This window comes from Cupriavidus sp. 21MJTG02-4 (assembly GCF_057798975.1).
In genome coordinates, this window is the sequence record NZ_JBYOJP010000003.1 from 279,963 (window position 1) to 509,933 (window position 229,971).

Consider the following 229,971-nt stretch of genomic DNA (forward strand, 5'->3'; position numbering starts at 1 on the left):
ACCTGATCAGCGCCTATGCGCTGGGCGTCGTGATCGGCGCCCCGTTGCTGGCCGTGCTGGGCGCGCGCTGGCCGCGGCGCAACCTGCTGATCGCGCTGATGGCGGCCTTTGCCGCCGGCAATTTCGCCAGCGCGGTCGCGCCCGCCTATGCCTCCATGCTGATGGCGCGGCTGCTGACCGGCTTTCCGCATGGCACCTACTTCGGCGTGGCGGCGCTGGTCGCGGCCGGACTGGTGCCGCGCGAGCGCCGCGCCCAGGCGGTTGGCCTGGTCATGCTCGGGCTGACCGTCGCGACGCTGGTGGGCGTGCCGATTGCCGCGGCCGTCGGCGCCTGGCTCGGTTGGCGCGCCGCCTTCGTGATCGTGGGCACCATCGGCCTGCTCACCGTGTGGCTGGTGTGGCGCTGGGTGCCATTCGTCCCGGCTGACCGGTCCGCCAGCCCGCTGCGCGAACTGACGGCGCTGCGCCGCAAGCAGGTATGGCTGACGCTGGGCATCGGCGCCATCGGCTTCGGCGGCATGTTCGCCGTCTTCAGCTACATCAAGCCCACCATGCTCGAAGTGGCCCAGCTGCCGCCGGGCGCCATTCCGGTGGTCCTGGCGCTGTTCGGTGCGGGCATGGTGGCGGGCAACCTGGCCGGCGCCTGGCTGGCGGACAAGGCCCTGACGCCGGCCATCGGCGGGGTGCTGGTGTGGTCCGCGCTGGTGCTGGGCGCTTTCACCCTGACCGCGCCGTATCCGTGGCTGGCCTCGGCCAATGTGCTGCTGATCGGCACGGTCGTGGCGCTCGGACCGGCGCTGCAGATCCGCCTGATGGACGTGGCCGGCGACGCGCAGACGCTGGCCGCCGCCCTCAACCACTCGGCCTTCAACCTGGCCAATGCGCTGGGTGCGTGGCTTGGCGGCGTGAGCATCGCCGCGGGCCTGGGCTGGACTTCCACCGGCTGGGTCGGCGCGCTGCTGGCAATGGGCGGTCTGGCCGTGTTTGCCTGGTCGGTACTGGCCATGCAGCGCGGCGGCATGACGGTGCCGCAGGCGTCCTGATCGTGCCATCTCGCGCCCCGGACATCCTGACGTCGTTCTTCTGGAGCGGCGACTGCCTCAGAAGCCGGAGCGTGAGCGATCGCGTGCTGTCCGGCACCCTCGACATACCGGCGCCGCCGGCGCGCATGCTGGCGGATTGGGCACGGGAAATCTCGCGCCACATGACGCTGGACGCGGGCGATGTCGAGGTCATGCCGCTCGCCCGCGCGCGGGCACGCTGGCCCGAATACGCGTACTGCGTGCAGGCGGTGTCCGACTGGACCGAGCAGCTTGGACTGGCCGGCGTACTGGCCGCCAGCGATGTTGCGCTGATGGTTTGCCGCGGCGCCAGGTATCACCATGATGGCGAGCAGTATGGCGGCGCAGCCTTCTGCAATCTCTTCCTGAGCGAGGACAAGGGGCAGGACGTACATTTCCCGTCACTGGACCTGCGCATCCCGCTGCGCCGTGGCACGGCGCTGGTGTTCGACACCTGCCAGCCGCATGGCGTGATCCCGCGCGGCAGCACGGGCTTTGATGAAGCCGACTTCCCGGACGGGCAGGACTGCACCCAGTTGTTCCTGACGTGGGAGCTTCCCGTCGAGGACCTCCGCGTTGCGCGCGCGCTCGACATCGCCTTCGATATCGCCCCGTCGACGGCGGCCACCGTGAATGTAGAGCAAGTCTGGCTCCATGGCGAACGCGTCAGCGTCCGCCCGGAGTGCGGTCAGTGGCACCCGGCGGCATAGCCCAAGCCAAGAGTTGGCAAGGCGCGCGGGCGTGGCAGCAAGGCGAGCCGTTCCGCTCAGAACTGGATCGACGCGTGCCCGATGCCGTCGAACTCGACCGTCACCAGGTCGCCTGCCGCCGCGGGCAGGATCCCCACCCAGGTTCCGGTCGTGACCACCGTCCCGGCCTCCACGCGTTCGCCATGGCGCGTGGCGTGACGCAGCCAGGCCCCCAGTCCGTAGGCCGGATCGCCCAGGGCATGAGTGCCTTTGCGCTCGAAGCTTTGCGCGCCGATCCGGACATGGCAGCGTTGCGCGGCCCAGTCGATCGGCGCGTAAGGACGCCACGCGCCGAGTACGAGCGCGCCGTGCGCCTGCAGGTCGGCAAGCTTGAGCAAGGAAGGCGCGTCGGTGTATTGCTGCCAGCGCGAATCCACGACTTCGATGGACACCGCCATGCCATCCACGAAGCTGGCCGCGCTGTCGCTGTCGAAGGCGGCGGCATCTTGCGCGCTGACCGGGCGGCCCAGACGCAGGGCGATCTCGGCCTCGATGCCGCGCCAGGTGAAATTCCAGTTGCCCGCATTGGCCGGGCTGGACCAGACGCCGTCGGCGGGCAGTTGGGCGTGCGTCAGGCGCGCCTCCCGCGAAGGTCCGCCCGACTTCCAGTAACCGGGGCCGCTGGCCTGCCAGCCCAGCGACGCGGCCACTGCCGATTGCACGGCATAGGCGTCCTCCGGGGTGGCCAGCGCCGTGGCGAAGGCCTGGGCGTCGGCGCAGTGCTGTTCGCGCCGCGCGTGGATCAGGGTCTGGGCGACTGCATCGATCTGGGTTGAATTCATGCCAGGGAGTACTCCTTGATGGAAAGGGATTAAGGAAAACGATCGTCCGCTCGGTAGCGGCCCAGCGCGCGCAGGATGGCGCCGCACGCCGCCGGAATGGGCCCGATCACGGGAATGGCGAACTGCTCGCCCAGCGCCTGCGCCGCGCGGCCGAGCGGCCCCCCGCCGATGACCACGGCGCGTGCGCCATCGATCTCCACGCAGGCCTGCACGGCGGCCGCCAGCGCGGCTTCCAGTGCCGCGGGGTCCTGGCCGACCCGCCAGGGATCGCCCGGCGTCAGGCGCACGCCGGTAAAGCCGGCTTCCAGCCCGAACTGCCGGACCTTGCCTTCGATCGACGCGGCCAGCGCCGGCGTGGTCGTGGCGATGCCGAAGCGGCCATGCTGCGCCGCCTCGCGCATGGCCGCCTCGCCGATGCCCACCACCGGCACCGCCAGCCGGCGCCGCAGCAACTCGGCGCCGGGATCGCCAAAGGCAGCGACGATGACACCACTGGCGTCGCCCACGTCCAGCGCGCCGACCACATCCGCGGCCGTGTGCAGGTCAGCCTCGCCCACGATCATGGGCACCCCGCTTGGCGCGGTCAGGCCACGGACTTCCGCCCGTCCGTCGAGACTCGCACGCGCGATCTCCAGCATCATCTGCGTAGTCGCCTGCGACGTATTCGGGTTGATCAGCAGGATATGAGGCATTACATCCAGGGGTTCAGGATTGGCCGGCGCTGGCGGTACGCGTGTCGACGGCCAGCTGCGGCTCGTCTTCCACCTCGGGCTCGCCCATCGGCCTGCCAAACGTCTCCGGCGCGAACTGTACGCTCACGGCGAACACCGCGTACATAGCGGCCAGCATGCTGAACATGCCGCCCACGCCGTAGGTTTCAAACACGCGCCCGCTCACCAGCGGCGTCAGCGCGCCAGCCAGTGTACCGAGCGCCAGGATCAGCGAGGTGCCGAAGGCGCGGACGTCGGTCGGATACTGCTCCGGCGCGAAGATCCAGATCGAGGTATTCAGCAGCACCACGCAGAACGTGAAGCAGGCCCCGAACAGCAGCACCAGCCCTACGTTGAACGTCAGGAAGCCGAAGCTGAGCCCCGCCGCGCACGCCAGCCCGGCACCAATGGTCAGCACGCGCTTGCGCGGAAAGTGATAGCCGCAATACGAAGCCGCCAGCGCACCGAACAGGCTGCCGCTTTGCATCACCATCGTGAACAACAGGCTTTTCGAGATGGTGTAGCCCTGCGACATGAGGATGGTCGGCATCAGCGTCAGCACCGAGATCTGCGCGCCATACGTCATCGACACCGCGATACCGAGCGCGATCGTGCGCCGGCCCAGCCGGCCCTGGAACACGTCGCGCAGCCGCACACGGGCCCGGGGCGAGTCGTCCCGGACGGCTTCCTTGATGTATTGCGTCGGCTCGCCGCGCAGTTTGCCCAGCCGCCCGGAGGCAAGGCCGGAGAGCACGACGTTCGCCTCATCGACGCGCCCCTTCGACAACAGGAAGCGCGGAGTCTCCGGGATGAAGCGACGGTAAAACACGACGAAGATGGCGGGCGCCACCAGGCAGCCGAACAGCCAGCGCCAGCTGTCCGGTCCCGGGAACAGCGCGAACACAGCCAGACCGAAGGCAGGCGCGAGCATATTGCCTAGCCCCCCGCTGCCCACGCTGACCATGCCGACCGCGGTGCCGCGAAAGCGCGTGGAGCACAGCTCGGCAAGGATCGTCACGGCGACCGATATTTCTCCACCGAGCCCGATGCCGACAATGAACCGGCCCGCCGCCAGCACCGTGTAGTTCGGCGCCAGCGCGCAGATGATCGCGCCCAGCGTGAACAGCAGCAGGTTCACGTTCAGCATCGTGCGCCGGCCGTAGCTGTCCGCGATATAGCCGGACGCCACGCGTCCCAGCGCGGCCGCGCTGAAGGTCAGCGTATTGAGAAAGCCGATATGCGCGACCGATATGCCCCATTGCTCGCGCAAGATGGGTCCGACCAGGCCCACGGCGTTCTGCTCGAAGACATCGAACATCACGCCCAGCATGATCAGGAAAATGATTTTCTTGTGTGCGGCGGTAACGCCGATGCCATCCATTGCCCGGTCGAGTTCGTGCTGCTGGGGGGAACGCGACGATTGAACATTCACTTCTGCGCCCATGTTGTCTCCTCCTCGAATTGAGGTCAGTCACGGTGTATCCGCAAACCTGTTGCCGGCATCGTTGGCCGGTCTTGGCAGAGCAGCAAAGAAAGTGCGCCTGCGGCGCCGCGGTATCCGCGTTATGTCAGCGCCGGTACGCAGTCGGGTGGCCGTCGTGCGCCGATGGCCTGCTCGGCCGCAAAGGCCAGTCGCAACAGCACGCTTTCGGAGAACGGCCGGCCGAAGAACTCCAGCCCGACCGGCACGCCACGCGGCGCATTGGCGTCCGGCTCGGAGAAGCCCCCCGGTATGACGATGGCCGGGAAGCCCGTGGCCGAGGCCAGCACGCCATTGCGCTCGGCCTGGGCCTCGCCCACGGGCGCGACCAGGCGCCGCTGGTGCGGAAACGCCAGCGCATCGAGACGATGCATCGCCATCAGCCCGAGGATGCGATCGCGCAAGGCTTGCTGGCGCTGCAGACGCTCGCGGTATTCGCGCTCGTTGCCTGCCAGCGCCACGGCGTGCTTCAGCGTGCCGGCGACGCCGGGATGCACGGTCCCGCAAGCGATCATGTCTGCCATCGAGCGGACCGGCACGGCGGACGGCACTTTGGCAAGGTAGGCGTCGAGATCGGCCTGCATTTCGTACAGGTGCACCAGCGTGTCGGCCAGCAGCGTGTCGGGGTGGATCGGCTCGTCGATCTCGACCAGCTCGGCGCCGCGGGCCTCGATGGTGGCCAGCGCACGTTGCATGACGGCATTGACCGCGCGATGCTCCGCCCCACTGCCAAAGAACGAACGCAGCACGCCGATGCGTGCGCCTTTGAGGCCATCGCGGTCAAGCCCATCGGTGTAGCTTCGCGGGAGATGCGCAGTCGCCTGGCTGGTCACCGGGTCTGCCGGATCGTGGCCGGCAATGACGTCGAGCAGCAGCGCGGCATCGGCCACGGTGCGCGTGAGCGGACCGATGGTGTCCTGCGTCAGCCCGCACGGGACCAGTCCGCTGCGGCTGACCAACCCCATGGTCGGGCGCAGGCCGACAAGGTTGTTCGCCGACGCCGGCGAGCGGACCGAGTTGATGCCATCCGTGCCGATGCCCAGCAGCCCGAAGCTGGCCGCGATGGCGGCGCCGGTGCCGCCACTGGAGCCACCGGGCGTGCGCGTCAGGTCATAAGGGTTCAGGGTCTGCCCGCCCAGCGTGCTGACGGTCTCGCCGCCAGACGCCAGCTCGTGCAGGTTGGTCTTGGCCAGCACGATGGCGCCGGCTTCGCGCAGGCGGCGCACGATAAAGGCATCCTCCCGCGCCAGGTTGCCCTGCAGGCATCGCGCGCCTGCCGTCGTCTCGACCCCGGCGCATTCGATGTTGTCCTTGATCAGCACGGGGATGCCATGCAAAGGCGCCAGCGGCGCTGACGGGCTTGCCGCGGCATGCGCATCGAGCTGCCCGGCTTCCGCCAGTGCCTGCGGATTGAGCTGCAGCACGCTGTGGATGCGCGGGCCGCGCTTGTCATAGGCCGTAATCCGGTCCAGATAGCCCTGCACCAGCTGGCGCGCGGTGAGCCGGCCTTCGCGCATGGCGGCATGCACGCCTGACACGGTGGCCTCCATGACGCTGGTGCCGGATTCGAGGTTGGATTCCATGTTTGCTTTCCTTGCACCCGACGCGCAGGCGCCGGGTGGTTGAGTCGTTGGGGAGCGGCATGCCGCCCCCCTTATGCGCTACCGGTTGACCAGCTTTGCCGGCAACGTCCAGATGAGAAACGCGCCGAGAACAAGCATGCCCGCGATCATGTAGTACGCGCTGCTGCTGCTCTGGGTCAGGTCACGGAGATACCCGATCATGTAGCCGCTGGTAAAGCCGGCCAGGTTGCCGATCGAGTTGCTCATGGCGATCGCCGTGGCCGCTGCCGCGCCGCTGAGGAACGCCGTGGGCAGTGACCAGAACAGCGGCGAACAGGTCAGGATGCCGGCCGCGGCGATCGACAGGAACACCAGCGAGAGCGCCGTGCTATGCATGATCCATGGCAGCGCCAGGAAACCGATGGCGCCCATCATGCAGGGCACGATCAGGTGCCAGCGCCGTTCGCGGTGCTTGTCCGCGCTCTTGGCGAAGAAGTACATGGTGATGATCGCAGCAATATACGGGATCGCGCTGAGCAGCCCGATCTGTATCGGGTCGGAGACGCCTGTCGACTTGATGAACGTGGGCAGCCACAGCGTGATGCCGTACTGGCCGGTGACGTAGCAGAAGCAGATCAGGCTGATCAGCCAGACCCGCGGGTCGGTGAAGACATTGCCCACGCGCGCCACGGGGCCCGCCGCCTTGTTGTCCTCCGCCTTGGCGCGTTCGAGCACCTGCTTCTCGTCGTCACTGAGCCATTTGGCCTTGGCGATGGAGCTGTCCAGGTACCAGAAGCACGTCAGGCCGAGCACCACCGCAGGCACGGCTTCGATGAAGAACATCCACTGCCACCCCGCCCAGCCCGCGATGCCGCCCATGCTGCCCATCAGGAAGCCGGACAGCGGGTTGCCAATGATGCCCGACAGCGGCGAGCCCATGCAGTAGATCGCCATGATCTTGGCGCGGCGGTGCGACGGGTACCAGCACGTCAGGTAGTACACGATGCCGGGCGTGAAGCCGGCTTCCGCCAGGCCCAGCAGGAAACGCAGGGTATAGAAGGCGGTCGGTGTCTCCACGAACACGAAGCATGCCGACAGCAAACCCCATGTGACCATGATGCGGCCGATCCAGACCTTGGCGCCGAAGCGGTGGAGCGCCAGGTTGCTGGGGATTTCGAAGAGAAAATATCCGATGAAGAAAATGCCGGCGCCAAGGCCGTAGACGGTTTCGCTGAAGCCAAGGTCCTGCGACATCTGGAGCTTGGCAAAGCCGACGTTGACTCGGTCGAGATAGGCAATCAGGAAGCAAAGCATCAGGAACGGCACGAGGCGCCAGCTTACCTTGCGATAAACGGCGTCTTCGTACGAACTCACCTTTGCCCCGGCCTGCAGGGTAGTTTCCACAGCGTCTCCTTTTGTATTGTCAGGTACGTCAGTGCTGCTGCGCCGATCCTGATTCGATCAGTGCTGTGTGGAACAAGCCTGTACCGCCGGAGCCGGCGACCGCGCGCGTGCCAGCGTGCTGGCGACCGGTTCGCTGCAGGGCTCTCCCCGGCCTTGCGATGCGAACCGGCGCGCGCCGCGGCCACCTGCCCCGGCGGCCCGCGTCAGGCGGCGGCCCTCAAAGGCAAGGGGCACGCGTGGGCGGCGAGATAGTCCATGGCCGCGGCAACGCCGCTGGCGGCCAGCGGGACGCCCGACAGCTTCAGCCCCATCTCGCAGCCGGACAGTGTGGCCATGAGCGTGAGGTCGTTGCAGTCGCCGAGATGGCCGATGCGGAACATGCGGCCCTTCATCTTGCCCAGCGCCGCGCCGAGCGACATGTTGAAGCGGTCATAGATGAGCCGGCGCACGGCGTCCGCGTCGATGCCGTCGGGCATCATCACGCCGGTCAGCACCGGGCTGTAGACCGACGGGTCCGCGCACTGGATCTCCAGCCCCCATGCGCGCACCGCGCGGCGGCACGCTTCCGCCAGGCGCTGGTGGCGCGCGAAGACGTTGTCGAGCCCTTCTTCGAGGATCATGTCCAGCGCTTCCGACAGGCCATAGAGCAGGTTCGTGCTCGGCGTGTACGGCCAGTAGCCGGTCTGGTTCATGGCGATGATTTCTTCCCAGTCCCAGAAGCTGCGGGGCAGCCGCGCCGTCTTGGCGACTTCGATGGCCTTGGGCGACACGGCGTTGAAGCTGATGCCCGGCGGCAGCATCAGACCCTTCTGCGAGCCCGAGACCGTCACGTCCACGCCCCACTCGTCATGGCGATAGTCAGCCGAGGCCAGCCCGGAGATCGTGTCGACCATCAGCAAGGCCGGGTGCCCCGCGGCGTCGATGGCCTTGCGCACGGCGGCGATATCGGACGTGACGCCGGTCGAGGTTTCGTTGTGCACCACGCACACGGCCTTGATGGCATGGCCGCTGTCCTGGCGCAGGCGCGCCTCGATCATGTCTGCCTGCACGCCGCGCCGCCAGCCCTCGATGCCCGGCAGACCGAGGAATTCCGGACGCAGGCCGAGCTTCTCGGCCATCTTCTTCCAGAGCGTGGCGAAATGGCCGGTCTCGAACATGAGCACGGTATCGCCCGGGCTCAGCGTATTGGACAGCGCGGCTTCCCAGGCGCCCGTCCCGGAGGCCGGATAGATCACGACCGGCTGCTCGGTCTTGAAGATCTGGCGGATGCCGGCCAGCACCTTCAGCCCCAGCGCCCCAAACTCGGGACCGCGGTGGTCAATGGTCGGGTAGCTGATAGCGCGCAGGATGCGGTCCGGCACCGGGCTCGGTCCGGGGATCTGCAGGAAATGACGGCCAGCGGGATGGAAGTCCAGTTTCAGCATTTACTCCTCCTGTTGAATTTTGCATTCAAAATACTTTAGCAGGCGGGGCCGATAAAGAAAGGGGGCGGCAACAAGAAAAATGCGCAGTGTTTACCCGACCCATCAAGGACTTGCGTGTTGTCGGCAGTGTGCTAGGCGTCTGATAGAATCGCGAGGAAACCGACCCTCGTTGGACTTTGCATGCAAGATCCCATTTCTTCCGGCGAAACTTCGTTCGCGTCCGTGCTCCCCAAGGTTGAGCGGCAGCGCCTGCATGACACCGTGGTGGGCCACCTGCGCAACTTCATCGTGGAGGGCGTGCTGAAGGCAGGCACCAAGCTGAACGAGCGCGATCTGTGCGAAACGCTTGGCATTTCGCGCACCCCGCTGCGCGAGGCGTTCAAGGTGCTCGCGGCCGAAGGGCTGATCGACATCTCGCCCAATCGCGGCGCCACGGTCGCCAGCCTCTCGGCGACGGAGATCCTGGACACGTTCGAGCTGATGAGCGGCCTGGAGGCGATGTCGGGCGAACTCGCTTGCGAACGCATCACGCCGGTGGATCTCGCGGAAATCAAGGCCCTGCACTACGCCATGCTGGCGTGCCGTGCGCAGGAGGACTTGTCGGGCTATTACAACTACAACCGCCAGATCCACGACCGCATCAACCTGGCCGCGCGCAACAGCGCGCTGCGCCAGACCTACCTGGCCGTGAATCGCAGGCTGCAGGCCTTGCGGTTCCGTTCGAACTTCCAGAAATCGAAGTGGGACAGCGCGATCCACGACCACGACGAGATGCTGGTGGCGCTGGAAGCGCGTGACGGCAAGCGCCTGGCAGCAATCCTGCGCCAGCATCTGCTCGACAAGCGCGACGCCGTGCTGAACCTGCAGGCGGCCGAGGCGGAAGCGGCGCAAGCGGCCTCAGCGGGATCCCGCGACTGAGATTCAGCGCCGCCGGCCATGCATGGTCGAGCCCGTCAGGCCACGCCACTGAGCCCTGGCGGGACGACGGCTCCCGCGTTTCTGTCACCTTTTTTCGCCTCGCGCGTCTAATGTTCAGGAACGATAAAAAGGAGCCGCCCTTTCCCGTATGGACACTGCTCGGAATGCCCGGACACCCCGGTCGGCTGCGGCCGATCCCCGCACGGATGCCGAGCTGATCGTCGGCGCGCAGGCCGGCGATGCGTCGGCCTTCGAAGTCATCATGCGACGCAACAATCGTTTGCTGTTCCGGACGGCGCGTGGCGTGGTGCCGGATGATGACGAAGCGCAGGACGTGGTGCAGGAAGCGTATCTGCGCGCCTTCACCAACCTCCATACCTTTCGCAGCGAGGCCGCGCTGAGCACCTGGCTTGCGCGCATCGCGATCAACGTCGCCCTGACCGCGCAGCGCACCAGAGGCCGGATCGTGCAGATGGAAGGGCTGGTCGACGAACCAGACCTGCCCGACGAACCCGCACTGGAGAACGCCATGTCCCATCGCACCCCCGACGACCAATCGCCCGAGGTCATGGCCGAGCGCAGCGAGGTACGCAACATCCTGCAGTCCGCGGTCGAAACCTTGCCGGCGATCTACCGCAGCGTATTCATATTGCGCGCCGTCGAAGACATGAGCGTCGAGGAGACCGCCTACTGCCTGGGCGTCAGCCACGACGTGGTGAAGACCCGCTTCCTGCGCGCGCGCACGATGCTGCGCCAGTCGCTTGCCGAACAGGTGAAGCCTTATCTGCAGCAAACCTTCAGCTTTGCCGGCCCGCGCTGCGACGCGGTGGTCCATCACGTGCTTGGCGCCCTTCACCGCCACGGGGTGGTCCGCCCCCACGGATCAGCGACGCCATCTGGCGCGCGTGTTGTTCAGTGACTCACCCAACAAGGAGGAAACACCATGAAGATCGCCAGCATGCTCGTATCCAGCCTGCTCGCCGTGACAGCCAATGTCGCCACGGCGCAGAACGCCGCCCCCAACGACGCCCAGATCGCCTCCATCGTCGTCACGGCCAACCAGGTCGATATCGATGCCGGAAAACTCGCCGAGTCCAAAGCCTCGAACAAGGACGTGAAGGCGTTCGGCAAGCAGATGGTCACGGACCATACCGGTGTCAACAAGTCCGCCACCGCACTGGTCAAGAAGCTCAATGTCACCCCCGAGGACAACCCCACCAGCCAGAGTCTCAAGGCCGGTGGCGACAAGAACATCGAGAACCTGAAGGGGCTGAAGGGCGCGCAATTTGACCGCGCCTATGTCGACAACGAGGTCACGTACCACCAGGCCGTGATCGATGCCATGGACAAGACGCTCATTCCGAACGCCAAGAACGAGGAACTCAAGGCCTTGCTGGTCAAGGTGCGTCCCGCTTTCGTCGCGCACCTGGAACATGCCAGGCATATCCAGACCGAACTCGCCAAGAAGTAACGGTTCCAGGCCATGCGATACCCGCATATCGCCCTGCTCTTGTCATTGGGCTTGATGCTCGCCGGCCCGGCGCAGCCCGTCAGCGCCGCGCCGGCGACCCACACCGTCACGATCGACGCCACGGCATACGCGCCGCAGGAACTGGCTGTCAACGTGGGGGACACCGTTGTCTGGGTCAACAAGGATCCGTTCCCCCACACCGTGACCTCCCCGGCCGGCGGGTTCGACTCGAAAAGCATCGCGCCGGGAGAATCGTGGCGATACATGGCGGCCCGGAAGGGCGCCTATCCCTACGTCTGCACATTCCATCCGACGATGAAGGGGACGTTGCGGGTCAAGTAGGTCACCCCAACCCCGTTACCGACGCGGACCGTTCGCGGTCAGTCCTCGCCCCGGCCCCGCCGGGGCGATTTCCCCTTTGACCAGCAAATGCCAGGCGGGGCCAACGTCAGGATACGTTTCGACGCCAGTCTCCTGATATATTACATATCTGATAGGATGCCCGTGAGATCCACGCAGCCGGCGGCGTGCGATTCAGGGGAAGTCGCCGGTTGAAAAACGAGCCCAGCCGAACATGACAACGACGATTGTTTACACCCACACCGCCTGTCTCGAACACCGGCCCGGGCCGCACCATCCGGAGTCGCCAGAACGCCTGAAAGCCGTCGTGCAGGCATTGCGAACGCCCGAGTTCGCTGCGCTGGAATGGCGCGACGCGCCGATGGGCACCGTCGAGCAGCTGCAACTGATCCACGATTCGCACTACATCGACGAGATCGCGCAAAGTGCCCCCTCCCGGGGATACGCGCCGCTGGACGCGGGCGACACCGTCATGTCGCCGGGCTCGTGGGAGGCCGTCATGCGCTGCGTCGGGGCGGCTTGCGCGGGGGTCGATGCGGTGATGGACGGCCAGGCGCGCAACGTGTTCTGCGCGACGCGGCCGTGCGGCCATCACGCTGAACCGGCGAAGGCGATGGGCTTCTGCATTTTCAACCAGGCCGCCATCGCGGCGGCCTACGCCTTTGCAGTGCACAAACTCGAGCGCGTCGCCGTGGTCGATTTCGATGTGCATCACGGCAACGGCACCCAGGCAGCATTCTTTGACCGACCCGAGCTGTTCTACGCCTCCAGCCACCAGTCGCCTTTCTATCCAGGCACGGGAGCCCGGTCCGAGACAGGGGTGGACCACAATATCGTCAACATCCCGTTGCCGCGCGGCTGTGAGCCTGCGCAGTTTCGTGCCGCGATTTCGGCCCTGCTGCTTCCCGCGCTAAGGGCGTTCGCCCCCGACATCGTCATTGTCTCCGCGGGCTTCGACGCGCATCGCCTGGATCCGCTCGCGGGCATGAACCTGGAGGACGGCGACTTCCACTGGATCACCCGGGAACTGATGCAGATTGCCGACGAAACGTGCAACGGCCGCATCGTGTCGATCCTGGAAGGCGGCTACAGCCTCGACGCATTGGCCACGAGTACGGCGGCCCATGTCAGCGCGCTGATGGCGTAAAGGTGTTGGGCGGCAGCGCGCCTTTATGAGAAGATTTGTGCGCCACAAGCGCCACGAAACATAACCGGCTGCCACGTTGCAGCCGGTTCTTTTCATACGTGCCAACACAAAACCATAGGCACGGTTATTCATTGGCGTCTTGGGCAATGTCGTTAGCACGGTTCGCCTACGCAGCATTTACCAGGAGACTCCATGAATCCGAAGCCAGGCTTGCGGTGGTTCACCGCCGCGATTGCATCCCTCTGTCTGACGACCAGCTTCGCGCCGTCATCGTATGCGGCTTCCGTGGCGCCGGTCGCCGCCGAGAACGGCATGGTCGTCACCGCGCAGCACCTGGCTACCCGAGTCGGCGTCGATGTGCTGAAGCGCGGCGGCAACGCGGTCGATGCCGCCGTGGCGGTGGGTTATGCGCTGGCCGTGGTGTATCCGGCCGCGGGCAACCTCGGTGGCGGCGGATTCATGACCATCCAGCTGGCCGATGGCCGCAAGACATTCCTTGACTTCCGGGAGGTCGCGCCCAAGGGTGCGACGGCGAACATGTACCTGGACAAGGACGGCAACGTGATCAAGGGCGCCTCCACCAAGGGACATCTGGCCGTGGGCGTGCCCGGCACCGTGTCAGGCATGGAGTACGCGCGCCGCAAGTATGGAACGATGAAGCGCGCCGACCTGATCGCCCCGTCCATCAAGTTCGCGGAGAACGGCTTCACGCTCCAGCAGGGCGACGTGGATATGCTGCTCACCGCAACCAAGGACTTCGAGCAAGACCCGGCTTCCGGCGCAATCTTCCTGAACAAGGGCCAACCGTTCCAGGTGGGCCAGAAGCTGGTTCAACGCGACCTGGCCAAGACGCTGCGCGCGATCAGCAACGGGGGCACCGAAGGCTTCTACCAGGGCTGGGTAGGGAAGGCGATCGTTGCCTCCAGCCAGGCAGGAAAGGGCCTGATCACGCAGGCGGATCTCGATGATTACAAGACGCGCGAACTGGCGCCGGTCGAGTGCGATTACCGTGGCTATCACGTCGTGTCGGCGCCGCCGCCCAGCTCGGGCGGCGTGGTCATCTGCGAGATGCTGAACATCCTGGAAGGCTACCCGCTCAAGGACCTGGGCTACCACTCCGCGCAGGCGGTGCACTACCAGATCGAAGCCATGCGCCACGCCTATGTCGACCGCAACAGCTACCTGGGCGATCCTGACTTCGTAAAGAACCCGCTGGACCGCCTGCTGGACAAGAACTACGCCGCGAAGATCCGCGCAGCGATCGACCCGAAGAAGGCAGGCGTTTCGAAGGACATCAAGCCCGGCGTGGCGCCGCATGAAGGCAGCAACACCACGCATTACTCGATCGCCGACAAGGACGGCAACGCCGTTTCCGTCACGTACACGCTCAACGACTGGTTTGGCGCGAAAGTGACGGCAGCTACGACAGGCGTGGTCCTGAACGATGAGATGGACGACTTTACCGCCAAGGTCGGCGTGCCGAACCTCTATGGCCTGGTCCAGGGCGAGGCCAATTCCATTGCCCCGGGCAAGCGCCCGCTCTCGTCGATGAGCCCGACCATTGTCACCAAGGACGGCAAGCCGGTGATGGTGGTGGGCACGCCAGGCGGCAGCCGCATCATCACAGCGGTACTGCTGACCATGATCAACGCCATCGATTACAACATGAACGTGCAGGAAGCCGTGGACATGCCGCGTTTCCATCAGCAATGGCTGCCGGACCTGACCAATGTGGAGGACTACACATTGTCCCCGGATACGCGCAAGATCCTGGAAGACATGGGGCATCGCTTCGGCCCGCCACAGCCTGCCAACCACCTGGCGGCCATCATCGTCGGCGCACCGGCGCTCGGTGGCAAGCCGGTCGGGAACAACCGGTTCTATGGCGCCAATGACCCGCGTCGCAACACCGGGCTGGCCGCCGGTTATTGATTCGGCATTGCACGCTGGCCGCCCTTTGGGCGGACAGGAATAAAGGCAAACGGCGCGAGACCAGTCGGCTCGCGCCGTTTGCTTTTTTAGCGTGGCGGGATCAGCCTGCAGTCGTGGCCAACAACGCGCATTCAGCCTGAGTGGCCCATAAGGCTGCCCTCCTCCCGCCGACCCACGTGACGCTTTGATCCCCTTCTCCCGCATGGCCAGCAAACCCGCGTGCAACCTGGGATAAGGTATTGAAGGCGGACGTCGGCACTATTATTCTGAGAGATACGGGGAGTCGCCAATGGATCACAAGACTGTCGCGTCGAAGGCTTCGACCGGGATACCCGGTCTCGACGAAATTCTTGGCGGCGGATTTTCCCGCGGACATGCGTTCCTGCTGGAGGGAAGTCCCGGCACGGGCAAGACGACGATCGGCCTGCAGTTTCTGCTCGCGGAACCGAACGACGCGGCGCTGTACCTGACGTTGTCGGAAACCGAACTGGAATTGCGGGAAGGCGCAAGTTCGCACGGATGGCTGCTCGGCGACAACATCACGATCTTCGAACTGGTCCCGCCAGAAAGCCTGTTAAGTGCGGAGCAGCAGCAGAGCCTGCTTCATTCGTATGATCTCGAACTCGGCGAGACCACCAGGCAGATATTCGAAGCCTTCGAGAAGGTGCGCCCCGCAAGGGTGGTGCTGGACAGTTTGTCGGAGATACGACTGCTGGCACAAAGTTCCTTGCGCTACCGGCGACAGATTCTGGCCCTCAAGCATTACTTTTCACGTCAGGGCGCAACCGTGCTGCTGCTTGACGACCTGACCGCCGAGTCGATGGACAAGACGGTCCACAGCGTTGCGCACGGGGTCGTCAATCTCGAACAACTGGCCCCGGAGTACGGATCCGAACGCCGGCGCTTGCGCGTCTCGAAATATCGCGGCCAGGCATTCCGCGGGGGCTATCACGATTTCACCATCAGGCCCGGAGGCGTCACGGTTTTTCCGCGTCTTGTCGCCGCGGAACATCGCACCGAGTTCGCGCGCACGCAGATGAAGTCCGAGATACCGGAGCTTGATGCCTTGCTGGGCGGAGGCCTGGAACAAGGCTCCAGCGCGCTGATCCTTGGGCCGGCAGGCACCGGCAAGAGTACCTTCGTGTTCCAGTTCATTGCGGCCGCCGTTCGCCGCGGCGAGCGCGCGGCGGTCTTTGTATTCGATGAAGAGCTTGGCCTGCTGTTCGAGCGCACCCGCGCCGTGGGTATCGACCTGCAAAGCATGCAGGCGTCGGGCGCACTGCATATCGAGCAACTCGACGCGGCCGAGCTTTCCCCCGGCGAGTTCTCCCATCGCGTGCGGGAGCGGGTGGATTTTGCGCATGCGAAAACCGTGGCCATCGACAGCCTTAACGGCTACCAGGCTGCGATGCCCGAGGAACGCGCGCTCGTCCTGCACATACACGAACTCCTGCAGTACCTGAACCGGCAAGGCGCCACGACGTTCCTCACGGTGGCGCAACACGGCCTGGTCGGGGACATGAAAGCCCCGGTCGACGTCACCTACCTGGCCGACACAGTGATCCTGCTTCGCTACTTCGAAGCCTTCGGGAAGGTGCGCCGCGCCGTGTCCGTGGTCAAGAAGCGCACCGGCGCCCACGAATCCACGATTCGCGAGTTTGGCATCAGCGCCGCAGGGCTGCACCTGGGCGGTCCGCTGGAGCACTTCCATGGCGTGCTGAGCGGGGTGCCAAGCTTCGTCGGCGAACGCGGGCCTCTGCTCGCGACGGAGCGGGAACGCAATGCCTGACGGGTCGCAAACCATGCATCGCGCGTTGGTCGTGGCGCCGCTGGGACGCGATGGCGCCATCCTGCTTTCGCTGCTGCATGACGTGGGCGTCAGCGCGCAGTCGCTCCCCGACCTGGCGTCCTGTGAAAGCCATCTCGATGACGACGTGTGCTTTTGCGTCATTACCGAAGAAGCCCTCCTTCAATCGCCGCATCGTGGCCCGCTCCGATGGCTGGCCGCCCAACCGAGCTGGTCGGACCTGCCATTCATCGTACTGGCCCATTCGCAGGGCAGCGCGCACCGCATCGACATTGCGTCCCACATCTGCACCCTCCTCGGCAACGTGACATTCGTCGAGCGCCCCTTCCATCCGACGACCTTTGTAAGCGTCGCGCGCACCGCGGTGAAGACGCGTCTGCGCCAATACGAGGCGCGCGCCCGTATTGAAGAACTGAAGGAGGGCGAGCAGCGCTTGCGCACCGCGCTCTCGGCGGGACAACTGGGATCCTGGGAACTTGACCTGGAACGTTGGACGCTGACGGCTTCCGATGTCTGCAAGGCCATGTTCGGACGTGCCCCCGCGTCCCTCTTTCGCTACCCGGACTTGCTGGCGAGCGTCCATGCGGAAGACCGTCCGGCGATGCGGGACGCCGTCCGAAAGAGCGTGGAGACCGGTGCCGAGTATTCGACCGAGCACCGGGTCGTGTGGCCGGATGGATCGATCCATTGGGTCGAGATGCGCGCGAGGCGCGTGCCGACCACCACGGCGACGGGCTCATCCTATCGGCTGGTGGGCGTCTCGCGCGACATCACCAGCAGCAAGACCGCGCAGCAGACCCTCAAGCTGCTGAACAGCAGCCTGGAAGCCCGTGTGGCGGAGCGCACGGCTGCGCTCGAGCAAGCGCACCAAAAAATCCTGGAGGAAATTGCCCAGCGCGAACGAACGGAGGAATTGCTGCGGCAATCCCAGAAAATGGAAATGCTGGGACAGCTGACCGGTGGTATCGCGCATGACTTCAACAATCTGCTGATGGCGGTGCTCGGCAACCTGGAGCTCCTTCGCAAGCAGGTTCCGGCGAATGCCCGCGTGACGCGCCTGATCGACGGCGCGATTCACGGCACGAACCGCGGTGCCGAGCTGACCCAGCGCTTGCTGGCGTTCGCCCGGCGGCAAGACCTGACCATCGGGCCCGTTGACGTCGGGAAACTCCTTGGCGGCATGCATGCGCTGATCGAGCGTTCGGCCGGCCCCGGCATCGAACTGGTCACCGCGCTATCGCCAGACATGCCCATGGCATTGATCGACGCGAATCAACTGGAGCTGGCCATTCTCAACCTGGTCGTCAACGCGCGCGACGCCATGCCCAGCGGCGGCATGCTGACGATCCGTTCTACGGTCGTGGACGCGCCCGCGGCGGCCGATCTTGCTGCCGGAAGATATATTTGCCTGAGCGTCACCGATAACGGCGCAGGCATGGACGCCGCCACGCTGGCGCGGGCCACCGAACCTTTCTTTTCGACCAAGGAGATCGGCAAGGGCACCGGCCTGGGACTCTCCATGGTCCATGGGCTCGCGCGGCAGCTGAAAGGCACGCTACGCCTCAGGAGCGAACCGGGACGGGGAACCAGCGCCGAATTGTGGTTGCCCGTGACGGACAAGGCCGAGAGCGTTGCGACAGTCGCGGAGGCTGCCGGGGACACGCAGGGCGTGAAAGGCTTGACGATTCTCGTCGTCGACGACGACCCGCTGGTGTGTGCAAGTACTGCCGCCCTGCTGGAAGACCTGGGACACATCGTCATCGAGGCGGAAACGGGTGCGCAGGCAATCGATATCCTGCGTGCAGGCACTCCCGTCGATCTCCTCATCACGGACTATTCGATGCCCGGCATGAACGGTGTCGAGTTGGTCAGGGCCGCCCGGGAGCTATCACCGGGCTTGCCGGCATTTCTCGCGACCGGCTATGCAGAAGCACTGGCCGACACCGCGCCGGAGCTGCCGAAACTGCGAAAGCCTTATCGGCAATCTCAGGTCTCTGCCCAGATCGCGGAACGCTTCGGGTCTCGTGCGCAGACTGTCTCTTCTACGGACGGGAAGCGGCGCTCAATCATTCTCGTGGTCGACGATGACCGCATCGTCCGCGAAAGCACGGCCGCGATGCTGGAGGACCTTGGATTCGACACGATCGAAATGGAATCCGGCGAGGATGCGCTCGACCTCTTGCGCACCGGCCACGCCGTGGACCTGATCATCGCGGACTACTCGATGGGCGGGATGACCGGCACCGAACTGGCGCGATCGGCCAGGACGATCCTCTCCGACTTGCCAGTCCTGATTACGACCGGTTACGGAGACATACCCGTTCACAAGGATGACGCGAAGCTGCCGATGCTGCGCAAACCCTATGGCCCCTCGCAGGTCATGGGAGAGATCGAAAAAATTCTCGGCTCGCGTCGGCCGCTTGCGTGATCGGCCGGCAACGGCGCCATGATGGCCCGCCCGCGCACGCCACCTCACAAACGGTTACAACCCCGCACGCGTGGAACCCCTATGCTCTCGTCCGCAAGCGGCCAGCGGTGGCCAATGCATGACGGAGCAAACTCAATGGGCAGGATCGGGGTACTGGGCCTGGTGGCGTCTGCAGCGACGCTGTTGTGTGCTGGCGGGAATGCCTTCGGCCAGCAGGTCGTGGGCGGCATGGGCGAGCCCGTGCATGTCGGCGCGTTCGGTACGCATGCCGATAGCCCCCTGGCGGTCCGCAATCCGGCGACAAAACCATCGGCCAAGGCGCGGCGCCCACGCAATGCCGGGATGACGGGCGCCGGGATGACGGGCGCGCCTGCGCGGCAAGCGACACCCACCTTGCCGGGAAGACATCTGCGCTAGCCAGGGACGGCACGAAGCCGTCGCAGGCAGCCGCCGATGCCCTCGCGATGCATCAAGCCGCGGGTTTAGCCGTGGTGGTCTTCGTCGTGATGGTTGTGATGACTGTCATGGTGGTGATGATGATGGTGGCGGTTCCACTCGTCACGTTCCCACCAGCGATGACCATCCCAATAGCGGTCGCCGTGCCAGCCCGCACGCGTGCCGGCTGCGATGGTGCTGGGCTGCGCATGGTAGACCGGAGCCGGCTCGACATAGACCGGAGCCCCCCGGTCATCCACATAGTCGCGCGCCAGCGCGGTCGTGGTGGCGGCCGCTGCAAGCACGCCGAGAGTCAGGCAAGTCGCGTAGCGTCGGATCATGATTTACCTCCGTGGAAGACGAATCAGTATCTTCAATCTACGGCGTGAATCCCGCCCGCCATCTGCCATGGCGGCTGAAAGCCTTGTCGGTGCCTGTCCGATATCGCGACACGCAGCCGAGGCGGCCGCGACACGCTTGCAAATTTTTCCGATTCGCAGGGCGGGCGCTGGTTGAAGGATTCATCGCTACAACCAAAGTGCCCCCCGCAACGCCTGGGGCAAGCACCGCGCTATTGCTGCCTAGCCGGGAAACAGCGCCATCTGGCCGGTCAGCAGCGTTTCGAAATCATCATCGAGGAACGGCAGGATCGCGTCGGCAATCGGCTGAAGCTGCTTTGCAACGTAGTGGCTGTAGTCGATCGGCGCTGAGCGCGCTTCGAGCGGCTCCGGCCCGGCTACGGTCATCACATAGCTGATCCAGCCGCCACGCTGGTATTGCAGCGGGCGGCCGTGGCGCTCGTTATAGGCATCGGCCATGCGCGCGGCACGGACGTGCGGCGGCACGTTGCGCTGGTAGTCGTCGAGCTTGCGGCGCAGGCGCTTGCGATAGACCAGCTGCTCGTCAAGCTCGCCAGCCAGCGTGCGGCGCACGATGTCCCGCACGTAGTCCTGGTAGGGCTCGCGGTTGAAGATCTTTTCATAGAGCGTCTGCTGGAACTGCTGGGCGAGCGGCGACCAGTCCGTGCGCACGGTCTCCAGTCCCTTGAACACCATCTCCGCCCGGCCATCCGGCCGCTGCACCTGCCCTGCATAACGCTTCTTGCTGCCCAGGTCCGTGCCGCGGATCTTCGGCATCAGGAAACGCCGGTAGTGCGTTTCGAACTGCAGCTCCAGCGCGCTGTCCAGGCCATGGGCCTGCGCCAGGTGCTCGCGCCACCAGTCGTTGACGTGGGCGACCAGGCTGCGGCCGATCTGTGCGGCGTCGGCCTCGGTGCGCGCGCGGCGCAGCCAGACGAAGGTGGAATCCGTGTCGCCATAGATGACCTCGTAGCCGCGGGCCTCGATCAGCGCCCGGGTCTGCTGCATGATCTCGTGCCCGCGCATCGTGATCGACGAGGCAAGCCGTGGATCGAAGAAGCGGCAGCCGCTCGACCCGAGCACGCCATAGAACGCGTTCATGATGATCTTGAGCGCCTGCGAGAGCGGCTTGTTGCCGTCACGCTTGGCGATGTCCCGGCCTTGCCAGACTCTGGAGACGATCGCCGGCAGGCAGTGCTTCGTGCGGGAAAAGCGCGCCCCCCGGAACCCGGCCACGGAGTCGGCATCGTCCGGATGCGCCAGCCCTTCCACCAGCCCGATGGGGTCGATCAGGAAGGTGCGGATGATGGACGGATAGAGGCTCTTGTAGTCCAGCACCAGCACCGATTCATACAGGCCGGGACGCGAATCCATGACAAAGCCGCCGGGACTGGCCTCCGGCGCCTTCTCGCCGAGGTTCGGCGCGACATAGCCCTGGCGGTGCATCAGCGGCATGTACAGGTGCGTGAAGGCCGCCACCGACCCGCCGCTGCGGTCCACTGGCAGGCCCGTCACGGTGGCGCGCTCCAGCAGGAACGTCAGCAGCTCCGTTTGCGCGAAGATGCGCGTCACCAGTTCGCAGTCGCGCAGGTTGTAGCGCGCCAGGGCCGGCTTGTCGTGCTCGAACATGCGGTCGATGGCATCCATGCGGTCATACGGGTTGTCGACCGCCTTGCCTTCGCCCAGCAACGCCTGCGCCACCGATTCGAGGCTGAACGACGGAAAGCTCCAGGTCGCGGAGCGCAGCGCCTCGATGCCGTCGATGATCAGGCGCCCGGCGGCGCCCGCGAAATAATGCTGCTGGCTGGTGTGTTCGCGCCATTCCATTTCCGCGCCGCCACGGCCAAGGCGCAGGGGAACTTGCAATTGGCGCGCATGCTCCTGCAGCACGCGCAAGTCGAACTGCACCAGGTTCCAGCCGATGATCGCGTCGGGATCATGGCGGGCCACCCACGCGTTCAGCCTTTCGAGCAAGGCCTGCCGTGTAGGGCAATATTCGAGCGCGAAGTCGACCTCCGCGGGGGCCGGCGGTGCCGCGCCGAGCATATAGACCTGGCGCTGGCCGCAGCCTTCGAGCGCAATCGAATAGAGATCGCCGAACGCGTTGGTTTCGATGTCGAGCGAGACCACGCGCAGCGTCGGCCGGTAGTCCGGTGCGGGCTTCATCTGCGCGTTGCACAGCACGCCGCTGCTGTCGGCTTCGCCGGCGTAGGACACCGGCGCGGTGATGAAGCGCTCCATCAGGTAGCGCTCATGCGGCCGGATATCGGCTTCGAAGACATCCACGCCCGCATCGCGCAGCGCGCGGCTGTGCTGGCCAAGTTGCCGGTACTGGCGGCAGTAAAGGCCCAGGACGGGCCTGCGCTGGAAATCCCGGAGCCCGAGCGTGCGCAGCTCGGCCTGGCCATCGCCGTGCAGCATCGCCTCGGCGCGCTCGCGCTGCGCCTCGGGGACGAACGCAATGGCCGGCTGCGGCGGCAGGCGCAGCAGGCGCGGTCCGTCGTCGGTTGCCAGCCAGATCTCGACCTCCGTTCCAGCCGGCGTATCCCGCCAATGTCGGGTCAGGATAAAACCCTGTTGAAGTGCCACGCCGCAAACCTTAAGAACCGCTCCCGGCAGGATTCTAGCGGAGAGACGGACCCGGAACCGATCAGGCGCGGAACAGCATCGCCAGCCGCACCAGGTCCACGACGCGGCTGCACTGCATCTTGGCCTTCAGGCTGGCAATCTGCTTGCGGACGGTGTGCTCGGAAACCGAGTTCGCCGCCGCGACCTCCAGCGGCGCGCATCCGCCCACCAGTGCGGCCAGCACGCGCGCCTCGGCCCTGGTAATGCCGAACTCTGCAACCAGGCAGGACAGGTCAAGCGTCTGGCCCGCGGTGTTCCGGCGCAGCCGGATCAGCGCCAGCGGCTCGCCGACCATCTGCAGCTTGGCCGGAGCTGGCGCGATATCGAGCGACAGCGACTCTCCCGACGACAGCGCGACCGACGCGTGCGTGCGTGAGCGGGTCCGCATGGCCAGGCGCAGCTGATCGAGGACCTGCGCACTGACCGCGCCGTTCGGATGCGACAGGCGCCCGTGCCGGATGGTCAGGCCCTGCCGGCTGTCGAACAATGCACCGCACAACGGCGACATCCGCACCACCGTGCCACCCTGCGACACCAGGCACACCGCCTCGCCAAAGGCACCGAACGTCTCTTCCAGAACGTCGATGCTCTCCGCAATCAGGCCTTGCTTGGTGGCCAGCGCCGCCCGGAACGCACGGACATAAGTGCCGATGTCGCCACGGCCCAAGCGCTCGCGCGCGTCCGGCTCGATCGACGCCCGCTGGAAGCTCATGGCGGTCATGCGCGAGCCATTGCGCTCGAGCAGCAGCGCCAGGATCTGGCGCTGGGCGTTTGGTCGCAGGTAATCGTTGTGGAACGCCGAACGCAGCAGCGTCGCGCGCGGAATCGCCTCGTTGCTGTCGATCCAGGCGCCAACGTCCTGGTTCGCGGCCACATGCGTCAGCAAGTCGTGCCTGTGGAAATGCTCTTCGTATGCCTTCAGCGTGGTGTCGGCCAGCCCGACATGGCTGACATGCATGAGATCGCGGACCCCATCGACCATGAGGAACGAGCCGGAATCGGCGCCGATCAGGTCGCGGGTGGCCGTCAGGATATCGGCCCACGGCGGCGCGGCCTCCGCAATGCAGGCCACCGCCTCCATGGCCCGGTGAAAATGGATAGACGAAGGCACGTAATTCCCCTCCCTGTGCCTGATGACTCATTTGTTTGCCTGCTGAGCGACAGCTCATCTGCAGCAGTGCAGAGGCGGTGACAAATCTTGTCACTTCTTGGAACGACGAGTGGCAAAATTTGTCCTGCCATCCCATCAAGACCGAGCCTCAATGCAGCGAGCGAGGGTCTTCAGCCAACTTGAGCGCTTATCTGGCCGTGAACTCGATGCTGATGTCTTTGGACTCGCCAATTCCACGCGGTACGGCCAGTTCCTGCCATGTCCGTCTGGACTCGCTATCGACGCAGGGCGAGCCTACCAGCAAATATCGGCGCCCACTGGCAGTCACACCGATTCCGGTACGGCGGTTGAAAGACTCAATCGCAGTGCTCACCCTGTACTCCTGGTTTTCAAGGCAGTACCCCACGAAATGCTTTCGGCCAGAGCCTGTCTCGCGTATTCCCCACCGCACGAGTGTGACTACTGGGTGTGCGTCAACAGCCGCAATCGCCTTGTTCTTCATTGGGTGCCCTATCTCGGATTCACTGCGGACCATCCATGGCCACGAAGAATGCGGTGGTTTGATGCTGCCGCTTTAGTGCCGGAGGTCAAAAGTAGCCTTCGCGCACGTTTATGCAAAGGGCATGCCAAGTCCCAGGACGGTTTGTGATTTACTCCCCGAAGAACTGCTTATCCGACTATGCCCGCTTCAGCGGTCGGCAGTGGTGGGCTGAGGCCTGCGCTGCAACATTCCGTGCAGGTTTTTTTGTTATTAGTCCTGTCCGTCATCGCTTCCGATGACGCGGCGTTCAGAGCGATTTCATAAGCTTACGAGCAACCCGAATTCCTGGACAGAACCGAGGTGCGCGGTAAATAACCGACGCTCCGGCGAGCCGAATGTCGGGTAATGGCCGAAAGCTAGCCAACTCAGTCATTCACGGCCAACACGGCAACGAACGCAATAGCTTCTGCGAGAGTGGGCTAGGGACTCGCAGTCTGCCGCCACCGATACGGAGCCGCTGATGAATGCTGATCCCCTTCTGCGCACAACCTGGCGCCACGTTCTTGCCATTGGCGCACTGACATTCTGCGCTGCCGCACATGGCGAGCCGGCGGCAACGCCGGAACAGAAATTCCCGCCCGGCTACCTGGAAGCTTGCTCGACCGGATACGACAACGGTCAGGCCACCCACGAACCTGCTCCAGACAAGACGCAAGCCATGACCCCTGGTCCGGTGCTCCGAGCCTCACTGGTTGCCCACCCACCAACCCCGGGTTCTTCGCCAAACAAGGCCAAGACCGGGAAGTGACCAGGCGGATTTCAGGATAAAGAAGGGACATGCCGATCGCGTCGGCATGTCCCTTTTCCTATTCTTTTTCCTATTCTCCCACCACTCAGAAGATGTGCCGGATCCCCGTGGCTCATCTTGAGGCAGCGCATTGGCTGGAGCAGAATGGCATGCAATCTGCGAACGCTGCGGCGCCGATCTGCGCAAGGCGTTCCTTTAACGGGTATTCCAAATTTTCGCAAAGGAAGAACATGAGCACGCAAGGAAGCCCGATCCGTCCATCGCTGGCCGTCCACTCGCGCGAGAACGGCAAACTGGTGTCGGCACGCGAAGCCGTACGCCTGATCCGCGATGGCGATACCGTGGCGACCGGCGGCTTCGTCGGGATTGGCTTCGCCGAAGAAATCGCCATCGCCATCGAAGCGCTCTGCCTCGCGCAGGATGACGAGGCCCCGGTCAGCATGGCCAAGCCCCGCAACCTGACGCTGGTTTATGCCGCGGGGCAAGGCGACGGCAAGGACCGGGGCCTGAACCACCTGGCGCAGCCCGGCCTGGTGAAGCGCGTCATCGGCGGGCATTGGGGCCTGGTGCCAAAGCTGCAGCAGCTCGCGGTCGGCAACCAGATCGAGGCCTACAACCTGCCGCAAGGCGTGATTACCCACCTGTTCCGCGATATCGCGGCAGGAAAGCCGGGACATCTCTCGCGCGTCGGGCTGGGCACCTTCGTCGATCCGCGCTATGGCGGCGGCAAGCTCAACGAGCGTACGACCGAGGACCTGGTCGAACTGATGCGCATTGGTGACCAGGACTACCTTTTCTACAAGGCCTTTCCGATCAACGTGGCGATCGTGCGCGGCACCACCGCCGATCCGGACGGCAATATCACCATGGAGCGCGAAGCCCTGACGCTCGAAGCCCTGGCGATTGCCATGGCGGCGCACAACTGCGGCGGCCTGGTGATCGTGCAGGTGGAGCGCATCGCCGAACACGGCTCGCTCAATCCGCGCCAGGTGAAGATCCCCGGCGTGCTGGTGGACTGCGTGGTCCTGGCGCAACCCGAAAACCACCAGCAGACCTTTTCCACGGCCTACAACCCGGCGTTTTCCGGCGAGGTCCGCGTGCCGGTGAGCAGCGTGGCGCCGATGCCGATGAGCGAGCGCAAGATCATCGCGCGACGCGCCGCCATGGAACTCAAGCCGAACAGCGTGGTAAACCTCGGCATCGGCATGCCGGAAGGCATTTCGAGCATCGCCAACGAGGAAAGGATCCTCGACCTGATGACGCTCACCGCGGAGCCCGGCGTGATCGGCGGCATCCCTGCCGGAGGGCTCAACTTTGGCGCGGCGACCAATCCGGACGCGATCATCGACCAACCCTACCAGTTCGATTTCTATGATGGCGGCGGCCTCGATCTCGCCTTCCTGGGGCTGGCGCAGGCCGATCGCCTGGGCAACCTGAACGTATCGAGGTTCGGGCCGCGCCTGGCCGGCGCCGGGGGCTTTATCAACATCAGCCAGAATGCGAAGAAGGTGGTTTTTGTCGGCACCTTCATGGCAGGCGGCAGCGAGATCGCGGTGGTCGATGGCAAGCTGCAGATTCATCGCGATGGCATCGCCAGGAAGTTCGTCGAGGAAGTCGAACATCGCACGTTCTCAGGCCCGCATGCAGCCGCGTCCGGCAAGCCGGTGCTCTATATCACCGAGCGTTGCGTATTCGAGCTGACCGCGCAGGGCCTGGAACTCATCGAGATTGCGCCCGGCGTCGACCTGGAGCGCGACATCCTTGCGAAGATGGATTTCACGCCGATCGTGCGCTCGCCCGCCCTGATGGATGCGCGGATCTTCAGCCCCGAACCGATGGGACTGCGCGCGGACGTGTTGCGCCTGCCGCTGGAAGCACGCGTCGACTACGATCCGGACAAGAACATCCTGTTCCTGAACTTCGAGCAACTCGAGGTGAAGCGCGCCGAGGACATCGCCGCGATCCGCACGCAGGTATGCCGCGTCTGCGAGCCGCTGGGCCACAGGGTCTATACCGTCGTCAACTACGAAGGTTTCGTGCTTGACCGCGGCGTGGAGGATGCCTACGTGGAAATGATCGATGAAATGGTGCAGCGCTTTTATATGGGGGTCACCCGCTTCACCACCAGCGCCTTCATGCGCGCCAAGCTCGGCGACACGCTCGCCCGCCGCGGGCTGGCGCCCTATGTCTACGAAACCGAGGCCGAGGCGCAGGCGTCCTTGCGCGACCAGTCGGCCTGACGACTGCCCAAGCCGGCGGGCCGGGGCTGATCGCGGCGGGAGCACAGCAACTGGTCCCAGTCGGCCTCAGTAATGCCGGATATCCAGCTGTCGTGTGTCGCCTTGGGCAACACCAGCAACGTGGACGGCCCCTGCACGGCGAGTTCCTTCTGCAGTGCGAATCCGGCTTGAGGGCCAACCAGCTCGTCCTGGCCTGCGACCAGCACCGACGAACGCCCATGGTATTGCCTGAGCGCGGCGGCGGAATCAAACGGGGATTTCAATAGCAGGCCGACCGGGATAAACCACATGATCCGAGCCGCGGTCTCGCGCAGGCTGTGGAACGGCGTGATCAGCACCAGCTCTTCTATGCTGGCGGGCATGGCCGCGGCCACCTGCGCCGCCACGCCACTCCCCAGGGACTCGCCGACCAGCGTCACCGGGCCGGGCCAACGCCGGGACACCTCGCCCATCAACGCCAACGCAGCGGGAACAATCGTGGCCTGCGACGGATTTCCGGGGTTGGGGCCAAACCCGGGATACTCGGCCAGAACCAGGCGGTACCCGCGGTTGTTGAAAACCCTGGCGAGGCTGAGCCGCTCCAGGGCATTGCCGTCGTTCCCGTGGAAGAAAAGGGCTGTTTTCGTCGAGGCGTCAACGACAGGCGGCTCCACGACTATCGCGTTCACGCCGGGAATGATCTGGGCGCCGGCATGGGCGACCTGTTCCCGCCACAAGGACGCCTCGCTCGTGACCGGGAAGTAGATGAAGCGGTCCTGGCGCACATACATCCACACCAGGAGCAGGCAATAGCCGAGCACGGCAATGTGCAGCGTGTTTCTCAATGTCAGCCGAACTTGCATGGTGAGCCCCTGCAAACGTGAGACACAGCACTGTGGGCGCCCGCGCAAAGCGAAAAGAAGCTCCGAACGGCCGGCCCATGGGCGATGGTACGCCGTCAACATCGTTGATGGGACATCCGGGCTGCAATTCGGGCCGCCGGACCCGCGACGCGACGCCCCGGCGCCATCCGCTCAGGAGGCTACGGATTGCCCCGAACCATGGCCCTCGGACTCCGACAGACAGGCCGCGGCAAATGCCGCGAACACCGGACACGCCGGATTGTGGTTGGCATCGCGCCAGACCAGATGCACCTCGGCCCGCACGTCATCGCGCCAGATCGGCCGGAACACCACGTCGGGAAAATGCAGGTGCTGCGCCGACGCCGGCACCAGCGCCACCCCCAGTCCCGCGCGCACCAGCGCGAGCACGCTATGGGTCTGGCTCATCTGCTGCACCACGCGCGGCGGCCGGCCGGTGCCGGCCAGCACGGAGCCGATCAGGTCGTGGAAGTACTTGCCCTCGGTGGCGGAATACTGGATGAACGGCTGCCCCGCCAGATCGGCCCCCGCGATGCGCTCGCGCGCGGCCAGCGCGTGCGTCGCCTGCACGGCAAGCAGCAGCGGCTCGCTGACCGCCGGCCGGCACTGCAGGTCGGGCTCCATGTCGCCGAGCAGGCGCAGGAAGCCGAGATCGATGGTGCCCGTGCGCAAGGCGTCGATCTGCGCGACCGACACCATCTCATGCAAGGTCACCTCGATCTCGGGCAAGGCTTCACCGGCCCTGGCGATCAGCTTCGGCACGAGGTCGTAGCCCGCCACGGCGGTGAAGCCGATGCGCACCTTGCCGCTGGCGCCCCGGTCGATCCGCCGCGCCACGTCCACCGCGTGCCCCGCCAGGGACAGCAGGCGCCGCGCATCGTCGAGCAATGCCGTGCCCGCCGCGGTCAGCCGCACCACGCGGCTGTTGCGGTCGAACAAGCGCACGCCGAGCGACTCCTCCAGCATGCGGATCTGCCGGCTCAGCGGCGATTGCGTCATGAAGAGCCGCGTCGCCGCGCGGCCGAAATGCAGCTCCTCGCCCACGGCAATAAAGCAGCGCAACTGGTTCAGGTCCGGGATCATTGCATCATGCCAGAAGTTGGATTGATCGATGCAAACTATAGCTTAGACATGCAACGATCGCATTTCTATACTCGGGCAAATCGACAACCTGCCGAGATGCCCGCCAGTGAAACCCGCCATCCTGCTGACCCAGCCCGTCGTCCCCAGCCTTGAAGCCGCCCTCCGGGCGGCCTATGAGATCCACCGCCTGTATGGCACGTCTTCGCCCGACGCGCTGCTTGACGAAATCGGGCCGCGCATCGAGGCGGTCGTTACCGGCGGCTCGCTCGGCCTGAAGGAATCGGTGATGCGCCGGCTGCCTGCGTTGAAGATCGTCGCGGTGTCGGGCGTCGGCACCGACGCGGTCGACCTGTCGTATGCCCGCGAGCGCGGCATCCACGTCACCACCACGCCGGACGTGCTGACCGCAGATGTCGCCGACCAGGCCCTCGGCCTGCTGATCTCGGTGTACCGCCGGCTGACCGAAGCCGAGCGCTACGTGCGTGCCGGCCAGTGGGGCAAGTCGTCCCTGTCGCTCGCGCGGCGCTTCAGCGGCAAGCGCATCGGCATCGTCGGCCTGGGCCGCGTGGGGCGTGCGATCGCCGTGCGCGCGGCGGCGTTTGGCTGCCCGTTGTCGTACACCGACCTGCGCGCGCAGCCGGACGTGCCCTACACGTTCCTGCCGGACATCGTCTCGCTGGCCACCCATTGCGATGCGCTGGTGCTGGCGGCGTCCGCCGACGGCGCGAAGCCGGTGGTCGATGCCGCCGTGCTCGATGCGCTGGGGCCCGACGGCGTGCTGATCAATGTGGCACGCGGACGGCTCGTCGACGAGCCGGAGCTGGTGCGCGCGCTGGAAGCGGGCCGCATTGCCGGTGCCGGACTCGACGTGTTCTTCGACGAGCCGGCCGTGCCGTCCGCGCTGCTCGGCATGGACAACGTCGTCATCCAGCCGCACCGCGCCAGCGCCACCTGGGAGACGCGCGATGCCATGGGCGAGATCGTGCTCGCCAACCTGCGCGCCTGCCTGGCCGGCGAACGTCCGCCGACCACGGTGCTGGCATAAGCCCCGCCCCGACCTCTTTCCCTTATTGAACAGGCGCCACAGAGCGCCGTGACAAGATCCAGGAGACACCATGCAAAGCCGCGCATTCCCGGCCTCTGCCCTCTCGGGCATCCCGTCTGTTTCTGCCAATTCCGTTCGTGCCGTCCTGCCGGCGCTAGGCCTGCTGGCCGTGGCCACGCTCGTCACTCTGGCGCCGCAGTCCGCGCAGGCTGGCGGCGCCTATCCCGAGAAGCCGGTGACCATCGTCGTGCCCTTCCCGCCCGGCGGCGGCACCGACACCGGTGCACGCCTGCTGGCGCAGCGCCTGACCGAGATGTGGGGCAAGGCGGTCGTCATCGAAAACAAGCCCGGCGCCGCCGGCCAGATCGGCAGCGACTACGTGGCCCGTGCGAAGCCGGACGGCTATACGCTGCTGATGGGCAATGTCGGCACGCATGCGATCAACCCGTCGCTGTACAAGTCGTCCTATGACACGGTCAAGAGCTTCGCGCCGGTATCGCTGGTGGCCGAACTGCCGCAGATCATGGTGACCGCCCCCGGCAACCCCGCCGCGACCGTGCCGCAGGCGATTGCGGCAGGCAAGCGCGAGCCGGGCAAGGTCACGTACAGCAGTTCCGGCAGCGGCAGCTCGATGCATCTGGCCGGGGCCATGTTCGCGCGCCAGGCCGGCGTCGATATGCTGCACGTGGCCTACAAGGGCGGCGGTCCGGCCGTGTCTGACGTCATGGCCGGCCATGTGAACTACACGTTCGCGACGCTGTACGAAACCATGGGCATGATCAAGGGCGGCAAGCTCAAGGCAGTAGCCGTGACCGGCGACAAGCGCGCGGCCGCCATGCCCAACGTGCCGACCGTGGCAGAAGCCGGCCTGGCCGGTTATGAAGCGGTGTCGTGGATCGGCCTGCTGGCGCCGGCGGGGACGCCGCCCGCGCTCGTCGGCAAGATCTCGCAGGACGTGCGCACGGCACTGGCCGACCCGAAGGTGAAACAGATGCTGGTCGACCAGGGCGCGGTCCCGGCGACCAGCACGCCAGAGGCCTTTGCCTCGCTGATTGCGCACGATACGGCGCGCTATGCGAAGCTGATCCGCGACCTCGGGATCAAGGTCGAGTGATCCCTGAATCAGGCGTCCCTCATGTCGAGCCGCGTTCGACGATGCGAAACCCGACATCGACGATCGGCTTGGCCACTGGCTCGCCGCGGCAGCGGTCCAGCAGCAACCGCGCCGCCCGCGCCCCGATGGCGGCGCCATCGACCTGCACCGTCGTCAGCGACGGGTTCAGGTGCGCCGCGAAATCGGCATCGCCAAAGCCGCAGATCGCCAGGTCTTCAGGAATGCGCAGCCCGCGCGCCAGCGCCTCGACCATGACGCCCTGCGCCAGCTGGTCGGAACTGCAATAGATCGCCTCGATCGTCGGATCCTTCTCCAGCAGCTCGGCCAGGGCCTGGCGGCCGAGCGCCAGGCTGCTCGGCGCCGGGACAACGACGGTCGGGACGTCATGCCCCAACGTCGAGACCAGGCCCTCGCGCCGCACCGACGCGCGGTGATCGTCGCCGGTCGCGATGCCCAGGCGGCGCCACCCCTTGCCGAGGAAGTATCCCGCGATGGCGCTGCCCACCTTGAGGTGGGAGAACCCCACCACCATGTCGACCGGCCGGTCGCTGAGATCCCACATTTCGACGACCGGGATGCCGGCGCGCCGCAGGCGCTCGCGCGACGCCTGCGAGTGGACCAGCCCGATCAAGGCAATGCCGTCCGGGCGGCGGCTGATCATGGTGCCAAGCAGCGCCGCTTCGCGCGCGTGGTCGTAGCCCGTCTGACCGAGAATCAACTGGTAGCCGGCCGCGTCTAGCGCATCCGTTAGCGCCTTGACCGTGGGCAGGAACTGCGCGACCGCGATGTTCGGCACCAGCGCCGCCACCATCAGGCTGCGCTTCGACTTGAGCCCGCCCGCCAGCAGGTTGGGGATATAGCCCGTTGTCTCGACCGCCTTCTGTACCCGCGCGATGGTCTTTTCCGACACCATGCCGGGGTTGCCGAGCGCGCGCGACGCGGTAATCAACGAGACGCCGGCCTCGCGCGCCACATCATGCAGCGTCACGGATTTCGGCCCATTGGAATTCGACATGCGGGTCCTGAATCAGGGTAAATCGCTACCGGCGCCAGGCGCTAAGGCGATTGACGCTCGGGAATGACAACGTTAGCATTTCATCCACTCCCGCGACGGTCGCTTTCGCTATCCAGAGATATAGACGGCTCAATCGCGCATAGGAATGACGCATGGATTATACCAGTCCCTTCGTCTTGAAATGATAACGTTGTCATTTTGCGAATCGAAACTGACCTCTCTCCCTTGTTGCCCGCACCCATGACGAACCTTGCCGCTCCATCCGCCGACGCCATCGCCTCGATCAAGCTTTCCTCGTGCTACCTGCCGCTGGCCACGCCGATCAGCGATGCCAAGGTCCTGACCGGCCGCCAGAAGCCGATGACCGAGGTGGCGATCCTCTTTGCCGAGATCCGGACGCGCGACGGCCACGAAGGCATCGGCTTCAGCTATGCCAAGCGCGCCGGCGGCCCCGGCCAGTTCGCGCATGCCCGCGAGATCGCCCCGGCGCTGATTGGCGAAGACCCGAGCGATATCGCGCGGCTGTGGGACAAGCTCTGCTGGGCAGGCGCCTCGGTCGGCCGCAGCGGCCTGTCGACGCAGGCCATCGGCGCGTTCGATGTCGCGCTGTGGGACCTGAAGGCCAGGCGTGCGGGCTTGTCGCTGGCCAAGCTGCTGGGCGCCCATCGCGACGCCGTGCGCTGCTACAACACGTCGGGCGGTTTCCTGCACACCCCGCTGGACCAGTTGCTGGTCAATGCGGCGGCATCGGTCGAGCGCGGCATCGGCGGGATCAAGCTGAAGGTCGGCCAGCCCAATGGCGCGCTCGATATCCAGCGCGTGGCGGCGGTGCGAGAGCGTCTGGGCGATGCGGTGCCGATCATGGTCGATGCCAACCAGCAATGGGACCGTCCGACCGCGCAGCGCATGTGCCGCACGTTCGAGTCCTTCAAGCTGGTCTGGATCGAGGAGCCGCTGGACGCCTACGACCACGAAGGCCATGCCGCGCTCGCCACGCAATTCGACACGCCGATCGCGACCGGTGAAATGCTGACCAGCGCGGCCGAGCACTGGGACCTGATCCGCCACCGCGCCGCCGACTACCTGATGCCCGATGCCCCGCGCGTCGGCGGCATCACGCCGTTCCTGAAGGTCTGCGCGCTGGCCGAGCATGCGGGCCTGATGATCGCGCCGCATTTCGCGATGGAGCTGCACGTGCACCTTGCCGCGGCTTACCCGCGCGAACCGTGGGTCGAGCACTTCGACTGGCTCGAACCGTTGTTCAACGAACGACTGGACATCCGCGACGGGCGCATCATCGTGCCGACCCGGCCGGGCCTGGGCATCACCATCAGCGAACAGGCGCGCGCCTGGACGCGCGAGCAGGCTGTATTTGGCGAGCAGGCCTGACATCGCCCACCGCATTCCGCAGGCTTCCCACACAAGAGAGCAAGAGAGACAAGGAGACAGGACATGAAGAAGCTGATTGCATCCGCACTGATGACACTCGCCATGACAGGGGCGCAGGCCGCGTGGCCGGAGAAGCCGGTCACGCTGGTGGTGCCCTTCCCCGCTGGCGGCTCCACCGACAACGTGGCGCGCATCCTCAGCGCGAAGTACCAGGCGCAGTTCGGCGGCAGCTTCGTGGTCGACAACCGGCCCGGCGCGGCCGGCATGATCGGCGCCGCAACGGTCAAGCGCGCGCCGGCCGATGGCTACACCGTGTTCGTCTCGTCGCTCGGACCGTTCGTGATCGGCCCGCACCTGACGAAGAACGCGGGCTACGATCCGCTCAAGGACTTCGACTACATCAGCGTGGCGGTGCAGGCGCCGAACGTGCTGGCCGTGCCGGCGAATTCGCGCTTCAAGACCATCCAGGATGTTGTCGCCTACGAGAAGGCCAATCCGAACAAGCTGACGTTCGCGTCCGCCGGCAACGGCACCAGCGACCATCTCACGGCAGAGTTGTTCTGGCAGCAAACCGGCACGACCGGCATCCATGTGCCGTACAAGGGCGGCGCCCCTGCGATGAACGACCTGCTCGGCGGGCAGGTCGACGCCACCTTCATGAACATCAACACGGCGGTGCCGCACATCAAGGCGGGCAAGCTGCGCGCGCTGGCCATCACCAGTACCGCGCGCTCGCCGATCCTGCCCGATGTGCCCACCATGGACGAATCCGGCATCAAGGGCGTGACGGTCTACTCGTGGCAGGCCGTGGCGGCGCCCAAGGGACTGCCGCCGGAGGTCAAGGCGAAGCTGCACAGCGCCACGGTCGCGGCGCTCAATGACCCGGCGGTCAAGGCCAGGCTGCTCGAAGTCGGCTTCGAGATCGTCGCCAATACGCCCGAGCAGTTCACCGCGTTCCAGGCCTCCGAGTTCGCACGCTGGAAGAAGGTGATCGAGGTGGGCAAGATCACGGCGGACTGACGCGCCCGCCGGAAGGACGCGATTCAGCCGGCGCTTTTCGCGCCATGGTGTCCGGCCCCGTTCGACCGCTTGGTGCGACGGATCACCATGAACACCAGCAGCACGACCGGCACGATCAGCAGGCCCTCGACCAGTTCGGGGTCCATGCCCAGGTGCAGCGCGTGCAGCGAGCGCAGGCCGACTGCCGTCAGCGAGAGCACATAGTAGGAAATCGCAGCCACGGACAGCCCTTCCACCGCGTGCTGCAGATGGAGCTGTGTGCGCGCGGTGCGATCCATCCCTGCCAGCAGCCGCATGGTATTGCCTTCCTGTGCGAGGCTGACGCGCGTGCGCAGCAGGTCGACCGCGCGCGCGACGCGCGTCGTGAACTGCTCCAGGCGGTTCGCGCTGGCGCGGCACGTGTCCATTGCCGGCGTGAAGCGGCGCTCCATGAATTCGGCGATGGTCGGGATGCCCTCGATGCGTTCCTCGCGCAGTTCCTGGATGCGGGCCATCACCAGCCGTTCGTAGGCGCGGCTGGCGCTGAAGCGGTGGCTCGACTCCGCCAGCGCCTCGCCGCGCACGGCCAGGTGCGTGAGTTCCTGCAGCAGGTTGGCGTCCACCTTGTCGTCCGGCGCGGAGTCCATGCGGTGCATCAGTCCGGCCAGCGAGCGCTGCAGCACGTTGAGCGAACGGCCCAGTTCGCGCGCGGCGGGCAGCGCCAGCAGGGCCATCATGCGATAGGTCTCGATCTCGTACAGCCGCTGCAGCAGGCGTCCGCCCTGCGCCTCGCGGAAGCCCTCGTCGATGACCAGGAAGCGCGAAAAGCCATCGGGCTTGATGGTCCAGTCGCAATAGACCTCGCCGTTGCCCAGCACGCGGCTGCCGACCTTGATCGGGCCGTCGATCCACTGCCGGTAGTCATGGCGTGCAGCCGGGGCATTCTCGCCGGACACCAGCTCCATGCGGATGGCGACGAACCGCTTGCCCGCGATCAGCTCGAACCAGGCCGCTGGTATGTGTTCGGTGGCCAGCCCGGAGAAGTAATCGGTGTCATGCCGGCTGGCCACGAACGTATAGGTCGAGAATTCGGTGTGGCGTTCCCACTTCAGCTGGCGCTCGCCATTCCATTGCGCGGCATAGTGCGTACTGCCCGCCTCCGGCGGCGGCATGCCGGTGAGTTCGCACAACGCCGTCAGCAACTGCTCATGTACGGCGGCATCGTCGGCCGCATAGATCGCCAGGTGAGCGAGGGCGACGGAGCCTGACAAGCGCAGGAAAGGTCTTGCGTGCAGTTCGTTGGCAAGGCTGGCGCGCAGGGCGTGGTCCATATAGTCGGTCTTTCGGAAGGTTTCGGTCAGGGGCGTCCGTCAGGATATCAGTCGAAGATGACCGAACGTCGGCACCGAACGTTAGCAAGACCCGGGCCAGAAACCCGAAATCTATCCTTCCCTGCCTTCCGCGGGCGCCACAGTCGCCCCCTGGATCCCATGCCGGGCCAGCGCACCGGCCACCACACCGGTCGCCTTCATCGCTTCGACAAAGCCAGCGAGAAAAACCGCCGCGCGCTCGCCACGCGACTTCGGCAAGCCCATCGCCTGCCGGATCACCATGAAGCGCTCGCCGAGCAGCCGCAGGCCATTTTTTCCCGCCGCATCGGATTCCAGTTGCTGTCTGACCCCCGCGGCCACCTCCGCGCCTTGCTCAAGGAAGGTCTGCACCACCGTCGGCGACGTCGGCGCGCGAACGATTTCCGCATGCCGCAGTTCCCGGGTCAGATAGAGGTCATAAGCACTGCCCTTGCCGACCACGACACGCACGCCGGGCTGGTCGACATCGGCATTGGACACGACCGGCGAATCTGCCCGCACCAGGTAGCAGCCTTCGATCAGCACATAGGGCGCGGTGAAAGCAATCGATGCGCCACGCTTGGGGTCGATCGCGAAGAAGCCCACGTCCGCTTGCTCGTTGCTCACCACGTCGACCGACTTGCCGGCGGCATCCACCACTATCAGTTCCAACGGCACGCCCAGCCGGTCCGCCAGTGCCCCGGCCAGATCGACCGATACGCCGCACGCGGCACCGTCGGCGGCACGCCCGGCAAGGATCGGATTGCCGAGGTTGATCGAAGCGCGCAGCACCCCGGTGGGGGCGAAAGCAGTCAGCAGGTCTTGGTCTACGGTCATGGCATGGGGCCGGCAACGGCCGGTGCTAGGGTTCGAGGATCTCGCTGATTTGCGCCAGCGCGTCGAGGGTATGTTCGAGGTGTTCACGCATCGCCGCCGAAGCCTCCTCATTGCGCTCGCGCGCGAGCAGGTCCAGCAGGTGCAGGTGCTGCTTCGCGTGTTCTGCGTAACGTTCGCGATGCCGCATGGAACGGTAGGACAACAAGCGCCGCACGCGGTTGACGCGGCGGATCGTGTCGACGAAAAACGGATTGCCCGACGCTTCGACCAGCGACTCATGGAAGCGCACGCCACGGTCATGAAGCTGGTCCGCGGTGTCGGTCTCGATGCCGCCGTCGAGCAGGTGGTTTTCCGCCGCGCGCAGGCGCTCGATGGTCTTGCGCTCGATGCGATAGCCGGGCTCCAAAAGCGCCGCTGGCTCCAGCGCCAGGCGCAGCCGGTACGACTGCAGCAGCGAGTCCGGCGTGGTCAGCATCGACGAAAACTCCCAGCCATAGCCAGGCTTGCGCTCGGCCCAGCCCTCCTGCGCAATCCGCTTGAGCACCGTGTTGAGCTGCGTCGCGGTCAGGCCGTAGCGGGACCTGAGCAATTGCTCGGAGACCTCGTTGTCGAGCTTGCCCCGCAGCAGGTCTTCAGCCATCTGGAAATAGGCGGCAGCGGCCACGTCGGGCTCGGCAAGGCCCAGCTGCGTAGCCAGTTCACCGGCCGGCGCCGCGACTTCGCGCGCCAGGAAAAAGCCGCGGTTGCGCTCGCGCGTGAGCACGCCCTTCTCGTGCAGCAGGGCCAGCGCCTCGTTGACGGGCGAGCGCGACACGCGCAGCTTGTCGGCCAGCATCTGCGCCGGCAGGTGGGCGCCGACCGGCATGCCTTCTGCCTGGATCAGCTCGACAATCCGCGTCGCAATGGATCGATCGTGGTTCATGGGTGGTTCGACGTGCCGGCCGGAAGCGGTCATGGTGTCGCCACGCCGCTCCGCTGCCCTGCCAGCGTCTTCTGCAGGATGGATGGAATCACGCCACCACGCCGCAACAGCTCGATCTCGAGCCGCGTTTCCACGGCGGCGGTGGCTTCAAATGCATCCACCGAACCGTTCGCGCGCATGATGCGCACCGGGACCCTGCCACGCGGCACGAGCGCTTCGGGCATGGCGCTGACATGGATCTTGTCGCCGGGACGGATGTCCAGCGCTTGCGGCGTCACGCCCTCTGGCCACCGCAATGGCAGGATGCCCATGCCGATCAGGTTGGAACGGTGAATGCGCTCGAAGCTTACCGCAATCACCGCGCGGATTCCCAGCAGGCGCTGCCCCTTGGCAGCCCAGTCGCGCGATGAGCCCGTGCCGTAGCGGGCGCCCGCGACCAGCACCACGGCGTCGCCGTCCTGCCGGTAGCGCCGGGCGACCTCGAAGATCGGCTGCACGTCGCCGCTGGGCACGTGCACGGTGTTTGCCGTCGGCACATCGGGCTGCAGCAGGTTGACCAGCGTCTTGTTGTAGAACGCGGCCCGCATCATCACTTCCCAGTTGCCGCGACGCGAAGCGAACACGTTGAGGTCGTCGCGGCTGGCGCCGCGGCTCACCAGAAAGTCGGCGACGAAACTGTCCTTGGGGATCGCGCTCGCCGGCGAGATATGGTCCGTGGTGATGTCATCGCCGAGCACCAGCAGCGGATACGCAGCATAGTCGCCGAGTTGCGTGCCCTGGTCGAGCGAGGCAAACGGCGGCCGGCGCAACGCGGTCGAGGCCTCGTCCCACGGGTAGCGCGGCGTGGCCGGCGACGGCAACGCGGCCCAGGCCGGATTGCGCGATGCCACCGCGAAGGCCTGCCGGTAATCGGAAGGCTCGGCTCCGGCGGCCACCAGCGCCGCGATCTCCTCGCGCGACGGCCACAGGTCGCGCAGGTGGACCGGCGTGCCATCGGCCGCAACCTGGACCGGCTCGGTGCCGAGATTGCGCTCGGCATCGCCGGCCAGCGCAAACGCCACCACCAGCGGCGGCGACATGATGAAGCCCAGGCTAAGGTCCGGATGCACGCGGCCGGGGAAATTGCGGTTGCCCGACAGGATCGCGACCGGCTGTGCCGAGGCTTCGGCAATCACTTGCCGGATCGGCTCTGTCAGCGGCCCCGGATTGCCGATGCAGGTCGTGCAGCCGAAGCCGACGATATCGAAGCCCACGGCGCAGAGATCCCCGATCAGGCCCGCGCGATCCAGATACCGTGCCGCCGCAGGCGATCCCGGGGCAAGCGAAGTCTTGATCCACGACGGCACGCGCAACCCCAGCGCCCGCGCCTTCCGAGCGACCAGGCCCGCCGCAACGAGCAAGGCCGGATCCGACGTATTGGTGCAGCTGGTAATGGCGGCAATCGCAACCGGACGGCGGGGCATGCCATCGCGCTGCATCTTCCGCTCGAACGGAATGGCGGCAAGCGCGCCGGCAGTATCCGTATAGGGAAGCAAGTCCTGCGGGCGGCGCGGACCCGCTACGTGCATGCCGATGCGATCCAGGTCGATATGGAGCACCCGCGTGTAGCGCGGCTCGGCACCGGGCTCGAACCATAACCCGGCGCGGCGCGCAAAGGCCTCCACCAGTGCGAGGGAGGCAGCATCGCGACCGGTGGTGCGCAGGTAGTCCAGCGTGTGGCCGTCGATCGGGAAGAAGCCGGTGGTCGCGCCATACTCGGGCGCCATATTCGCTACGACCGAGCGGTCGCCCGCCGACAGCGTGGATACCCCCGGCCCGAAGAATTCGACGAACTCGCCCGACACGCCGATGCCACGCAGTTGCTGTGTGACGTTCAGGGCCAGGTCGGTCGCCAGCGTGCCGGCCGGCAGCGCGCCCGTCAGCCTGACACCGATCACATCGGGAATGCGCTGCATCACCGGCATGCCGAACATCACGGTCTGCGCCTCCAGCCCGCCGACCCCCCAGCCCAGCACGCCGATGCCGTTGATCATCGGCGTGTGGCTGTCGGTGCCGATCAGCGTGTCGGGCACGGCCCACGCTTCACCGTCGCGCTGCACGGTCGTCACGACCGTCGCCAGCTGCTCCAGGTTGATCGTATGCATGATCCCCGTGCCCGGCGGATGGATGCGCACGCCGCGCAGCGCCTTCGACGCCCAGCGCAGGAAGCTGTAGCGCTCGGCATTGCGCCGGCTCTCCACATCGAGGTTCAGGCTGGCCGCGTCCGGGCGGGCGAAGTACTCCACCGCGAGCGAGTGGTCCACCGAGGAGTCGACCGGCAGGACCGGATTGAGCGCATCGGGATCGGCGCCGGCTTCCGCCAGCGCATCGCGCATGGCGGCGATGTCGACCAGCGCCGGCGTGCTGGTGGTGTCGTGCATCAGTACGCGGCCAGGCTGGAACGCGATCTCATCTTCGCTCGTGCCGTGGTCCAGCCAGCCGACGATGGCGGCGATGGCTGCGTCGCGCTCCTCGCCCTCCATGTTGCGGATCACATTCTCCATAAGCAGGCGCAGGACGACCGGCAGCCGTCGCAGCGTACCGCCAAGCATGGCGGGCAGGTCCACGAACCGGTATGTGGCGTCGCCAGCGCTGAACTGACCCTCGACGGGGTGAATGGGGGAGCGGTAGGTGTTTTCCATGACTGTACTTTGCACATGTTTACGTAAAAATGCAATCAAGTGCAAACCCGAACCCCACGGAAAACCGGAGACGATCCCTTGAAACCCACCGCTTCCCGCGACGTGCTGCCGCCGTCCGACCCCACACGCCGCCGATTGCTCCAGGGCGGCACCTCCGCGGCGGCGCTCGCCCTGGTCGGCATGGGCGCCACCGAGGCACAGGAGGCTCAGCCGGGTAGCCGCACAACTTCAAAGAAAGAAACCACACGCCCCGAAGGAACAGTGATGTACGCATACGTAGGCTCGCGAACGACGCGCGAACGCAATGCCCGCGGCGACGGTATCAGCGTCTACCGCGTCGATACCGCGACCGGCGCGCTGCAGATGACCCAACTGGTCAGCGGCCTGGTCAACCCGTCGTTCCTGGCCCTGAACCGCGACGGCGACCGGCTCTACACGGTCCATGGCGACGTTAGCGACATCAGTGCCTTCGCCGTCGACAAGGCCAGCGGCAAGCTCGAATTCATCAACCGGCAGAGCACGCAGGGCAAGAACCCGGTCCACCTGGCAATCGACCCGAGCGGGCGCCATGTCGTGGTCTCGAACCACATCGGCGCCAGTCTTGCGGTACTGCCGCTGAATGCGGACGGCTCGCTCGGCGAACTGACGCAGCTGGTGAAGCTCGATGGCCCCATCGGCCCGCATCGCGTCGAGCAAAAGCAGGCCAAGCCCCACTTCAACCCGTTCGACCCGAGCGGCCGGTTCGTGATCGTTCCGGACAAGGGCCTGGACCGGACCTTCACCTTCCGCTTCGCCGACGGCAAGCTGTCCCCGGCGGCACCCGCCTTCGTCGGCGCGCGCGAAGGCGCGGGGCCGCGCCATATCGCCTTCCATCCGGGCGGCCGCTTTGCCTATGTCGTCAACGAACTCGACTCGACCGTCACGGCCTACGCGTATGACGCAACCTCCGGCGCGCTGACGCCCCTGCAGATCCTGTCGAGCCTGCCCGACACGTTTACCGGCAACAGCCGCGCATCGGAGATCGAGGTCGATGCCAGCGGGCGCTACGTCTATGCGTCGAACCGCGGGCACGACAGCGTGGCGATCTTCCAGGTGGATCCGCGCAGCGGCCACCTGCGCTTCGTTGGCGCCGATCCGTCGCAGGGCCGCACGCCGCGCTTCTTCACCGCATCGCCGGACGGCCGCTTCCTGTACGTGCTGAACGAAGACAGCGATTCGATCGTCGCCATGCGCATCGACCATGCATCGGGCCGCCTGCACCCGACCGGCTTCAGCGTGCAATCGGGCAGCCCGGTCTGCATGGTGTTCTCGCGACGACTGGCATGACATCGCCTCGCCCCCTCCCCGCCACGCCTCACGCACCGGGCAGCACCCGCGCCGGTCCTCACGCCATGCAAGACTCCACCACGCAGAACGAAATGGCCATCGTCAGGAAGATCACCTGGCGCATCATTCCGTTCGTCTTCATCCTGTACATCATCTCGTACCTGGACCGCGCCAACATCGGCTACGCGGCGCTGCAGATGAACAAGGACCTGGCGCTCTCCAGCGAAGCGTTCGGCTTCGTGTCCGGCATCTTCTTTATCGGCTACTTCCTGTTCGAGGTGCCCAGCAACGTGATGCTGAACAAGTTCGGCGCGCGCCGCTGGATCGCGCGCATCCTGCTGACGTGGGGCGCGGTTGCCGTGGCCAGCGCGTTCGTGCAGAGCGCGAACCAGCTCTACGTGCTGCGCTTCCTGCTTGGCGTGGCCGAAGCGGGCTTCTTTCCCGGCATCATCGTCTACCTGACGTACTGGTTCCGCGCGAAGGAACTCGCGACCACGGTGGCCCTGTTCACGGCCGCGATCCCGGTCTCCTACATCGTCGGCGCGCCGCTGAGCACGTGGATCATGGACAACGTGCACTGGCTGCAATGGAGCGGCTGGCGCTGGATGCTGCTGCTGGAAGGGGCACCGGCAATCATCGGCGGCGTACTCTGCTACTTCTGCCTGACCGATCGCCCCAAGGACGCGAAGTGGCTGACGCAGGCCGAGAAAACGTGGCTGACCGACCAGCTCGAGCGCGACCGCCAGGCCCGGCCGAATGCCGAGCACCTCGGCGCGCTCAAGGTCATGCGCAACCCGAAGGTGCTGTACCTGTCTTTCATCTACTTCGTGTACCAGTGCGGCAGCCTGGGCGTGGGGTACTGGATGCCGCAGATCATCAAGGGCTTCTCGGCGGACCTGACGCATACGCAGGTCGGGCTGATCGCCATGGTGCCCTACCTGTTCGCGACGATTGTGATGATCCTGTGGTCGCGCAGTTCGGACCGCCGCAACGAGCGGCGCCTGCACTCGGCCATCCCGCTTGGCGTCGCCGCGGTGGCGCTGCTCGGTGCGGGGCTGCTGTCCGATCCTTTCGTTGCCATCACGCTGGTCAGCGTGAGCCTGGCCGGCCTCTATGCGTTCAAGTCGCCGTTCTGGGCGCTGCCCACGCTGTTCCTGACGCGCTCGACGGCTGCGGTCTCGATCGCCGTGATTAACTCGATCGGCAACCTCGGCGGTTTCGTCGGGCCGTTCGCGATCGGCTACATCAAGGGGCAGAGCCACTCGGCCACGACGGGCCTGATCTTCCTTGCCGGGCTGCTGGTGGTCTCGTTTCTGATGACGGTCTTTATCCGCATCGCCGAAGGGCGGCCGGTGCAGGAAGTCGCCACGGCACCGGGTCAGGCGTCCTGAGCGGCCACGCCGCGGCCGCTACGCACCGCGGTGGCAGTCAGGCTCGTGGTTCGGACAGCAATGAAAGAATCCGCGGATCGTGATCGACTCGCGTTGCATCAACGATCCGAGCCTTGGCCGCATCCGGGTGAGCGGGGTTGAAGAGATAGTTCGAAGCGTAAGGGACCAGGACACTTGGCACCTTCAAGAGCAGAGTGGATCGAACCGAAAGCCACTCCGTCCCAGCATTTTTCGACCAGCTGGCGCTCGTCTTCCAATCGTCTGGCAACTCCGACAAATCTGCCACGGTGATCGAGTCATCCATCTCCACCTTGAGGAGCTGATAGTACTTCGGAAGATCCTCTATCCTCGAGACTTCGTGGTGGACCAGCACTTCCAGGAGAGCCAATGCCGGATGCTCGGCCAGGTACACAACGGGCTGCCCCGGAAAATGCCATCGACCGCCAGCCCGCAAGCCACCGATCCCCTTGAGATCCCCATAGTTGCTGATTCGCCAAAGGACCATCAGGCGAAGTACCCTTCGTCGATCTGAATCAGTTGCTCTTCAACAAGATGAGCGCCCTGCTCTGTTCCGACCATGGACAGCGGCGCTACCCCGCCAAGTCGCTGTTGTTTCGCTCGCAACCAACTGAGCGCTCGCTCGACTTCACCAAATGCGCTAGTGGCCTGGGCAAGGATTCGAGCAAGACGAATCGCCTTGTCCGACTCTTCCACGGTCAACGGCTGCCCTTTTTCACGGCGATGGCTCAAGGTTCGCCGAGGAATGATGAACGCAACCTCGTCCCAGTCGAATCCGGTGTCAAGCAGGCGGTCAAGTATGTCGACAGGCAGGCGGTCATTAGCAAGCGCCGCCAGGTCAGCATCAGTGCGCACCTTAGTGTCTAAAAAGGCGCTTAAGTGTTCCAGATAAAGCGCATAGGGCAGTTGCATGCCCGTTGGCCGAAAAACGATGGTTTGCATAGCGGCTCCGGCAATATGCCCAAAGGTTAGTGGCATTTTGCCGCGACCGCAACCTCTCCTCTTATGCAGGACCATCCCGCGGGATCGTGACCCGCCCTTTCGATGTCATGGTTGCGGAAGCCATGGCAACTCCTGACATTTGCATGTAAGGGCGGCCTACGCGCCGCGGTGCCCCAGCCGCTTCGAGATGGCCTCCACGCAACGGCGCAACGCCTGCGCGACGGGACCGTCCCAGTCGGTATCGACCGTGCCGGTCGGTCCCATGATGGTGACCGTCAGCGCAATGTTTGCCGAATAGTCAAAGACGGGCGCCGAAAACGCGACGATTCCCGGAGTCGGGTGATTGAGGCTGCGAGACATGTGGCGTGTCCGCGCTTCCGCGATCATTTCCTCGACCAGAGCCGCGTCGAGCGGATGCGCGATGTCCGGACCCAACCTGACGCGGTCGTCCAGCAACAGCTGCTCGGTGACCTTGCGCGGCAGGAACGCCGAGAAGACGCGTCCTGTCGCCGTATTGGCCAGCGACATGACCGTCCCGGTCCGGATATTCGTGTGGATCGGATAGGACGCCTCGATCAACCGCACGATCACTGGACCGAGATTGCCCCACACGGCCAGCGCCACCGCATGCGACGTCTGCTCGGACAACGCTTCCGCGAACGGCGTGGCCTCGCGGATCGGGTTCAGCGTCTGCAGGCTGGTCAGCCCGAGCTGGATCGCCATCGGGCCCAGCAAGTAGTGGCCGGTGACCGGGTCCTGCGCGACCAGCCCGATCTTCCCGAAGCTGACCAGGTACGGGTGGATCTTGCCGGACGGCATGCTGGCCGCCTTGACGAGATCGCGCAGCGCCATCGGCCGCGCCTCGGCCGCCAGCACCTTGAGGATTTCCCCCCCGACTTCAATCGACTGTATGCCGCGGCGCTCGCGCTCGGGCGCCGGTTCGGTGTGATCCACGTGTGTCCTGCCAGGAATGAAATGGTGAGGCCAGTATAGCACTAGATATTATCTAGCGCATAAGCGTCGGGTTAACGTGTAGATATTTTCAAGCGCGCTAGTACTAATCTAGCAAACATGGCGTGGCCGCCAGACGCCGGTCCCGCCCGCACTTGAACGGAGAAGTCGATGTCTACACAGCAAGAGGAAACCTGCGACGTACTGGTGATCGGATCAGGCGTTGCCGGCATGTCGGCGGCCATCACGGCCGCCAGTCGCGGACTGAAGGTGGTCGTGGTCGAAAAGGCCAGCTACTACGGCGGCACCACCGCACGCTCGGGTGGCTGGCTCTGGATTCCGAACACGCACCTGGCGACGGCCTATGGCCATCACGAACTGCCGGACCAGGCGTTGACCTATATCCGCAACCAGGCCGGCGCGGGCTTTGACGAGGCACGCGTGCGCGCCTTCCTGGCCAATGGCCCGAAGGCCGTCGAGTTCTTCATGTCGAAGACCGCCGTCCAGTTCGACATGCCGCTCACATTTCCCGACTATCACTCCGAAGCGCCCGGCGCCGCGCAGGGTGGTCGCTCGATGGTCACGCGGCCCTATGACGCGCGCGAACTGGGCCCGCTGCTCAAGACGCTCGGCCCGGTGCTGCCGGAACTGACGGTGTTCGGCGTCACGATCGGCTCGGGCAAGGAGATCGTCCACTTCATGCGGGTCACGCGCTCGCTGGCGTCGGCCTGGTATGTCGCCAAACGGCTGACGCGGCATTTCATGGAGGTGATGAAGTACGGGCGCGGCATGACGCTGACCAACGGCAATGCGCTGGCCGCGCGGCTGGCGAAGTCAGCCTCGGACCTGTCGATCCCCGTCTGGCTGTCTTCGCCGGCCTCGCGGCTGCTGTATGACGGCGAGCGCGTCACGGGCGCCGTGATCGAGCGCAATGGTCTGCGCGTCAGCGTGAAGGCACGCCACGGCGTGGTGCTTGCCAGCGGCGGATTCCCGCACAACAACGAACGCCTCAAGGAGACTTACCCGCACGTGAAGGCCGGCCATGGCCACTTCTCGCCCACGCCGCAGACCAACGTGGGCGATGGCGCGCGCATGGCCGAGGAGGTCGGCGGCCTGTTCGACAAAAGCCTGTCGAATGCCGCGGCCTGGACGCCCATGTCGCTGGTGCCGCGCAAGGACGGCACGACCGGCATCATGCCCCACTTCATCGACCGCGCGAAACCGGGCGTGATTGCCGTCAGCCTGGACGGCCGGCGCTTCGCCAACGAGTCGAACTCGTACCACGATCTGGTGCAGGCCATGATCGCCGCGTCACGCGGCAAGCGCGAGACCGCGTGCTGGCTGATTGCCGATCATGCGGCCATCCGCCGCTACGGGCTGGGCTATGTGAAGCCGTTCCCGCTGCCGCTCGGCCCGCACCTGCGCAATGGCTACCTGCGGCGCGGCAGGACCATCGCGGAGCTGGCGCAGCAGATCGGCGTCGATCCGGCCACGCTCGCCACCACCATCCGCCAGTACAACGACCACGCACAGTATGGGCGCGACCCCGAGTTCGGCCGCGGCAGCAAGGCATACAACCGCTATCAGGGCGACGCCTTGCACGCGCCCAACCCGTGTGTCGCGCCACTGGCCACCGGACCGTTCTACGCGCTCAAGCTCGTCCCGGGCGATCTCGGTTCCTTCATGGGCATCCGCACCAACGAGCACGCGCAGGTCGTGAGCGCGGACGGCTGCGCGATTGCCGGGCTGTACGCCGCCGGAAACGATGCCGCGAGCATCATGGGCGGCGAGTACAACGGCGCGGGCATCACGCTCGGCCCCGGCCTGACCTTCGGCTACATCGTGGGCAACCACATCGCCGACCACATCGAGGCGTCGCCACGCCAGCCGGCCGCCGCGCCAGCGCGCAAACCCGCCGGCGAAGCCGTAGCGATGCACTGATCGCCACGCGCATTGCCGTCCCGCGACTGCCGCCGGTGGTCGCGGTCAATCCGATCCTGTTTCCACATCCATCATGAACATTCCCTCACTCCTTGCCGGGAAGATCGCTTTCGTCACCGGCGCGGGCCAGGGTAACGGCCGGGCCATTGCCCTGGGCCTTGCCGAAGCCGGCGCATGCGTCATCGTCACCGACATGGACGAAGCCAACGCACGCGACACAGCGGCGATGATCGAGGCACGCGGACACCGTGCCCACGCCTGTGCGCTGGACGTGACCGACGCCGCCCAATGCAGCGCCGTTGCCGAGACCATCACGGCCACGGTCGGCCCGATCGACGTGCTCGTGAACAACGCCGGCATCCTGATCCGCGATGGCATCGACAGCGCCAATGCACTGGCCAACCTGCAGCGCGTCATGCGGGTCAACCACGAAGGCACCTTCAATGTCTGCCACGCGTGGCTGCCGTCGCTGCGCCAGACGCGGGGCGCGATCGTCAATGTCGCGTCCATCGCATCGTTTTCGGGGCAGGCGAACACGCTCGGCTACTCGCCGTCGAAAGGCGCGGTGAAGATGCTCACGCAATCGCTGGCAGCCGACCTGGCGAAGGATGGCGTGCGCGTCAATGCGATTGCGCCGGGCGTCATCGAAACGCCGATGACCGTCACGACGCGATCCGATCCGGCAAAGCTCGAACGCTTCATGGCCCGCATTCCCATGAACCGCGTCGGCAAACCCGAAGAACTGGTGGGGGCGGTGCTGTTCCTGGCCTCGTCGATGTCCACCTACGTCACGGGCGTGACGCTGCCTGTGGATGGCGGCTATCTCGCCGCCTGATTACTGAAACCGAAAACAGAGGCAAGCCGCACAGCGCTTGCCCGCCATCCAGGAGACAACCGATGAAACAGGCATCCCGCACCATCGACGTGCAGGCGTTCATCGACGCCGAACGCTTTTCGCCCTGCCAATGGCTCGTGCTTATTTTCTGCTTCCTGATCGTCGCGGCGGATGGATACGACACCGCGGCCATCGGCTTCATTGCGCCATCGCTGGCCCAGGAGTGGGGGATTCCACGCAGCGAACTCGGCGCCGTCATGAGCGCGGCGCTCGCGGGCCTGAGTCTCGGCGCGATTTTCGCCGGGCCTGTTGCGGACCGCATTGGCCGCAAGACGGTGCTGGTAGCGGCGGTCGCCGCGTTCGGCGCCTGGACGCTCGCCGCGGCCCATGCGCAATCGCTCGCCATGCTGACGGTTCTTCGCTTCCTGACGGGACTGGGCCTGGGTGCGGCGATGCCAACGACCATCACGATGATGTCCGAGTACGCGCCGAAGCGTTTACGCGCGTTCACGGTCAACGCCATGTACTGCGGCTTTTCGTTTGGCCTGGTGTCGGGTGGTGCAGCTTCCGCCTGGCTGATTCCGCATCTCGGCTGGCGCAGCGTGCTGACGGCCGGCGGCATCGGACCGCTGGTGCTGGCGGTCCTGCTGTTCGCGCTGCTGCCGGAGTCGGCGCAGTTCCTCGCAGTGCGCCCCGGCACGCGCGACAAGATCGCCCGCATCCTCCAGCGGATCGCCCCGGGCCAGCGTCTGGACGCCTGTACGTTCGTCGCGCGGATGAGCCAGGAAGCAGCCGGGAACAAAGGCTCGGCACTTGCGCTCATCCTGTCGCAACCGTATCGGCGGCGCACGCTGCTGCTTTGGCTGTCGTGCTTCATGGGGCTGGTGATCTATTACCTCATGACGAACTGGATGCCGACGCTGTTCCGCGAGGCCGGCTTCAGCATCGAACACGGCGCCCTGCTGGCTGCGGTGTTCCCGCTTGGCGGCCTGCTCGGCAACCTCGTGGCGGGCTGGCTGATGGACCGCTTCGATGCGAATCGCACCATCGTGGTTGCGTACGTGCTGGCGGCGGTACTGGTTGCCATGGTCGGGCGTTGCGTCGACCATCCCGCCTACCTGGGTGCGTCGTTGTTTGCGTGCGGCACGCTGGTCACGAGCGCGGCGACGTCGATGTCGACGTATGCCGCCAGCCTCTATCCGACCGAGGCGCGCACGACCGGCGTCGCCTGGATGCAAGGCATCGGCCGGATCGGCGGCGTGGCCGGATCCTTTGCCGGTGGGGCGCTGTTGGGCATTGGCTGGGATTTCGGCGCGGTGTTCGGCTTGCTGGCCGTTCCGGCCCTGGCGGCTGCATGGGCGGTCTTCATGATTGCGCGGCCACGACAGGCTTATCCGGTAACGCGTGCTGCCAAGTGAGGCTGACGGGCTCACGCCCTCGGAGAAACGCGCGGGGACGGGAGACAAGCTGTTGATTGGCAGCGCCTGTCCGGACAGCTTTTCCTACTACGTGATTGATCCCAGGCGCGTTCTGATTCTTGCGCCCAGGAAGGGTTCTGAAACGTGTGACGAGCGGTGCGCGGAAAAGGTGTTGGGAGCCAAGGTGCCTGCAAGCACCCGAAGGTAACCTTGCTCGGGCCAGCGGCACGCTGCCGCTGAACGCGGATGGCAATTCAAGCCTGGCAAGCAGCCTGCCACATCGAGCCAGCCCCTAGTCGTGTCCCGTCACCGCGCGCTTGGTCGCGTGAAAACCGTGCTTGGTCGCATCACCGACTGCATGCGCACCTGACTTCACGCCGCGGCCGATCGCGAATGTGGCATCGCGCACGGCATGCCCGCCTTTCTTGCCGGCCGCCTTGACGTTGTCCTTGAATGCATGGGCATCCCCGGACAGGCTCGCCTGCGCGAGCGGAGCCGCCGCGGCGAGGGTGATCGCGATAATCAGCGTCTTTGCCTTCCTCATATCAACGTGTCCGATTCTGTCGTGTCAATCCCCGGCACCAGCCGTCCCGGCCGGTGCCGCATATCGACATTTTAGACGCTGCCCGCGATGGCCCGCGCTCAACGCGCCGCAGGCCCCGCTTCGGTGATGGCGCTGTAGACCAGCGTGCGCAGTTGGCGTCGCACGGGATAGGCCGAAGAAGGCAGAAGCTGGGTCAGAAAGAGACCGATCAGTTCCTCCTGCGGATCCACCCAGAAGAAAGTGCTGGCCGCGCCGCCCCAGAAGAAATCACCGGCGCTTCCGGGAATCAGCGTGGATTCGGGCCTCACCGTGGTGGCAAAGCCCAGGCCGAAGCCCACGCCGTCATAGGTGGCTTCGCTGAACATCGAGCGCGACAAGGCCGGCAGGTCCACCCCGCCGGGCAGGTGGTTGGCCGTCATCAGCTTCAGCGTCTTCGGAGACAGCAACCGCACGCCGTCGAGTTCGCCGCCTTGCAGCAGCATGCGCGCGAAGCGCATGTAGTCCGCGGCCGTCGACACCAGCCCGCCGCCGCCCGAAATAAAACTAGGCGGCTTGAGATAAGGACTCGTCTGCGGGTCGTCCTGCAGCATCGGTCCCTTTTTCGACACGACTTTCGAACCGAGAACACCGACCGCGTAGCATGCGCAGAAGCGCGATGCCTTGTCTTCCGGCACATGGAAATCCGTGTCGACCATGCCGAGCGGATCGAAGATGCGCTGCTTCAGGAAGGTCTCGAACGGCATGCCGCTAACCTTGCCGACCAGGTAGCCGAGCACGTCGGTCGATACGGAGTAATTCCACGCCTCGCCCGGCGAGAATTCGAGCGGCAGCGTGGCGAGCTTCTCGATCATCTCGTCCAGCGTGCCGTCGGTGGCCAGTTCGCCGAGCTTCAGTTTGCGATACGCGGCGTCGACGTTGGTGTTCTGCTGGAAGCCGTAGGTCAGGCCCGAGGTGTGCCGCAGCAGGTCGACCACCAGCATCGGCCGTGCCGGCACACGCGTCTGGAAGCTTTCCATGAAGCCGCCCGCATGGACGCCGAGGTTTTCCCACGCAGCAATGTATTTGCTGACCGGATCATCCAGCGCGATCTTGCATTCCTCGACCAGCATCATGATCGCCACCGACGTCACGGGCTTGGTCATCGAGTAGATGCGGAAGATCGAATCCCGCGCCAGCGGCACCTGCCGCTCGCGGTCGGCGAGGCCCAGCACCGAGTTCAGCGCCAGTTCGCCGCGCCGCCAGACCTGGATCAACGCGCCGGGCAGCTTGCCGGACGCGATATAGGATTCGTCGATGAAGCGTTCAACGCGTGCAAGCCGCTCGCGGCACATCCCCTGCGTTTCCCTGCTCTGCATATTTGTCGGTCTCCCGGTTTTGCCGTGGCCGGCGTGCCGCCGCTGGCGGCGCTTGTCCCGCCATCATGACATCGGGCGACCGTTCGCGCCATGCGTACACCTCAGGAGCCTGGAATAGCGGCCCGATCGCCCCACGAGCCGACAGTATCCACTAGCATTGGATACTGGTTCGCGGATGTCTTTCAAACGGAGATCACATCATGCACGCATGGAAACCCGGATTCACCGCGCTGGCGGTTGCGATGGCGCTGACGGCATGGTCGGGAATGTCCTCGGCCACGGAGCAGGGAGAACAACGCCGCGAAGCACGCGATGTCCGGCAAGATACGCGCCAGGACTCCCGGCATACCAAGCAGGATTGCCGCGCGGCCAACCAGAAGAGCAACGCAAGCTGCCGCCACGACAAGCGCGAGACCAAGCAGGGCGGCCGACAGACGGCCCGCGACATCAAGTACTGATGCTGCGGGCTGACAGGCGGACCTGCCTCGCCGGTCAGCCTCCCAATACCCTGCCCCCGCCGTAGCTCGACTGCGTGGGCGCCGTCCCGCCAAGGGTCACCTTGATCGCGCAGTACTTGAACTCCGGGATCTTGCCGAACGGGTCCAGCGCCGCGTTGGTGAGCTTGTTGATGGCCGCCTCGTAGTAGCAGAACGGCACGAACACGGCCCCGCGCGGCGTGCCGGCATCGGCGCGCGCGTACAGCGACACCTGTCCGCGCCGAGAGGCCAACGTGACGACATCGCCCGGCTGGCCGCCGAGATCGGCCAGGTCGAGCGGATGCACCAGCGCCACCGGATCGGGCTCGATGGCATCCAGCACGCCCGCGCGCCGCGTCATGCTGCCCGTGTGCCAGTGTTCTAGCTGGCGTCCGGTGATCAGCACCATCGGATAGTCCGTGTCGGGCCGTTCGTCTGCGGGAACGATGTCCGCCGGAACAAAACGGCCGCGTCCGGTGGCGGTCGGGAACCGGTCAGTGAAGATCACCGGCTCGCCCGGATCGCCTTCGGCGCGACAGGGATAGGTCACGGCGCCCGACGCCTGCAACCGGTCCCACGTCACGCCGCCGATGCTCGGCATGGCGTGGCGCATCTCGTCGAACACGTCGGCCACGCTGCCGTACTGCCAGTCCAGCCCCAGGCCTTGCGCCATCTGCTGGATGATCCACAGGTCCTGCCTGGCCTGCCCCGGCGGCATCAATGCCTGGCGCCCGAGCTGCACGGTGCGGTCGGTGTTGGTGAAGGTGCCGGTCTTTTCCGGAAAGGCCGATGCCGGCAGCACCACGTCGGCCAGGTAGGCGGTCTCCGTCAGGAAGATGTCCTGCACCACGAGGTGGTCCAGCGCGGCCAGCGCCTCGCGCGCATGTTCGGCATCCGGGTCGGACATGGCCGGGTTCTCGCCCATGATGTACATGCCGCGCACCTCGCCACGCCCGATCGCATCCATGATCTCGACCACGGTCAGGCCCGGCTGATGGTCGAGCGGCGTGCCCCACAGCTTCTCGAAACTGGCGATCGCATCGGGATCGTCCACGCGGCGGTAATCCGGGTACATCATCGGGATCAGGCCCGCATCGGACGCGCCCTGCACATTGTTCTGGCCGCGCAGCGGATGCAGGCCGGTGCCCGGGCGGCCGATCTGGCCCGTCATCAGCGCCAGCGCAATCAGGCAGCGCGCGTTGTCGGTGCCGTGCACGTGCTGCGACACGCCCATGCCCCACAGGATCATCGAGCCCTTCGACGTGGCATAGGCGCGCGCGACCTCGCGGATGGTCTGTGCATCGATGCCGCATACGGGCGCCATCAACTCGGGGCTGAACGCGGCCACATTGCGCTGCAGCTCGTCGAAGCCGATGGTGCGGCTGTCGATGAAGTCCTGGTTGACCAGCCCTTCCGTGACGATCACATGCATCATCGCGTTGAGCAGCGCGACATCCGCGTCCGGCGTGAACTGCAGGTAACGCCAGGCAAAGCGCGCCAGGTCCGAGCGGCGCGGATCGGCCACGATGAGCTTCGTGCCGTTTTTCACCGCGTTCTTGATCCAGCTTGCCGCTACGGGGTGGTTCACGGTCGGGTTCGCGCCGATCACGATCACGACCTCGGCGCGGTCCACGTCCATCACGGGGTTCGACACCGCGCCGGAACCGATGCCTTCGAGCAGCGCCGCGACCGACGACGCGTGGCACAGCCGCGTGCAGTGGTCGACGTTGTTGCTGCCGAAGCCCGTGCGCACGAGCTTCTGGAACAGGTAGGCCTCTTCATTGCTGCCCTTGGCCGAGCCGAAGCCCGCCAGCGCGCGCTTGCCGTGCGTGTCGCGGATCTGCACCAGCTTGCCGCTGGCCCGCGCCAGCGCTTCTTCCCAGGTCGCTTCGCGGAATACGTCCATCACGTGGTCCGGGTCCATGACGAAGTCGCCGCGCTTGGCCACGCCTTCGCGCCGGATCAGCGGCACGGTCAGGCGCTGCGGATGCTGCACGTAGTCGAAGCCATAGCGGCCCTTCACGCACAGGCGCGCGTGGTTGGCCGGTCCATCGCGCCCTTCGACATACAGGATGCGGTTGTCCTTGACGTTGTAGGTAAGCTGGCAGCCCACGCCGCAGTATGGGCACACCGACTCCACCTGCTTGTCCGGCACCGCCAGCGCCGCGTCGCGCGCGGGCATCAGCGCGCCGGTCGGGCAGGCCTGCACGCATTCGCCGCAGGCCACGCACGTGGACGCGCCCATCGGGTCGTCCATATCGAAGACGATCCGCGCCGCGTCACCACGCAGCGCCAGGCCGATCACGTCGTTGACCTGCTCGTCGCGGCACGCGCGCACGCAGCGCGTGCATTGAATGCATGCGTCCAGATGGACGGCGATGGCAGGATGCGAGAGATCCGCGGCCACGCGCGCGCGCGGCGCGAAGCGCGGCTTGCCGACTTCCAGGCGCGCGGACCACTGGTCCAGTTCGTTGTGCCGCGTGTATTCGGCTTCCGGCATGTCCGACTGCAGCAACTCCAGCACCGTGCGCTGGGCGCGTCGCGCGCGCTCGGACTCCGTCTGCACGGTCAGGCCTTGCGACGGATAGCGGCAGCACGAAGGCGCCAGTACCCGCTCGCCCTCGATCTCCACCATGCAGGCCCGGCAATTGCCGGCGGCCTCCAGCCCGTCCTTGTAGCAGAGGTGGGGTACGTCAAAGCCTTCGCGCTGCGCCACCTTCAGCAGGCTTTCGCCCGGCTGCGCACTGACTTCACGGCCATTCAGCGTGAACGTGACCGTGGGCTCGGTGGATTCGACCAGCGCGCGTTCGGCGCGTGTCAGCGCATTCATGCCTGTGCCTCCGGGCGGTCCGTCACCGCCTGCAGTTCATGGGGGAAGTAGCGGATCACGCAATCCACGGGATTGGGCGCGGCCTGGCCGAGGCCGCAGATCGACGCATCGCGCATTACGGCGGACAGGTCCTCCAGCGCGGGCAGGTCCCATTGCGGCGCGCGGATCAGGTCGTATGCCTTGGCAGTGCCCACGCGGCACGGCGTGCATTGGCCACAGGACTCGTGCCGGAAGAAATGCATCAGGTTGCGCGCCGCGCCGACGGCACTGTCGTGGTCGGACAGCACCACGATCGCCGCCGAGCCGATAAAGCAGCCATGCGGCTGCAGCGTGTCGAAATCCAGCGGGATATTGCCCATCGAAGCGGGCAGGATGCCGCCCGACGCGCCGCCGGGCAGGTAGGCATAGAAGCTGTGGCCATCGAGCATGCCGCCGCAGTATTCGTCGATCAGCTCGCGCACCGTGATGCCGGCCGGTGCGAGATGAACGCCCGGCCGGCGCACGCGCCCCGACACCGAGAACGAGCGCAGCCCCTTGCGGCCATGCCGGCCCTGCGACGCGAACCATTCGGCGCCGTTCTCCAGGATGTCGCGCACCCAGTAGAGCGTTTCAAAGTTATGTTCGAGCGTGGGCCGGCCAAACAAGCCCACCTGCGCCACGTACGGCGGGCGCAGGCGCGGCATGCCGCGCTTGCCTTCAATCGATTCGATCATGGCCGACTCTTCGCCGCAGATATAGGCGCCGGCGCCGCGGCGCAGCTCGATCTGCGGCAGGCCGGCCACGGGTGGATCGTCGCGCAGTTCCTGCAGCGCCCGAGCGAGGATGGCTCGGCAACCTGCGTATTCGTCGCGCAGGTAGATGTAGATCGCCGACACCTGCACCACCACCGCGGCAATCAGCATGCCTTCCAGGAAGCGGTGCGGATCGCGCTCCAGGTAGACGCGGTCCTTGAACGTGCCGGGCTCGCCTTCGTCGATATTCACCGCCATCAGGCGCGGCGCCGGCTCCTTGCCGACGATGCGCCATTTGCGGCCGGTCGGGAAACCCGCGCCCCCCAGGCCGCGCAGCCCGGAGTCCTCCATCGTGCAAAGCACGGCGGCCGGATCGAGCGTGCCTTGCGCAAGCGCGTCGAGCAGCGCGTAGCCGCCGCCCGCACGGTAGTCGGCATAGCCGGTCTGCGCCACGGATTCATCGTGGATGGTCCCGGCGGCCACGCAGGCTTCCACGGCGGCAACCGTGGCGCCGTCCAGCGGCTTTTGCCCGATCAGCGCGGCCGGCGCTTTCTCGCATCGGCCGATGCAGGGCGCTGCGACCACGCGCACATCCGTGCCAAGCAACGCGGGGAGCTTGTCCAGCAGCGACTGTGCACCGGCCATCTCGCAGGCGATACCTTCGCACACACGCACTGTCAGCGAAGGCGGCGGCGCGATCTGCCCGTCGGCGTCTTCACGGACGACGTCGAAGTGGTGGTAGAACGTGGCCACCTCGTACACCTCGGTCATGGCAAGCCCTAGCTCCTGCGCCAGCGCGACCAGGTGCGGCATGGCCAGCTGGCCGTAGCGGTCCTGTATGCAATGGAGGTGCTCGATCAGCAGGTCGCGGCGGCGCGGCATGTCGCCGAGCGCGGCCCGGACCTCCGCCAGTGCAGCGGCGTCGACCTGCCGGCCCTTGGGCTGGCGGCGCTTGCGCAGCCGCCCGAGCCCGGTGGCGTCGATGGGAATGACAACCTGGTTCATGGAATGCGTGTCTCCTGCGGGCGCTATGAAGGCGTTCAGGAAGGCGCCCTTGCGGGCAGCCTTCCTGTCGCTCTTTCTCTTTTCCTTCCTCGTATTGTGCTACCGGCCGCGCCGCCTGTGTACGGTGATGGCGGCGGCACGCCGTACGGCTTTCTTCATCAGGTCAGGTCCTCCGGCACCGCGCGGTACCCCATCGGGCTCGCGGTACTGGCATGCACATGCTTGCGGGCATGCGCTTCGCGCATCGGCTTGAGGACAAACAGCGCGAGGAATGCGGACAGGCCCGCCATGGCCGAGGCCAGCACGAACACCGCATGCCAGTCGCCCGTCGCCGCCGTGATCACGCTGGAGAACGGCACCAGCAGCGCGGCCGTGCCCTTGGCCGTGTACAGCAGGCCGGCATTGGTGGCGGCGAACTTCGGCCCGAAGGTGTCGCCGCAAGTCGCGGGGAACAGGCTGTAGATCTCGCCCCAGGCGAAGAACACGATGCCGGTCAGCACCACGAACGCCACCGGGTTGTGGCCATACTTGGACAGCAGCAGGATGCCCACCGCCTCCACCGCGAAGGCGAAGAACATGGTGCGCTCGCGGCCGATGTGGTCCGAGATCCAGCCGAAGAACGGACGCGTCAGGCCGTTGAGCACGCGGTCGATGGTCAGCGCAAAGGTGAGCGCGGGCAGCGTCAGGCCGAGGATCGACACCGGCGAGTCATGCAGGCCGAAGTCCTTGGCAATCGGGCCGAGCTGCGCGGTCGCCATCAGTCCCCCGGCGGCCATCATCACGAACATCGCGTACATGATCCAGAAGATCGGCGACTTCAGCACCTGGCGCGGCGTGGCGTTGTAGGTCGCGGCGGCCTTGAGGGTCGACTTGACCTCGCTCAGGATCTTGGCCGACGGCGGATACAGGGCCATGCCCAGGAAGAACACGATCAGGCCCTGGCCCAGGCCGAACCACAGGAACGTGGCTTCGTAGCCCGAAGACTTGATCATGTTGGCGATGGGCACCACCGTCATCGCGGAACCCGCACCGAAGCCCGCCGCGGTAATGCCCGCGGCCAGTCCGCGCCGGTTCGGGAACCACTTCAGCGCATTGCCCACGCAGGTACCATAGACCGCGCCCGCGCCGACACCGCCGATGGCCGCCGCGAAGTACAGCATCGGCAGCGACGACGCCATCGAGTTCAACACCCAGGCCACGGCGCAAAGCAGACCGCCACCCACGACCACCGGGCGCGGGCCGTACTTGTCCACCAGGTAGCCTTCGATCGGCACCAGCCACGTCTCGGTCACGACGAAGATCGTGAACGCGACCTGGATCGCGGTGCGGCCCCAGTGGTACTTGTCATCGATCGGGTTGACGAACAGCGTCCACCCGTACTGCATGTTGGCAATCATCGCCATACAGATGACGCCGAAGACCAGCTGTACCCACGGCGACGCAAAGCGCGACGTGGACTCCCTCTGCTGCAGTTCCATTGATGTCTCCTTCTAGGCAGTCGAAACCGCCTGTGGTGGAAGAGTTGGGCGCCTTCTGACGCCTCTCGCATACCGCACTTTCCCGAACAGCTGAGCCGTTCTAGTGCTATACGGTATGTGATATATCAACCAAGTCAAGCGTATTCTTCGCGGCTGCGCAGCATGACTTTTCCGCGAAAAAGGAACGTGTCGCGGCGGGCTAGCGCGACTGGTGCGTGGCACGCATCAACCGAGGGGTTTTGCCACATCCGGAATCTTTGGGAATCAAGCAGTTAGTCTCGTTTGCCGCATCAATCCGGCGAGAGGGAACTGCCTCGAGCATGACGCGATTCGCCGCATCGGAAATCGGGGAAAACAACGGGGCTGGGGAAAGTCCCTAGATAGATACAACTAAGACATTGCCCATTTGTATGGACAAAATCGGGAAGGAATGAAGATGCCGGCAATCCGGCGACTGGGACGGTGACGTGCGCGAATGCGCTTCCACGAGGGGGATGGCGGCCGAATTTCTGCAAGGTTCCTGCGCCTGTCCCTGGCGTGCATCGGGTGCCAAGGCTCCTGAAAACATGCAATGCAGGTACTACTCCAAGGGTTGCCGGCCGCTACAACCCTTATATGATGCGCCGTTCAGTCATGACGGCGTCGAACGCCCGACAGCTCAGGCGTATGCCAGTTCGCCCGCACCCGGCACCGTGCGCGAGGGACGAACGCGTCCGATGCCATCGTCTTTCTGGTTCGAACCCAGCCCGGCGAAGCGACCGTGTGCCTGCGCGGTCACGAGCACATCCATCGGCAGGCGCGTAGCCAGCAGCGTGGTCATGCCGACGCCAGCAGCGATCAGGCCCAGGCCAAGAACGAAGAGAAGAGCGACTTCCATCTGAAAACTCCAGTTGCGTTGTGGTTAGGAGTTTTCATTATATGCTGCGCCGCAGTATGTGTAAATATCCTGTATGTAATATATCAGTTGAGTTTTGCATCAATGCAACAGTGCCGCGCCGGGTCTTCTCGCGCGGCGTTGCTAGGCTTCCTGTACCAGCGGAGGCTGCCGGTTCGGCTCGACCGTGTCCTTGTACTCAAGTCCACGCAGCGCATCCCAGATCGCGGCAGCATTCGGTTTCAGCGACCGGCTCTTGCGCCGCACCAACATCACCGTGGATGTCACCTGCGGCCGCAGCGGCCGCATGACGGCGGCCGGATGGAGCCCCCCGGCCTGCGCGCGCGACGGCACTACGCCGATGCCGAGCCCCAGCGCCACCATGCCGAATACGGCGGCGAAGTGTCCCAGCAACTGCAACGAACCCGCGCGCACATGATGATGGCTGAGCGCCTTTTCCACGGCGGGCTGGACTCCGCATTGCTGGTCCAGCGTGAGCACGTTGGCATTGCACAGGTCGCCCCACGCAATGGCTTCGCGCGACGCGAGCGGATGCTCGGCCGGCAGCACGGCGTGATACGGATCGATGCACAGCGGTTCGCAATACAGGTCGTCGCCCGATTGCGGATCGGTGGCGATGCCGAAATCCACTTCGCCGCTGCGCACGCTTTGCAGCACGGACTCCTGCGAACGATCCTTCAGGTGGATCGCGATCGCGGGCCACGCCTTGCGGCAGCCGGCCAGCCACCCCGGCACCGACATCGAACTGAGCACGGGATCGGTCGCGATCTGCACCAGCCCCTGCGACGGCCGCGCCGCGCCCTGGCTGTCGCGCAGGGTCTGCTCGACTTCTTCGATCAGGTGGCAGATCCGTTGCGACAGGTGCTGGCCCGCATCGGTTAGCTCAACCTGGCGCGTGGTGCGATCGAACAGGCGCTGGTCGATCTCCTCTTCGAGTTCGCGAACGCTGCGGCTCACGGCCGATTGCGTCAGGCCCAGTTCGGCGGCGGCGCGCGTGAAACTCTTGTGCCGCGCGACCGCGGCGAACGCCTTCAGTTGGGGAAGCGAGATATTCATGGCCGCTCTCCCCCGCCCTGGGTCCATTGCGGCAACGGCAGCGCCAGGCTGCGATGCTGTCCTGCGGCAAGCGTGGATGATTGCAGTCTGCTCACGGCTGTCTCCTTGGCGGCCCGCCCGCCTGTTCTATGTATTCTTTGTGTTGTCGTTCCCGTGGCCCACATGGCAAAAAGCCTGCGCCATGCGCAGACCGCTTGCCGGGGGCAAGGTGGGCCCGGACGCCATGTCCGGGCCCACCCAGTCTCTCGCGCACACCGTCTTATTCGGCTTCTCTCCGCGCCATGAACGTGGCATCCGACACCGCCACCGCATCCGAATGGCCGGTGATGAACCGCTTGCGCATCGGCGCCAGCACCAGCTTCGCCGACAGGCCCGCCGCGATGGTCACCACCGCTGCAACCGTGAACACGGCATCCCAGCCACCGCGTGCCGACAGCACCGAGGCGAGCGGGACCAGCATCGCCGCCGTGCCCTTGGCCGTGTACAAGGTGCCTGCATTGGCTGCAGCGAACTTGCTGCCGAACGTGTCTGCGCACAGTGCCGGAAAGATCGAGAAGATCTCGCCCCAGAACAGGAACGTCAGCGCGGCGAAGAACATGAAGGCGTACGGGTCGTGGCCGAACTTCATCAGGCCAAGCAGGGCCAGGCCTTCGCCGATGAAGATCACGAACATCGTGTTCTCGCGGCCGAAGCGGTCCGACAGGAAGCCGCACAACGGACGGGTGAAGCCGTTGCACAGGTTGTCGATCGACAGCGTCATGGTCAGCAGCGGCAGCGTCATGCCAAGCATCGTGATCGGCATCGAGGCGAAGCCGAAGTCCTTGGCGATCGGGCCCAGCTGCGCCGTGGCCATGATGCCGCCCGCGGCCACCGCCACGAAGCTCACATAGATCAGCCAGAACACCGGCGTCTTGACCATCTGTCCCGGCGTGAATTCCACCGGGTTGGTCAGCACGGCCTTCGCCGCCACCGCACCCTTCGGCGCACGCGGCTTCACCAGCAGCAGCGACAGCGCGAAGATCGCCACGCCCTGCAGGATGCCGAAGAACAGGAAGGCATGTTCATAGCCGGAGCTCTGGATCATGTTGGCGATCGGAATCACCGTGATCGCCGAGCCCGCGCCAAAGCCCGCGGCCGTGAGACCCGCAGCCAGACCACGCTTGTCCGGGAACCACTTCAGCGCATTGCCGACGCAGGTGCCATACACACCGCCTGCGCCGATACCAGCGATCACAGCCGCCGCGTACAACTCCGGCAGCGTCGTCGCATACGAGTTCATCACCCATGCCAGGCCGGCGCAGAGTGCGCCACCGGCCACCACCGGGCGCGGGCCGAACTTGTCCACCAGCCAGCCTTCCAACGGCACCAGCCAGGTTTCAGTCACGATAAAGATGGAAAACGCCACCTGGATTGCGGACGTGCCCCAGTGATGCTTGGCGTCCATCGGTGACACGAAGAGGGTCCAGCCATACTGCAGGTTTGCCACCAAACCCATGCAAACCACGCCTACGGCCAACTGGAACCAACGGTTTTGCAGCCCACGTCCGTTCCCGGTCGTGGCCGCCGTTTCTTGATGCGCCATCTACTGTCTCCTGGTGCTGTTCATGCGTTCCCTGGCGGAACGCTTTCCGGGGCCTCTGTGGGGTGGGCCCTACACAATGAGATCGGCGCCTGACATTGCGGCATGCAAATCTGTGGGATTGATGCTACTTCAATCTAAGATTCAGACCGCTTAAAGTTTTTTATCATATGCATTGACGAACGTTTATATATTGCACGGAACGACTGATGAAGAACGCCACGCTGCGCCAGCTAAAAGTCTTTGAAACCGTTGCCCGGCACATGAGCTTTTCGCGCGCCGCCGAAGAACTGCACCTGACCCAGCCCGCTGTCTCGACGCAGGTCCGGCAACTGGAAAACCACGTCGGCCTGCCACTGTTCGAGCAGTTGGGCAAGAAGATCTACCTCACGCCGGCGGGGCACGAGATGCTGCATTACAGCCGCAGCATCATCCAGCAATTCCGCGAAGCCGAAGATGCCATGTCCCAGCTCAAGGGCATTTCGGGCGGCCGGCTGAACGTCGCGGTGATCAGCGCGGGCGATTATTTCTTTCCGCGGCTGCTGGCGGAATTCATGGAGCGCCACGATGGCGTGACGCTGAATCTTGCAGTGCACAACCGCGAGGAACTGATGCACCAGCTGGCCGGCAACCTCACCGACCTCGCCATCATGGTGCGCCCGCCCGAGGGCATGGACACGATCAACGAGACCTTCGCGCCGCACCCTTACGTGATCGTGGCGGCACCTACCCACCCGCTGGTCGGACAGCGCAATATCCCGCTGTCGGAACTGACCGACGAGGCCTTTGTCTCGCGCGAGAAAGGGTCCGACACCTGGAACTCGATGCAGGAAGGCTTTGCCGGCAAGCTCTCCAACCTGCGCATCGCGATGGAGATCAAGAGCACGGAGACCATCAAGCAGGCGGTCATCGCCAACATGGGTATTGCCTTTCTCTCCGCCCATACCGTGGGACTCGAACTGCAGGCCGGCAAGCTGGCCGTGCTCGACATCCAGGGCTTTCCGGTCATGCTCAACTGGTATGTGGTGCACCGCAAGAACAAGCGGTTGCCGCCCGTGGCACTCGCATTCAAGCAATTCCTGATGGAGGAAGGTGCCAGCCTGATCCAGCGCATCACCGGCGTGGAGGGCTTGATCCGGCACAGCGACATATAAACAACGCCTTATGATTTGTCGATGAAACTTTAATTATCGTAAATCCATGGCCGCCCCTATGCTTCCCTCAACCCACCGCTAGAGAGAAGACAGGAGGCACACCATGAACCAGGTCCACATCGAACACCAGCCGGCCGCCACGCTCGGTCATGACAACCAGCCGCTTCCGCGCGCCACCCAGCTCGCGGCCTACAACGCAGCGTTCATCGAGCTGGGCCTGCGCTTCCGTTGGGACGAGGCCATGTACGAATGGCTGTGCGGCATCGAATGCGAGAAGGCACGCGTGGCGCGCTATATCGAGGAACACCATACCCATTTGCTCAAGGCTTACGACGCAGCCTTCCTGAGCCAGCTGATCTTCGACAAGAAGAACGAGTACCTGCGAGCGATCGGACATCTCAACTGAGACGCCCGGCCACACTTGAGGCGTGCACGCTCACGGGGCGCGCTCGCTTTTTTGTTTTCTAGTCGATGAATGTCGCGGACGGTAAGATTCGGGATCCCGATTCACACCCCGCTCCGGACCTGCATTGCCCGGTACCGGCATTCACCGATTCATGGCCAAGCGACGCACCGACGAAGAGTTCACCATTGCGTTGACCCGACTGCTGATCGCCGAAGGGATTTCATCGCTGACCATCGGCGAGATCGCGCAGCGGCTGCACTGTTCAAGGCGGCGCCTCTATGAAATCGCCGAGACCAAGGAAGCGCTGTTCGTCAATGTCTGCCGCGATGTCCTGGCGGCAAACCTGGAAAAGGGCTACGCCGCGGCTCGGCGTGAGCCCGATGCAGCGAAGGCGATCTCCGCGTACCTGCATGCCACGCTCAATACCTCGGGCCTGAGCAAGGTGGCGCTGACCGACCTGGACGCCATCGAGCGCGGCAAGGCCGTGTTCGACAGCTACCAGCTGGCGCGCGTGCGCGGACTGGAAAGCATGATCGAGGCCGGTGTCAAAGAAGGACTGATGGCGCCGCACAATCCGCGCGTGGTGTCAGAGGCAATCCTCGGCGCGGCACATCGGCTGCGCAACCAGGAATTCCTGCAGGAAACGGGGATGAAGATCGGGGATGCGTTCAGCGAGTTCTATGAAATCATCCTGAACGGATTGCTGGTGCGGCCTGTGAGCGGATGAGGGCAACTTGAATGGCAGGACGGTTTGCTCCCCTCTCCCGCACGCTGGAGAGGGGAAAAAGCCTGTCCGATGCCCTGACCTCAGTCCTGGCTCACTGCTTCGGAATACCGGCGTTCTGAATCACACGTCCCCACTTGTCATATTCGTCCCGCACGAAGCGGCTGCTCTGATCGGGCGTTGCCACCACGGGAATCAACGCGGCAACAGCTTGTGGGTCAGGCGCATGGTTGTTTCCTCTTCTGTGTTGTCTCTTTGCGTGGGGCCTCAGGCCACCTGGCGGTCCTGGCCGGTCCAGTAGCGGCTGCGGATGACCTTGCGGTCGATCTTGCCGAGCGCCGTCAGCGGCAGTTCCTGCGCGAAGATCACCGTCTTGGGCGCATTGACCACGCCCTTGCCCTGCGTGACATGGCGGATCGCTTCTTCCTCGCTCAATGCATGGCCTTCGCGGATGACGACGATGGCGGTCACCGCTTCGCCCCACTTCTCATCGGGCACGCCGAACACCGCCGACATCGCAATGGCGGGATGCTGCGCCAGGCAGTGCTCGACCTCGCTCGGATACACATTGAAGCCGCCCGAGATGATCATGTCCTTGGCCCGGTCGACGAGATAGAGATAGCCCGCCTCGTCGCGGCGTGCCATGTCGCCGGTGTGCAGCCAGTCGCCGGCGAAGACCTTCTCGTCCTCTTCGGGCCGGTTCAGGTAGCCTTCCATCACGAGCGGGCTGCGCACGCAGAGTTCGCCGACCTCGCCGGGCGGCACTTCACGCAGGTCACGGTCGAGCAGCGCGACCTGGTTGCCGGCAATGACTTTGCCGCATGAACGCAGCAACTGCGGCCGCGACAGGTCGTGGTCGTGGCGGGCCAGGTAGCTGATGGTCATGGGCGCCTCGGCCTGCCCGTACACCTGGCCGAACACCGGGCCGATCTTGCGCAGCGCTTCCTGCAGCCGCACCGGCGCGATCGGCGCCGCGCCATACAGCACCAGTTCCAGGCTGGACAGGTCGGCTGCGGACAGCCCGCCATGGTCAAGCAGGCCATAGATCTGCGTGGGCACCAGGAATGTCAGGTTGATGCGGTGCTCCTGCACGCGCCGCAGGAAATCGGCGGGACTGAACTTGTCGCTGAGGTACACCGTGCCGCCGCGCAGCAGCGTCGGGAGGATCAGGCTACCGGCCGCATGGGAAATCGGGGTGGCGACGAGGTAGCGGATCTGTGCCGGCCATTCATACGTGGCCAGCATGTGCTGCAGCATGGTCACCACCGTGCGGTGGGTATGCAGGATGCCCTTGGAGCGCCCGGTGGTGCCGCCCGTGTACGAGAGCTTGGTGATCTCGGTCGCATCGCCGCCCGGCTCGTAGTCCGAGTCATCCATGCCGGCCGCCTCGGTGGCCAGGCCGGCACCGGCCTCGCTGTCATCGAGCGACAGGATGCGCGGCACCACGCCGCGCGCCGCAATGGCGTCCGCACGCGCGGCAAACCTGGCGTTGTCCACGACCAGCGCCTGCACGTTGGCATCGGCCAGGACGAAGCAATGGTCGTCCTCCGAGGCCATGGGATGCAGCGACACGCTCTTCAGCCCCGCCAGTTGCGCGGCGATGATCGCCACGACGGCCTCGGCCCGGTTCCCAACCAGGAACGCGATGGCGTCCTGCCGCCGCAGGCCCTTCGCTTCGAACAGCCGCGCCATGCGGCAAGACTGCCGTGCCAGTTCGGCATAGCTGTACGCAATGCCGTCACCGACGATCGCAAGGGCTGCCGGATTGGCCTTGAGGGCCGAAACATATAGCTGCGCGACCGTGGCGCAGCCATGCAGGGCATGGGCCTGGCGAAGGGTCATGGTGTCTCCGTTTGTTGTGGTCTGGCTGGCTCCCAATGTAAGCCGCAATCGGTACTCAGTCAACGATTCTGGTACCAGAACGTCTGCTGGCATGAGCGCCCCGCAGTCGGGGCGAACACCGCACAGCAGGGAGACTGGCGTGCGGAAATGCAATTTTTGGTCGTAATGCGCTACATAAGGCACATTTCTGCAGTGAAAAATCGCACGCGACGCCACTTTCAGCGTATCAATTCATCACTTTTCTATTAAATGCGAATGATTCGTATTTGTCTTTTTATTTGTATCGTCTTATACTCACGCCCCGTCATGAATGACTTGAATGAAAGGCTTCTATATGGCCAGAACTTGTGTTCATGACCATGCATTGATGAACCAGAAAGGGAAGGTAAAACGTGAAAGGACAACAGGACACATTGCGGCTGAATCCGCTCGCCTCGGCGCTGGCCGGTGCGGTGGCAGCCTTTGCCATGCAGGGTGCCGGGGCCCAGGAAAGCAAGGCGGCCGCCGGGGCAACGACGACTCAAACCAAGCCGGTGACGTTGCAGAGCGTGACCGTGACGGGCACGCGGGACGACGGCTACAAGGTCGATGCAGCCCAGTCCTCCAAGTTCACCGCCCCGCTGCTCGACACCCCGAAATCCGTCACGGTGGTACCCGCCGAAGTCGTGCAGCAAACTGGTTCAGGTTCCCTGCAGGAGGCGTTGCGGACCACGCCGGGCATTACCTTTGGCGCCGGCGAGGGCGGCAACCCGATCGGCGATCGTCCTTTCATCCGCGGCTTCGACTCCATGTCGAGCATCTACGTCGATGGCGTGCGCGACACCGCTTCGCAGACGCGCGACACGTTCAATATCGACCGCATCGAAGTCATCAAGGGCCCCAGCTCGGCCTTCGGCGGCAAGGGATCGGCCGGCGGCATGATCAACATCGTGTCCAAGCTGCCGACGGCCGAGACCTTCACGCAGGGATCGCTGGGCGTCGGCACGGACTCGTACTTCCGCGCGACGGCGGACGGCAACTACCTGCTCAACGACAACACCGCGGTGCGCCTGAACGCCATGGGCCAGAGCTTCGACGTGCCCGGCCGCAATGAAGTCGACCAGCGCTCGTGGGGCTTTGCGCCGTCGGTGACGTTCGGCCTGAATTCGCCGACCCAGGTCACGCTGCAGTACTACCACCTGCAGGGCAACGGCATGCCCGACTACAGCATCCCGTACAACCGTGGGTCGACGGCGCCGACGAAAGAGAACCCGATCGGTCCGGCGAACGTGAATCGCAACAACTTCTACGGCCTGACCGACCGCGACTTCCAGAAGACGCAATCGGACATCGCCACCGCGATCATCAAGCATGATTTCCGCAACGGCCTGGTGTTCAGCAACACCACGCGCTGGGGCCGTGCCAGCAACAACTACATCGTCACCAATCCCGATGACAGCCGTGGCAATGTGGTGAATGGCTACGTGTATCGCAGCTACAAGAGCCGCGACTCGAGTACCGAGACGCTCACCAACGCCACGGACCTGAGCGCCGAGTTCCATACCGGCCCGCTCAAGCACAACGCCAGCTTCGGCTTCGAGTTCAGCCGCGACAACACCGAGAACAATCCGTACAACGTGGTCTCGGCCGGCCCGTCAGGCAGCACCTGCAATGCGGGATTGCTGGCCAGCTTCGACTGCACGTCGCTGTACAACCCGACCCCAAACGACCCATGGCGCGGCAGCATCTCCAAGATGCCGTACACCACGACCACGACCACCAGCACCCAGTCGGTCTACCTGTTCGACACCGTCGAGATCACCAGGCAATGGCTGGTCAATGGTGGCGTGCGCTACGACAACTACAACACCCACGCCTTCACTCCGGCTTACAAGAACCCGAACACAGGTGCGGCGGCGGCGGCGGCGGACATCCGCAACAACTCGCACTTCTTCAACTACCAGGCCGGCATCGTCTACAAGCCGGTGGAATACGGCAGCATCTACCTGTCCTATGGCACGGCTTCGACGCCGCCCGGATCGACCAATGGCGACGGCGCCGACAATATCGCCGCGACGCAACGCAGTCTGGACCCGGAGCGCTCGCGCGCGATCGAACTCGGCACCAAGTGGGACCTGTTGTCGCGCCGCCTGTCGCTGACCGGCGCGATCTTCCAGATCGAGAAGAACAACGCCCGCGTGGCGCTGGACGCCAACACCACCATCAACGCCGGCAAGCAGCGCGTGAAGGGCTTCGAGCTCGGCTTCGCGGGGAACCTCACCGACAAGTGGGGCGTGTTCGGCGGCTATACCTACCTGGACAGCGAACTGATCGACAACGGTCCGCAGGCCGCGAACGCCATCAACAATGGCAACCAGTTCCCCAATACGCCGAAGAACAGCTTCAGCCTGTGGTCGACCTACCAGGTCCTGCCAGCCTTGACGGTGGGCGGCGGCGCCTACTATGTCAGCCAGGTGTATGGCAACCCGGCCAACTCGCTGTATGTGCCGGCGTACTGGCGCTTTGATCTGATGGGTGCCTACCGCGTCAACAAGAACCTGACGCTGCAGCTGAACATCCAGAACCTGTTCGACAAGACGTACTACACCAAGGCCTTCGCGGCGCACTATGCGGCGCTGGCACCGGGGCGTTTTGGGATGCTGACGGCGAACTTCAGGTTCTGAAGATGCCTGCCGGTTGATTGATACAACCATTGCGAGCAACCGCGAGTTCCGGCGTCATGTCGGGCTCGCGGGTTTTTTGGTTTTGGATTTGAACGGGCATCGTTCTTGGCAGGCGCCGCTGTTTCGCCGGCGTAGCCGGCGACCTACTTTCTTGTCCGAGCGACAAGAAAGTAGGCAAAGAAACGCGTCGCTTACCCTAACGGGCGAATATTGATCGTAGTGTGCGAGGAATTTCGTACGGGTATTCGCTTCAGAGTCTGCCCCGCTGCCTGCCGCGTGGAGCGCGTCCGCATGCAGGCTCTCCAGCAATGATTGAACCAGCCCCGAAACTGTCCGTGGCCCGACATTGCTCGCGCTATCGCATCATCGCCTTCGGCTGCTGCGCGGCTCACTAGTCGGCAGGCGGGACGACATCAAGGGCGCAGATGCTGGTGCTTCCGAGTCTTCTCCTCCCTTCCGTTTCCTCGCTTTTCGCTGAGTGCGCGCAGCGCAGCCTTGAACGATGCCACGCAATTCAGCGAAGAACCTTTTTCGCGACGCGGGCAGCGAACCGCCATGCAATCGGTCAAGCATCAGCCCACCGCCGCAGCAGATTGTGATAGACCCCGGTCAACCCGACCACGTCGGCATCCTTCTGTCCCATCGCCTGCGCAACATGCTGGATGCGCGTATCGAGTTCAAACAGCAAGGCGCGTTGTCCATCGTCGCGCACCATGCTCTGGATCCAGAAGAACGATGACACGCGCGCGCCGCGCGTGACCGGCGTGACGTGGTGCAGGCTCGTGGCCGGATACAACACCATGTGTCCCGCCGGCAGTTTGACGCGATGCTGGCCGTAGGTATCTTCCACCACCAGCTCGCCGCCGTCGTAGTCTTCCGGCTCCGTCAGGAACAGCGTCGCCGACAGGTCGCTGCGTATCCGAAAGCTGGTACCGCGCAAGTAGCGGATGGCGTTGTCGACATGGTTGTCGAACGCGTGGCCGCCTTCGTAGCGGTTGAACAAGGGCGGAAACACCTTCAACGGCAGCGCTGCGGCGAAGAACGTCGCGTTGGCACCCAGCGCATCCTGGATCAGGTCGCCCACTTGCCGCGCAACCGGCGAGCCCTCCGGCAATTGCATATTGCGCTTGGCGAGCGCCGACTGGTGTCCGGATGTCGCATTGCCATCGGTCCATTCCGCGGCATCCATCAGTTGCCGGCATTGCGCCACCTGGGCCTTGGACAGGACGTCCGGAATCTGCAGCATCATGCTTGAACCTACCTTCGGGATCGGGGATCGTGAACGGATCAGAGCGCCGATTGTAGGCAAAAACGCCCATCAACACAAATAAGAATCATTCTCTATTTAGGAGGGTCAAGGACCTCGTGATGGCAGGTCGCCAGCCGCGTGGCGCAGGCCGCATCATGCCGGTCCTCGCCTCGTGGGCTTCCTTCCCACAGGGCATTCACATCACGCAGTGATGAAATCCGCGGACGAAGTTCGCCAGGAACTGCCGGTGCGTCGCACTAGCATGCGGCAAGTCGTGCGCCGGCCGCACCGCGCGCCAGCCATCAATGTGAAAGCGAACCACAGGCGAAGCGCCTCAGGACGCCCGCCCGCACGGTGGCTCGGGATGCTGCGCGATCGAGTCCTGGGAGCAGTTCTGATGCGCCGTCTGCGATCGAGGAAATTGTCCGGTCGACTTCGACCGGACCTTCGGGCCTAGACTGCCGCCATCGGCCGGTACGGCTCGTTGGCGGGGTCGGGAAATGCCAGGGACAGCGGGGCCTGCACACCCTCCACGCCGCGTTCGTCCTCATCCAGGAACTGCGCCACCGTATTGGCGACCAGCCGGCGGTCGTTGTCGATACTGAGCATGTGATAGCTCTCTTCCACAACCAGTAGCCGCGAAGCATGGATTTGCCGGTTGAGGAAGTAGGCTGAACGCAGGCTGGTCAGCTCGTCTTCGCGTGCATGGATAATCAGCGCCGGCCGCGCCACGTGCCGGACGCGCTTGCGCACGTAGCGGCTCAGGCGATCCAGTTCGCGAATGCAGGCAAGCGGTGTCCATGAATAGTGGAAGGTATCGCCCCGCAGGAAGCGAGCCTTGATCGCCGCGCGCAACACGCCGTTCTTGACGCCAAACGGCTCGGATTCCTTCACGCGAAAATTGTTGCGCACCTTGGGAACGTGATAAGCCAGATGCCGCAGTTCGCGATACCAGGGCAGCGACCAGCCATCCAGGAACACCGGCGTCGCCAGTGCAACGACCCTTCCCCGCTTCTCGCCGACCAGCTGGCTCAGCGCCAGCGCCAGCAAGGCGCCCATGCACATGCCAACGATGTGAACGGTATCGTGCCTGGCTCGCAGGTCGAGATACTGGAGGGATACCGCTTCGAGCCAGTGCTCGAAACGCACACCGACCAGGTCTTCGGGACGCGTGCCATGTCCTGGCAGTACGGCGTACTTCGTTTCGTACCCTTCCCCCCTCAGTGTCTTCTCCACGAGCCGCAACTCATGTTCGGTCCCACCGAGGCCGTGGATCAAAAGGGCCGCCGCTGTCTTGCGTGAACCCGTAGCATCGCCACCCAACAACTTTCCGTCCACTGTTCTATTCACTTTCATTCGGGTACTGCGCCGCGGCGCTGTGCAGCGCTTTCGCCACCTAGCTCGTAATCGTTTGTAAACGAAACAAATCATCATCTCGTTGACATTCGGAGGCTAATAGTCTGGCACGCAAGTGTCGCCCTTCACATCAGGATTTCCCCGTCACTGCCACGAATGAAGAACATTTGCACTGACAGCAAATGGAGGTTGAATCACGCGACGAAGGGAGTCGTGGCACACCGCCCATCGTCAGAAATAATCGTCAGCCCTTCGAAAAAATCATTTCCTCTCGAATTTCGCCCCTCATCCGCGGGATGCGCCCGGACTCATCAGGGCAAGACTCAGGATGCGGCTCTTCGGAAGAGGACTTAGGCGGGGCTGAGCAGCACCGCGTGGCTGGCACGCCGCCGCAGGCCAGACAGATTTCGAAACAAATTGCGTGGGACTTCGCGTCATCGAACGAAGCCGCGGTCCCGTTAGTCGGCTCAAGCGGGATCAGACCGGGACCGGCTGGCGGCCCACTCCCGACGTACAAGGTATTTGACCATGAAGAAGTTCCTGACCATCGGCCTGCTGGCCGGACTTTCAGCCCTTGCATCGGCCAGCGCGCAAGCCCACGTGGACGTCGGCATCGGCATCGGGCTGCCCGGGCCGGTCTACGCCGCCCCACCGGTCTACGCGGCACCTGTCTACGCGCCGCCCCCGCCCGTGGTCGTCCAGCCCCAGCCTGTGGTCGTTGCGCCCGGCTACTATGGCGGCTGGCGCGACCGCGAGTGGCGTGAGCACGAATGGCGCGAGCAGCGCTGGCGCGAGCATGAATGGCGTGAGCGTCACCGGGAATGGCGCCACTGGCGCGAGGACGACTGAACGTCCTTCATGCGCCCCGGAAGGGCGCCTCAGACCCCATTCCACAAGGCGGAATCCGCCGGCAGGCACGCCGGCCAGCGCGCGCCTACGCCGCGGTCTTCACCTGAGCCTCGAGTTCGGCAATCTTCTTGCGCAGGGCACGTTCTTCCTGGAAGCGCACGGTCTCGTCACGGATGACAGCGACGATGCCCGATATCTTTCCGTCGGGCCCATGCAGCAGCGACACCGTGAAAGCGATCGACATGGCCTTGCCGTTCTTGTCGACGGCCGGCACTTTCAGCAGATCATGCCCATAGCGCGTGATGCCGGTGGCCATGGTCTTGTCATAGCCCTCCCAGTGCCGGCCGCGCAGCCGTTCCGGAATGATCAGGTCCAGCGACTGGCCCATGGCTTCGGCCTGCGTGAAGCCGAACATGCGTTCGGCCGCCGGATTCCAGAGCGTGATGGCGCCGTTGGCGTCGGAGATAACGATGGCATCGCCGATGGCGGACACCAGTTGTTCGTGGTCGATGCTGGCTTGCATGGGGATCCCCTCTTTGCCGGTCATTGCGGCAGGGTGTATGGATTGACGGCACTACGGCAGCTGACGCGACACAGTTTGGCACAGCTGCGCGTTGCAGTAAAAAACGCCGGAGACCGCTTGCGCGGCACTCCGGCGTTCAGTCCCGTTCAGGCATCGGCAAACCGGCTCAGATCACCTGGCTTTCGCGCAGGCGCTTGATGTCTTCCGCGCCGTAACCGAGGCCTGCCAGCACTTCTTCGCTGTGCTCGCCCAGCAGCGGCGAGCCCGTGATTTCCGGCTTGAGATCCGAGAACTTGATCGGGCTGCCCACGGTCAGGTAGGTACCGCGCTCCTTGTGCTCCACTTCGGTGATCGAGCCGCTGGCGCGCAGCGACGGATCCTCGGCGATTTCCTTCATCGACAGGACCGGCGAGCAAGGGATGTCGAACTTGCGCAGGATATCCACCGCTTCGTACTTGGTCTTGTCCGCGAGCCAGTCCTCGATGGTCTTGAAGATATCGAAGATGTGCGGCTGGCGTGCCTTGGCCGTGGCGTAGTTGGGATCGCTGATCCATTCCGGCTTGCCCAGCGCCTTGCAGATCGGCTCCCAGGCATGGCCCTGGATGGTGAAGTAGATATACGCGTTGGGGTCGTTCTCCCAGCCCTTGCACTTCAGCACCCAGCCCGGCTGGCCACCACCGCCGGCGTTGCCGCCGCGGGGCACCACGTCGCTGAACTCGCCATGCGGGTACTGCGGATACTCTTCCAGGAAGCCCAGGCGGTCCAGGCGCTGCTGGTCGCGCAGCTTCACGCGGCACAGGTTCAGCACGGCGTCCTGCATCGACACGGCCACCTTCTGGCCCTTGCCGGACTGCTGGCGGCCGATGATGGCGGTCAGGATACCGATGGCCAGGTGCATGCCGGTGTTCGAATCGCCCAGCGCGGCGGCCGACACGGTCGGGGGACCGTCCCAGAAGCCGGTGGTCGACGCGGCGCCGCCGGCGCACTGCGCCACGTTCTCGTAGACCTTCAGGTCTTCATAGTGGTGGCCGTCGCTGAAGCCCTTGACCGACGCCACGATCATCTTCGGGTTCAGTTCGTTGATGCGTTCCCACGAGAAGCCCATGCGATCGAGCGCGCCGGGGCCGAAGTTCTCGACCAGCACATCCGATTCGCGGATCAGCTGTTCCAGGATCTTCTTGCCGTCGGGTTTCTTCGTATCCAGCGTGAGCGAACGCTTGTTGCTGTTGAGCATGGTGAAGTACAGCGCATCGACATCGGGGATATCGCGCAGCTGCGTGCGCGTGACATCGCCCGAACCAGGACGCTCCACCTTGATCACGTCCGCGCCGAACCAGGCGAGCAGCTGCGTGCAGGCGGGGCCGGCCTGGACGTGCGTGAAGTCGATGATCTTGATACCTTTCAGTGGGAGGCTCATTTTCGTTCTCCTATTGGATAAGAAGGATGAAATTCGGGTGGATTCGGGTGGGGGTGGATTACTTCTTCGCCGAGCTTTGCGGATTCAGATTGGTCAGGCGGCCGCTTTCGGTGCCTGCCGACGGGTCGATGACGGCGTTGACCAGCGTGGGCTTGCCCGAGCGCAGGGCTTCGTTCACCGCGGCTTCGAGTTCCGCCGTCGTGGTGACGTTGGCGCCGACACCGCCGAATGCTTCCATCATCTTGTCGTAGCGCGCGCCCGGGACGAACGTCGTGACAGCGGGATCCGCGCCGCCGGTCGGGTTCTTGTCGATGCCCTTGTAGATGCCGTTGTTGTTGAAGATGACGATGCAGACCGGCAGGTTGTAGCGGCAGATGGTCTCGACTTCCATGCCCGAGAAACCGAACGCGCTGTCACCGCACAGGGCCAGCACCGGCTTCCTGGTTTCGACCGCCGCTGCGACCGCGTAGCCCATGCCCACGCCCATCACGCCCCAGGTGCCGACGTCCAGGCGCTTGCGCGGCTCGTACATGTCGATCACGGCACGGGCGTAGTCCAGCGTGTTGGCGCCTTCGTTGACGAACGAGATGCTGGGATTGGCCTTGATGACGTCCTTCAGCACGCGCAGCGCGGTGTGGAAGTTCATCGGCGAGACTTCCTTGTTCAGCATCTCGCCCATCTTCGCCAGGTTCTTGTCCTTGCGCTCGTACACGGCGTTCAGCCATTCGGCAGGCGGCTTGGCGAAGTCGTTGCCGACCTTGCCGAGGATGGCGGCGACGCACGAACCGATGTCACCCACCACCGGCGCGGCGATGGCGACGTTGCTGTCCATCTCGGTCGGCGAGATGTCGATCTGGATGAACTGCTTCGGACCGCCCCAGGTCTTGCCCTTGCCGTGCGCCAGCAGCCAGTTCAGGCGGGCGCCCACGAGCAGCACCACGTCGGCTTCAGCCAGTACATACGAGCGTGCCGCCGAGGCCGATTGCGGGTGCGTGTCGGGCAGCAGGCCCTTGGCCATCGACATCGGCAGGTACGGAATGCCGGTCTTCTCGACCAGCGCGCGGATATCTTCGTCGGCGCGGGCGTAGGCGGCGCCCTTGCCCAGCAGGATCAGCGGACGCTTTGCGCCCTTCAGCAGCGCGACAGCACGGTCAATCGAGTCCGGTGCCGGCAGTTGGCGCGGGGCCGGATCCACGACCTTGATCAGCGACTTCTTGCCCTTCTCGGCGTCCAGCGACTGGCCCAGCAGCTTGGCGGGCAGGTCAAGGTAGACACCGCCCGGACGGCCCGAGACCGCGGCACGAATGGCGCGGGCGATACCGACACCAATGTCTTCGGCGTGCAGCACGCGGAAGGCTGCCTTGGCGTGCGGACGCGCGATGGCCAGCTGGTCCATCTCTTCGTAGTCACCCTGCTGCAGATCGACGATCTCGCGCTCGCTCGAGCCGCTGATCAGGATCATCGGGAAGCAGTTGGTGGTGGCGTGCGCCAGCGCCGTCAGGCCGTTCAGGAAGCCAGGGGCCGACACGGTCAGGCAAACGCCCGGCTTTTGCGAGATAAAGCCGGCAATCGCTGCGGCGTTGCCTGCATTCTGCTCGTGGCGGAAGCTGATGACGCGCATGCCATTGGCCTGCGCCAGACGCGCCAGATCGGTGACCGGAATGCCGGGCAGGCCGTAGATGTTTTCGATGCCGTTCAGCTTGAGCGCGTCGATGACCAGATGAAAACCATCGGTTTGTGCCTGATGTTCTTCCGCGGCGTGACGCTGCAGCTCATTTCCGACTTCTGCCATGGTTGCTTCCTTCTATACAAATTGACTGGGGTTGGAATTCTTTTATTTCAGGGTGTCTTGCGCGGTGGTGGTCCTGTACCGCTTCGCTTCGCCTTCTGACATACCTGGTCTCCTCGTTGGACGCGTCTTGGTGGTGCGTGGGGCCTGTCCCCTTGCCTTAACCCCGCCGGTCCGATCAACCGTCTTGATGACATACGGTATGTGATATATCAGAGAACGGCAAGCTATTTTCCTACTCTGCGATCAACTTTCGTCGGTGCACCGCAGCAAATTTGATTCTATCTACGCCTAAATCAGCACAACTCCTGAATCCGTGCCATTCATTCGCCATTCGCACAGATGCCGGTTCTCAATTCGCATGCTGACTGCATTGCGCGTTACATCGTTTAGATATATTACATACCACGTTTTCAGACGCTTTAAGGCCTTCCGAAAAGCCTTGCAACGTCCTCAACGGCTCATGCCTGCCTTGCTCCAGGCGCTTGCGCCTGATGGCCTGGCGCAAGCGCCAGGCCTCCTGGAAACATCAATACCTCGCGACAGGTACGGTCATGCCCGGATCAATCCCCGCCGCGCCTGGCCGATGCGCTCGCAAGGAAGGGCATGTCCGACACCGGCATGCGCGCTTCCGAATGGCCCGTGATAAACCGCTTGCGCATCGGCGCCAGCACCAGCTTTGCCGACAGGCCTGCCGCGATGGTCACCACGGCCGCGACCGTGAAGACCGCGTCCCAGCCTCCGTGCGCTGACAGGACGGAAGCCAGCGGCACAAGCATCGCCGCCGTGCCTTTCGCCGTGTACAAGGTGCCGGCGTTAGCCGCCGCGAACTTGCTGCCGAACGTATCCGCGCACAGCGCCGGGAAGATCGAGAAGATCTCGCCCCAGAACAGGAACGTCAGTGCCGCGAAGAACATGAACGCATAGGGATTCTGGCCAAACTGCATGAGCCCGAGCAGCGCCAGGCCCTCGCCGATAAAGATCACGAACATCGTGTTCTCGCGGCCGAAGCGGTCCGACAGGAAGCCGCACAACGGACGGGTGAAGCCGTTGCACAGGTTGTCGATCGACAGCGTCATGGTCAGCAGCGGCAGCGTCATGCCAAGCATCGTGATCGGCATCGAGGCGAAGCCGAAGTCCTTGGCGATCGGGCCCAGCTGCGCCGTGGCCATGATGCCGCCCGCGGCCACCGCCACGAAGCTCACATAGATCAGCCAGAACACCGGCGTCTTGACCATCTGTCCCGGCGTGAATTCCACCGGGTTGGTCAGCACGGCCTTCGCCGCCACCGCACCCTTCGGCGCCTTCGGCTTCACCAGCAGCAGCGCCAGCGCGAAGATCGCAACGCCCTGCAGGATGCCGAAGAACAGGAACGCTTTCTCGTATCCCGCGCTATGGATCATGTTCGCGATCGGAATCACCGTGATCGCCGCGCCCGCGCCAAACCCTGCGGCCGTGAGACCCGCAGCCAGACCACGCTTGTCCGGAAACCACTTCAGCGCGTTGCCGACGCAGGTGCCATATACGCCACCGGCGCCAATGCCCGCGATCACCGCGGCCGCGTACAACTCCGGCAGCGTCGTCGCATACGCATTCATGACCCACGCCAGCCCCGCGCAGAGCGCACCGCCCGCCACCACCGGGCGCGGGCCGAACTTGTCCACCAGCCAGCCTTCCAGCGGCACCAGCCAGGTTTCGGTCACGATGAAAATGGAAAACGCCACCTGGATTGCGGACGTGCCCCAGTGATGCTTGGCGTCCATCGGTGACACGAAGAGAGTCCAGCCATACTGCAGGTTTGCCACCAGCCCCATGCAAACCACGCCTACGGCCAGTTGGAACCAACGGTTCTGCAGGCCACGTCCTTCACCGGACGCGACTACCGCTTCTTGATGCGCCATCTACCTGTCTCCTGGTGCTTTTTCTGCGTCCTCGTCGGGACTGCTTGGGCCTCTTGACTTCGGAGCCCTTGTTCACAACTGGATCGGCGCCTGACATTGCGGCACGTAAATCTCGGAATTGATGCTACCCGATGCTTAATTTCGTCAGGCTTAAACTTTTTTATCGTATGTATTTACGATCGTTTATATATTGCAGATTTCGCATCAATTTCATGCCAGGCCGCCGCATGACTGCGCTTTGATACATAAGCGATCGTCATCAACGGCGGCCGGCGGCGCGCGAAATCAGGCCGGAACTTCCTCGAGCTGGCGCAGCAGCGCGTCCACGCTGCCCTTGGCATCGCCAAACCACATCCGCGTGTTCTCCTTGTAAAACAAGGGGTTGTCCACGCCCGCATAGCCCGCGGCCATGCTGCGCTTGGAGACCACCACGGTACGCGCCTTCCAGACTTCGAGCACCGGCATGCCGGCGATGGGACTGGCGGGGTCTTCGAGCGCCCCCGGGTTAACGATATCGTTGGCGCCGACCACCAGGACGACATCGGCGTGCTCGAAGTCCTCGTTGATCTCCTCCATTTCGAGCACGATGTCATAGGGCACGCGCGCCTCCGCCAGCAGCACGTTCATGTGCCCGGGCAGGCGGCCGGCCACCGGGTGGATGCCGAAGCGCACATTGACACCTTGCGCCTTGAGCCGCCGCGCGATCTCGCTGATGGTGCCCTGTGCCTGCGCCACCGCCATGCCGTAGCCGGGAACGATGATGACCTCGTTCGCGTCCTTCAGCAGTGCGCTGACTTCGTCGCTGGAGACCGGCAGCACTTCGCCCTGCTCCGTCGCCGTGCCCTTGGCCTGCGTCGCGCCGAACCCGCCCAGGATCACCGACAGGAACTTGCGGTTCATGGCCTTGCACATGATGTAGCTGAGGATGGCGCCGCTCGACCCCACCAGCGCGCCGGTGATGATGAGCAGGTCATTGCCGAGCATGAAGCCGGTCGCCGCAGCGGCCCAGCCCGAATAGCTGTTCAGCATCGACACCACCACCGGCATGTCGGCACCGCCGATCGCCGCGACCAGGTGCGCGCCCACCAGCAGCGCGATCACCGTCATCACGCCCAGCGGCACCAGCCCGTCCTGCGCCGACCCCGCGTTGATGAACTGGTAGCCCAGCACCACGCATGCGGCGAGCGCCACCGCATTGAGCATGTGGCGGCCCGGCAGCAGCGTCGGCTTGCCGCCAAGCGTGCCGCGCAGCTTGAGGAAAGCGATCACCGAGCCAGTGAAGGTCACCGCGCCGATCAGGATGCCGAGGTAGGTCTCCACTTCGTGGATCGCTTTCTCGGCGCCCGTGAGCGCATGCGAATCGAGGTAGTTGGCGTAGCCCACCAGCACCGCCGCCAGCCCGACGAAGCTGTGCAGCACCGCCACCAGCTCAGGCATCTGCGTCATCTCGACGCGCCGGGCCAGCACCGCGCCGGCGCCTGCGCCGAGCACCATCGCACCGATGATGATGGGCACCCCGTCGGGGCTGCCTGCCAGCACCGTGGTCAGGATGGCAATGGCCATGCCGGCGATGCCCAGCATGTTGCCGCGCCTGGCGGTGGCCGGATGGCTCAGCCCGCTCAGGCTGAGGATGAAGAGCGCGCTCGCGCCCAGGTAAGCAATATTGCTGATTCCCGAAGGCATGTCTGTCTCCTCAGTCGCGCTGGAACATCTTCAGCATGCGCTGCGTCACCAGGAAGCCGCCCGCGATGTTGATGGTGGCGATCAGCACCGCCGCGCCGGCGATGATGGCGGTGGCGAGCGTCGGCTTGCCGAGTTGCACCAGCGCGCCGACCACGATGATCCCGCTGATCGCGTTGGTCACGCTCATCAGCGGCGTATGCAGGGCGGCGGTCACGTTCCACACGACCTGGTAGCCGACGAAGATCGCCAGCACGAACACCGTGAAGTGCGCCATGAAGGCTGGTGGTGCCACGGCACCGAGCCCGAGCAGCGCAATCACGGCGATGGCCAGTGCGATCAGCGTCGAGCCGGTGCGGCTGGGTGCTTCGGCAGGCTCGGCCTGTACCGGTGCCTCGGCCGCTGGCGCCGGTGGCGGCAGGGTCTTCAGCGGTGGCGGCGGCCACGTCACGTCGCCCTGGTGCAGCACGGTGGCGCCACGGATCATCTCGTCATCCATGTCGACCACGAGCTGGCCATCCTTGCCAGGCGTCAGTTCCGTCAGCAGGTGCCGGATATTGGTGGCGTAGAGCTGGCTCGACTGCGCCGCCATGCGGCTGGGCAGGTCGGTGTAGCCGACGATGGTGACGCCCTGGTGCGTCACCGACTCCCCGGGCACGGTCAGCACGCAATTGCCGCCCTGCTCGGCGGCCAGGTCCACCACCACGCTGCCGGGACGCATCAGCGCCACCGTGTCGGCTTCGAGCAGGCGCGGTGCGGGCTTGCCGGGGATCAGCGCGGTGGTGATGATGATGTCCACCTCGCGCGCCTGTTCGGCGAACAGCTTCATCTCGGCCTCGATGAACGCCGGACTCATCTCCTTGGCATAGCCGCCGCCGCCGTTGCCGTCTTCCTCGATTTCCACCGTCAGGAATTCGGCGCCGAGGCTTTCGATCTGCTGGCGCACCACGGGCCGCGTGTCGAACGCACGCACGACGGCACCCAGGCTGCGCGCCGCGCCGATGGCGGCCAGGCCTGCCACACCGGCGCCGATTACCAGCACGCGGGCGGGCGGGATCTTGCCCGCTGCCGTAATCTGCCCGGCAAAGGGGCGGCCGAAAGCATGCGCGGCTTCGATCACCGCGCGATAGCCCGCCATATTGGCCATCGAGCTGAGCGCGTCCAGCTTCTGCGCACGCGAGATGCGCGGCACGCAGTCCATCGCGAGCACCGTGGCGCCGCGTTGCGACAGCCGTTCGAGCAGCGCCATCTGCTGCGCGGGCCAGACGAAGCTGATCAGCGTGGCGTGCTTCTTGAGCAGTGCCGCTTCTTCCACGCCCAGGCCCGGATGTACCTGGGGCGGGCGCACCTTGATCATGACATCGACCGATGCCCACAGGCTGGCGGCATCCACGATGGCCGCGCCGGCGGCCCGGTAGGCATCGTCCGAAAACGACGCCTGCTGGCCGGCGCCGGATTCCACTGCCACCTCATAACCGAGCTTGGTCAATTCCCTGACCGAATCGGGCGTCGCGGCAACGCGCCGCTCCCCGGGATGGACCTCCCGGGGGACACCAATTGTCATTGGCATGGCTTTCCCTTTGATTGTTGGGCGCTGTTGGGCAATTACCCGCGCACGTGATTCACCAGCGAGCCGATGCCTTCGATGCTCACCTCGACCACTGCGCCGTCCTTCATCGAACCCACGCCCAGCGATGTGCCCACGGCGATCACATCGCCCGGCATCAGCGTCAGGTCCTGCGAGATGCGGCTGACCTGCTCCTCGGGCGAAAAGATCATGTCCGAGAGCGGGTAGTTCTGCCGCTCCACGCCATCGAGCCGCGTCTTCACGCTGGCGGCGCGCCAGTTGAAGCCGGGCACGATGGCCGGGCCGATACAGCCGAAGGTGTCGAAGCCCTTGGCACGCGTCCACTGCGGGAAATTGGGATCGGCGGCGATCAGCTCGGCGGCGGTCACGTCATTGACCACGGTGTAGCCGAAGATGTGCGACGCCGCCTCGGCCACCGACACATTGCGCGCCTTCTTGCCGATCACGATGCCAAGCTCGCCCTCGTAGACGATCTTGCCGTCATAGCTGCGCGGGCGCTCCACGGCATCGCCGGGGCCGGCCAGTGAAGTGCCCGGCTTGATCAGGAACAGCGGGTGCATCGGCACGGGCTTTTCCAGCTTGCGCGCCAGCGCGTGGAAGTTGTTCCACAGCGCCACGACCTTGCCCGGCTCGCAGGGCGCGAACAGGTGCAGCTCGCCAAGCTTGTGGATGGCGCCGGTGGGTTGAGGATCGGCATAACCGGGGCCATCGTATTCAATGACGCGGTCGCCATCGGCACCTTCGGTGCGGCCGTGGCCGACACTGCCGTCTGCACGGCGGAAACGAATCCAGGATTGCACAGCACGAACTCCTCCGGCGGGCAGGCGTCAGGCATGCCCGCTCGGTGTGGGAAACAGGGGGAGAGAGGGACTGTCGGGCGCTCAGACGGCGCCGGCCAGCTTCATCGCAGCGATCTGGGCCGGCGTGCGGCCCAGCCACTCCAGGATTTCCTCGGTGTGCTCGCCCAGCAGCGGGGCACGCTCGACCTTCACTGGGGAGTCGGACAGCGCGATCGGCGAGCCCAGCTGCACGTACTTGCCGCGCGTCGGGTGCTCCAGCTCCACCAGGTAGCCGCGCTCGTACATCGACTGGTCCTCGATCAGGTCCTTCATCGACAGGATCGGGCCGCACGGCACATCGACTTCGTTGAGCGCGTTCATCACTTCGAACTTGGTCAGGCTCGAGGTCCACTGCTCGATGATGCCGAAGCACTGCCCCAGCTTCTTCAGGCGGACCTCCGGCGAGGCGAACTCCGGATCGGTGATCAGGTCCTCGCGCCCGCACAGGCGCATCAGCGGCTCCCAGCCCTGCGGCTGGATGATGACGTAGACGTAGTCGTTGGGGCCGCCCGGCGAGCAGCGCAGCGCGGCGCCCGGCTGGCCACCGCCCGATGCATTGCCCGCGCGCGGCACGTGATCGTCGAACTGTTCGTTGGGGTACTCGCGCAGCGGGCCGGCATCGAGCCGTTGCTGGTCGCGCAGCTTCACGCGGCACAGGTTCAGCACGGCATCCTGCATGGCGACTTCCACGCGCTGGCCGCGCCCGGAATGCTCGCGCTGCAGCAGCGCGGCCAGGATGCCGACCACGCAGTGCACGCCGGTGCCCGAATCGCCGATCTGGGCGCCGGTGACCGTCGGCACGCCGGCGGCGTCGCCGGTGGTAGAGGCCGAACCGCCCATGCATTGCGCCACGTTCTCATACGCCTTGCAGTCCTGGTACGGGCCGGGGCCGAAGCCCTTGATCGACGCATAGATCAGGCGCGGATTCAGGTCCTGCAGGTGGTCCCAGTCGAAGCCCGCGCGCGCCAGCACGCCGGGACCGAAATTCTCGATCAGCACGTCGCTGCGCTGGACCAGGTCTTCGAGCAACGCCTTGCCTTCCGCCGTCTTCATGTTCAGCGTCAGGCTGCGCTTGTTGCTGTTGAGCATGGTGAAGTACAGGCTGTCGGCGTTCGGCACGTCGCGCAGCTGGCTGCGGGTGATGTCTCCGCGCCCCGGCATTTCCACCTTGATCACGTCGGCGCCCATCCAGGCCATCAGTTGGGTGGCCGATGGGCCGGCCTGGACGTGCGTCATGTCCAGGATCCGGATGCCCTCCAGTGCTTTTCGTTCCATGGCGATGTCTCCTCTGCTTTGTTTAACTTGTGCCGGTCATTTCGACCCGTCCTGATGACATACGGTATGTGATATATCAGAAGACAGCAAGTAGTTTTCCTGTCGGACGGCGAACTTTCGTCGCTGCAATGCAGCAAAACCAACGGCACCCGTGGGCCCTGCGCTTCGGCGCCAGCCCTTATCGGGCCTGAGCTGGCGGGGGCAAGCCGGAATCAGGGCGAGGAACGTCGCCAACTATTCAGTGGATGTTGCGTCAGATGCACTGATATATTACATACCAGAATTTAAGGCGTCGAGAAACCCAGAATGCAAGAACGGCGGACAAAGTCCGCCGTTCCGATAGCTTGGCCGCTGCCCTGTTGCGGCAGCTCAGTCGAGGAAATCGCAGTGCTTCTCGACGTAGTCGGCCAGGTCCAGCGAGTGCTGCCGCACCAGCCGCTCGGCCAGCTCGGTATCGCGCTTTTCAAGTGCCTCGATGATGCGCAGGTGATCGACGATCGAGCGCGCGGCCCGGTCGCTCTGCGAAATGGTCATTTTCCGGATGGCCCGCACATGGATGAAGATATTGCGGATCGTGTCCATGATGATCTGCGACCTCGACAGTTGCACGATCGCCTGGTGGAACACGATATTGGCGTCCGAGTACTCTTCGATGTGCTCGGCCGGCGTCGAATCGCGGAAGCTGTCGAACATGCGCCGCAACTGGGCGATCTCGGCATCGGTGGCATTCAGCGTGGCAAGACGCGCCGCCATGCTTTCCAGCGCCGCCCACATCTGGATCATCTCGACGATCTCGCGCTTGGTCTTGCGCATGATGTAGATGCCGCGCCGGGGCACGGTGCGCAGGAAGCCCTCCTGCTCGAGCAGCGTCATGGCCTCGCGGATCGGCGTGCGGCTCACGCCCATGGCCTCGCTCAGTACGCGCTCATCCAGCCGGATCTCATCGCGCGACTGATAGATATCCGCGTCGGCAATGGCCTGGCGCAGCATGGCGTAGGCCTGGTCGCGCAGGCTGGCGCCGGCGTTGATGGGTTGCACGGACAGGGCCAGTGCGGGCGGCGGGACAATCGGTTGGCTTTGCGCAGACATGAATAAGCTCGTGTGAGACCGGTGGCGCGGCAGCCACAATGGCAGCCCGCCGCATTCCTGCACAGCTTAGCAAAATCGCCTGGAGTCATTCTCGAATCGCATCAAACCCCGATGGGGTTCGATGGCGGCGTCCGCGCGGTGCCCGGTCTGTCGTATATGGTATATCACAATGGCTATCCCTTCCCGGCGGCGAAGCCAAGAAAACGTGACTTTTGCCGCGATGCCATGACGAAACGCGCCGCCCGGACCATACGAATATGTGCCGGGCGGCGTGGCGCAGTGGCTGATCAGGCCGCCAGTCGCGCCATCTCGTCGCGCTGCTTGATCAAACCGAGAACGGCGTCGCACATCGGCGTGGGATGTTCGACCAGCCGGCCCATCTCCTGCACCACCGTCAGCAGCGGATCGATTTCCATCGCCCGGCCCGCTTCCAGGTCCTGCAGCATCGACGTCTTGTGCGCCCCTACCGCGCCCGCGCCGTTGATGCGCCGTTCCACGTCGACGCGGAACTTCACGCCGAAGGACTCGGCAATGCTCTGGGCCTCCAGCATCATCTGGCGGGACAGCGCACGCGTGGCGGGATTGGCGGTGATCACGTCGAGCGTAGCGTGGGTCAGCGCGCTGATCGGGTTGAAGCACAGGTTGCCCCACAGCTTGAGCCAGATCTCGTCGCGAATGTTGTCGCGCACCGGCGCATCCAGGTCGGCGGCCATCATCATCTGGCTGAGTCGCGTCACGCGCTCGGACTGGCTGCCGTCCGGCTCGCCCAGCGGAAATTTCTTGCCATACACGTGCTTGATCACGCCGGGCTCGATGATTTCGGCGGCGGGATAGACCACGCAGCCGATCGCGCGCTCGGGTCCGAAACCACGCCATTGCCGGCCGCCCGGGTCCACGCTTTCCAGCGTCGAGCCGGCCAGCTGGCCGCCATGCTTGTAGAAGTACCAGTACGGAATGCCATTGACGCCCGTGACGATCGCAGTCTGCGGGCCCAGCAGCGGCTGGATCAGGTCCACCACGCCGGGCACCGAATGCGCCTTGAGGGTGATGAACACATAATCCTGCGGCCCGAGTTCGCGCGGGTCGCTGGTGCAGTTCACCTTGGCCACGCGCTCCTCGCCGTCGATCAGCAGCCGCACGCCGTTGGACTGCATGGCGGCCAGGTGCGGGCCGCGCGCGACGAAACTGACCTCCGCCCCGGCGCGCGCCAGCTGAGCGCCGACATAGCCACCGATGGCCCCTGCCCCATAGATGCACACTTTCATTGCCTGTCTCCTTGATGGCTCGATAGTATTCGTTGATATATCACATACTATATTCCACAAAGGCAGACGACAACCCTAATCTTCATGTTCGAGTTTTCCGTCGTCACAAGCACTTGCTACCATGTCTACGACACTGCGCTTGCGGGCCAGCGGCAAGGGCCCTCCTACACTCGACTGGAGCTCCCATGGAATCGTCCCTTGCATTGCTGCAGGATCCCGCCGCCTGGGCTGCGCTGGCCACGCTGGTTGCGATGGAGATCGTGCTGGGCATCGACAACCTGATCTTCATCTCCATCCTCACCAACAAGCTGCCGGAAACCATGCGGGAGAAGGCGCGGCGCGTTGGCATTGGCCTGGCCCTGATCCTGCGCCTGGCACTGCTGGCGACGATTGCCGTGATCGTTACGCTGACCGAGCCGCTCTTCACCGTGCTGGGGCGCGGCATTTCCTGGCGCGGCCTGATCCTGATCGCCGGCGGCGCGTTTCTCGTCTGGAAGGCCACGCGTGAAATCCACCATCACGTCGCGGGCGAGCCCGAGGGCGGCGACGACACTGGCAAGGCCAGCGCGACCCAGAGCTTCGCCAGCGCCATCGGGCAGATCCTGGTGCTGGACCTGGTGTTCTCGATCGACAGCATCATCACCGCCGTCGGCATGACCGAACACGTCGAGATCATGTTCATCGCCGTGATTGCGGCCGTCACCGCGATGTTGTTTGCCGCCACGCCGCTCGCCAACTTCATCAACCGCAACCCGACCATCGTGATGCTGGCGCTGGCGTTCCTGATGATGATCGGCATGACGCTGATCGCCGAAGGCCTCGGCACCCATGTGCCCAAGGGCTATATCTATACGGCGATGGTGTTCTCGGCCGCGGTGGAGGGGCTGAACATGATCTCGCGGAAGCGGCGGGCGCAACGCAGGGTCCGCGCCGGCGAGTGACTGAGTCGCTCCCTCGCTGTAACAGTCGGTGTCCGAACTTTCGCCGGACCGGGGCGTCTCTTACAGTTCTGCACTGACGCAAGACAAAAAAAGGACGCCGACGCCACATGATGAATCGCCGCACCCTGCTGGTTTCCGCCACCGCCTCCGCTGCCCTGGCCGCACTGGGCATCACTCCGTCGGCGTTGGCCGCCAGCGGGATCAAGCTGGGCGACCCGCGCCCGTTCAGCTTCGACGCCCTCATCGACCAGGCCCGCGCGCTGGCCGGCAAGCCCTACGCGGCGCCGCCCGCGCCCCCGCCCGAGGTGCTCGACCGGATCGACTATGACGCCCACGGCAAGATCCGCTTCCGTCCGGAGAACGCGCTGTTCGCCGACGGCCCCGGCCAGTTCCCGGTGACGTTCTTCCACCTGGGCACCTACTTCCGCACGCCGGTCCGCATGCATGTGATCGACCGCGGCCGCGAGGGCAAGGGCAATGCGCGCGAGATCGTCTACGAGGAAAGCTACTTCGACATGCCCGCCGACAGCCCCGCACACAAGCTGCCGCGCGGCAGCGGCTTCGCAGGGTTCCGCTTCCAGGAAAGCCGCCTGGGCGACCAGAAAGCGAGGGACTGGAAAAAGAACGACTGGGTCGCCTTCCTGGGCGCGTCGTATTTCCGGGCGATCGGCGAACTGTACCAGTACGGCCTGTCCGCGCGCGGCATCGCCATCGACGTGGCCGAGGCGGGCAAGGCCGAGGAATTCCCGAACTTCACCCATTTCTATTTCGAGACGCCCGAAGGCAAGAGCGACACCGTGACGGTCTACGCCTTGCTCGACGGACCGAGCATCGCCGGCGCCTACCGCTTCGTCATGCAGCGCGGCAAGGCCGTGGTGATGGACGTGGAATGCGCGCTGTTCCTGCGCAAGGATGTGGCGCGCCTCGGCCTGGCACCGCTCACCTCGATGTACTGGTTCTCCGAGACCATGAAGGGCACCGCGGTCGACTGGCGCCCGGAAGTCCATGATTCCGACGGCCTGGCCCTCTGGAACGGCGCCGGCGAGCATATCTGGCGACCGCTCAACAACCCGCCGCAGACCATGGCATCGGCGTTCGCCGACGACAACCCGCGCGGCTTCGGCCTGCTGCAGCGCGACCGCCAGTTCGACCACTACCAGGACGGCGTCAATTACGAACGCCGACCCAGCCTGTGGGTCGAGCCGCGCGACGGCTGGGGCGCCGGGGCGGTGCAGCTGGTTGAACTGCGCACCGACGACGAGATTCACGACAACATCGTGGCCATGTGGGTGCCGAAAGCACCGGCGCGCGCGGGCACTACCTACCGCCTGCGCTACCGCCTGCACTGGCTCGCCGACGAACCATTCCCGAGTCCGCTCGCGCGCTGCGTGGCCACGCGCATGGGCAACGGCGGGCAGCCCGGGCAGCCGCGCCCGCAGGGCGTGCGCAAGTTCATGGTGGAGTTCAAGGGCGCCCCGCTGGAAAAGCTGCCGTTCGGCGTCAAGCCGGAAGCGGTACTGAGCGCATCGCGCGGCAAGTTCTCCTATGTCTTCACGGAAGCCGTGCCGAATGGCGTGGCGGGCCACTGGCGTGCGCAGTTCGACCTGGCCGCCGACGGCAAGGAGCCGGTCGACCTGCGCCTGTTCCTGCGGCTGGGCGGCAAGCCGCTGTCGGAAACCTGGCTTTATCAGTACCACCCGTTCCAGTCGCCGACGGGCTACGGCGCCTGACACGCCCGCGGTGCACACTATTGCGTCGCAGTGATGTCAGCGGCTTGCGAGCGGGTATGATGACCGCTTACACGGATCCATCAGCCAGCTTCACATGATCTCCACCGAATTTTCCGGCGGCGCCGATGCCGGCCAGGCTTCGTCGCTGCCGCGTTCCGAGCGCGCCTACCAGCAATTGCGTGCGGCCATCCAGGCCGGACAGCTGTCCCCGGGTACGCGCCTGCGCGAGGTGGAACTGGCCGAATCGCTGGGTCTCTCGCGCACGCCGGTACGCGAAGCGCTGTCGCGGCTGGAATCCGAAGGCCTGGTCGTCAACGAGCCCAATCGCGGCATGATGGTCACGCAGCTCGATGCCAGCATGGTCAGCGAGCTCTATGTCATGCGCGAAGTGCTGGAAGGCACCGCGGCCGCGCTGGCCGCCCGCCACGCCACGGACGTCGAGATCTCGCTGCTGCGCGATATTGTCGAGCGCGACCTGTCGATGGCCGACGACCCCGACCGCCTGGCCGGCAACAACCGGCTGTTCCACGAAACCCTGCATCGCTGCGCCCACAACCGCTACCTGCTCAAGACGCTGCGCTCGCTGCACGAATCGATGGCGCTGCTCGGCCGCACCACGCTCGCGGTGCCGGGACGGGCCCGCGTTTCCTACGAAGAACACCTGGCGCTGGTCGAAGCCCTGGAAAAGCGCGACCCCGCGCTCGCCGAGCAGATCACGCGCCGCCATATCCAGCAGGCGTACAAGGTACGCCTGTCACTCTGGATCGAAGAGCAATCGTCCTCGCTCTGACCGGATCGGCGCGGCTCAGGCCGCCGCTTCGGCACGGGCGGCGCGCATGCTGCCGACACCCAGCACAGCCAGCGCAGACAGGATCAGCGCGATCGCACCGAACGTCTGCGGGGCAATCTGTTCCCCGCCCAGCCAGGCACCGACGGCCAGTGCCACGGGCGGATTGACGTAGACATAGCTGGTCGCCAGCGTCTGGCTCACGTTCGTGACCAGGTACATGTAGGCGGAAAACGCCACCAGCGAACCCATTACCACCAGATAGCCAAAGGCCCACCACGCCTGTGCGCTGACCGATGCCGGCCACGGTTCCTGCCTCAGCACCGACAGGGCCATCAGGATGACGCCGCCGATCAGCATCTCCGCGGCGAAGGCGGCCGCCCCGTCCGGCAATTCCAGCCGGCGCGCAAGCTGCGAGCCGAACGACCAGCTGGCCACGGCCAGCAGCAGCGCCACCACGCCCGTGGTGCTTACGCGGAATTCCGCGCCACCGGTCAGGATCAGGATGCCAGCGCTGCCGATGACAATCGCCAGCCCCTCATACCAGCGTGGCCGCGTGCCGAAGCACGCGCTCCAGAACAGTCCGAAGATGGGCATCGACCCGATCATGACGGTGGTGGCCCCGGATGAAATCGTCTGTTCGGCAACGGCGGTCAGGCCCATGCCGCCCACCAGCAGGAAGATCGCCGGCAGCGCACAGTTACGAAGTTGGCGCCAGGCGGGCATCGGCGTACGCCGCCATGCCAGCCATGCAGTCAGCAAAAGGCCCGCGCACAGGAAGCGCGAGGCGGTCATCAGCAACGGCGGAAAGCTCTCCAGCGTGAAGCGGATCGCAAGATAGGTCGTGCCCCAAACCACGTAGGTGATCAGCAGGCAGCACAGGACGAGCGGGGGCATGGTGTCCGGAAGAACCGCGAGGGAGGCTTCAAAGATACGCTCGCGCCACGCCGGCGCAAAACGAAAAGGTCTGGCAAGGCTTGTGAGTCTGTTTCACAAAACAACCGTGGCGCCTGAGCGCCACATGCCGGAAAGCTTCCACATCACACGTTGCTTTTCTCGCATACGTAGTTTTACGTAATGCTGCAATGCGACAATCCTTTGCTACAATCAGGGAAAACCCCATGAGGGTAATCCCTGTAAGGAAGGACGTCATGAACACCCAATCCGATATCAAGCTGACCGATCAACTGGAACGCGACCTGATCGAGCGCGAACTGGGCTACCGTGGCCTGGGCATTTCGAACGACGTGAAGCGCGCCATTGCCTTTGTGCAAACCGTGCTGACCCGTCTGCAGACGCAAGCCCGCAAGGCCAAGGTAAGCTACGCAAACGGTTGAGCCAAACGCTCCCAGGATGTACCGGTCTCGCGAGCGAGGCCAAATGAAGCCGGCAAGTGCGGCCCGCAGGGGTTAGCAACGCCGGCTTTTCCGTTTCTGCACGGTGAGTGGGGCGACTCGCAACGATCCACAAAGCAGCGGGTGGAACGCACTGACAGGCTTGTCGCAACGACTGCTGCAGCGTCGGGAGCACTCGGACACCGTGGGATGGGCGGGTGGTCTCACCGGCACCGAGGACAGCCGATCCTCAGAAGATCTGGCGAATGCCAACCGCCACGCCCACCATGCTGCGCTGCCCCGGCGTGGGGAAGTAGCCGGTGGCAAAGCCGGTATTCGACGTATCGAAATTCAGACCCGCGTTGCGCGCGTACGCGGTCGTCAGGTAGACGTCGGTCCGCTTCGAGAACGCGTAGTCGGCAACGAACGCCACCTCCCACGGGCTGGCCGGGGTGGTGGCCGCGGCCGTCTGGGCCAGGCGCACCGATTTGAGGTTCCAGTAGTAGTAGCCGAGCTGCAGGCCGAGTGCCGATGTCAGCTGATAGTTCGCGCCCGCCCACCAGAAATCGTCGCGCGACAGCGTCGAGCCGTCGGCAAACTGTGTGGAGCCCCAGCGATACCCGCCCATCACGCTGGCGTTCCCGAGGTTGTAGCGCAGTGCGCCAGCGAGCTTGCGCTGCTTGCCCGCATTGCCCGCGGTAATGGCCGGATGCCATTCGTCATAGGCCAGCGCGGCGCCAAACCCATTCGAGAAATAGGAAACCCCGGCGCCAAAGCCGGTGTTGTCGCGGCCGTGGCCCGGTACTTCGCCTGCGCCGGCGCCGGCCAGCGGCGTCATGCCGGTCAGGCCGACACCCGTGCCAAAGGAGTAGTGGGCCATGGCGGTCAGGCCGCCGAAGGTGCCGGAATACTTGACCGTGTTGTCCGAGCGATTGTCCAGACCCGTCAGCGCCCCGACCGGCTCATAAAGGCTTGCATAGCGCAGCGGCGCGAAGTTGGCCATGGTTTCAAACAGCGGCGTGTACTGGCGGCCGAGCATGACCTGCCCGGCGTCGGATTGCAGGCCGACATAGGCCTGTCGTCCGAACAGGCGTCCGCCGTTGCCGGACATGCCGGTATCCACCCCGAATCCACTCTCCAGCACGAAGATCGCGCGCTTGCCGCCGCCCAGGTCTTCCGTCCCGCGCAAGCCCCAGCGCGGGCCGGCCAGTCCACCGATCGATCCCATGGCGAACCGGCTTCCGCCTTGCTGGTAGGTGACCTGGCCGTTGTTGAGCGTCGGCGGGCTGCTGCCCATCTTGCTCACATATTCGATGGGCGCATCCAGTACGCCGTACAGGATGACGTTGCTTTGCGCGAGCGCCGGCGTGCTGGACAGCGCCGATCCGGCAAGGGCTGCGCCGCAGGCCACCGCGATGCCGGTCCTTTTCAGGCTTGAACTCATGATTTCAGATTTCCTTATTGTGGTTTTATTGGGTCCGCAAGCACCCGCGTCGCCGCTTGCCCTGGCAGGCTTCAAAGCGGGCTGCCGATGCGGATGCCCTCGCTACGCGGCAAGCCGGGCGCGAACCAGCGCGCTCGCGCCGGTCAGCTCGCCGAGCGGTCGCTCCGCCGTGATCAGCGGCAGCCCCTGCTGCTCCATGCGCTGGAGCTTCATCGCCTGCTCGCATTGGGCCAGTGCCTCCGCGCGCGGCATGAACACGATGCCGCCCTCGTCGGCGATCACCAGGTCGCCCGGTGACACGACCGCGCCGCCACAGCTCACCGGGACGTTCATAGCGCCGCCAATTCCCTGAAGCCGCGTCGTGATGCTGCTGAAGCCACGTGCCCAGACCGGCAGCGACAGGTCGCGGATTTCCGCGGGGTCCGCGCAGGGACCGTCAACGATCACGGCAGCGACACCGGCCTTGGCGATGGCATAGGCAACGCCTCCGCCCAGGCAGGCGTGCCGGTGATCACCGAGCCGGTCGATGACCAGGACGTCACCAGGCCGCAACATGCCCACGGCGTGATGCAGCAGCGTGGAATCCGCCGCGGGCAAGGCCAGGGTCACGGCAGGGCCGGCAATGCGCATGCGTCCAAAGAGCGGGCGGATTCCCGCGTCGGGAAAGCCCAGCAGCCGGAAGTGGCCGATGGTGGCGGGCTCGGCTTCCATCGCGGCGCGATGGATCTCCGGAGGCAGCGCCTCCGGCATGGGTCGAATGTCGAACATGGGTAGGCTCCGCTCGGCGCTCAGAGGACGCGGTGCTGGCGCAGCGGCATGCGCGCGCGGATCTGCGTGAGATAGTCGCGGTCGAAGCCTGCCGAGGCATGGCCTTCGGTGTTCGACACCTGGGCCACGATCTGCCCCCACGGGTCGACGATCATCGAATGACCGAAGTTCTTGTACTTGCCCTCGCCGAACGTGCCGACCTGACCCGGCGCGACAAAGTAGGTCTGCGTTTCGATGGCCCGCGCGCGCAGCAGGACTTCCCAGTGGGCCGCGCCGGTTTCGAAGGTGAAGGCCGACGGCGCCACGATGATGTCCGCGTCGCGTTCAACCAGGGCCCGGTAGAGCTCCGGGAAGCGCATGTCATAGCAGATCGAGAAGCCGATCTTGACGCCCTCCACGTCCACGCAGACGATCTCGTCGCCACGGCCGACCAGCTTCGATTCCTTGAGTTCGGTGCCATCCGCGAACACCACATCGAAGCGATGGATCTTGCGGTACTTCGCCAGCAGGCCGCCGTCGCGGCCGAACATGAGGGAGCAGTTGAAGACGTCGTCGCCGTCACGTTCCATCATGCTGCCGATATGGAGAATGATGTTGTGCTGGCGGGCCGCCTCGCTGAAGGCGCGGTAAGCCTCGCCGTCCGGAAACGCTTCGGCGGAGTCGCGCATCTCCTTTGGCGACGCGCTGATGCAGGCGACCATTTCCGGGAGCACCACGAAATCGGGGGAATCGGCTTGCACGGCTCGCTCGATCAGGCCGAGCGCCTTTTCAATGTTCTTCGGCTTGCTATTGCCTGCGTTCAACTGGATGACTGAGATCTTCATGACTGGGTTTCGGTTGGGTGTAGCGGAATTGGGAAAAAAGCGGGGCCACCGTCAAGCGATGACGCTTGACGACGTTCGGCTCAGGTAAATCCGGGGTGGCGGCGCGGCTGCGCGCCGCGGGATCAGGAAGGCGCCGGGACCATGGCGTCGCTTTGTCAGGACATCGCAGCGGCCGTCCGGCCTCGCGCCGCCAGCGTGTAGCTGGCCAGCACGGCGACCGAGATCAGCAGCGCGGTGGCGCCCACGACCGAGACGGCAGTGCGCAATGCCTCGGTGCCTTGCGGTACGAGCTTGGTCATCTCGCCGACCAGCAGCGGGCCGACTGCCAGCCCGCAGATATTGACCGCGAGGACATAGACCGCCGAGACGCGGCTGCGGATGGACGCCGGGCTGCGCAGTTGAATCAAGGCGGGCGCCACGCCGATCGAGCACGTGCAGAGCGCATGCAGGATCGCGGCGAGGCCCAGCAGCAGCACCGGCGTGTGGGCGAACATGAGCGCCGCGGCAAAAGGAAGGCCGATCACTGCGGCGGTCAGCGGCACGCGCAGGACACCGACCTCCGGCTGGCGGCTCTGGATGCGGTCGGCCGCCCAGCCGCCGATCAGCATGCCGAGGGAACTGGCAACGAGCACGATGAGGCCATAGGGCTTGCCGATCTGGCCGGGGGTCCAGGCAAACTCGCGCGCGAAGATGGACGGCAGCCAGGACAGCAGCGCGTAGTTCATCGTCAGCAGACCGGACATGCCGATGAACAGCGCCGCAATAAAAGTCCGGTCCGACCACATGTAGCGCCCCGTGCCCACCTGCTGAGCAACGGCGTTGGCATTGCCGTGTTTCGTGGCCACCGGCGTCTTGTTCTCGGTGCGCGACAGCACCCACCAGAGAATCGGCGTGAGCGCCAGGCCCGGCAGCGCCACGGCCACGAAGGTCTGCTGCCACGGTTGCAGCGTGCCGAACCACGGCGTGACCACCGGGCCAATGCCCTTCAGATAGTCATACATCGCACCCACGATGTAGAAGGCCGTACCCGCGCCGATGACCGCCCCTACCTGGAACAGGCTCAGGGCGCGATTGATCATCGTGCGCGGGAACTGGTCGTGGATGATGGCGTAGGCCGATGGCGCAAGCGCGGCTTCACCCGCGCCGACCAGCATGCGCGAGGCCAGCAGCCCGACGAAGGTCGTGGTCAGTCCGCATGCCGCGGTCGCCGCGCTCCAGACCAGCAGTCCGACCACGATGGTGCCCTTGCGCGACCACTTGTCGGCGAGCCATCCGCATGGCAGGCCCAGCACCGCATAGAACAGGCCGAAGGCCAGGCCCTGCAGCAATCCGATTTGCGAATCGGTGATGTCGTACGCCTTCTTGATCGGCTCGATCAGCAGCGACAGCGCAAACCGGTCGATCACGGAGACGACCATCGCCAGCGCGAGGACCATCGTGAGGATCCACGCCCAGCGTTGAACGGTCTTGACCACCGGAGGAGTGATTGGTGAATTCATGGTTGCATATCCTGTTTCAGGAATCCCGGAATCCCGGAATCCGGAATTCGATCAGCACGTAAGCGCGGCGCGGCTTACTGCCCGGAATGGTTTTGCAGCGTCTCGTTTGCCGACGCCCAGATGGCGCTCAGCCCGCGATACAACGCAACCTGCTCCATCGCGATGAACACTCGTTCCGCGCCGTGCTCGATGGCAAAGGCCTGTTCCTCCGGGCTCCATGCCGGGAACAACCAGGATTTGCCCGCGGCCTTGGCGGCTTTGACAATCGCCTCGATATCGGCCCAGTCGCCCGCTTGCCGCTTGTAGATGCCGCGGCCGCGACGGATCGAGAGATCGGTCGGCCCGATGAAGACACCGTCGACGCAAGGCAGGTCGAGGATGGCGTCGACTTCCGCCAGCGCGTGCTCGTCCTCGATCATCGGATAGCACTTCGTGTTTCGGTCTTGCTCCGCGATCCAGGCGTCGGCCGGGTAGGCGAAATGGGTCGTCCGGCCGCCAGCAAGGCTACGATCGCCCAGCGGTGGCAGCTTTGCGTAGCCGCACACACGGCGCGCCTCTTCCACGCCGGAGATGTGGGGAATCACGACGGCATCGGCGCCAAAGTCCAGCGCCTGCTGGACAGCTTCACGGGTCGGGCCGAGCACCTTGGCGAAGACTTCATAACCAAGCGCTTTCAGGAATGGCACGAAGCGGTCGAGCGCGTCGAGATCAAAGGTGCCGTGCTCGATATCGAGGATCGCCACGCGATAGCCGATGGTCTTGCCGATCTCGGCAGTGGCTACGTTCGGTCCGGAAAACCAGAGGCCAAGGTGGCCGGGGGAAAGCTTCGTCTTCATATCGTAGTGCGGGGAAAAAATCGCTTCGCGTGAACGGACACTGCCCATCGATGCCGCCTCTGGCATTGACCGCAGATCTTCTTGCATACGTCGTGTATACATGACGTATGCAAAGATAGAGGGGGTAACTGATTGCGGCAATCCACGTTTACCCCACGAAGCCGCATTGGGATTGCGCGCGATCTGCGGGCTTCTCAGCCTTTTGCGCTATAATTCGATGTGACTTTTTCGTTGCACGGGAACGACAGCGATATGATCCACACGACACTTTTTCAATTTGGGCATATCGCTGATATACATGACGTACACACAAGTTCACCCCATGGGTTCCGAGAATTCCAAGACCACCACCGCCGGGCTATCCGCCGCCGAACGCGCCTACCAGCACATCCACGGCCAGATCCTGCGCGGGCAGTACGCCAGCGGCGCCTTCCTCGAAGAAGAACCGCTGTCCGAAGAAATCGGCGTGTCGCGCACGCCGATTCGAGAGGCCTTGCGACGCCTGTCGGCGGAGGGATTCATCGAACTTATTCCACGGCGAGGCGCCCGCGTGCGCGGCGTGACCGCCCAGGAACTACGCCAGTTCCTTGAGGCCCGGTTCGCACTGGAAAGCCATGCCATCCGGACCATCTGCCAGCAGAAACAGGTCGTCCCCGCCGAACTGGCACGCATGATTGGCGAGATCAGCCGACTGGTGCTGGAGCGCAACTTCTTCGAGGCGGCCGAACTCGACCGCCAGTTCCATCGGGCCATCGTCAGCCTCGCCGGCAACGACCTGCTGGTCGAGTTGTTCGACGCGCTCCGGTTCCGCCACCTGCTGGCCTGCCTTTCGACGCCACCGGATCCGACGCAGGTTCGCCTGGTCGTCGACGAACACGTGGACCTGCTGGCCGCACTGTCGAGCCACGACGCGGCGCGCGCGCTGGACAACCTCGCCGAACATCTGGACCCGGAGCGCGCGCCGCGGCTGCGCGCCCTGTCCGACTGAGGGACCTGTTTTCCAAGGCGGCGGCCCTGCGCCAAGCACGGGCCGCTAGCGCTTCAGGCAGTCGAGGCCGCCGTGCAGAGCGATTCCGGCGCCTGGAAGGCATACCACTCGCGCGCGAGCCATTGCGCAAAGCGCAGTGCCATGAAGTCCGAGAACGCCGGCGCGATAATCTGCGCGCCGAACGGCAAGCCAAGCGAATCGCGGCCCAGCGGGACCGCGGTGGCCGGCACGCCTACCACCCCCGGATATCCGGCCCAGAACATCGAATCGGTGCTCTCCTGCGGCTGCCCATTGACATCGAGCATGCGCTCCCAGCGCTCGCCGTGCTGGTTGTGCGCAAAGGCCGTCGTCGTGGCGACCGGGCAGATCAGCAGATCGAAGTCGTTGAAGAACCGATCCCATTGCATGTGCAGCGTCGCGCGGCGCTGGTCGAGCGCGAACCAGTCCCGGTGCGTGAGCGTGGTGCCGCGATAGTGGCAAGCGCGGTAGCTCATGTCGGCGGGGTCAAGCAGGTTCGCTATGCGCCTGGCCGTGTCGTAGGCGTCATCGGAAAGAAAGGCTCCGGTCGCAGCGCGCACCAGATGCAGGTACACGGCACGCGCTTCGCCGCTGTCGACCGGCCGGCGATCCTCGCTGACACAGGCGACCTCCCCGCGCAGGAAGGAAGCCAGCGCCTGAAGTCTCGCGACGATCGCGCTATCGACGCGTGCCACCGGGTCGTCGGCCATGACGGCGATCCGCAGGCTCTCGACCGGCCGGCTGCGCGCGCGCCAGCGCGCTTGCTGCCAGCCGTGGCTGCCAAAGCTGTGGGCAGGCGACCCGAGGACATCCATCGCCAGTTCCAGGTCGTGCGCGCAGCGTGCCATGGGCCCTGCCACGCCGATATCCACGCTGTCCATGCAGGCGATCCCCGGCAACGCGTGGCCTTCCATGGGCACTACGCCCCAGGTCGGCTTGTGGCCGTACACGCCGCAGTAGTGCGCCGGATTGCGGATGGAGGCGCCAATGTCGCTCCCCAATTCAAGGCAGGTGTAGCCGGCCGCCAGGGCGGCAGCCGATCCGCCCGACGAGCCGCCCGGCACGCGCGTCGCATCCCACGGATTGCTGGTCGTGCCATATACCGGGTTGAACGTCTGCCAGTCGGCCAGCGAAACCGGCACGTTGGTCTTGCCGAAGATGATCGCACCGGCATCCACCAGGCGCTGCACGGCCAGCGCATGGCGCGTGGCGATATTGGTCCTGAACGCCTCGTAGCCCCACGTCGTGGGCAGGCCGGCCACGTCGAACGACTCTTTTACGGTAATCGGCAAACCATGCAAGGGGCCCCAGCTCCGACCGCGCGCGCGGTCGGCATCCGCTTCGGCGGCGCGCAGCAGTGCGCGATCCGCGTCCAGCACCGCGACGGCGTTGATGTCGGGATCGATCGCCGAAATACGCGCCAACTGGCTGTTGAGCACCTCGACACTTGAAATTTCCCCCTGGCTCAGCGAGCGCAGGCATTCCTGGGCAGTGGAATAGTCTTTCACCGGACAACTCCTTCGATCAGCGGTTGACGGCCTGAGCAGGCATCAGGAGCACCGCGATGCTGCCCAGCGCGAGACAGCCGGCGAGAACACCCAGGCCGAGCGATGCGCTTCCGGTCGTCGCGAACAGCCAGCCGAACACCGATGGGCTGGCAAACCCGGCGATCTGCCCGAACGCATTGACGAAGGCCAGGCCGACGGCGGCCGCGGCACCCGACATGAAGGCCGTCGGCAGGTTCCAGTACAACGCGTTGGCGATCACGTTGCAGCCGATAGCGACGGTGCTGGCAACCAGCAACAGCGTCGGGTTGTCCAGCGTCCACGGCATGACCGCAAGGCCCGACGCCGCGGCAAAGCCGGGCAAGGCGCTGTGCCAGCGGCGTTCACCGGAAGCATCGGAGGTCCGGCCCAGCACCAGCATGCCGATGACCGCCACGACGTACGGTATGGCGACCATCCAGCCGATCTCCACCGTGTTCTTCACCCCGGCGTTGCGCAGCATGGATGGCATCCAGAAGGCCAGCGTAATGCCGCACAGAAAGGCGAAGTTGATGAACGCCAGCAGCCAGACTTTCGGCGAGCGGAAGGCATCGCGCATGCGGTGGGCGCTGGCATGCTTCGCGTCGCTGGCGACACGTTGCTGCAGCAGTTGCCGTTCGGACCGGCTGAGCCACTTTGCCTGCGCGATGGTGTCGGGCAGGTAGCGAAGCGTGACCAGTCCGAGCAGGACGGCCGGAATCCCCTCGACCAGGTAGAGCCATTGCCAGGCGGCCATGCCGCCGTGGCCGTCGAATGCGCGCAGGATCCAGCCCGACAGCGGACTGCCGAAAATGCTGGAGACCGGGATGGCCGCCATGAACAGTGTGATGACGCGGCCGCGCCGTTCGGCCGGATACCACTGCGTCAGGTACAGCATCACCCCGGGGAAGAAGCCGGCTTCGGCGGCGCCAAGCAGCAGGCGCACCACATAGAATTGCGTGGGTGTCCTGACGAACAGCGTGGCCATGGACAACAGGCCCCACGTCACCATGATGCGCGCGATCCAGCGCCGGGCGCCAAAGCGCCCCAGCAGCAGGTTGCTGGGCACTTCCAGCAGGAAGTAACTCACAAAGAAGATACCCGCGCCGAGCCCGAAGACCGCTTCGCTGAAGCCAAGGTCGGCTTGCATGCCGATCTTGGCGAAGCCGACGTTGATCCGGTCCAGGAAGGCGAAGATAAAGCAGATGAAGAGGAAGCCGATCAGCCGCCTTGTCACCCTGGCGTAGAGGGCGTTCTCACTCGCGGCGGGATTGGTGGTCATGGAATCGGGTGGGGCCGGGAGCCCTTCGGGGCTCTCGAAATTGACCTGCGGGCGCATGGAGTCTCCTGAATAGTGGGCGGAAGCGCCCTGGCCTCCGCGATGCCCTGCATGGTAGGAATCCCCGTGCCCGCGCGCTACTGATAAGATTTCATAGCGAACCCTTTTGGTGTTCACTTTGGCATGCTTTCCCTGATGGTGAGAAGATGAAGAACAGTCAGTTGCGCGCCTTTGTCGCCATTGCCGAACAGGGCACTATCCGCGCTGCGGCCCGTTCACTGGCGCTGTCCCAGACAGCGGTGACCAAGTCCCTGCGCGAACTGGAGCTCGATCTCCGGGTGCCATTGCTGAGCCGCAGCCCACAAGGCGTACGGCTGAATGACGCCGGCCTGGAACTGCTCAGGCGCGCCAAGCTGATACTGGCCGAAGTGGACGACGCCCGCGCGTCGATCCAGAGTTTGTCCGGCCAAGGCACGCCGCACATCCATGCGGCCGTGACGCCGGCCTTCTCGCTCATGTGCTTGCCCGATGCATTGCAGCGTTTTCGCAGCCGATATCCCGACGCCCGACTGACCATTCGCGACGCCTTCCTGTCGGAAATGCTGCCCTTGCTGCGAGACGGGTCCATCGATGTCGCGATCACCTCGCTGATGCCAGACGTGCTGGGCGCGGACCTGGCATTCGAGCCGCTGGGGCGCCTCGCCGTCGCCATGTCGACCCGGCCCGGCAAGTTCGGGCCCGGGCCGCATGGCCTGGCGGACCTGGGCGAGTCGGTCTGGCTACTCGACAGTTCGCGCGGCGGCACCAGCGAAGCGGTTCGCCAATGGTTCCTCCGCCATCATGTGCCGCTGCCGCGCCAGATCATCGAATGTCCCTCGTCGATGGCGTCGCTCGTGCTGTCGACCCACGGCGATGCCATCGCCCCGGTGCCGCAGCCAGTGCTTTCGCTGCCGTGGATGGCGCCGCTGATCAGCGAGATCCGGCTCCAGGAGCCGCTGCCGACGATGCAGATCGGGATTGTCATGCGCAAAGGCAATGTGCTGGATGCGCCCGCCAGCTGGTTCACTGAATGCGCGCGCCTGGCGATACGCTCCGTTCCCGGTCTGAACTTGTCCCGCTGACGGATCCGGCAAGACGGGACAGCGCGGCGGCGTGCTTTGCGCCGGTCCTGGAACGCTCCATCGAAGATTCGCGATAAGGGTTACCGCGTGCGCTGTCCGGTCCGCTCTAGCCCGGAAGCAATCCCTCGGCCGAGGCCATGCCGAGCCGCAGCCGCGGGTGGTCGTTCAGCACCTGCAGAATCAGCGCGCGATGACACCGCTGCGCGGCCACGGAACTGCGTAGCGCCGCCAGCGTCTGGCGTGCCAGTGTCGCCTCGATGGTTCCGGCTTGCAGCCCCCTCATCAGCGCGATCTGGCGGCGGATGCGCTCGCGCCCATCGTTGATATGCTTTTCGCTGCGCTCCAGATCGCGGAGTTCTGTCGCCAGATCGAGCATGATGCTCTCCAGGTGGTACGCCTGAGCGACCGCAAAACCTCGGATACGTGGCCGCTCACCTCTGATATAGCGACCGGATCGACCGAAATCCAGATACATCTCTTCAGGACAAACTTCACTTCAAGGCCGGTTGGCATAGCGTTTGCGTAGGGATGGGGCACCACCATTGCGTGGAAGATGGCCACCGGCGCTGATGCGCATCTGGGGAATGAGATGGTCGAGCCTGCTTCCGATTTCACCAGGCATGCCCGCTTTGACGGGCGCATGCTCATCATCGGCTTCGGCAGCATCGCAAGTTCCCTGCTGCCCCTGCTGCTCCGTCATATCGCGGTGGAGCCGTCGCAGATCACCGTGCTGTGCCCGCCCGGAACGCTTGTCGAGATCGCGCGGGAATATGGCGTGCAAGTGATCGAACAAGGGCTGAACGAGAAGAACCATCGCGAGATTCTCCAGCGCCACACCGGCAAGGGCGATTTCCTGCTGAACCTGTCGGTCAACGTTTCCAGCGAAGCCCTGGTGCGGTATTGCTGGGAACACGGCGTGCTTTACCTGGACACGTCCATCGAGCCATGGCGTGGCGGCTCGGTGGATCCCAATGCCTCGCTATCGCGCCGCAGCAACTATGCCTTGCGCGAAGGCGTGTTCGCATTCCGCCTGGACAAGCGCAACGGGCCGACGGCGATCATGACGCAAGGCGCCAATCCCGGCCTGATCTCCGCGCTCCTGAAGCAGGCGCTCGTCAACCTGGCCGCCGACAACGATCTGCATTACGCGCCGCCCCGGTCTTTCGAGGACTGGGCCACGCTGGCGCGGCGCCTCGGCATCAAGGCCATCCATATCGCCGAACGCGACACGCAGGTCGGCACCGCGCGCAAGGGCGACAACGAGTTCGTCAACACCTGGTCGGTGGACGGCTTTATCGAGGAAGGCACGCAGCCCGCCGAACTGGGGTGGGGCACGCATGAGCGTTACTGGCCCGACGATGCGCAGCGCCATGGCTTCGGTTCCGACGCCGCGGTGTACCTGACCCGTCCCGGCTTCAGCACGCGCGTGCGCAGCTGGACGCCGCTCGGCGGTCCGTTCCACGGCTTCCTGATCACGCACGGCGAATCCATCTCGATGGCCGACCACCTGACGCTGCGGGAAAACGGCGAAGTGGTCTATCGGCCGACTGTTCACTATGCCTACCGCCCCTGCGACGACACCCTGCTGTCGATCGACGAACTGGCCGGGCACGGCTGGCGCAAGCAGGACAAGCAGCGCATCATGCGCGACGACATCACCGACGGCATGGATGAACTCGGTGTCCTGCTGATGGGAAATGAGCGCGGCGTCTACTGGTATGGCTCGCGGTTGTCGACCGCCCAGGCGCGCGAACTGGCGCCGCACAACACGGCTACCAGCCTGCAGGTCGTGGCCGGCATTCTCGGCGGCATGGTCTGGGCGATCAAGAATCCGCAAGCCGGCGTGGTCGAGCCCGACGATCTCGATTACCAGACCGTGCTGCGCATCGCGTGCCCTTATCTCGGCGAAGTCGTGGGCGTCTACGGCGACTGGACACCGCTGGCCCAGCACTCCGAGCTGTACCAGGAACCGGCGGACGAAGATCCCTGGCAGTTCATCAACGTTCGCGTGACGTAGCGAACCCGGCCCGAGGAGGACAAGCGGATGTCTGGCTTGTTGCATAAGGAACTGGGCGTCATCGAGAACTCCTACTACGAAGCGAGTGTGCAGCGCCCCGTTCCCAACGCGCCGCTGCAGGGGCATGTCAAGGCCGATGTGTGCGTGGTCGGCGGCGGCTACGCGGGACTGTCCTGTGCGATCGAACTCGCCGAGCGGGGCTTCAGCGTGGCACTGCTCGAAGCGCAGCGAATCGGCTGGGGCGCTTCGGGGCGCAACGGCGGCCAGGCGATCGTGGGCTTCGGGTCCGAGGGCGAGCGGGCGATCGAGCGCCAGTGCACGAAGGACATCGCCAAGGCGGCCTGGGACGTGTCAGTCGAGGGAATCGATCTGCTCCGCCAGCGCATCGCGCACTTCGGCATCGATTGCGACTTTGTGCGCGGCTACCTGACCCTCGCGCCCCGCGAAGGAAAGGTGCGCGACCTGGAGGCATGGGTCAGGCATACCCGTGACGTCTATGGCTATCCGCTCGAATGGATTGGCAACGGCCAGCTGCCGCAGTACGTCGGCAGCAGCCGTTTTGTTGCTGGCGCCTACGATGCACACTCGGGCCACCTGCATCCGTTGAAGTACTGCCTCGGGCTGGGCGCGGCCGCTGCGCGCAAAGGCGTCCGGGTGTTCGAGAACTCGGCGGCCTACCGGCTCGAAGCCGGCGAAGACGCCGTGGTGAAAACCGCCGAAGGCGAGATCGAATGCAAGCAGGCGGTGCTGGCGGGCAACGTGTACCTCGGTGAATTCGGCGACCACATGGCACCGGAGATCCAGGCGCGCATCATGCCCGTGGGCACGTACATGATTGCGACGGAGCCGATGGAACGCGCCAGTGCCGCTGCGCTGATGCCGGCCATGGCGGCCGCATCGGACAACAACCTCATCGTCGATTACTTCCGCCTCAGCGCGGACCACCGCCTGTTGTTCGGTGCCGGCGAGACCTTCAGTGCCCGTCCGCCCCGCAACCTGGTGGACCGTATCCGGGCGCGCATGGTGCGGGTCTTCCCTCAGACCGGGGACCTGAAGGTCGATTACGCCTGGGGCGGCTTCATCGATATCACCATGAACCGCGCCCCGGACCTGGGGCGCGTCGGCAAGTGCCTCTACTATGCGCAGGGCTTCTCCGGGCACGGCGTGGTGTTCGCCGGCATGGCGGGAAAACTGATTGCGGAAGCCATCAGCGGCGATGCCACCCGGTTCGACGTGTTTACGCGCATCCGGCATCACCGCTTTCCGGGCGGTGATGCCTTGCGCACGCCCGCGCTCGTGCTCGGCATGTGGTACTACAAACTGCGCGACCTGCTCTGACGGCAGCGGACCGGATTGCAGAACGGGCGGTGCAAACCTTCTCGTCCGCGCAGAATGGTCAGTCCGTCAGCGACGCCGGCAGCTTGCCGCCATTCGCCGCCAGCTCCTGCATCAGCCGCTTGTGCAACCACGTGTTCATCGACGCCGAGTCGTTGGTGTCGCCCGTGTAGTTCAGCTCGTGCGCCAGCGCCTTGCGATGCTCAAGGCTGCTGTCGATGCCCAGCGCCTTGAGCGTATCGACGATCGATGTGCGCCAGTTCAGCGCCTGGCCCGATTCGCTCACGGCCCGGTCCATGACCGCTTCCACGTCGACCTGCGACAACGGCCGCTGGCCAGTCGCGCCAGAGGATGCCGGTGTCCCGCCGGCCGACGAAGCCGCGCCGCCGGCTGATGGGCTCGCACCGGACGACGCCGTGCCTGGAGCGGCCTGAGCGCCTCCGGTGCCTGATGCCGTACCCCCGGCCGTACCGCCAGCCGAACCCGTGGACGTGCCAGGTGAAGTCCCGGCGGTCGAGCCGGGCGCCGCGCCCGGGCTCGCGGTCGAAGTGGTCTGCGGTTGCGCAGCCTGCCCCCTGTGAAGCAGCTTGTTCAGGATGTCTTTGAAGATGCTCATCTCAGCCTCCATACCAGGTGTAAGCCTTGCCTTCGTGCAATTTTCATTCCCTCCGCGGCAGGCGTGCGCGCAGCACGCCTGCGCTGACATGGCGGCTCGCGCGACCTAGCGCTTCCCGGTCTCGGACCCGGACTCGGGTTCTTCTGACTCGGACTCCGCCCCATCCGAACCGAGATCGGCGCCCGTGACCGGATCGCTGTTGACGTCGGACGCGTCGCGCATGGCAAACGCCGCGACGGCCGACGCCTCTTCCGGCGTCAGACGGACGGTGGCCGAGCCATCTCCGCCATCCACGGCGGGCGGCGGGTCTTCGACGAACTCGAAATTCCTGTCGTCGTTCCACGGCCCGCGCTTCGGTTCGGTGCCCTGCGACATCCTGTAGTAGACCGAATCGAACGGCTCGACGCCCGGTGTCTTGCCCGGTGGGAAGTTGCCCGCGATCGAGTACAGCGCGCGTTCGAATGACTTCTGGTGCGCGATCTCGCGCGTCATCAGGAAGCCAAGCGCCTCGCTGACGCTGGGATCGTCGCTAAGGTTCATCAAGCGCTCGTAGATGATCTTGGCACGCGCTTCCGCCGCAATATTGGAGCGCAGGTCGGCGGTGGGCTCGCCGATCGTATCGATATAGGCCGAGGTCCATGGCACGCCCGCCGAGTTCACCAGCGCGGGGCCGCCGCCGAACAGAAGCTGCGTGACATGGCTGTCGTTGCCGGCGCCGGACAGGGACCGGTACAGCTCGGCTTCCTGCTCGGACCCTTCGGCCAGCTTGCCCTTCGCGCCCCGGTTCAGCATCGCGATCAGGGACCCGATCACCTCCAGGTGGCTGAGTTCTTCGGTGGCAATGTCCAGCAGCATGTCCTTGCGGCCGGGGTCTTCCTCGCTCAACGCCTGCGTGAAGTAGCGCGTTGCCGCTGCCAGCTCTCCTTGCGGGCCACCGAATTGCTCCAGCAGGAGGTTGGCCAGGCCAGGGTCTGCACGCGACACGCGCACGGTATATTGCAATCGCTTGTTGTGTATGAACATGGTCAGCTCCAGGATGTGTCCAGACGCGCCTTGTCCCAGCGCAGGCGCAGCCGTGCCGCTGCATTGACCATGCCAGTCGCGGCCCGCGCACCGCGATTTCAAGGTTAGCCATCCGGCGCGGGCCGCCGCCGGGGCGCGGGCGTGTAGGAATTGCAGTGCGCGGCATGATGGGATGCCGTTCCTTGCGCGTGGAACGGCTTAATATCGGGGCGCCGCCAGCATCCACAGCAAGGCGGCATTCATCGCCACGATGATGGCCACGGCCGTCCACGCAAGCCCCATCAGCCAGCGCGGATTCACGTGCTCGCCCATTTGCGCGCGGCTGCTGGTGTAGCGCACCAGCGGGATCGCGGCGAACGGAAGCTGCAGGCAAAGAATCACCTGGCTCAGCAGCAGTAGCTGCGCCATGCCGCGCCCGGCATAGAGCGTCGCCACCACGAACGCCGGCACGATGGCGACGCAGCGCGTAACCAGCCGCCGCAGCCAGGGCGGCAGGCGGGTCTGCAGGAAGCCCTCCATCACCACCTGGCCAGCAAGCGTAGCGGTCACCGCCGAACACTGCCCCGACGCCAGCAGCGCCACGCCAAACACCAGGCTGGCCCAGGCCGCGCCCGTCAGCGGACTGAGCAGGCGGTACGCATCCTGGATCTCCGCGACGTCGGTACGCCCCGCCTGATGGAACACGCCCGCTGCCGTGACCAGGATGGCGGCGTTGATGACAAAGGCCAGCGACAGCGCCACCACCGTGTCGATGGCCATGAAGCGCAGCGCCCGACGCAGGTCCGCCGTGCTGCCATCGAGCGCACGCGTGCGCACCGCCGCCGAATGGAGATAGAGGTTGTGCGGCATGACCGTGGCGCCGATGATCCCGATGCCGATATAGAGCGCGGCAGGATCGCGCAACGTGGGCCCGTGGGGCAGCAGTCCGGCCGCCACGTCCTGCCACGCCGGCCGCGCGATCAGCAGCATCGCGACAAAACACGCCAGTACCAGTGCCACCATGCTGATGACGAAGGCCTCCAGGCGCCGATAGCCGCGTTGCTGCAGGACCAGCACCAGCAGCACGTCCAGCACGGTCAGCGCGACGCCCCATGCGAGCGGCAGGCCGAACAGCAGGTTCAGCGCTATGGCGGTGCCGATGACCTCGGCCAGGTCGGCCGCGCAGATGGCGATCTCGCACAACACCCACTGCGCCAGCGCCGAGCGTCGCGAACTGAGTTGGCGGCAGGCCTGCGCCAGGTCCATGCCGCAGACCAGGCCGAGCCGGCTGGCGAGCACCTGCAACAGCACGGCCATGCAGCTGGACATGGCGATGACCCACAGCAGGCGATAGCCGTAGGCGGAACCACCGGCGAGATCGGTCGCCCAGTTTCCGGGGTCCATGTACCCGACCGCCACCAGATAACCCGGCCCCGCGAAGCGCAACATGCCGCGCCAGCCATCGCTCGCCGCGCTTTGCGCTGCGACGACGGAAGCGCAATGCTCGGGAGGAGGCATTTCAGCCAAGCAAGGCGCACAGGCGGATGAAAAGCGACATGGCCCCGCCGCCCAGCACCAGCATGCCGGCGGTCATTCGGTACGGATGGGCGCGCCAGAACCGGTGCGCCGGATAGATCGACATGGCGGCCCTCCCCCGGCGCACGCGGCGCCGCAGTAATCCAGAACGACGAGGGAGGTGCACGACTCGTGCCAGCGCCAGAAGAAAGCCTTCAATACCAGTGCGTCACTTTTCTGTCCGGAATGGGACCATTCCGGGGTGGCGTACCGGGGATGCGGAATGTGTATCCTGAGTGAAGACCAATCGCGGAGAATTGCGATGCCTGACGAGGAGACCCGCGCTCCGGATCTTGCCAGTTGCGATCGATATATCAAGGAAGGCCGCCAGCGCGTACGGCGCCAGATTGCACTGGTGAGAGAGCTTGACAGGGACGGGCATGACACCACCGTCGCGCGCCAGCTTCTTGCCGCACTGCGAGAGACCGTGACGGCCCAACGGCGACATCGGGATCTGATTGCCGAACTCGACGGCCGTCTCGCTCCCGTCAGGATTGCCGGGATTCCAATCGAAGTCCGCGGCAGAGCCGCAAAGCCATGAGCGCGTCGCTATAACCGGTATGACCGGACGGTCACCCGTAGCGCGCTCGCTACCCGGCGACAGGCGGAAACACATACCAGGCGCCGTCCCCGTGGCGGAAGAAGGCAATGGACAAGCGCCGCGTGGTTCGCGTGGATTCGACACATACCAGGCAGCCCTTGTGATTGGCAAGGTGCTTGAAGCATGTAACCCGCGCCGGACTGTCGTCGCTCGGCGACAGCCACTTTTCTACCAATCCGCGTAGCGAATCTTCTGATCTGCGCATCGTCTCACTCCTTTCGGGGCTCTGAGGCACATCACTGGCACCGCACACTGCATCGGCACCTCCTTGATTTCAAGGCTAGATGGGGAACCTCGCCAATGCCTTCAGTGGGAGACAACAAAGCGGAGCGAGATGAACTGAATCATGCGTAGGAGGTTCCTGACAGCACCGCTGACATAGCGAGCGCGGCGTCGTCGAGCATCCGCACGACCGCCTGCTCGCCTCGCTGAACCTGAGTGTCCGTGACCGCATCAGTCGGCAATGGTCTCCAGCGCCCTTCCGCGGGTCTCGATGCCGAACCGGGACACGATTCCCGCTGCCGCAAGAAAACACAAGGCGCCCAGACAGAACACGCCAGTTTGCCCCGCGACCGGCAATACCAACCCGACGAGTGCCGGCCCGAGCAACGAACCCAGGCGCCCCACCGTCGATGCCATCCCGCAACCCGAGGCGCGCGCACGCGTCGGATAGAGCTCGGGCGTGTAGGTATAGAGCACCGCCCACATGCCGAACATGAAAAACTGCATCATGCCGCCGGACAGGAGCAACACCGTGGCATCAGACCCGGAACCCGCGACCCTGCCGTAAATAAACACCATGCAGGCACCGCCCACCAGGGTCGCCACGCATGTCGGCTTGCGTCCCAGGCGCTCCACGGCCCATGCTGCGCACAGGAACCCGGGAATGCCGCCGATGGAGATATAGACCGTATAAAGGACAGATTTGGTGACACCGACGCCGGATTGCTGCAGCAATGCACCGATCCAGGTATTCAAGCCATAGAACCCCAGCAGCGCGAAAAACCACAGGCCCCACACTGTCAGCGTCCGGCTGCGATACGCCTGCGACCACAGTACGCGCAGACCCGATGCGGTTTGCTCTGCCTCGGCGATCATGGGGGTGACTTCGGGCAGCGCGTCGAGCTTCAACCGGCGCATCACGGATTTCTCGATACGCTCGACCACATCGGCCGCCTCGGCATGCCGGCCTCGCGATTCCAGCCAGCGCGGGGATTCCGGCACATAGCGGCGGATCACGAGCAGGAAAACCGCCGGCACCGCGCCGAGCAGGAACATGGTCCGCCAGCTATAGGCGCTCAGGACGTAGTACGACATCAAGCCCGCGCAGATGAACGCGATCGGCCAGTTCCCGTCCATCAATGCCAGATACTTGCCGCGCTGGCGTGCCGGAATGAATTCGGACATCAGCGTCTGCGCCAACGGCAACTCCATGCCCATGCCGAGCCCCAGCAGAACCCGATATGCGCCGAGCTCCATGGGGCTGTTCGCGGTGGAGCAGAGATAGCTGCCGACGCCCCAGATAATCATGCTGACCTGGAATACCGGCTTCCGGCCGAACCGGTCCGCCAGGACCCCGGAACAGATCGCGCCGATGGCCATCCCGACGAAGCTCGCACTGCCGAGCATCCCGGCCTGGGCTGAAGACAATCCGAACTCCGTCCGGATCGAGCCCAGCAGATAGGTCATCATGGCCAGGTCGAGGTTGTCGAAGAAGAAGGCCAACGCAATGACGGCGAACAGGAAACGGTGGTAGCCGCATACGGGTAGCCGCTCCAGCCGGTCGCCGGTGCGCACGCGCATCAGCTCGAGTGGGGTGTGTTTCATCTTGTCTCCAGTAGTTTTAATGCCCGCGCTTGTAGGCGCTGATGGCGTTGCGATACGCATCGATGCGTGATCGCTTGCTACTGTCGCGTGGAGACGCCCCAGAGGCCCGTGCGAGAACGCCAAGCTATGTCTTGCAGGTGCCAAGCGGATTTCTTTGGCGCAAGGAAATGGTTCTTCGGTGAATGGGGGTATCGTGCTTGGCATGCGCTGCTGTTTCGCCGGCGTAGCCGGCAGGGCTTCCGGTGATGACTGGTTCGTCGTGCTTGGCAGACGCCGCTGTTTCGCCGGCGTAGCCGGCGACCTACTTTCTTGTCCGAGCGACAAGAAAGTAGGCAAAGAAACGCGTTTACTTGTCCTAACGGACGAATATTGATCGTAGCGTGCGAAGAATTTCGTACGGGTAAGCGCTTCAGAGTCTGCCCGGCTGCCTGCCGCGTGGAGCGCGTCCGCATGCAGGCTCTCACACAATGATTGAACGAGCCCCGAACCTGTCCGTGGCTCGACACTGCCCACGATATCGCATCATCGCCTTCGGCTGCTGCGCGGCTCAGTAGTCGGTTGGTCGGAGGCATCAACGGCGCAGATGCTGGTGCTTCCGCATGCCGAGAACGCACTCCCGGCAGCGAAGAACCCAGAAAATGAGAGATGCCGAAGCATCTCTCATATCGTCGGATATCCGCGGCCTACCTCGCAGCGAACTTGTGAGGATCGAACGCCTCGGGTCCCAGGCCGGAAAGCGTGGCACCGGACGGGAAGGGATAGCGCAAATACGGCGCCTGCGGCTGGCCCGGCGGCGAGTACTGGCCGTCAGCCAAGATGCGCTTCTTCGCGCTCAGCTCACGAATCTCGCATCGATAGGCAACGATCTGGCTGGCTGCCCCATCCTCGATCGGCGAATAGTCCTTCTCCGGCCGGAATTTTTCCAGCGCCTGGTTCTGGTGGGCACGCACTTCCTCCGTGCTCTCCCGAAGTCTCACTTCGCATCGAGCAATGACGCTGTAGTACTCGAGGCTCGTGTTCTGCCCCTTGGGAGCCTTCAGTAGCGCCACCGGCCGATCCACTTCGATCGTCACGCGCGGATTCGCCCGAATCGCTGACGCAAGCTTGCCGAATCGCGAACTGTGGATCAGGAACGCGTCGCCGGTAAAGGTAAAGCTCTGAGCGGTAACGTAGGGAAACGGCTCGTCATGCACCGCAACCCGGCAGATCAGTTCATCCTTGAGGAACGCCTCGATGGCTGGCCAGTCCGTCCAGGCCAGGTCGGTACGACGCATTTCACTGTGAAAGTAGAAGGGTGTCTCGATGGTCATGATGTGGCTTGCTGTTGAGCCCGGAATCGCCGCATCTGCGCACGTTCCGGACCTAGTCCAATGCCCCGCAACGGCCGGCGGATGGCCTCCTCCAGCCATTCCAGCAGGGCTTCAAGTTGCGGAGGAAGCGGCGAAGCGTCGTCAAGCGGAATGGCGTCCGCTTCGAAAGCCGGAAACCGCATTACTCGCGCGCCTTCGCCATCGCATGCGTCAACGACGACAGGAATGCATCGATCGCGCGTCCGCGCGAAGGCCGCCAGGCTGTCGCATTTGTTCAGGTAGATCTCGTCGACTCCAAACTGCCGGACAGCAAGCTGGAGTTGAGCGACGTCGAGCAGTCCTACGCGACGTGGCCGTCCAGTCCCTGTGCCATATTCGTTCGACAACATCCTGATTGCCACGCCGATGGAGAACGGGTCCTCTTGCCCGAGCAACGCGTGTGGATCGAAGCGGCGCGCCTCATCGCCCTTGCCGCGGCCGCTGCGCGCGGCCTCCGCACAGTAGGTCTCGGATCGCTGCCCGCCGAGTTCCGTGGGCAATGGCCCGCTGCCAACGCGGGAGACGATGGCCTTGGCCACGCCGATGGTCTTGCGGTGATAACGGCATGGAAGGTCGCCACCCACGTAGGCATAGGAAGGCAAGGTATGGCTGGACGTCACCCACGGCTGGGTGCCCTGCACGACATCGAGCATGACCGATTGCGCGCCCTCGAAGAGCACCCGCGCACCGCCTTCCACGCGCTGCAGCAGCGAGAGCGGATCGTCGGTCACGAATGGCCGGACCACCCGCCACGCCTGACGTATCCCATGCATGAAGACCGGGACACTGTCGTCTTCGCGCTGGGCCACTAACCGCATCATCTGTTCGAGAACCAGGCTTTCGTCCCGCACCAGGTCGCGCAGTTGAAACGCCGATCGCTCACCGCCCCGCATGCGTGCCGCCAGGTCCGCATAGCAGGGCCCGATGCCGTTGCCCGTCGTTCCGATATGCCCGCCATCCTGGCGGTCGGACAGGAAATGGGCGGGCTGGACGACTGGACACCGGTCGCTGATGGTCAGCCGTCCGGCCAGGTCGATCCCTTGCGCGGTCAGCATTTCGATTTCGGACGCCAGTTGCTGCAGGCCGATCACGCAGCCTGAACCAATGTAAAGCGACGCACCCGGATGCAGCACGCCGGAAGGGACCTGGCGCAGCCGCAAGGTGCCGTCAGGCGTGACGATGGTATGGCCCGCATTGGCGCCACCGTTGAAGCGCGCAATCACGTCATACTCTGCGGCGAGGTGGTCGATCACCCGGGCCTTCCCCTCATCGCCGTACTGCAGCCCTACCAGCACGTCCGCATACCCTGCTCTGGTTTCGGTGCCCATCGACTACAGGTCCAACGCAAACGTTGCTTCGATTTCGACCGGAGCGCCGAACGGAAGGCTTGCTACGCCCATCGCCACGCGTGCGTGGCGCCCACGCTCGCCGAAGATCCGGTTCAGAAGTTCAGACGCTGCGTTGATGACCAGCGGCGCATCGTTGAACCCGGGTTTCGCCGCAACGTAGCCGCCCACACGGACCACGCCGCGGATGCGTTCGAAGTCTCCGTCTACCGCCGCGGCAACCCAACCCAGCAAGTTGGCCAGGCACAGTCGCGCCGCTTCCTGCGCGGCTTCGACCGTGATGGCGTCGGGAACCGTGCCGACGAACACCAGCTTGCCGTGCTGTAGCGGCAGTTGTCCCGATACCGTCAGGAAGCCATGGTGCAACGTGTAGGGAACATAATGCGCCTTGGGAATTTCGGCCGCGGGCAAGACAATGCCGGCAGCCTGGATACGATCCATCACTGACATACTGACTCCTCGACTTGGAAAGATGCCGACGGAGCTTGCATGGTGCATGGTGCTGGCCATCCGCCGACACCCCGACTGTGCCGCACGGTGTCCCATGCGAATCGCGCGGGGACGCCAGTTGATGTCGCGCGGACGCCAAACTGCCTGCGCTGGCTATTCCCCCGCCATATCCCTGAAGTACTCGGTGGGTGTCATGCCGAGCGCGCGCCTGAACATGGCACTGAAGGCACTCGGACTCTCGTAGCCAAGCTGCAAGGCAATGTCCGTGACATGGCATCCCTCGGCGAGTAGCCGTACCGCGGCCATCAGCCTTGCCTGCTGCTTCCAGCGGCTGTAGGTCATGCCGGTTTCATCCGGAAACAGGCGGATGATGGTCCGCTCGCTCGCACCGACCGACCGGCTCCACGCTTCTACGGAGGTCTCGTCGGACGGGTCTTCGAGAATCTTCGCGCAGATCTTGCTTAGCCGGGCATCCTTGGGCATCGGCAAGTGCAGCGGTACGACGGAAAGCGGCCGCAGGTCCTGCAACAGGAGTTCGACCACGATGCCATCACGACCGGCTTCGTCGTAGGCCATGGGCATGCGGACCACCGCCGAAATCAGCTCTCTCAGCAAGGGCGGGACGGCGACGACGCAACAGCCGTGCAGTTCTGCCGGAATGGCATCGGCATGGATATAGACCGTTCGCATCTCGACGTCGCCGCAGGCTTGCATGGCATGCTCGACGTCGCAGGGCACCCACACCGCGCGCTGCGGCGGAACCACCCACGATCCGAAGTCGGTAGTCACCAGGATGGCGCCGACATAGGCGTAAATCAGCTGGCCACGCGGGTGGGAATGTGCGCCGATATAGAAGCCATCCTTCAGCTTGCGCGCCATGCCGCCCACCGGCCGGTCTATCGCCTGGTAGTCATCCCGGTTTTCGCTCTTTCCAAACATGGCGTCTTTGCGATAGTCGTTGTCATCCAGGGGCGCGCCGCACCGTACGCCGGCAAGTATCTTTGGCCGGACGCAAATTGCGTCGCAACGATCGAATGGAATCGAAACATCGATCCAACAGTCTGGAGCCAAATGTAATGTCAGTGTATCGAAACTTCAATCAGGAAGAGCTGGACCAGCAGTACAACGTCAGGGCCGGCATCCCCGGCTTCCAGGACATCTTCGAAGCATGGGAGAAGACCAGCGCCGCGTTTCGTCGTGCTAATCCGGTAAGGGAAAATCTTGCCTATGGTCCGGATATCAAGCAGGCGCTGGACTTCTTTCCTGCGCGCACCACGGGCCGTCCGTTGCTCGTCTTTATCCATGGCGGCTATTGGCAATCGCTGGACAAGTCCGACTTCAGCTACGTAGCAGCGCCCTACCTGCAGCACGATGTCAATGTGGCTGTGGTGAACTACCGCCTGGCCCCGGATGTCGGCATGGCGGAAATCGTGCGCGACAATCGCGATGCCGTGGCCTGGCTTTATCGCCATGCAGCGGAACTGGGATTCGACGCGAACCGGATTTTTATCTCGGGCCACTCGGCCGGCGGACATCTGACCGCCACGCTCGCGGGGACGGCTTGGGAAACGCTCGGCGTACCAGCGGATGTCGTCAAGGGCGGCTGCGCAATCAGCGGCCTGTATGACCTCGAGCCCATCCGCCTGTGCTATCTCAACAAGGCGGTCCGGTTGACCGAAGCCGACGTGGCAAGCTACAGCCCGATACACCATCTCCCGCTGGTAAAACTGCCGATGATCCTGACGGTCGGCGGAGATGAGTCTCCGGAGTACCACCGGCTCCAGCGCGAATACCAGGCACTGCTGACCGAATGCGGCTTTGACGTGCAGGTTGTGCCGCAGGACGGCGGACATCACTTCGATGCCGTCGACCTGCTTGGCGATGGCAATGGGGCACTTGCAGCGTCAGTCCTGCGCATGATCGAACGTCGCTGAAGGCTGAGTTCGGAGCCGCCAGTCGGCTCAGGGCCGAAGTCAGGATTGATCGTCGCAGAGCCGAGCCCCGCCACCGACACCCCCGGCATGGCTGTCATCGCTCATGGTGCAAAATTGCACAACCCGATCAACGAAACCCACTTCACCTGGAGTCAGCATGAGTGAGCACCGAATCCCGACCGCCGGCCTGCATCGATGGGTCGTCGACCTCTGGCTGGCCGCCGGGTCCGATCAACGCGAGGCCGTGTTGACCGCCGACCATCTGGTCGGTGCCAACCTGTCAGGCCACGATTCGCATGGCGTGGGCATGATCCCCAAGTACGTGATGTCGTGGCAGGGAGATCAGTTGCAGCTGAACCAGCAGGTCAGCGTGGTGCATGAATCGGGCGGCATCCTGAGCCTCGATGGCAATCGCGGCATGGGCCAGGCCGTGACCGAGCAGGCGATGCGGCTGGGCATCGAGCGCGCGCGCGAGCACGGCGTATGCGTGCTGGGCTTGCGCCGCTCGCACCACCTGGGACGCGTGGGGCACTGGGCCGAGCAGGCGACCGCGGCAGGCATGATTTCGATCCACTTCGTGAACGTGCTGTCCAAGCCGATCGTCGCGCCGCATGGCGGCTATGATCCGCGCTTCGGCACCAACCCGTTTACGATCGGCGTGCCGGTGGCCGGCCAGCCGCCGCTGGTGCTGGACTTTGCCACCAGCGCCATCGCGCTGGGCAAGGTGCGCGTGGCCAACAACAAGGGCGTGCCCGTGCCGCCCGGCTGCCTGATGGACCCGAACGGCCATCCGACCGACGACCCTGCCGTCATGTTTCCGCACCCTGGTACGCCGCAAGGCGCGCTGCGCACGTTCGGCGAGCACAAGGGTTATGTGCTGGCCGTGATGTGCGAACTGCTGGGCGCGGCCGTGACGGGCGGCCACACGATCCGGCCCGAGACGCTCACGCACGAGCACGCGGTCTGGAACAACATGCTGGCAATCATCTTCGATCCGGCGCGGCTCGGCAGCAGCACCACCTTCGGTCATGAAGTGGAAGCGTTTGTCGAGTGGATGAAGGCCTCGCGCCTGCAGCCGGGCAACGATGCCATCCAGTTGCCTGGCGACCCCGAGCGGGCCTGGCGCAGGGCCCGTGCGGAATGGATTCCCGTGGATAGCGGCACGCTGGCCCAGCTCGACGATGCCGCTGCGCGCGTGTTGCAGGGACGCGGCAAGTCGCCCGGCCCGCTTTCCGCCCTCGCGGCCAACTGAACAGGAGTTCCGACGATGACCACTACCCCGCATCTGCCCCAGATCCATCCGCTGCCCAACACGTTTCGCGCCGACATCCTGGCACGCAAGCGCCTGATCGGCTTGTGGAGTTCGCTTGGGCAGCCCGTGACCAGCGAGATCATCGGCCTGGCCGGCTTCGACTGGTTGCTGCTCGATGGCGAGCATTCGCCCAACGATGTGCTGACGCTCGCACCGCAGCTGATGGCACTGAAGGACAGCGTCAGTGCGCCGGTGGTGCGGCCGCCGTGGAATGATCCGGTCATGATCAAGCGGCTGCTGGATATCGGCTTCTATAATTTCCTGATCCCGTTCGTGGAGTCAGCGGAAGAAGCGCGTCGCGCGGTGCGCGCGACGCGCTATCCGCCGGATGGGGTGCGTGGCGTGTCGGGTGTGCAGCGGCAGAATCGCTATGGCACGTTGCCGGACTTCTTCAAGACCATCAACGAGAACATCTGCGTGCTGGTGCAGATTGAAAGCCGCAAGGGGGTGGAGGCGATAGCGGAGATCTGCGCGGAGCCGGGGGTGGATGGGATTTTTATCGGCCCGAACGATCTGGCGGCGGGATATGGGCATCTTGGCAATCCGAATCACGCCGAGGTGCAGGCCGCTGTGCAGCAGGTGTGCGATGCAGCCAATCGGGCCGGGAAAGCAATCGGGACGCTGACGGCGGTGGAGGCGGATGCGCGGCGGTATCTCGATATGGGGATGCATTTTGTGGCCGTGGGGTTGGATCATGTTTTGTTGAGGGATGCGGCCAGGGGGTTGAGGGAGAGGTTTGCCTGATGGCGTTCTCTGGTTATGACCGGGTCGTCGCTCTTGGCTGGCGCCGCTGTTTCGCCGGCGTGGCCGGCGGGGCGTCTCTGGCCATGATTGGGTTTTCGCTCTTGGCAAACGCCGCTGTTTCGCCGGCGTAGCCGGCGAGTTACTTCTTGTCCAAGCGACAAGAAGTAACCAAGAAACGCGTTTACTTGCCCTAACGGGCGAATATTGATCGTAGCGTGCGGAGAATTTCGTACGGGTATTCGCTTCAGAGTCTGCCCGGCTGCCTGCCGCGTGGAGCGCGGCCGTCCGCAGGCTCTCCGACAATGATTGAACGAGCCCCGAACCTGTCCGTGGCCCGACACTGCCACCGCTATCGCATCATCGCCTTCGGCTGCTGCGCGGCTCAGTAGTCGGTTGGTCGGGGGCATCAACGGCGCAGATGCTGGTACTTCCATTTCTTGCCGTCCCCCCTTCGGTTTTCACCGAGTGCGCGCAGCGGCGCCGACGCCATTCAATACTCTCCCCGTATCGTTGCAAACCCAATCAGTATTGGACGCAGCCACGCAGACGCTCATACGATGCAAGCAGGTGTCGAGCAATACGGACACCAGCACAGCGCCAACCGAGCGCGAGAGGCCGCCTCCAGTGTTCCCGGAGGCACCGGCCGGAATGCCCGCCCCCCAGCCACCTTACTGAGATCAAGCATGACCAAGCCCTGCATCATTTCTGTCGCGATCACGGGATCCCTGCCGCGCAAGAAAGACAATCCGGCCGTGCCGATCACAGTGAGCGAACAGGTGGAATCGACCCAGGCGGCATTCGAAGCGGGAGCGACCCTGGTTCATCTCCATGTCCGCAACGACGATGAAACGCCCACGTCCAATCCCGATCGCTTTGCCCTGGTGCTTGAAGGCATTCGCAAGCACGCGCCAGGCATGATTACCCAGGTGTCCACCGGCGGCCGCTCCGGGGCCGGCAATGAGCGCGGCGCCATGCTGCCGCTGCGACCCGACATGGCATCGCTGGCAACCGGCTCGGTCAATTTCCCGACCCGGGTCTATGACAACGCGCCTGACCTGGTCGACTGGCTCGCCGCCGAAATGAAGGCCTACGGCATCAAGCCCGAAATCGAGGCCTTTGACCTGTCGATGATCTTCCAGGCGGCAGCGATGCAGGCGGCGAACGCGATCGTCGGCCCCCTGCACATCCAGTTCGTCATGGGCATCAAGAACGCCATGCCCGTCGATCGCGACGTGCTCGAGTTCTACGTTCGTACCCTCAAGCGCCTTTCGCCGGATGCGACATGGACCGGCGCCGGCATTGGGCGCCATCAAATGACAATGGCTCGCTGGTCACTCGAACTCGGCGGCCACTGCCGCACCGGGCTCGAGGACAATGTCCGGATGGACAAGAACACGCTCGCCCCATCCAATGCCGCGCTCGTGCGCCAGGTTGCCGAGCTGTGCGAAGAGTATGGTCGCCCGGTCGCGACCGCCGCCCAGGCTCGCGAGATGCTGAATCTGGGCTGAGCCCGCTTCGGCGCATCGCGCGCCACGCGCGGAACGTCGACAGGCACAGCAGCGTGATCGCGCCAAATTCAAGCGGGTCCGGCGCCGGGCTGCGCAACTGCGCAGCCTGCGGAACGGATCCTAGTCGAGCGAGATCTTGCCCGCCTTGACGATTGCACCGTAACGCGCAATGTCCCGATCGATCAGCTTGCGAAACTCGTCCGGCGTACCACTCACCGGCACGAAGCCCAGGTCGGTCAGCTTCTTTGCCACATCGGGGTTGCGCACGGCCATGGCGATCTCCTTTGCCATCCGGTCGACAATGGCCGGCGGCGTGCCTGCCGGCGCGAGGAGTCCGGTCCACGAGCTCATCACAAAGCCCGGAAAGCCCGCTTCTTCCATGGTCGGAATGTTCGGCTCGCCAGGCCAGCGCTTGGCCGAGGCGACCGCCAGCACGTTGATCTTGCCCTGCTTCGCATGCGGCATCGGCACCAGCAACGGATCGAACGCCACCGAGACCTCGCCCGAAACGAGCGCCGGCAAGATCGGCGCGCTACCGTTGTACGGGATGTGCGTCATCTTCACCTTCGACTCCATCGCGAAGCGCTCGCCGGTCAGGTGCGCCGAGCTGCCGACGCCGCTGGAGCCAAAGGTCAGCGTGTCAGGATGCGCCTTGCCGTAGGCGACGAGCTCGGACACCGTTTTGACGGGGAGCTTCTTGCTGGAAAACAGGAACAGCGGCAGCTCCGCCATTTGCGCAACCGGCACCAGGTCGGACGGCTTGTAGCTCAGCTTTGAATACAACGACATGTTGGCGCTGTACGCGGCAAGGATCGACACAAAGGTATAGCCGTCCGCTGCCGAGCGCGCCGCGACGCCGACCCCCAGCGTGCTGTTCGCGCCCGGCTTGTTCTCGATGATGATCGGCTGCCCGAGACTTTGGGAGACCTTCTCGAACACCACGCGCGACACCGTGTCGGTCGATCCGCCCGGCGTATAGGGAACGATCACTTTGATCGGCTTGGCGGGCCATGCATCTGCGGCGACGGCTTGATTGCCCACCGCCGCGCAGGCGATTGCCGCAATCTGCACCATGCTGATCCAATGTTTCTTGACGCTCAATTTCATCTCCATCCTTCATTGTCATGCGCGCCCCGCCTTCTTCCTGGAGGGCATTCACAGCCGATCCGATCGGCGGATCCATTTTCCGTGCGGCGGCGTCGGAGAGGTAGGGGAAGAACAACGGTCTGCGCCGGGATTTGCGCGATAAGCGCACAAAGGCAGGAACGTGCATGGGCGCCCGCTCCGTTGCGCCTGAGGCTCCGCAATCGCCACTTGAGTCATGACGGACGTGGCGGGTGCTGCGCTCTTGCCGGTCCGGCCAGGTAGCCTCTCTCGCCCTCGCGCCAGCGAAAGATGTAATCGTCTGTAAATACGGGCGCCACGTCGACCCTTTCCCGGTGGAAGCACCCGGGGGCTTTGGTACGATCGCGCTTTTCTTCAGCCCCTGCCGCCGTGAATCGCCGCCCTGTCATTGTGTTTCGCGCGCATTGCGCACGGTGGCTCGCCCGCATCCGTCCTTTGGCGGCAGCCTGCAAAGCGACATCCAGGCGCCTTCTCGACAGTGCCCGAAGCCAGCTTCGCCACCCGACACGACGCGGCGTCACCCTCGCGCTCGTCGCCTTGTCGGCACTCTTCCTGCTGTTTGCGCTCGCACTCATCCGGTCGACGCCGACGCTCGGTGACATCCGCAAGGCCCGCATCGATCGGCCTGCCTTGATCCTGTCGGCTGACGGCGAAATCCTGGATGAACTCAAGCCGGTCAATCGTGCATGGGTGCCGCTCAGGCAAATCTCGCCCCACGTCGTGGCCGCATTGATCGCGACGGAAGATCGCCGCTTCTACGACCATCACGGCATCGACTGGATGCGGACGGCGGCGGCTGCACTGCATACGTTTTCCGGCGACCGGCAGGGTGGTTCGACGATCACGCAGCAACTGGCGCGCAACCTCTATCCCGACGACATCGGCCGCGCGCCAACGCTGACTCGCAAGCTCAGGGAAGCCATCACGGCCTTCAAGATCGAATCCGTGTACAGCAAGGACCAGATCCTCGAGACCTACCTGAACACGGTACCGTTCCTGTACAACGCCTACGGCGTTGAAATGGCCGCCCGCACCTACTTCAGCAAATCGGCCGATCGGCTCGATATTCTCGAAAGCGCGACGCTCGTCGGCATGCTGAAGGCCAACAGCACCTATAACCCTGTCCTTAATCCCGAGCGGGCACTGCAGCGGCGGAACACGGTACTCGGGCAGATGCACAAGTACGGCAAGCTCGAGGCCGATGCCTACGCCCGGCTCGAACGGCAGCCGCTCCACGTCGAATTCGCGCCGCAGACCGAGCCGCCGGGTGCCGCACCACATTTTGCGGCGCAGTTGCGTAAATGGTTGACCGCGTGGGCCGATCGCAATGGCTACAACCTCTACGCCGATGGGCTGGTGGTGCGCACGACGATCGATTTCCGCTTGCAATCCATGGCCACGCAGGCGCTGGCCTGGCAGACGAATCAGTTGCAATGGATCGCGAACCAGGCATGGAACGAGCATACGGGCTGCTGGCCAGGCAATGACCTGTTCCAGGCCTTCATCCGGCAGACTTCCGAATACCGCGCCGCGCGCGGCGCCGGACAAACGGACCGGAGCGCACTCAGGAACCTCGCGTCCAATCCCGACTTCGTACGCGCAATCTGCCGCGGCAAGACGCAGGTCCAGGCCGGATTCGTCGCGATCGATCCACGCAGCGGTGATATCAAGGCCTGGGTCGGCAGCCCCGACTTCCGTGCCGAGCCGTTCGATCATGTGCAACAGGCGCGCCGCCAGCCGGGCTCGACATTCAAGCCGTTCGTCTACGGCGCAGCGTTCGCAGGCGGCGCCCAGCCAGGCGATACCATCGTCGACCGAAACGTGGCCATCCCCCTGGCCGACCATGCCGTCTGGCGGCCGACCGACGCCGAACCGCCTACCGACCGGCCCATGACGCTGCGCGACGCGCTGGCGTTCTCGCGCAATCGCATCACGGCGCAGCTCATGCAAAAGCAGGGCCCGGAAAAGGTCGCTCGCCTGGCGCAGGCGATGGGCGTACGCGAGAGCCCGCTCGAACCGGTGCCTTCGCTTGCGCTCGGCACGAGCCCTGTGACGCTCAGGGAAATGGTTTCGGCATACGCAACGATCGCCAACCGTGGCAACTATGTCGCGCCGCGCATGGTGACCCGCATCGAGGATTCCCATGGCAAGGCCCTGGCCGAGTTTCCGGGCGCTGCGCCAGCAGCTGCGCTACCCACCGGGGCGGCGCTGACGCTGGTCGACGTGATGCGCGATGTCGTCACGCGCGGCACCGGCTCGGACATCCGGACGCGCTTCGGGATCCGCGCTGACGTGGCCGGCAAGACGGGAACGACGCAGGACAACGCCGATAGCTGGTTCATCCTCATGCACCCGCAGCTCGTCGCAGGCGCGTGGGTGGGCTTCGACGATGGACGCGTGACCCTTGGCAGCTATTGGAGCCAGGGGGCGCGCAGCGCCCTGCCAATGGTGGGCGCCTTCTATGACATGGCGCTGCGCGCGAAAGCAATTGATCCCGCCGCGCGCTTCAGCCCCGCAAAGCGCCCTCCTCCGGTGGCCAGGCCCCGGCAGCATCGCTTCCTCTTCTGGCGATTCTGACAGGACATCAGCGCCCGGCACTTCGGACCACGGCGCCCCGATTCCGCCTCTTGCGCGACTTCAGGTCGCGCCAAGGCGGTCGCGGGTGCGGCGCGCGACGTTCCTGGTCCAGGGAAATGCCGACCAGTACTTGTCCGCGAACGCTTCAATCTCATCGCGGTGCTTCAGCGAAAGACCAATCATGTCGAGGCCTTCGATAAACATGCGGCGGTGCCGATCGGACAACTGGAACGGATGCTCACCCACGGGCGTCTTCACGCGCAAGGTCTCCACATCGATGTCGATCGTGTTCCCGCTATCCGCATCCGCCGCATCCATCAGCGCCTCGATGACATCGCGCGGCAGCATCACCAGCAGCAAGCGGTTGTTCATCGCATTGGAGTAGAAAATCTCTCCATAGCTCGGCGCAATCACGGCCTGGATGCCGAACTGCTGCAGCCCCCAGACGGCGTGCTCGCGGCTCGAGCCGCAGCCGAAGTTGGCGCCGCCGACCAGGATGCTCGTGCCTGCATACTCGGGACGATTCAAGACAAAGTCCGCACGCGGATTGCCGTTTCCATCGAAGCGTTGGTCGTACAGAATCCCCTTGTCGAGGCCTGCCTTGTCAATGCCGCGAAGAAACTGCTTCGGGATGATCTGGTCGGTGTCGAGGTTCTCGAAGCGGATGGCGGCCGCCTTGCCGGTGATGCGGGCGTAATCAGACATTGGCGATCTCCAGCTTGCGCACGTCGGTAATCTTGCCGGTGATGGCCGCGGCTGCAGCCATGGCCGGGCTCATCAGGTGCGTCATGGCGCCACGTCCCTGCCTGCCTTCGAAATTTCGATTGGTGGTCGATGCGCAACGAATGCCATCCGCCAGCACATCATCGTTCATGGCCAGGCACATGGAACAGCCAGGCTGCCTCCATTCAAACCCCGCCGCGATCAGGATCTCCGCAATCCCCTCGCGCTCGGCCTGGGCCCGCACCGCGCCGGACCCTGGCACGACCATCGCCCGGACGCCGCTGGCCACCCGCTTTCCGCGCACGACGCCGGCAACCGCCCGGAGGTCTTCGATCCGGCCGTTCGTGCAGGAGCCGATGAAGACATGCTGGATGGCGGTGCCTTCGAGCACCGAGCCGGGCGAGAGGCGCGTATAGGCGAGTGCGCGCTCGACTGCGCGCTTGTCGGCCTCGTCGATCTGGTCCTCCGCGAACGGGATATGCCCCGACACCGGCACCACCTGGTCGGGACTGGTGCCCCAGGTCACATAGGGCTCGATATCGCCGGCGTCGAACGCGAACTCGAGGTCGTATGCCGCCTCCGGGTCGCTCTTCAGCGTCTGCCAGTACGCCAGGGCCGCTGCGCGCTGGGCATCGTCCATGTCCGGCGCGCGGCGCAGCACGTAATCGGTCGACACCGCGTCCGGCGCAATCAGCGCGCCGCGCGCGGCCGCTTCCACGGTCATGTTGCAAAGCGTGAAACGAGCCTCGACGCTGAGATCGCGGATGGCCGAGCCGCAGTATTCCACCACGTAGCCGCGTGCCCCCTGCGCCCCGATCCTGCCGATGATCATGAGGATCAGGTCCTTGGCCGTCGTGCCGGCCGGGAGCTTGCCGTCCACGCGAATGCGCATGGTCCTGGCCATGCGGTAGACCAGCGTCTGCGTAGCGAGCACGTGCTCGACTTCCGACGTGCCGATGCCGAAGCCCAAGGCGCCCAGCGCGCCATAGGTGGTGGTGTGGCTGTCGCCGCAGATCACCACCATGCCCGGACGGATCATGCCGTGCTCGGGCGCGATGACGTGCTCGATGCCTTGCAGCGTATCGTTGGTATCGAACAGCGGGATGCCGTGCTTCTCGCAGTTGGCGCGCAGGTTCGTCGCCTGCAGCGACGAGGCCGGGTCGGCGATCACGCGGATCTTCGTCGGATGCGTCGGAATGATGTGGCTGACGACACTGACGTTCTGCCCCGGCATCAGCACGCCGCGCTCCTGCTCGTGCAACCCGGCAAAGGCCTGCGGACTCGTGTACTCGTTCATCAAGTGCAAGTCGCAGTACAGCAGGACGTTATCGTCGTCGAGCCTGGTGACGGTGTGGGAGTCGACCAGCTTGTGGTACAGAGTACGTGGGGACATCGCTGCTACCTGTTTGGCAATCATTCGGCGATCATTCGGCGGTAATGCCGCGCTGCCTGATCAAATCGGCCCACATCGGCATCTCCTTCTCGAGCCGCTTGCGGGCCGCGTCGGGCGTGGTCGGCGTGGGCTCGAAGCCTTCCTTCAGCATCCGGTCCCGGGTCGCCTGCGCCGTGAGCGTGGCATTCAGGGCGGCGTTCAGCTTGTCGATCACCGGCCTGGGCGTGCCGGCCGGCGCGAATACCATGAACCACGTTTCGAAGTTGTAGCCCGGCAGGCCCGCTTCGGCCGCGGTGGGCACGTTCGGCAAGAGCGCCGAGCGCTTCGAACCCGTGACGGCGAGCGCGGTGAGTTTGCCGGCAAGCACATGCTGTTGCGCGGCGGATATCACGGGAAAGCTCATGTCGACCTGGCCGGCAATCGTGTCGACCAGGGCCGGGCCGCCGCCACGATAGGGCACGTGGACGATCGATACATTGGCCACCGACTTGAACAACTCGGCGGACATATGGAACGTGCTGCCATTGCCGGCGGAGCCATAGGTCAGCTTGTCCGGCTTCGCCCTGGCAAGGGCGATCAGCTCCTGCAGGTTCTTCGCCGGGACCTTGTTGTTGATGACCAGGACATGCTGCGAGCCGGCCACCATGCCAATCGGCGCCAGGTCCTTGAGCGTGTCGTAAGGCATGCGCGGGAACAGGCCGGGATTGATGGCCAGCGAAACCGTCTGCAGGCCGATGGTGTAGCCGTCGGCCGGCGACTTGGCGACCGCATCCACGCCAATATTGCCGCCCGCGCCAGCGCGGTTCTCGACGACGATGGTGCCGCCCAGGTGCTTCGACCATGCATCCGACACGAGCCTGGCGGCGATATCGGCACTGCCGCCCGGCGCGTACGGCACGATCAGACGAACCGGGCGCTGCGGATACGACTGCGCCGATGCGGTTCCCAACACGGCGGCACAAGCGGCGAACGCGGCAAGGCGGGCAAGGCTCATGGGGTGTCTCCTTGAAATGATTTTTGTGCGAGGAATCCTAGCACTTGCCTGCGGAAACATAATTTAGGCAAAATCCATTCTTTATTGCCTGGAGTTCACGAGTGGACAGCTTCTCCGACGTCGCCTTCTTCATGGCAATCAACAAGCAAGGGAGCCTGGCCGCGGCCGCGCAGGAGCTTGGCGTGACGCCATCCGCGGTCAGCAAGCGCCTGCTCGCCCTTGAGTCGCGCCTGGGCGTCAGGCTGTTGAACCGGACGACCCGGCGCATCAGCCTGACCGCCGAAGGGGAGAACTATCTGGTCGAGGGCGCACGCATCCTTGCGGAGCTGGAGACACTGGAGCGGTCGGTGGCCGGCAGCAGCAGCACGCCGCATGGGCTGTTGAAGATCGGCGCAACGCTGGGCTTTGGGCGCCGCCATATCGCGCCCGCGCTGGCCGCGTTCTCCAGGGCGTTTCCGAAGATCGAGATCCAGCTCCATCTCAGCGAGCGGCCGTTGAACCTGACCGAAATGGGCCTGGATGCAGTCGTGCATTTTGGCGAGATGCCCGATGTCCGGCTCACCGCGCGGTTGCTCGCCAATAACCGGCGCCTGCTCTGCGCCGCACCGTCCTACCTGGCGCGGGCCGGCCTGCCCGGCAGTCCGCGCGACCTCACCCGGCACAGCTGCATCTTTATCCGGGAGGCGGACGAAACCTTCGGCACCTGGCACATGCGCAACGGCTCGCAGCAGGAGACCGTCAAGGTGCGGGGCCCCATGAGCACGAACGACGGCGAATCGGCGGTGGTCTGGGCGCTTGAAGGACAAGGGCTCGTGGTGCGGTCCGAATGGGATATCGCGGAAGCGTTGCGGACGGGCGCCCTGTGCAGGGTGCTGCCGCAGTGGCAGTTCACGCCGGCCGATATCTACCTGGTCTACGGCGCCGGCAAGACCCGGTCAGACCGGGTGAAAGTGCTCGTCGACTTTCTGCTCGATCGCTTTGCGTGCCATCGACAGGAAAAGCCTGGGGCCGATGGGGGCTGGTAGGCGTCGACGGCCAGTACGTGGCACAGCGCAACGACACCGATGCGGGGCCGTGCCCTACTCCCGTGCGTCGGATCGCGACCGTCCGTCCGGGCCGCCCGGATTCGCCTGCGCCGCGCCGAAGAAGCGTACGGACACCGCGCTACCCGGCATGGGCGCAAACTCGGCGTCGCTGAACACGCGCGCCATGCCGTCCGTTTCGGTCAGATGCACAAGCGCCTGGCTCCAGCGTGCGGCGCCCACCTGGGCGCGGACCGCGCCAGCATACTGCCCCGCAGGCGGCAGGCAAATGCCATCCGGAAGACGTATCTCCGCCGCACCGCTGGCGCGGGTCGGCGGCCTGGCCACGACCCTGGCGCGAACCTCGTGCGGACGCGCCAGCAATGCCGCTGCCGCGCGCACGTCGCCACTCTGGATCAGGCGGCGGGCCTCCGTGGAGGAACAGCGGACGGCTGCATCGGTGGCTCGCAATGGCACGGGGTTGACGGTATATCCGTTCGCTTCGCCAAGCTGCCCAAGGTAATCGATATCGCCCTGCCGGCCCTTCCCGCAGCGGAAATTCGCGCCCACAACGAGGCGCCGCATGCCCAGGCGCGCAAGCAGCCATCCACGCACAAAGTCCTCCGCACTGGCTTCGCTGAGGGCGCGGTCGAACGGCAGCACCAGGCAGTGGTCGACGGCGTTGCTGTCCGCCAGCAGCGCGATACGGTCATCCACGGTGGAAATCATGCGCGGCGCGCTGTGCGGTTGCAGAAAGGCGCGCGGGTGCGGGTCAAACGTCAGCAGTACGGTCGGCAGCCCAAGCGCACGCCCGGCGGCTCGCAATTCGGCCAGGACGGCGCGGTGCCCGCGGTGCACGCCGTCGAACGTGCCGATCGAAACGACGGATGCGGCCAGCCGCGGCGGCGCGGCCCCTCTTGTCACCTGCATGGTGGTCTCCTCCTCTTGTCATGAGCCCCATGCTAGGAGGCGACGGCTCGGGACGCCAATCCCTTGCCGTCATGAGGACTATAACCAGCGCTCATTGCCCGATGTCCGGCCCGGCAACCTCGCCCGCCAACGCCTCGTGGCGCATGAACAGCCTGTGCACCAGCGCCCGGATCCACTGGTTGCCCGGCTCCCGGTGCACGCGATCGTGCCAGTGCTGGGCGATGTCCATGCCGGGCAGCGTCAGCGGCGGCACCACCACGGCAAGGCCCAAGTCATCGCATAGCGCGCGCGCCAGTGTCAGCGGCAGTATCGCCACGGCGTCCGAATGCCGGGCGATAAGCGCCGCGGTCGCGAAACTCGGCACGCGGCAGATGATGTTGGTGCTTGGCACGGCGGCCTCGATGGCGCGTTCGACGCTGAGGTGTTCGTGGCCCGTCCCGACCGCGGAAACCAGCACATGCTTTTCAGCAACGAACACCTGCGCCTCGCCAAGCTGCGCCAGACGCGGATGGTCCTTGCGCACGACGGCGCCGTAGACCTCGTGCCACAGCAACTGGCGGCGGATGCTCTGCGTCAGCGTGGGGAAAGAGCCGATCGCCAGGTCGACCAGGCCATTCTCCAGCCAGACATCGAGATGCGTGGCATCGGCATTGACTGCCTGCACGAGGATGCCCGGCGCTTCTTCCGCCAGTTGCTTCAGCAGTCTCGGCAGCATCTGCGAAGCGCCGGCATCGAGCAGGAAGAAGCTGAAGCTGCGCTGGCTGGTGCGGGGATCAAAGCTGACATGGTCCGAGCGCAAGGCACGCACGCTCCGGAGAATCGACCGCACCGGCTCGCCAAGCTCCAGCGCCTTCGGTGTCGGCTCCATGCGCAGGCCCACGCGGACGAACAGCGGATCCCCGAAATACTGGCGCAGCCGCGCCAGCGTCTTGCTCAGCGCTGGCTGCGTCAGGTTGAGCACGCGCGCGGCCTTGGTGAGGCTGCGCTCGCTCAGCAGCACATCGAGCACCAGCAGGTGATTCAGGCTGAGTTCGTCTTCATGACGCTGGGGAATAGTGTCCATGATGCGAGGTGATTAGCAAACGGGCCGGCGCGGCTGTAGTCTAGTTTCACACAGCTGACGCAGATCAGAAAGCAGGTTTCCCGAGACGAAACTTCATGCGCGCCGCGTCGCGGCGCCGGAATGAAGGCCCCCATCAGGAGGAGATTGCCATGTCATCAGCCCTACCCATCGCAGCCGTCGCGAGCCGCCTTGCCGAAGTCGCCTTCGATGCCGCCAGCTTCCGCGATGCCTTGTCGCGCGCCGTTACCGCGGTGACCGTCATCGCTACCGATGGCGCCGGTGGCCGCGCCGGCGTCACCTGCTCGGCGGTCTGTTCGGTCAGCGACTCGCCGCCCACGGTGCTCTTCTGCATCAACCACCGCAGCGCCGCCAACGGTGTGATCAAGTCCAACGGCGTGGTCAGCATCAACTGGCTGCACGCCAGCCAGACCGCCGTGTCGCAGCTGTTCGCCGGAGCCGGTGCGGTGCCGATGGCGCAGCGCTTCGACGCGGACAGCTGGGGCGTATTCGCCACCGGCGCGCCCTACAGCAAAGCCGCCATGGTCGCCCTCGACTGCAAGGTGGTCGACCAGATCGAGATCGGCACGCACAGCGTCTTTGTCGCGCAGGTATTCGGCAGCGCCGGCGCCGAAAGCCGCAACGACACACCGCTGGTCTACTGCCGCCGCAGCTACGCCACCACGCAGCCGGTCGCCGCCTGAGCCGCGCCCCTCGGCGCATCACCCGATTTTTTCACCCTGTATCAGCATGCCCTTCTCCAGGGCAGGGACTGTCACACCCTAGAACTCACCAAGGAGACCCGCGATGATTCGCACTGGCAAGCAGTACCTGGAATCGCTCAACGACGGCCGCAACGTATGGGTCGGCAACGAGAAGATCGACAACGTCGCGACGCACCCCAAGACGCGGGACTACGCGCAGCGCCACGCCGACTTCTACGACCTGCACCACCGTCCCGACCTGCAGGACGTGATGACCTTCGTCGACACGGACGGCGAACGCCGCACCATGCAGTGGTTCGGCCACTTCGACAAGGAGCAGCTGCGCCGCAAGCGCAAGTACCACGAAACCATCATGCGCGAGATGGCCGGCGCCTCGTTTCCGCGCACGCCGGACGTCAACAACTACGTGCTGCAGACCTATATCGACGATCCGTCGCCGTGGGAAACGCAGACGATCGGCGCGGAAGGAAAAATCAAGGCGAAGAACATCGTCGACTTCGTCAACTTCGCCAAGCAGCACGACCTGAATTGCGCCCCACAGTTCGTTGATCCGCAGATGGACCGCTCGAACCCCGACGCCCAGCAGCGCTCGCCCGGCCTGCGTGTCATCGAGAAGAACGACAAGGGCATCGTCGTGTCGGGGGTCAAGGCGATCGGCACGGGCGTCGCCTTTGCGGACTGGATCCACATCGGGGTATTCTTCCGCCCCGGCATCCCGGGCGACCAGATCATCTTTGCCGCCACGCCGGTCAACACCCCGGGCGTGACCATCGTCTGCCGCGAGAGCGTGGTCAAGGACGATCCCATCGAGCACCCGCTGGCGTCGCAGGGCGACGAGCTGGACGGCATGACGGTGTTCGACAACGTCTTTATCCCGTGGTCGCATGTGTTCCACCTGGGCAATCCCGAGCACGCCAAGCTCTATCCGCAGCGTGTGTTCGACTGGCTGCACTATCACGCCCTGATCCGCCAGTCGGTGCGCGCCGAACTGATGGCGGGCCTCGCAATCCTGATCACCGAGCATATCGGCACCAACAAGATCCCGGCCGTGCAGACCCGCGTGGCCAAGCTGATCGGCTTCCACCAGGCCATGCTGGCGCACATCGTCGCCAGCGAAGAACTGGGCTTCCATACGCCAGGGGGCGCCTACAAGCCAAACATCCTGATCTACGACTTCGGCCGCGCGCTTTACCTCGAGAACTTCTCGGAGATGATCTACGAGCTGGTCGACCTGTCCGGACGCAGCGCACTGATCTTCGCGAGCGAAGACCAGTGGAACGACCAGGCGCTGAACGGCTGGTTCGAGCGCATGAACAGCGGCCCGGTCGGCAAGCCGCACGACCGCGTGAAGATCGGCCGCGTGATCCGCGACCTGTTCCTGACCGACTGGGGCAACCGCCTGTTCGTCTTCGAGAACTTCAACGGCACCCCGCTGCAGGCCATCCGCATGCTCACCATGCAACGCGCCGAGTTCTCGGGCGCGGGTCCCTACGGCATCCTGGCGCGCAAGGTCTGCGGCATCGAACTCGGCGAAGACCACGAGAGCGAGTACAAGGCCACCGCTGGCTATGCCCAGGCACTGGATTCCGCGCGCCACCAGGAAAAGCTCGCCCTGAGCGGCACCATGACGGTCTGACCGCCTGACCTTCCGGCCGGCTCCGGTCCGGCCGGGACACCTTACCCATGCAAGGAGTACAAGATGCAAACCCATGAACTGCTCGACAAGATCTTCCGCGGCGCGCGCAGCCAGAACGGCTGGCTCCCGACGCCCGTGCCGGACAGCAAGCTGCAGGAACTGTATGACCTGATGAAGTTCGGCCCGACCTCGGTCAACTGCTCGCCGGCGCGGCTGGTGTTCGTGCGCACCGAGGAAGGCCGGGCAAAACTGCGTCCGGCACTGGCGCCCGGCAACGTCGACAAGACCATGGCCGCGCCGGTCGTCGCCATCGTTGGCTACGACACCCGATTTTACGAACACCTGCCGGAGCTGTTTCCGCACAACCCCGCGGTCAAGGCATGGTTCGAGGGCGACGAGAAGGTGGAATTCGCCAACACCACCGCGTTTCGCAACGGCACGCTGCAAGGCGGCTATCTCATCGCCGCGGCTCGCGCGGTCGGCCTCGATTGCGGCCCGATGTCAGGCTTCAACAACCAGGCGGTCGACCAGGCCTTCTTTGCCGGCACCAGCATCCGCTCGAACTTTATCTGCGGGCTTGGCCACGGCGACCCCGAAAAAGTGTTCGCCCGCAGTCCACGCCTGTCGTTCGAACAGGCCTGCCAACTCGCCTGACCGCCGGGAGCCTTGCCATGCAAGAGTACGACCAGCATAACCTGACCCAGGCCGTCATTGCGCGCCTGGCCGACACGCCGGATGCGCGCACAAAAGAGATCATGACCGTTCTGGTGCGGCACTTGCACGACTTCGCACGCGAGGTGAGGTTGACAGAGTCCGAGTGGATGCGAGGGATTGATTTCCTTACCGCCACCGGACAGCTGTGTGACGACAAGCGCCAGGAATTCATCCTGCTCAGCGATGTGCTGGGCCTGTCGATGCTGACGGTGGCGATGAACCACGAGAAGCCGGATGGCTGCACCGAGTCCACGGTGTTCGGGCCCTTCCACGTGCAGGGCGCGCCGCACTACGCGCATGGTGCGGATCTGGCCAACGGCGCGAAGGGGGAGCCGTGCGTGGTCCATGGTCGCGTCATGGGCGCGGACGGCCGGGCAGTTGCCGATGCCGTCGTGGAAACCTGGCAGGCGGACGCCGACGGCCACTATGACGTGCAGTACGAAGGGCTTGAAGTAGCCCAGGGCCGCGGCGTGCTGAAGTCGGGCGACGATGGCCGCTTCCATTTCCGCACCGTCGTCGCGCAGGCTTACCCGATTCCTGACGATGGCCCTGTCGGCGAGTTGCTTCGCGCCACCGGCCGTCATCCCTGGCGGCCCGCGCACCTGCACTTCATGATCCAGGCACCTGGCTACGAGACCCTCGTGACGCACGTCTTCCGGCGCGGCGACAAGTACCTCGATTCGGATGCCGTGTTCGGCGTGCGCAAATCCCTGGTCGGCGACTGGGTCCGCCTGGCCGATGGCACCTACCGGCTCGACTTCGACTTCGTGCTGAATCCGGCCCGCTAGCAACGGCACCGGGCGCGCCGCCCTGGCGGGCGGCGCGGCTGCAACCACGCACCGTGCCGAACCGGCCCGGTGTATCACGCGGTCTTTCGGAGTGGCAAATGGGTTCGATAGATGGCACGAAGGCGTGGCGCGCCCGCGCACCGCTGCCGGTCCGGTTCGGGCGGCTGGCGCTCGTCGCCGCATGCGCAGCGGCTAGCGTGCCGGCGCGCGCCACCGAGGGTGGCGGCAACTCCTACCCCATCGGGGTCGACAATCTGTATTCCGGCCTGATGCTGCCCGAGGGCGCCAACTGGCTGCTGTTCTACCAGCATTACGATGCAGGAAGCTCCAGGGACAATGCCGGCCACGACAACCCGAAGCTGGCCAGCTTCCACCTGCAGCTCGACGCCCTGGCGCCGCGGCTTTCGTATGTCTGGCCGGGCGTAAAGGTGTTGGACGCCAACCTCGAAACGCGGGTGGTGGTGCCCATCGTGTCGGCGAATCTCGACATGTCGGCGGCAAGGCCCACGCCGCTGCCGCCGCTGGACAAAGGCGGTAACAAGACCGGCCTCGCGGACATGACATTGGCCCCGGTGCTGCTGGGCTGGCACAGCGGCTCGTTTCATCAGATCGCCGGCATCGAGTTCCACCTGAAGACCGGCGCCTACGATGTCCATGACCCGGTCAATATCGGCCGCAACTACTACCAGATTGCGCCGAGCTACGCGTTCACCTGGTTCCCGACGCGCAATGTCGACATCAGCGCCAAGTTCCGCTACGGCTTCAATACGCGCAACCAGGCGACCCACTATCAGTCCGGGGACGAAGCCACCATCGAGTTCAGTGCCGGCTACCACGTCACGCCAAGGCTGACGCTTGGCCTCAACGGCTATTACTACGTCCAGACCACCGACGACACGCAGGACGGCGTGCGCGTCAACGGCAACGGCAACCGCGGCCGCGTCACGGCGCTGGGGCCGGATATCTGCTTCCAGCTCAACGACAAGGTCAGCTTCTCGATCAAGGGGCAGTTCGAGTTCGGCGCCCGCAATCGCCCCGAAGGCAACCGCATCTGGGCCATGGGCCGCCTGTCGTTCTGACCGGCCTTGCACCCTGTCAAGCCGCATTGGAGACCTAAGATGAACGCATTCCAGTACTCCGCCCGTGCCCAGCGCATTGTCTTCGGCGCCGGCACGATCGAGCAGGTTGGCAAGGAGATCGCTGCGCTGGGCGCATCGAGCGCCCTGGTGCTCAGTACACCCGAGCAACGCCCGCTGGCGGAACGCGTGGTGGGCCTGCTTGGCGCTAGCGCGATCGGCATCTTTGACCGTGCCGTGATGCACGTGCCGGTCGAGACGGCGCGCGCGGCGTGTGCCATGGCATTCGAGCTTGGCGCCGACAGCGTGGTGGCGATCGGCGGCGGCTCGACCACGGGCCTGGCCAAGGCCATCGCCCTCGAGATGAGCCTGCCGGTGCTGGCGATTCCGACCACCTATGCCGGCTCCGAGATGACCGCGATCTATGGCCTCACCGATGCCGGCCTCAAGCGCACCGGCACCGATGCGAAAGTGCTGCCGCGCACCGTGATCTACGACCCGGAACTCACTTACTCGCTGCCGGTTGCGGTCAGCGTCACCAGTGGCATCAACGCGCTGGCGCACGCCGCCGAGGGCTTGTACGCGCATGACCGCAATCCGGTCTCGGACCTGATGGCGAGGGAGGGGATACGCGCCATCGCGGCGGCGCTGCCGGTGCTCGCGGCCGAACGGGATACGTCCGTGCTGCACGCGGCCCGCTCGGAAGCCTTGTACGGAGCGTGGTTGTGCGGTGCCGTGCTTGGCAGCGTAGGCGTGGCCCTGCATCACAAGCTCTGCCATACGCTTGGCGGCAGCTTCAACCTGCCGCATGCGGAAACGCACACCATCATCCTGCCGCACGCGCTCGCCTACAACGCCAAGGCGGCACCGGGTGCCATGCGCGCCATCGCGCAAGCCATGGGCGCAGAGGGTGCGGCACAAGGCGCGTTCGATCTGGCACGCACGACCGGTGCCCCGCTCGGCTTGCAGCAGATCGGCATGCGGGAGGATGACCTCGACAAGGCGTGCGAGATCACTTTGCGCAACCAGTACCCGAATCCGCGGCCGCTCGAAGCGGTGGCGATCCGCGAACTTCTGCAAAACGCCTGGGAGGGCCGGCGCCCGGCATGATGCGCGTCACCGCTCCCCGGCAAATACTGAAAGGTGCGACATGTGGAAGGTCCCAAAGGCATACAACCACTTTGCGTTCGGCGCGATCCAGGCTGGCGTCACGTGCGCGGTGGCATCCGCGATTGCCAGCATGCAGTTCGCGGCGCAGGGCACCTTTGTTTCGCACTGGCTGCGTGCGTACTTGATTTCGTGGGCTGCGATGCTGCCCGTCGTGGTGGTCGCGGCCCCGTTCATTCGCTGGCTCGCAAACCGGATCACACGCTAAAGGCTGGTGGTGGTTCGCTCGACGATGCCAATCAATCGGTTGATGACGATGATCAAGCATATCGTGATGTGGAAGGTGAACGGCACAACGCCGGAAGAGAAGGACGCAGGCGTTCGCCGCATACAGGCGGCGTTCAACGGACTGGTCGGCGTGATCCCTGGCCTGATGGCACTGGAGGTGGGCGCCGATGTCAGCCGCATCGACTACGCTTGCGACGCGGTGCTCTACACGGAGTTCGAATCGAAGGCGGCACTGGACGCCTACGCGACCCATCCGGAGCACCTTAGGATCAAGCGGGAACTGGAGGATGTCCGGATAGATCACCACCAGGTCGACTATGTCGGCTCCCAGGATCGCCCCCTGCCATAGCCACCGCCAAAAGCGCGGCGTGCGCACGATCGGACACTTGTCGCTGCATCGGAGTGTTGGCCATGTCCGGCGCGCCACCCTGCAAGGCTGCGAATGGTACACATCGCGGATATAGTGAGCCTTGATCCGAAGCCAGCGCGGCGAGCCAAGGGGTTCCCGCGCTGTACGACCAGGTGCGCGACATGGATTACCTGACACATCCTCTTGCCTTGGGCGTCGCGGTGGTCCTGTGCGATGTGCTGGCCTGGCGCCTCATCCGCCCGGAAGGCAGGCGGCTACGGATCATCGTGCGCGTTGCGGTATTTGCACTGCTGAGCCTCGTGCTCGTCAGGAACGGCATGAGCCCGCTTGGCGGTGCCCCGTTTCCCGGGCAGCCCATGCAGCAGTTCCTGGCCCAGGCGCTGCAGATCGTGTGGTGGCTCCTGGGTGCGCGCGTCCTGACGATTACGCTCGATGCGCTGTTCCTGCCGAAGGCCTGGCAAGGCGAACGCCTGTTTCAGGACGTGCTGGGCGCGGTGATCTTTGCCGCGGCGGCGGTCGCCGCCACGGCCTATGTGCTCGACCTGCCCGTCAGCGGTTTGCTTGCCACGTCCGGGGCGCTGGCGATCATTGTCGGCCTGGCGATCCAGAGCACGCTGGGCGATGTCTTCTCCGGGCTCGTCCTGAACGCCACGCAGCCCTACCACCTGGGCGACTGGGTATCGATCGACGGTATCGAAGGCAAGGTCGTGGAGATCAACTGGCGCGCCACGCACCTGTTGAATGGCCAGGGCAATCTCGTGGTCATCCCCAACAGTACGACGGCCCGGTCAAAGATCATCAACTCGAGCCGGCCATCGGAACTGCATGGCGTGAGCGTAACGATCGAAGTCACGCCGGAGGCGCGGCCGAAGGCGGTGATCGAGGCACTGGAACGCGCCATCGCGGGCTGCCAGACGGCGCTGCCGAATCCCAAATCCTCCGTGGTCGTCAAGCACGCCGGCACCAACTCGATCGAATATGAGATGACCTGCTATGTCGCGACCCTGGCGAACAAGCTGGTCGCGACGAACCAGCTCTTTGACCTGGCCCACCGCCATCTGGCCGCGGCGGATATCAGCCTGCGTTCGCTCGGCGTTCCCGGCAACGTCCCGCCGGCCGTCGACCGCCGGGTCCGGTTGCTTTCGACGGTGGGCATCTTCCAGGCCGTTGGCACCGATGAACTGACGCAATTGTCCGGGCGCCTGTCGCGGCACGAGTATGCGTCGGGCCAGGTCGTCGTGACGAGTTCCGATGTCACCGACTACCTGCTTCTCGTCGATTCCGGCGTACTGTCGGTCCACCAGCTGCGCGGCGGGCAAGCCGCGGAAACCAGCCGCCTGGGACCGGGCGACGCATTGGGCGAACCGGGCGTGCTGGCCGGCATCGCCATGGACGCCACCATCGAGGCGGTCACCGATGCCGTGCTCTACCGGCTGGACAAGGCAGATCTCACGCCAATCCTGAAATCGCGACCGGAAGTGGGAGCCCAGATGTGCCAGCTTCTTTCCCAGCGGCGTGAAGCCGGCCAGGACCTGGCAAGCATCCAGCCACCGCCAGCGAGCAAGGTTGGGATCATCCAGTGGCTGCAGGACAAGATGCACAGCATCCACCATCTCACCGGGGATCACGGAACGTGAACCGGGGCTCTGCCGGCCGCCGTCCCCTGGACTTGCATGCCATCCGTCGTCGGCTATGGTGAATCCATGACGGGACTGGTTCCGTACAAGTCGTAAGGACATGCTCCGCCACATTGGGTGAGGACCGCGACATGAGCGCACAGCTAAACCACACCATCGTCTGGTGCAGCGACAAGCAGAAATCGGCAAGTTTCCTCGTGGACATGCTGGAGCTTCCAGCGCCCATCGAATTCGGGCCGATGCTGGTCGTTCCACTCGACAACGGCGTCTCGCTCGACTTCTATGAAAGCGACGGCGCGATAGCCATGCAGCACTATGCGTTCCTGATCAGCGAAGACGAATTCGACCGCGTCTTTGCCCGGATTCGTGACAGGGGGCTTCAGTACTGGGCCGATCCCGGCAAACAACGGGCCGGCGAGACCTATCTGCACAACGGCGGGCGGGGTTTTTACTTCGACGATCCTGACGGCCATTTTCTCGAGGTGCTGACTCGCCCTTACAAGATCGGCGCCTGACACGCCCAAGGTCACCGGCGGGGCTCAGTCCGCGCATTTCAGCCGTCCAGGCACGCGCGCAACGTTCGCGCAAGACGGCACGCTTGCGCTGCATCGGAGATGTTCGCGAAGCCCATCACCAGGCCGCGTGGCGTATGCCGCGTGCGGCCGCTCGCATACCAGATCGACAGTGGCAGCACCGCCAGCCCGGCTTCGCGTGCCCGCGCAGCCACGGCGACATCATCGACAGGGCCATCGGCCCCTTCGGCGAATTGCACGGCGAACTGGATTCCGCCGGGCGGCAACTCGACCATCAGCCGGTCGCCAAACGCCTGCTCCAGCGCTTGCGCGATCAACACGCGCCGCTGCCCGTACAACGCACGCATCCGCTTCACATGCCGCGCAAAATGTCCCTGCCCGATAAAGTCTGCCAGGGCGGACTGCAATAGCAGCGGCGAGCCTGCGTTCATGCTGCACGCGACGCGTCCGACGCGCTCCACGGCGCGTTCGGGTACCACCGCATACGCGAGCCTCAGGCCGGGAAACATCACCTTGCTGAACGTGCCGCAATAGATCACGCGATCATGCCGGTCGAGGCTCTTCAACGCCGGCAGTGGCCGGCCCAGATACCGGAACTCGCTGTCGTAGTCGTCCTCGATGATCCAGCGGGACCCTCTCTCTGCCCAATCGAGCAGCGCCATGCGTCGTTCCAGCGAGAGCGTACGCCCGAGCGGGCTCTGGTGCGATGGCGTGACCATCGCGAAGCGCGCCTCCGGATCCAGTGCCAGTCCACGCGCCACGTCGATGCCTTCGTCGTCGACCGGCACCGGCACGAGCTGCACGCCGGTCTCCGCGAGAAAGCCGCGCGCGAGCAGGTAGCCGGGATCCTCGAACCATGCGCGATCGTTGGGACTCGCCAGGCTGCGCAACACGAGTTCGAGCGTTGCGCGATAGCCGCCGGTGACGAACACCTGTTCCGGCACGCAGCTTACGCCGCGCGACAAACCCAGATAGGTGGCGATATGTTCGCGCAGCGGCCGATAGCCAACCGGATCCGGGTAAGCCAGCATGGAGCGCTCGCCACTGCGCCCGCGACGCGAAACAAACCGGTTCCAGATCTTGCGCGGAAATGCGTCCAGCGCGGGCAGCCCCGGCTGCAGGGGCCGCGGCTCGCCGCTCATGGCGACGCTGATCGCCGGCTGTCGCGGCGCAGGCCAGGCACCGCGCGATGCGTCCTGCATCGTCAGCGCACCCGCGTCGTCAGTGCCCGGCCCGTCTGGCACTGTTGGGCGGCGCTGCCCGGACGCCGAACGCGTCACCGACTCCGGCAGTGACGGCGACACGAACGTGCCCGCTGCGCCGCGCATCTGCAGGTAGCCCTCGTCGACCAGGATCGTATAGGCCAGTTCGACGGTGCCCCGCGCGGTGTTCAGCTGCATGGCGAGACCGCGCAACGCCGGCACGCGGTCGCCGGGGCGCAGATGCCCTGCCGTGATGGCAGTCCTGAAGCGCTCGCAGATCTGCAGATAGATCGGCAACGGCTTCTGCCGATCGATTTCGATGGCCAACGCGGGGGTTCGTACGGTCATGGCGGTCTGGCAGGCATGGGGACTCGACAAGGACTTGGCCTAGTCATATTGACAATTCTTGGCCCTTATTACTAGGGCATGAGTGTCCCACAATGAGCTGAGCGATGCGGCGGTGACAGGGACTTCCACCCGATGTCGTGCCCACGAACGCGCCGCACGCTCCTCTTCCCTCATATGGAGACTCTGTCATGAAGATCGTCATAATCGGTGGTTCCGGCCTGATCGGCTCGCGTGTTGTCCGGCTGCTGGCCGAAGCGGGCCATACGGCAGTCGCCGCATCCCCGCGTACCGGCGTCAACGCCGTGACGGGCGAAGGCCTGGGCAACGCCCTGGCGGGTGCGGATGTCGTCGTGGATGTGACCAATGCGCCCTCATGGGAGGCGCAGGCGGTGCTCGACTTCTTCCGCACCTCGGCGCGCAATCTCGGCAAGGCCGAAGTGGCCGCAGGCGTGCGCCATCACGTTGCGCTATCGATCGTCGGCGCCGAGCGCATGGCGGACAACGCGTACTTCATTGCCAAGGTCGCGCAGGAAGAAGCGATCGAAGCGGCTGGCGTGCCCTACACGATCGTGCGCGCGACCCAGTTCATGGAGTTCATCGGCGGCATCGCGGATTTCGGCACGGATGCCGGCACGGTGCGCCTCGGCGACGGACTGTTCCAGCCCATCGCGGCGGACGACGTTGCGGCCAACCTCGCACAGGTCGCGCTCGCGGCGCCGCTGAATGGCTCGATCGACATAGCCGGTCCGGATCGCGCGCCGTTTGCGGAGATCGTGGCGCGTTACCTGAAAGCGGCGGGCGACGCCCGGCCCGTGGTGACCGATCCTGATGCACGGTACTACGGTGGCCAGGTCGAGGAACTATCGCTCGTACCGCTGGGCGATGCGCGGATCGGCCGCATCAGCCTCCAGCAGTGGCTCGCGCAAGCCATTGCGGAGTAAGGCCATGAAAGCGATCCTGTCGATTGCCGCCGCCATGATGCTGTCTTGCGTGATGGTCGGGCAGCCGGCCATGGCCGCACCGGAAGCCAGTGTCACGCCGCTGCGCACGGAGCCCTTGCCAGAGTACCCGGGCAAGGAAGTCCAGATGATCGTCGTGGACTATCCGCCCGGCGCGGTAGACCCCGTGCATCGTCATGACGCCCACGCCTTTGTCTACGTGCTGGACGGAAGCATTGTCATGGGCGTCAAGGGCGGCAAGGAGGTGACTCTCAAACCCGGGGATACTTTCCACGAACGCCCCGACGACATCCACACGGTCGGTCGCAACGCCAGTTCCACGCAACCGGCCCGGTTTGTGGTGTTCCTGATCAAGAACAAGGGCGCGCCGATCCTGACGCCCGTGAAGTAACAGGCTCGTTGACGCAGGCACCGGCGCTGCCGGACCTGCGCGTGATTCAGGGCTCGGCAAGTTGCCTTGTCGGGCTGAACTCCTCCCGAATTCCCTTCCTTGAAAGCGCGTTTCACATTACGAAATTTGCGCGAATTTTCCCCAGCGATATTTTTCGTTTCCCGAAAACGCGTTCCACATCGCGAAATCACATACCTATCCCTTTGAAAAATAAGGGAAAACTAAGTCTTATGTCTTATATAAGACCTTGCCGCACCGCACCAGATACACCCTACAATTACTCCACGCTGCTTGCTTCGACATCGGTAGCGACACACCGAATCCCTATTCTGAAACGCGCCTCATCCCTTAGGAAATTGACATGGCCCAGTATCAAGACGACATCAAGGCAGTTGCCGGTTTGAAAGAGAAGCACGGCAGCGCGTGGGACGCCATCAATCCCGAGTACGCCGCACGCATGCGCGCCCAGAACAAGTTCAAGACGGGCCTGGACATCGCCAAGTACACCGCCAAGATCATGCGTGCCGACATGGCCGCCTACGATGCGGATCCGTCGAAGTACACGCAGTCGCTGGGTTGCTGGCACGGTTTCATCGGCCAGCAGAAGATGATTTCCATCAAGAAGCACTTCAACAACAACACCGACCGCCGCTACCTGTACCTGTCGGGCTGGATGGTTGCCGCGCTGCGCTCGGAGTTCGGTCCGCTGCCGGACCAGTCGATGCACGAGAAGACCTCCGTCAGCGCGCTGATCCGCGAGCTGTACACCTTCCTGCGCCAGGCCGACGCCCGTGAACTGGGCGGCCTGTTCCGCGAACTCGACGCCGCCAAGGACGCCGCCGCCAAGGCCGCCATCCAGGCAAAGATCGACAACCACGTGACCCACGTGGTGCCCATCATCGCCGACATCGACGCCGGCTTTGGCAACGCCGAAGCGACGTACCTGCTGGCCAAGCAGTTCATCGAAGCTGGCGCCTGCTGCATCCAGATCGAGAACCAGGTGTCCGACGAGAAGCAGTGCGGCCACCAGGATGGCAAGGTCACCGTGCCGCACGAAGACTTCCTGGCCAAGGTGCGCGCGGTTCGCTACGCCTTCCTGGAACTGGGCGTGGACGATGGCGTGATCGTGACTCGTACCGACTCGCTGGGCGCCGGCCTGACCAAGCAGATCGCCGTGACCCACACGCCGGGCGACCTGGGCGACCAGTACAACTCGTTCCTCGACTGCGAAGAAATCTCGGCCGACGCCCTGGGCAACGGTGACGTCGTCATCAAGCGCGAAGGCAAGCTGCTGCGTCCGAAGCGCCTGCCGAGCAACCTGTTCCAGTTCCGCGCCGGCACGGGCGAAGCGCGCTGCGTGCTCGACAGCATCACGTCGCTGCAGAACGGTGCCGACCTGCTGTGGATCGAAACCGAAAAGCCGCATATCGAGCAGATCGCCGGCATGGTCCGCGAGATCCGCAAGGTCATCCCGAACGCCAAGCTGGTGTACAACAACAGCCCGTCGTTCAACTGGACCCTGAACTTCCGCCAGCAGGCGTATGACGCGATGAAGGCCGCGGGCAAGGACGTGTCGGCCTACGAGCGCAGCCAGCTGATGAGCGTCGAATACGACGAAACCGAACTGGCCAAGGCCGCCGACGAGAAGATCCGCACCTTCCAGGCCGACGCCGCCCGCGAAGCCGGCATCTTCCACCACCTGATCACGCTGCCGACGTACCACACCGCCGCACTGTCGACCGACAACCTGGCCAAGGAATACTTCGGCGAGCAAGGCATGCTGGGTTACGTGGCTGGCGTGCAGCGCAAGGAAATCCGCCAGGGCATCGCTTGCGTCAAGCACCAGAACATGTCGGGCTCGGATATCGGTGATGACCACAAGGAGTACTTCAGCGGCGAAGCAGCGCTGAAGGCGGCGGGTAAGGACAACACGATGAACCAGTTCTGATACGGGTCATACCCCGCAAGGAAGAACGCCAACCCGTGATGGGTTGGCGTTTTTTTTTGAGCCATCCGACCGCTTCCGCACGAGCAGCAAGCGTCGTGGACAGGCAGGTGGGATGTGGGGTCAGTCTGAGCCGCGTGCGGACGATTTGGAGGTGGGGCGCCTTTCGGCCAGATGCAGCCCTTCAACTCGCCCTTTGAGCGGCCCTACGAATGACCGATCAACTCTGGGAACTGCCAGACGACCTTACAAAAGCAACTCTTCCGCGAACGCTTCCCCTTGCCGGGTGTGTAGGACTTCATCGCGGTGCGGATGCTCTGCACAGCCCACAATGGATGCCGCAGCGGCCGTGAGCGCAACCAGGCAGCGTTGATGAAAAAGTCGAGGGCCGGTGCCGGTCAGATCCATGCCTTGCATGTCATTTGCGGCAGGCCGCTCACAGGCGAGGAAAATGAGAACAGCCCACCGGCAAGTGGCTGCTGCGCGCGCTGTGCAGGAGAGAGTCCTTTCCGTGCGGTGGTGACGTAGACGGTCCGGAGGTCATCGCCGCCAAAAGCCAACTTGGTGATGTTGTCGCACGGGAAGCGAATGACATCGACCAGAGAGCCGTCTGGCGACCGCCGCTCGATCCTCGCACCGCCGAAGACGGCGATCCAGAGATGGCCTTCGACGTCGACCGCCATTCCGTCCGGATAGCCCGTGTCGGCGAGCCGAGCTAATACACGCTTGCCTGACAACATGCCACCTTGTCCTACGTCGAAGCCGTAGACGACGCGCCTGACTGTGTCGGCGTGATAAAGCGTGCGCCTGTCCGGACTCATGGCGGGGCCATTGGTAATGACATAGCCGCTGTCGCGGCGCCATGGCTGGCCTTCGGCGTTGACCCTGTAGAGCGAACCGGTCAGAGAAGTTTCACTGTCATCCATCGTGCCGAACCAAAGCAGGCCGCTTGGATCGACGAACCCATCGTTGATCCGGTTACCCGGCAGCCCAGTCTCCGCCTCCATCAGTCGCTGGCAGGTACCGTCCGCTGGATCGAAACGATAGAGCGCGTCCTGCATGCCACAAATGAAATACCCATCGGTACTTGGAACGATGAAACCAGGCTGTCCGTCGACCGGCCAGGAGTGCTTCCCCCCTGTCACCGTGGAATAGCGATGGATTTTCCTACCTTTGATGTCGACGAAATAGACTGAGCGTGTGCCTTGATGCCAAACCGGCCCTTCGCCAAGCTCAGCGCCGAGTTGCCACAGGCAAACAGGATGGTCATCTTTCATGCGCCAAAGTACCCCGCATCGACAAAATACTCGCGCCCGGAGCAGCGAGACGCGTCGTCCGATGCCAGGAACAGCGCCATGCTTGCCACGTGCCGCGGCTCGATACGTTCGGGAAAGCATTGGCTTTCCAGCAGGCGCGCTTCACTCTCCGGCGTTTGCCAGAGTTGCATCTGACGCGCGGTGCGTACCGCGCCGGGAACGATGCAGTTGACCCGGATGCCATGGCGGCCAAGGTCCCGCGCCAGTCCGCGTGTCAGCCCCTCGATACCGGCCTTCGCCGTCATGTAGATCGAGAGATCCGGTACGGCGACGTGCCATGACGCGGAACCCATGTTCAGGATGACGCCTTGTGCGGCTGTCCGCATGCTGGCTGCCGCCAACTGGGCGCAGAAGAACTGATGGCGCAGATTGACCGCGATGCAGTCTTCCCAATAGGCAGGCGTTACGGCATCGACGTGGTGTCGGTCATCCCGTCCAGCATTGTTGACGAGTACATCGATCGGATTGTTAGCCTCGGTGATCTGCCCGAATACGGCCGTGGTCGCGCCCACATCTCGCAGATCGCAATGATGAAAGGTGGCCTGCAGATCTTCCGCGGCCAGCGCGCGCTGCAGCGACCTTGCGTCCACCTCGCCAATATCGATGAAATGAACGTGGGCGCCCTGCCGTGCAAAGGCATTCACCATCTCCGCACCGATGCCACTGCCGCCCCCCGTGACGACGACGGTCTTGTTCTTCAAGCTGGGATAGATCGCATAAGTCATCCGATTCTCCAAAATCTCCATGATTGTGGCTCGGGTGCGCATCAGTTCCGTGGCACCACGGCCTTGCCGTCGACGTAATCCGTCAACGCTGGCGTATAACCAATCCGCATCGCGTTGATGTGCAGGATCTCGCCTTGCCTGAGCGGGATGGTCTCGCCGCCATAGACGGCCCACCTCGGCGGTGCGGCACGCTGATCTCCTACCCTGGCGAATCCCTTCCCGAGCATTTCGCCAGCCAGGCGCTCGTAATCCCAGCTCTGCACGATGTGCGGAGTCTCGGCGGACATGCTGCTGGAGCGTTCGATCCAGTAGCCAATCGAAGCCCCAGGCGTGGCACAGGCAATCCGCACGCCATTGCCTGCCCTGTGAACTTCGGGCATCGCGGTCGCGGGCGGTGCGTTCCCACCCAGCCACATCTGCTTCAGCATATCCCGCTCGGGAATACCGCCCATGTCGCCGTATTGGGCCGTCCAGGCGTGGAAGGCCAGTCTCAACTCCTCAAGCTTGCTCTTGTAGAGAGGGTCGCTTGCCAGGTTGTGCAGTTCCCAGGGGTCCTGTTCGGCGTCATAGAGTTCCTCCACCGGCTTGGTCTGGAACCATGCAGCCGTCGAGGCCGGAAGCGTGCCCTCTGCCTTCCGCTGCAGGATGTCGCGCATCATCGGCAGCATCATGCGGAACGTCAGGTTCTGGTAGTACGGCTTGTCCGGCATGTAGTTGTAGAGATAACGAAAGCGTGCGTCCCGCACCATCCTGACCCGGTCGTATTCGGTATCCATGCGGTCGCGCGCAGCAAAGACGTAGCGGCGCGGCACCGTGGCCCGCTGAGCGCCCAGGAATGCCTGGCCCTGCATGTAGGCCGGGATCCGCACGCCTGCCAGCGAGAGCATGGTCGGCGCGAGGTCGACGCCGCTGACCAGTTCGTCGCTGCGGGTGCCAGCGTGCCTGCCGCCCGGATACCGCACGATGAACGGCACGTGTGTGCCGCGCTCCAGGACCTCCCGTTTCATCCACGGGAGATTGCCGCCATTGTCGGCAAACAGGAAAATGGTGGTCTGGTCATAGAGACCATCGTCCTTGAGCATCCGGATCAGTTCGCCAACTTGCCGATCCATCAACTCGATATTGGTGTACATGCGTGCGATATCGCCGCGCACTGCCGTCGTGTCGGGAAAGATTGGCGGCACGGAGACACTGGCCGGTTCCACGCGCAGCGGATCCTTGCGCAAGGCCACCATGGATTCGTGCGTCAGGAAGAAATTGAAGACGGAAAAGAACGGCTTGCCCTTGGGGCGGTTGCGAAACGATGCGGCCGGGCCATTCTCGTCCCATACCGTGACCGGCGCCTCGAACTGGTAATCCTGCTTCTGGTTGTTGGTCGTGTAGTAGCCCGCGCGGCGCAGGTATTCCGGGAAGGCCTTGACCTGTTCCGGCAGCACCACGGAATAGACTGCCGGAATGCCCTCGGGCCTTTGCGGCGCGCTGCGCCCGGGAATCTGGAGCTCTCCGGCGCCTGTGCGCATGTGATGCGCACCGACCGATGTGGGATACATGCCCGTGATCAGGGCGGCTCGCGCCGGCGCACAGACCCCCGCTGTCTGATAGGCATGGGTGTAAATCACACCTTCCCTGGCCAACTGATCGATGTTGGGCGTATTGACCTCGTGATTGCCGTATGCGCCGATGAAGGTCGTGATGTCCTCCACCGTGATCCAGAGAATGTTCGGTTTGGACTGCTGCGGCTCTGCGTGGAGCAGACCGGGCTGGACGACCAGCAGCAACAAGACGCCACTCATGACCCGGCGGGTTATGCCAGCCAGGTCGGCAAGCGGATTTCTCGTACAGTGCTTGATGAGATTCGTGAAGTGCATGGCTGCATTTCCATTGATGTCACAATCGGGCCAGCCTGGGCTGGTGTCCTGCGCGGCAAGTCGTCTGTCGCGATGCCGCTGCCGCGGGTCAGTTCCCGCCTTGCCCCGCCCCGCCGCGTTCGACCGTCACCCGGTCGAACTCCGGCGCCGCCTTCATGAATGAGCGTTCGAACGCCTCGGCGTTCTGCTGCAGCCGCTGCAGGATCTCGGGCTCGCTCGCGGCCTTGTCGAACTTCTCACCCGGATCGCGTCCCAGGTTGTACAAAGTCGGCTTGGCCATCCTGGGTTCCAGGCCACCCTCGGGATTGCGCCCGGTGACGTCATAGAAGTTGACCTTCCACTCGCCTTCGCGCCAAGCCTGCAGACGACCGCGGTAGAAATAAGGCATCACCTGGCGCGGACTAGGCGCTTGCCCACGCAGCGTCTTCTCGAGGTCCATGCCATCGATGGCAACGTCGGGCAGCTTTCCCTTGGCCAGCGCCGTAAAGGTCGGCAGGAAGTCGTAGGTGGCACCGATGCCGTCCACCACCGCCGGGCGAATCGTGCCCGGCCACCAGAACAACGCTGGCACCCGGGCGCCACCCTCGTATGTCGAGGATTTTCCGTCGCGCAGCATGCCCGCCGATCCCACCAACTCTTCGTACAGGATCCAGGGACCGTTGTCGCTGACAAACACCACCAGCGTATTCTTGGCATCGCGGCTGCGGCGCACGGCCTCCAGCACCCGCCCTACGCTGTGGTCGAGCTCTGCGATAGCGTCTCCTACCGGGCCACCCTTACTGCTGCCGACGAACTCGGGAGCAGGCATATGCGGGAGGTGGGGCTTTTCGTATCCCACCCAGGCCAGGAAAGGCTTGTCATGGGAGCGGTTGATGAAGTTGACGACCTGGTCGGTCAGCCGCTTGTTGTAACTGGGCTGATCCACCGGGCGCTCGATCACCTGGTCCCGATAGTCGACCTTGCCATTCATGACGACCCGCTGACTCGAGATCAACGGCGAATTCCAGTAAGCGCTCTTCGGATCGCGGAAGGCTGCGACGGCTTGCCGATAGTAAAGGGCATAAAGCTCCTTGGGAGACTCACCCTTTGCATAGCGCTGGCGTAGCTCCTTGATACTCACCCCACCGGGAATGCCGGTGAAGTACGCATCGTTCGACATTGGCATACCCCACCAGTCATCGAAGCCGTGACGTGTCGGGTAGGCGCGCGGCGCGTCGCCCAGATGCCATTTGCCAAACAGGGCGGTAGCGTAGCCGGCGTCATGCAGCACGCTGGCGACAGTCACTTCGCGGTCTGGAAAGCCATAAGGGTCACCTTCGACCTGCACACTGTTGAGAGCACCGTACAAGCCGGAACGCGTCTCGACCCGTCCTGTCAGCATTGCGCCGCGGCTGGGCGAGCAAACCGGCGAACTGACATAGAAGTTGGTCCAGCGCTGGCCTTCGGCCGCCATCCTGTCAAGATTCGGCGTGCGGAACACCGGATGGCCGTAGCTACCGAGATCGCCCCAGCCCATATCGTCCGCGATCAGCAGAACGATATTGGGACGGGCAGCCGCGCCAGGCTCCGGCGCCGCCAATACCTGCGACAGCGGCGCCGCGAGCGCGAGGACACCCATGGTACCCAGCGCCCACCACCGCGAGATGCACCTGACGCGCGCCATGGTCATGCTTGCGAAGGCAGCCGACTGCCTCGGCCGCTTCACAGCGAAATGTTCTTTGATCGCATTCTGATCCATTTACTTTGTCTCCTGTCTGTCTGGAGCCGGCTTCACGGTTGTTCGCGAGGACTGCCAGGCGCTCTCGTCCATGACCAGCCGAAAGCCCAGGTGCGACATGCTTGAGTAAGGGTCCGTCCCTCGCCTCGCACTCGGGCGATAGCTCAGGCAATAGTCCTGATTGCAGAGGAAGGAGCCTCCTCGGATCACGCGCCTGGGCGCGCCTACCGGCACGCCGGGCTCGGAAGGGTCCCAACTGTCGCCAGGCCCTTCCGGATCGACCGGCTCCTTCCCGGTTGCCGCCTCCCGACTGAACTGATCAGCGCGATACCGGTCCGCCACCCATTGCCAGGCGTTTCCGGTCATGTCGTAGAGTCCATAGCCGTTGGCCGGGAAAGTCCCGGCAGCGCTCGTACCGATCGCCCCGCCCGCCTTGGGGCTGACCACCGGGAAGGGTTGCTCCTGCTGTCCTTGCCAGACATTGGCCATCTGCTTGCCACTTGGGGCGAACTGATCGCCCCAGGCATAGGTGGCCTGCTCCAGGCCGCCACGCGCCGCAAACTCCCATTCAGCCTCGGTAGGTAGCCGCTTGCCGGCCCACCTGGCATAGGCCTGCGCATCCTCATAGGAAACTTGCACGACCGGATGGTTGTCCTTGCCATCGATGGAGCTGCCAGGGCCCTGCGGATGACGCCAGTCCGCGCCTGGCACAAAGCGCCACCAGCGCGAGTAGTCCTGCAGCGGCACCGGACGGTCGGCTCCGGCGAAGACCAGGGCACCCGGCACCAGCACACTGTCGGGTGGGCGCGGCGTGCCCGGCGGGACCTGTACCCTGATCGTCTCCCAGTCCGGCTTCATTTCGGCGGTAGTGATATAGCCGGTAGCGGCCACGAAGGCGCGGAACTCGGCGTTGGTCACGTGGTGCCGGTCCATCCAGAAGCCGCGTACGCGCACCTTGTGCGCGGGACGCTCGTTGTCCTGCGCGAGCTGGTGGTTGCTGCCCATCAGGTATTCACCGCCGGGTATCCATGCCATGTCTTGCGGGCCACGGATGCTGTCGCCGATGATGATTCTGGGAGCAGCCTTCGCGGGGGCAGGCGCTACAGTCCGGGGGGACTGCACACTGTGCGACATGCCGGCCGTCACACCGACCGCTCCCAGCACGGCGATGGCCGTGGCGGTCCACAGTGAGGTGCGCAACAAGTGCCGCATCTTGGCGTGCTTCATATTGAGCCTTGCGGCGCGGCCGGGCGACCAGCCGCGCCGTTCCATGAAGTTTCAGAACTTATGACGAATGCCGGCCGCCATACCCATCTGGTTATTCTTCCCCTCGGCAAGGAAAGCACCATTCGCGAATCCGATTGCCGGGGAATCGAGGTTCAAGCCGGAATTCCGCGCATAGGCGATCGTGAAATAAACGTCTGTGCGCTTGGAGAAGTTGTAGTCGGCAATGAAGTTCAACTGCCACGGATTCACGGGATTGACGTCGGGCTGCACGGCAGTGGTCCTCAACGTTCTTCGATCGTCATAGTAGTAACCCAGTGTCAGCGTAAGTGCTTGTGTGGCACTGAAATTGACGCCGGCCCACCAGAAGTTGTCGCGCACCAGCGTGCTACCACCTGCATCCTTGTTTTGCCCCCACCGATAGCCGGCCATCCACTTGGCCCGGCCCGTCTCATAGCTTGCGGCGAACGCCAATTTCCGGGATGTGCCTGTGCTTCCAGGCGTGACTGCAGGATTCCATTGATCGTAAGTGACCCCGACGCCAAGGCCGGCGCCCAGGTACATCAGGCCCGCACCATAGGCCGCATTGTCCTTGGGATGACCGGGTGTTTCACCCGCACCCTGCCCAGCAACAGGAGTCAGGCCAAACTTGGCAAGACCTGCCCCAAAGCTATAGTGTGCTTTGGCAGTGAATGGCCCCATGACGGCCGTGTACTTCACCGCGTTGTCCAGCCCTCCGCCACTGGCGGTTCCGCCAAGCAACGCGACGGATGGTTCGAACAGTGGCGCGAACTTGGCGGGCATGAAGTTCCCCAGCGTTTCATACATGCTGGTGTTTTGCCGGCCGAGCGTGATCTGCCCAAGTTCGCGGCTTTGCAGACCCACGTATGCCAACCGTCCAAACATGGTGCCCGCTCGCGTCACCTGCCCGGAGTCGGCCGCAAAGCCGCTTTCCAGGACAAACAGGGCATTCAGGCCCCCGCCCAGATCTTCCACGCCGCGTAACCCCCAACGCGAGCCCGACATGCCACCGGCGGCCTCCAGCGAGAACTTGCTGCCGCCGGGCTGCCGTGTGACAGCGCCAGTGACCGGATTGATGACCGGCGCGACCGGCGCCAGATTGTTGACGTATTCGACTGGCACATCGATGACGCCATATATCGTAATGCTCGATTGGGCATGGGCCACTCCCATGCTCCCGGCGGTAAGTGCCAATGCAACACCGCTTGCAAGATGCATCTTCCCTTTCACGATCTTCTCCACCCGTTTTTTTGTTGTCTATTCGCGCCAAGCGTCGCACTAGTTTCGATATGCCGGATCGATCCGATCCAGCTTGCGAAGGAGCGCAGGCCAGACGAAGGCAGCGCCCAGTCCACCGGTCTGAACCCGGATCGCATGGGCCACACCCCTGACAATCTCCGCGGGTACATGCTCCAGTTCCGCACTGGCCTGCGCGGCTATCTGGATCTGGCATGCGGATTCCAGGACGTACATGCTCATAAATGCGTCGGCCACCGTCTTGCCGACGGTCAGCAAGCCGTGGTTGCGCAGGATCAGGTGGTTGGCCTCCCCCAGATCCGCCTGCAGGCGGGGTTTTTCTGCCTCGTGCATGGCAACGCCTTCATAGGCGTGGTACGCGAGCGAACCGAGCACAAAGGTGGACTGCTGGCTGAGCGGCAACAGGCCCGCCTTCTGCGCGCTGACGGCGACGCCACAACGCGTATGGGTGTGCAGGACGCACTGCGCGTCTGCCCTGGCATCGTGCACGGCGCTGTGAATGACGAAGCCGGCCGGGTTCACGGGGTAAGGCGACTCCTGAACCTTGTTGCCGTTTGCGTCGATCTTCAACAGGCTGGAGGCCGTGATCTCATCGAACATCAGTCCATACGGATTGATCAGGAAATGGTGGGCATCCCCTGGCACGCGCGCGCTGATGTGCGTAAACACAAGATCGCTCCATCCATATAGCGCGACGAGCCGATAGCAGGCCGCAAGGTCGACGCGCAATTGCCATTCTTCCGGGCTGACGCTGTCCCGGATGCAGGTTGAAGTGGTGGCAGTCATGATTTGTCTCCTGTCAGTCAATTTTTTCTGTGAGGGAATTTCGCGTCTAGCGACCGAACTCACGTTCGCCGAGCGTTGTCTCGCCGTCCAGGCAGAGGTCGGTCGCGGAACGGCCCAATGCAACGCGATAGCGGCCCGCCTCGATACGCCAGCGCCCGGTCGAGGCCTGAAATCGCGCGAGCAAGCGGGGTTCGGCACTTACCGTCACGCAAACCGACTCGCCCGGTGTCAGCGAAACGCGCTTGAACCCGAGAAGGCGCATGCGCCGGTCTCCAGCCGCTTCCGTGAGATAGAGCTGAGGGACATCCGGGCCTTCGCGCGTGCCTGTATTGGTGACGGTAAAGGTGGCCGTCACCGTCTCGTCGTCGCCGCTGACGTGGAAGCCGTCATAGGCAAACTCGGTGTAGCTCAGGCCATGGCCGAAACTGAACAGCGGCTGCCGGCCTGTCCGAGCGAACCAGCGATACCCGACCTCGGCGCCCTCGTGGTAATCCACCCTGATCGGCGTGCCAAGGTCGACGTCCGCACCAGGCAAGGCCGGATGGGGCATCTGTTCGACATCAACCGGGAACGTAACGGGCAGCCGGCCTGAAGGATTGACCTCGCCCGTCAGCACTTCGGTAATGGCCTGCGCTCCGGCCTGGCCGGGGAACCATGCCTGGATGATCGCACGCACGTTCTCGCGCCATGGCATTGCCACCGGGTTGCCTGTCTGGAGCACAACGATGACGTTACGGCTGACACTTGCCACCGCATCGATCATTGCGTCCTGTCCAAATGGCAGCGACATGTCGGGGCTGTCGAATCGCTCGCCCTCATGACGGATGGCATGGACGACCGTCACGTCCGCGCGTTTTGCCAGCGCTACCGCATCGGCGATATTGGCGCCACTGTCGAACTCGATCACTGCATCGGGCATCCGCGTCCGAAGTTCCGCCAATGGAGCCGGCCCGAAGAAGCGCATCGTGGTGGGGCCGAGCAGCGGATGACTCCGCAGCGGCATCTGCGCGGCGTATCCGCCGGGCGGCATGACCTGGCTGGATCCATCGCCGGACAGCACGCCGATCTGCGCATAGCCACCGATGACGGCCACGCGCTGCCTGCCTGCCGCCAGTGGCAATGCCTGGCCCTCGTTCTTCAGCAATACGATGCCTTCGCGGGCCGCTTCCAGGGCGACGGCGTTGTGTGCAGCGAAGTCCACAGGTATCGCCGGGCGCTGCAGGTCGATGCCAACGGCATAGTAGGAGCGCAGCATGCGTTGGACCATTTCGCCGATGCGCTCGCTGGATATCTTGCCTTCCTCGTATGCCTGTCTGAGCGGCTTGTTGAACCATTCCTGCGCGTCGAGTTGCGCGCCAGAGTGCTGGTCCAGGCCATGCAAGGCAAAGTCCCAACTGTAGACCGCCAGCCAGTCGGACATTACCCAGCCCTTGAATCCCATGGCGTCCTTGACCGTCTCTTGCAAGATGGCCCGGTTGCCGCAGGCATAAGCGCCATTGACGAGATTGTAGGCACCCATCAACGCGCCGGGCTGGCTCAGTTCAATGGCAATCTGGAATGCAAGGAGATCGCTTTCCCGATGGGCGGCAGGATCAATCAGGGCATCGAGGAAGAATTTGTTGGTCTCACTCGCGTTGAGCGACACATGCTTGAGTACGGCGATTACCCCCTCCTCCTGCGTACCCGACACCATTCCCGCGCCCATCAGGCCGGACAGCAGCGGGTCTTCGGAGATGTACTCGAAGTTCCTGCCGTTGCGCACGTCACGCACCAGGTTGATGCCGCCGCCAAGCGCCACGTTGAAGCCCCTTGCACGCGCCTCCTTGCCAATGACATGGCCGATTGTGCGTGCCAGAGCCGGATTGAATGTGGCACCCATGGCAAGCCCGGCGGGAAAGGCTGTGGCCTGATCCTCCCGTCCGTCTGTGTGACGCAGCCCGAGGCTGGCGTCAGCCAGTCTCAACGCCGGGATGCCCAGGCGTGGTACGCCTTGCGTGTAACCGGCGATGATCGGCAGATCCGCAGGTACGCGCGGTTCCCGCTCGGTCTTTCCGAATACCCTGACCATCAGGCTGTACAGCATCGAAAACCGCTCGTCATCCGTCATGCGGGCCTCGGTCTCACGGGCGCGCTGGTCGGGATCTGCATGAGCGGTGGCGAGCGAAGCGTTCGGCAAGGAAGGCATTGCGGAGTCCATAAGGGGATGAAGGCGGTCAGGCATCGGTTGTATTCGGCGTGCAGGCGGCCGCGGCCCTGCCCACGGCAGGGCCGCAGCGATGGGACGTGCCTGCAACAAGGAAATTGAAATCAGAGAGGGGTTCCAGCGGCAGCCTGGCGCAGGCGCAGGTCACTCAGCATTTGCGCGTGCACGCCGGGTGAAACCGGGTAGCAGAAGGCGAACAGCATGCCGATGCCAAGCAACGCCATCGGCCCTTGCCAAAGCATCGCCCACATGCCATCGATCGCGGGTTGCGCCTGGGGCTGGTTGGCGATGAAGCCGATCGCCCCGAGAAGGTGGCCGACGCCGCCGACAGCAATGGCGAGAGCGCCTTTCTGCGCAAAGGCAAACACGCCAAAGATCGTTCCCTCGCCACGGACGCCCGTGTGCCACTCGCCGTACTCCACGCTGTCGGGAATCATGGCCCACGTCGCGAGCAGCGTGGCGGCGCTGGCGAAGCCGATCACGCCAAGCAGCAGCAGAAAGACGTTGGTGCCTGGCGTACCCAGCCAGCCGAGGCACGCATACGCGCAGACGCCCAGACTGCCGCCGGACAGCGCGACCAGCCGCTTCGAGGTGCGCCGCATAACCCACGCCCAGAACGGGATGGCGATGAACACCTGAAGCGCGACAAGTCCCATCGCCGGCCCAATCAGATCCTCCCTGTGCAAGGCGTACTTCAGCACATAGGGCAGCGTCTTCGACAGGAAGGTGCTGGCGGCCGACATGGCGGTGGCCATCCCGCAGATCAACAGGAACGCGCGATTGCGCAGCACGACGGACAATGCGTCACGCACCGAAATAGTATGCGCATCGGGTCGGACGCGCTCTCTGGTGGAGAAGAATGTGAACAGGAAAACCGGGAGAGATGCCACGGCGTAGAGCATCATCACCAGCAGGAAGCCGTGCTTCTCATCCGTCGGGCTGAAGACGTGGACCAGCTTCAAGGTGGACAGCGCCACGATGAAACCCGCCGTGCTCGCGCATATCATCCGGTACGCGGCAAGACTCCCCCGCTCCCGGCTGTCGCTCGTCAGCGTTGCCATCAGCGCGTTATAGGGCATTGACAGCACGGTGTAGGTGGTCCGGAACAGCACGTGCGTGCCCAGGACAAAGGCAAGCAAGCCGATCCCCTTTATCCCGACAGGCAGGAACATCGCGACAAAACTAATGGCAAGCGGGACGCAGCCGAACAGCAGGTATGGCCGATAACGGCCCCAGCGCGTGCGCGTACGGTTTGCGATATAGCCCGCAACCGGGTCACAGAAGGCATCCCATAGCATGGCGCCACCGAAAATCCAACCTGCGGTGACGGCGGACAGTCCCACCACGTCCGTGTAGTAATACAGGAGGTAAAGCGTGGTCGCCTGCCAGTACAGGTTGAATGCGAAATCACCTATGCCGAAGCCGATCCTGGTCCGAAAGGGGAGCCTTTCGTCGCGGTCTGGCGCGGCCACCAGCGATGCTGGCGACGCTACTGATTCGAGTTTTGCAGCCTTCATGAGCAGTCTGACCAATACGAGATTCGGCGTACCACAGCTTGCGCCCTGGGCGGGCTAGCCGCGACAAAAAACCATTCGTGATTCACGCTTGGTCTTGTACGAAACTATCCATGTGGATAATTTTGCAACGGCGGGCTGCGAGTGTCAAGCGTGCCGTGGGTCCTCCTGCCTCAGTACAATCCCTGAACCGGACGAGTTTGCGGCAGGAGTAGCCGTAGGACCCCCATTAACTTTTTGAGGAAATTGGAGATGCGTGCTGCCAGGCAAGCACAACAGGAACGAAGCGAACAGACTCGCGCCGAGATACTTGGCATCGCATTGGAGCAGTTCTCGACTCGCGGTTTCGATGCGGTGAGCTTGCGCGATATCGCGGAAGTGGCCGGCGTCAATCACGCCATGATCCGCTACTACTTCGGTAGCAAGGAAAATCTCTGGCGCGAAAGCGTCACGTATCTGTTCGACCGTTTCGCCAAAGAATTAGCGCCGCCACAGCCAGGCACAGAGGGCTACTCCCTGGATGCGGTGAAGGAGTACGTCCGTAACTATGTCCGGTATTGCGCGCACCATCCGGAACACGCTCGCCTGATGATGCAGGAGGCCAACCGCGACTCCGAGCGTCTGAAGTGGATGGCAGAAGCGTTTATCCGGCCGCGTCACGATCTGACTGTCCCGCTGATCAAGGAGGTCAGTAAGCTGGCAGAGGGGCTCAACCAGATCGATCCCGTGATGCTGCTGTACATGGTCACCGCTATCGCACAGGTTCCCTATCTACTCACTGCGGAAATGAAGTATGCGCACGGTATCCATGCAATGCGCGAGAAGACGATTGAGGCCCATTGCGAGGCCGTACTGGCGTTTATCTTCCGATAGCAGTGCGTAGCGCTCTTACGCCAGCAGCCTGTTAAATGTGTAGCGTACGATGAAAATCGGGCCCGGACATTTCCTAACCGCCCTCGGCGGCTAGCTGTTCTCGAGGCCGAAGAGCCTAGTCGCAATACTTGTGATGATGAATCGGGCCTTGCGTGCGGTAGCGCTTTGTATTGCCGGCGGTCTTGCCTTGGCCGCACATGGAGCCGATCGATGGCCGGCGCGGCCAGTGAAACTGGTGGTGCCGTTCGCGCCGGCGGGTCGCAACGATGTCTTCGCCCGGTTGATTGCTCAGAAGGTCGGCGAAGGACTGCCGCCGGCCGGGCGCGCTGAACTATGCATCGAGCGGCAACGGCACTGGTTCGCACCTGACGGCAGTGCTGTTTGGCAGCACCGCCAACGTCAAGCTTGAGCACGTGCCCTACAAGGGAACAGGGCCTGCGCTGACCGACCTGGTCGGCGGCCAAGTCGATTTCACCTTCTGCGTGATTCCGCCCGTGCTGCAACTCATCCGCTCCGCCAAGCTGCGGGCTCTGGCCGTGACTGGCGCGAAGCGCTCCATCTTGCTGCCGAACGTGCCGACAGTGGCGCAGGCTGCGTTGCCCGGCTTCGAGAGCACACCCAGCTACGGCATTCTCGCGCCGCGCGGCACGCCGAAGGCGGTAGTCGACGATCTGCATGCGCGCATCGACAAGGTCACCTTCACCGCAGCTTCTTGACCTCAGGCTAGCAGTGCCATTCGACCAGCCGGACACGACCCTGCTGTCATTCGACTGTGATCCTGTTGTCCTTCACCAGTTTCGCCCAGCGCGCCAGCTCAGTATGCACGAACTTGCCGAATGCATCGGGTCGGCTCCTAACGGGGACAACACCAAGCGCGGTCAGTCTTGCGTTGACCTTCGGATCGATTATCGCGGCACTGACCGCCCCGGCCGATGGCACGGATCCATGCTGCTGGTGGGGGCTCTGGCCGATGACGACAGGGATATCTCGAAAAAGCGCTTCGCCAAGTCGCATGCAAGGTCGACATTGCCGCTACACAGCAGGTGTGAGGCCAAAAGGCGGTCTTCCACAAGCGTGCCAAGCGAGCCATCACGGTCCCCGAAGATCCGCTGGCCCAGCGTAACGACAATCATGATAGTTGCGCCGTCAGAGCGCGTAGTTCCTCGAGAAGCTTGATCGAAGGACCGGGCAGCATGCCGGCCCTTCGACGGAACGCAGTCAGTACTCTTTTGTCGCTTGCGCCTGGTATCGCCAGAGCGTCGATGAGCCCCGCCTTGCGCTCGGCGTCGTACATGGGCTCGGGCATCCAGCCAAGGAAACCTGAACGGCCAATCAAGCTCTTGAGCGCAGTGACGGAGCGTGTTTCGACGACGACGTTGGGCAAGGCCAGGTTCTGTCGCGAGAACACCTTCTTCATATGCTCGAAAGGCGCGGTTCCCTTCGGCAGCATCGCCCAACGCTCTTGCAGCGTATCAGCGAGCGTGAGATTTGGCTTTTTTCGCAAAGGATGGCGCCGACCAGCCACCACGTAGCTGGTGTCCTCCCAACGGCAATCCTTGACAGCGACGATTTCGTCAGTGTCCTCAACGTCGACCCCCAGCGCCAGATCGATTTCGTGCGAGACAAGCGCATCCGCAAGGCGATCCCAGACGCCTTCGATGATCTGGACTTGAAGATTTGGCCACTTCTTGCATGTGCTGCCGATTGCCAATGGAAGCACCAGGCAGGCGATGCTGCCGACTGCGCCGACGCGAATCGTTCCTTTCGCCAAGCCCAGCATCGCCTTGATGTGCTCATTCGCATGCTCGGACTCGCGTTGCAAAAGGAGCGCGTGGGGCTGCAACGCCCTTCCCACATCCGTCAACTGCATACCCTTTGAGTGACGCTCGAACAGAGGTGCGCCAACCTGCTCCTCGAGTCGACGAATCGTGCGACTCAGCGCCGGTTGCGTCACGTTCAGAGCGTCAGCCGCCCGACCAAGGCTTCCGGACGAAACGATGGCGTTGAAGGCGACCAGATATTGGAGATCGAAAGTCATGCCGAACGGTAATGACTTTCTCTCAAAAAAGCAATTTTCATGAGAGTGACGAGCTTCCACACTTGTGCCATCGAGACAAGCGCTGCGACTCGTCCAGCGCACAACAGAAGGAAAGCGCGAAATGACCGGACCCGTACCACTCGCCGTCGTCGAAGCAGCCAGGCAACCCGGCACCGTTACCGTTCGCGACGCCGTGGTCGACCTCATGCGTCGTTTCGGCATGACATCCGTGTTCGCGAATCCCGGTTCGACCGAGCTCCCGATGTTTCGCGATTTCCCAAGCGACTTCCGCTACGTGCTGGGTCTGCAGGAGGCTACCGTGGTCGGGATGGCGGATGGCTACGCCCAGGCCACGCGAAACGCTTCCTTCGTGAACTTGCATTCGGCAGCAGGCGTGGGCAATGCGATGGGCAATATCTTTACCGCTCACAAAAATCGCACGCCGATGGTCATCACGGCAGGCCAGCAGGCGCGTTCGATCCTCCCTTTCGACCCATTCCTGTCTTCCGCGCAGCCCACTGAACTCCCCAAGCCCTATGTGAAATGGAGCATCGAACCAGCGCGCGCTCAAGACGTGCCACAGGCCATCGCGCGGGCGTACTACATCGCGATGATGCCGCCGCGCGGCCCCGTGCTCGTGTCGGTGCCGGTAGACGACTGGGACCAACCCGCAGAGTTCGTGCCGGCAAGGGTTGTGAGTACGGAACTTCGCCAGCAGCCTGCCGTTCTGGCGCAAATCGGCGATGCGCTGGATGCAAGTCATCGACCGGCGATCGTCGTAGGCGCCGCGATCGATCGGGACAACGCGTGGAACGAGGTCGTTGCTCTGGCTGAGGCGCACAACGCCCGCGTGTGGGCAGCGCCGATGTCGGGCCGGTGCAGTTTCCCCGAAGATCATCGGCTGTTCGCTGGCTTCCTGCCCGCAATGCGCGAGCGGATCGTCGAACTGCTCGGTGAACATGACCTGATCCTGGCCATTGGTGCGCCCGCGTTCGCGTATCACGTCGAAGGCGCGGGACCACACATCCCAAGCGGTGCTACGTTGTGCCAGTTGACCGAGGACCCGGATACCGCGGCTTGGACGCCGGTTGGAATGTCGGCTGTCGGCAGCATCCGCCTGGGAGTTCTTGATCTGCTCGCCCGCCCGGCGCCCCAGGTTCGAGCCGTGCCGCCAGCCAGGATCAGGGCGCCGAAGGCAGAGCCTTCGCCGTTGATGTCGGTTGCCTATGTCCTTCAGACGTTGGCGGAAGTGAAAGCGCCCGAGGACATCGTAGTCGAGGAAGCACCGAGCGCGCGCCCGGTGATGCAAGCCTATCTGCCGATCACCCGCAGCGAAACCTTCTTCACGATGGATAGCGGCGGTCTCGGCTACGGCATGCCGGCAGCCGTGGGCGTAGCGCTCGGCAAACCGGGCAGCCGCGTCATCTGCCTGATGGGCGACGGTTCCAGCATGTACTCGATACAGGCGCTGTGGACCGCAGCGCAACTCAAGCTGCCGATCACTTTCGTGATCCTGAACAACCGTCGGTACGCCGCGCTACAGGATTTCGCGCCCGTGTTCGGGTTCTCTGCAACCGATGTCGTTCAGGGAACAGAACTGCCCGACATCGATTTCTTGTCGCTGGCAAAGGGCATGGGATGCGCTGCCACACGCGTCGGCGATTCCAGCGATTTGCGGGCGGTGCTCGACCTTGCCCTGGCCGGCAAGGCGCCAAACGTCGTGGAGGTTCAGGTCGCCTGAACGCACCGCCCGCTCCAGCTTCCATACAAGACCCTTCCGGAGACAACCAATGAAGATCTCGATGCTGATCAACGGTGAGCAAGTCCAGGCCCGCAATGGCGCCACCTTCGAGCGGCGCAATCCGCTTGACGGCAGCGTTGCGACGGTCGCGCCCGCGGCCACCGAGGAAGACGCGGTCGCGGCCGTCGACGCTGCCGCCGCGGCCTTCAAGACCTGGTCGCACACTGGCCCAACCGAGCGCAGAACGATGCTGGCGAAAGCCGCGCAAGCGCTCGAAGCGAAAGCCGAAGCATTCGCGGCTGCCGTGGCGTCCGAGACCGGCGCATCAGCGATCTGGGCAGGCTTCAACGTTCACCTTGCGGCCGGTATGCTTCTCGAGGCCGCATCGCTGACCACACAGATCGGCGGCGAAATCATTCCTTCCGACGTGCCAGGCAACCTCGCCATGGGTGTGCGACAGCCAGCGGGAGTCGTTCTGGGCATCGCCCCGTGGAACGCGCCCGTGATCCTGGCCGTACGGGCCATCGCGACGCCACTGGCTTGTGGCAATACGGTGGTGCTCAAGGGCAGCGAAATCTGTCCTGCGACACACGGCCTCATCATCGAGGCGCTGCAAGAGGCCGGGCTACCCAAGGGCGTGGTGAACTTTGTCACCAATGCGCCGGCCGACGCGGCTGCTGTAGTCGAAGCCATGATTTCGCACCCGGCTGTGCGACGAGTGAACTTCACGGGATCAACCCACGTCGGCAAGCTCATTGCCGTAACCTGCGCTAAGTACCTGAAGCCCGTGGTTCTCGAACTCGGCGGCAAGGCGCCGCTGGTCGTCCTCGACGACGCCGATATCGATGCCGCCGTCAACGCGGCCGTATTCGGTGCGTTCGCCAACTCGGGACAGATCTGCATGTCGACCGAGCGGATCGTCGTCGATTCGGCCATCGCCGATGATTTCGTTGCCAAGTTGAGTGCACGTGCATCGAGTCTTCCGCTCGGTGATCCGCGTCTGGGCCCGGTGGTCCTCGGCTCAGTCGTGGACATGGGCACGGCAAAGCGCTGCAACGAACTGATCGATGATGCGCTTTTGAAAGGCGCGAAGCTCGTGGCGGGTGGCAAGGCGAACGACACGCTGATGCCCGCGACCCTGCTCGACCACGTAACGCCGGACATGCGCATCTTCCGCGAGGAGGCTTTCGGCCCCGTGAAAGGCATCGTGCGTGTCAGTGGCGTCGAAGAGGCGGTCGCTTGCGCCAACGATAACGAATACGGCCTCGCAGCCGCGGTCTTCGGCCGTGATGTGGCGCGCGCCATCCAGGTGGCGGGACGCATCGAGTCCGGCATTTGCCACGTGAACGGGCCCACGGTGCATGACGAAGCGCAGATGCCATTTGGCGGCGTCAAGGGCAGTGGCATTGGGCATTTCGGCGGAAAAGCCGGTGTCGATGCCTTCACCGACCTGCGATGGGTGACCGTTCAAACGAGCCCGCGCCACTACCCCTTCTGAGACAGACACCGCAATGAAAACACGAGTTGCCATCATCGGTGCCGGCCCGGCCGGGCTGATGTTGTCCCGAAGCCTGCACCGGCAAGGAATCGAGTCGATTGTCCCCGAGACCCGCAGCCGCGAAGCCATCGAGGCCGCGATCTAGGACACCACTACTGCTACTACCATGGCGCACAGACGCCAGAGCGCTCAATCAGGAGACAAGACATGATCGAACGAACCCCGTCAGCCGTTGGCGCGCAAGCTTTTCGAGCGCGCAACCAATGCCAGCGCATGCTGCCGACGACCTGCACCCTGGGAGTACGCGCATGAACTCCCAAGCGGTTCCCTTCAAGGGCAATGCCGACATCGGTCGTCTGCTCGACGACGGCGCCTATACGACCGTGCAAAAGGTTGTGGTCTTCCTGGCAGCCATGTCCATTGTGATGGACGGCTTTGACGGCCAACTGATCGGCTTCGCGATTCCGCTGATGATCAAGGAGTGGAACATCACGCGAAGCGCCTTCGCCCCAGCGGTCGCCGCTGGCCTCATTGGCATGGGGATCGGCAGCGCCTGCGCAGGCCTGTTCGCGGACCGATTCGGCCGTCGGATGGCGGTCATCTCCAGCGTCTTTGTCTTCGGCGCAGCGACCTGCGCCATTGGCCTTGCGCCCGATGTCCTGACCGTGGCCGCACTCAGGTTTGTCGCCGGCCTGGGCATTGGCGGTGCACTGCCGAGTTCGACCACGGTCACGGCCGAGTTCACGCCGGCGCGCCGCAGGACGCTCGCAGTCACGGCCACGATCGTCTGCGTGCCGCTCGGCGGCATGCTGGCGGGCCTCTTTGCCGGTGAAATCCTGCCCGCATTCGGCTGGCGCGGACTGTTCTTTATCGGTGGAATTTTTCCAATTGCGCTGGCTACCATTCTTCTGTTCACGTTGCCGGAGACGCCTCGATTCCTTGCACGCCATCCGGCACGATGGGATGAGCTGGGCAAGCTGCTAGGGCGCATGGGGCATCCGATGGCTGCCAATGCAACGTACACCGACGCCGCGGAGCAGGTCGTAGAAAAGCGGGCCGGGTTTGGCACGCTGTTCTCGGACGGTCTGGCGCGCGACACGCTGGCAACGTGGGCTGCGTTCTTCCTGTGTCTTACCGCCGTCTACAGCGCCTTTAGCTGGCTGCCGACGATGTTGGCATCGGAAGGATTGTCGATGGCCGTCGCCGGCTCGGGGTTGACCGCCTACAACCTCGGAGGCGTAGTTGGTGCGTTGGTCTGTGCCGTTGCGATAACGCGATTCGGGTCACGTTGGCCCTTGGTGCTGTGCTGCGCCGGTGCAGCCGCAAGTGCATTCGCGATGCAGACCCTGAATGCCGGGCGCGACACGCACCTGTTGATCTTCGGCTTCGGTGTGCATGGCATGTTCGTCAATGCAGTGCAGTCCACCATGTATGCGCTGTGCGCGTTCATGTACCCCACCAGCGTCAGAGCAACCGGAACCGCGTCCGCGCTGGCATTCGGACGGCTGGGCGCGATCCTCAGTGCATTCGCAGGGGCAGTGGTCATTACGGCCGGAGGTGCAATGGCTTATCTCGCACTACTTGGCACCGCGATGGTCTTGTCAATGTTCGCGCTCCTTGTCGTCACGCGTCACATCCCGAAGCCTGGTGGGCGGCTAAAGCCGAGGCCCGCGGCGGCAATCACTAGCTGAAATTCTTAGGGCAATCATGAAAATTACCATCGTCGGCGCTGGCGCCATGGGCTCAATGTTTGGCGGCTTGCTGGCTGAGTGCGGCAATGACGTCACGCTGATCGACATTAACGATGCACACATCGGCGCCATCCGATCGGATGGCTTGCGATTGGTCACGGACAACGGCGATCGGCGTGTGAAGGCGCTCAAGATTTGCCGACCTGAGGAAGCTCGGGAACTGCCCGAGTTGCTGGTGATCTTTACCAAGACCCTGCACACTGGCGCCGCGCTCCAGGGCGTCAAGCACCTGATTGGTCCGGATGTCCATGTGCTGTCCCTGCAGAACGGCTTAGGCAACGTCGAAAAGATCAGCGAGTTCGCCTCGGCAGAGCGCATCCTCATCGGCGTGACCACCTGGCCGGCCGACATGGTTGCGCCTGGCCACGTGCACTCGCATGGCAAGGGTATCGTCAGACTCATGGCCGCTGATGGCAACGTCCGATCGATCGTCACCGCGGTCTCCGAGACGCTCTCGGCCGCCGGTCTCCAGTGCAGTTCGGACGCCACCGTATGGGCTGCGATTTGGGAGAAGGTCGCGTTCAACGCCGCGCTCAACAGCATCTGCGCCGTAACTGGGTGCACAGTCGATCAGCTCGGTACTACGCCTGAAGGTAGCCGCCTCGCCGAGCAAGTCGTCGTTGAAGTGCTGTCGGTCGCACAGAGGCTCGGTATCGAAGTGAATCCATCCAAGTGCAAAGCCAATGTCGCAGGCGCCATTGCTCAGCACAAGGGGCACAAGCCATCGATGTTGCAGGACGTTCAGGCCGGACGCCGCACCGAGATCGAAGCGATCAATGGAGCAGCGGTCGCCACGGCCGAGCGCTTAAACATGAAGCTGCCAACAACCGAAACGCTGCTGTCGCTCGTGCGCCTCGTCGAGGCGCGGGCAATTGCCTGTCATCAGCCGTCTCTTTCATGAACACATCAGGATCAACCCCGTCATGCGTTTGAATGGGAGGCCTTCGTCGAGAACGCGGCCTCATGCTCGATGACTTACTCGCACGACGGATTCCCAATGCGTGTAGCCGGTCCCAAGCGATCACGAGCGCTATCTCTTCAATAGACGCGGCGCGGGGCAGAGCACAGTCGCACGCAATTTGGAGGATCCACGCACGTCATCAGTTCGGTGTATTCGTCCTCGGCGGCATGTTGATGACATGGTTCGTGGGCCACGCTGCCGAACCACGCACAACGACTATGTCGTGCTGTTCACGAAGATCCCCTGGGCCCCATCATGGAGCCCACTTCGACCAAACGAGCGCACATTTCTTGATTCAGGGAGAAGACGGCTTCACCCTTGCAAGCGGTCATCGACGCGGAACAGGTACGTAAGACTGGAGTGAGTCGGCAAAGGACACCCGCCAGCCGGTAGCAGAAATCATCCCGGCCGCCTCAAGAACCCGGCGCAGCGCCTGACATCAGCGTTCCATACAACGCCTGCGCAGCAGGCTGCAATGGCCTGTCACGGCGCCGTATCAGTGCAAGGATCCGATCTACGGTGGGTTCGACCAGCGGAATGCCACAAAGGCGGGGATGATCGTGCGGTAGCGCCATGCCAGGCAGCACTGCCATCCCTAGCCCGGCCTCTACCAGGGCCAGCACGCCAACCACGTGGTTGGCTTCGTAGTGGATGGTGGGTCGTCGTTCCAGGTGGGCAATGGCGTTCTCGATCAAGTTGCGATTACCACTTTGCTTCGACACGCTCACCATTCGTTGGCCCGCCAATTCTTCCCAGGCAATGCAGTCCCGTCCGGACCATGGATGGTCGCGCCGCAACGCGAGCCGGTAGGGCTCGGCGCGGACAGCATGAAATTCGATGTTGGGTTCCTGGGCCCCCATGAAATTGATCCCAAAATCGGACTCTCCCGACATGACGCTGGCCAGTACTGCATTCGCGTTTTCATCGATCACGTGCACACGCACGCCCGGATGCTGGCTGCCAAACCGATGAATAGCGTCGGGCAGGAAGTGCAACGCTGCCGACGGTATCGCCGCCACAGTCACCAGCCCGCGCTGGAGAGAGACCTCGTCGCCGAGCCGCAGCACCGCGCTGTCGAGAATGGCCAGCGCAGCGCGGGCCTCCTCCAGGAACTGCCGTCCGATGTGGGTCGTCTCCACCCGGCGCGTGGTCCGCTCGAGCAGGCGCGAGCCGAGCGTTCTCTCCAGCTTCTCGATACGCCGGCTGAGCGCAGGCTGAGAAATGTGAAGCGCCTCCGCGGCCATTCGAAAGCTGCCTTTTTCCGCGATGGCGACAAACGCCTGAAGGTCCTCGAGACCGAAATTAATGCGCGTCATGCATCAGCTATTGAAAACATTGCAATTCACAGATTAGTCGTTACGCAATACGCTAGCAATGCCTAGGCGGGACGTCGTGACGTGCCGTGAAGCGCACAACAAACACGAATCCCGGAGACCCACCTTGAAATTCGCAGTTCGCTTTCTGTTGCTCCCCCTGACCCTTGCCGCCTGTACCGTGACCGCCAGCGCCGAAACCTGGCCGGCGAAGCCCGTGAAGTTCGTCGTGCCGTTTGGCCCTGGCGGTGCCAACGACCTGGTTGCCCGCGCCGTGGCCGACGCGGCGTCCAAGCAGCTTGGGCAGCCCATCATCGTGGAAAACAAGCCGGGCGCCGGCTCGGTACTGGGTGCAGACTATGTCGCCAAGTCAGCCCCGGACGGCTATACGTTCCTGGCGCCGGCGGCCGGCGTCATCACCAACGCCATGATCAAGGCACACCTGCCGTACAAGGAGCAAGACCTGGTACCGGTGGCCTTGCTTGCAGTCAGCCCGTCGATCATCGTGGTGCCGGCCGACTCGCCGATCAAGGACCTCAAGAGCCTGGTCGCCCTCGGCAAAGGGAGCAAAAGCCTGAACTTTGCTACGGCGGGCACCGGCAGCACGCCGCATTTCGTTGCCGAGATGCTGAAGGTAGCGACCGGCGCCAAGCTCGAGATCATTCCCTACAAGAGCGGGTCGGAGGGCATGGTGGCCGTGGTCGGCAAGCAGGTGGACGCGACTTCGGAAGCCAGTGTCGTGGTGCTCCCGCAGGTAAAAGGCGGCAAGCTCCGGGCCATCGCTTCAACCTGGAATACGCGCATTGCCGCAATGCCCGATGTGCCCACCACTACCGAACTCGGCTATTCCGGCATCTTCATCGGCCACTGGTCTGGAGTATTCGCACCGCGCGGCACCCCTGAGGCGATTCTCGACAAGATGAACAAGGCCATCGACGCCGCCATCAAGTCACCGGAACTGCGCGCCCGCCTGATCCCGCAAGGCATTCAGCCAATGGGCGGAACGCGCGCGGATTTTTCCAAGTTCCTGGCAGCAGAAAAGGGCCGCCTCGGCCCGATCGCGCGTGCCGCCAACATGAAGGAAGACTGACGAGCGGTGCAGTGCATTGCCATCAGTCCAGGGAGACAGCATGAAATTCGCAACGTCTGCAGCCAGGCACGCCATCCCGCTCCTGCTGCTCTGGTTGGCAGGTCCAGCCTGGGCGGATGAGATCCGTGTCATTACTTCGGGCGGCTTCACCGCCGCCTACCAGAAACTGGTGCCACTGTACGAGGCCGCCACACAGGACCACGTCATCACCGCGTACGGTGCATCGATGGGCAATGCCCCCGATTCCATTCCCAGCCGGCTAGCGCGAGGCGAGACATTCGATGTGGTGATCCTGGCGGACTCAGGGCTCGACAAGCTGGTAGAGGAAGGCAAAGTGGCGCCGGGGAGCCGCGTCGACCTGGCGCGCTCGCTGATCGGCATGTCAGTGCGCAAGGGGGCGCCAAAGCCGGATATCAGCACTGCAGAAGCCGTGAAGCAAACGCTGCTCAACGCCAGATCGATCGCTTATTCCGCCAGCGCCAGCGGCACCTATCTTTCCAACGAGCTGTTTCCCCGGCTCGGCGTCGCGGACAAGATCAAGGACAAGGCCCACAAGGTCTACAGTGAGCGAGTCGGCACCGTGGTCGCGCGCGGCGACGCAGACATCGGCTTTCAGCAGGTAAGCGAATTGCTGCCGTTCAAGGAACTGGATTTCGTTGGCCCGCTGCCTGAGGACCTGCAACAGAAAGTCTTCTTCGCAGCCGGAACGATTGCAGGTCGCCAGACAGCGGCCACCTCGAGGTTTGTCAGCTTCCTGGCCTCGCCAGCGGCGGCTGCGATTGTCGGCAGCACCGGACTCGAACCCGTGGCGACCCCACTGCCGCCGCCAGCGCCGCCGGTGCTCGGACAACCGCCGAAGCCCTGATGCCTGCGGGCCCGCCGATGTGCCTCGCACGCCAGAGGCGGCCATCGGTTTGTCCGTACCGTCGATTTCCGCGCCCAGGCGACGCCGGCACAATGGGACGCAGCGCTGGCTAACGTCGGCGCCGTCAGGCCGCCAGGGATGCAAGCGAACTACCGTCGCCCCATCCGCACGATCCCTTCTTCCGGCGGCGATATCTCCAACGTTGCCAGCAGCAGCCCCATGCCCGCCAGAATGTGATACTGGCTGGCAATCTCCGTGTACTCACTGGTCACATAGGCGGTGCGCGCACTGAAGTATTCGTTCTCGGCGTTGAGCAAGTCCAGCAGGCTGCGTTGCCCAATCCGGAACTGCTTGCCATAGCTGGCCCGTGTCGCGTCGCTGGATTCGACATATTGCCCAAGGATGGCAACACGGTCATGCGCGGTAAGGTAGGCATTGTAGGCCTGCGACACGCCTTCCTGTACCTGCCTTCGAACGCTATCCAGGTTTTGCATCGCTTCCTGTATCTGGTACCCCGCCTCGTTGATACGCGCCTTGTCGGCATTGCCGCGAAAAATGTTGTAGCGCAAGCGGAGCATTACGCTGCGCTCGTCGGTGGTGCCGAGCACGCGGTCACGGTCCCGGTTCATGCTGACTTCGAGATCCAACCTCGGGTACATCGCCGACCTGGCGAGCGATCGTGTCGCCTCGGCCGCGGCAATATCGGCCTGCGCGGCATTCAGTGATGGATGGCTGGCATATGCGACCTGCACGGCTTGAACTTCCGTCGCGGGCAGCGCGGCGGCGAGCGAGGTCGGCCGGGACAGCTCTTGCGGCAATACGCCCACCACGCGCCGGTATGCGGTCAGGGCGTCCTGGAGACTGCCTTGCTCCGCCCTGAGGGCGGCCCGGGCCTGCGCCAGACGGCTTTCGGCCTGGAACAGGTCCGCGCGGCGCAGCACGCCGTTCTCCGCGCCCGTCCGGATGTGCTCGTGGATCCGCTCGTGTGTCTCGAGGTTGGCCATGGCGATCGCCACGGTTTCCCGGCGGCGCATCACTTCCAAATAGACCGCGACCGTTCGCAGTGCGATGTCCTCCGCCGTGGCGCCGACACGGTATGCGGCCCCGTCGATCTTCGCGCCCTGGCGGTCCACTTCGCTGCTGACGGCAAAGCCGTCGAACAGCATCTGCGAGATCGTGACGCCGGCGGCATGGCTGGCATAGTTCGAGTCGGCCAGCCCCATCAGTCGCGTGTTGTGGCTGTCCAGCCGCACCTGGCCGGTAGCCGCATTTACATCGACGCGGGGCAGGTAGCCGGCCTGCGCCTGCTTCAGCCCCTCGTCGGCGGCCAGCCGCCGGCTCCCCGCGGCCAGTACCTCGGGATTGGTATGCACGGCCTGATCCACCGCCTGCCGCAATGCCTGCGGGGCGGCCGCGGTCGGCAACAGCATGGCGACCCACAGCAGCACGCATGCCAGCCGGCATGGCGTCGTTCCCATAATTTCCCCAATCGGGCGCTCTTGCGGCTTGCCTGCCGGTCAGGCTCGGCAAGCCGTCCGTCACCCTTATTTTGACCTTCTCAACTGCATTTCCGGTACTGCTGCCGCATCACCCGCGTGTTGGCATGCAGCCGGCGACGCGCTTATACCGTGTGAATATTTCCATTGCTCAGCAGCGTATTGAGATCGACGCCTGCGACGCCTTGCAGCACGGCCACATCCTGAAATGCCGCACCGGTGCCACCGCCATCCCGATCCACGCTGACCACCGTGTTGCCGCCGACCTCCGACAGATGAATGAACTGGCCCGCGTTCGCGCCTGTCACGTTCATGCCCGATAGCAAGTCCGAAAGATCCAGCACGTCGCCGCCGGCAGCCGCGGGATTGACGTTGAAATCGGTGATGGTATCGACGGAAGCTGCGTCCGCCCGGAGAAAGCCGAAGGTATCGGTGCCGGCACCGCCTGTGAGTGTGTCGGCGCCGGCGCCGCCGATCAGGGTGTCATTGCCGTCCCCGCCGAGCAGGATATCGTTGCCGGCGCCGCCGCGCAGCACATCGTTGCCGGCTGAGCCGGTCAGCGTGTCGTTGAACGACGAACCGATTACGCCCTCCATGTTTTTGTAGGTGTCGGTTCCCAGTCCAACGCCGGCGAGGTTCACCGCGGTGGCGGTGCTGCCCTGGACCAGCGTGAAATTGAGCGCGCCGGTGGCATCCGAGAAGTCCAGCAGGTCGATGCCAGCGCCGCCATCGATCATGTCATTACCCGCGCCGCCGCGGAGAATGTCATTGGCATTGCTACCTGTGAGCGTATCGCCGTACTTTGACCCGATCACGCCTTCCATGTTGCTGTAGGTATCTTTGTCGAGACCGACGCTGGTCAGGTCGACCTGGGTACTCCCGCTGCCCTGTACCAGGGTAAAGGCGAAGCCTGCGGTCGCATCGGAGAAATCGAGCATATCGATGCCGGCGCCGCCGTCCAGAACGTCGTTCCCGGCGCCTCCGCGCAGCGTGTCGTCGCCCGCGCCGCCCTTCAACGTGTCCGCCGCAGCGCCACCCACGAAAAAGTCGTTCACTCCGGCGCCTGTCAACGCGTCGCTGTTGCTGCCGCCATCGAGGTAGGACGCCTGGTAGCTCGCGTCGGCCAGGTATACCGTCGCGGCCCCGTTGGTCGATGAAATATTCACGGTGACCGTGGCGGTGCTGGTGCCGCCGGCACCATCGGAGACCGTGTAGGTGAAGCCGCCGGAGCTGCTGTTGCCGGTCTGGAATGTGATGAAGGAATCGTTGGTTCCAGGCGCGAACTGGACGCCGGAGACCCCGCCCGAACCGGCGCCGAGCGCGGTAATAGTCAGGGCGCTACCGTCGATGTCGGTATCGTTGCCAAGAAGCGCGCTCACGGGAATCAGGATGCCGCTGGTGTTGTTCGATGCATAGACGACATCGCCAGCCGCCACGGGCGCATCGTTGACGGGATGGATCGCGATCGCCACGGAGTCGGTGTCCACTGCGGTTCCATCGTCGGTTCGGATCTGAAGCGATGCGGCGCCCGCATAATCCTTGTCGCCGAGGAACGACATGCCATCCAGCGCGGCTTGGATGGCGGCGTCGCTACCGGTGAACGTCATGGTACTGTCCGAGGAACCGTCACCCGCCAGGAACGTCAGGCCCGCAGTGCCATCCAAAGTAAGCGCGCCATGGGTGACGCTTAGCGTTACGGTGTGGGTCGAATTGTCTACGTCCGAGAAGCTGACGCCGTTGCTGTTTGCGGCGCTGAAGACGAGGTGCGCATCCTCATCGACCGCCTGCGCGGCGGGGACGACGTTGACCGCCGTGTCATTGCTGCCGGTAATGTTGACGGTCACGGTCTGCTGCGCCGTCAGATCCGCCGAGTGCACCGTCAGCGAATCGGTCACTTGCTGCCCGGCAGTGAGGCCATCGGCCTTGGTGTTGTCCAGCTTGTAAGTCCAGGCGCCGGAGTTGCTGTCGAAGGTGAAGGTGCCGTATGTGCCCGTCAGGGTCTCCGGCGCCACCGTGGCGAAGTGCGCTTCGCCACGGTCCGCGTCGTGGACAGTCAGCGTGCCGCTGGCCGAAGGATCCCCCGCCACGGCGTTGTTGGTGCCCCCCGCCTCGGTCACGGCCACATCTTCGCTGGCCGACGCAGTGATGGTCGCGCTGTCATTGCTGCCGGTGATGTTGACCGTAATCGTCTGCTGCGCGGTCAGATCCGCCGAGTGCACCGTGAGCGAATCGTTGACCTGCTGGCCGACGGTCAATGCGTCGGCCTTGGTGTTGTCCAGCGTGTAAGTCCAGGCGCCCGAGTTGCTGTCGAAGGTGAAGGTGCCGTATGTGCCCGTCAGGGTCTCCGGTGCCACCGTGGCGAAGTGGCTTTCGCCGCTGTCCACGTCGTGCACGGTCAGCGTGCCGCTGGCCGAAGGATCCCCCGCCACGGCGTTGTTGGCGCCCCCCGCCTCGGTCACGGCCACATCCTCGCTGGCCGACGCTGTGATGTTCGCGCTGTCATTGCTGCCGGTGATGTTGACCGTAATCGTCTGCTGCGCCGTCAGATCCGCCGAGTGCACCGTGAGCGAATCGTTGACCTGCTGGCCGACGGTCAATGCGTCGGCCTTGGTGTTGTCCAGCGTGTAGGTCCAGGCGCCCGAGTTGCTGTCGAAGGTGAAGGTGCCGTACGTGCCCGTCAGGCTTTCCGGCGCCACCGTGGCGAAGTGGGTTTCGCCGCTATCCACGTCATGCACGGTCAGCGTGCCGCTCGCCGAAGGATCGCCTGCCACGGCGTTGTTGGTGCCCCCCGCCTCGGTCACGGCCACATCCTCGCTGGCCGACGCAGTGATGGTCGCGCTGTCATTGCTGCCGGTGATGTTCACCGTAATCGTCTGCTGCGCCGTCAGATCCGCCGAGTGCACCGTGAGCGAATCGTTGACCTGCTGGCCGACGGTCAATGCGTCGGCCTTGGTGTTGTCCAACGTGTAGGTCCAGGCGCCGGAGTTGCTGTCGAAGGTGAAGGTGCCGTATGTGCCCGTCAGGGTCTCCGGCGCCACCGTGGCGAAGTGCGCTTCGCCACGGTCCGCGTCGTGGACAGTCAGCGTGCCGCTGGCCGAGGGATCGCCCGCGACCGCGTTGTTCGCGCCGCCGGCTTCGGTCACGGCCACATCTTCGCTGGCCGACGCTGTGATGGTCGCGCTGTCATTGCTGCCGGTGATGTTGACCGTAATCGTCTGCTGCGCCGTCTGATCCGCCGAGTGCACCGTGAGCGAATCGTTGACCTGCTGGCCGACGGTCAATGCGTCGGCCTTGGTGTTGTCCAGCGTGTAGGTCCAGGCGCCCGAGTTGCTGTCGAAGGTGAAGGTGCCGTACGTGCCCGTCAGGCTTTCCGGCGCCACCGTAGCGAAGTGCGCTTCGCCGCTATCCACGTCATGCACGGTCAGCGTGCCGCTCGCCGAAGGATCGCCTGCCACGGCGTTGTTGGTGCCCCCCGCCTCGGTCACGGCCACATCTTCGCTGGCCGACGCAGTGATGGTCGCGCTGTCATTGCTGCCGGTGATGTTCACCGTAATTGTCTGCTGCGCCGTCAGATCCGCCGAGTGCACCGTGAGCGAATCGTTGACCTGCTGGCCGACGGTCAATGCGTCGGCCTTGGTGTTGTCCAGCGTGTAAGTCCAGGCGCCCGAGTTGCTGTCGAAGGTGAAGGTGCCGTACGTGCCCGTCAGGCTTTCCGGCGCCACCGTAGCGAAGTGGGTTTCGCCGCTATCCACGTCATGCACGGTCAGCGTGCCGCTGGCCGAAGGATCGCCCGCCACGGCGTTGTTGGTGCCCCCCGCCTCGGTCACGGCCACATCTTCGCTGGCCGACGCGGTGATGGTCGCGATGTCATTGCTGCCGGTGATGTTGACCGTAATCGTCTGCTGCGCCGTCAGATCCGCCGAGTGCACCGTGAGCGAATCGTTGACCTGCTGGCCGACGGTCAATGCGTCGGCCTTGGTGTTGTCAAGCTTGTAAGTCCAGGCGCCCGAGTTGCTGTCGAAGGTGAAAGTGCCGTATGTGCCCGTCAGGGTCTCCGGCGCCACCGTGGCGAAGTGCGCTTCGCCGCTGTCCACATCATGCACGGTCAGCGTGCCGCTGGCCGAAGGATCCCCCGCCACGGCGTTGTTACTGCCACCCGCTTCCGTCACAGCCACATCCTCGCTGGCCGACGCTGTGATGGTCGCGCTGTCATTGCTGCCGGTGATGTTCACCGTTATCGTCTGCTGCGCCGTCTGATCCGCCGAGTGCACCGTCAGCGAATCGGTCACTTGCTGCCCGGCAGTGAGGCCATCGGCCTTGGTGTTGTCCAGCGTGTAGGTCCAGGCGCCCGAGTTGCTGTCGAAGGTGAAGGTGCCGTACGTGCCCGTCAGGCTTTCCGGCGCCACCGTAGCGAAGTGCGCTTCGCCGCTATCCACGTCATGCACGGTCAGCGTGCCGCTCGCCGAAGGATCGCCTGCCACGGCGTTGTTGGTGCCCCCCGCCTCGGTCACGGCCACATCTTCGCTGGCCGACGCAGTGATGGTCGCGCTGTCATTGCTGCCGGTGATGTTCACCGTAATTGTCTGCTGCGCAGTCAGATCCGCCGAGTGCACCGTGAGCGAATCGTTGACCTGCTGGCCGACGGTCAATGCGTCGGCCTTGGTGTTGTCCAACGTGTAAGTCCAGGCGCCCGAGTTGCTGTCGAAGGTGAAGGTGCCGTATGTGCCCGTCAGGCTTTCCGGCGCCACCGTGGCGAAGTGCGCTTCGCCGCTATCCACGTCGTGGACAGTCAGCGTGCCGCTGGCCGAAGGATCGCCTGCCACGGCGTTGTTCGCGCCGCCGGCTTCGGTCACAGCCACATCCTCGCTGGCCGACGCTGTGATGGTCGCGCTGTCATTGCTGCCGGTGATGTTCACCGTAATCGTCTGCTGCGCCGTCTGATCCGCCGAGTGCACCGTGAGCGAATCGGTCACGTGCTGCCCGGCAGTGAGGCCATCGGCCTTGGTGTTGTCCAGCTTGTAAGTCCAGGCGCCCGAGTTGCTGTCGAAGGTGAAGGTTCCGTATGTGCCCGTCAGGGTCTCCGGCGCCACCGTGGCGAAGTGGGTTTCGCCGCTGTCCACGTCGTGCACGGTCAGCGTGCCGCTGGCCGAAGGGTCGCCCGCGACCGCGTTGTTCGCGCCGCCCGCTTCGGTCACAGCCACATCCTCGCTGGCGGACGCGGTGATGGTGGCGGCAACAGGTGCGTTGACCTCATAGCCAGCGAAGTCGGACTTCGTAAGCTCATGCAAGCCGTTCAGCCGAATGACCATTTCCGGTTGGCCCGGGTTGCCATCGACATCGACATAGACATAGGTATTGCCGCCCGATTGCTGGAACCAGGCGCCGTGGGCCGTCGGAGTACCTCCGCCCCATTGGAACCCTGAACTCCCCAGGACGGGCCGCAAATCGATCTGGTCCGATCCCCGGACAAAGTCGGTGATGACGTCCATGCTCGCCGCGGTCGAATCGGATACGGCGGAATAGACGAAGACGTCGCGGCCGCTTCCGCCACTCAGCTTGTCGGCGCCCGCGCCGCCCTGGATGGTGTCGTTGCCCCCTTCGCCATAGATGGTGTCGTTGCCCTTTCCGCCGTATAGAAAGTCGTTTCCGCCTATCACGGCGTTGTCGCCGTTGTCCCCATAGATCAGGTCATCACCGTTGCCACCGTAGACGCGGTCATTGCCCGGCTGGGCCGATTCATGGCCGCGCCCAAGCAAATAGTCGGCGTAGGTGTCAAAGCCGTCGCCATACAATGTGTCGCCACCATTGTCGGTGCCAGCGGATTCGGTGTCGCCGTTCAAGCTGCCGATCACGTCGTCGCCACTGCCGCCGTACACGGCGTCAACCCCGTTTTCGCCCAGGAGGACGTCATTGCCGAGTCCGCCGAACACACGGTCCTTGCCATTGCCGCCAAGCAGCGTGTCGTCGCCGCTGCCGCCCTCGATGATGTCATCGCCGTTGCCACCGTCGACATAGTCGTTGCCGGCCCCGGCAGAGACGTAATCATTGCCATTGCCACTGAGGATCGTGTCGGTCCCGGCCGTGCCCAGGATATTGTCCGCCGAATTGGTACCGTTCAGTGTTGCCATATTTCCTCCGTCCTGGAATGGATGGCGGCCCGTTTGCCAGGCCATGCCTGTTATCGTGCTGCGCGGGTTCGCACGCCCGCGCAAGGTGTCAGCGTTCGCGCAATGCCAGTTCTTTGGTCTTGATAATCGGTTTGAGCAGGTAGTGCAGCACCGTCTTCTGGCCAGTCAGCACATCCACCGTAGCCACCATGCCGGGCAGGATGGGCACCTGCGTAGCGCTGCCGGTGGGGCGGTTGTCCCGGGTGCGCACCCGCACCAGGTAATAGCTCTCCGGGCGTTCGCCCGGACGCTCCGGCATCAGCGTATCGGCACTGATATGCTCCACCGTTCCCGGAAAGCCGCCGTAGATGGAAAAGTCGTATGCCGACAGCTTCACCATGGCAGGCTGCCCAGGCCGCAGGAATGCGATGTCGGCCGGTCGCACGCGTGCCTCGACGAGCAACGTGTCTTCCAATGGCACGATTTCCATCAGGTCCATGCCGGGCTGGATGACGCCGCCCACGGTATTGACCTTGAGCTGCTTCACGATTCCCGCCATCGGCGCTTTCACCAGCGTACGGTCCACGCGGTCCTGCAACGCGGTATTGGTAGCGCTCTGCGCCTGTTGCTCTGCCTTGGCCTGGTTGAGGTCCTGCATGGCCTCGGCGCGGAAATGCGTGGTGAGTTCCTCGAGCTTCTTCTGGCTCTCGCGATAGGCGGCATCCAGCCGCGGCATGGCCAGGCGTGTCGCGTCAAGCTCGCCCTGCAGGTCGTTGGCCTGGCGTTCCAGCCGCAGCAGGTCCACCTCGGAGACCACCCCCTGCGCCACCATGGGACGCATCATGGCCAGTTCCCGCGATACGAGCTGGTGGCTTTGCCGCAGTTGCTGCTCGCGCGAACGCTTCTCGGCCAGTTCCTGCCGGCGCTGGTCCGACTGCTGGCGCACCACAGCGAGGTTGGCTTCCAGCGCGCGCTTGCGGGATTCGAACAGCGAGCGCTCCTCCGTCACAAAGGCCCGGCTCGCGGCATTGCCGATCGCCCCGTCATCGAACGGCACGCCGCCAGCTTCGGCGCTCAGCCGGGCGATGCGGGCAACCAGGGCGTCGTCCTTGGTCCTGCCCTCCTTGAAGGAAGCCGTGAAACGGGTATCGTCGATGCGCATCAGCGGCTCGTCCTTGCGCACGACCTGGCCCGGCCGCACCATGATCTCGGCGACGATCCCCCCTTCCAGGTTCTGCACGACCTGGACCTGGCTCGAGGGAATGATCTTGCCCTCGCCCACGGTCACTTCGTCTACCCGTGCCAGCCCGGCCCACAGGAGCGCAATCAGCACGAAGGCCAGCGTAGCCCACAGGATCCAGTGCGCAAACGGCCGCGGTGCGGCACAGGCCGCGGCGTGGCGCTCGCTCATGAAGGCGCTGTCGTCCGCCCGCGCCCGCAGGGCTGTGACTATGCGCCGCAACAGCGAAGCGCGCCGGCGTTCAGGCTGAGGCGACATGAAGCTTCCTCCCAGCCAGCGCGTTGAGCACTTCGGCCTTGGGACCATCGGCGACGATACGGCCCTGGTCCATCACGATCAGCCGGTCAACCAGGCTGAGCAACGAACCGCGATGCGTGACCAACACCAGCGTGCGGTCTCCGAGCGCCGACGCCAGCCTGGCCTTGAACAGTTCTTCGGTACGGTTGTCCATCGCGCTGCTGGGCTCGTCGAGCAGCAGCACCGGCGGCTGCAGCAGTTCGGCGCGCGCGATGGCGATGGCCTGGCGCTGTCCGCCCGAAAGCCCTTCGCCGCGTTCGCCCAGGCGCAGGTCGAAGCCGTCCGGCAAGCGATCGATGAAGTCGCTGACGCCGCCCAGCCGCGCTGCCCGCAGTACCGCCTCGTCATCGGCATGGGGCGCGGCCATGACGATGTTGTCGCGCACGGTGCCGCTGAACAGCATCACGTCCTGCGGCACATAGCCGATATCGCGGCGCAAGGCCGTCGGGTCGAGCTGGCGCACTTCTGCGCCGTCGACCAGCACGGTGCCGGCGTCGGGAGCGTAGAGCCCGAGAACAAGCTTCTCGATCGTCGTCTTGCCGGAACCGATGCGCCCGATCAGGCCAACGCGCTCGCCGCTGGCGATCCGGAACGATACGCTGTCCAGCGCCGCATTGGCGCGCCCCGGATACTGGAAGCTGACTTCGCGAAATTCGATCTCGCCGCGCAGCTTGGGCCGGTGGACGAAGTGTTTTTCGGGTGGCCGCTCCACGGGCCATTGCATCACCTTTTCCAGTCCGGCCAGCGCGGTCCGTGCCTGGTGGTAGCGCGTGGTCAGTGCCGCCATTTGGGACAAAGGCGCCAGTGCCCTGCCGGCGAGGATGGTGCATGCAATCAGCCCGCCCGTGGTGAGCCGGTCTTCCGTGATCAGATAAACGCCCAGCACTACCACCGCCAGCGACGCCGCTTGCTGGGCGAACAGCGAGACATTGATCACGCAGGCCGACAGCAGGCGCGACTTCAGCCCAAGCCTTGCCATTTGCCCGATCACCTGCTCCCAGTTGCGCTGCGCCGCGCCCTCCGCGCCAAGCGTCTTGATGGTCTCCAGGCCCACCAGCGCCTCGACCAGCGCCGCCTGGCGCTGGGCCGCGCAGGTGCTGCTTGCGCGAACGGCCCGCGACAGCGGTCCCTGCAACGCCAGGCTCATCCCGATGACGACCGGCACGGTCAGCAGCGGCACCCAGGCCAGCGGGCCGCCGACCCAGAACATCGCGGCAATGAAGACCACCGCGAACGGCAGGTCGATCAGGGTGGTGATGGTGGCCGACGTCAGGAACTCGCGCACCGACTCGAACTCGTGCAACTGGCTGCTGAGGCTCCCGACCGAAGCGGGCCGCGCCTTCATCTGGATGCCTAGCACGCGCTCGAACACGCTGGCGGAGACCGTGACATCGATCCGCCTGCCGGCCACATCGACAAAATACCCGCGCAAGGTACGCATCACGAGGTCGAACCCGATCACAAGACCGACGCCGATCGCCAACGCCCACAATGTCTCCATCGCATGATTCGGCACCACGCGGTCGTACACATTCATGGTGAACAGGGGCATGGCCAGTGCGAACAGGCTGGTCAGCAACGAGGCGACCAGCACTTCTGCGTAGAGCGGCCATGATTGGCGAACTGCATCCCAGAACCACTGGCGCGGCTGCGCCGGGCCCGCTTCGGCGCCCGCGTCGGTACGATGGGCGGGCCGTGCAAAGATCGCATGGCCGCTGTAGCGGCATGCCAGCCTGTCGCGCGCGATCTCCTGCTCCCCGTCGCCCGTTTCAGGCAATGCGATCAGCAGGGCGCCGTTTTCGAGGCGGCGCAGCAAGACACAGGCCCCGCGCTCATCAAGCAGGAGGATGGCCGGCAGCACGAGGTCGGGGATATCGTCGAGCCCACGCCTGACCAGCCGGGCAGACAGGCCCGCCCGCGCCGCGGCGCGGGGAAACAGTTCGGGAGTCAGGCGGTTCGTTTCGAGCGGCAGGCCGGCCACCAGGGCTTGCGCCGATACCGCACGGTGAAAGGATCGCGCCAGCCAAAGCAGACAACCCAGCAGAGGATCGTCCGACGCAGCGTGCAGCGCCGAAGACGGAAGATCCCAGTCGGCGCCCGCAGCGGGCGCGGCGGTAGCGGTATGCATGGTGCCCCGCCTTCCGTCAGGAAACACCGGCGCCAGGCAGGCGACCGGCGCTGTCTTGCCAGCGCGTAAGCGCGCACGATTCTAACGGCGCGGACAGCAGGCGCCCCGGTTCCAAACACCCATCCATGGTTACCCCCCGGTCCCAATGGTGTGATGTTCAGGAAGCTTAAGTGAAGAATCCGGCGGAACGCATCATCCAGAAGGTTGGGTTGGCAAGGCTAAAAGTGAGGAGGTCCTCGTCCATTCGTCTATGCCCCGGCTGAACGGCTCATCCCACACCGGGTTTCTGCACCGCCTCCATCCTCGGATAGTGGCCAGCATGCTGCGCCCCAAACGAAGACAGAAAGGGCCATGGCGCCGGCGGGGGCGCCAAACAGCGTCATGGCGGCTAGGGCTTTCGATGCGCCGTAGAACCACCATAGAAAAGCCCCTCGGCGCGGGGTGGCTCCGAGGGGCTGAAGGCCTGTAGACAGGAGGAGATCCAGCGCCTACGCGGCCAGTGTACGGGGCCGCCGGCAAGGGGCGCATCCCCCAAGCGGGTCACACCCCAATCAAGTTTTTCCTTCTGCGCTGTGCAGCCCGCAGGGTTCCTGGGTGCAGTGAGGTAAGCTGACCGGGCACCCGTTGAAGTTCTCCGGAAATCTCGGCGATTCAAACCCATCAGGCCTGGCGAGATGCACAGTCCAACACTCACGTTCCCCAATCAGGAAGCCTGGGAAGCCTGGCTCGAAGCCAACGCAGAGGCTGTGCCCGGAGTCTGGCTGCGCATTGCAAAGCGATCTGCCGAACGGTCCACCGTTTCTTATGCCCAGGCACTTGAGAGCGCGCTTTGCTACGGTTGGATCGATGGACAGAAGCAGGCTGAAAGCGAGCACTACTGGTTACAACGATTTACGCCCCGAACCGCCAGAAGCATCTGGTCCAGGATCAACAAGGCAAAAGCCGAGGCATTGATTTCCGCCGGGAGGATGCGCCCCGCAGGGCTTCGCGCAATCGATCGAGCCAGGCGCGACGGACGTTGGGAGGCCGCCTATGCATCTGCCAGTACGGCGACGCTTCCCGATGATCTGCGGCAGGCCCTCGACGCCAACCCGAAGGCAAGGCAGTTCTTCGCTACCCTGAATAGCCAGAACCGGTATGCCATCCTGTTCAGGATCCAGAACGTAAAGAAGGCCGAAACACGCGCAAAGAAAATTTCTCAATTCATCGACATGCTGAACCGTGGCGAAAAGATCCACCCATAGCTTTCCAGTCCTACCAGCACGCTCTCAACAACGCTCAGACCGCGATCAGTAACAATCCGGAGCAAATTCAACGCGCATCGGAAGCGATCCAGCGAGCAGGGGCGCAAATGTCAAAGTACAGGTGCGAGTAATCGGGAAGGAGTTTCCAAACCGCACGTGCTACTTCGACCACGGCGCCGTGCACCATTGCTGCTCGCAAGGCACCCCATCATGGTTGCCGTCCATCTTCGTATCGGGACAGTTCTTCAGAAAGAATTTTGCTTCGCTACACGACGTCATTTGCGAGCAATGGGTTCGGCCGTCACAGTGGTACTGAACTTGTGCCACCTCGCCGGTATCGGCAGGCGCAGCCGCCTCGGCAACCCGCCATTCCTTGCTGCGTGCATGCCGGCTATAGGTGGAGTAGGCGTAGGCGCCAATCGCGATTGCCAGCGCCAGCGCGATCAGCCTGGGCGTGAATGAGCGGCGACTCCGTACCTGATGTGCCCGTGTATGCGGCCGCTTCAAGGCTTGTCCCACTACCTTCCGATACACCCGGATCGCCGCGGGCTTGCCGTCCTTGCCGGCCCCGACCTCATAGTCCAGCGGCTCTCCGACTGTTGGCCGCAAGCCGTCCCGGGGAAATGCACTGATGTGAACGAAGACTTCGCGGCCAGGGGCGGCGGGCGCAATGAAGCCAAAGCCGCGATCGTCATTCCAGGATTTGAGCTTGCCGGTAAATCGCATGGGGAGAATCGCAAAAAAAGCCTGAGACGATCCAGGCGACCGTTTCAGGCTTCATTCCATAGGGATAAGCGCTGCCTGCGCCGCGCAATGTAGTGGCATCGCGTATCGAGTGTCAATACATGCTGGCGGCTCAAGGCCTCGATGTTGCGGAGCGGCGTCCATGCCGGAACTGCCAGGCCTCGAACAGCGTCACGCCTGGCAAGACCAGCATCACGACGCACGGGTCTCGCTGGCGAGGATCCGGTCGCCCTCTGGCTTGCCCCGCAGGTACCACGCGAGCGACAGCAGCGCCACCCAGCCCGCGCCGACATACAGCGCCACGCGCGTGTCTTCGACATACCCCAGCACGCCGATCACGAACAGCATGAAGGCAATCGCCAGCGCCGGACCGGCCGGCCACAGCGGCACCTTGAACTTGAGGGCGCGGACTTCCTCGGCCGACAGGCGACGGCGCATGGCAACCTGCGACAGAAGGATCATGAGCCAGACCCATACCGTGGCGAAGGTCGCGATCGATGCAATGATCACGAACACCTGCTCGGGAATCAGGTAGTTCAGCACCACGCCGCCGAGCAGCGCGGCCGCCATCGCCAGCACCGTCACCCACGGCACACCGTGACGCGAGGTGGTGCCGAAAAGTCGCGGTGCGTGGCCTTGCTCCGCCATGCCGAACATCATCCGTCCGGCACCGAAGATGTTGCTGTTGATGGCCGAGATGGCCGCGGAAATCACGATGACGTTAAGGATCGCCGCGGCAGACTGGATGCCCAGCCCGGAGAAGATCTGCACGAACGGGCTGCCCTGGCCGCCAATGCCGGTCCACGGAAAGATGGCCATCAGCACGGTCATGGTCAGCACGTAGAACAGCAGGATCCGCGCCGGCACGGCGTTGATCGCCCTTGGAATGACCTTCTCCGGATTCTTCGCTTCACCGCCGGTGATGCCGATGATCTCGATGCCGCCGTACGCAAACATCACCACGGCCAGCGAGGCGATCAGTCCCCCTGCACCGTGCGGGAGGAATCCGCCATGGGCCCACAGGTTGGTCAGCCCCGGCGAGTGTTCGCCATTCATCTTGACGCCGAGGAACAGGATCAGGGTGCCGCCAATGATCATGGCGCCGATAGCGAGGATCTTCACCAGCGCCAGCCAGAATTCGAGTTCCCCGAACACCTTCACGTTGCACAGGTTCAGGCCGCAGATCAGCATGACGATGCCGAGCACCCAGATCCATTGCGGCACCTCCGGAAACCAGAACCCCATGTAGATGCCGAATGCCGTCACGTCCGCCAGGCAGACGATGATCATTTCGAGGATATAGGTCCATCCGGTCAGGAACCCCGCGAGCGGCCCGAGGTACTCGCTGGCATACCGGCCGAACGAGCCGGACACCGGCTCGCGAACCGCCATCTCGCCGAGCGCGCGCATGACCATGTAGACGGCAGCGCCGCCCAGGATGTAGGCCAGGATGACGGCCGGCCCAGCCAGCTGGATGGCGGATGCCGAGCCATAGAACAGGCCCGTGCCAATGGCCGAGCCGAGCGCAAGGAAGCGGACATGCCGCGCGCTCAGGTTGCGTTGCAGGGTTTTCAAGCTGTCTCCAGGAAGATATCGGGATGGGAGCGGTGCTCCCATGGCGCGCGGGTCTTCGCCCGTTCCGCGCCGGTGCGGGTGTATTTGTCTTAGAGGCTGGGCAGCATGCCCGTGGACAGCAGCGCCGTGAGGTGACGGCCGGCGATCAGTGCGCTGGCGCTTTCGATGTCCGGAGCGAAGTAGCGGTCCTGGTCGTAGAACGGCACCGACTGGCGCAGCAGGCCGCGCGCGCGTTCGAGCGTGTCGGAAGTCTTCGCGCCTTCGCGGAAATCGAGACCCTGGCACGCCGCGAGCCATTCGATGGCGACGATGCCCTTCACGTTGTCGGCCATTTCCCAAAGACGCTTTCCGGCGTTGGGGGCCATCGACACGTGGTCTTCCTGGTTCGCGGAGGTCGGCAGGCTGTCCACGCTGGCCGGATGGGCGAGCGCCTTGTTGTCCGACGCCAGCGCTGCGGCCGTGACCTGCGCGATCATGAAGCCGGAGTTGACGCCGCCATTGGCGACGAGGAACGCCGGCAGCTGCGACATATGCTTGTCCATCATCAGCGAGATGCGCCGCTCGCTCAGTGCGCCGATCTCGGCCAGTGCCAGCGCGAGGTTGTCGGCGGCCATGGCCACCGGCTCCGCGTGGAAATTGCCGCCGGAAATGATGTCCCCTTCCTCGGCAAACACCAGCGGATTGTCGGAAACGGAGTTTGCTTCGACGGCGAGGACATCCGCCGCATTGCGGATCTGCGTCAGGCAGGCGCCCATCACCTGCGGCTGGCAGCGCAGCGAATAGGGATCCTGGACCTTTTCGCAGCCCGCATGGGATTGGCCGATCTCGCTCGTGGGGCCCAGCAGGTCGCGGTAGATCGCCGCCGAGTCGATCTGGCCGCGCTGGCCACGCGCCGCGTGGATTCGGGGATCGAACGGCGCACGCGAGCCGAGCGACGCTTCGACGGTCAGCGCCCCGCAGACACTCGCTGCGGCAAACAGGTCTTCCGCCTGGAACAAGCCCTGCAGTGCGTAGGCGGTGGACACCTGCGTGCCGTTGAGCAAGGCCAGCCCTTCCTTGGCGGCGAGCGTGAGCGGTTGCAGGTCGGCCAGGGCCAGCGCTTCACGCGCGGGCAGCCACTGGCCGCGATGACGGGCCTGACCTTCGCCGAGCAGCAGCAGCGACATATGGGCCAGCGGCGCCAGGTCGCCCGAGGCACCGACCGAGCCTTTCAGGGGGATGCACGGGTACACCTCGGCGTTGACCAGGGCGATCAGGGCGTGGATCACCTTGCGGCGGATACCGGACAGGCCGCGCGCCAGGCTGTTGATCTTCAGCACCATGATCAGGCGCACCAGCGCGTCATCGATCGGCTCGCCGACGCCGGCCGCGTGCGAGAGCACCAGCGAGCGCTGCAGGCTCTCCAGGTCATCCCGTGCAATGCGCGTCTGCGCCAGCAGGCCGAAGCCGGTGTTGATGCCATAGGCCGTGCGGCCCTCGGAGATCACGCTTTCCACGCAAGCCACGCTGCGGTCGATCGCCGCGAAAGCGCGCTCGTCGAGCGTGATCCTGACGGGATGCTGGTGGACGGCGCGCAATTGCGCGAGCGTCAGCTCGCCGGGTTGCAGGTGCAGGGCGGTGGCCGACTGGTTTGCTTGAAGGGACATGTTGCGATTCACTGGGTGGCGCCGAGCATCGGCAGGGCCAGACCGTTTTGCATAGGCGGCCTGGTCTTCTATGGTTGTACGGTATTGTATATACAAGTTGATGGGTACTGGGGTATACCCACCTTGGGATGCCAGAAGCGAACATGAACGGACTGAAAGCCTGTGTGGCTGCGCTTGGCCAAGCGGCCGGATTACACATAACGCACGGCACCATCGCACCCGGGATAACCCTAGGCGCGTGTGACGGCGAAATGACAGCTTGGATCTCTAGCATCCCCGTCCCATAGCCCTCCATGGGCATTGGTCATAGGAGATAACTGTCATGCGCATCGTGGGCATGGTTGACAGATCACAGCGATCACGACAACTCGAGATCGCCGCGGCGCGTGCGGTAGAGAACACAGCACGGCTTCGCGCGGGCCTCTCGCGCAACATATACTGCCTCAGCGTCGACGGAGTAACCGGAGCGCCGCAGCCCGGGATGCGATGCACGATTTTTGCCGCCGGCCACCCCGGCGAGCGCAAGCCCGATGCTGCGCGCACCGCCGCATCGGCCTGCCGGTTCGTGAACTGCGCAGCGCCTGAGGATCGCCCATGCTGACCGCCATCGCCTACACGATGATCATCGTCTTCATGGCGCTGATCATGACCAAGCGCCTGTCGGCAATGGTTGCGCTGATCCTGGTGCCGATCGTCTTCGGGCTGCTGGCGGGCTTCGGCCTCGAACTGGGCCCGATGATGCTGGAAGGCATCAAGAAGCTCGCCCCGACCGGCGTCATGCTGATGTTCGCGATCCTGTACTTCGGGATCATGATCGACGCCGGCCTGTTCGACCCGGCCGTGCGAGTCATCCTCCGGCTGGTCGGCAATGACCCCACCAAGATCGTGATGGGAACGTTCGTGCTGGCGACGGTGGTCTCGCTCGACGGCGACGGCTCCACCACCTACATGATCACGTGCGCCGCCATGCTGCCGCTGTACAAGCGCCTGGGCCTGAGCCGCCTGGTGCTGGCCTGCGTCATCATGATGGCGGGCGGGCTCATGAACATCCTGCCGTGGGGCGGCCCGACCGCGCGCGCGGCCAGTTCGCTGGGCGTGGACGTGGGCCAGCTGTTCGTGCCGATGATCCTGCCGATGATCGTCACCGGCGTCTGGGGCCTGTTCGTCGCGGGCCTGCTGGGGCGCCGGGAAAAGAAGCGGCTCGGTGCCATTGCCTTGCAGCAAGCCGACGGGCCGGCCGACGGTGGCCCGGCAGTCACGGCCAGCGACCCGGCGACCGCGCGGCCGCGGCTGCTGTGGTTCAACCTCGCCCTGACGGTAGCCCTGATGGCGCTGCTGATCCACGGCGCGATCCCGCTGCAGGTGCTGTTCATGGTCGCCTCGGCGATCGCCCTGATGGTCAACTACCCCAATATGCAGGACCAGAAGGAACGGCTGGCTGCGCATGCCGGCAATATCGTCCCGGTCGTTTCGCTGATTTTCGCCGCGGGTATTTTCGTGGGCATCCTGTCGGGCACGAAGATGGTGGATGCCATCGCCGCCAGCGTGATTGCCGGCCTGCCCAACTGGCTGGAGCCGTACCTCGCGGTGGTGACGGCGGTGCTGAGCGTGCCGTTCACGTTCTTCATCTCCAACGATGCCTTCTACTTCGGCATCCTGCCAATCCTCGCCAAGGCCGGTGCCGTGCACGGCATTACCGCGGCGGAACTGGGCCGCGCATCGCTGATCGGCCAGCAGGTCCACCTGCTCAGCCCGCTGGTGGCGTCGACCTACCTGCTGGTCGGCCTGGCCGAGGTCGAGTTCGGCGACCATCAGCGCTTTACGCTGTTGTGGGCACTGTCGGCGGCGGTGGTGATGCTGGCCGCGTGCATTGTCTTCGGCGTGATCCCGTTCATGGGCCGGACCTGAGGCACTGTCATGCAAAATCACCGCACCTCACGGCTCGCCCGCCGACGCGCCCTGCTCGGGCTGGCGCTGGGCTGGCCGCTGGCATCGTCCGCGCAGAACACCAATGAATTGCTGGACTACGCGCCGCGGGCCAAGCCGCCGCCCGGCTACGACCCCGCCTATGCCGGCGTGGTCCGCGCGGCCGAGGACGAAGGCCGGCTGGTGATCTACGCGACCACGGACGCCGACGTGGTGCGGCCGCTGCTGGCGGATTTCCAGTTGATGTATCCGCGCGTCCGGGTCGAGTACGACGACCTGACCAGCACCGAGCTGTATCACCGCTACCTGGCCGAGACCCAGCTCGGGACCGAGTCCGCCGACGTCCTGTGGAGTTCGGCGATGGACCTGCAGGCCAGCCTGGTCAGGCGCGGCTATGCCATGACCTACGCCTCGCCGGAGGCATCCGCCCTGCCCGCCTGGGCCCGCTGGCAGGATCAGAGCTGGGCCACCAGCATCGATCCGGTGGCGATCGCCTACAACCGCAAGCTGCTCCGCCCGGCCCAGGTACCACGCACGCACGCCGACCTGGCGAAGCTGCTGGCCACGCAGGCCAGCCAGCTGCACCGCAAGGTCATCACCTACGACATCGAGAAATCCGGCCTCGGGTTCCTGCTGGCCACGCAGGATGCCGCGGCGGGGCCGGCCTTGTGGGACATCGCCACGGCACTGGGCAAGCTCGACACCCGCTATGTGTCCACCACCGCCGCCATGCTGCGCCAGATCGCCAATGGCAGCATGGCGCTCGCCTACAACGTGCTTGGCGCGTACGCGCTTGGCCAGGCGCGGAACAATCCGGCCATCGGCGTCGCCTTCCTGACCGACTACACGCTGGTGCTGTCGCGCATCCAGCTGATCAGCCAGCGCGCGCGCCACCCGAACGCGGCGCGCTTGTGGATCGACTACACGCTGTCGCGGCGCGGCCAGACCCTGATGGCGCAGCGCGCCGGGCTGTACGCCGTGCGCAGCGATGTCGGCGGCGACATCACCGCCGCCCGGCTGGTGACGCAGCTCGGCACCAGCATGCGGCCGATCCTGAACGACGCCGACCTGACGCGTCATCTCGATATCGCGGCCTATCGCGAGTTCGTGACACGCTGGCGCACCGCCACGGGCCAGAAGTAGCACCACCGCGAAATCCGCCGCTTCAGGCGGATTTCTTGTATCGGCATATTGACGCGGCACGCGCTTATACACAGCGATACAAAGCCCCGGGATTCCCGACACATGCCGCTTGAAGCGGCCTCCTAGACTCCTGTTCAGGTTGATCAAGCACACAGGAGAAACAGATGTCGGAACGAATCGATGTGCCCCGCCGGGGCTTTCTGGGCGTCGCTGCGGCAACGCTGGCCGCAGCGCAACTGGGCCTCTCGCAAGCCGCCCGGGCACAGGCCAGCGTAGCGAAGGCAGCCCCCCTGCCCCGAACCAGGCCTGGCGCGCATACGGGCTTCGCACCCATCCGGCAGGTCAACGCCGGCGTGCTGAACGTGGGCTACGCCGAGGCCGGCCCGGCCGACGGGCCGGTCGCGCTGCTGCTGCATGGCTGGCCCTACGACATCCACAGCTTCGTCGACGTGGCGCCGCTGCTGGCGGCGCGCGGCTATCGCGTGATCATGCCCTTCCTGCGCGGCAACGGCTCTACCACCTTCCTGTCGGCGGACACCAAGCGCAATGGCCAGCCCTCGGCCATCGCCGCCGACATGATCGCGCTGATGGATGCGCTCGCCATCCGCGACGCCGTGGTGGCCGGCTTCGACTGGGGCGCGCGCACGGCAGATATCATGGCCGCGCTGTGGCCGGACCGCTGCCGCGGGCTGGTGTCGGTGAGCGGCTACCTGATCGGCAGCCAGGCCGCCGGCACGCAGCCGCTGCCGCCCGAGGCCGAACTGCAATGGTGGTACCAGTTCTACTTCGCCACGGACCGCGGCGCGGCCGGCTACCGCAAGTACACGCGGCAGTTCGCCAGGCTGATCTGGACGCTGGCATCGCCGCAATGGAACTTCGACGACGCCACCTTCGAGCGCAGCGCGGCCGCATTCGACAACCCCGACCACGTGGATATCACCCTCCACAACTACCGCTGGCGGCTGGGGCTGGCCACCGGCGAAGCGCGGTTCGATGACATCGAGAAGAGGCTCGCCACGGCGCCGGCCATCATCGTGCCGACCATCACCATGGAAGGCGACGCCAACGGCGCGCCCCATCCCGAGCCCAGCGCCTATGCCGGCAAGTTCACCGGCCGGTACGAGCACCGCAACCTGACCGGCGGCATCGGCCACAACCTGCCGCAGGAAGCGCCTGCCGCCTTTGCGCAGGCCGTCCTTGACGTCGACCGGCGCTGAGGCGGGACGATGGTCCGGTGCGCGAAGGCGCCCGCCGGTTACAGCGGCACGACCTTCGGCGGGCCTTTCGGCTGGAACGGGAATCCCGGCGGAAACTCGGGCAGTGCCGGCATCGGCGGCATCGGGGGGAACGACGGCAATGGCGGCATCGCGGGCATCGGCGGCATGGGCATGTGTCCGCTGGGGTCAGGCTCCCCGACGGCAATGGACCGCATATCGTTATAGCCGCCGCGGATGGCGGCACGTGCGGCGAGGTCCAGTTCGCGGGTGCACGGCAGGTTGTCGATCAGTAGCGTGGACATGGGAGTCTCCTGTAGTCATGGAAAGCGAACGGCGGAAACGACGTTCGACCGGGACTATGCAGATGCCGTGCCACGGACGGCGCGGGTCTTCAGGTGCGCGCTACGGCCTTGCGTGGAGGGATTCTGGTGGGCCCCGGCCAACAGCCGCGCGAAACGTCTGCGCGGCCCGAACAGCGGTATCCACCTGCCTTGATTCCTAAGCGCCAACCTGCTCGATGGTCGGCTCGCACAGGATCGGAAAATTGACCGAGTTGGCAATGAAGCATTGCTCGTGTGCGGCATGGTGCAGCTGCTTCGCCAGTTCGGGATCATCCGAGGCGCGGATGGCGACGCGCGGCCGCAGCACGATCTGCGTGAACTGGCTGCGCTCGCCCTCGACCATCGTGCCGTGCGCCTCATCCGCATACGCCAGCACGGCGATGCCCGCGTCGGCGCACAGGTGCAGGTACCAGAGCTTGTGGCACGCCGACACGGAAGCGACCAGCAAATCCTCGGGATTCCAGCGAGCCGCGTCTCCAAGGAACGCCGGGTCCGACGAGCCGGCAATGGCTGGCTTGGCCCCCGAGCGGATCATGTAGTCGCGTGCATAAGCCCGGTAGCCCGACGTCCCGCTTCCCTTGTTGCCGGTCCACTCGACCGACACCCGATAGTGATGTTCACGCTTGGCCATGTCTGCGCTGCTCCTGGGGACGATGCCGTTGAAGTCCAACGCATGACGGGCCCCGCTGGCCCCTGCGTCGCGGGACTCCATTATTCCAAAGGACGCGAAAACACGGTCGAAGGCCGCTGCTGGGTGCGGAAAGCGGCTCAGGCGATCGAGCGCCGCAGTGCGCGCGACGGGTGGCTCGCCAGCCGCCGCGCCATCTGCAAGGAGACCCCGAAGCGGTCATAGAACGCGGATTCCACATCGCCGGCCGGAGGCCAGCCGACAAAGCGCTTCAGGTCCGCCATGGCGACGTCGCCGGTCATGGCTTCGAACAGCAGGCGCATCAGCCGTTGCGTGCGGCAAAGGTCCGTCAGCGCCGTGCCTTGCGAGAACAGCAGGCGGCGCAGCTGTGCCGCGGGCATGTCGAGCCGTTCCGCGATAAATCCGGCGCTCCACGCATATTGGGGCTGGAGAAACACGCGGCGGGAGATCCGTTGATGCAGGGCGTCCTGCGGTGCGCCGGGCATGCCGCGCCGGATCTCGAAGGTGCAGGACGACGGCTGCGCACCGCTGCCATCCAGGTGCATGTCGATGGCCTCGAACGGGTCGATCGTGACTTCCTGCCCAGGCATCAGCAGGCGCTCGTAGCCGCGCCGCCGGATGACCGACCTGCCCTGCGTGGGCACGACCGTCAGCGGAAACGCCAGGAACAGGCGCTGCAGGCTGACGTGCGAGTGGGACTGCAGGTGGGCGCGCATGGTGGGTCGGAAGTCGGTCGCAAGTCGGTCGTTTCGGGCAGCATCATCGCCGCTAACCGTGCGGCGCGCCATCTGCAATTTCCGAACGCACCGTTTGCCTGCGCCACACGCAGCGGTCCCGGTCCAGGCCCGTTCCAGGCCATTCCCACGCGCTCCGCGCGAACCCGTTCGACAGGATTGCCGCCGGATGCCGTTATCATGAGGGGGCCTGGTATGTCTGCCGGCGCACGGCAGACCCACCGTTGCCTGAACGGCAAGGGACTGCCGGGCCCGCCGCAGGACCGCTGCCGTTTTCAATCCGCCGCTCCCATTCGTCCTGCATGGAACACAACATACCTCTTATCACCACGCTTGCCGCCGGCTTCGGCATCGCCCTCGTCCTTGGCTACCTGGCCGAGCGATTCAAGGTGCCGGCGCTGGTCGGCTACCTGGTCGCCGGCATCATCATCGGCCCGGGCACGCCGGGCTTCGTCGCCGACGTCCACCTGGCGTCCCAGCTTTCCGAGATCGGCGTGATGCTGCTGATGTTCGGCGTGGGGCTGCACTTCTCGCTGAAAGACCTGCTGGCGGTCAAGCGCATCGCCGTGCCCGGCGCGGTGGTGCAGATGGCACTGGCGACGGCGCTCGGTGCGGGCGTGGCGTGGCTGTGGGACTGGCATTGGGGCAGCGGGCTGATCTTCGGGCTCTCGCTGTCGTGCGCCAGCACGGTGGTGCTGCTCAAGGCGCTGGAGACGCGTGGCGTGCTCGAAAGCATGAACGGCCGCATCGCCGTGGGCTGGCTGGTGGTTGAAGACCTCGCCACGGTGCTGGTGCTGGTCCTGCTGCCGCCGCTGGCCGGGATTCTGGGCGGATCGACGGGCGCCGAAGCGGCCGAGGCCACTTCGCTGTGGACCACCATCGCGCTGACGCTGCTGCAGGTGGGCGCCTTCATCGCGCTGATGCTGGTAGCAGGGCGCCGCGTGCTGCCGTGGTTCCTGTGGCTGGTGGCGCGCACCGGCTCGCGCGAGCTGTTCACGCTGTCGGTCATCGCCGCCGCCATCGGCATCGCCTATGGCGCGGCGCAGCTGTTCAGCGTGTCGTTCGCGCTGGGCGCGTTCTTCGCGGGCATGGTCATGCGCGAATCCGAGTTCAGCCACCGCGCGGCGCAGGAATCGCTGCCGCTGCGCGACGCGTTCTCGGTGCTGTTCTTCGTCTCGGTCGGCATGCTGTTCAAGCCGGCGATCCTGATCGAGCAGCCGCTGCACGTGCTGGCCACCGTGGCGATCATCATCCTGGGCAAATCGGCTGCGGCCTTCGGGCTCGTGCTGGCCTTCCGCTATCCGCTCAATACCGCGCTGACGGTATCGGCCAGCCTTGCGCAGATCGGCGAGTTCTCGTTCATCCTGGCCGGCCTGGGCCTGTCGCTCGGGCTGCTGCCGGCCGAGGGCATGAGCCTGGTGCTGGCGGCCGCGCTGATCTCGATCGCGCTGAACCCGGTGCTGTTCGCCGTCAACGAACCGTTCCGGCGCTGGATCCTCAAGCGCTCGGCACTGGCCCGCGGCCTGGAGCAGCGCGGCGACCCCTACGCCGAACTGCCGATGAGCACCGAGCGCAAGTACCTGGAAGGCCAGGTGGTGCTGGTCGGCTATGGCCGCGTAGGCCGGCGCATTGCCAGTGCGCTGCAGGCGCGCGGCATTCCGTATGTGGTCGCGGAACAGAACCGGGAGCTGGTGGAAAGCCTGCGCAATCGCGGCATCGCGGCGGTCTCCGGCAATGCCGCCGAGCCCGCCGTCCTGATCCAGGCCCATATCGCGCGCGCCGCGATGCTGGTGGTGGCGATTGCCGATCCGATCGATGTGCGCCAGATGGCCAGCATCGCGCGCACGCTCAATCCGTCGATCGAGGTCGTCCTGCGCACGCACAACGAGGACGAGTCCGTCATGCTGCGCAAGGAAGAGATCGGCACGGTCTTCTATGGCGAGGAGGAACTGGCCAGGGGCATGACCGCCCATGTGCTGGAGCGCTTTGCGCCTGGGCCGCAGGTTCACGCCTCGGGCCATGCCGCAGGCCACGCGGCCTGAGCTACAGGACTTGAAAGCGCGCGGGGCATTGCGCCCCCGCCATCAATCGCCATCAATCCGCGGCGGCACCCGACGACTTCGCCACCTTCGTCCACCGCTGCGTCTCCTTGCCGATGAAATCGCCCAGTTGCGCCGGCGTCATGTCGCCGGCGGTCACGCCCTGCTCCTCGAAGCGTTTCAGCACATCCGGCTGCTTCAGCGCCTTGGCCAGCTCCGTGCCCAGCCGCTGCGTCACCGCGGCGGGCGTGCCGCGCGGCGCCATCAGCGCAAACCAGGTGGTCACCTCGTAACCCTTGATCCCGCTTTCCTCCAGCGTGGGCACGCCCGGGTAGGCCGGGGACCGTTTCGCGGTGGTGACGGCCAGCGCCCTGACCTTGCCCGAACGGACATGGGGTGCGGCCGAAGGGCTGGTTTCAATGGCCATCTGGATCTGCCCGGCGATCAGGTCGGTCATCATCGGTGCGCCCCCCTTGTACGGGACGTGGACGATGTCCGTGCCTGTCATCGACCGGAACAGTTCGCCCGACAGGTGTTCGGTACTGCCCGGTCCGGCTGAGCCGTAGTTGACCTGTCCGCGATGGGACTTGATATAGGCGATCAGTTCCGCCACCGACTTCACGGGCAGCGACGGGCTGACCAGCAGCACATTGGGCGTCAGCGCCACCAGGCCAACCGGCACCAGGTCGCGCGTGAAGTCGTAGGGCAGCGACTTGTAGATGCCGGGCGCCATGGTGTGCGCCACGGTGGCCAGCAGCACCGTGTAGCCATCCGGCGTGGCGCGCGCGACGTTGGCCGCGCCAAGCGTGCCACCGGCGCCGGGGCGGTTGTCCACCACCACGGGCTGGCGCAGGGCCTCGCCGAGTTTCTGTCCGATGGTGCGGGCGATGATGTCGGTGGTGCCGCCCGAGGCGAACGGCACGACGAGGGTGACAGGCTTGTCGGGCCAGCTCTGGGCGGCGGCGGGTGCCAGGCCGGACAGTGCCAGGCCCGCTCCGAGCAGGCAGGCCAGAGCAGTGCGGCGAACGGTATTGGTCATCGGACGGTCTCCTTGGGGATAGATGGTCTTCTTGTCGGTGCGGCAGCGTTCAGCTTCAGTCCGAGCCGAGCTGCAACGCATTAGGCTGGCGCTTCTCGATGGCGGACTTGAGCAGCGCCGCGCAGCGGTAGATGCCGTGCGCGAACTTGCCGAACGGCAGCGTGGCGAAGAGCGCCATCACCACGCCCAGGTGCACGGCCAGCAGCATGGCCATGGCGCCGGTATCGCGGCCAGCCAGCAAAGCCATGCCCGAAGCCGCGGTAAGCAGCAGCAGCGCGATGAAGCCGCGATCCATGGGGCGCTGGGCCGCATCCCCGCGGGCCGGGTCGCGCCGCAGGTTCAGCCACAGGAGTCCGGCCGGGCCGGCGAGCAGCCCGATGCCGCCGGCCATGCCCAGCAGCACGGGCAGGCTGGCCAACGGATAAGGCGCATGCATTCCCAGCACATAGTGGTACAGCGTGGCCACCGCGGTCGATGCAAAGCACGCCATGAAGCCGTAGAACGTCAGGTGGTGAAAGCGTCGGCGTGCCAGCGTGAAGCGGTCGTCCTCCTCGTTGCAGCCCTGGCCATGCCCGCCGTCGAGATACCGGAGCGTGAGCGCGTTGCGGGCGGCTTCGCCAACGGCCGGCGGGGTAGCGCGCCCCGGCGACACGTCGCGCCAGAAGGTCCGCGCCCCGATGCCCAGTGACAGCACCGCAAAGCCGAAGACCGCGCCGAACATCGCGGCCATCATGTTGTGCGGGAAGATCGCGTAGAAGTTGCCGGCCAGCGGCGCATGCCACAGCGCCCCCTGCCGCGCGATGACGAGCAGCAGGAACAGCGCCAGGCCGAACGCCAGTGCCAGTGCCACGGTCAGGCCATTGCGCCGGTACAGCGCGCCCATCGGCGCCGGCCATGCGTACTCGGCATAGGTCTCGGCGCGCACCCGCGCCATGGCCTGCGGGATATTCACCGCGAATTCATGCGGCGGCGCGTACTGGCAGGCGTGATAGCAGGCGCCGCAGTTGTGGCACAGGTTGGCCAGGTAGTTCACGTCCGCCTTGCCGAAGGAAAGCCTCCTCGTCATGGCAGGGAACACGGCGCAAAAGCCCTCGCAGTAGCGGCAGGCATTGCAGATCTGCATCTGCCGGGCTACCTCGGCTTCGTTGCCGCTGAGGGGCAGCACGCGGATGGGGATGGTTTTCCTGTCATCGGCGCCTTGCCGGGCCATGCCGCCTGCGGCTTCTTCGCCGGCCTCGCGTACCAGCGCTTCAAGCTGCTTCACGTTGTGCTCCTTTCGATTGTGCGGCCGCCCGTGCCGCCTGCGTGCCGGCGATGCGGCCGAACGCGGTGCCGATCGACATGCCGACCCCGGCCGTATAGCCTTTGCCCAGCACATTGCCGGCCATCATCTCGCCCGCTACGAACAGGTTGTCGCTGGGCTGTCCGTTGAAATGGACCGCGGCGTGCTCGTCGACCTTCAGGCCAAGGTAGGTAAAGGTGATGCCCGGGCGCAGTGCGTAGCCGTAGAACGGCGCTGTGTCGATGGGCCGTGCCCAGTGCGTCTTCGGCGGCAGCAGGCCTTCCGTGCGGCAGTCATCCAGCGTCGTGTGGTCGAAGGTGCCGTTGCGGCAGGCGGCGTTGTAGGCCGCCACGCTGTCCACGAAGGCCTGCTCGGGCAGACCCAGCTTGCGGGCCAGTTCGGGCAGGTTGTCAGCCACCGTGCCGGGAAACACCGGCGGCATGAAGCGGCCGACGGCCTTGGCATCGATGATCGAGTAGGCGATCTGGCCCGGCTGCTGGGCCACCAGGCGGCCCCAGATGGCGTAGCGTTTGGGCCAGAAGTCCTCGCCCTCGTCGTAGAAGCGCCCGGCATCGCGATTGACCACCACGCCCAGCGATACGCAGTCGATGCGCGTGCAGATGCCGCCGTCATACAGCGGCGCGCGCGCGTCGATGGCCACGCAGTGCGACTGCGACGGATCGCCGATCGCGTCCGCGCCGGACTCGATCATATGTTTAAGCAGCACACCCATGTTGAAGCGCGTGCCGCGGATCAGGAAATTGTCGGCCGGCCATTCGCCGCGCTCGTTCTGGCCCCACGCTTCGCGCAGCCAGGCTCGATTCGATTCGAAGCCGCCCGCGGCCAGCACGCACGCGCGCGCCTCGAAACGCTGGTCGCCGCTGCGCGCGGCCACGAAGCGGCCGCCGTCGAGTTCGATGGCATCGACCGGTGTCTCGTATCGGACCTGGACGCCCATGGCCTCGGCACTGCGGTAGTAGGCATTGACCAGCGCCTTGCCGCCGCCCATGAAGAAGGCATTGGTACGGGCCACGTGCAGCGCGCCCGAAAGCGGCGGCTGGAAATGCACGCCATGGCGGCGCATCCAGGGGCGGCAGGTCGACGATGCGCGGATGACCAGCCGCGCCAGTGCCTCATTGGTGAGTCCGCCGGTGACCTTGAGCAGGTCCTGCCAGTACTCCTCTTCCGGGTAGCTGTCGACCAGCACGTCCTGCGGCGCATCGTGCATGCAACGCAGGTTGCGCGTGTGCTGGGAGTTGCCGCCGCGCCAGGCCCTGGGGGCGGCTTCCAGCAGCAGCACGCTGGCGCCGGCCTCGCGTGCCATGAGCGCGGCGCACAGGGCGGCGTTGCCCCCGCCGATTACGAGTACGTCCCACATCAGTACAGTCTCCGTGATTTGCGGCGACTGTACTGAGCCGCCCGATGTCCCGCCAGAAGGGATCGGGCAACGGGTGTTTACGAATCGTGAAGGGTAGCCCCGGGCCAGCAGCGGGCGCGCACCAGATCGCGCGCCACGGCAGCCAGGGTGCCGCGCGCGGCCAGGCCCGCCGGAGACAACTCATCGTCCGACAGGCTGGCCAGGAGGTTCGGGCGCCGCGCCGCGGTGTCGCCGATCGGGATCATGACCAGAGGCTCGCCGCCGAGGCGCGCCACCGCCGCGCCAGGCTGCACCGTGGCGCCAAGGCCCGCACGAACGGCATCCATCAGCATGGCCAGGCCATCGATTTCCGCCACCACGTTGGGCTGGTGGCGGCCCCGAGCGAAGGCGGCATCGAGCACGGAACGCAGCCCGTGCGGGCTGCTGGGCAGGATCAGCGGAAGGCCGCGCATTTGGGCGAGTCTTGCTGTCTTGCCCGTCGGCAGACCGGGCATGTCATCACGGCTGATCAGGAACAGGCGCTCGGTCAGCAGCGGTGCCAGGCTCCAGCGATGATGGCCTTCGGCCTGGAACAGGACAGCCAGGTCAAGCTGGCGGGTGCCGATCATCGTCGCCAGGTTGCCTGACAGGCTTTCCACGAGATGCAGGCGGATGTCGGGATAGCGCTCGCGCATGGCCTGCATGAAAGGCAGGCCCAGCACGCTGATGGTGCTTGGCGCCATGCCTACGCTGACGTGGCCGGAGAGCCTGGCAAGCTGGGCGGCGCGCACGGCGTCGTCCGCATGGCGCACGGCCAGTTGCGCCTGCCGCCAGAATGCCAGGCCGGCATCGGTTGGCACGACGCCCGTCGATGTGCGCCGCAGCAGGCGCGTGGCAAGCTCGCCCTCCAGGCGGCTGATCTGCTGGCTGAGCGCCGACGTGACCACGCCCAACTTCTGGGCGGCCTGTCCCATGCTGCCGAGTTCGACGACCTGCAGGAAATACCGCAATTGCCTGAGTTCCATCCGGCCTCCTCTCAACCAGTTCCCTTCGAGGCACGCGGACGATCCCTGGCAGCGGCCCGTGATCATTATCCGTGAACGCCGGGAGCGGCCACAAAAACTTCAATAGAATCCCGGTTGGTCCGCATTCGCGCAGCGCCATGACGCTGCGCCCCCCTTGGAGGAAACATGAAGGCAGTCAATATCCTGGAAACCATCGGCAATACGCCGCATATCCGCATCAACCGGCTGTTCGGCAATGGCCACGAAGTCTGGATCAAATCGGAACGGTCAAACCCGGGCGGCTCGATCAAGGACCGCATCGCGCTGTCGATGGTGGAAGATGCCGAACGCCGTGGCGTGCTCAAGCCGGGCGGCACCATTATCGAGCCGACGTCGGGCAATACGGGCATCGGCCTGGCGATGGTGGCCGCGGTCAAGGGCTACAAGCTGATCCTGGTGATGCCCGATAGCATGTCCCTCGAACGCCGCCGCCTGATGCTCGCCTACGGCGCGACCTTTGACCTGACCCCGCGCGAAAAAGGCATGAAGGGCGCCATCGCCCGCGCCGAGGAACTGATCACCGCCATTCCCGGCGCCTGGATGCCCCAGCAGTTCGAAAACGCGGCCAACATTGAAGTCCATGCGCGTACCACCGCCCAGGAAATCCTGGAGGATTTCCCCGAAGGGCTCGACGTGCTGATCACCGGTGTCGGCACGGGCGGCCATATTTCCGGCTGCGCGCAGGTGCTCAAGCAGAAGTGGCCGCAGCTCAAGGTTTTCGCCGTCGAGCCGTCGGCTTCGCCCGTGATTTCCGGCGGCGCACCGGCACCGCATCCAATCCAGGGCCTCGGCGCCGGCTTTATCCCGGCCAACCTGAAGACCGGCCTGCTCGATGGCGTGATCCAGGTGGATGCCGAACCGGCCCGCGACATGGCGCGCCGCTGCGCCAGCGAAGAAGGCATCCTGGTCGGCATTTCGTCGGGTGCCACCCTCGCCGCGATCGCCGGCAAGCTACCCGAGTTGCCGGCCGGCGCACGCGTGCTGGGCTTCAACTATGACACCGGCGAGCGCTACCTGACGGTCGAGGGTTTCCTGCCCGCCTGAAGGGGGGCGTGAGCGCACCGGCAGGCAGCGCCGGCGCACGGTTCGACGCGCGCCATCGGATCCCGCGGCAGCAGATCTCCGCTCGCCCCGGTGCGTTCAAGTCTTGATGCCGGTCAAGCTGCCATCGCCGGCGGCGACTACGCTGGATCAGAAGGGCCCACGCGGTGCCTCTTCCGATTTGCCGTTCCCGACCACTCGCCACGACTCACCGGAGTTCCCCATGTATCAGCGCATCCTGCTAGCCGTAGATGGCAGCCAGTCTTCCGATCTCGCATTGAGCCAGGCCATCACCCTTGCCACGGCCACCGGCGCGGAGGTCAAGGCCTTGTTCGTGGCCGACGACAGCGACGCATTCTTCGATGTCGCCTACTTCGACGCCAGGGCCCTGATGGAAAGCATCCGTACCTTCGGCCGCAAGGTCCTGGCGGAGGCCGAGGACAAGCTGGAGGCGGCCGGCATCAGGCATTCGACCCAGCTTGTCGATAAGCCAGTGGCGCCCGGCCAGATCTCGGCGACCATCGTCGCCCAGGCCGATGCGTGGAGCGCCGACCTCATCGTGCTCGGCACGCATGGCCGGCGTGGCGTGCGGCGCCTGCTGATGGGCAGCGTCTCCGAAGGCGTGGTGAGCAAGTCCAGTCGGCCGGTGCTGCTGATCCGCAGCGAAGTCGAAGGCTAGCGCACCGGGTCCGCGCGCCCCTTCCCGCGGCGACCCGGCGCCGCGGGCCTATTGCGCACTTTGCTCCACTGGTCGGACAATCCGGCCATGCGGGATCTCCCCGCCTGGAGCCTTTGATGAGAATCCGCCTGGCATACGTAGCCTCCCTGGCGTGCGTCGCAGCCCTGGTCCTGGGCGGCTGCTCGGCGCTGCAACCGGAACAGACCGGCCAGCGGCTGGTCGGCAGCGACCAGAGCGCCGTGCGCAGTACATTCGGCGAACCCACCGATTCCTTCCGTTTTCCGAATGGCACGTCGCGCTGGCTCTACTCCCAGCAGCCTCTCGGTCATGCGGTCTACGCGGCGGACTTTGACGCCGCCGGCAAACTTATGAGCTATCGGCAGATGCTGACGGAAGCCGAAATCTATCAGGCCAAGATCGGTGCCTGGACCAAGCAGGATGTGCTCGAGCGCTTCGGCAAGCCGCGCGAACCTATCCAGTATTACCCGCTGATGAAGCGCGAGGCCTGGAGCTACCGGATGTTTAAGGATGGCTACCAGACCGCGCATTTCAGTTGCTACTTCGACGACAGCGGCGTGCTGCAGCAGACCATGATCATCGTCGACCCGCTCGGCGGCGATCGCCGCGGGCGCTCTCGCTAGCGTCGCGCCCCAAGGGAGCCAATGCTGGCGGAAGGGGCTCCCGGACTGTGGCGGCGTTTTCGCGCAGAATAGACCTTGCCGCGACGCAGCAAAGACTGCGCGCGCCTTCCCTGATCTCTTCTTGCGCGGAACCTGAACGTGACTACTGCGATCCTGCTTGAAAACATCCACCCCAGCGCCACGGCGCGCCTGGGTGAAGCCGGCCTGAAGGTCGAACGCCGCAGCGGCGCGCTGGCCGGCGACGAACTGCGCCAGGTGCTGTCCAGCCATGACCTGGTGGGAATCCGTTCCGCCACGCACCTGCGCGCCGACGACATCCGCAGCGCGCCGGAGCTGCTCAGCATTGGCTGCTTCTGCATCGGCACCTCGCAGGTCGACCTGGACGCCGCGACGGCGGCGGGCATTCCGGTCTTCAATGCGCCGTTCTCCAACACGCGTTCGGTGGCCGAGCTGGTCGTGTCCGAAGCCGTGATGCTGCTGCGCAAGATACCCGAGAAAAATGCGCTCGCGCATGCCGGCAAGTGGGCCAAGGGCGCCAGCGGCGCGTTCGAGGCGCGCGGCAAGACCATCGCCATCGTCGGCTACGGCAATATCGGCTCGCAAGTCGGCGTGCTGGCCGAGTCGATGGGCATGCGCGTGGTGTACTACGACGTGCTGGCCAGGCTGTCGCTCGGCTCGGCGCGCGCGGCCGGCACACTTGAGGAGGCTGTGTCGCAGGCGGACGTAGTCACGCTGCACGTTCCCGCCACGGCACGCACGCGCAACATGATCGACGCTGACGTGCTCGCGCGCTTCAAGCCTGGCGCGATCCTGATCAATGCCTCGCGCGGGACTGTGGTCGACATCGATGCCCTGGCGGCAGCGCTGCGCGCCAGGCACCTCGGCGGTGCCGCGATCGACGTCTTCCCCGAAGAGCCGAAGACCAACAACGATCCGTTCACCAGCCCGCTCCAGCAACTGCCCAACGTCCTGCTGACGCCGCATATCGGCGGCAGCACCGAGGAAGCGCAGGAGAACATCGGCACCGAGGTAGCCGCCAAGCTGCTGCACTACCTGACCACCGGCGGCACCATCGGCGCGGTGAATTTCCCGGAGGTGGATCCCGGTCCGCTGCACGCGCCGGCACGGCTGCTCAATATCCACAGCAACGCGCCCGGTGCGCTGGCCGCCCTCAACACGCTGCTGGCACAGGACGGCGTCAACATCAACGGCCAGCACCTGCAGACGCGCGGCCATACCGGCTACGTCGTCACGGACCTCGACCGGGCGCCGTCCGACGCGCTGATGGGGGCCTTGCGCACCCACGCCGGCTTCGTGCGTTCGCGCCTGCTGGTCCGGTAAGTCCCGCCGCCTCACCCGACCGTCCACATCCCACCTCATCCGCTATCCGGCCGCAGGCAACGTCTGGGACTCGATAGCGGATAGCGACTTGGTCCGCGCGTGCCCGCCTCTCACCATTCGAAGTGACAAATTTGTAATATTTTTGAGGGAATTGCTAAAGCCACGCCCTATCAAACCGCTATCCGGGACAGGAGCGACTGAGACGCAGTTGCGCTTCGTGCCACACGGTAGTGGCCGGGTGGCATCCACATGAGGGAGTTCGATATGGACGGCAGAGAAAGGCACGTGCCGGCATGGGCACGCCGGCTCGGACTATCGTTGTGGCTCGCCGCCGGCATCGCCGGCACCGCGGCCGCGCAATCCGGCACCATCACTTTCCGGGGAGCCATTACGGAACCCTCTTGCGGGTTCGAGGCCGGGGCTCAGGTGGTGCACGCCACCTGCATGTCCCCCGGTAGCGGGCCTGTCAGCACGGATCTCAACGCGGCGACTGCCGGCAAGCAGGCCAGCACCCGGGTCGGCGCCGCCCGGCTGAAACTTGAGCGGCTTGCCGGCAGCCGGGGCAACGCCTACATCGTCGTGGCCACCTACCTGTAAAGCCGCCGTCGGGGTCGCGCATGGCGCTTCCCCGACGTGGCCGAACCACATTAGCGGCCCGCCCGGATCAGCTCGGCCGCTTTCTCGGCGATCATGATCGCCGGTGCGTTGGTGTTGCCCGCGACCAGCGTGGGCATGATGGAAGCGTCGACCACGCGAAGGCCCTGCACGCCGCGCACGCGCAACGCCGGATCGACCACGGCCATCGCATCGACCCCCATCTTGCAGGTGCCGACCGGATGGTAGACGCTGTCGGTACGTTCGCGCACAAAGGCCTCGATCGCCTGCTGGCTGCCCTCGCCCGGACCGAAGTCGTCGGTGAACAGCTCGCGGCCGCCGGCACTGGCCAGCGCCTGCTGGGCAAAGATCCGGCGGATGGCGCGCACGCCCGCCACCATGCCGGCCATGTCCTCGTCATCGCTCAGGAAGCGCGGATCGATCATTGGCGCCTCGCGCATGTCGCGCGAGCGCAGGCGCACCTCCCCGCGGCTCTTCGGCCGCAGCACGCAGGCGTGGCAGGAATAGCCGTGACCCAGCTTCTTCCTGTCGCCGCCATGGTTGAGCAGCGCCGGAACGAAATGCAACTGGATGTCCGGTACGGCCAGGCCCTGCCGGCTCCGGATAAATGCACCCGCTTCCGCGAAGTTGCTGCTTGGCATGCCGGTACGCTTGCGCCGATAGCGCAGCAGTTCCAAGGAAAGCCTGGCAAAGCCGGGCAGCGAATGTCCGAACAGGTCCAGCGAACGCACCTGCTTGTTGAGGATGACGTCGGGATGGTCCTGCAGGTTCTTGCCAACGCCCGGCAGGTCGGCCACGACATTGATGCCCAGCTCGCGCAGTTCCTGCGCCGGCCCCACGCCCGACGCCAGCAGCAACTGCGGCGAATTGAAGGCGCCGGCACTGACGATGACCTCTTGCCGCGCCACCAGCTTCTGCTCCACGCCGCCCCGCACCACGGTAAGGCCCGTCGCACGCGTGCCATCGAAGTCGATGCGCAGCACCTGCGTCTCCACCAGCACCGTCAGGTTGCGCCGGCCACCGCTCAAGGTTGTGTCGGCGGCGTTGCCCTGGTGCAGATAGGCACGCGCCGTGTTCCAGCGCTCGCCACGGCGTTGCGTGACGTGGTACAAGCCTGCGCCTTCCTGCTCCGCGCCATTGAAGTCGCCGTTCGCCGGATAGCCTGCCTGGATCGCCGCCTGGACAAAGCGGTTCGAGAACGGATTGGGCGAGCGCAGGTTGCTGACCCAAAGCGGACCCGAGCCTCCGTGCCAGCGGTTGTCGTCACGGCCCTGGTAGTCCTCATGGCTTTCGCTGCGCCGAAAGTAAGGCAGCACGTCTTCATAGCCCCAGCCGGTGCAGCCCAGGCTGGCCCAGTCGTCATAATCGTTGCGGTGGCCCCGGATATAGACCATGCCGTTGATCGACGAGCTGCCGCCCAGGCCCTTGCCGCGCGGCTGGTAGCCCCGCCGGCCATTGAGGCCGGCCTGCGGCGCGGTGTGGTAGCCGTAGTTGCGCACGCCGGCCTTGAGCACCGTCGACGCCATACCGATTGGCATCCACACGCTGATGTGGTGATCGCTCGGCCCCGCCTCGACCAGCGCGACCGTTACCGCGGGATCTTCTGCCAGCCGTGCCGCAATGGCGCAGCCCGCCGAGCCCGCGCCCACCACCAGATAGTCAAACGTTTCCATGTAAGCGGTCACTCCCTTATGCGTCCGCGGCACAGCCGGCGACCGACTTGTACTCAAGGAACTCCGCCAGGCCATAGGCGCCGAACTCGCGGCCGTTGCCCGATGCCTTGTAGCCGCCGAACGGCGCAGTGAAGTCCATCCGGGCGCCGTTGATCTGCACGGAGCCGGCACGCAGTTCGCCCGCTACGCGCCGCGCGCGCGCCGGGTCGCCGGACCAGACGTAGGCAGCCAGTCCGTACGGCGTGTCGTTGGCGATGCGGATCGCCTCGGCCTCGTCGCCATAGGGAATCATCACCAGCACCGGTCCGAAGATTTCCTCGCGCGCGATCGTCATGTCGTTGTTGACATCGGCAAAGACGGTCGGACGGTTGTAGAAGCCCTGCGCGAGCCCGTCAGGCCGGCCGGGACCACCCGCGATAACGCGCGCGCCCTCGCCGATGCCGGCTTCGATCATGCGCTGCACGCGCTCGTACTGGGCCCGGTTGGAGCTGGGGCCCAGCTTGCTGTCCGGCGCGGCGGGGTCGCCCACCGTCAGCGCCTGCGCGGTCGCCTGGGCGATGGCGATGGCGGTCTGGTACTGCGCGCGCGGCACCAGCATGCGCGTCGGCGCCGTGCAGGTCTGGCCCGAATTGAGCATGCAACTGACCACGCCCGCCGAAACCGCGGCCTTGAGGTCGGCATCGTCCAGGATCAGGTTGGGCGACTTGCCGCCCAGCTCCTGCGCCACGCGCTTGACCGTCGGTGCAGCCTGCACGGCCACGTCGACGCCGGCACGCGTCGAGCCCGTGATCGAGACCATATCCACGCCGGGATGGCGCGACAGCGCCGCGCCCACCGCCGGGCCCGTGCCGAACAGCATGTTGAACACGCCCGCCGGCGCGCCGGCTTCATGCACGATCTCGGCAAAGATGCGCGCATCGAGCGGTGCGATCTCCGAGGGCTTGAGCACCACCGTGCAGCCCGCCGCCAGCGCCGGGGCGACCTTGGCGGCGATCTGGTTGACCGGCCAGTTCCACGGTGTGATGAGCGCCGTCACCCCGACCGGTTCGCGCACCACCTGCGTGGTGCCGCTGACGGTGACGAAATCAAAAGCATCCAGCGCGGCAATGGCCGACTGGATCTGTACCAGCCCCATCGGCGCCTGGTACTCGCGGCACAGCCACAGAGGCGCGCCGATCTCCGTGCTGATGGCCTGGGCGATCTCGCCGATGCGCGCCTTGTAGCCATCGGCAATGCGGCGCAGCAGCGCCAGCCGTTCCTCGCGGCTGGACCTGGACCACGACGGGAAGGCGTCGCGTGCCGCGGTCACGGCCCGATCGACATCGGCCACGCCGCCCATGGCAACCGTGCCGATCACTGCTTCCGTCGCCGGGTTGACGATATCCGCCAGCGAGAAGCCGTCAGCGGGTGTCACCCACTCGCCCCCGATATAGAACGTATTGAGATTGTGCATCGATCGTAGCTCCTGAAAGTGGGGGCGCTTCAGAAAGGTTTGTCGCCGATGATGGTGGCGCGCATCATGCGGCGCACCGCCGGGAAATAGTCCTGCACGGCGTAATGCTGCGTCGAGCGGTTGTCCCAGAACGCGATGGTGTTGGGCTGCCACTTCAGGCGGACCTGGTACTCGGGGACCGCGGCCTGGCGGAACAGGTATTGCAGCAGGTCCAGCTCGCCATAGCGGAAATCGAAGCCCACGCGGAACTGGGCCTTCTCGCCGAAGTTGGCGAGGTGCGTGACGAAGCCTTCATTGACATAGAGGATCTTTTCACCGCTCTCCGGGTGCGTGCGCACGACCGGGTGGGTGACGGCCGGGAATTTCTTGCGGTTGATCTCGCGCTCGTCGGGCGTCATGCGCGCGCCGAAGCCGGGCATGATGTCGTGCACTGCGTAGAGACCTTCGATCCGTTCCTTGACCGCGTCGGGCAGCGCCGCATGGGCGCGTGCCATGTCGACCCAGATGGTGTCGCCACCGGACTCCGGGCATTCCACGCAGCGCAGCATCGATGCCATCGACGGCACCTCGCGCCACGACACGTCGGAGTGATAGATGTTCTCGCGCCCGCGCATGTCCTTGGTGCCACCCAGCAGCACCAGTTCCGGATGGTCCGCGTGATGCGGGAACACGGGATGCACCTCGAGTTCGCCGAAGCGGCGCGCAAGCTCCACGTGCTGTGCCGGCGTGATGTCCTGGTCGCGGAAGAACAGCACCTTGTGGCGCACCAGCGCCTGGCGCAGCGACGTCAGGGTCGCGTCGTCCAGCCGCTCGCGCAGGTCGATGTCGCCGACCTCGACGCCGATCGTGGGCGTCATCCGGGTGACGGTGAAGCCGTGGTAGCCCACGGACGTGGCGTCTGCCGATACATCCTTCAACTGGACTGCCGCGTTGCTGTTGCTCATGTTGTCTCCTCGATAAGATGGCGAGGGCCACGGTGCGAGCGCGCCGCGCCATGGCCGGTTCTGTGGCGTGCCCGCGCGTATCAGTCCAGGCGGATGTCCGAAGCGCGGATGGCTTCGGCCCAGTAGATTTGCTCGGCCTTGACGACGTCGGCAAAGGCTGCGGGCGTGCTGCCCTTGAGTACGATGCCCAGATCCACCATGCGCGCACGGAAATCCGGGTTGGACAGCGTTCGGTTGACGTCCGCGGAGACCTTCTCCACGATGGCGCGCGGCGTCGCCGCAGGGGCGAACATGCCGACCCATCCCTGACGCTCAAGGCCACGCACGCCGGCTTCGGCGAACGTCGGCGCATCGGGCAGCAGCGGCGAGCGCGCCGCGCCGGCCACGGCCAGTACGCGCAGCTTGCCGGCGGCGGCATGCTGGCGCGCGCTCACCGCCGCGATCATGCCGGCGGGAAGCTGTCCGCCGAGCAGGTCGTTGATCAATGGCGCCTCGCCCTTGTAAGGCACGTGCGTGAGCGCGACCTTTGTGTTGCGCGCGAAGATCTCCATGTACAGATGGCCGCTTGAACCCAGTCCATACGAACCATACGCAAGCGGCTTGCCCTGCTTGCCTATGTAGTCGATGAGCTGCTTGACGCTGCTCACGCCCAGCGACGGCTGCACCACCAGCGCAAGGTTCGACGTGCCCAGTTCCGAAATGGGTGCGAAATCACGCACCGGGTTGTACGTTGCCTTGCTGTACAGGCTGGGCGCCTGCACCATGCCGGTCAGCGTCAGCAGCAGCGTGTGGCCATCGGGTTCGGCCTTGGCCACCATGTCCGCGCCGATCATGCCGCCGGCGCCAGGCCGGTTATCGACGATGACCGGCTTGCCCCAGGCCTTGGCGAGGCCTTCGGCAATTTGCCGCGCGACCACGTCGCCGGTGCCGCCGGCCTGGTAGGGATACACCACGCGCACCGCGCGCGACGGATAGGCCGCCCCATTCGCCTGTGCCCGGGCACTCAGGCCGAATCCTCCGAGCGTCGCGCCCGCCAGCCCGAGTCCCAACTGCTGCAAAACCTTGCGCCTTTGCTGCTGCATGTTGCTGTCTCCACATTGTCTTTGTTCTTCCGCGTGCCGGACGGCACGGGTTCGACTGACTGCGCTGCGGCTGCAGCCGGCCTCTGTCGGGCCTGGTCATGCAGCCGCAGTCCTGCATACCGCTGGCCTCAAAGCGTGCGCGCGATGATCTCTTTCATGATCTCGTTCGAGCCGCCGAAGATCTTGCTCACACGGGCATTCACATACATGCGCGCGATCGGGTACTCCATCATGTAGCCGTAGCCGCCATGCAGCTGCAGGCATTCGTCGATGATCTCGCAGCTGGTCTGCGTGCCCCACCACTTGGCCATGGCCGCGGTCTCCGCATCGAGTTCTTCGCGCAGGACCTTGGCCATGCAGTCGTCGACGAAAGCGCCGGCGATCACGGCCTTGGTCTTGCACTCGGCCAGCTTGAAGCGCGTGTTCTGCATATCGAGCAGCGTGGCGCCGAAGACCTTGCGTTCACGCACGTACTCGGTCGTCAGCTCCACCGCGCGCTCCATGGCCGACAGCGCCCCCAGCGCGATGATCATCCGTTCCTGCGGCAGCTGCTGCATGAGCTGGTAGAAGCCCTTGCCTTCTTCCTTGCCCAGCAGGTTGGCGCATGGCACACGTACGTCGTCGAAGAACAGCTCGGCGGTGTCCTGCCCCTTCTGGCCGATTTTTTCGAGGATGCGCCCGCGGCGGAAGCCGGGCAGGTTCTCGGTCTCGACCACCACGATCGACACACCCTTGGCGCCATTCTCCGGATCGGTCTTGCAGACCACCAGGATCAGGTCCGCCAGGAAGCCGTTGGTGATGAAGGTCTTGGAGCCATTCAGCACGTAGTGGTGGTCGCCGTCGCGCAAGGCGCGGGCCTTGATGCTCTTGAGGTCGGAGCCCGCGCCGGGCTCCGACATGGCAATGGCCGCGACCATCTCGCCGCTGGCCATCTTCGGCAGCCAGTGGCGTTTCTGCGCTTCGGTGCCATAGCGCAGGATGTAGTGCGCAACGATGCCACTGTGGACGTTGGTGCCCAGGCTGCTCACGCCGGCGCGCGACTGCTCCAGCGTGATGATGGCCTCATGCGCGAAGTTGCCGCCGCCACCGCCGTATTCCTCGGGAATGCTCGCGCACAGCATGCCCATCTCGCCGGCCTTGCGCCAGATCTCGCGGTCCACGTGCTGCTGCTTCCACCAGCGGTCCTCGTGCGGGACCAGTTCGCGCTCGATGAACTTGCGGATGCCGTCCTGGAACATGGCGAGGTCATCGGTAATCCAGGGTCTTTGGTTGAATGCCATGATGTTGCTCCTCCCCGATCAGGGACGGCCGCCGCCGCAGATCAGGACCTGGCCGGTGATGTAGTTGGATTCCGGAATGCACAGCAGGTACACCGAACCGGCCGCCTCGACCGGGGTGCCGCCCCGGCCCAGCGGAATCATCGCTTCGATGTTCTTCATCAGTTGCGGGTTCACGCCGACCTTGATCTCGTTGCCACCGATGTTCAGCGTCGAAGTGTTGTCCGAGCCGGCGGTGGCTTCGGTCAGGCGCGTCTTGATCAGGCCGAAGGCCACGCTGTTGACGTTGACCTTGTAGCGGCCCCACTCCTTGGCGAGCGCCTTGGTCAGGCCGTTGATGGCGGCCTTGCCGGCCGAGTAGTTGGCCTGTCCGGCGTTGCCCATCACGCCCGAAACCGACGAGATATTGACCACCTTGCGGAACACTTCCTGGCCGGCCTCGGCTTCCTTCTTCGCGGCTTCGCGGAAGTAGTCGGCGGCGGCGCGCAGGATGCGGAACGGCGCGGTCACGTGCACGTCCATGATGGCCGACCACTGCTCGTCGGTCATCTTCTGGATCACGTTGTCCCAGGTGTAGCCGGCGTTGTTGACGATGATGTCCAGGCGCCCGAAGGTCTGCAGCGCGGTGCCCACGAAGCGGGTGCCGAAGTCGGCTTCGGTAACGCTGCCCACGCAGGCCACGGCCTTGCCGCCGGCGGCGACGATTTCCTGCACCACGGCCTGCGCCGGTTCGGCGTCGAGGTCGTTGATGACCACGGCCGCGCCTTCGCTGGCAAGTTTCAGCGCGATCTCGCGGCCGATACCGCGGCCCGAACCCGAAACAATGGCGACCTTGTCGACAAGCTTGCTCATTTCCCTATGCTCCTTTGCTGATCTGTTGAATGTCCCGGCAGTACGGTGCCGCGTCAGGCGGCGAGGGCGATCAGTGCATCGCCCGACAGCTTGGTTTCGCCCGCCTGGTTGCGGGTCTGCAGCGCCACGCGCACGGTGCGCGCGGCCTCATCCTTCTCCACGACCTTGGCCGTGCAGGCGATCTCGTCGCCCACGTGCGTGATGGCGGCAAAGCGCACGGAGAAGCTGCGGATGGCCTGCTGCGGCACCCAGTTGGTCAGCAGGCGGCCCAGGTAGGCCATCGACAGCATGCCGTGCGCGAACACGTCGGGCATGCCGGCCTGGCGCGCGAAGTCGATATCGACGTGGATGGGGTTGTGATCGCCCGAGGCGCCCGCATACAGCGCCAGCGTGAGCCGGTTCAGCGGCGGCGCAGTGAAGGACGGCAGTTCCGAGCCGACCGCGATCTCATCAAACCGGAGGGTCTGCATGGCTGTCTCCTTAGCTGTTGCGCACGACGATGGTGCTGCGCAGGTCCGCGACCGGGTCGCCCTTGGCGTCGGTCACGCGGGTTTCGCGCACCACGAACTCCAGTGCACCGCCCTTCTTGTCGAAGATGTCGGCCACGCGGGTCTCGAAGGTCAGACGCTCGCCCGCATACGCCATGCGGTGATACTCGAAATGCTGCTGGCCATGCAGGAGCTTGCCGATGTCGATGTTCAGGCGCTCGATCATCGCGCGCGGATTGGGCGACTCCATTTCCAGGCAGAACAGGAACGTCGGCGGCACCGGCAGGCCCGGATAGCCCGCGGCCTCGGCCGCGGCCGGGTCGGTGTAGCGCGCGTCGACCTGGCCCGTCGCCTTGGCGAAGAAGCGCAGGCGCCCGGCCTCCACGTCGACGGCGTGGCGCGAGATCACTGCGCCGATATGCATCTTGTCAATCATCTTGCTACTTCCTTTCCTGCTTACTGCTGGCGTTCGTACAGCGTCACCACGCAGGCGCCGCCGAGGCCGAGGTTGTGCTGCAGCGCCAGGCGCGCGCCGTCGACCTGGCGCTCGCCAGCCTTGCCGCGCAATTGCCAGACCAGCTCGGCGCACTGCGCAAGACCGGTGGCGCCGAGCGGGTGGCCCTTGGACAGCAGGCCGCCGGACGGATTAGTCACCACGCGGCCGCCGTAGGTGTTGTCGCCGTCGACAATGAACTTCTCGGCGGTGCCTACCGGCGTCAGGCCAAGGCCTTCATACGTGATCAGCTCGTTGGCCGTGAAGCAGTCATGCAGTTCGACCACGTCGATGTCCGTGGGCGACACGCCGGCCTTCTCATAGACGGCGTTCGCCGCGGCGGCGGTCATGTCGTAGCCCACCACCTTGCGCATATCGCCTTCGTCGAAGGTGCTGTTGCGGTCCGTGGTCATGGCCTGCGCGGCGATCTTCACGCGGGTGTCCAGGCCATGCTTGCGCGCGAACGATTCCGAGCACAGGATGGCGGCGGCCGCGCCGCAGGTCGGCGGGCAGCATTGCAGGCGCGTGAGCGGATCGAACACGGTGGGCGCTGCCATCACCTCATCGAGCGTCACCGTGTTGCGGAACACCGCGAACGGGTTGCGCGCGGCGTGCTGGCGTGCCTTGACCGAGATACGCGCGAAGGTGTCCGGGCGGATGCCGTATTCCTTCATGTACGCGCGGCCGGCACCGCCGAAGAACTGGGCCGCCCGCGGCGCCTGCTCGTCGAAGCCCTGGACCTGCGCCATGGTCTTCGCGAAGCGTTCCATCGGACCCGGACGGTCGGTATAGGCGCCCTTGAGCGCGCCCGGCACCATCTGCTCGAAGCCGACCGCGATGGCGCATTCGACCGCGCCGCTTTCCACCGCCTGGCGCGCCAGGAACAGGGCGGTCGAGCCGGTGGCGCAGTTGTTGTTGACGTTGATGACCGGGATACCGGTCAGGCCGACGCCATAGATGGCGGCCTGGCCGGACGTGGAATCGCCGAACACATAGCCTACGTAAGCCTGCTCGACCAGCGCGTAGTCGATGCCCGCGTCGGCCAGCGCGGCCTTGGCGGCGTTGGCGCCCATCACGCCATAGTCATCGCTGGCGCCCGGCTTGGTGAAGGGAATCATGCCGACGCCGGCCACTACCACGTTGTTGCTCATGTCAATTTCCTGCTGAGAATGGAAGGAGGCAGCCGCTTCAGTTGACTTGCCGGGTGTTGTCTTGCCAGTACGGCGAGCGCAGGTCGCGCTTGAGGATCTTGCCGGCCGCGGACAGCGGCATCTCGCCGCGGAACTCGATGCTCTTCGGGCATTTGTAGCCGGCAATGAACTGGCGGCAATGCTCGCGCAGGCCCGCTTCATCCACCTGGGTGCCGGGCTTGAGCACGACCACGGCGTGCACGGCCTCGCCCCAGCGCGCGTCGGGCACGCCGATCACGGCACACGACGCCACCGCCGGATGGCGCGAGAGCACGTTCTCGACTTCCGCCGAATAGACGTTCTCGCCACCGCTGACAATCATGTCCTTGAGGCGGTCGACGATGAACAGGTAGCCGTTCTCATCCATGTAGGCGCCGTCGCCGGTGTGCAGCCAACCGCCACGCAGCGTGTCGGCGGTCTCGCCCGGCTTGTTCCAGTAGCCCTGCATGACGTTGGGGCCGCGCACCACGATTTCGCCCACGGCGTTGCGCGGGACTTCAACACCCTGCTCGTCGACGATCTTCACGGTGACGCCGTAGCCGGGACGGCCGGCCGAGCGGTACAGGCCGCTGGCGCGGCCTTCCGGGCCATGGTTGGCGGGCGGATTCACGGAGACCACCGGGGCAGCTTCGGTCAGGCCATAGGCGTGATAGAACTGCACCTGCGGCAGCGCGGCCAGCGCCGCGTCCAGCAGGCCGGCGCTGATCGGCGAGGCGCCGTAGTTGATGCGCTGCAGGCCGCTCAGGTCGTGGTTCGCAAACTCCGGATGCGACAGCACCGCCTGCAGCATGGTGGGTACGAGCAGGATCTCGTTGACCTTCTCGCTCACCATGGTTTCCAACACTTCCCGGGCGTCGAAGGCGGGAATCAGCGCGTGCGTGGCGCCGGCGATGAACAGCGTCACGGCCTTGGCCATGGCAGCCGTATGGAACAGCGGGCAGGCGTGCAGCGTGATGGTGTCTTCGGGGCACGGATACTGCGCCATGCGCGAGATCGCCGACGACCACAGGTTCATGTGCGACTGCATCACGCCCTTGGGCTTGCCCGTGGTACCGCCGGTGTACATGATGGCGGCGAGGTCTTCCCCGCCGCGCAGCGCGTCATCGACCGGCGTGGCGCCGGCCACCAGTTGCTCGTACGACAGCATGCCGTCGGGCGCCGGGCCGTCGCCGGCGTGGATCAGCAGCGGCTTGCGGCGTGCGCCGGCCACAATGCCCGCCACCATCGGCAGGAAATGGTCGTCGACGATCAGGATGCCGGTGTCGCAGTCGTCGAGCGAATAGACTATCTCCGGCACGCTCCAGCGGGTATTGACGGGATTGAGGACGCCGCCGCCCCACCAGACGGACAGCATGTATTCGATGTAGCGGTCGGAGTTCAGCGCCAGCATGCTGATGCGGTCCCCGGGCGCCATGCCGAGCTGGCGCAGCGCGCCGGCCAGGCGCGCGACGCGCTCGCCAAGCTGGCGGAAGGTCTGGCGGCGGTTGCGGAAAACGGTGGCGGTGCGTTCGGGCGTTTGCTGCAGGCAGCGGTGCAGCCCCTGGGTCAGGTACATACTACGAAGTCTCCGGTGATACGGTGGCGCGCGGCGCGCGGGCGGACGTAGCGCCCCGCTGTAGTGGGCCACTTTAGGAGCCGCACGGCCGGCTGTCGTCCGCCGAAGGGAGGAAAATCCCGCCGGCCGCCAAATCGTCCAAAGGAACTACGACAGGCGTACGCCACCGTGGAACAATCGCGCTTTTCCTGAGCCCGGCGCGTCAAAATGCGTATGATTGAGCACAAATGTGCGAAATCACGGGAAGTTGCGTCGATCAGCCATGCCCACAGGAGTAGAGGAGATTCCCTTGTCCGCCCACCCCGCCTCGACCGGCACTCTCAGCGAATCCGGCCTGCCGGGACTCGTGGCCTCCAAGCTGGTGCCGCCGGCCAGTGGGCCGACGACGCTTGCGCGGCCGCAGCTGGCGCAGGGGATGCTCGATGCCAGCGCCGCGCGCCTGATCCTGATCCGCGCGGCCGCCGGCTTCGGCAAGACCACGCTGATGCAGCAGTACGCGGCCCAATGCGCGGCCCGCCAGCGCGGCACGGCGTGGCTGCGCGTGGATGGCGGCGACAATGACCTGCAGCGTTTCCTGGTCCACCTGGACGCCGGCCTCCAGGCCCTGCATGGCCGGCGCAAGGCCGCGCGCCCTGCCGCGCCCGCCAGCGAGCCCGCGGGCCCGTGGCTGGCGCACCGCATCATCGAACAGGTGGCGGGCGCCGTGCTGCCCTTCAGCATCCTGCTCGACGACTTCGAGGCCGTGCAAAGCGCGTCGGTCCTCAATTTCATCCAGCAACTCGTCGAGGCCATGCCGCCGTGCGGGACGCTGGTGATCGCGTCGCGCGCGACCCCCGAGATCGGCCTGGGGCGCATCCGCGCGCGCGGGCACCTGCTCGAGATCCACCCGGCGCAACTGCGCTTCACGCTGGAAGAAGCCACCGCCCTGATCCGCGAGCGCTGCCACCTGCCGTTGCGCGACAACGAGATCGCCACGCTGCATCGCTGCACCGAAGGCTGGGCCACCGCGATCTACCTGGCCACGCTGTCGCTGCAGACCCGCACGGACCACGGCGCTTTCGTGGCCTCGTTCTCGGGCACCAACCTTGAACTGGCCGAGTACCTGGCCGAGGACATCCTGGCGCAGCAGGGCGAGGCTTGCCGGACCTTCCTGCTGGAAACCAGCGTGCTGGGCCAGCTCAGCGCGCCGCTCTGCGACGTGGTGACGGGCCGGCAGGACAGCCGCGCGATGATCGACTATCTCGAGCGCGCCAACCTTCTGCTGTTCCCGCTCGATGGCGACCGGACCTGGTATCGCTATCACCCGCTCTTCGCCAGCTTCCTGCAGCACCGGCTGGAACTGCAGCAGCCTGGCCGCGCCACCACGCTGCACCGCGCGGCGGCACGCTGGTACCTGGAACAGAACCGCCCCGTGCCGGCAGTGGACCATCTGCTCCAGGCCGGCCTGCACGACGAGGCATTGCCCGAGATCGCGCGCCAGGCCGATACGCTGCTGGCCGGGGGCCGCGTACGGCTGCTGGTGCGCTGGCTGGACCAGATCCACCCCGAGGCGCTGGCCCCCTATCCGCGCGTGCGGCTCGCGCGTGCCTGGGCACTGCTGCTCAACCGGCGCTATCCCGAAGCCCTGCAGGCCGTCGAATCGATCCAGGAGGAGCTCGACGTCGGCCCCGGCAGCCAGCGACTCGCCGTGGAGGCCGAAACCATCCGCTGCGTACTGCTGGTGATGACCGACCAGGTGGAAGCCTGCCGCCAGGCCAGCATGGTCCAGATCAACCGGCTCGGACCCGATGACCTGTTCCAGTACTGCATCCTGGCCAATTCGCTCGCGTACAGCCAGATCTGCACGCACCGCTACGACGATGCACGCAGCGTGCTGTCGCGCGCGATCCAGCGCGGCGCCAATGAGCGCTCGGTATTCATGCGCAGCATCGCCGATTGTCTCGAGGGCATCATCGACCTGGTACAGGGGCGGCTGGGCAACGCGCTGGCGCGCTTCCACACTGCCTCCACGCGCACGTGGGACGACGCGCGCGGCGATATCACCGGCGACAAACCGGCCATCGACACCTCATGGGCACTGGCCCTGTACGAAAACGACGCGCTCGACGAGATGGCCCGGCTGCTGGCCGACGCACTGCCTTACACCAAGGCCAACGGGCCGCCCGACTCTGTCATTGGCTGCCACGTGCTCAGCGCGCGCCTGGCGCTGCTGCGTGGCGACAAGGAGCAGTGGCTGCGCGTGCTGGCCGAGCTGGAGCAACTGGGCCAGCAGGTCAACGCCGAGCGTTCGGTGTGCTCCGCCTGGCTGGAGCGGGCCCGCGTGGCCACGCTGGAGGGCCGGCTCGAGGCCGCCGAGCAGGCGCTGCGCGCCGTCGATCTCTATGGCGGCTGGGAAGCGCTCGATACCGCCGGCCACGCCAGCGACATCGACCGTCCGTCGATCGCGCGGCGCCGGCTGGAGATTGCGCAGGGACAGCATGCCCAGGCACTCGCCGCGCTGGACCCTGCCATTGCTGCCGCCACCGCGCACCAGCGTTACTGGCGCCTGATCAAGCTGCGCATCCTGCGCGCCGCTGCGCTGGACGGCCTGGCGCGGCGTGAAGAGGCACTGCAGGAAATCACCGAAGCGTTGCGCCTGGCGAGCCATGAAGGCTTCCTGCGCACGTTCCTCGATGAAGGCGACGGCGTCGCTGCGCTCGTGCGCACGTGGGCTTCGGCACACCAGGCGCAAGCGGCGGCCCTAGGCATCGCACCTTCGTTCGTCACGCGCTTGCTCGGCAAGCTGGCAGGCGCTTGCGCCGGTCACGACACCGAACCCGCGCTGGTGGCGGGCCTGTCGGACAGCCTCACGGCGCGCGAACTGGAAGTCCTTCAGATGTTGTCGGCGGGGCTGCGCAACCGCGCCATCGCCGAGCGGCTGTTCCTGTCCGAACTGACGGTCAAGTCCCACCTGCGCAAGATCAACACCAAGCTGGGGGCGCAGAACCGCACCGAAGCGGTGGCGATCGGGCGCGCCCGCGGGCTGATTCCGTAAGACTCAAGGGGGCAATCAGGTCGGACACGCGCCGGAAGCAGCGCCAGTAATGCCAGTCTCAGCCGCCAGCGCACAGGCATGGTCTGGAATATCGACGTCCAGCCCATCAGTCCTTCTCTGACAATCAACCCCTCGTGGAACTGGCGGTTGCTGGCACGGCCCCCTTCTGGACTTCGGCTGGCTTCTAGTATCATCGTATGATAATTCCATTATCATCCTATACAACTAGAAGGTTCCCGTGCATCCCGCAGCCGCGAGGACGCACGCCAGTTCAGACGAGGGCTTTAAGTGCACAATTTCGTGATGAGGGTTCAGTGGTAGAGGTGACGATCGAACCCACTGCGAGGGACGCATTTCAGGGAAGGAATTCCGCACGGTTGGCTTTCGTGGCCAGTCAATTCGAGTGTGACATCCTGCTCACGAGCGGCACATGGGTTGCAAATGCCAAGGACGTCATGGAGGTCATGCGGCTGTCCGCCCGCGCCGGCACGCACATACGAATCCAGGCGACCGGACCGGACGAGGCGGCTGCCCTCGTTACCATCGCCGCATTGTTGAGGGGGAAGACGCTTCCCAAGTCTCTCTGATGGACACCGACAAGATGCACGCGGACCGCTCCTCATTCGAGGCCTACCTGAAATTCCTGTCCGAGTCGACCAACGACGGTACGCCCAAAGTGTTGGAAACCCGGCACGCGCTGTCGCTGCATTTCGACGCACTGGCCACCCAAAGCTTCATGTCGCGCAAGGATCCCGACAAGCTGGTGCTGGGTTACACCCGGACGATGATGGCATTCCTGCTACTGCACCCGACTCCCGCCAGAATCTCGATGATCGGCTTGGGCGGCGGTTCACTTGCCAAATACTGCCACCGGCATCTCGCCAGCACCAAAGTGGTGGCGATTGAGATCAATCCGGCGGTGATCGCCTTGCGCGAGCAGTTCCAAATCCCGCCGGACGACGAACGGCTCGAGGTGGTTTGCGCGGATGGCGCCGAGTATGTAGCAAACCAGAATGCACGTCCGGACGTCATCCTGGTGGACGGATTCCTGGCCGACGGCATGCCGGAACAGCTTGGCACCGCGGACTTCTATGCCGCCTGCTACGCACGCCTCGCCGATAACGGTGTGCTGGTCGCGAATTTTCTCGAGAGCGATCCCGACATACCGCTTTATCTGGAGGAGGTCGGTACCGCATTCGGCAAGTCCATGTCGCTTTCCCTTGCTGAAGACAGTGCCAACTACACATTGTTCGCCTGGAAAGGACCGAACAAGCTGCCCTCACTGGATGTACTGCTGGCACGTGCGCGTGTTCTGCAAACCGCGCATCCGCTGAACCTGACCGCGGCCGCCCGCCGGCTGAAACGCGGCGAGCGCGTTGCGTCGGATCGCGCCTCCTGGCCCAAGCCGCCGAGGCACCAGATTCAGTATTGACGAGCCCCCCCGCACAAGCTTCTGATCAGCCCAGCCATGCCCATCCCGCACCTGCGTAAGCTAACCGGAAAGGAGCGCAGCCCCGCAAGCAATCGGCAACTGGCTTGTTACCTCACCTTTGTTGCGGGAGCGACCAATGCCGGGGGCTTTCTGGCCGTGCATCAATACACCTCGCACATGTCCGGCATCGTGTCCGCCATGGCCGACAACCTGGCACTGGGCAGTCTTTGGCTGATGCTGGATGGCCTGGGGGCCATCCTGTCATTCCTGGCGGGCGCCGCCTGCTCGGCAGTTCTGGTCAACTGGGGCCGCCGCGAACGCCTGCACAGCGAATATGCGTTGCCGCTCATGCTGGAAGCCGCGCTGCTGGTGTGTTTTGGCCTGCTTGGAAGCAATCTCGAGCGCCACGAATGGCTATTCGTGCCGGCAACGGCCATGGTGCTCTGCTTCATCATGGGCTTGCAAAATGCTCTGGTTACCAAGTTATCGAATGCCGAGATCCGCACCACGCACGTGACCGGCATGGTCACGGACATCGGTATCGAACTGGGCAAGCTCGTTTATTGGAACCTGTCCAGGGACAACTCGAGCAAACCACCAGTGCTCGCCAATCGGCACAAACTGCGAGTGCTCATCACGCTGGTCACCCTATTCTTCGCTGGAGGCGTCATTGGCGCCATAGGGTTCAAGCACATCGGGTTCAGCGCCACGCTTGCTTTGGCGATCCTGCTGCTCGCCCTCGCGGCAGTGCCAGTGCTGGACGATGTCCGTCTGCACTTATGGCGCAGCGACCTGCTGCCTCATCTGGCCGCACGCTCCCGCCGTTGGGCTCGCACAGTAAATGATGAGGCGCACGCAATATGGTTGGCCGCACAAGATCCCCGCACGCCATGGTATGCGAAAGCGCTAGCCTCGCTGATCGCCGCCTACGCCTTGTCGCCCATTGACCTGATTCCCGATTTCGTTCCCGTGCTCGGCTATGTCGAGGACGTGGTGCTGGTGCCGCTCGCCTTGTCGCTGGCAATGCGGCTTATCCCGATTGAGGTGATGCGTCAGCATCGCGCCACGGCAGCAGCGACCAGCGAGCGCCCCGTCAGTCGCGTTGCAGCGCGGGTGATCGTGACGCTCTGGGCTATTGCCGCGGTCTTGGGATCGGCCTGGCTCGTGCGACATCTCCCGTTGCGGTAAGGCCTGTTTTGCAAGCTCATTGATGCGCAAGGTCAGCCGCCTGTTTATTCCGCATCGCACAATGCCTCATGACCTTGCTTGCCTCGGCAAGCATTCGTGCCCAAGCTGAAGGCTCGAATGGAGGAACATCATGCAACCCACCAACTTCGTCTGGCACTACACGGTCGACACGAGGTTGCCCGCGATCGCGGAAACCGGCGTGCTGATTCCGTCCAGGTCGCTGCATGCTGCGGCGTCGCTGGGCGTGTTGTGGTTCTCGCGGCGGCAGACCTGGGAGCCGTCCACGGCCCGCACCGGCTGGAAGCGCCACGCCGCCAACAAGCTCGCGTTCCCAGAAACGGAAGGCCTCTTCCGCTTCGGCTTGCGCGCGTCGGACAACCGTCTCGTGCCGTGGCCGGCGGTCACGCGCCTGGCCGATATCGATATTCCGGAAGCGATGTCCATGGTCTCGGCAGGGCTGCGCCGCGGCGCCAGCCCGACTGACTGGCTCGGCGTGCTGACGCAGGTTCCGCTCGCGGATCTGCGCTTCCAACGCTGGGACGGCGCGGCATGGTGCGATGCACACCCGGACGACATCGACCTCGCGGCGCTTGCCGCGATGCGGCCGGTGGTTCCGGTCGAGCACGGCAGGCGCGTTCCCGTCTCCGCGCCCCAAGGCGGCGCGATGCACGACGTCCACTGATGCCGTACCTTCCGCCGCGATACAAGTGAAGTGCCGTTGGCACGAGCTTCCGAAACGCCAATGCGAGTGCAGTCTTGACACCTTGCGAACGGCTTCCTTTAATGGGTAACACACATCACGCCTGTTGCACGAAAGGCCCTCCCCATTACATCAAGCCATGATCCAACCTGGCGGCGTTGAAGATCCGCAGCGCAAGAAGGAAGAACTGCGCAGCTTCCTGTTTCTCACCGCGGTGATGGTGCCGGTACTGTCGGTCATCATCGTGGCAGGCTACGGCTTTATTGTGTGGATGAGCCAGTTGATCAGCGGCCCACCCTCGCATTGAGCCGACCACCCCGCAAGAGAATCCATATCGGCAACCATAAAAAGGCTGCAATAGAAAATTAAACGGCCTTTAGCTGGAGTTACCGCATGCCAGCTGCAAGACCCAGCATTCCCATCGGGCTGATCCCATCCACCGAAGAGTGGCATATAGCAGGGATCGTGGTATACGCGCACCCTCAAAGCGTGGCCCATGTTCGCGCCGCCGTCGAAGCCATGACCGGCGTGGAGATCCATGCTGCCAGCGACAACGGCAAGATGGTGGTCACCGTCGAAGCCCCTACCTCCCGCGCCATCGCCGCCCAGCTCACCTGCCTTCACCAGCTTGAGGGCGTGCTGTCCGCCACCCTGGTCTATCAGCACAACGAAGACGCCGAAGCCATGAACGAGGAGATCACCGAATGAAAGTCTCTCGTCGGGAGTTCATCAAGCAGACCGCCGTCGCGGCGACGGCATCGGTAGCCGGCATTCAGCTACCGGCCGAGGCCGCCAACTTCGTCACGGACAGCGAAGTCACGAAGCTGAAATGGTCGAAGGCGCCGTGCCGCTTCTGTGGCACGGGCTGCGGCGTGACCGTGGCCGTGCGCGACAACAAGGTGGTGGCCACCCAGGGCGATCCGCAGTGCGAGGTCAACAAGGGCCTGAACTGCGTCAAGGGCTACTTCCTGTCGAAGATCATGTACGGGCAGGACCGGCTGACCAAGCCGCTGCTGCGCATGAAGAACGGCAAGTACGACAAGAACGGCGAGTTCGCCCCGGTCACGTGGGACCAGGCGTTCGACGAGATGGAACGCCAGTTCAAGCGCGTACTCAAGGAAAAGGGCCCGACCGCCCTGGGCATGTTCGGCTCGGGCCAGTGGACCGTATGGGAAGGCTACGCGGCGTCCAAGCTGTTCAAGGCGGGCTTCCGCTCCAACAATATCGATCCCAATGCGCGCCATTGCATGGCATCGGCCGTGCAGGGCTTCATGCGCACCTTCGGCATGGACGAGCCGATGGGCTGCTATGACGATTTCGAGGCCGCCGATGCGTTCGTGCTGTGGGGCTCGAACATGGCCGAGATGCACCCGATCCTGTGGACGCGCATCACCGACCGCCGCCTGAGCCACCCGAAGACGCGCGTGGCCGTGCTGTCGACATTCACGCACCGTTCGTTCGACCTGGCGGATCTCCCCATCATCTTCACGCCGCAAACCGACCTGGCGATGCTGAACTTCATCGCCAACTACATCATCCGCAATAACAAGGTCAACAAGGACTTCGTCAACAAGCACACGGTGTTCAAGGAAGGCGTGACGGACATCGGCTATGGCCTGCGCCCCGAACATCCGCTGCAGAAAGCCGCGAAAAACGCCGCCAATCCCGGCGACTCCAGGCCGATCACGTTCGACGATTTCGCGAAGTTCGTCTCCAAGTACGACGCGGACTACGTCAGCAAGCTTTCCGGCGTGCCCAAGGACAAGCTGAACCAGCTCGCCGAGCTGTACGCGGACCCGAACATCAAGGTGATGTCGTTGTGGACCATGGGGTTCAACCAGCATACTCGCGGCAGCTGGGTCAACAACATGGTCTACAACGTCCACCTGCTGACGGGCAAGATCGCCACGCCGGGCAACAGCCCGTTCTCGCTGACCGGGCAGCCGTCCGCGTGCGGCACGGCGCGCGAAGTGGGCACGTTCTCGCACCGGCTGCCGGCCGACATGGTGGTCACCAACCCGAAGCACCGCGAGGAAGCCGAGCGCATCTGGAAGCTGCCGCCGGGCACCATCGTCGAAAAGCCTGGCTATCACGCCGTACTGCAGAACCGCATGCTCAAGGACGGCAAGCTCAATGCCTACTGGGTGCAGGTCAACAACAATATGCAGGCGGCCGCCAACATCATGGAGGAAGCCCTCCCCGGCTACCGCAATCCTTCCAATTTCATCGTCGTGTCGGACGCCTACCCGACCGTGACGGCCTTGTCGGCGGACCTGATTTTGCCCAGCGCGATGTGGGTGGAGAAGGAAGGCGCCTATGGCAACGCCGAACGCCGCACGCAGTTCTGGCACCAGCTCGTCGATGCCCCAGGCGATTCTCGCTCGGACTTGTGGCAACTGATGGAGTTCTCCAAGCGCTTCAAGGTTGACGAAGTCTGGCCGGCGGACCTGCTGGCCAAGAAGCCCGAGTACAAGGGCAAGACGCTGTTCGACGTGCTTTACCGCAACGGCCAGGTCGACAAGTTTCCGATCAAGGAAGTCAACGCCGAGTACAACAACGCGGAATCGAAGGCCTTCGGCTTCTACGTGCAAAAGGGCCTGTTCGAGGAATACGCGAGCTTCGGCCGCGGGCACGGCCACGACCTGGCACCGTTCGACCGGTACCACGAAGAGCGCGGCCTGCGCTGGCCGGTGGTCAACGGCAAGGAGACACGCTGGCGCTACCGCGAAGGCAGCGACCCCTATGTCAAGGCCGGCACCGGCTTCCAGTTCTACGGCAATCCGGACGGCAAGGCCGTGATCTTCGCGCTGCCGTACGAGCCGCCGCCCGAATCGCCGGACAAGGAGTACCCGTTCTGGCTGGCCACAGGCCGCGTGCTGGAGCACTGGCACTCCGGGTCGATGACACGGCGCGTGCCGGAGTTGTACCGCGCCTTCCCGAACGCCGTGGTGTTCATGCATCCCGAGGACGCCAAGGCCATGGGGCTGCGGCGCGGCGTCGAGGTCGAGGTGGTATCGCGGCGCGGGCGCATGCGCTCGCGCGTGGAAACACGCGGGCGCGACGCGCCGCCACGCGGCCTGGTGTTCGTGCCGTGGTTCGATGCCAGCCAGCTCATCAACAAGGTCACGCTCGACGCGACTTGTCCGATCTCGCTGCAGACCGACTACAAGAAGTGCGCGGTAAAGATCGTCAAGGTGTAACCGCCCACGCCAACCCACAATAGGAGACGCCATGATGCCGAGCCGATCCTGGTCACACCTGCTGGCCTTGTGTACCTGGCTGCTGGCCGCCTTCGCCATGTTCGTGGCCGTGCCCGCCGGCGCCCAGGGCCTGGTGGACTCCATGCGCGGCCCGACGCCCGTGGCCAGCGAGTCCAAGGCCCCCATCCTCTACCCGACCGAGAACAAGGATATCCGGCGCAATCGCAACTACACCATGCAGCCGCCGACGATCCCGCACAAGATCGACGGCTACCAGCTCGACAAGGACTTCAACCGCTGCATGTTCTGCCATGCGCGCACACGCACGGAAGAGACGCAGGCGATCCCGATCAGCATCACGCACTACATGGACCGCAACAACAACGTGCTGGCCGAAGTCTCGCCGCGGCGCTACTTCTGCACGCAATGCCATGTGCCGCAGGCCGATGCCAAGCCGCTGGTCGGCAACAGCTTCGTCGATGTGGAAACGATGCTCAAGCGTACGCCCGGCGGCAAGAGCGCAGGCAAATAAACCACAACACAGGTGCGCGCCATGCTGGATCTCATCAAGCGCTACTGGCGGACCATCAACCGGCCCAGCGCCTATTTCAGCCTGGGCTTCCTGACGCTGGGCGGCTTCGTCGCCGGGGTGGTGTTCTGGGGCGCGTTCAATACCGCGCTGGAACTGACCAACACCGAGCAGTTCTGCACGGGCTGCCATGAAATGCGCGACAACGTGTACCAGGAGCTGCAGGGCACCATCCACTTCACAAACCGCAGCGGCGTGCGCGCCAAATGCTCGGACTGCCACGTCCCGCATAACTGGACCACCAAGATGGCGCGCAAGATGCAGGCGTCGAAGGAAGTGTGGGGCAAGATCTTCGGCACCATCGACACGCGCGAGAAATTCCTGTCGCACCGGCTGGAACTGGCCCAGCACGAATGGGCGCGCTTCAAGGCCAACGACTCGCTTGAATGCCGCAACTGCCACGATTACCAGTCGATGGACTTCACGCGCCAGAGCCCGCGCGCGCAGGCCATGCATTCCACCTATCTGGAAAACAAGGAGAAGACCTGCATCGACTGCCACAAGGGCATTGCCCACCATCTCCCCGATATATCGAAAGCGGAGGAAAAGTAGCGCGTGCCAACCCGTTTGCCCGGGATCTCCTGTGATGGCATGGCCGGCGGTCCGGCGCTGCGGGCCAGCGGACTGGCATTTTCCCGTTCAGGACGCCCGGTCTTCGCCGGCATCGAGCTGGCGCTGGACGCTGGCGGACTGCTGCAGGTGCTGGGCACGAACGGCAGCGGCAAGTCAACGCTGCTGCGCGTGCTGAGCGGGCTGCTGCCGCCCGCTGAAGGCAGCGTCAGCTGGCAAGGCTTGCCGGTACGCACCGGCGACCCGGCCTACCTGCAGTCGCTGGCCTATCTGGGCCATGCCGACGGCATCGACACCGACCTGAGCGCCGCCGAGAACCTGCGCTTTGCCGCGAGGCTGGCGGGCCTGCGGCCATCGCTGGACGCCGTGCGTGCCGCGCTGGCACGGCTTGGCATGGAGCGCGCGATGCAGGCCCCGGTACGCACCCTTTCACAAGGCCAGCGCCGGCGTGTCGCGCTGGCCCGGCTGGCGCTGATTCCGCGCACGCTGTGGCTGTTGGACGAACCGCTGACCTCGGTCGATGACCAGTCGGCCAGCCGCTTTCATGAACTGCTCGACGCGCACCTGCAAGACGGCGGCATGGCCGTGATCGCCACGCACCGGCTGCTTCCCGGCGGCGGCGACATCCTCGAACTCGGCGATGCGACAGCGCTCGCTCCCGCGTAAGGACATCATGATTGCCACCCTCGGCGCCATCGTCATGCATGACCTCGCGCTCGCCTGGCGGCGGCGCGGCAGCCTGCTGGGCAGCGTGGTGTTCTTCGTCATCGCGGCGAGCCTGTTCCCGCTCGCCATCGGTCCCGACCCGCAGCAATTGCGCGCACTGGCGCCCGGCATCCTGTGGGTCGCTGCGCTGCTGGCGTCGATGCTGTCGCTGTCGCGGCTGTTCGCGCAGGAGTATGCCGATGGCAGCCTGGACCAGCTGCTGCTGTCGCCGCAGCCACTGGCCTTGCTGGTGCTGGCGAAGATCTGCGCCCACTGGCTGACCAGCGGCGTGCCGCTGCTGTTGCTGACGCCGCTGCTGGCCCAGCAATACAGCCTGCCCGCAGGATCGGCGCTACTGCTGTCCGCATCGCTGCTGGTCGGTACGCCGGCGCTGAGCCTGATCGGCGCGGTCGGCGCGGCGCTCACGCTGGGCGTGCGCGGCGGCGCCGTCTTGCTGTGCATCCTGGTATTGCCGCTGTGCGTGCCGGTGCTGGTGTTCGGCGCCAGCGCGGGTGCCGCGGCCGACGCCGGGCTGGATGTCATGCCGCAGTTCTCGCTGCTGGGCGCCTGCCTGGCGCTGTCGCTGTTCCTGTGCCCGCTTGCCACCGCGGCGGGGCTTCGCATCGCCATGGAGTAGGCCGCATGAGCCAACCGCTGCACTCCGCCCACGCAGCCCGCCACCGAGGCCAGACCAGTCGGCCGCGCTGGCTGGCCTTCGCCGCGCCGGTGCGCTTCTATCCGCTCGCGGGCCGGGTCGCGCCGTGGTTCTTCGCGGCTGCCGCGCTGTTGCTGGCAGCCGGCCTGTGGCTGGGCTTCGTCGTGGCACCGACCGACGCGCAGCAGGGCGAGGTCTACCGCATCATCTTCATCCATGTACCGGCGGCGTGGATGTCGATGTTCATCTACCTGGTCATGGCCGGCTACTGCGCGCTGGCGCTCGTGCTGCGCACGCGCCTGTCGTCGATGATGGCTTCGGCGCTCGCGCCCACCGGCGCACTGTTCACCGCCATTGCACTGTGGACGGGCGCGCTGTGGGGCAAGCCGACCTGGGGCACGTGGTGGGTGTGGGATGCGCGCCTGACCTCCGAACTACTCCTGCTGTTCCTGTACCTCGGCTTTATCGCGCTGGAGGCCGCCATCGACGAGCCGCGCCGCGCCGAGCGCGCGTGCGCCGTGCTGGCGCTGGTCGGGGTGGCGAATATCCCCGTGATCTATTTTTCGGTGCAGTGGTGGAACACGCTGCACCAGGGCGCATCGGTCAGCCTGACCGCGGCGCCATCGATGGCCGCGACCATGCTGGCCGGCATGCTCGTCATGACGCTGGCCTGCTGGATGTACACCATTGCCGTGGCGCTGGTGCGCGTGCGATGCATCCTGCGCGAGCGCGGCGAAGCCGGCACGCTGACGGCCGATCTTCGGGAGACTGCACCATGAGTGGCTTCACGCTGGCTTCGCTGTCGGGCCATGCCGGCTATATTGCCGCTGCGTTCGGCATGACGTTCGCGCTGATCGGCATCGAACTGGTGCTGCTGGGCCGGCGCAGCCGCGCCAGCAAGGCCGGGCATTCGCCGGGATGATGCGACGATGACACCACGACGCCGCCGTCTCGGCATGCTGCTCGCCGCGCTGGCCTGCGCCGGCGTGGCGCTTGCGCTGGTGCTCAATGCCTTCCGCTCGAACCTGGTGTTCTTTTTCAGTCCCAGCCAGGTCGCCGCGCATGAAGCCCCCGCCGCACGCAGCTTCCGCCTGGGCGGGCTGGTCGCACCCGGCTCCATCCGCCGCGAGGGCGATGGCATGACCATCCGTTTCATCGTCACCGACAAGGCGCGCGAGGTGCCCGTGGTCTATCGCGGCCTGCTGCCCGACCTGTTCCGCGAAGGCAAGGGCGTGGTCGCGCGCGGCACGCTCGACGGCAGCGGTACGTTCGTCGCCAGCGAAGTGCTCGCCAAGCATGACGAGAACTACATGCCGCCCGAAGCGGCCGATGCCTTGAAGCAGGCGGAGCAGGTCAACCGCCGCATGGCCGGCCAGCTCGCGGAAGGCGAACGGGGGACGCAACGGTGAATCCGGAACTCGGGCATTTCTCGCTGATCGTGGCCCTGCTGGCGGCCGTGGTGCAGGCCGCGCTGCCGCTGGCCGGCGCCGCGCGCGGCAATCCGGCATGGATGTCGGTCGCCAGACCGGCCGCGCGCGTGCAGTGCGCGCTGGTGGTGCTGGCCTATGTGTCGCTGACCATCGCTTTTGCCGACAGTGATTTCAGCGTGCGCTATGTCGCCGCGAATTCGAACAGCGACCTGCCGCTCGCCTATCGTCTGGCAGCAGTATGGGGCGGGCATGAAGGCTCGATGCTGCTGTGGACGCTGATGCTGGCCCTGTGGTCTCTCGCCGTCTCGGTCTTCAGCCGCCGCCTGCCGCTTCCAGTGGTGGCGCGCGTGCTCGGCGTGATGGGCGCGATCAGCAGCGGCCTGCTGCTGTTCCTGCTGTTCGCGTCCAACCCGTTCATCCGCCTGCTGCCGCCGGCCATGGCCGGACGCGACCTGAACCCGCTGCTGCAGGACCCGGGCATGGTGTTCCATCCGCCCATGCTCTACATGGGATACGTCGGCTTTGCCGTGACCTTTGCCTTCGCCGTGGCGGCGTTGCTCGAAGGGCGCCTGGACGCCGCGTGGGCACGCTGGGCGCGGCCGTGGACGACGGTGGCGTGGATGTTCCTGACGCTCGGCATCATGCTCGGCAGCGCCTGGGCCTATTACGAACTTGGCTGGGGCGGCTGGTGGTTCTGGGACCCCGTGGAGAACGCGTCGTTCATGCCCTGGCTTGCCGGCACCGCATTGATGCATTCGCTCGCGGTGACCGAGAAGCGCGGCGCGTTCCGCGCGTGGACCGCCCTGCTCGCGATCTTCACGTTCTCGCTGAGCCTGCTGGGCACTTTCCTTGTGCGCTCCGGCGTGCTGACTTCGGTCCATGCCTTCGCGGTCGACCCCAAGCGCGGCATCTTCATCCTGGCGCTGCTAGGGCTGGTGACCGGACTGGCGCTGGCGCTGTTCGCGTGGCGCGCGCCAAAGCTCTCGCGGCGCACGGACTTCAGCGTGGTCTCGCGCGAGTCCTTCCTGCTGGCCAACAACGTGCTGCTGGCCGTGGCCGCGGCCACCGTACTGCTCGGCACGCTCTATCCGCTGCTGCTCGACGTGCTGGGCCTCGGCAAGATCTCGGTGGGGCCTGCGTACTTCGAACAGGTGTTCGTGCCGCTGATGGCGCCTGCGGTCCTGCTGATGGGTGCCGCGCCGCTGGCGCGCTGGCGGCATGGCGAGCTGCCGGATGTGACACGCCGGCTGCGCTGGGCCGCAGTCGCCAGCGCCGTCATCGCTGTCGTCCTGCTGCTGGTGTTGCGCAATGCTTCAGCGCTGACCGGGCTCGGCCTGGTGCTCGCGACGTGGTGCGCCGCCAGCGCGGCAGCCAGCCTCGTGGCGCGGTTGCGTAACCAGCGCGCGCGTCGCCTCGCGACGCTGCGCCAGTTGCCGGCCGGCTACTACGGCATGCTGCTGGCCCATATGGGTGTGGGCGTATTCATCGCCGGCGTGACGCTGGTCAGCAGCCAGGAAAGCCTGCGCGAACTGCCGATGCGACCCGGCGAGACGGTAGCGGTCGGCGGCTACGATTTCCGTTTCGATGGCGTGGCGCCGGGCACTGGCCCCAACTACGAAGCACTGCGCGGTGCGGTCAGCGTGTCGCGCCACGGCGGCACCGTTGCCACGCTGGCGCCGGAGCGGCGCATCTACCGTAGCCAGGACATGCCGACCACCGAGGCCGCCATCGACAGCGGCATCACGCGCGACCTCTACGTAGCGCTGGGTGAATCGCTCGGGGATGGACGTTGGGCGGTGCGCGTCCATGTGAAGCCGTTCGTCGACTGGATCTGGGGCGGATGCGTGCTGATGGCGCTCGGCGGGCTGCTTGCCGCAAGCGACAAGCGCTACCGCCTGCGTCGCCAGGTCGCCAGCACAGCCACGCCGGCCGCCGAAGCCGCGCAAGCCCAAGCGCCCGCGCTGGCACTGGCCGGCCGGGAGGAGACCCAGGCATGACGCGTTTCCTGCTGCCGCTTGCGGTATTCCTGGCGCTTGCGGTCGCGCTTGCGGCGGGACTGCGGCATGACCCGCGCGAGCTGCAGTCGCCGCTGGTCGGCAAACCGGCACCGGCGTTCGTGCTGCCGGTGCTGGACCAGGACGGCCACAAGCTCTCTACGGCGGACATGCGCGGCAAGGTGTGGCTGCTCAATGTCTGGGCGTCGTGGTGCACCGCCTGCCGCGCCGAGCACCCGGTGCTGGTCGACTTCGCCGCGCGCTCGCGCGTGCCGCTCTACGGCCTCAACTACAAGGACCAGGATGGCGCCGCGCGTGAATGGCTGCAGCGCATGGGCAATCCGTACGCGGCGTCGCTAGTGGATACCGACGGGCGCGTGGGCATCGACTTCGGCGTGTATGGCGTGCCCGAGACCTTCGTCATCGACAAGGCCGGCGTAGTTCGCTACAAGCAGGTCGGCCCGGTGACGCAGGAAGTGCTTGAGCGAAAGCTGATTCCGTTGCTGGAATCGCTGGAGAAGGGGGATGGTCGTGCGTAGCGCCGCCTTCGCCTGCTGCGCGCTTGCATTCGCCTTGCACGCCGGCGCGGCCACACCCACCGACGCCGAACTCGACGCGCGCGTCCACGCCTTGTCCGAGCAACTGCGCTGTCTGGTCTGCCAGAACCAGACGCTGGCCGATTCCAATGCCGAGCTGGCGGTCGACTTGCGCCGTCAGGTACGCGAACAGTTGCGCCAGGGCGCCAGCGACAACGAAGTGAAGCAGTATCTTGTGCAGCGCTACGGTGATTTCGTGCTCTACAAGCCGCCGCTCAAGCCGCTGACGTGGCTGCTGTGGTTCGGCCCGCTGCTGTTGCTGGTCGCGGTCGGTGCCGGCCTGTGGCGCGTCCGGTCTCGCCGCACCGAGCCCGCAGCGCCGCTCGACGATGCCGAACGCCGCAGGCTCGCGGAGTTGCTCGACGAGCCGCCGCCCCGTGCGCCAGCGCCCCCGGACCCCTTGCCCCCGCTATCGCCGCCATGACCACATTCTGGTTCCTTGCTGCCGCGCTGATGGCCGTCACCATGGCCGGGCTGCTGTGGCCGCTATTGCGCCCGCCTTCGGTTGCCGCGGTGGCGGACCGCCCTGCCCCGGCCTTGCGCGATGTCTACCGCGACCAGTTGCGCGAACTCGACGCCGACCTGCGCACCGGTACGCTGAGCCCCGCGCGCCACGCGCAAGCGCGCGACGAACTCGCGCGCCGCCTGCTCGACGACAACGGAGAGCCTGCCATCGCACAGGGCGAGCACCGTTCATCCGCGCTGCTGGCTGCCGCGCTGCTGGCATCGCTGCCAAGCGCGGCCATCCTGCTCTACCTGCACCTGGGCAATCCGGTGGCGCTCTGGCGTGCCGACGACATGCACGCCGCAGAGGACGGCCACGAACTGAGCATCGCACAGGTCGAAGGCATGGTGAACCAGCTCGCCACGCGGCTGCGCGCCAAGCCCGAAGATCCTGAAGGCTGGTCGATGCTCGCCCGCTCCTACACGGCGCTGCAGCGCTATGACGACGCGGCCGTCGCCTACGGCAAGGCCATTGCACTGGCGCCCGATGTGGCCGCCCTGCGCTCGGACTATGCCGATGTACTGGCAAGCGTGAATGGCGGCTCGCTCGAAGGTCCGGCGATGGAGCAAATCCGCCGCGCCCTGGCGCTCGATCCCGACGATCCCAAGGGCCTGGCGCTTGCCGCCAGCGCCGCCGCCGGGCGGGGCGAAACCGGCCAGGCCATCGCCTACTGGGAGCACCTGTTCCGCCTGCTCCCGCCCGACTCGCAGACCGCGGCACGGGTTGCGGCCAACCTGGCCGCTGCGCGCGGCGTCGCCAAAGCGCCCGCCGCAGCCAGCATCAGCGGCACGCTTGCACTCGCGCCGGATGCGAGCCGGACACCGGGTCCCGATGAGACCGTCTTCCTCTACGCGCGCGCCCTCGACGGTCCGCGCATGCCGCTCGCCGTGCTGCGCCGGACCGTGCGCGACCTGCCGCTGCGCTTCACTCTGGACGATTCACTCGCCCTGACGCCGGAGCGCAAGCTGTCGGGCCAGGAACAGGTCATGGTAGAGGCGCGCATCTCGGCGAGCGGCAATGCGACGCCGCAGGCGGGGGATCTCACAGGCCAGACCGGGCCGGTGCAGCCCGGCGCGAAGGATGTTCAGATCCTCATTGGACAACCGGATGTGAAGCCATAACCGCTGTCCGCATTGAGCACACTTACCCCGGCGGCGTGCCTGAGTACGCTCACGTCCGACGAACCACCATGCAGGTAGCCGTGGCAGTCGCCACCATTTGCCCGTCCTGGCGCAGTTCCCCGACCACGTTGCTGACATTGCGGCCGCGCCGCTCCATCCGCGCGCGCCCTTGCAGCGGGCCGGCCTGCGCGGGACGCAGGAACGAGAGATTCAGGTTCAGCGTCGAGCAGAACTCGCCATCAGCGAGCGTCGCGGTGACGAGCATCGCGGTCACGTCGTCGAGCATGGCGCCCAGCATGCCACCCTGTACCTGGCCGGCCGGATTGAGGAATGCTTCGGTAGCCATGTAGTCGGACTCTAGCGAACCGGCCTCGAGGTCGACCCCGCGAACGACACCGCCCAGCAGGCTGGCGACAGGCGGCAACGGCGCCTGGCCGTTCAGCATACGCGTGAAAAGATTGGCTTCTGCCATCGTGTGTACGTCCTCGGTCATTGGCCGGCAAAGCGCGGCGTGCGCTTTTCCCGCCATGCCAGCGCGCCTTCGCGCAGATCGTCGGAAGCATCGGCCACGGCAATATCGTGTGCAAGCGCAGGGATATCGAGCTCGCCGCGGGCAATGCGGTTCAGGTGCTTCTTCATGCCAAGCAGCGCCAGCGGCGCCATGCCCGCCAGGGTCTCGCTCCAGTGCGCCGCCAGTGCGTGCAGCGCCTCGGGGCTTTCCTCCAGCCGGTCCAGGTACCCGCACGCCAGCATGGCGGCCGCGTCGAACTTGTCGGCCATCAGCAGGATGCGCTTGGTCGTGGCCAGACCCAGCCGCGTCACATAGCGCTCCATGCCACCGCGGTAGAACAGCAACCCAAGGCGCGCGGCCGGCACGGACATCTCGGCCCCGGCCCCGCCGAAACGGAAGTCGCATGCCAGCGCCAGGTCGGTGGCGCCGCCGTACACGCCGCCATGCAGCACGGCCAGGGTGACCGGCCGTGCCTGTTCCAGCGCGTTGGCCAGTGCCTCAAAGCGGGCACCGGCGTCGGCACCGCCGAGGCGGCCGATATTGAACCCGCTGCAGAAGTGGCGCCCCTGCCCCTCAACGCGCAGCACGCGTACCCGGATGTCCGCATTCACGGTCTCCAGGTACTTGCGCAACAGGTCGAGGTCCTCCGGCTCCAGCCGGTTCGCCACCTCGGGGCGGCGCAGCGTGATGACCGCGATATGGCCTGCGACGGCCAGTTGTGGCGGCTGTCCTTGCGGGGTCTCGCTCATGGCATCGGGCCTCTCAGTGAAAGCCGTAGATTCGCATAGTGGTCTCGCCCGCCTCGACCCGCTTGAGAATGGCGGCTTCGGTAGCCTCGCGGTCCCGTGCCTTGCCCACGACCTCCGCCGCGCGGCCGCGCGGCACCACCACCACGCCGTCACGGTCGCCCACGACCAGGTCGCCGGCTTCCACACGGGCACCGCCGATCAGCACCGGCGCGTTGAGCCAGCCGATCGCGCCATAGTCCTTGCCGGTACCGCGGATGCACAGGCCGCGCGCGAACACCGGAAAGCCGATCTCCTCGAGCAGCACGCCGTCGCGCACGCAACCGTCGATGACCAGCCCGCCCAGATGCTTCACCTTGGCCGCGGTGGTCATGATCTCGCCCCAGTAACCGTGCTCGTAGGCGCCGCTTACATGCACCA

The 229,971-nt window shown here is 65.0% G+C and carries 197 protein-coding genes and 1 pseudogene (2 of these 198 running past the window's edge); 93 read left to right on the plus strand and 105 right to left on the minus strand.

Annotation, left to right across the window (positions count from 1 at the left end):
- Positions 1-1,043: the 3' portion of an MFS transporter gene (locus AC3FKH_RS07655; RefSeq protein WP_488674316.1), read on the plus strand. The gene continues 196 nt to the left of window position 1, outside the view; the window shows 1,043 of its 1,239 coding nt (coding positions 197-1,239); its start codon lies off the left edge, out of view; the stop codon is at positions 1,041-1,043.
- Positions 1,044-1,045: 2 nt separating this feature from the next.
- The gene (locus AC3FKH_RS07660; RefSeq protein ID WP_488674318.1) at positions 1,046-1,771 is read left to right on the plus strand and encodes a hypothetical protein; all 726 of its coding nucleotides are present in this window, start codon (positions 1,046-1,048) and stop codon (positions 1,769-1,771) included.
- A gap of 56 nt (positions 1,772-1,827) precedes the next feature.
- On the opposite strand, the gene AC3FKH_RS07665 is transcribed toward AC3FKH_RS07660, so the two are convergent.
- The 6 genes from AC3FKH_RS07665 to AC3FKH_RS07690 all read right to left on the minus strand — a co-directional run bounded on the left by AC3FKH_RS07665 (position 1,828) and on the right by AC3FKH_RS07690 (position 9,172).
- On the minus strand, positions 1,828-2,592 hold the full coding sequence (locus AC3FKH_RS07665; RefSeq protein WP_488674320.1) for a fumarylacetoacetate hydrolase family protein: 765 nt from the start codon (positions 2,590-2,592) through the stop codon (positions 1,828-1,830).
- A 29-nt stretch (positions 2,593-2,621) separates the two neighbouring features.
- On the minus strand, positions 2,622-3,284 hold the full coding sequence (locus tag AC3FKH_RS07670) for an aspartate/glutamate racemase family protein (RefSeq protein WP_488674321.1): 663 nt from the start codon (positions 3,282-3,284) through the stop codon (positions 2,622-2,624).
- A 13-nt stretch (positions 3,285-3,297) separates the two neighbouring features.
- A complete protein-coding gene (locus AC3FKH_RS07675) occupies positions 3,298-4,746 on the minus strand; it encodes an MFS transporter (protein WP_488674323.1) in 1,449 nt (482 codons plus the stop codon).
- A 119-nt stretch (positions 4,747-4,865) separates the two neighbouring features.
- On the minus strand, positions 4,866-6,365 hold the full coding sequence (locus AC3FKH_RS07680) for an amidase family protein (protein ID WP_488674324.1): 1,500 nt from the start codon (positions 6,363-6,365) through the stop codon (positions 4,866-4,868).
- Positions 6,366-6,443: 78 nt separating this feature from the next.
- A complete protein-coding gene (locus tag AC3FKH_RS07685; RefSeq protein WP_488674326.1) occupies positions 6,444-7,748 on the minus strand; it encodes an MFS transporter in 1,305 nt (434 codons plus the stop codon).
- A gap of 203 nt (positions 7,749-7,951) precedes the next feature.
- Entirely contained in the window at positions 7,952-9,172 is a 1,221-nt protein-coding gene (locus AC3FKH_RS07690; protein WP_488674328.1) for a pyridoxal-phosphate-dependent aminotransferase family protein, read from the minus strand.
- A 180-nt stretch (positions 9,173-9,352) separates the two neighbouring features.
- Between AC3FKH_RS07690 and AC3FKH_RS07695 the strand changes: the two genes are divergently transcribed.
- The 8 genes from AC3FKH_RS07695 (at position 9,353) to AC3FKH_RS07730 (ending at position 19,235) form a co-directional block, all read left to right on the plus strand.
- Positions 9,353-10,090: a GntR family transcriptional regulator gene (locus AC3FKH_RS07695; RefSeq protein WP_488674329.1), complete on the plus strand. Its 738-nt coding sequence runs from the start codon at positions 9,353-9,355 to the stop codon at positions 10,088-10,090.
- A 148-nt stretch (positions 10,091-10,238) separates the two neighbouring features.
- A complete protein-coding gene (locus tag AC3FKH_RS07700) occupies positions 10,239-11,009 on the plus strand; it encodes an RNA polymerase sigma factor (protein ID WP_488674331.1) in 771 nt (256 codons plus the stop codon).
- Positions 11,010-11,033: 24 nt separating this feature from the next.
- On the plus strand, positions 11,034-11,561 hold the full coding sequence (locus AC3FKH_RS07705) for a DUF4142 domain-containing protein (protein WP_488674333.1): 528 nt from the start codon (positions 11,034-11,036) through the stop codon (positions 11,559-11,561).
- A gap of 12 nt (positions 11,562-11,573) precedes the next feature.
- Positions 11,574-11,903, plus strand: coding sequence for a cupredoxin domain-containing protein (locus AC3FKH_RS07710; protein WP_488674334.1), 330 nt, complete (start codon positions 11,574-11,576; stop codon positions 11,901-11,903).
- Between the two features lie 232 nt (positions 11,904-12,135).
- On the plus strand, positions 12,136-13,068 hold the full coding sequence (locus AC3FKH_RS07715; protein ID WP_488674336.1) for a histone deacetylase family protein: 933 nt from the start codon (positions 12,136-12,138) through the stop codon (positions 13,066-13,068).
- Between the two features lie 192 nt (positions 13,069-13,260).
- Positions 13,261-15,000, plus strand: coding sequence for a gamma-glutamyltransferase (gene ggt, locus AC3FKH_RS07720; protein WP_488674337.1), 1,740 nt, complete (start codon positions 13,261-13,263; stop codon positions 14,998-15,000).
- 289 nt (positions 15,001-15,289) lie between these two features.
- Complete coding sequence (locus tag AC3FKH_RS07725) at positions 15,290-16,789, plus strand: ATPase domain-containing protein (protein WP_488674339.1); 1,500 nt, start codon at positions 15,290-15,292, stop codon at positions 16,787-16,789.
- Entirely contained in the window at positions 16,782-19,235 is a 2,454-nt protein-coding gene (locus AC3FKH_RS07730) for a response regulator (protein ID WP_488674341.1), read from the plus strand. Before AC3FKH_RS07725 ends, AC3FKH_RS07730 begins: the two co-directional genes overlap by 8 nt.
- 132 nt (positions 19,236-19,367) lie before the next feature.
- On the opposite strand, the gene AC3FKH_RS07735 is transcribed toward AC3FKH_RS07730, so the two are convergent.
- From AC3FKH_RS07735 to AC3FKH_RS07750, 4 genes are all read right to left on the minus strand, one after another.
- Positions 19,368-19,502: a hypothetical protein gene (locus AC3FKH_RS07735; RefSeq protein WP_488674342.1), complete on the minus strand. Its 135-nt coding sequence runs from the start codon at positions 19,500-19,502 to the stop codon at positions 19,368-19,370.
- Between the two features lie 215 nt (positions 19,503-19,717).
- Positions 19,718-20,011 (minus strand): hypothetical protein, encoded by a 294-nt coding sequence (locus tag AC3FKH_RS07740; RefSeq protein WP_488674344.1) that lies wholly within the window; start codon positions 20,009-20,011, stop codon positions 19,718-19,720.
- A 240-nt stretch (positions 20,012-20,251) separates the two neighbouring features.
- Complete coding sequence (locus AC3FKH_RS07745; protein WP_488674346.1) at positions 20,252-22,618, minus strand: DNA polymerase II; 2,367 nt, start codon at positions 22,616-22,618, stop codon at positions 20,252-20,254.
- A gap of 61 nt (positions 22,619-22,679) precedes the next feature.
- A complete protein-coding gene (locus AC3FKH_RS07750) occupies positions 22,680-23,768 on the minus strand; it encodes a helix-turn-helix transcriptional regulator (RefSeq protein WP_488674348.1) in 1,089 nt (362 codons plus the stop codon).
- A gap of 1,001 nt (positions 23,769-24,769) precedes the next feature.
- Between AC3FKH_RS07750 and AC3FKH_RS07755 the strand changes: the two genes are divergently transcribed.
- Together AC3FKH_RS07755 and AC3FKH_RS07760 are read left to right on the plus strand one after the other, a co-directional pair.
- Positions 24,770-25,057 (plus strand): hypothetical protein, encoded by a 288-nt coding sequence (locus AC3FKH_RS07755; RefSeq protein WP_488674350.1) that lies wholly within the window; start codon positions 24,770-24,772, stop codon positions 25,055-25,057.
- Between the two features lie 230 nt (positions 25,058-25,287).
- On the plus strand, positions 25,288-27,297 hold the full coding sequence (locus tag AC3FKH_RS07760) for an acyl CoA:acetate/3-ketoacid CoA transferase (RefSeq protein ID WP_488674352.1): 2,010 nt from the start codon (positions 25,288-25,290) through the stop codon (positions 27,295-27,297).
- Here AC3FKH_RS07760 and AC3FKH_RS07765 read toward each other — a convergent pair.
- Both AC3FKH_RS07765 and AC3FKH_RS07770 read right to left on the minus strand, forming a co-directional pair.
- Positions 27,246-28,139 (minus strand): alpha/beta fold hydrolase, encoded by an 894-nt coding sequence (locus AC3FKH_RS07765; protein ID WP_488674354.1) that lies wholly within the window; start codon positions 28,137-28,139, stop codon positions 27,246-27,248. The genes AC3FKH_RS07760 and AC3FKH_RS07765 overlap by 52 nt on opposite strands.
- 171 nt (positions 28,140-28,310) lie before the next feature.
- The gene (locus tag AC3FKH_RS07770) at positions 28,311-29,240 is read right to left on the minus strand and encodes a LysR family transcriptional regulator (protein ID WP_488674356.1); all 930 of its coding nucleotides are present in this window, start codon (positions 29,238-29,240) and stop codon (positions 28,311-28,313) included.
- A gap of 106 nt (positions 29,241-29,346) precedes the next feature.
- Here AC3FKH_RS07770 and AC3FKH_RS07775 point away from each other — a divergent pair, with 106 nt between their 5' ends.
- Both AC3FKH_RS07775 and AC3FKH_RS07780 read left to right on the plus strand, forming a co-directional pair.
- Positions 29,347-30,285, plus strand: a complete 939-nt coding sequence (locus AC3FKH_RS07775) for a 2-hydroxyacid dehydrogenase (RefSeq protein ID WP_488674358.1) — start codon at positions 29,347-29,349, stop codon at positions 30,283-30,285.
- A 70-nt stretch (positions 30,286-30,355) separates the two neighbouring features.
- Entirely contained in the window at positions 30,356-31,399 is a 1,044-nt protein-coding gene (locus AC3FKH_RS07780; protein ID WP_488674360.1) for a Bug family tripartite tricarboxylate transporter substrate binding protein, read from the plus strand.
- Positions 31,400-31,418: 19 nt separating this feature from the next.
- Here the strand turns inward: AC3FKH_RS07780 and AC3FKH_RS07785 are convergent, their stop codons facing one another.
- Positions 31,419-32,414 carry a LacI family DNA-binding transcriptional regulator gene (locus AC3FKH_RS07785; RefSeq protein WP_488674362.1) on the minus strand — a complete coding sequence of 332 codons (996 nt, stop codon included), beginning with the start codon at positions 32,412-32,414 and terminating at the stop codon, positions 31,419-31,421.
- A 240-nt stretch (positions 32,415-32,654) separates the two neighbouring features.
- On the opposite strand from AC3FKH_RS07785, the gene AC3FKH_RS07790 reads away from it, so the two are divergent.
- A complete protein-coding gene (locus AC3FKH_RS07790) occupies positions 32,655-33,803 on the plus strand; it encodes an L-talarate/galactarate dehydratase (RefSeq protein ID WP_488674363.1) in 1,149 nt (382 codons plus the stop codon).
- Positions 33,804-33,866: 63 nt separating this feature from the next.
- Entirely contained in the window at positions 33,867-34,823 is a 957-nt protein-coding gene (locus tag AC3FKH_RS07795; protein ID WP_488674365.1) for a Bug family tripartite tricarboxylate transporter substrate binding protein, read from the plus strand.
- A 23-nt stretch (positions 34,824-34,846) separates the two neighbouring features.
- Here AC3FKH_RS07795 and AC3FKH_RS07800 read toward each other — a convergent pair whose 3' ends face one another.
- From AC3FKH_RS07800 to acnA, 4 genes are all read right to left on the minus strand, one after another.
- Positions 34,847-36,133 carry a DUF3422 family protein gene (locus AC3FKH_RS07800; protein WP_488674366.1) on the minus strand — a complete coding sequence of 429 codons (1,287 nt, stop codon included), beginning with the start codon at positions 36,131-36,133 and terminating at the stop codon, positions 34,847-34,849.
- Positions 36,134-36,244: 111 nt separating this feature from the next.
- Positions 36,245-36,988, minus strand: coding sequence for an ABC transporter substrate-binding protein (locus tag AC3FKH_RS07805; protein WP_488674368.1), 744 nt, complete (start codon positions 36,986-36,988; stop codon positions 36,245-36,247).
- A gap of 25 nt (positions 36,989-37,013) precedes the next feature.
- Positions 37,014-37,910, minus strand: a complete 897-nt coding sequence (locus AC3FKH_RS07810) for a GntR family transcriptional regulator (RefSeq protein WP_488674370.1) — start codon at positions 37,908-37,910, stop codon at positions 37,014-37,016.
- Positions 37,911-37,939: 29 nt separating this feature from the next.
- Entirely contained in the window at positions 37,940-40,591 is a 2,652-nt protein-coding gene (gene acnA, locus AC3FKH_RS07815) for an aconitate hydratase AcnA (protein WP_488674372.1), read from the minus strand.
- A 264-nt stretch (positions 40,592-40,855) separates the two neighbouring features.
- Between acnA and AC3FKH_RS07820 the strand changes: the two genes are divergently transcribed.
- Both AC3FKH_RS07820 and AC3FKH_RS07825 read left to right on the plus strand, forming a co-directional pair.
- Entirely contained in the window at positions 40,856-41,917 is a 1,062-nt protein-coding gene (locus AC3FKH_RS07820) for a lactonase family protein (protein ID WP_488674374.1), read from the plus strand.
- Between the two features lie 65 nt (positions 41,918-41,982).
- The gene (locus AC3FKH_RS07825; protein WP_488674376.1) at positions 41,983-43,308 is read left to right on the plus strand and encodes an MFS transporter; all 1,326 of its coding nucleotides are present in this window, start codon (positions 41,983-41,985) and stop codon (positions 43,306-43,308) included.
- Positions 43,309-43,345: 37 nt separating this feature from the next.
- On the opposite strand, the gene AC3FKH_RS07830 is transcribed toward AC3FKH_RS07825, so the two are convergent.
- From AC3FKH_RS07830 to AC3FKH_RS07840, 3 genes are all read right to left on the minus strand, one after another.
- Positions 43,346-43,816, minus strand: a complete 471-nt coding sequence (locus tag AC3FKH_RS07830; RefSeq protein ID WP_488674869.1) for an RES family NAD+ phosphorylase — start codon at positions 43,814-43,816, stop codon at positions 43,346-43,348.
- Positions 43,813-44,268: an Xre family toxin-antitoxin system antitoxin gene (locus AC3FKH_RS07835; RefSeq protein ID WP_488674378.1), complete on the minus strand. Its 456-nt coding sequence runs from the start codon at positions 44,266-44,268 to the stop codon at positions 43,813-43,815. The genes AC3FKH_RS07830 and AC3FKH_RS07835 overlap by 4 nt, the downstream gene beginning before the upstream one ends.
- 156 nt (positions 44,269-44,424) lie before the next feature.
- Positions 44,425-45,222 (minus strand): IclR family transcriptional regulator, encoded by a 798-nt coding sequence (locus AC3FKH_RS07840; protein ID WP_488674380.1) that lies wholly within the window; start codon positions 45,220-45,222, stop codon positions 44,425-44,427.
- Between the two features lie 168 nt (positions 45,223-45,390).
- On the opposite strand from AC3FKH_RS07840, the gene AC3FKH_RS07845 reads away from it, so the two are divergent.
- From AC3FKH_RS07845 to AC3FKH_RS07855, 3 genes are all read left to right on the plus strand, one after another.
- Positions 45,391-47,160, plus strand: coding sequence for an FAD-dependent oxidoreductase (locus AC3FKH_RS07845; protein WP_488674382.1), 1,770 nt, complete (start codon positions 45,391-45,393; stop codon positions 47,158-47,160).
- 73 nt (positions 47,161-47,233) lie between these two features.
- Positions 47,234-47,995: an SDR family NAD(P)-dependent oxidoreductase gene (locus AC3FKH_RS07850; RefSeq protein WP_488674384.1), complete on the plus strand. Its 762-nt coding sequence runs from the start codon at positions 47,234-47,236 to the stop codon at positions 47,993-47,995.
- A gap of 62 nt (positions 47,996-48,057) precedes the next feature.
- The gene (locus AC3FKH_RS07855; RefSeq protein WP_488674386.1) at positions 48,058-49,413 is read left to right on the plus strand and encodes an MFS transporter; all 1,356 of its coding nucleotides are present in this window, start codon (positions 48,058-48,060) and stop codon (positions 49,411-49,413) included.
- Positions 49,414-49,705: 292 nt separating this feature from the next.
- Here the strand turns inward: AC3FKH_RS07855 and AC3FKH_RS07860 are convergent, their stop codons facing one another.
- Entirely contained in the window at positions 49,706-49,957 is a 252-nt protein-coding gene (locus AC3FKH_RS07860) for a hypothetical protein (protein ID WP_488674387.1), read from the minus strand.
- 98 nt (positions 49,958-50,055) lie between these two features.
- Positions 50,056-51,312 carry a serine hydrolase domain-containing protein gene (locus AC3FKH_RS07865; RefSeq protein ID WP_488674388.1) on the minus strand — a complete coding sequence of 419 codons (1,257 nt, stop codon included), beginning with the start codon at positions 51,310-51,312 and terminating at the stop codon, positions 50,056-50,058.
- A gap of 200 nt (positions 51,313-51,512) precedes the next feature.
- On the opposite strand from AC3FKH_RS07865, the gene AC3FKH_RS07870 reads away from it, so the two are divergent.
- Positions 51,513-51,770 (plus strand): hypothetical protein, encoded by a 258-nt coding sequence (locus AC3FKH_RS07870; protein ID WP_488674390.1) that lies wholly within the window; start codon positions 51,513-51,515, stop codon positions 51,768-51,770.
- Positions 51,771-51,804: 34 nt separating this feature from the next.
- Here the strand turns inward: AC3FKH_RS07870 and fdhF are convergent, their stop codons facing one another.
- From fdhF to oxlT (AC3FKH_RS07900), 6 genes are all read right to left on the minus strand, one after another.
- Positions 51,805-54,618 (minus strand): formate dehydrogenase subunit alpha, encoded by a 2,814-nt coding sequence (gene fdhF, locus AC3FKH_RS07875; protein ID WP_488674392.1) that lies wholly within the window; start codon positions 54,616-54,618, stop codon positions 51,805-51,807.
- Positions 54,615-56,354, minus strand: a complete 1,740-nt coding sequence (locus tag AC3FKH_RS07880; RefSeq protein ID WP_488674394.1) for an NADH-ubiquinone oxidoreductase-F iron-sulfur binding region domain-containing protein — start codon at positions 56,352-56,354, stop codon at positions 54,615-54,617. Before AC3FKH_RS07880 ends, fdhF begins: the two co-directional genes overlap by 4 nt.
- Before the next feature lie 158 nt (positions 56,355-56,512).
- Complete coding sequence (oxlT, locus tag AC3FKH_RS07885; protein WP_488674395.1) at positions 56,513-57,832, minus strand: oxalate/formate MFS antiporter; 1,320 nt, start codon at positions 57,830-57,832, stop codon at positions 56,513-56,515.
- A gap of 658 nt (positions 57,833-58,490) precedes the next feature.
- A complete protein-coding gene (locus AC3FKH_RS07890; protein ID WP_488674397.1) occupies positions 58,491-58,709 on the minus strand; it encodes a hypothetical protein in 219 nt (72 codons plus the stop codon).
- A gap of 141 nt (positions 58,710-58,850) precedes the next feature.
- Positions 58,851-59,783 carry a LysR family transcriptional regulator gene (locus AC3FKH_RS07895; RefSeq protein WP_488674399.1) on the minus strand — a complete coding sequence of 311 codons (933 nt, stop codon included), beginning with the start codon at positions 59,781-59,783 and terminating at the stop codon, positions 58,851-58,853.
- A gap of 259 nt (positions 59,784-60,042) precedes the next feature.
- Entirely contained in the window at positions 60,043-61,365 is a 1,323-nt protein-coding gene (gene oxlT, locus AC3FKH_RS07900; protein ID WP_488674401.1) for an oxalate/formate MFS antiporter, read from the minus strand.
- A 206-nt stretch (positions 61,366-61,571) separates the two neighbouring features.
- Here oxlT (AC3FKH_RS07900) and AC3FKH_RS07905 point away from each other — a divergent pair, with 206 nt between their 5' ends.
- The 3 genes from AC3FKH_RS07905 to AC3FKH_RS07915 all read left to right on the plus strand — a co-directional run bounded on the left by AC3FKH_RS07905 (position 61,572) and on the right by AC3FKH_RS07915 (position 63,649).
- Positions 61,572-62,516, plus strand: a complete 945-nt coding sequence (locus AC3FKH_RS07905) for a LysR family transcriptional regulator (RefSeq protein ID WP_488674403.1) — start codon at positions 61,572-61,574, stop codon at positions 62,514-62,516.
- A gap of 103 nt (positions 62,517-62,619) precedes the next feature.
- Positions 62,620-62,922: a LysR family transcriptional regulator gene (locus AC3FKH_RS07910; protein WP_488674405.1), complete on the plus strand. Its 303-nt coding sequence runs from the start codon at positions 62,620-62,622 to the stop codon at positions 62,920-62,922.
- A 151-nt stretch (positions 62,923-63,073) separates the two neighbouring features.
- Positions 63,074-63,649: a TetR/AcrR family transcriptional regulator gene (locus AC3FKH_RS07915; protein ID WP_488674406.1), complete on the plus strand. Its 576-nt coding sequence runs from the start codon at positions 63,074-63,076 to the stop codon at positions 63,647-63,649.
- Between the two features lie 264 nt (positions 63,650-63,913).
- Here AC3FKH_RS07915 and AC3FKH_RS07920 read toward each other — a convergent pair whose 3' ends face one another.
- Entirely contained in the window at positions 63,914-65,488 is a 1,575-nt protein-coding gene (locus AC3FKH_RS07920; RefSeq protein WP_488674408.1) for an AMP-binding protein, read from the minus strand.
- Between the two features lie 392 nt (positions 65,489-65,880).
- On the opposite strand from AC3FKH_RS07920, the gene AC3FKH_RS07925 reads away from it, so the two are divergent.
- Complete coding sequence (locus AC3FKH_RS07925; protein ID WP_488674410.1) at positions 65,881-68,151, plus strand: TonB-dependent receptor; 2,271 nt, start codon at positions 65,881-65,883, stop codon at positions 68,149-68,151.
- Between the two features lie 565 nt (positions 68,152-68,716).
- Here the strand turns inward: AC3FKH_RS07925 and AC3FKH_RS07930 are convergent.
- Together AC3FKH_RS07930 and AC3FKH_RS07935 are read right to left on the minus strand one after the other, a co-directional pair.
- Positions 68,717-69,400, minus strand: a complete 684-nt coding sequence (locus tag AC3FKH_RS07930) for a Fe2+-dependent dioxygenase (RefSeq protein WP_488674411.1) — start codon at positions 69,398-69,400, stop codon at positions 68,717-68,719.
- Between the two features lie 453 nt (positions 69,401-69,853).
- Complete coding sequence (locus AC3FKH_RS07935; RefSeq protein WP_488674413.1) at positions 69,854-70,756, minus strand: alpha/beta hydrolase; 903 nt, start codon at positions 70,754-70,756, stop codon at positions 69,854-69,856.
- A gap of 528 nt (positions 70,757-71,284) precedes the next feature.
- On the opposite strand from AC3FKH_RS07935, the gene AC3FKH_RS07940 reads away from it, so the two are divergent.
- Complete coding sequence (locus tag AC3FKH_RS07940) at positions 71,285-71,605, plus strand: hypothetical protein (RefSeq protein WP_488674414.1); 321 nt, start codon at positions 71,285-71,287, stop codon at positions 71,603-71,605.
- Between the two features lie 85 nt (positions 71,606-71,690).
- On the opposite strand, the gene AC3FKH_RS07945 is transcribed toward AC3FKH_RS07940, so the two are convergent.
- From AC3FKH_RS07945 to AC3FKH_RS07990, 10 genes are all read right to left on the minus strand, one after another.
- Positions 71,691-72,128 (minus strand): PAS domain-containing protein, encoded by a 438-nt coding sequence (locus tag AC3FKH_RS07945; protein WP_488674416.1) that lies wholly within the window; start codon positions 72,126-72,128, stop codon positions 71,691-71,693.
- Between the two features lie 166 nt (positions 72,129-72,294).
- Positions 72,295-73,545: a formyl-CoA transferase gene (frc, locus tag AC3FKH_RS07950; protein WP_488674418.1), complete on the minus strand. Its 1,251-nt coding sequence runs from the start codon at positions 73,543-73,545 to the stop codon at positions 72,295-72,297.
- 58 nt (positions 73,546-73,603) lie between these two features.
- Complete coding sequence (oxc, locus tag AC3FKH_RS07955) at positions 73,604-75,337, minus strand: oxalyl-CoA decarboxylase (protein ID WP_488674420.1); 1,734 nt, start codon at positions 75,335-75,337, stop codon at positions 73,604-73,606.
- 560 nt (positions 75,338-75,897) lie between these two features.
- Positions 75,898-77,235 carry an oxalate/formate MFS antiporter gene (gene oxlT / locus AC3FKH_RS07960; RefSeq protein ID WP_488674421.1) on the minus strand — a complete coding sequence of 446 codons (1,338 nt, stop codon included), beginning with the start codon at positions 77,233-77,235 and terminating at the stop codon, positions 75,898-75,900.
- A 285-nt stretch (positions 77,236-77,520) separates the two neighbouring features.
- The gene (gene pntB / locus AC3FKH_RS07965; protein WP_488674423.1) at positions 77,521-78,918 is read right to left on the minus strand and encodes a Re/Si-specific NAD(P)(+) transhydrogenase subunit beta; all 1,398 of its coding nucleotides are present in this window, start codon (positions 78,916-78,918) and stop codon (positions 77,521-77,523) included.
- A gap of 10 nt (positions 78,919-78,928) precedes the next feature.
- Positions 78,929-80,485, minus strand: coding sequence for a Re/Si-specific NAD(P)(+) transhydrogenase subunit alpha (locus AC3FKH_RS07970; RefSeq protein WP_488674425.1), 1,557 nt, complete (start codon positions 80,483-80,485; stop codon positions 78,929-78,931).
- Positions 80,486-80,520: 35 nt separating this feature from the next.
- Positions 80,521-81,303 (minus strand): fumarylacetoacetate hydrolase family protein, encoded by a 783-nt coding sequence (locus AC3FKH_RS07975; RefSeq protein ID WP_488674427.1) that lies wholly within the window; start codon positions 81,301-81,303, stop codon positions 80,521-80,523.
- An 81-nt stretch (positions 81,304-81,384) separates the two neighbouring features.
- Positions 81,385-82,617, minus strand: coding sequence for a formyl-CoA transferase (gene frc / locus AC3FKH_RS07980; protein WP_488674428.1), 1,233 nt, complete (start codon positions 82,615-82,617; stop codon positions 81,385-81,387).
- Between the two features lie 369 nt (positions 82,618-82,986).
- Positions 82,987-83,706, minus strand: a complete 720-nt coding sequence (locus AC3FKH_RS07985) for a GntR family transcriptional regulator (protein WP_488674429.1) — start codon at positions 83,704-83,706, stop codon at positions 82,987-82,989.
- Positions 83,707-83,993: 287 nt separating this feature from the next.
- Complete coding sequence (locus AC3FKH_RS07990; protein WP_488674431.1) at positions 83,994-84,971, minus strand: 2-dehydropantoate 2-reductase; 978 nt, start codon at positions 84,969-84,971, stop codon at positions 83,994-83,996.
- 185 nt (positions 84,972-85,156) lie between these two features.
- Here AC3FKH_RS07990 and AC3FKH_RS07995 point away from each other — a divergent pair, with 185 nt between their 5' ends.
- From AC3FKH_RS07995 to AC3FKH_RS08005, 3 genes are all read left to right on the plus strand, one after another.
- Positions 85,157-85,912: a TerC family protein gene (locus AC3FKH_RS07995; protein WP_488674433.1), complete on the plus strand. Its 756-nt coding sequence runs from the start codon at positions 85,157-85,159 to the stop codon at positions 85,910-85,912.
- A 107-nt stretch (positions 85,913-86,019) separates the two neighbouring features.
- Positions 86,020-87,642, plus strand: a complete 1,623-nt coding sequence (locus tag AC3FKH_RS08000; protein ID WP_488674435.1) for an OpgD/OpgG family glucan biosynthesis protein — start codon at positions 86,020-86,022, stop codon at positions 87,640-87,642.
- A gap of 94 nt (positions 87,643-87,736) precedes the next feature.
- Complete coding sequence (locus AC3FKH_RS08005) at positions 87,737-88,432, plus strand: GntR family transcriptional regulator (protein ID WP_483713854.1); 696 nt, start codon at positions 87,737-87,739, stop codon at positions 88,430-88,432.
- A 15-nt stretch (positions 88,433-88,447) separates the two neighbouring features.
- Here the strand turns inward: AC3FKH_RS08005 and yedA are convergent, their stop codons facing one another.
- Positions 88,448-89,326 (minus strand): drug/metabolite exporter YedA, encoded by an 879-nt coding sequence (gene yedA, locus AC3FKH_RS08010; protein WP_488674438.1) that lies wholly within the window; start codon positions 89,324-89,326, stop codon positions 88,448-88,450.
- Between the two features lie 254 nt (positions 89,327-89,580).
- Between yedA and AC3FKH_RS08015 the strand changes: the two genes are divergently transcribed.
- Positions 89,581-89,766 (plus strand): hypothetical protein, encoded by a 186-nt coding sequence (locus AC3FKH_RS08015; protein WP_483733850.1) that lies wholly within the window; start codon positions 89,581-89,583, stop codon positions 89,764-89,766.
- Between the two features lie 247 nt (positions 89,767-90,013).
- Here the strand turns inward: AC3FKH_RS08015 and AC3FKH_RS08020 are convergent, their stop codons facing one another.
- The 5 genes from AC3FKH_RS08020 to AC3FKH_RS08040 all read right to left on the minus strand — a co-directional run bounded on the left by AC3FKH_RS08020 (position 90,014) and on the right by AC3FKH_RS08040 (position 95,275).
- Positions 90,014-91,207 (minus strand): porin, encoded by a 1,194-nt coding sequence (locus AC3FKH_RS08020; protein ID WP_488674440.1) that lies wholly within the window; start codon positions 91,205-91,207, stop codon positions 90,014-90,016.
- Positions 91,208-91,309: 102 nt separating this feature from the next.
- Positions 91,310-91,975 (minus strand): RraA family protein, encoded by a 666-nt coding sequence (locus AC3FKH_RS08025; RefSeq protein ID WP_488674442.1) that lies wholly within the window; start codon positions 91,973-91,975, stop codon positions 91,310-91,312.
- Between the two features lie 20 nt (positions 91,976-91,995).
- Positions 91,996-92,799 carry a carbon-nitrogen hydrolase family protein gene (locus AC3FKH_RS08030; RefSeq protein WP_488674444.1) on the minus strand — a complete coding sequence of 268 codons (804 nt, stop codon included), beginning with the start codon at positions 92,797-92,799 and terminating at the stop codon, positions 91,996-91,998.
- 155 nt (positions 92,800-92,954) lie between these two features.
- Entirely contained in the window at positions 92,955-94,298 is a 1,344-nt protein-coding gene (locus tag AC3FKH_RS08035; protein ID WP_488674445.1) for an MFS transporter, read from the minus strand.
- A gap of 74 nt (positions 94,299-94,372) precedes the next feature.
- Positions 94,373-95,275: an HpcH/HpaI aldolase family protein gene (locus AC3FKH_RS08040; RefSeq protein ID WP_488674447.1), complete on the minus strand. Its 903-nt coding sequence runs from the start codon at positions 95,273-95,275 to the stop codon at positions 94,373-94,375.
- A gap of 157 nt (positions 95,276-95,432) precedes the next feature.
- On the opposite strand from AC3FKH_RS08040, the gene AC3FKH_RS08045 reads away from it, so the two are divergent.
- Positions 95,433-96,122, plus strand: coding sequence for a GntR family transcriptional regulator (locus tag AC3FKH_RS08045; RefSeq protein WP_488674449.1), 690 nt, complete (start codon positions 95,433-95,435; stop codon positions 96,120-96,122).
- Positions 96,123-96,175: 53 nt separating this feature from the next.
- On the opposite strand, the gene AC3FKH_RS08050 is transcribed toward AC3FKH_RS08045, so the two are convergent.
- Positions 96,176-97,648 (minus strand): amidase, encoded by a 1,473-nt coding sequence (locus tag AC3FKH_RS08050; protein ID WP_488674451.1) that lies wholly within the window; start codon positions 97,646-97,648, stop codon positions 96,176-96,178.
- 16 nt (positions 97,649-97,664) lie between these two features.
- Entirely contained in the window at positions 97,665-99,002 is a 1,338-nt protein-coding gene (locus tag AC3FKH_RS08055) for an MFS transporter (RefSeq protein WP_488674452.1), read from the minus strand.
- Positions 99,003-99,148: 146 nt separating this feature from the next.
- On the opposite strand from AC3FKH_RS08055, the gene AC3FKH_RS08060 reads away from it, so the two are divergent.
- Positions 99,149-100,063 carry a LysR family transcriptional regulator gene (locus AC3FKH_RS08060; RefSeq protein ID WP_488674454.1) on the plus strand — a complete coding sequence of 305 codons (915 nt, stop codon included), beginning with the start codon at positions 99,149-99,151 and terminating at the stop codon, positions 100,061-100,063.
- A gap of 106 nt (positions 100,064-100,169) precedes the next feature.
- On the opposite strand, the gene AC3FKH_RS08065 is transcribed toward AC3FKH_RS08060, so the two are convergent.
- A complete protein-coding gene (locus AC3FKH_RS08065; protein WP_488674456.1) occupies positions 100,170-100,439 on the minus strand; it encodes a hypothetical protein in 270 nt (89 codons plus the stop codon).
- Between the two features lie 213 nt (positions 100,440-100,652).
- Between AC3FKH_RS08065 and AC3FKH_RS08070 the strand changes: the two genes are divergently transcribed.
- Both AC3FKH_RS08070 and AC3FKH_RS08075 read left to right on the plus strand, forming a co-directional pair.
- The gene (locus AC3FKH_RS08070) at positions 100,653-102,080 is read left to right on the plus strand and encodes a homospermidine synthase (RefSeq protein WP_488674458.1); all 1,428 of its coding nucleotides are present in this window, start codon (positions 100,653-100,655) and stop codon (positions 102,078-102,080) included.
- Positions 102,081-102,107: 27 nt separating this feature from the next.
- The gene (locus AC3FKH_RS08075) at positions 102,108-103,418 is read left to right on the plus strand and encodes an NAD(P)/FAD-dependent oxidoreductase (protein ID WP_488674460.1); all 1,311 of its coding nucleotides are present in this window, start codon (positions 102,108-102,110) and stop codon (positions 103,416-103,418) included.
- Positions 103,419-103,476: 58 nt separating this feature from the next.
- Here AC3FKH_RS08075 and AC3FKH_RS08080 read toward each other — a convergent pair whose 3' ends face one another.
- The 4 genes from AC3FKH_RS08080 to AC3FKH_RS08095 all read right to left on the minus strand — a co-directional run bounded on the left by AC3FKH_RS08080 (position 103,477) and on the right by AC3FKH_RS08095 (position 106,675).
- Entirely contained in the window at positions 103,477-104,031 is a 555-nt protein-coding gene (locus AC3FKH_RS08080; RefSeq protein WP_488674462.1) for a DUF3597 domain-containing protein, read from the minus strand.
- 105 nt (positions 104,032-104,136) lie between these two features.
- Positions 104,137-105,054, minus strand: coding sequence for a manganese catalase family protein (locus AC3FKH_RS08085; protein WP_488674463.1), 918 nt, complete (start codon positions 105,052-105,054; stop codon positions 104,137-104,139).
- Between the two features lie 198 nt (positions 105,055-105,252).
- Positions 105,253-106,551, minus strand: a complete 1,299-nt coding sequence (locus AC3FKH_RS08090) for an Nramp family divalent metal transporter (protein WP_488674464.1) — start codon at positions 106,549-106,551, stop codon at positions 105,253-105,255.
- A gap of 1 nt (position 106,552) precedes the next feature.
- A complete protein-coding gene (locus tag AC3FKH_RS08095; RefSeq protein ID WP_488674466.1) occupies positions 106,553-106,675 on the minus strand; it encodes a hypothetical protein in 123 nt (40 codons plus the stop codon).
- Between the two features lie 195 nt (positions 106,676-106,870).
- Here AC3FKH_RS08095 and AC3FKH_RS08100 point away from each other — a divergent pair, with 195 nt between their 5' ends.
- Positions 106,871-107,149, plus strand: coding sequence for a hypothetical protein (locus tag AC3FKH_RS08100; RefSeq protein WP_488674468.1), 279 nt, complete (start codon positions 106,871-106,873; stop codon positions 107,147-107,149).
- A 513-nt stretch (positions 107,150-107,662) separates the two neighbouring features.
- Here the strand turns inward: AC3FKH_RS08100 and AC3FKH_RS08105 are convergent.
- From AC3FKH_RS08105 to AC3FKH_RS08125, 5 genes are all read right to left on the minus strand, one after another.
- Positions 107,663-109,036 carry an MFS transporter gene (locus AC3FKH_RS08105; RefSeq protein WP_488674871.1) on the minus strand — a complete coding sequence of 458 codons (1,374 nt, stop codon included), beginning with the start codon at positions 109,034-109,036 and terminating at the stop codon, positions 107,663-107,665.
- A gap of 683 nt (positions 109,037-109,719) precedes the next feature.
- The gene (locus AC3FKH_RS08110; RefSeq protein WP_488674469.1) at positions 109,720-110,346 is read right to left on the minus strand and encodes a pyridoxamine 5'-phosphate oxidase family protein; all 627 of its coding nucleotides are present in this window, start codon (positions 110,344-110,346) and stop codon (positions 109,720-109,722) included.
- Positions 110,343-111,713, minus strand: coding sequence for an adenylosuccinate synthetase (locus tag AC3FKH_RS08115; RefSeq protein WP_488674470.1), 1,371 nt, complete (start codon positions 111,711-111,713; stop codon positions 110,343-110,345). The genes AC3FKH_RS08110 and AC3FKH_RS08115 overlap by 4 nt, the downstream gene beginning before the upstream one ends.
- Before the next feature lie 3 nt (positions 111,714-111,716).
- Complete coding sequence (locus AC3FKH_RS08120) at positions 111,717-112,181, minus strand: RidA family protein (RefSeq protein ID WP_488674472.1); 465 nt, start codon at positions 112,179-112,181, stop codon at positions 111,717-111,719.
- Between the two features lie 153 nt (positions 112,182-112,334).
- Complete coding sequence (locus tag AC3FKH_RS08125; RefSeq protein ID WP_488674474.1) at positions 112,335-113,120, minus strand: AraC family transcriptional regulator; 786 nt, start codon at positions 113,118-113,120, stop codon at positions 112,335-112,337.
- Between the two features lie 137 nt (positions 113,121-113,257).
- On the opposite strand from AC3FKH_RS08125, the gene AC3FKH_RS08130 reads away from it, so the two are divergent.
- From AC3FKH_RS08130 to AC3FKH_RS08145, 4 genes are all read left to right on the plus strand, one after another.
- Positions 113,258-114,115: an alpha/beta hydrolase gene (locus AC3FKH_RS08130; RefSeq protein WP_488674475.1), complete on the plus strand. Its 858-nt coding sequence runs from the start codon at positions 113,258-113,260 to the stop codon at positions 114,113-114,115.
- Positions 114,116-114,272: 157 nt separating this feature from the next.
- Entirely contained in the window at positions 114,273-115,367 is a 1,095-nt protein-coding gene (locus tag AC3FKH_RS08135) for a malate/lactate/ureidoglycolate dehydrogenase (protein WP_488674477.1), read from the plus strand.
- 15 nt (positions 115,368-115,382) lie between these two features.
- Entirely contained in the window at positions 115,383-116,171 is a 789-nt protein-coding gene (gene garL, locus AC3FKH_RS08140; protein WP_488674479.1) for a 2-dehydro-3-deoxyglucarate aldolase, read from the plus strand.
- A gap of 683 nt (positions 116,172-116,854) precedes the next feature.
- Complete coding sequence (locus AC3FKH_RS08145; protein WP_488674481.1) at positions 116,855-117,679, plus strand: 3-oxoadipate:acetyl-CoA acetyltransferase; 825 nt, start codon at positions 116,855-116,857, stop codon at positions 117,677-117,679.
- A gap of 120 nt (positions 117,680-117,799) precedes the next feature.
- Here the strand turns inward: AC3FKH_RS08145 and AC3FKH_RS08150 are convergent, their stop codons facing one another.
- Positions 117,800-118,786: a Bug family tripartite tricarboxylate transporter substrate binding protein gene (locus AC3FKH_RS08150; protein ID WP_488674483.1), complete on the minus strand. Its 987-nt coding sequence runs from the start codon at positions 118,784-118,786 to the stop codon at positions 117,800-117,802.
- A 387-nt stretch (positions 118,787-119,173) separates the two neighbouring features.
- On the opposite strand from AC3FKH_RS08150, the gene AC3FKH_RS08155 reads away from it, so the two are divergent.
- Positions 119,174-121,381: a penicillin-binding protein 1A gene (locus tag AC3FKH_RS08155; protein ID WP_488674485.1), complete on the plus strand. Its 2,208-nt coding sequence runs from the start codon at positions 119,174-119,176 to the stop codon at positions 121,379-121,381.
- Positions 121,382-121,441: 60 nt separating this feature from the next.
- Here the strand turns inward: AC3FKH_RS08155 and leuD are convergent, their stop codons facing one another.
- From leuD to AC3FKH_RS08170, 3 genes are read right to left on the minus strand one after another with little or no spacing between them, the layout of a single operon-like run.
- Positions 121,442-122,086, minus strand: coding sequence for a 3-isopropylmalate dehydratase small subunit (gene leuD / locus AC3FKH_RS08160; protein ID WP_488674487.1), 645 nt, complete (start codon positions 122,084-122,086; stop codon positions 121,442-121,444).
- Entirely contained in the window at positions 122,079-123,497 is a 1,419-nt protein-coding gene (gene leuC / locus AC3FKH_RS08165; protein ID WP_488674488.1) for a 3-isopropylmalate dehydratase large subunit, read from the minus strand. The genes leuD and leuC overlap by 8 nt, the downstream gene beginning before the upstream one ends.
- Positions 123,498-123,528: 31 nt before the next feature.
- Positions 123,529-124,491: a tripartite tricarboxylate transporter substrate binding protein gene (locus AC3FKH_RS08170; RefSeq protein WP_488674489.1), complete on the minus strand. Its 963-nt coding sequence runs from the start codon at positions 124,489-124,491 to the stop codon at positions 123,529-123,531.
- A gap of 101 nt (positions 124,492-124,592) precedes the next feature.
- Here AC3FKH_RS08170 and AC3FKH_RS08175 point away from each other — a divergent pair, with 101 nt between their 5' ends.
- A complete protein-coding gene (locus AC3FKH_RS08175; RefSeq protein ID WP_488674491.1) occupies positions 124,593-125,516 on the plus strand; it encodes a LysR family transcriptional regulator in 924 nt (307 codons plus the stop codon).
- Positions 125,517-125,570: 54 nt separating this feature from the next.
- Here AC3FKH_RS08175 and AC3FKH_RS08180 read toward each other — a convergent pair whose 3' ends face one another.
- Positions 125,571-126,443 (minus strand): FAD synthetase family protein, encoded by an 873-nt coding sequence (locus tag AC3FKH_RS08180; RefSeq protein WP_488674493.1) that lies wholly within the window; start codon positions 126,441-126,443, stop codon positions 125,571-125,573.
- Between the two features lie 91 nt (positions 126,444-126,534).
- Positions 126,535-127,506 carry a LysR family transcriptional regulator gene (locus AC3FKH_RS08185; RefSeq protein ID WP_488674495.1) on the minus strand — a complete coding sequence of 324 codons (972 nt, stop codon included), beginning with the start codon at positions 127,504-127,506 and terminating at the stop codon, positions 126,535-126,537.
- A gap of 149 nt (positions 127,507-127,655) precedes the next feature.
- Here AC3FKH_RS08185 and AC3FKH_RS08190 point away from each other — a divergent pair, with 149 nt between their 5' ends.
- The 10 genes from AC3FKH_RS08190 to AC3FKH_RS08235 all read left to right on the plus strand — a co-directional run bounded on the left by AC3FKH_RS08190 (position 127,656) and on the right by AC3FKH_RS08235 (position 136,359).
- On the plus strand, positions 127,656-128,207 hold the full coding sequence (locus tag AC3FKH_RS08190) for a flavin reductase (RefSeq protein WP_488674497.1): 552 nt from the start codon (positions 127,656-127,658) through the stop codon (positions 128,205-128,207).
- Positions 128,208-128,310: 103 nt separating this feature from the next.
- Positions 128,311-129,864, plus strand: coding sequence for a 3,5,6-trichloro-2-pyridinol monooxygenase TcpA (tcpA, locus tag AC3FKH_RS08195; protein ID WP_488674499.1), 1,554 nt, complete (start codon positions 128,311-128,313; stop codon positions 129,862-129,864).
- 63 nt (positions 129,865-129,927) lie between these two features.
- A complete protein-coding gene (locus AC3FKH_RS08200) occupies positions 129,928-130,518 on the plus strand; it encodes a malonic semialdehyde reductase (RefSeq protein ID WP_488674501.1) in 591 nt (196 codons plus the stop codon).
- Between the two features lie 17 nt (positions 130,519-130,535).
- Complete coding sequence (locus AC3FKH_RS08205) at positions 130,536-131,366, plus strand: intradiol ring-cleavage dioxygenase (RefSeq protein WP_488674502.1); 831 nt, start codon at positions 130,536-130,538, stop codon at positions 131,364-131,366.
- A 98-nt stretch (positions 131,367-131,464) separates the two neighbouring features.
- Positions 131,465-132,445, plus strand: a complete 981-nt coding sequence (locus tag AC3FKH_RS08210; protein WP_488674504.1) for a SphA family protein — start codon at positions 131,465-131,467, stop codon at positions 132,443-132,445.
- Between the two features lie 39 nt (positions 132,446-132,484).
- Positions 132,485-133,552, plus strand: coding sequence for a maleylacetate reductase (locus AC3FKH_RS08215; protein WP_488674506.1), 1,068 nt, complete (start codon positions 132,485-132,487; stop codon positions 133,550-133,552).
- Positions 133,553-133,592: 40 nt separating this feature from the next.
- Positions 133,593-133,817, plus strand: coding sequence for a DUF2798 domain-containing protein (locus AC3FKH_RS08220; RefSeq protein WP_483733805.1), 225 nt, complete (start codon positions 133,593-133,595; stop codon positions 133,815-133,817).
- Positions 133,818-133,859: 42 nt separating this feature from the next.
- Positions 133,860-134,186 (plus strand): Dabb family protein, encoded by a 327-nt coding sequence (locus AC3FKH_RS08225; RefSeq protein ID WP_488674508.1) that lies wholly within the window; start codon positions 133,860-133,862, stop codon positions 134,184-134,186.
- A gap of 182 nt (positions 134,187-134,368) precedes the next feature.
- Positions 134,369-135,844: a mechanosensitive ion channel domain-containing protein gene (locus AC3FKH_RS08230; RefSeq protein ID WP_488674510.1), complete on the plus strand. Its 1,476-nt coding sequence runs from the start codon at positions 134,369-134,371 to the stop codon at positions 135,842-135,844.
- Between the two features lie 131 nt (positions 135,845-135,975).
- Entirely contained in the window at positions 135,976-136,359 is a 384-nt protein-coding gene (locus AC3FKH_RS08235; protein ID WP_488674512.1) for a VOC family protein, read from the plus strand.
- 38 nt (positions 136,360-136,397) lie between these two features.
- Here AC3FKH_RS08235 and pdxR read toward each other — a convergent pair whose 3' ends face one another.
- Positions 136,398-137,927, minus strand: a complete 1,530-nt coding sequence (gene pdxR, locus AC3FKH_RS08240) for a MocR-like pyridoxine biosynthesis transcription factor PdxR (RefSeq protein ID WP_488674513.1) — start codon at positions 137,925-137,927, stop codon at positions 136,398-136,400.
- Positions 137,928-138,115: 188 nt separating this feature from the next.
- Between pdxR and AC3FKH_RS08245 the strand changes: the two genes are divergently transcribed.
- The 3 genes from AC3FKH_RS08245 (at position 138,116) to AC3FKH_RS08255 (ending at position 141,225) form a co-directional block, all read left to right on the plus strand.
- The gene (locus tag AC3FKH_RS08245) at positions 138,116-138,868 is read left to right on the plus strand and encodes an SDR family oxidoreductase (protein ID WP_488674515.1); all 753 of its coding nucleotides are present in this window, start codon (positions 138,116-138,118) and stop codon (positions 138,866-138,868) included.
- A gap of 4 nt (positions 138,869-138,872) precedes the next feature.
- Positions 138,873-139,277, plus strand: a complete 405-nt coding sequence (locus tag AC3FKH_RS08250; protein WP_488674517.1) for a cupin domain-containing protein — start codon at positions 138,873-138,875, stop codon at positions 139,275-139,277.
- Between the two features lie 361 nt (positions 139,278-139,638).
- Positions 139,639-141,225: an isocitrate lyase gene (locus tag AC3FKH_RS08255; RefSeq protein WP_483733798.1), complete on the plus strand. Its 1,587-nt coding sequence runs from the start codon at positions 139,639-139,641 to the stop codon at positions 141,223-141,225.
- A gap of 395 nt (positions 141,226-141,620) precedes the next feature.
- Here AC3FKH_RS08255 and AC3FKH_RS08260 read toward each other — a convergent pair whose 3' ends face one another.
- The 9 genes from AC3FKH_RS08260 to AC3FKH_RS08300 form a co-directional block, all read right to left on the minus strand.
- Complete coding sequence (locus AC3FKH_RS08260; RefSeq protein ID WP_488674519.1) at positions 141,621-142,499, minus strand: SMP-30/gluconolactonase/LRE family protein; 879 nt, start codon at positions 142,497-142,499, stop codon at positions 141,621-141,623.
- The gene (locus tag AC3FKH_RS08265; protein ID WP_488674521.1) at positions 142,496-143,263 is read right to left on the minus strand and encodes an SDR family NAD(P)-dependent oxidoreductase; all 768 of its coding nucleotides are present in this window, start codon (positions 143,261-143,263) and stop codon (positions 142,496-142,498) included. Before AC3FKH_RS08265 ends, AC3FKH_RS08260 begins: the two co-directional genes overlap by 4 nt.
- Before the next feature lie 41 nt (positions 143,264-143,304).
- Complete coding sequence (locus tag AC3FKH_RS08270) at positions 143,305-145,131, minus strand: sulfatase family protein (protein ID WP_488674523.1); 1,827 nt, start codon at positions 145,129-145,131, stop codon at positions 143,305-143,307.
- A gap of 88 nt (positions 145,132-145,219) precedes the next feature.
- Positions 145,220-146,869: a sulfatase-like hydrolase/transferase gene (locus tag AC3FKH_RS08275; protein WP_488674525.1), complete on the minus strand. Its 1,650-nt coding sequence runs from the start codon at positions 146,867-146,869 to the stop codon at positions 145,220-145,222.
- Complete coding sequence (locus tag AC3FKH_RS08280) at positions 146,870-148,075, minus strand: formylglycine-generating enzyme family protein (protein WP_488674873.1); 1,206 nt, start codon at positions 148,073-148,075, stop codon at positions 146,870-146,872.
- A 51-nt stretch (positions 148,076-148,126) separates the two neighbouring features.
- Positions 148,127-149,323: a porin gene (locus AC3FKH_RS08285; protein WP_488674527.1), complete on the minus strand. Its 1,197-nt coding sequence runs from the start codon at positions 149,321-149,323 to the stop codon at positions 148,127-148,129.
- 48 nt (positions 149,324-149,371) lie between these two features.
- A complete protein-coding gene (locus AC3FKH_RS08290; RefSeq protein ID WP_488674875.1) occupies positions 149,372-150,136 on the minus strand; it encodes a class II aldolase/adducin family protein in 765 nt (254 codons plus the stop codon).
- Between the two features lie 46 nt (positions 150,137-150,182).
- The gene (locus AC3FKH_RS08295; protein WP_488674529.1) at positions 150,183-152,321 is read right to left on the minus strand and encodes a beta-glucosidase family protein; all 2,139 of its coding nucleotides are present in this window, start codon (positions 152,319-152,321) and stop codon (positions 150,183-150,185) included.
- Between the two features lie 122 nt (positions 152,322-152,443).
- Complete coding sequence (locus AC3FKH_RS08300) at positions 152,444-153,856, minus strand: MFS transporter (RefSeq protein WP_488674531.1); 1,413 nt, start codon at positions 153,854-153,856, stop codon at positions 152,444-152,446.
- Between the two features lie 249 nt (positions 153,857-154,105).
- Here AC3FKH_RS08300 and AC3FKH_RS08305 point away from each other — a divergent pair, with 249 nt between their 5' ends.
- Together AC3FKH_RS08305 and AC3FKH_RS08310 are read left to right on the plus strand one after the other, a co-directional pair.
- Complete coding sequence (locus AC3FKH_RS08305; protein ID WP_488674533.1) at positions 154,106-154,726, plus strand: TetR/AcrR family transcriptional regulator; 621 nt, start codon at positions 154,106-154,108, stop codon at positions 154,724-154,726.
- A gap of 284 nt (positions 154,727-155,010) precedes the next feature.
- Positions 155,011-155,442, plus strand: a complete 432-nt coding sequence (locus AC3FKH_RS08310) for a tripartite tricarboxylate transporter substrate-binding protein (protein WP_488674535.1) — start codon at positions 155,011-155,013, stop codon at positions 155,440-155,442.
- A 46-nt stretch (positions 155,443-155,488) separates the two neighbouring features.
- Here the strand turns inward: AC3FKH_RS08310 and AC3FKH_RS08315 are convergent, their stop codons facing one another.
- Positions 155,489-155,740, minus strand: a complete 252-nt coding sequence (locus AC3FKH_RS08315) for a hypothetical protein (RefSeq protein ID WP_488674537.1) — start codon at positions 155,738-155,740, stop codon at positions 155,489-155,491.
- Between the two features lie 115 nt (positions 155,741-155,855).
- Positions 155,856-156,764 carry a LysR family transcriptional regulator gene (locus tag AC3FKH_RS08320; protein ID WP_488674539.1) on the minus strand — a complete coding sequence of 303 codons (909 nt, stop codon included), beginning with the start codon at positions 156,762-156,764 and terminating at the stop codon, positions 155,856-155,858.
- 121 nt (positions 156,765-156,885) lie between these two features.
- On the opposite strand from AC3FKH_RS08320, the gene mdlC reads away from it, so the two are divergent.
- The 5 genes and pseudogenes from mdlC (at position 156,886) to AC3FKH_RS08345 (ending at position 162,655) form a co-directional block, all read left to right on the plus strand.
- On the plus strand, positions 156,886-158,505 hold the full coding sequence (mdlC, locus tag AC3FKH_RS08325; RefSeq protein ID WP_488674540.1) for a benzoylformate decarboxylase: 1,620 nt from the start codon (positions 156,886-156,888) through the stop codon (positions 158,503-158,505).
- 49 nt (positions 158,506-158,554) lie between these two features.
- Entirely contained in the window at positions 158,555-160,003 is a 1,449-nt protein-coding gene (locus AC3FKH_RS08330) for an aldehyde dehydrogenase (protein WP_488674542.1), read from the plus strand.
- 13 nt (positions 160,004-160,016) lie between these two features.
- Positions 160,017-160,145, plus strand: a pseudogene (locus AC3FKH_RS08335) (FAD-dependent monooxygenase); the annotation flags it as partial.
- A gap of 166 nt (positions 160,146-160,311) precedes the next feature.
- Entirely contained in the window at positions 160,312-161,694 is a 1,383-nt protein-coding gene (locus tag AC3FKH_RS08340) for an MFS transporter (RefSeq protein ID WP_488674544.1), read from the plus strand.
- A gap of 16 nt (positions 161,695-161,710) precedes the next feature.
- The gene (locus AC3FKH_RS08345) at positions 161,711-162,655 is read left to right on the plus strand and encodes a ketopantoate reductase family protein (protein WP_488674545.1); all 945 of its coding nucleotides are present in this window, start codon (positions 161,711-161,713) and stop codon (positions 162,653-162,655) included.
- Positions 162,656-163,128: 473 nt separating this feature from the next.
- On the opposite strand, the gene AC3FKH_RS08350 is transcribed toward AC3FKH_RS08345, so the two are convergent.
- Positions 163,129-164,031 (minus strand): LysR family transcriptional regulator, encoded by a 903-nt coding sequence (locus tag AC3FKH_RS08350; RefSeq protein WP_488674547.1) that lies wholly within the window; start codon positions 164,029-164,031, stop codon positions 163,129-163,131.
- A gap of 124 nt (positions 164,032-164,155) precedes the next feature.
- Here AC3FKH_RS08350 and AC3FKH_RS08355 point away from each other — a divergent pair, with 124 nt between their 5' ends.
- Positions 164,156-165,118 (plus strand): Bug family tripartite tricarboxylate transporter substrate binding protein, encoded by a 963-nt coding sequence (locus tag AC3FKH_RS08355; protein ID WP_488674548.1) that lies wholly within the window; start codon positions 164,156-164,158, stop codon positions 165,116-165,118.
- A gap of 40 nt (positions 165,119-165,158) precedes the next feature.
- Entirely contained in the window at positions 165,159-165,983 is an 825-nt protein-coding gene (locus AC3FKH_RS08360; RefSeq protein ID WP_488674550.1) for a substrate-binding domain-containing protein, read from the plus strand.
- A gap of 149 nt (positions 165,984-166,132) precedes the next feature.
- On the opposite strand, the gene AC3FKH_RS08365 is transcribed toward AC3FKH_RS08360, so the two are convergent.
- From AC3FKH_RS08365 to AC3FKH_RS08380, 4 genes are all read right to left on the minus strand, one after another.
- Positions 166,133-167,431: a TolC family outer membrane protein gene (locus AC3FKH_RS08365; RefSeq protein WP_488674551.1), complete on the minus strand. Its 1,299-nt coding sequence runs from the start codon at positions 167,429-167,431 to the stop codon at positions 166,133-166,135.
- Between the two features lie 173 nt (positions 167,432-167,604).
- Positions 167,605-173,607 (minus strand): VCBS domain-containing protein, encoded by a 6,003-nt coding sequence (locus AC3FKH_RS08370; protein WP_488674553.1) that lies wholly within the window; start codon positions 173,605-173,607, stop codon positions 167,605-167,607.
- 88 nt (positions 173,608-173,695) lie between these two features.
- A complete protein-coding gene (locus AC3FKH_RS08375) occupies positions 173,696-175,084 on the minus strand; it encodes an HlyD family type I secretion periplasmic adaptor subunit (RefSeq protein WP_488674554.1) in 1,389 nt (462 codons plus the stop codon).
- Positions 175,068-177,251: a type I secretion system permease/ATPase gene (locus AC3FKH_RS08380; RefSeq protein WP_488674555.1), complete on the minus strand. Its 2,184-nt coding sequence runs from the start codon at positions 177,249-177,251 to the stop codon at positions 175,068-175,070. Before AC3FKH_RS08380 ends, AC3FKH_RS08375 begins: the two co-directional genes overlap by 17 nt.
- A gap of 674 nt (positions 177,252-177,925) precedes the next feature.
- Between AC3FKH_RS08380 and AC3FKH_RS08385 the strand changes: the two genes are divergently transcribed.
- Complete coding sequence (locus AC3FKH_RS08385; protein WP_488674556.1) at positions 177,926-178,495, plus strand: YdeI/OmpD-associated family protein; 570 nt, start codon at positions 177,926-177,928, stop codon at positions 178,493-178,495.
- 159 nt (positions 178,496-178,654) lie between these two features.
- Here AC3FKH_RS08385 and AC3FKH_RS08390 read toward each other — a convergent pair whose 3' ends face one another.
- The 3 genes from AC3FKH_RS08390 to hutH form a co-directional block, all read right to left on the minus strand.
- Complete coding sequence (locus tag AC3FKH_RS08390) at positions 178,655-179,221, minus strand: cold shock domain-containing protein (protein WP_488674557.1); 567 nt, start codon at positions 179,219-179,221, stop codon at positions 178,655-178,657.
- 210 nt (positions 179,222-179,431) lie between these two features.
- The gene (locus AC3FKH_RS08395; protein WP_488674558.1) at positions 179,432-180,814 is read right to left on the minus strand and encodes an amino acid permease; all 1,383 of its coding nucleotides are present in this window, start codon (positions 180,812-180,814) and stop codon (positions 179,432-179,434) included.
- Positions 180,815-180,903: 89 nt separating this feature from the next.
- Positions 180,904-182,460, minus strand: coding sequence for a histidine ammonia-lyase (gene hutH, locus AC3FKH_RS08400; RefSeq protein ID WP_488674560.1), 1,557 nt, complete (start codon positions 182,458-182,460; stop codon positions 180,904-180,906).
- A gap of 594 nt (positions 182,461-183,054) precedes the next feature.
- Here hutH and AC3FKH_RS08405 point away from each other — a divergent pair.
- The 3 genes from AC3FKH_RS08405 to AC3FKH_RS08415 all read left to right on the plus strand — a co-directional run bounded on the left by AC3FKH_RS08405 (position 183,055) and on the right by AC3FKH_RS08415 (position 186,746).
- Positions 183,055-184,368 (plus strand): CitMHS family transporter, encoded by a 1,314-nt coding sequence (locus AC3FKH_RS08405; RefSeq protein ID WP_488674562.1) that lies wholly within the window; start codon positions 183,055-183,057, stop codon positions 184,366-184,368.
- Positions 184,369-184,377: 9 nt separating this feature from the next.
- Positions 184,378-185,529, plus strand: coding sequence for an ABC transporter substrate-binding protein (locus AC3FKH_RS08410; protein WP_488674564.1), 1,152 nt, complete (start codon positions 184,378-184,380; stop codon positions 185,527-185,529).
- A 164-nt stretch (positions 185,530-185,693) separates the two neighbouring features.
- Complete coding sequence (locus AC3FKH_RS08415; RefSeq protein ID WP_488674567.1) at positions 185,694-186,746, plus strand: alpha/beta fold hydrolase; 1,053 nt, start codon at positions 185,694-185,696, stop codon at positions 186,744-186,746.
- Between the two features lie 38 nt (positions 186,747-186,784).
- On the opposite strand, the gene AC3FKH_RS08420 is transcribed toward AC3FKH_RS08415, so the two are convergent.
- From AC3FKH_RS08420 to AC3FKH_RS08430, 3 genes are all read right to left on the minus strand, one after another.
- Positions 186,785-187,048 carry a hypothetical protein gene (locus tag AC3FKH_RS08420; protein WP_488674569.1) on the minus strand — a complete coding sequence of 88 codons (264 nt, stop codon included), beginning with the start codon at positions 187,046-187,048 and terminating at the stop codon, positions 186,785-186,787.
- 196 nt (positions 187,049-187,244) lie between these two features.
- Positions 187,245-187,718: an OsmC family protein gene (locus AC3FKH_RS08425; RefSeq protein ID WP_488674571.1), complete on the minus strand. Its 474-nt coding sequence runs from the start codon at positions 187,716-187,718 to the stop codon at positions 187,245-187,247.
- A gap of 137 nt (positions 187,719-187,855) precedes the next feature.
- Positions 187,856-188,452: an AraC family transcriptional regulator gene (locus AC3FKH_RS08430; RefSeq protein ID WP_488674573.1), complete on the minus strand. Its 597-nt coding sequence runs from the start codon at positions 188,450-188,452 to the stop codon at positions 187,856-187,858.
- Between the two features lie 320 nt (positions 188,453-188,772).
- Between AC3FKH_RS08430 and AC3FKH_RS08435 the strand changes: the two genes are divergently transcribed.
- Positions 188,773-190,512 carry a cation:proton antiporter domain-containing protein gene (locus AC3FKH_RS08435; protein ID WP_488674575.1) on the plus strand — a complete coding sequence of 580 codons (1,740 nt, stop codon included), beginning with the start codon at positions 188,773-188,775 and terminating at the stop codon, positions 190,510-190,512.
- Positions 190,513-190,564: 52 nt separating this feature from the next.
- Here the strand turns inward: AC3FKH_RS08435 and AC3FKH_RS08440 are convergent, their stop codons facing one another.
- The 4 genes from AC3FKH_RS08440 to AC3FKH_RS08455 all read right to left on the minus strand — a co-directional run bounded on the left by AC3FKH_RS08440 (position 190,565) and on the right by AC3FKH_RS08455 (position 195,212).
- Positions 190,565-191,548 (minus strand): Bug family tripartite tricarboxylate transporter substrate binding protein, encoded by a 984-nt coding sequence (locus AC3FKH_RS08440; protein ID WP_488674577.1) that lies wholly within the window; start codon positions 191,546-191,548, stop codon positions 190,565-190,567.
- Between the two features lie 55 nt (positions 191,549-191,603).
- Positions 191,604-192,812, minus strand: coding sequence for a tricarballylate utilization 4Fe-4S protein TcuB (tcuB, locus tag AC3FKH_RS08445; RefSeq protein ID WP_488674579.1), 1,209 nt, complete (start codon positions 192,810-192,812; stop codon positions 191,604-191,606).
- Positions 192,799-194,208, minus strand: a complete 1,410-nt coding sequence (gene tcuA, locus AC3FKH_RS08450) for an FAD-dependent tricarballylate dehydrogenase TcuA (protein WP_488674581.1) — start codon at positions 194,206-194,208, stop codon at positions 192,799-192,801. Before tcuA ends, tcuB begins: the two co-directional genes overlap by 14 nt.
- 77 nt (positions 194,209-194,285) lie before the next feature.
- Complete coding sequence (locus tag AC3FKH_RS08455; protein WP_488674583.1) at positions 194,286-195,212, minus strand: LysR family transcriptional regulator; 927 nt, start codon at positions 195,210-195,212, stop codon at positions 194,286-194,288.
- Positions 195,213-195,377: 165 nt separating this feature from the next.
- Here AC3FKH_RS08455 and cysK point away from each other — a divergent pair, with 165 nt between their 5' ends.
- From cysK to AC3FKH_RS08480, 5 genes are all read left to right on the plus strand, one after another.
- Positions 195,378-196,295 carry a cysteine synthase A gene (gene cysK, locus AC3FKH_RS08460; protein ID WP_488674585.1) on the plus strand — a complete coding sequence of 306 codons (918 nt, stop codon included), beginning with the start codon at positions 195,378-195,380 and terminating at the stop codon, positions 196,293-196,295.
- Positions 196,296-196,515: 220 nt separating this feature from the next.
- Positions 196,516-196,971, plus strand: coding sequence for a universal stress protein (locus AC3FKH_RS08465; protein ID WP_488674587.1), 456 nt, complete (start codon positions 196,516-196,518; stop codon positions 196,969-196,971).
- A gap of 116 nt (positions 196,972-197,087) precedes the next feature.
- Positions 197,088-197,612 carry a hypothetical protein gene (locus AC3FKH_RS08470; RefSeq protein WP_488674589.1) on the plus strand — a complete coding sequence of 175 codons (525 nt, stop codon included), beginning with the start codon at positions 197,088-197,090 and terminating at the stop codon, positions 197,610-197,612.
- A 138-nt stretch (positions 197,613-197,750) separates the two neighbouring features.
- Complete coding sequence (gene serA / locus AC3FKH_RS08475) at positions 197,751-198,953, plus strand: phosphoglycerate dehydrogenase (RefSeq protein ID WP_488674591.1); 1,203 nt, start codon at positions 197,751-197,753, stop codon at positions 198,951-198,953.
- Between the two features lie 249 nt (positions 198,954-199,202).
- Positions 199,203-199,550 (plus strand): hypothetical protein, encoded by a 348-nt coding sequence (locus AC3FKH_RS08480; RefSeq protein WP_488674593.1) that lies wholly within the window; start codon positions 199,203-199,205, stop codon positions 199,548-199,550.
- Positions 199,551-199,600: 50 nt separating this feature from the next.
- On the opposite strand, the gene AC3FKH_RS08485 is transcribed toward AC3FKH_RS08480, so the two are convergent.
- The 10 genes from AC3FKH_RS08485 to AC3FKH_RS08530 all read right to left on the minus strand — a co-directional run bounded on the left by AC3FKH_RS08485 (position 199,601) and on the right by AC3FKH_RS08530 (position 210,575).
- On the minus strand, positions 199,601-201,241 hold the full coding sequence (locus tag AC3FKH_RS08485; protein ID WP_488674595.1) for a GMC family oxidoreductase: 1,641 nt from the start codon (positions 201,239-201,241) through the stop codon (positions 199,601-199,603).
- 16 nt (positions 201,242-201,257) lie between these two features.
- On the minus strand, positions 201,258-202,694 hold the full coding sequence (locus AC3FKH_RS08490) for an aldehyde dehydrogenase family protein (protein WP_488674596.1): 1,437 nt from the start codon (positions 202,692-202,694) through the stop codon (positions 201,258-201,260).
- 29 nt (positions 202,695-202,723) lie between these two features.
- A complete protein-coding gene (locus AC3FKH_RS08495) occupies positions 202,724-203,638 on the minus strand; it encodes a TauD/TfdA dioxygenase family protein (RefSeq protein ID WP_488674598.1) in 915 nt (304 codons plus the stop codon).
- Positions 203,639-203,718: 80 nt separating this feature from the next.
- Positions 203,719-204,720, minus strand: coding sequence for a Bug family tripartite tricarboxylate transporter substrate binding protein (locus tag AC3FKH_RS08500; protein WP_488674600.1), 1,002 nt, complete (start codon positions 204,718-204,720; stop codon positions 203,719-203,721).
- 128 nt (positions 204,721-204,848) lie between these two features.
- Complete coding sequence (locus AC3FKH_RS08505; RefSeq protein ID WP_488674601.1) at positions 204,849-206,000, minus strand: acyl-CoA dehydrogenase family protein; 1,152 nt, start codon at positions 205,998-206,000, stop codon at positions 204,849-204,851.
- Between the two features lie 18 nt (positions 206,001-206,018).
- The gene (locus AC3FKH_RS08510) at positions 206,019-206,849 is read right to left on the minus strand and encodes an SDR family NAD(P)-dependent oxidoreductase (protein ID WP_223999516.1); all 831 of its coding nucleotides are present in this window, start codon (positions 206,847-206,849) and stop codon (positions 206,019-206,021) included.
- A gap of 53 nt (positions 206,850-206,902) precedes the next feature.
- Positions 206,903-207,319 carry a MaoC family dehydratase gene (locus AC3FKH_RS08515; RefSeq protein WP_488674603.1) on the minus strand — a complete coding sequence of 139 codons (417 nt, stop codon included), beginning with the start codon at positions 207,317-207,319 and terminating at the stop codon, positions 206,903-206,905.
- Positions 207,320-207,329: 10 nt separating this feature from the next.
- The gene (locus AC3FKH_RS08520; RefSeq protein ID WP_488674605.1) at positions 207,330-207,773 is read right to left on the minus strand and encodes a MaoC family dehydratase N-terminal domain-containing protein; all 444 of its coding nucleotides are present in this window, start codon (positions 207,771-207,773) and stop codon (positions 207,330-207,332) included.
- 20 nt (positions 207,774-207,793) lie between these two features.
- Complete coding sequence (locus tag AC3FKH_RS08525; RefSeq protein ID WP_488674607.1) at positions 207,794-208,981, minus strand: lipid-transfer protein; 1,188 nt, start codon at positions 208,979-208,981, stop codon at positions 207,794-207,796.
- A gap of 37 nt (positions 208,982-209,018) precedes the next feature.
- Positions 209,019-210,575, minus strand: a complete 1,557-nt coding sequence (locus AC3FKH_RS08530) for a long-chain-fatty-acid--CoA ligase (protein WP_488674609.1) — start codon at positions 210,573-210,575, stop codon at positions 209,019-209,021.
- Positions 210,576-210,864: 289 nt separating this feature from the next.
- Here AC3FKH_RS08530 and AC3FKH_RS08535 point away from each other — a divergent pair, with 289 nt between their 5' ends.
- The 19 genes from AC3FKH_RS08535 to ccmI all read left to right on the plus strand — a co-directional run bounded on the left by AC3FKH_RS08535 (position 210,865) and on the right by ccmI (position 228,294).
- Positions 210,865-213,609: a winged helix-turn-helix domain-containing protein gene (locus AC3FKH_RS08535; RefSeq protein WP_488674611.1), complete on the plus strand. Its 2,745-nt coding sequence runs from the start codon at positions 210,865-210,867 to the stop codon at positions 213,607-213,609.
- 197 nt (positions 213,610-213,806) lie between these two features.
- Positions 213,807-214,196: an HPr family phosphocarrier protein gene (locus tag AC3FKH_RS08540; protein ID WP_488674613.1), complete on the plus strand. Its 390-nt coding sequence runs from the start codon at positions 213,807-213,809 to the stop codon at positions 214,194-214,196.
- A gap of 14 nt (positions 214,197-214,210) precedes the next feature.
- Positions 214,211-215,041 carry a fused MFS/spermidine synthase gene (locus AC3FKH_RS08545; protein WP_488674877.1) on the plus strand — a complete coding sequence of 277 codons (831 nt, stop codon included), beginning with the start codon at positions 214,211-214,213 and terminating at the stop codon, positions 215,039-215,041.
- Between the two features lie 36 nt (positions 215,042-215,077).
- The gene (locus tag AC3FKH_RS08550; RefSeq protein ID WP_488674614.1) at positions 215,078-216,229 is read left to right on the plus strand and encodes a DUF1275 domain-containing transporter; all 1,152 of its coding nucleotides are present in this window, start codon (positions 215,078-215,080) and stop codon (positions 216,227-216,229) included.
- A gap of 130 nt (positions 216,230-216,359) precedes the next feature.
- Positions 216,360-216,911: a hypothetical protein gene (locus AC3FKH_RS08555; RefSeq protein WP_488674616.1), complete on the plus strand. Its 552-nt coding sequence runs from the start codon at positions 216,360-216,362 to the stop codon at positions 216,909-216,911.
- 157 nt (positions 216,912-217,068) lie between these two features.
- Complete coding sequence (gene napE / locus AC3FKH_RS08560; RefSeq protein WP_483733753.1) at positions 217,069-217,236, plus strand: periplasmic nitrate reductase, NapE protein; 168 nt, start codon at positions 217,069-217,071, stop codon at positions 217,234-217,236.
- 86 nt (positions 217,237-217,322) lie between these two features.
- Positions 217,323-217,637, plus strand: coding sequence for a chaperone NapD (locus AC3FKH_RS08565; RefSeq protein ID WP_488674618.1), 315 nt, complete (start codon positions 217,323-217,325; stop codon positions 217,635-217,637).
- Entirely contained in the window at positions 217,634-220,129 is a 2,496-nt protein-coding gene (gene napA / locus AC3FKH_RS08570; RefSeq protein WP_488674620.1) for a periplasmic nitrate reductase subunit alpha, read from the plus strand. The genes AC3FKH_RS08565 and napA overlap by 4 nt, the downstream gene beginning before the upstream one ends.
- 31 nt (positions 220,130-220,160) lie before the next feature.
- The gene (locus AC3FKH_RS08575) at positions 220,161-220,661 is read left to right on the plus strand and encodes a nitrate reductase cytochrome c-type subunit (RefSeq protein WP_488674622.1); all 501 of its coding nucleotides are present in this window, start codon (positions 220,161-220,163) and stop codon (positions 220,659-220,661) included.
- A gap of 21 nt (positions 220,662-220,682) precedes the next feature.
- Positions 220,683-221,270: a cytochrome c3 family protein gene (locus AC3FKH_RS08580; RefSeq protein ID WP_488674624.1), complete on the plus strand. Its 588-nt coding sequence runs from the start codon at positions 220,683-220,685 to the stop codon at positions 221,268-221,270.
- 39 nt (positions 221,271-221,309) lie between these two features.
- Complete coding sequence (gene ccmA / locus AC3FKH_RS08585; protein WP_488674878.1) at positions 221,310-221,954, plus strand: cytochrome c biogenesis heme-transporting ATPase CcmA; 645 nt, start codon at positions 221,310-221,312, stop codon at positions 221,952-221,954.
- A gap of 7 nt (positions 221,955-221,961) precedes the next feature.
- Complete coding sequence (gene ccmB, locus AC3FKH_RS08590) at positions 221,962-222,630, plus strand: heme exporter protein CcmB (protein ID WP_488674626.1); 669 nt, start codon at positions 221,962-221,964, stop codon at positions 222,628-222,630.
- 5 nt (positions 222,631-222,635) lie between these two features.
- On the plus strand, positions 222,636-223,427 hold the full coding sequence (gene ccmC / locus AC3FKH_RS08595; protein ID WP_488674628.1) for a heme ABC transporter permease CcmC: 792 nt from the start codon (positions 222,636-222,638) through the stop codon (positions 223,425-223,427).
- A complete protein-coding gene (locus AC3FKH_RS08600) occupies positions 223,424-223,570 on the plus strand; it encodes a heme exporter protein CcmD (protein WP_488674630.1) in 147 nt (48 codons plus the stop codon). The genes ccmC and AC3FKH_RS08600 overlap by 4 nt, the downstream gene beginning before the upstream one ends.
- A 7-nt stretch (positions 223,571-223,577) precedes the next feature.
- Positions 223,578-224,057, plus strand: coding sequence for a cytochrome c maturation protein CcmE (ccmE, locus tag AC3FKH_RS08605; protein ID WP_483714843.1), 480 nt, complete (start codon positions 223,578-223,580; stop codon positions 224,055-224,057).
- Entirely contained in the window at positions 224,054-226,075 is a 2,022-nt protein-coding gene (locus AC3FKH_RS08610; protein ID WP_488674632.1) for a heme lyase CcmF/NrfE family subunit, read from the plus strand. The genes ccmE and AC3FKH_RS08610 overlap by 4 nt, the downstream gene beginning before the upstream one ends.
- Complete coding sequence (locus tag AC3FKH_RS08615; protein WP_488674634.1) at positions 226,072-226,611, plus strand: DsbE family thiol:disulfide interchange protein; 540 nt, start codon at positions 226,072-226,074, stop codon at positions 226,609-226,611. Before AC3FKH_RS08610 ends, AC3FKH_RS08615 begins: the two co-directional genes overlap by 4 nt.
- On the plus strand, positions 226,598-227,092 hold the full coding sequence (locus AC3FKH_RS08620) for a cytochrome c-type biogenesis protein (RefSeq protein WP_488674636.1): 495 nt from the start codon (positions 226,598-226,600) through the stop codon (positions 227,090-227,092). The genes AC3FKH_RS08615 and AC3FKH_RS08620 overlap by 14 nt, the downstream gene beginning before the upstream one ends.
- Positions 227,089-228,294, plus strand: coding sequence for a c-type cytochrome biogenesis protein CcmI (gene ccmI / locus AC3FKH_RS08625; protein WP_488674638.1), 1,206 nt, complete (start codon positions 227,089-227,091; stop codon positions 228,292-228,294). The genes AC3FKH_RS08620 and ccmI overlap by 4 nt, the downstream gene beginning before the upstream one ends.
- A gap of 49 nt (positions 228,295-228,343) precedes the next feature.
- Here ccmI and AC3FKH_RS08630 read toward each other — a convergent pair whose 3' ends face one another.
- The 3 genes in view from AC3FKH_RS08630 to AC3FKH_RS08640 are tightly spaced (at most 17 nt apart) and all read right to left on the minus strand, a layout consistent with a single transcriptional unit that may run on beyond the window.
- The gene (locus tag AC3FKH_RS08630) at positions 228,344-228,766 is read right to left on the minus strand and encodes a PaaI family thioesterase (protein ID WP_488674640.1); all 423 of its coding nucleotides are present in this window, start codon (positions 228,764-228,766) and stop codon (positions 228,344-228,346) included.
- Between the two features lie 17 nt (positions 228,767-228,783).
- Positions 228,784-229,554, minus strand: a complete 771-nt coding sequence (locus tag AC3FKH_RS08635; protein ID WP_488674642.1) for an enoyl-CoA hydratase/isomerase family protein — start codon at positions 229,552-229,554, stop codon at positions 228,784-228,786.
- 13 nt (positions 229,555-229,567) lie between these two features.
- Positions 229,568-229,971, minus strand: the 3' portion of a protein-coding gene (locus tag AC3FKH_RS08640) for a 4-carboxy-4-hydroxy-2-oxoadipate aldolase/oxaloacetate decarboxylase (protein ID WP_488674644.1). Its footprint extends 259 nt past the window's final position; only the last 404 of its 663 coding nucleotides appear in the window; the start codon falls outside the window, past its right edge; it ends in the stop codon at positions 229,568-229,570.

Bases quoted from the DNA above. Each gene is read 5' to 3' on its own strand.
- AC3FKH_RS07665 (WP_488674320.1), bottom strand. From the start codon at position 2,592: ATGAATTCAACCCAGATCGATGCAGTCGCCCAGACCCTGATCCACGCG.
- AC3FKH_RS07670 (WP_488674321.1), bottom strand. From the start codon at position 3,284: ATGCCTCATATCCTGCTGATCAACCCGAATACGTCGCAGGCGACTACG.
- AC3FKH_RS07675 (WP_488674323.1), bottom strand. From the start codon at position 4,746: ATGGGCGCAGAAGTGAATGTTCAATCGTCGCGTTCCCCCCAGCAGCAC.
- AC3FKH_RS07680 (WP_488674324.1), bottom strand. From the start codon at position 6,365: ATGGAATCCAACCTCGAATCCGGCACCAGCGTCATGGAGGCCACCGTG.
- AC3FKH_RS07690 (WP_488674328.1), bottom strand. From the start codon at position 9,172: ATGCTGAAACTGGACTTCCATCCCGCTGGCCGTCATTTCCTGCAGATC.
- AC3FKH_RS07695 (WP_488674329.1), top strand. From the start codon at position 9,353: ATGCAAGATCCCATTTCTTCCGGCGAAACTTCGTTCGCGTCCGTGCTC.
- AC3FKH_RS07700 (WP_488674331.1), top strand. From the start codon at position 10,239: ATGGACACTGCTCGGAATGCCCGGACACCCCGGTCGGCTGCGGCCGAT.
- AC3FKH_RS07705 (WP_488674333.1), top strand. From the start codon at position 11,034: ATGAAGATCGCCAGCATGCTCGTATCCAGCCTGCTCGCCGTGACAGCC.
- AC3FKH_RS07710 (WP_488674334.1), top strand. From the start codon at position 11,574: ATGCGATACCCGCATATCGCCCTGCTCTTGTCATTGGGCTTGATGCTC.
- AC3FKH_RS07715 (WP_488674336.1), top strand. From the start codon at position 12,136: ATGACAACGACGATTGTTTACACCCACACCGCCTGTCTCGAACACCGG.
- ggt (WP_488674337.1), top strand. From the start codon at position 13,261: ATGAATCCGAAGCCAGGCTTGCGGTGGTTCACCGCCGCGATTGCATCC.
- AC3FKH_RS07725 (WP_488674339.1), top strand. From the start codon at position 15,290: ATGGATCACAAGACTGTCGCGTCGAAGGCTTCGACCGGGATACCCGGT.
- AC3FKH_RS07730 (WP_488674341.1), top strand. From the start codon at position 16,782: ATGCCTGACGGGTCGCAAACCATGCATCGCGCGTTGGTCGTGGCGCCG.
- AC3FKH_RS07735 (WP_488674342.1), bottom strand. From the start codon at position 19,502: ATGCGTACCGAACGCGCCGACATGCACGGGCTCGCCCATGCCGCCCAC.
- AC3FKH_RS07740 (WP_488674344.1), bottom strand. From the start codon at position 20,011: ATGATCCGACGCTACGCGACTTGCCTGACTCTCGGCGTGCTTGCAGCG.
- AC3FKH_RS07755 (WP_488674350.1), top strand. From the start codon at position 24,770: ATGAATGCTGATCCCCTTCTGCGCACAACCTGGCGCCACGTTCTTGCC.
- AC3FKH_RS07760 (WP_488674352.1), top strand. From the start codon at position 25,288: ATGAGCACGCAAGGAAGCCCGATCCGTCCATCGCTGGCCGTCCACTCG.
- AC3FKH_RS07765 (WP_488674354.1), bottom strand. From the start codon at position 28,139: ATGCAAGTTCGGCTGACATTGAGAAACACGCTGCACATTGCCGTGCTC.
- AC3FKH_RS07770 (WP_488674356.1), bottom strand. From the start codon at position 29,240: ATGATCCCGGACCTGAACCAGTTGCGCTGCTTTATTGCCGTGGGCGAG.
- AC3FKH_RS07780 (WP_488674360.1), top strand. From the start codon at position 30,356: ATGCAAAGCCGCGCATTCCCGGCCTCTGCCCTCTCGGGCATCCCGTCT.
- AC3FKH_RS07785 (WP_488674362.1), bottom strand. From the start codon at position 32,414: ATGTCGAATTCCAATGGGCCGAAATCCGTGACGCTGCATGATGTGGCG.
- AC3FKH_RS07790 (WP_488674363.1), top strand. From the start codon at position 32,655: ATGACGAACCTTGCCGCTCCATCCGCCGACGCCATCGCCTCGATCAAG.
- AC3FKH_RS07795 (WP_488674365.1), top strand. From the start codon at position 33,867: ATGAAGAAGCTGATTGCATCCGCACTGATGACACTCGCCATGACAGGG.
- AC3FKH_RS07800 (WP_488674366.1), bottom strand. From the start codon at position 36,133: ATGGACCACGCCCTGCGCGCCAGCCTTGCCAACGAACTGCACGCAAGA.
- AC3FKH_RS07805 (WP_488674368.1), bottom strand. From the start codon at position 36,988: ATGACCGTAGACCAAGACCTGCTGACTGCTTTCGCCCCCACCGGGGTG.
- AC3FKH_RS07810 (WP_488674370.1), bottom strand. From the start codon at position 37,910: ATGAACCACGATCGATCCATTGCGACGCGGATTGTCGAGCTGATCCAG.
- acnA (WP_488674372.1), bottom strand. From the start codon at position 40,591: ATGGAAAACACCTACCGCTCCCCCATTCACCCCGTCGAGGGTCAGTTC.
- AC3FKH_RS07820 (WP_488674374.1), top strand. From the start codon at position 40,856: ATGTACGCATACGTAGGCTCGCGAACGACGCGCGAACGCAATGCCCGC.
- AC3FKH_RS07825 (WP_488674376.1), top strand. From the start codon at position 41,983: ATGCAAGACTCCACCACGCAGAACGAAATGGCCATCGTCAGGAAGATC.
- AC3FKH_RS07835 (WP_488674378.1), bottom strand. From the start codon at position 44,268: ATGCAAACCATCGTTTTTCGGCCAACGGGCATGCAACTGCCCTATGCG.
- AC3FKH_RS07845 (WP_488674382.1), top strand. From the start codon at position 45,391: ATGTCTACACAGCAAGAGGAAACCTGCGACGTACTGGTGATCGGATCA.
- AC3FKH_RS07850 (WP_488674384.1), top strand. From the start codon at position 47,234: ATGAACATTCCCTCACTCCTTGCCGGGAAGATCGCTTTCGTCACCGGC.
- AC3FKH_RS07855 (WP_488674386.1), top strand. From the start codon at position 48,058: ATGAAACAGGCATCCCGCACCATCGACGTGCAGGCGTTCATCGACGCC.
- AC3FKH_RS07860 (WP_488674387.1), bottom strand. From the start codon at position 49,957: ATGAGGAAGGCAAAGACGCTGATTATCGCGATCACCCTCGCCGCGGCG.
- AC3FKH_RS07865 (WP_488674388.1), bottom strand. From the start codon at position 51,312: ATGCAGAGCAGGGAAACGCAGGGGATGTGCCGCGAGCGGCTTGCACGC.
- AC3FKH_RS07870 (WP_488674390.1), top strand. From the start codon at position 51,513: ATGCACGCATGGAAACCCGGATTCACCGCGCTGGCGGTTGCGATGGCG.
- fdhF (WP_488674392.1), bottom strand. From the start codon at position 54,618: ATGAATGCGCTGACACGCGCCGAACGCGCGCTGGTCGAATCCACCGAG.
- AC3FKH_RS07880 (WP_488674394.1), bottom strand. From the start codon at position 56,354: ATGAACCAGGTTGTCATTCCCATCGACGCCACCGGGCTCGGGCGGCTG.
- oxlT (WP_488674395.1), bottom strand. From the start codon at position 57,832: ATGGAACTGCAGCAGAGGGAGTCCACGTCGCGCTTTGCGTCGCCGTGG.
- AC3FKH_RS07890 (WP_488674397.1), bottom strand. From the start codon at position 58,709: ATGGAAGTCGCTCTTCTCTTCGTTCTTGGCCTGGGCCTGATCGCTGCT.
- AC3FKH_RS07895 (WP_488674399.1), bottom strand. From the start codon at position 59,783: ATGAATATCTCGCTTCCCCAACTGAAGGCGTTCGCCGCGGTCGCGCGG.
- oxlT (WP_488674401.1), bottom strand. From the start codon at position 61,365: ATGGCGCATCAAGAAACGGCGGCCACGACCGGGAACGGACGTGGGCTG.
- AC3FKH_RS07905 (WP_488674403.1), top strand. From the start codon at position 61,572: ATGAAGAACGCCACGCTGCGCCAGCTAAAAGTCTTTGAAACCGTTGCC.
- AC3FKH_RS07910 (WP_488674405.1), top strand. From the start codon at position 62,620: ATGAACCAGGTCCACATCGAACACCAGCCGGCCGCCACGCTCGGTCAT.
- AC3FKH_RS07915 (WP_488674406.1), top strand. From the start codon at position 63,074: ATGGCCAAGCGACGCACCGACGAAGAGTTCACCATTGCGTTGACCCGA.
- AC3FKH_RS07920 (WP_488674408.1), bottom strand. From the start codon at position 65,488: ATGACCCTTCGCCAGGCCCATGCCCTGCATGGCTGCGCCACGGTCGCG.
- AC3FKH_RS07930 (WP_488674411.1), bottom strand. From the start codon at position 69,400: ATGATGCTGCAGATTCCGGACGTCCTGTCCAAGGCCCAGGTGGCGCAA.
- AC3FKH_RS07935 (WP_488674413.1), bottom strand. From the start codon at position 70,756: ATGAAAGTGAATAGAACAGTGGACGGAAAGTTGTTGGGTGGCGATGCT.
- AC3FKH_RS07940 (WP_488674414.1), top strand. From the start codon at position 71,285: ATGAAGAAGTTCCTGACCATCGGCCTGCTGGCCGGACTTTCAGCCCTT.
- AC3FKH_RS07945 (WP_488674416.1), bottom strand. From the start codon at position 72,128: ATGCAAGCCAGCATCGACCACGAACAACTGGTGTCCGCCATCGGCGAT.
- frc (WP_488674418.1), bottom strand. From the start codon at position 73,545: ATGAGCCTCCCACTGAAAGGTATCAAGATCATCGACTTCACGCACGTC.
- oxc (WP_488674420.1), bottom strand. From the start codon at position 75,337: ATGGCAGAAGTCGGAAATGAGCTGCAGCGTCACGCCGCGGAAGAACAT.
- oxlT (WP_488674421.1), bottom strand. From the start codon at position 77,235: ATGGCGCATCAAGAAGCGGTAGTCGCGTCCGGTGAAGGACGTGGCCTG.
- pntB (WP_488674423.1), bottom strand. From the start codon at position 78,918: ATGCCTTCGGGAATCAGCAATATTGCTTACCTGGGCGCGAGCGCGCTC.
- AC3FKH_RS07970 (WP_488674425.1), bottom strand. From the start codon at position 80,485: ATGCCAATGACAATTGGTGTCCCCCGGGAGGTCCATCCCGGGGAGCGG.
- frc (WP_488674428.1), bottom strand. From the start codon at position 82,617: ATGGAACGAAAAGCACTGGAGGGCATCCGGATCCTGGACATGACGCAC.
- AC3FKH_RS07985 (WP_488674429.1), bottom strand. From the start codon at position 83,706: ATGTCTGCGCAAAGCCAACCGATTGTCCCGCCGCCCGCACTGGCCCTG.
- AC3FKH_RS07990 (WP_488674431.1), bottom strand. From the start codon at position 84,971: ATGAAAGTGTGCATCTATGGGGCAGGGGCCATCGGTGGCTATGTCGGC.
- AC3FKH_RS07995 (WP_488674433.1), top strand. From the start codon at position 85,157: ATGGAATCGTCCCTTGCATTGCTGCAGGATCCCGCCGCCTGGGCTGCG.
- AC3FKH_RS08000 (WP_488674435.1), top strand. From the start codon at position 86,020: ATGATGAATCGCCGCACCCTGCTGGTTTCCGCCACCGCCTCCGCTGCC.
- AC3FKH_RS08005 (WP_483713854.1), top strand. From the start codon at position 87,737: ATGATCTCCACCGAATTTTCCGGCGGCGCCGATGCCGGCCAGGCTTCG.
- yedA (WP_488674438.1), bottom strand. From the start codon at position 89,326: ATGCCCCCGCTCGTCCTGTGCTGCCTGCTGATCACCTACGTGGTTTGG.
- AC3FKH_RS08015 (WP_483733850.1), top strand. From the start codon at position 89,581: ATGAACACCCAATCCGATATCAAGCTGACCGATCAACTGGAACGCGAC.
- AC3FKH_RS08020 (WP_488674440.1), bottom strand. From the start codon at position 91,207: ATGAGTTCAAGCCTGAAAAGGACCGGCATCGCGGTGGCCTGCGGCGCA.
- AC3FKH_RS08025 (WP_488674442.1), bottom strand. From the start codon at position 91,975: ATGTTCGACATTCGACCCATGCCGGAGGCGCTGCCTCCGGAGATCCAT.
- AC3FKH_RS08030 (WP_488674444.1), bottom strand. From the start codon at position 92,799: ATGAAGATCTCAGTCATCCAGTTGAACGCAGGCAATAGCAAGCCGAAG.
- AC3FKH_RS08035 (WP_488674445.1), bottom strand. From the start codon at position 94,298: ATGAATTCACCAATCACTCCTCCGGTGGTCAAGACCGTTCAACGCTGG.
- AC3FKH_RS08045 (WP_488674449.1), top strand. From the start codon at position 95,433: ATGACGTACACACAAGTTCACCCCATGGGTTCCGAGAATTCCAAGACC.
- AC3FKH_RS08055 (WP_488674452.1), bottom strand. From the start codon at position 99,002: ATGCGCCCGCAGGTCAATTTCGAGAGCCCCGAAGGGCTCCCGGCCCCA.
- AC3FKH_RS08060 (WP_488674454.1), top strand. From the start codon at position 99,149: ATGAAGAACAGTCAGTTGCGCGCCTTTGTCGCCATTGCCGAACAGGGC.
- AC3FKH_RS08065 (WP_488674456.1), bottom strand. From the start codon at position 100,439: ATGCTCGATCTGGCGACAGAACTCCGCGATCTGGAGCGCAGCGAAAAG.
- AC3FKH_RS08070 (WP_488674458.1), top strand. From the start codon at position 100,653: ATGGTCGAGCCTGCTTCCGATTTCACCAGGCATGCCCGCTTTGACGGG.
- AC3FKH_RS08075 (WP_488674460.1), top strand. From the start codon at position 102,108: ATGTCTGGCTTGTTGCATAAGGAACTGGGCGTCATCGAGAACTCCTAC.
- AC3FKH_RS08080 (WP_488674462.1), bottom strand. From the start codon at position 104,031: ATGAGCATCTTCAAAGACATCCTGAACAAGCTGCTTCACAGGGGGCAG.
- AC3FKH_RS08085 (WP_488674463.1), bottom strand. From the start codon at position 105,054: ATGTTCATACACAACAAGCGATTGCAATATACCGTGCGCGTGTCGCGT.
- AC3FKH_RS08090 (WP_488674464.1), bottom strand. From the start codon at position 106,551: ATGCCTCCTCCCGAGCATTGCGCTTCCGTCGTCGCAGCGCAAAGCGCG.
- AC3FKH_RS08095 (WP_488674466.1), bottom strand. From the start codon at position 106,675: ATGTCGATCTATCCGGCGCACCGGTTCTGGCGCGCCCATCCGTACCGA.
- AC3FKH_RS08100 (WP_488674468.1), top strand. From the start codon at position 106,871: ATGCCTGACGAGGAGACCCGCGCTCCGGATCTTGCCAGTTGCGATCGA.
- AC3FKH_RS08105 (WP_488674871.1), bottom strand. From the start codon at position 109,036: ATGAAACACACCCCACTCGAGCTGATGCGCGTGCGCACCGGCGACCGG.
- AC3FKH_RS08110 (WP_488674469.1), bottom strand. From the start codon at position 110,346: ATGACCATCGAGACACCCTTCTACTTTCACAGTGAAATGCGTCGTACC.
- AC3FKH_RS08115 (WP_488674470.1), bottom strand. From the start codon at position 111,713: ATGGGCACCGAAACCAGAGCAGGGTATGCGGACGTGCTGGTAGGGCTG.
- AC3FKH_RS08120 (WP_488674472.1), bottom strand. From the start codon at position 112,181: ATGTCAGTGATGGATCGTATCCAGGCTGCCGGCATTGTCTTGCCCGCG.
- AC3FKH_RS08125 (WP_488674474.1), bottom strand. From the start codon at position 113,120: ATGTTTGGAAAGAGCGAAAACCGGGATGACTACCAGGCGATAGACCGG.
- AC3FKH_RS08130 (WP_488674475.1), top strand. From the start codon at position 113,258: ATGTCAGTGTATCGAAACTTCAATCAGGAAGAGCTGGACCAGCAGTAC.
- AC3FKH_RS08135 (WP_488674477.1), top strand. From the start codon at position 114,273: ATGAGTGAGCACCGAATCCCGACCGCCGGCCTGCATCGATGGGTCGTC.
- garL (WP_488674479.1), top strand. From the start codon at position 115,383: ATGACCACTACCCCGCATCTGCCCCAGATCCATCCGCTGCCCAACACG.
- AC3FKH_RS08145 (WP_488674481.1), top strand. From the start codon at position 116,855: ATGACCAAGCCCTGCATCATTTCTGTCGCGATCACGGGATCCCTGCCG.
- AC3FKH_RS08150 (WP_488674483.1), bottom strand. From the start codon at position 118,786: ATGAAATTGAGCGTCAAGAAACATTGGATCAGCATGGTGCAGATTGCG.
- leuD (WP_488674487.1), bottom strand. From the start codon at position 122,086: ATGTCTGATTACGCCCGCATCACCGGCAAGGCGGCCGCCATCCGCTTC.
- leuC (WP_488674488.1), bottom strand. From the start codon at position 123,497: ATGTCCCCACGTACTCTGTACCACAAGCTGGTCGACTCCCACACCGTC.
- AC3FKH_RS08170 (WP_488674489.1), bottom strand. From the start codon at position 124,491: ATGAGCCTTGCCCGCCTTGCCGCGTTCGCCGCTTGTGCCGCCGTGTTG.
- AC3FKH_RS08180 (WP_488674493.1), bottom strand. From the start codon at position 126,443: ATGCAGGTGACAAGAGGGGCCGCGCCGCCGCGGCTGGCCGCATCCGTC.
- AC3FKH_RS08185 (WP_488674495.1), bottom strand. From the start codon at position 127,506: ATGGACACTATTCCCCAGCGTCATGAAGACGAACTCAGCCTGAATCAC.
- AC3FKH_RS08190 (WP_488674497.1), top strand. From the start codon at position 127,656: ATGTCATCAGCCCTACCCATCGCAGCCGTCGCGAGCCGCCTTGCCGAA.
- tcpA (WP_488674499.1), top strand. From the start codon at position 128,311: ATGATTCGCACTGGCAAGCAGTACCTGGAATCGCTCAACGACGGCCGC.
- AC3FKH_RS08200 (WP_488674501.1), top strand. From the start codon at position 129,928: ATGCAAACCCATGAACTGCTCGACAAGATCTTCCGCGGCGCGCGCAGC.
- AC3FKH_RS08205 (WP_488674502.1), top strand. From the start codon at position 130,536: ATGCAAGAGTACGACCAGCATAACCTGACCCAGGCCGTCATTGCGCGC.
- AC3FKH_RS08210 (WP_488674504.1), top strand. From the start codon at position 131,465: ATGGGTTCGATAGATGGCACGAAGGCGTGGCGCGCCCGCGCACCGCTG.
- AC3FKH_RS08215 (WP_488674506.1), top strand. From the start codon at position 132,485: ATGAACGCATTCCAGTACTCCGCCCGTGCCCAGCGCATTGTCTTCGGC.
- AC3FKH_RS08220 (WP_483733805.1), top strand. From the start codon at position 133,593: ATGTGGAAGGTCCCAAAGGCATACAACCACTTTGCGTTCGGCGCGATC.
- AC3FKH_RS08225 (WP_488674508.1), top strand. From the start codon at position 133,860: ATGACGATGATCAAGCATATCGTGATGTGGAAGGTGAACGGCACAACG.
- AC3FKH_RS08230 (WP_488674510.1), top strand. From the start codon at position 134,369: ATGGATTACCTGACACATCCTCTTGCCTTGGGCGTCGCGGTGGTCCTG.
- AC3FKH_RS08235 (WP_488674512.1), top strand. From the start codon at position 135,976: ATGAGCGCACAGCTAAACCACACCATCGTCTGGTGCAGCGACAAGCAG.
- pdxR (WP_488674513.1), bottom strand. From the start codon at position 137,927: ATGACCGTACGAACCCCCGCGTTGGCCATCGAAATCGATCGGCAGAAG.
- AC3FKH_RS08245 (WP_488674515.1), top strand. From the start codon at position 138,116: ATGAAGATCGTCATAATCGGTGGTTCCGGCCTGATCGGCTCGCGTGTT.
- AC3FKH_RS08250 (WP_488674517.1), top strand. From the start codon at position 138,873: ATGAAAGCGATCCTGTCGATTGCCGCCGCCATGATGCTGTCTTGCGTG.
- AC3FKH_RS08255 (WP_483733798.1), top strand. From the start codon at position 139,639: ATGGCCCAGTATCAAGACGACATCAAGGCAGTTGCCGGTTTGAAAGAG.
- AC3FKH_RS08260 (WP_488674519.1), bottom strand. From the start codon at position 142,499: ATGAAAGATGACCATCCTGTTTGCCTGTGGCAACTCGGCGCTGAGCTT.
- AC3FKH_RS08265 (WP_488674521.1), bottom strand. From the start codon at position 143,263: ATGACTTATGCGATCTATCCCAGCTTGAAGAACAAGACCGTCGTCGTC.
- AC3FKH_RS08270 (WP_488674523.1), bottom strand. From the start codon at position 145,131: ATGCACTTCACGAATCTCATCAAGCACTGTACGAGAAATCCGCTTGCC.
- AC3FKH_RS08275 (WP_488674525.1), bottom strand. From the start codon at position 146,869: ATGGATCAGAATGCGATCAAAGAACATTTCGCTGTGAAGCGGCCGAGG.
- AC3FKH_RS08280 (WP_488674873.1), bottom strand. From the start codon at position 148,075: ATGAAGCACGCCAAGATGCGGCACTTGTTGCGCACCTCACTGTGGACC.
- AC3FKH_RS08290 (WP_488674875.1), bottom strand. From the start codon at position 150,136: ATGACTGCCACCACTTCAACCTGCATCCGGGACAGCGTCAGCCCGGAA.
- AC3FKH_RS08295 (WP_488674529.1), bottom strand. From the start codon at position 152,321: ATGCCTTCCTTGCCGAACGCTTCGCTCGCCACCGCTCATGCAGATCCC.
- AC3FKH_RS08300 (WP_488674531.1), bottom strand. From the start codon at position 153,856: ATGAAGGCTGCAAAACTCGAATCAGTAGCGTCGCCAGCATCGCTGGTG.
- AC3FKH_RS08305 (WP_488674533.1), top strand. From the start codon at position 154,106: ATGCGTGCTGCCAGGCAAGCACAACAGGAACGAAGCGAACAGACTCGC.
- AC3FKH_RS08315 (WP_488674537.1), bottom strand. From the start codon at position 155,740: ATGCGACTTGGCGAAGCGCTTTTTCGAGATATCCCTGTCGTCATCGGC.
- AC3FKH_RS08320 (WP_488674539.1), bottom strand. From the start codon at position 156,764: ATGACTTTCGATCTCCAATATCTGGTCGCCTTCAACGCCATCGTTTCG.
- mdlC (WP_488674540.1), top strand. From the start codon at position 156,886: ATGACCGGACCCGTACCACTCGCCGTCGTCGAAGCAGCCAGGCAACCC.
- AC3FKH_RS08330 (WP_488674542.1), top strand. From the start codon at position 158,555: ATGAAGATCTCGATGCTGATCAACGGTGAGCAAGTCCAGGCCCGCAAT.
- AC3FKH_RS08340 (WP_488674544.1), top strand. From the start codon at position 160,312: ATGAACTCCCAAGCGGTTCCCTTCAAGGGCAATGCCGACATCGGTCGT.
- AC3FKH_RS08345 (WP_488674545.1), top strand. From the start codon at position 161,711: ATGAAAATTACCATCGTCGGCGCTGGCGCCATGGGCTCAATGTTTGGC.
- AC3FKH_RS08350 (WP_488674547.1), bottom strand. From the start codon at position 164,031: ATGACGCGCATTAATTTCGGTCTCGAGGACCTTCAGGCGTTTGTCGCC.
- AC3FKH_RS08360 (WP_488674550.1), top strand. From the start codon at position 165,159: ATGAAATTCGCAACGTCTGCAGCCAGGCACGCCATCCCGCTCCTGCTG.
- AC3FKH_RS08370 (WP_488674553.1), bottom strand. From the start codon at position 173,607: ATGGCAACACTGAACGGTACCAATTCGGCGGACAATATCCTGGGCACG.
- AC3FKH_RS08375 (WP_488674554.1), bottom strand. From the start codon at position 175,084: ATGTCGCCTCAGCCTGAACGCCGGCGCGCTTCGCTGTTGCGGCGCATA.
- AC3FKH_RS08380 (WP_488674555.1), bottom strand. From the start codon at position 177,251: ATGCATACCGCTACCGCCGCGCCCGCTGCGGGCGCCGACTGGGATCTT.
- AC3FKH_RS08385 (WP_488674556.1), top strand. From the start codon at position 177,926: ATGCACAGTCCAACACTCACGTTCCCCAATCAGGAAGCCTGGGAAGCC.
- AC3FKH_RS08390 (WP_488674557.1), bottom strand. From the start codon at position 179,221: ATGCGATTTACCGGCAAGCTCAAATCCTGGAATGACGATCGCGGCTTT.
- hutH (WP_488674560.1), bottom strand. From the start codon at position 182,460: ATGTCCCTTCAAGCAAACCAGTCGGCCACCGCCCTGCACCTGCAACCC.
- AC3FKH_RS08405 (WP_488674562.1), top strand. From the start codon at position 183,055: ATGCTGACCGCCATCGCCTACACGATGATCATCGTCTTCATGGCGCTG.
- AC3FKH_RS08410 (WP_488674564.1), top strand. From the start codon at position 184,378: ATGCAAAATCACCGCACCTCACGGCTCGCCCGCCGACGCGCCCTGCTC.
- AC3FKH_RS08415 (WP_488674567.1), top strand. From the start codon at position 185,694: ATGTCGGAACGAATCGATGTGCCCCGCCGGGGCTTTCTGGGCGTCGCT.
- AC3FKH_RS08420 (WP_488674569.1), bottom strand. From the start codon at position 187,048: ATGTCCACGCTACTGATCGACAACCTGCCGTGCACCCGCGAACTGGAC.
- AC3FKH_RS08425 (WP_488674571.1), bottom strand. From the start codon at position 187,718: ATGGCCAAGCGTGAACATCACTATCGGGTGTCGGTCGAGTGGACCGGC.
- AC3FKH_RS08430 (WP_488674573.1), bottom strand. From the start codon at position 188,452: ATGCGCGCCCACCTGCAGTCCCACTCGCACGTCAGCCTGCAGCGCCTG.
- AC3FKH_RS08435 (WP_488674575.1), top strand. From the start codon at position 188,773: ATGGAACACAACATACCTCTTATCACCACGCTTGCCGCCGGCTTCGGC.
- AC3FKH_RS08440 (WP_488674577.1), bottom strand. From the start codon at position 191,548: ATGACCAATACCGTTCGCCGCACTGCTCTGGCCTGCCTGCTCGGAGCG.
- tcuA (WP_488674581.1), bottom strand. From the start codon at position 194,208: ATGTGGGACGTACTCGTAATCGGCGGGGGCAACGCCGCCCTGTGCGCC.
- AC3FKH_RS08455 (WP_488674583.1), bottom strand. From the start codon at position 195,212: ATGGAACTCAGGCAATTGCGGTATTTCCTGCAGGTCGTCGAACTCGGC.
- cysK (WP_488674585.1), top strand. From the start codon at position 195,378: ATGAAGGCAGTCAATATCCTGGAAACCATCGGCAATACGCCGCATATC.
- AC3FKH_RS08465 (WP_488674587.1), top strand. From the start codon at position 196,516: ATGTATCAGCGCATCCTGCTAGCCGTAGATGGCAGCCAGTCTTCCGAT.
- AC3FKH_RS08470 (WP_488674589.1), top strand. From the start codon at position 197,088: ATGAGAATCCGCCTGGCATACGTAGCCTCCCTGGCGTGCGTCGCAGCC.
- AC3FKH_RS08480 (WP_488674593.1), top strand. From the start codon at position 199,203: ATGAGGGAGTTCGATATGGACGGCAGAGAAAGGCACGTGCCGGCATGG.
- AC3FKH_RS08485 (WP_488674595.1), bottom strand. From the start codon at position 201,241: ATGGAAACGTTTGACTATCTGGTGGTGGGCGCGGGCTCGGCGGGCTGC.
- AC3FKH_RS08490 (WP_488674596.1), bottom strand. From the start codon at position 202,694: ATGCACAATCTCAATACGTTCTATATCGGGGGCGAGTGGGTGACACCC.
- AC3FKH_RS08495 (WP_488674598.1), bottom strand. From the start codon at position 203,638: ATGAGCAACAGCAACGCGGCAGTCCAGTTGAAGGATGTATCGGCAGAC.
- AC3FKH_RS08500 (WP_488674600.1), bottom strand. From the start codon at position 204,720: ATGCAGCAGCAAAGGCGCAAGGTTTTGCAGCAGTTGGGACTCGGGCTG.
- AC3FKH_RS08505 (WP_488674601.1), bottom strand. From the start codon at position 206,000: ATGGCATTCAACCAAAGACCCTGGATTACCGATGACCTCGCCATGTTC.
- AC3FKH_RS08510 (WP_223999516.1), bottom strand. From the start codon at position 206,849: ATGAGCAAGCTTGTCGACAAGGTCGCCATTGTTTCGGGTTCGGGCCGC.
- AC3FKH_RS08515 (WP_488674603.1), bottom strand. From the start codon at position 207,319: ATGCAGACCCTCCGGTTTGATGAGATCGCGGTCGGCTCGGAACTGCCG.
- AC3FKH_RS08520 (WP_488674605.1), bottom strand. From the start codon at position 207,773: ATGATTGACAAGATGCATATCGGCGCAGTGATCTCGCGCCACGCCGTC.
- AC3FKH_RS08525 (WP_488674607.1), bottom strand. From the start codon at position 208,981: ATGAGCAACAACGTGGTAGTGGCCGGCGTCGGCATGATTCCCTTCACC.
- AC3FKH_RS08530 (WP_488674609.1), bottom strand. From the start codon at position 210,575: ATGTACCTGACCCAGGGGCTGCACCGCTGCCTGCAGCAAACGCCCGAA.
- AC3FKH_RS08540 (WP_488674613.1), top strand. From the start codon at position 213,807: ATGATAATTCCATTATCATCCTATACAACTAGAAGGTTCCCGTGCATC.
- AC3FKH_RS08545 (WP_488674877.1), top strand. From the start codon at position 214,211: ATGCACGCGGACCGCTCCTCATTCGAGGCCTACCTGAAATTCCTGTCC.
- AC3FKH_RS08550 (WP_488674614.1), top strand. From the start codon at position 215,078: ATGCCCATCCCGCACCTGCGTAAGCTAACCGGAAAGGAGCGCAGCCCC.
- AC3FKH_RS08555 (WP_488674616.1), top strand. From the start codon at position 216,360: ATGCAACCCACCAACTTCGTCTGGCACTACACGGTCGACACGAGGTTG.
- napE (WP_483733753.1), top strand. From the start codon at position 217,069: ATGATCCAACCTGGCGGCGTTGAAGATCCGCAGCGCAAGAAGGAAGAA.
- AC3FKH_RS08565 (WP_488674618.1), top strand. From the start codon at position 217,323: ATGCCAGCTGCAAGACCCAGCATTCCCATCGGGCTGATCCCATCCACC.
- napA (WP_488674620.1), top strand. From the start codon at position 217,634: ATGAAAGTCTCTCGTCGGGAGTTCATCAAGCAGACCGCCGTCGCGGCG.
- AC3FKH_RS08575 (WP_488674622.1), top strand. From the start codon at position 220,161: ATGATGCCGAGCCGATCCTGGTCACACCTGCTGGCCTTGTGTACCTGG.
- AC3FKH_RS08580 (WP_488674624.1), top strand. From the start codon at position 220,683: ATGCTGGATCTCATCAAGCGCTACTGGCGGACCATCAACCGGCCCAGC.
- ccmA (WP_488674878.1), top strand. From the start codon at position 221,310: ATGGCCGGCGGTCCGGCGCTGCGGGCCAGCGGACTGGCATTTTCCCGT.
- ccmB (WP_488674626.1), top strand. From the start codon at position 221,962: ATGATTGCCACCCTCGGCGCCATCGTCATGCATGACCTCGCGCTCGCC.
- ccmC (WP_488674628.1), top strand. From the start codon at position 222,636: ATGAGCCAACCGCTGCACTCCGCCCACGCAGCCCGCCACCGAGGCCAG.
- AC3FKH_RS08600 (WP_488674630.1), top strand. From the start codon at position 223,424: ATGAGTGGCTTCACGCTGGCTTCGCTGTCGGGCCATGCCGGCTATATT.
- ccmE (WP_483714843.1), top strand. From the start codon at position 223,578: ATGACACCACGACGCCGCCGTCTCGGCATGCTGCTCGCCGCGCTGGCC.
- AC3FKH_RS08615 (WP_488674634.1), top strand. From the start codon at position 226,072: ATGACGCGTTTCCTGCTGCCGCTTGCGGTATTCCTGGCGCTTGCGGTC.
- AC3FKH_RS08620 (WP_488674636.1), top strand. From the start codon at position 226,598: ATGGTCGTGCGTAGCGCCGCCTTCGCCTGCTGCGCGCTTGCATTCGCC.
- ccmI (WP_488674638.1), top strand. From the start codon at position 227,089: ATGACCACATTCTGGTTCCTTGCTGCCGCGCTGATGGCCGTCACCATG.
- AC3FKH_RS08630 (WP_488674640.1), bottom strand. From the start codon at position 228,766: ATGGCAGAAGCCAATCTTTTCACGCGTATGCTGAACGGCCAGGCGCCG.
- AC3FKH_RS08635 (WP_488674642.1), bottom strand. From the start codon at position 229,554: ATGAGCGAGACCCCGCAAGGACAGCCGCCACAACTGGCCGTCGCAGGC.